This window comes from Leeuwenhoekiella blandensis MED217 (genome assembly GCF_000152985.1).
Lineage (GTDB): Bacteria > Bacteroidota > Bacteroidia > Flavobacteriales > Flavobacteriaceae > Leeuwenhoekiella > Leeuwenhoekiella blandensis.
On sequence record NZ_CH672395.1, the window covers coordinates 3,432,837 to 3,663,522 of the forward strand.

The 230,686-nt window shown below is 39.1% G+C and carries 219 protein-coding genes, 2 tRNA genes, 4 pseudogenes and 1 CRISPR repeat array (1 of these 226 running past the window's edge); of the genes and pseudogenes, 106 read left to right on the forward strand and 119 right to left on the reverse strand.

All coding sequences use genetic code 11. The features are described 5' to 3' along the window. From MED217_RS14590 to MED217_RS14600, 3 genes are all read right to left on the reverse strand, one after another. Window positions 1-794 carry the 5' portion of a multidrug effflux MFS transporter gene (locus tag MED217_RS14590; RefSeq protein ID WP_009781316.1) on the reverse strand. 421 nt of this gene lie to the left of the window's left edge, so only the first 794 of its 1,215 coding nucleotides appear in the window; the start codon lies at window positions 792-794; its stop codon lies off the left edge, out of view. A 302-nt stretch (window positions 795-1,096) separates the two neighbouring features. Beyond that, the gene (locus tag MED217_RS14595; protein ID WP_009781318.1) at window positions 1,097-1,312 is read right to left on the reverse strand and encodes a hypothetical protein; all 216 of its coding nucleotides are present in this window, start codon (window positions 1,310-1,312) and stop codon (window positions 1,097-1,099) included. 106 nt (window positions 1,313-1,418) lie between these two features. Continuing rightward, entirely contained in the window at window positions 1,419-2,132 is a 714-nt protein-coding gene (locus tag MED217_RS14600) for a pirin family protein (protein ID WP_009781319.1), read from the reverse strand. A 155-nt stretch (window positions 2,133-2,287) separates the two neighbouring features. On the opposite strand from MED217_RS14600, the gene MED217_RS14605 reads away from it, so the two are divergent. Further along, complete coding sequence (locus tag MED217_RS14605; protein ID WP_009781320.1) at window positions 2,288-3,004, forward strand: hypothetical protein; 717 nt, start codon at window positions 2,288-2,290, stop codon at window positions 3,002-3,004. Between the two features lie 46 nt (window positions 3,005-3,050). Here the strand turns inward: MED217_RS14605 and MED217_RS14610 are convergent, their stop codons facing one another. Continuing rightward, complete coding sequence (locus tag MED217_RS14610; RefSeq protein ID WP_009781321.1) at window positions 3,051-4,199, reverse strand: MFS transporter; 1,149 nt, start codon at window positions 4,197-4,199, stop codon at window positions 3,051-3,053. A gap of 256 nt (window positions 4,200-4,455) precedes the next feature. On the opposite strand from MED217_RS14610, the gene kynU reads away from it, so the two are divergent. Genes kynU through MED217_RS14625 form a run of 3 tightly spaced genes read left to right on the forward strand, consistent with a single transcriptional unit; the run spans window position 4,456 to window position 7,839 of the window. Next, the gene (gene kynU, locus MED217_RS14615) at window positions 4,456-5,745 is read left to right on the forward strand and encodes a kynureninase (RefSeq protein WP_009781322.1); all 1,290 of its coding nucleotides are present in this window, start codon (window positions 4,456-4,458) and stop codon (window positions 5,743-5,745) included. Window positions 5,746-5,778: 33 nt separating this feature from the next. Further along, window positions 5,779-7,191, forward strand: coding sequence for an FAD-dependent oxidoreductase (locus MED217_RS14620; protein WP_040533679.1), 1,413 nt, complete (start codon window positions 5,779-5,781; stop codon window positions 7,189-7,191). A 3-nt stretch (window positions 7,192-7,194) separates the two neighbouring features. Next, window positions 7,195-7,839 carry an O-methyltransferase gene (locus MED217_RS14625; RefSeq protein WP_009781324.1) on the forward strand — a complete coding sequence of 215 codons (645 nt, stop codon included), beginning with the start codon at window positions 7,195-7,197 and terminating at the stop codon, window positions 7,837-7,839. A 384-nt stretch (window positions 7,840-8,223) separates the two neighbouring features. Here MED217_RS14625 and MED217_RS14630 read toward each other — a convergent pair whose 3' ends face one another. From MED217_RS14630 to MED217_RS14645, 4 genes are all read right to left on the reverse strand, one after another. After that, the gene (locus tag MED217_RS14630; RefSeq protein WP_009781325.1) at window positions 8,224-8,502 is read right to left on the reverse strand and encodes a Sec-independent protein translocase subunit TatA/TatB; all 279 of its coding nucleotides are present in this window, start codon (window positions 8,500-8,502) and stop codon (window positions 8,224-8,226) included. Window positions 8,503-8,583: 81 nt separating this feature from the next. Further along, on the reverse strand, window positions 8,584-10,884 hold the full coding sequence (locus MED217_RS14635) for a M1 family metallopeptidase (RefSeq protein WP_009781326.1): 2,301 nt from the start codon (window positions 10,882-10,884) through the stop codon (window positions 8,584-8,586). 67 nt (window positions 10,885-10,951) lie between these two features. Then, window positions 10,952-11,452, reverse strand: coding sequence for a DUF6702 family protein (locus tag MED217_RS14640; RefSeq protein WP_009781327.1), 501 nt, complete (start codon window positions 11,450-11,452; stop codon window positions 10,952-10,954). 72 nt (window positions 11,453-11,524) lie between these two features. Next, window positions 11,525-12,343: a hypothetical protein gene (locus tag MED217_RS14645; RefSeq protein WP_009781328.1), complete on the reverse strand. Its 819-nt coding sequence runs from the start codon at window positions 12,341-12,343 to the stop codon at window positions 11,525-11,527. A gap of 295 nt (window positions 12,344-12,638) precedes the next feature. Between MED217_RS14645 and MED217_RS14650 the strand changes: the two genes are divergently transcribed. After that, window positions 12,639-12,947, forward strand: coding sequence for a hypothetical protein (locus tag MED217_RS14650; RefSeq protein ID WP_009781329.1), 309 nt, complete (start codon window positions 12,639-12,641; stop codon window positions 12,945-12,947). 77 nt (window positions 12,948-13,024) lie between these two features. On the opposite strand, the gene MED217_RS14655 is transcribed toward MED217_RS14650, so the two are convergent. Continuing rightward, window positions 13,025-13,798, reverse strand: coding sequence for a peptidase associated/transthyretin-like domain-containing protein (locus MED217_RS14655; protein ID WP_009781330.1), 774 nt, complete (start codon window positions 13,796-13,798; stop codon window positions 13,025-13,027). A 126-nt stretch (window positions 13,799-13,924) separates the two neighbouring features. Between MED217_RS14655 and pepE the strand changes: the two genes are divergently transcribed. Further along, entirely contained in the window at window positions 13,925-14,629 is a 705-nt protein-coding gene (gene pepE, locus MED217_RS14660; RefSeq protein ID WP_009781331.1) for a dipeptidase PepE, read from the forward strand. On the opposite strand, the gene MED217_RS14665 is transcribed toward pepE, so the two are convergent. Continuing rightward, window positions 14,626-15,054, reverse strand: coding sequence for a GNAT family N-acetyltransferase (locus MED217_RS14665; RefSeq protein ID WP_154648953.1), 429 nt, complete (start codon window positions 15,052-15,054; stop codon window positions 14,626-14,628). The genes pepE and MED217_RS14665 overlap by 4 nt on opposite strands. Window positions 15,055-15,193: 139 nt before the next feature. Between MED217_RS14665 and MED217_RS14670 the strand changes: the two genes are divergently transcribed. The 15 genes from MED217_RS14670 (at window position 15,194) to MED217_RS14740 (ending at window position 28,010) form a co-directional block, all read left to right on the forward strand. Then, on the forward strand, window positions 15,194-15,481 hold the full coding sequence (locus MED217_RS14670) for a GNAT family N-acetyltransferase (RefSeq protein ID WP_009781333.1): 288 nt from the start codon (window positions 15,194-15,196) through the stop codon (window positions 15,479-15,481). Between the two features lie 12 nt (window positions 15,482-15,493). Next, entirely contained in the window at window positions 15,494-15,940 is a 447-nt protein-coding gene (locus MED217_RS14675; RefSeq protein ID WP_009781334.1) for a GNAT family N-acetyltransferase, read from the forward strand. Then, entirely contained in the window at window positions 15,937-16,674 is a 738-nt protein-coding gene (locus MED217_RS14680; RefSeq protein WP_009781335.1) for a M15 family metallopeptidase, read from the forward strand. The genes MED217_RS14675 and MED217_RS14680 overlap by 4 nt, the downstream gene beginning before the upstream one ends. 12 nt (window positions 16,675-16,686) lie before the next feature. Further along, entirely contained in the window at window positions 16,687-17,451 is a 765-nt protein-coding gene (locus MED217_RS14685) for a M48 family metalloprotease (protein ID WP_009781336.1), read from the forward strand. Window positions 17,452-17,550: 99 nt separating this feature from the next. Then, window positions 17,551-19,068, forward strand: a complete 1,518-nt coding sequence (gene gpmI / locus MED217_RS14690; RefSeq protein WP_009781337.1) for a 2,3-bisphosphoglycerate-independent phosphoglycerate mutase — start codon at window positions 17,551-17,553, stop codon at window positions 19,066-19,068. Window positions 19,069-19,080: 12 nt separating this feature from the next. Next, window positions 19,081-19,662: a thioredoxin family protein gene (locus MED217_RS14695; RefSeq protein WP_009781338.1), complete on the forward strand. Its 582-nt coding sequence runs from the start codon at window positions 19,081-19,083 to the stop codon at window positions 19,660-19,662. Between the two features lie 197 nt (window positions 19,663-19,859). Next, a complete protein-coding gene (locus tag MED217_RS14700) occupies window positions 19,860-21,080 on the forward strand; it encodes an alpha/beta hydrolase-fold protein (RefSeq protein ID WP_154648954.1) in 1,221 nt (406 codons plus the stop codon). Between the two features lie 86 nt (window positions 21,081-21,166). Continuing rightward, complete coding sequence (locus tag MED217_RS14705) at window positions 21,167-22,006, forward strand: hypothetical protein (protein WP_009781340.1); 840 nt, start codon at window positions 21,167-21,169, stop codon at window positions 22,004-22,006. 168 nt (window positions 22,007-22,174) lie between these two features. Further along, window positions 22,175-22,630: a DUF305 domain-containing protein gene (locus MED217_RS14710; protein WP_040532916.1), complete on the forward strand. Its 456-nt coding sequence runs from the start codon at window positions 22,175-22,177 to the stop codon at window positions 22,628-22,630. Window positions 22,631-22,650: 20 nt separating this feature from the next. Next, window positions 22,651-23,838, forward strand: a complete 1,188-nt coding sequence (locus tag MED217_RS14715; RefSeq protein WP_230199278.1) for an exo-alpha-sialidase — start codon at window positions 22,651-22,653, stop codon at window positions 23,836-23,838. Between the two features lie 172 nt (window positions 23,839-24,010). Further along, a complete protein-coding gene (locus MED217_RS14720) occupies window positions 24,011-24,541 on the forward strand; it encodes a hypothetical protein (RefSeq protein WP_009781343.1) in 531 nt (176 codons plus the stop codon). Between the two features lie 91 nt (window positions 24,542-24,632). Further along, a complete protein-coding gene (locus tag MED217_RS14725) occupies window positions 24,633-24,851 on the forward strand; it encodes a hypothetical protein (RefSeq protein ID WP_009781344.1) in 219 nt (72 codons plus the stop codon). 159 nt (window positions 24,852-25,010) lie between these two features. Then, on the forward strand, window positions 25,011-25,904 hold the full coding sequence (locus MED217_RS14730; RefSeq protein ID WP_009781346.1) for an RluA family pseudouridine synthase: 894 nt from the start codon (window positions 25,011-25,013) through the stop codon (window positions 25,902-25,904). Further along, the gene (locus MED217_RS14735; RefSeq protein WP_009781347.1) at window positions 25,901-27,277 is read left to right on the forward strand and encodes a S41 family peptidase; all 1,377 of its coding nucleotides are present in this window, start codon (window positions 25,901-25,903) and stop codon (window positions 27,275-27,277) included. The genes MED217_RS14730 and MED217_RS14735 overlap by 4 nt, the downstream gene beginning before the upstream one ends. Before the next feature lie 58 nt (window positions 27,278-27,335). After that, window positions 27,336-28,010 (forward strand): hypothetical protein, encoded by a 675-nt coding sequence (locus MED217_RS14740; protein ID WP_040532918.1) that lies wholly within the window; start codon window positions 27,336-27,338, stop codon window positions 28,008-28,010. 18 nt (window positions 28,011-28,028) lie between these two features. Here MED217_RS14740 and MED217_RS14745 read toward each other — a convergent pair whose 3' ends face one another. Next, on the reverse strand, window positions 28,029-28,655 hold the full coding sequence (locus MED217_RS14745) for a DUF6266 family protein (protein ID WP_154648956.1): 627 nt from the start codon (window positions 28,653-28,655) through the stop codon (window positions 28,029-28,031). 372 nt (window positions 28,656-29,027) lie between these two features. On the opposite strand from MED217_RS14745, the gene MED217_RS14750 reads away from it, so the two are divergent. The 4 genes and pseudogenes from MED217_RS14750 to MED217_RS14770 all read left to right on the forward strand — a co-directional run. Next, window positions 29,028-29,633, forward strand: a complete 606-nt coding sequence (locus MED217_RS14750; RefSeq protein WP_009781350.1) for a WG repeat-containing protein — start codon at window positions 29,028-29,030, stop codon at window positions 29,631-29,633. Between the two features lie 232 nt (window positions 29,634-29,865). After that, a complete protein-coding gene (locus tag MED217_RS18850; RefSeq protein WP_230199279.1) occupies window positions 29,866-30,573 on the forward strand; it encodes a tetratricopeptide repeat protein in 708 nt (235 codons plus the stop codon). A 150-nt stretch (window positions 30,574-30,723) separates the two neighbouring features. Then, window positions 30,724-31,134, forward strand: coding sequence for a hypothetical protein (locus tag MED217_RS14765; protein WP_009781352.1), 411 nt, complete (start codon window positions 30,724-30,726; stop codon window positions 31,132-31,134). 163 nt (window positions 31,135-31,297) lie between these two features. Then, window positions 31,298-32,344, forward strand: a pseudogene (locus MED217_RS14770) (transposase); the annotation flags it as partial. Between the two features lie 25 nt (window positions 32,345-32,369). Here the strand turns inward: MED217_RS14770 and MED217_RS14775 are convergent. After that, window positions 32,370-33,499 (reverse strand): IS3-like element ISLbl2 family transposase gene (locus tag MED217_RS14775; RefSeq protein WP_088124387.1). Its coding sequence is split into 2 segments (ribosomal slippage): window positions 32,370-33,238 and window positions 33,238-33,499, totalling 1,131 coding nucleotides; the frame shifts between segments, so codons are not numbered across the junction. Window positions 33,500-33,558: 59 nt separating this feature from the next. Between MED217_RS14775 and MED217_RS14785 the strand changes: the two are divergent. Continuing rightward, window positions 33,559-34,065 (forward strand): annotated as a pseudogene (locus MED217_RS14785) (transposase); the annotation flags it as partial. Window positions 34,066-34,108: 43 nt separating this feature from the next. Here MED217_RS14785 and MED217_RS14790 read toward each other — a convergent pair. Beyond that, the gene (locus tag MED217_RS14790; RefSeq protein WP_040532923.1) at window positions 34,109-34,510 is read right to left on the reverse strand and encodes an ASCH domain-containing protein; all 402 of its coding nucleotides are present in this window, start codon (window positions 34,508-34,510) and stop codon (window positions 34,109-34,111) included. A 328-nt stretch (window positions 34,511-34,838) separates the two neighbouring features. Here MED217_RS14790 and MED217_RS14795 point away from each other — a divergent pair, with 328 nt between their 5' ends. The 5 genes from MED217_RS14795 (at window position 34,839) to MED217_RS14810 (ending at window position 37,860) form a co-directional block, all read left to right on the forward strand. Continuing rightward, window positions 34,839-35,147 (forward strand): helix-turn-helix domain-containing protein, encoded by a 309-nt coding sequence (locus MED217_RS14795; RefSeq protein ID WP_009781356.1) that lies wholly within the window; start codon window positions 34,839-34,841, stop codon window positions 35,145-35,147. 2 nt (window positions 35,148-35,149) lie between these two features. Then, window positions 35,150-35,944, forward strand: a complete 795-nt coding sequence (locus MED217_RS14800) for a DNA cytosine methyltransferase (RefSeq protein WP_009781357.1) — start codon at window positions 35,150-35,152, stop codon at window positions 35,942-35,944. A 10-nt stretch (window positions 35,945-35,954) separates the two neighbouring features. Then, a complete protein-coding gene (locus MED217_RS19055; protein ID WP_009781358.1) occupies window positions 35,955-36,110 on the forward strand; it encodes a hypothetical protein in 156 nt (51 codons plus the stop codon). Further along, entirely contained in the window at window positions 36,103-36,882 is a 780-nt protein-coding gene (locus tag MED217_RS14805; RefSeq protein WP_009781359.1) for an HNH endonuclease, read from the forward strand. The genes MED217_RS19055 and MED217_RS14805 overlap by 8 nt, the downstream gene beginning before the upstream one ends. A 75-nt stretch (window positions 36,883-36,957) precedes the next feature. Continuing rightward, window positions 36,958-37,860: a hypothetical protein gene (locus MED217_RS14810; protein WP_009781360.1), complete on the forward strand. Its 903-nt coding sequence runs from the start codon at window positions 36,958-36,960 to the stop codon at window positions 37,858-37,860. Window positions 37,861-38,432: 572 nt separating this feature from the next. On the opposite strand, the gene MED217_RS14820 is transcribed toward MED217_RS14810, so the two are convergent. Continuing rightward, window positions 38,433-39,637, reverse strand: a protein-coding gene (locus MED217_RS14820; protein ID WP_154648898.1) for an IS3-like element ISLbl1 family transposase whose coding sequence is annotated in 2 segments (ribosomal slippage) — window positions 38,433-39,358 and window positions 39,358-39,637 — 1,206 coding nt in all. Because the reading frame shifts where the segments join, the coding sequence is not laid out codon by codon here. Between the two features lie 255 nt (window positions 39,638-39,892). Between MED217_RS14820 and MED217_RS14830 the strand changes: the two genes are divergently transcribed. The 3 genes from MED217_RS14830 to MED217_RS14840 all read left to right on the forward strand — a co-directional run bounded on the left by MED217_RS14830 (window position 39,893) and on the right by MED217_RS14840 (window position 42,769). Continuing rightward, a complete protein-coding gene (locus tag MED217_RS14830; RefSeq protein WP_009780326.1) occupies window positions 39,893-41,440 on the forward strand; it encodes an IS1182 family transposase in 1,548 nt (515 codons plus the stop codon). A 17-nt stretch (window positions 41,441-41,457) separates the two neighbouring features. Next, window positions 41,458-41,916, forward strand: coding sequence for an energy transducer TonB (locus MED217_RS14835; protein WP_040532928.1), 459 nt, complete (start codon window positions 41,458-41,460; stop codon window positions 41,914-41,916). Between the two features lie 376 nt (window positions 41,917-42,292). Further along, the gene (locus MED217_RS14840) at window positions 42,293-42,769 is read left to right on the forward strand and encodes a hypothetical protein (RefSeq protein WP_009781365.1); all 477 of its coding nucleotides are present in this window, start codon (window positions 42,293-42,295) and stop codon (window positions 42,767-42,769) included. A 364-nt stretch (window positions 42,770-43,133) separates the two neighbouring features. Here MED217_RS14840 and MED217_RS14850 read toward each other — a convergent pair. Beyond that, a protein-coding gene (locus tag MED217_RS14850; protein WP_154648898.1) for an IS3-like element ISLbl1 family transposase occupies window positions 43,134-44,338 on the reverse strand; the annotation gives its coding sequence in 2 pieces (ribosomal slippage) (window positions 43,134-44,059 and window positions 44,059-44,338; 1,206 coding nt in all). Between the two features lie 69 nt (window positions 44,339-44,407). Here MED217_RS14850 and MED217_RS14860 point away from each other — a divergent pair. Next, complete coding sequence (locus MED217_RS14860) at window positions 44,408-44,632, forward strand: hypothetical protein (RefSeq protein WP_009781367.1); 225 nt, start codon at window positions 44,408-44,410, stop codon at window positions 44,630-44,632. A 471-nt stretch (window positions 44,633-45,103) separates the two neighbouring features. On the opposite strand, the gene MED217_RS14865 is transcribed toward MED217_RS14860, so the two are convergent. Continuing rightward, window positions 45,104-46,233 (reverse strand): IS3-like element ISLbl2 family transposase gene (locus tag MED217_RS14865; protein WP_088124387.1). Its coding sequence is split into 2 segments (ribosomal slippage): window positions 45,104-45,972 and window positions 45,972-46,233, totalling 1,131 coding nucleotides; the frame shifts between segments, so codons are not numbered across the junction. 69 nt (window positions 46,234-46,302) lie between these two features. On the opposite strand from MED217_RS14865, the gene MED217_RS14875 reads away from it, so the two are divergent. The 3 genes from MED217_RS14875 to MED217_RS14885 all read left to right on the forward strand — a co-directional run bounded on the left by MED217_RS14875 (window position 46,303) and on the right by MED217_RS14885 (window position 47,724). After that, a complete protein-coding gene (locus MED217_RS14875; protein WP_154648957.1) occupies window positions 46,303-46,695 on the forward strand; it encodes a hypothetical protein in 393 nt (130 codons plus the stop codon). Between the two features lie 367 nt (window positions 46,696-47,062). Continuing rightward, the gene (locus tag MED217_RS14880; protein ID WP_009781370.1) at window positions 47,063-47,467 is read left to right on the forward strand and encodes a hypothetical protein; all 405 of its coding nucleotides are present in this window, start codon (window positions 47,063-47,065) and stop codon (window positions 47,465-47,467) included. After that, window positions 47,464-47,724, forward strand: a complete 261-nt coding sequence (locus MED217_RS14885) for a hypothetical protein (RefSeq protein WP_009781371.1) — start codon at window positions 47,464-47,466, stop codon at window positions 47,722-47,724. Before MED217_RS14880 ends, MED217_RS14885 begins: the two co-directional genes overlap by 4 nt. 43 nt (window positions 47,725-47,767) lie before the next feature. Here MED217_RS14885 and MED217_RS14890 read toward each other — a convergent pair whose 3' ends face one another. Beyond that, a complete protein-coding gene (locus MED217_RS14890) occupies window positions 47,768-48,733 on the reverse strand; it encodes an IS110 family RNA-guided transposase (RefSeq protein ID WP_009780787.1) in 966 nt (321 codons plus the stop codon). A gap of 368 nt (window positions 48,734-49,101) precedes the next feature. Between MED217_RS14890 and MED217_RS14895 the strand changes: the two genes are divergently transcribed. The 16 genes from MED217_RS14895 to MED217_RS14970 all read left to right on the forward strand — a co-directional run bounded on the left by MED217_RS14895 (window position 49,102) and on the right by MED217_RS14970 (window position 67,084). After that, entirely contained in the window at window positions 49,102-49,392 is a 291-nt protein-coding gene (locus MED217_RS14895; RefSeq protein WP_154648958.1) for a hypothetical protein, read from the forward strand. Window positions 49,393-49,711: 319 nt separating this feature from the next. Then, on the forward strand, window positions 49,712-50,275 hold the full coding sequence (locus MED217_RS14900) for a hypothetical protein (protein ID WP_154648959.1): 564 nt from the start codon (window positions 49,712-49,714) through the stop codon (window positions 50,273-50,275). A gap of 304 nt (window positions 50,276-50,579) precedes the next feature. Then, window positions 50,580-50,984, forward strand: a complete 405-nt coding sequence (locus tag MED217_RS14905; RefSeq protein WP_154648960.1) for a hypothetical protein — start codon at window positions 50,580-50,582, stop codon at window positions 50,982-50,984. Between the two features lie 334 nt (window positions 50,985-51,318). After that, complete coding sequence (locus tag MED217_RS14910; protein ID WP_009781375.1) at window positions 51,319-54,384, forward strand: hypothetical protein; 3,066 nt, start codon at window positions 51,319-51,321, stop codon at window positions 54,382-54,384. 326 nt (window positions 54,385-54,710) lie between these two features. Then, window positions 54,711-55,553: a hypothetical protein gene (locus MED217_RS14915; protein WP_009781376.1), complete on the forward strand. Its 843-nt coding sequence runs from the start codon at window positions 54,711-54,713 to the stop codon at window positions 55,551-55,553. A 236-nt stretch (window positions 55,554-55,789) separates the two neighbouring features. Beyond that, the gene (locus tag MED217_RS14920) at window positions 55,790-56,287 is read left to right on the forward strand and encodes a hypothetical protein (RefSeq protein WP_230199280.1); all 498 of its coding nucleotides are present in this window, start codon (window positions 55,790-55,792) and stop codon (window positions 56,285-56,287) included. Between the two features lie 162 nt (window positions 56,288-56,449). Continuing rightward, window positions 56,450-56,827, forward strand: coding sequence for a DUF4844 domain-containing protein (locus MED217_RS14925; protein ID WP_230199281.1), 378 nt, complete (start codon window positions 56,450-56,452; stop codon window positions 56,825-56,827). Window positions 56,828-57,034: 207 nt separating this feature from the next. Further along, on the forward strand, window positions 57,035-57,865 hold the full coding sequence (locus MED217_RS14930; RefSeq protein ID WP_009781379.1) for an AraC family transcriptional regulator: 831 nt from the start codon (window positions 57,035-57,037) through the stop codon (window positions 57,863-57,865). 85 nt (window positions 57,866-57,950) lie between these two features. Then, window positions 57,951-58,535 (forward strand): YceI family protein, encoded by a 585-nt coding sequence (locus tag MED217_RS14935; protein WP_009781380.1) that lies wholly within the window; start codon window positions 57,951-57,953, stop codon window positions 58,533-58,535. A gap of 39 nt (window positions 58,536-58,574) precedes the next feature. Continuing rightward, window positions 58,575-59,147, forward strand: coding sequence for an ester cyclase (locus MED217_RS14940; protein ID WP_009781381.1), 573 nt, complete (start codon window positions 58,575-58,577; stop codon window positions 59,145-59,147). Between the two features lie 156 nt (window positions 59,148-59,303). Then, window positions 59,304-60,107 carry a DUF6090 family protein gene (locus MED217_RS18640; protein WP_154648961.1) on the forward strand — a complete coding sequence of 268 codons (804 nt, stop codon included), beginning with the start codon at window positions 59,304-59,306 and terminating at the stop codon, window positions 60,105-60,107. Between the two features lie 216 nt (window positions 60,108-60,323). Next, window positions 60,324-61,619: a hypothetical protein gene (locus MED217_RS14950; protein WP_009781383.1), complete on the forward strand. Its 1,296-nt coding sequence runs from the start codon at window positions 60,324-60,326 to the stop codon at window positions 61,617-61,619. A gap of 281 nt (window positions 61,620-61,900) precedes the next feature. Beyond that, window positions 61,901-62,668 carry a DUF6090 family protein gene (locus tag MED217_RS14955; RefSeq protein WP_009781384.1) on the forward strand — a complete coding sequence of 256 codons (768 nt, stop codon included), beginning with the start codon at window positions 61,901-61,903 and terminating at the stop codon, window positions 62,666-62,668. 83 nt (window positions 62,669-62,751) lie between these two features. Continuing rightward, entirely contained in the window at window positions 62,752-63,420 is a 669-nt protein-coding gene (locus MED217_RS14960) for a hypothetical protein (protein WP_009781386.1), read from the forward strand. A 345-nt stretch (window positions 63,421-63,765) separates the two neighbouring features. Beyond that, window positions 63,766-66,279, forward strand: a complete 2,514-nt coding sequence (uvrA, locus tag MED217_RS14965; RefSeq protein ID WP_009781387.1) for an excinuclease ABC subunit UvrA — start codon at window positions 63,766-63,768, stop codon at window positions 66,277-66,279. 70 nt (window positions 66,280-66,349) lie between these two features. Next, window positions 66,350-67,084 (forward strand): sulfite exporter TauE/SafE family protein, encoded by a 735-nt coding sequence (locus MED217_RS14970; protein WP_009781388.1) that lies wholly within the window; start codon window positions 66,350-66,352, stop codon window positions 67,082-67,084. On the opposite strand, the gene MED217_RS14975 is transcribed toward MED217_RS14970, so the two are convergent. After that, a complete protein-coding gene (locus MED217_RS14975) occupies window positions 67,081-67,788 on the reverse strand; it encodes an NUDIX hydrolase (RefSeq protein WP_009781389.1) in 708 nt (235 codons plus the stop codon). The genes MED217_RS14970 and MED217_RS14975 overlap by 4 nt on opposite strands. A gap of 83 nt (window positions 67,789-67,871) precedes the next feature. On the opposite strand from MED217_RS14975, the gene MED217_RS14980 reads away from it, so the two are divergent. Next, window positions 67,872-70,280, forward strand: coding sequence for a beta-glucosidase family protein (locus MED217_RS14980; RefSeq protein WP_009781390.1), 2,409 nt, complete (start codon window positions 67,872-67,874; stop codon window positions 70,278-70,280). Between the two features lie 62 nt (window positions 70,281-70,342). Here the strand turns inward: MED217_RS14980 and MED217_RS14985 are convergent, their stop codons facing one another. Continuing rightward, complete coding sequence (locus tag MED217_RS14985) at window positions 70,343-70,909, reverse strand: Crp/Fnr family transcriptional regulator (protein ID WP_009781391.1); 567 nt, start codon at window positions 70,907-70,909, stop codon at window positions 70,343-70,345. Between the two features lie 70 nt (window positions 70,910-70,979). Here MED217_RS14985 and MED217_RS14990 point away from each other — a divergent pair, with 70 nt between their 5' ends. Together MED217_RS14990 and MED217_RS14995 are read left to right on the forward strand one after the other, a co-directional pair. After that, window positions 70,980-71,606, forward strand: coding sequence for a chloramphenicol acetyltransferase (locus tag MED217_RS14990; protein ID WP_040533702.1), 627 nt, complete (start codon window positions 70,980-70,982; stop codon window positions 71,604-71,606). Window positions 71,607-71,653: 47 nt separating this feature from the next. Continuing rightward, a complete protein-coding gene (locus MED217_RS14995) occupies window positions 71,654-72,028 on the forward strand; it encodes an iron chaperone (RefSeq protein WP_009781393.1) in 375 nt (124 codons plus the stop codon). A gap of 34 nt (window positions 72,029-72,062) precedes the next feature. On the opposite strand, the gene MED217_RS15000 is transcribed toward MED217_RS14995, so the two are convergent. Continuing rightward, complete coding sequence (locus MED217_RS15000) at window positions 72,063-72,800, reverse strand: DUF5995 family protein (protein WP_009781394.1); 738 nt, start codon at window positions 72,798-72,800, stop codon at window positions 72,063-72,065. A gap of 174 nt (window positions 72,801-72,974) precedes the next feature. Between MED217_RS15000 and MED217_RS15005 the strand changes: the two genes are divergently transcribed. Next, the gene (locus tag MED217_RS15005) at window positions 72,975-73,967 is read left to right on the forward strand and encodes a 2-hydroxyacid dehydrogenase (protein WP_009781395.1); all 993 of its coding nucleotides are present in this window, start codon (window positions 72,975-72,977) and stop codon (window positions 73,965-73,967) included. Here the strand turns inward: MED217_RS15005 and MED217_RS15010 are convergent. Together MED217_RS15010 and katG are read right to left on the reverse strand one after the other, a co-directional pair. Continuing rightward, on the reverse strand, window positions 73,964-75,775 hold the full coding sequence (locus MED217_RS15010; protein WP_009781396.1) for a tail fiber domain-containing protein: 1,812 nt from the start codon (window positions 75,773-75,775) through the stop codon (window positions 73,964-73,966). The two genes, MED217_RS15005 and MED217_RS15010, sit on opposite strands and share 4 nt — an antisense overlap. A gap of 204 nt (window positions 75,776-75,979) precedes the next feature. Further along, window positions 75,980-78,226, reverse strand: a complete 2,247-nt coding sequence (gene katG / locus MED217_RS15015; RefSeq protein WP_009781397.1) for a catalase/peroxidase HPI — start codon at window positions 78,224-78,226, stop codon at window positions 75,980-75,982. Between the two features lie 422 nt (window positions 78,227-78,648). On the opposite strand from katG, the gene MED217_RS15020 reads away from it, so the two are divergent. Beyond that, window positions 78,649-79,140: a nuclear transport factor 2 family protein gene (locus MED217_RS15020; protein ID WP_009781398.1), complete on the forward strand. Its 492-nt coding sequence runs from the start codon at window positions 78,649-78,651 to the stop codon at window positions 79,138-79,140. Here MED217_RS15020 and MED217_RS15025 read toward each other — a convergent pair. Then, window positions 79,137-79,958 carry an AraC family transcriptional regulator gene (locus MED217_RS15025; protein ID WP_230199282.1) on the reverse strand — a complete coding sequence of 274 codons (822 nt, stop codon included), beginning with the start codon at window positions 79,956-79,958 and terminating at the stop codon, window positions 79,137-79,139. The two genes, MED217_RS15020 and MED217_RS15025, sit on opposite strands and share 4 nt — an antisense overlap. A gap of 321 nt (window positions 79,959-80,279) precedes the next feature. On the opposite strand from MED217_RS15025, the gene MED217_RS15030 reads away from it, so the two are divergent. Both MED217_RS15030 and MED217_RS15035 read left to right on the forward strand, forming a co-directional pair. Next, complete coding sequence (locus MED217_RS15030; protein WP_009781400.1) at window positions 80,280-81,803, forward strand: aldehyde dehydrogenase family protein; 1,524 nt, start codon at window positions 80,280-80,282, stop codon at window positions 81,801-81,803. Then, on the forward strand, window positions 81,775-82,188 hold the full coding sequence (locus MED217_RS15035; protein WP_009781401.1) for a DUF779 domain-containing protein: 414 nt from the start codon (window positions 81,775-81,777) through the stop codon (window positions 82,186-82,188). The genes MED217_RS15030 and MED217_RS15035 overlap by 29 nt, the downstream gene beginning before the upstream one ends. 59 nt (window positions 82,189-82,247) lie before the next feature. Here the strand turns inward: MED217_RS15035 and MED217_RS15040 are convergent, their stop codons facing one another. Beyond that, window positions 82,248-82,586 (reverse strand): tRNA-binding protein, encoded by a 339-nt coding sequence (locus tag MED217_RS15040; protein ID WP_009781402.1) that lies wholly within the window; start codon window positions 82,584-82,586, stop codon window positions 82,248-82,250. Further along, a complete protein-coding gene (locus MED217_RS15045; protein ID WP_009781403.1) occupies window positions 82,579-82,890 on the reverse strand; it encodes a hypothetical protein in 312 nt (103 codons plus the stop codon). Before MED217_RS15045 ends, MED217_RS15040 begins: the two co-directional genes overlap by 8 nt. 127 nt (window positions 82,891-83,017) lie before the next feature. Here MED217_RS15045 and MED217_RS15050 point away from each other — a divergent pair, with 127 nt between their 5' ends. The 3 genes from MED217_RS15050 to MED217_RS15060 all read left to right on the forward strand — a co-directional run bounded on the left by MED217_RS15050 (window position 83,018) and on the right by MED217_RS15060 (window position 86,074). Beyond that, on the forward strand, window positions 83,018-83,590 hold the full coding sequence (locus tag MED217_RS15050; protein WP_009781404.1) for a thioredoxin family protein: 573 nt from the start codon (window positions 83,018-83,020) through the stop codon (window positions 83,588-83,590). Then, window positions 83,591-84,244: a uracil-DNA glycosylase family protein gene (locus tag MED217_RS15055; protein WP_009781405.1), complete on the forward strand. Its 654-nt coding sequence runs from the start codon at window positions 83,591-83,593 to the stop codon at window positions 84,242-84,244. It begins immediately after the preceding gene. 72 nt (window positions 84,245-84,316) lie between these two features. Further along, the gene (locus MED217_RS15060; protein WP_009781406.1) at window positions 84,317-86,074 is read left to right on the forward strand and encodes a M14 family metallopeptidase; all 1,758 of its coding nucleotides are present in this window, start codon (window positions 84,317-84,319) and stop codon (window positions 86,072-86,074) included. Here the strand turns inward: MED217_RS15060 and MED217_RS15065 are convergent. After that, a complete protein-coding gene (locus MED217_RS15065) occupies window positions 86,042-86,665 on the reverse strand; it encodes an NUDIX hydrolase (protein WP_040533707.1) in 624 nt (207 codons plus the stop codon). The genes MED217_RS15060 and MED217_RS15065 overlap by 33 nt on opposite strands. A gap of 7 nt (window positions 86,666-86,672) precedes the next feature. On the opposite strand from MED217_RS15065, the gene pyrE reads away from it, so the two are divergent. Together pyrE and MED217_RS15075 are read left to right on the forward strand one after the other, a co-directional pair. Then, entirely contained in the window at window positions 86,673-87,326 is a 654-nt protein-coding gene (gene pyrE, locus MED217_RS15070; RefSeq protein WP_009781408.1) for an orotate phosphoribosyltransferase, read from the forward strand. Window positions 87,327-87,369: 43 nt separating this feature from the next. Beyond that, window positions 87,370-87,762, forward strand: coding sequence for a hypothetical protein (locus tag MED217_RS15075; RefSeq protein ID WP_009781409.1), 393 nt, complete (start codon window positions 87,370-87,372; stop codon window positions 87,760-87,762). Here the strand turns inward: MED217_RS15075 and MED217_RS15080 are convergent. Then, the gene (locus tag MED217_RS15080) at window positions 87,759-88,487 is read right to left on the reverse strand and encodes a biotin--[acetyl-CoA-carboxylase] ligase (RefSeq protein ID WP_009781410.1); all 729 of its coding nucleotides are present in this window, start codon (window positions 88,485-88,487) and stop codon (window positions 87,759-87,761) included. The two genes, MED217_RS15075 and MED217_RS15080, sit on opposite strands and share 4 nt — an antisense overlap. Before the next feature lie 85 nt (window positions 88,488-88,572). Here MED217_RS15080 and rsfS point away from each other — a divergent pair, with 85 nt between their 5' ends. The 6 genes from rsfS to MED217_RS15110 all read left to right on the forward strand — a co-directional run bounded on the left by rsfS (window position 88,573) and on the right by MED217_RS15110 (window position 93,391). Next, window positions 88,573-88,944: a ribosome silencing factor gene (gene rsfS / locus MED217_RS15085; protein ID WP_009781411.1), complete on the forward strand. Its 372-nt coding sequence runs from the start codon at window positions 88,573-88,575 to the stop codon at window positions 88,942-88,944. A 9-nt stretch (window positions 88,945-88,953) separates the two neighbouring features. Beyond that, entirely contained in the window at window positions 88,954-90,927 is a 1,974-nt protein-coding gene (gene ftsH / locus MED217_RS15090) for an ATP-dependent zinc metalloprotease FtsH (RefSeq protein ID WP_009781412.1), read from the forward strand. A 107-nt stretch (window positions 90,928-91,034) separates the two neighbouring features. Beyond that, a complete protein-coding gene (locus tag MED217_RS15095) occupies window positions 91,035-91,649 on the forward strand; it encodes an LUD domain-containing protein (RefSeq protein WP_009781413.1) in 615 nt (204 codons plus the stop codon). Between the two features lies 1 nt (window position 91,650). After that, window positions 91,651-92,472: a phosphatidate cytidylyltransferase gene (locus tag MED217_RS15100; RefSeq protein ID WP_009781414.1), complete on the forward strand. Its 822-nt coding sequence runs from the start codon at window positions 91,651-91,653 to the stop codon at window positions 92,470-92,472. After that, window positions 92,462-93,115, forward strand: coding sequence for a phosphatidylserine decarboxylase family protein (locus tag MED217_RS15105; RefSeq protein WP_009781415.1), 654 nt, complete (start codon window positions 92,462-92,464; stop codon window positions 93,113-93,115). Before MED217_RS15100 ends, MED217_RS15105 begins: the two co-directional genes overlap by 11 nt. Before the next feature lie 6 nt (window positions 93,116-93,121). Next, window positions 93,122-93,391 (forward strand): acyl-CoA-binding protein, encoded by a 270-nt coding sequence (locus MED217_RS15110; RefSeq protein WP_009781416.1) that lies wholly within the window; start codon window positions 93,122-93,124, stop codon window positions 93,389-93,391. A 27-nt stretch (window positions 93,392-93,418) separates the two neighbouring features. On the opposite strand, the gene MED217_RS15115 is transcribed toward MED217_RS15110, so the two are convergent. Continuing rightward, complete coding sequence (locus tag MED217_RS15115) at window positions 93,419-96,052, reverse strand: valine--tRNA ligase (RefSeq protein ID WP_009781417.1); 2,634 nt, start codon at window positions 96,050-96,052, stop codon at window positions 93,419-93,421. Between the two features lie 197 nt (window positions 96,053-96,249). Between MED217_RS15115 and MED217_RS15120 the strand changes: the two genes are divergently transcribed. Then, entirely contained in the window at window positions 96,250-96,636 is a 387-nt protein-coding gene (locus MED217_RS15120) for a DUF1573 domain-containing protein (protein ID WP_009781418.1), read from the forward strand. A gap of 87 nt (window positions 96,637-96,723) precedes the next feature. Here the strand turns inward: MED217_RS15120 and MED217_RS15125 are convergent, their stop codons facing one another. Beyond that, on the reverse strand, window positions 96,724-98,037 hold the full coding sequence (locus MED217_RS15125; protein WP_050759334.1) for a pepsin/retropepsin-like aspartic protease family protein: 1,314 nt from the start codon (window positions 98,035-98,037) through the stop codon (window positions 96,724-96,726). Window positions 98,038-98,188: 151 nt separating this feature from the next. On the opposite strand from MED217_RS15125, the gene MED217_RS15130 reads away from it, so the two are divergent. From MED217_RS15130 to MED217_RS15155, 6 genes are all read left to right on the forward strand, one after another. After that, window positions 98,189-99,379 (forward strand): pyridoxal phosphate-dependent aminotransferase, encoded by a 1,191-nt coding sequence (locus MED217_RS15130; protein WP_009781420.1) that lies wholly within the window; start codon window positions 98,189-98,191, stop codon window positions 99,377-99,379. Then, window positions 99,380-100,396 (forward strand): UDP-N-acetylmuramate dehydrogenase, encoded by a 1,017-nt coding sequence (gene murB / locus MED217_RS15135; RefSeq protein WP_009781421.1) that lies wholly within the window; start codon window positions 99,380-99,382, stop codon window positions 100,394-100,396. It abuts the gene before it with no gap. A gap of 171 nt (window positions 100,397-100,567) precedes the next feature. After that, complete coding sequence (locus MED217_RS15140; protein ID WP_009781422.1) at window positions 100,568-100,771, forward strand: hypothetical protein; 204 nt, start codon at window positions 100,568-100,570, stop codon at window positions 100,769-100,771. A 9-nt stretch (window positions 100,772-100,780) separates the two neighbouring features. Beyond that, on the forward strand, window positions 100,781-101,884 hold the full coding sequence (locus MED217_RS15145; protein ID WP_009781423.1) for a glycosyltransferase: 1,104 nt from the start codon (window positions 100,781-100,783) through the stop codon (window positions 101,882-101,884). Beyond that, a complete protein-coding gene (locus MED217_RS15150) occupies window positions 101,875-102,432 on the forward strand; it encodes an RNA polymerase sigma factor (protein ID WP_009781424.1) in 558 nt (185 codons plus the stop codon). The genes MED217_RS15145 and MED217_RS15150 overlap by 10 nt, the downstream gene beginning before the upstream one ends. A 6-nt stretch (window positions 102,433-102,438) precedes the next feature. Continuing rightward, entirely contained in the window at window positions 102,439-103,653 is a 1,215-nt protein-coding gene (locus MED217_RS15155; RefSeq protein ID WP_009781425.1) for an Nramp family divalent metal transporter, read from the forward strand. Here the strand turns inward: MED217_RS15155 and MED217_RS15160 are convergent. Further along, window positions 103,645-104,112 carry an Lrp/AsnC family transcriptional regulator gene (locus MED217_RS15160; RefSeq protein WP_040533710.1) on the reverse strand — a complete coding sequence of 156 codons (468 nt, stop codon included), beginning with the start codon at window positions 104,110-104,112 and terminating at the stop codon, window positions 103,645-103,647. The genes MED217_RS15155 and MED217_RS15160 overlap by 9 nt on opposite strands. A gap of 114 nt (window positions 104,113-104,226) precedes the next feature. On the opposite strand from MED217_RS15160, the gene MED217_RS15165 reads away from it, so the two are divergent. Together MED217_RS15165 and MED217_RS15170 are read left to right on the forward strand one after the other, a co-directional pair. Next, window positions 104,227-104,610 (forward strand): hypothetical protein, encoded by a 384-nt coding sequence (locus MED217_RS15165; protein ID WP_009781427.1) that lies wholly within the window; start codon window positions 104,227-104,229, stop codon window positions 104,608-104,610. Window positions 104,611-104,701: 91 nt separating this feature from the next. Continuing rightward, complete coding sequence (locus tag MED217_RS15170; protein WP_009781428.1) at window positions 104,702-105,229, forward strand: hypothetical protein; 528 nt, start codon at window positions 104,702-104,704, stop codon at window positions 105,227-105,229. A gap of 155 nt (window positions 105,230-105,384) precedes the next feature. Here the strand turns inward: MED217_RS15170 and MED217_RS15175 are convergent, their stop codons facing one another. Next, window positions 105,385-108,804: a methylmalonyl-CoA mutase family protein gene (locus tag MED217_RS15175; protein ID WP_009781429.1), complete on the reverse strand. Its 3,420-nt coding sequence runs from the start codon at window positions 108,802-108,804 to the stop codon at window positions 105,385-105,387. Window positions 108,805-108,969: 165 nt separating this feature from the next. On the opposite strand from MED217_RS15175, the gene purU reads away from it, so the two are divergent. From purU to MED217_RS15190, 3 genes are read left to right on the forward strand one after another with little or no spacing between them, the layout of a single operon-like run. Further along, entirely contained in the window at window positions 108,970-109,824 is an 855-nt protein-coding gene (gene purU, locus MED217_RS15180) for a formyltetrahydrofolate deformylase (RefSeq protein WP_009781430.1), read from the forward strand. Between the two features lie 42 nt (window positions 109,825-109,866). Further along, window positions 109,867-110,568 (forward strand): DUF4197 domain-containing protein, encoded by a 702-nt coding sequence (locus MED217_RS15185; protein WP_009781431.1) that lies wholly within the window; start codon window positions 109,867-109,869, stop codon window positions 110,566-110,568. 6 nt (window positions 110,569-110,574) lie between these two features. Next, window positions 110,575-111,552 (forward strand): carbohydrate kinase family protein, encoded by a 978-nt coding sequence (locus tag MED217_RS15190; RefSeq protein WP_009781432.1) that lies wholly within the window; start codon window positions 110,575-110,577, stop codon window positions 111,550-111,552. Window positions 111,553-111,557: 5 nt separating this feature from the next. Here the strand turns inward: MED217_RS15190 and MED217_RS15195 are convergent, their stop codons facing one another. The 5 genes from MED217_RS15195 to MED217_RS15215 all read right to left on the reverse strand — a co-directional run bounded on the left by MED217_RS15195 (window position 111,558) and on the right by MED217_RS15215 (window position 116,290). Beyond that, window positions 111,558-112,337: an ABC transporter substrate-binding protein gene (locus tag MED217_RS15195; protein ID WP_009781433.1), complete on the reverse strand. Its 780-nt coding sequence runs from the start codon at window positions 112,335-112,337 to the stop codon at window positions 111,558-111,560. 17 nt (window positions 112,338-112,354) lie between these two features. Continuing rightward, window positions 112,355-113,176: an orotidine-5'-phosphate decarboxylase gene (gene pyrF, locus MED217_RS15200; protein WP_009781434.1), complete on the reverse strand. Its 822-nt coding sequence runs from the start codon at window positions 113,174-113,176 to the stop codon at window positions 112,355-112,357. Window positions 113,177-113,202: 26 nt separating this feature from the next. Further along, on the reverse strand, window positions 113,203-114,279 hold the full coding sequence (gene prfA / locus MED217_RS15205; RefSeq protein WP_040533712.1) for a peptide chain release factor 1: 1,077 nt from the start codon (window positions 114,277-114,279) through the stop codon (window positions 113,203-113,205). A gap of 113 nt (window positions 114,280-114,392) precedes the next feature. Further along, window positions 114,393-115,103 (reverse strand): hypothetical protein, encoded by a 711-nt coding sequence (locus MED217_RS15210; protein ID WP_040532939.1) that lies wholly within the window; start codon window positions 115,101-115,103, stop codon window positions 114,393-114,395. A gap of 206 nt (window positions 115,104-115,309) precedes the next feature. Next, entirely contained in the window at window positions 115,310-116,290 is a 981-nt protein-coding gene (locus tag MED217_RS15215) for a hypothetical protein (protein WP_009781437.1), read from the reverse strand. 254 nt (window positions 116,291-116,544) lie between these two features. Between MED217_RS15215 and MED217_RS15220 the strand changes: the two genes are divergently transcribed. Next, a complete protein-coding gene (locus tag MED217_RS15220) occupies window positions 116,545-117,384 on the forward strand; it encodes a M57 family metalloprotease (RefSeq protein ID WP_009781438.1) in 840 nt (279 codons plus the stop codon). A 64-nt stretch (window positions 117,385-117,448) separates the two neighbouring features. On the opposite strand, the gene MED217_RS15225 is transcribed toward MED217_RS15220, so the two are convergent. The 8 genes from MED217_RS15225 to MED217_RS15260 form a co-directional block, all read right to left on the reverse strand. After that, a complete protein-coding gene (locus MED217_RS15225) occupies window positions 117,449-118,558 on the reverse strand; it encodes an aldo/keto reductase (RefSeq protein ID WP_009781439.1) in 1,110 nt (369 codons plus the stop codon). A gap of 723 nt (window positions 118,559-119,281) precedes the next feature. After that, window positions 119,282-119,794 carry a HigA family addiction module antitoxin gene (locus MED217_RS15230; protein ID WP_009781440.1) on the reverse strand — a complete coding sequence of 171 codons (513 nt, stop codon included), beginning with the start codon at window positions 119,792-119,794 and terminating at the stop codon, window positions 119,282-119,284. A 135-nt stretch (window positions 119,795-119,929) separates the two neighbouring features. Then, entirely contained in the window at window positions 119,930-120,424 is a 495-nt protein-coding gene (locus MED217_RS15235) for a hypothetical protein (protein ID WP_009781441.1), read from the reverse strand. Window positions 120,425-120,431: 7 nt separating this feature from the next. Then, window positions 120,432-121,412 (reverse strand): outer membrane protein assembly factor BamD, encoded by a 981-nt coding sequence (locus MED217_RS15240; RefSeq protein ID WP_009781442.1) that lies wholly within the window; start codon window positions 121,410-121,412, stop codon window positions 120,432-120,434. 26 nt (window positions 121,413-121,438) lie between these two features. Beyond that, the gene (locus MED217_RS15245; RefSeq protein ID WP_009781443.1) at window positions 121,439-122,731 is read right to left on the reverse strand and encodes a M20 metallopeptidase family protein; all 1,293 of its coding nucleotides are present in this window, start codon (window positions 122,729-122,731) and stop codon (window positions 121,439-121,441) included. 73 nt (window positions 122,732-122,804) lie between these two features. After that, a complete protein-coding gene (locus MED217_RS15250; RefSeq protein WP_009781444.1) occupies window positions 122,805-123,395 on the reverse strand; it encodes a Crp/Fnr family transcriptional regulator in 591 nt (196 codons plus the stop codon). Between the two features lie 574 nt (window positions 123,396-123,969). Further along, on the reverse strand, window positions 123,970-124,410 hold the full coding sequence (locus tag MED217_RS15255) for a UPF0158 family protein (RefSeq protein ID WP_009781445.1): 441 nt from the start codon (window positions 124,408-124,410) through the stop codon (window positions 123,970-123,972). After that, window positions 124,403-124,744, reverse strand: a complete 342-nt coding sequence (locus MED217_RS15260; RefSeq protein WP_009781446.1) for a DUF3024 domain-containing protein — start codon at window positions 124,742-124,744, stop codon at window positions 124,403-124,405. The genes MED217_RS15255 and MED217_RS15260 overlap by 8 nt, the downstream gene beginning before the upstream one ends. Before the next feature lie 286 nt (window positions 124,745-125,030). Here MED217_RS15260 and MED217_RS15265 point away from each other — a divergent pair, with 286 nt between their 5' ends. Next, window positions 125,031-125,534 carry an antitoxin Xre/MbcA/ParS toxin-binding domain-containing protein gene (locus MED217_RS15265; RefSeq protein WP_009781447.1) on the forward strand — a complete coding sequence of 168 codons (504 nt, stop codon included), beginning with the start codon at window positions 125,031-125,033 and terminating at the stop codon, window positions 125,532-125,534. Then, entirely contained in the window at window positions 125,534-126,001 is a 468-nt protein-coding gene (locus tag MED217_RS15270) for an RES family NAD+ phosphorylase (RefSeq protein WP_009781448.1), read from the forward strand. The genes MED217_RS15265 and MED217_RS15270 overlap by 1 nt, the downstream gene beginning before the upstream one ends. Before the next feature lie 297 nt (window positions 126,002-126,298). Here the strand turns inward: MED217_RS15270 and MED217_RS15280 are convergent, their stop codons facing one another. The 21 genes and pseudogenes from MED217_RS15280 to MED217_RS15380 form a co-directional block, all read right to left on the reverse strand. Continuing rightward, the gene (locus MED217_RS15280; RefSeq protein WP_009781449.1) at window positions 126,299-126,598 is read right to left on the reverse strand and encodes a type II toxin-antitoxin system RelE/ParE family toxin; all 300 of its coding nucleotides are present in this window, start codon (window positions 126,596-126,598) and stop codon (window positions 126,299-126,301) included. Next, a complete protein-coding gene (locus MED217_RS15285; RefSeq protein WP_009781450.1) occupies window positions 126,591-126,839 on the reverse strand; it encodes a type II toxin-antitoxin system ParD family antitoxin in 249 nt (82 codons plus the stop codon). Before MED217_RS15285 ends, MED217_RS15280 begins: the two co-directional genes overlap by 8 nt. Before the next feature lie 365 nt (window positions 126,840-127,204). Then, window positions 127,205-127,783, reverse strand: a complete 579-nt coding sequence (locus MED217_RS15290; RefSeq protein ID WP_009781451.1) for a hypothetical protein — start codon at window positions 127,781-127,783, stop codon at window positions 127,205-127,207. 132 nt (window positions 127,784-127,915) lie between these two features. Further along, a complete protein-coding gene (locus tag MED217_RS15295) occupies window positions 127,916-128,368 on the reverse strand; it encodes a hypothetical protein (protein WP_040532946.1) in 453 nt (150 codons plus the stop codon). A gap of 80 nt (window positions 128,369-128,448) precedes the next feature. After that, window positions 128,449-129,213: a type I methionyl aminopeptidase gene (map, locus tag MED217_RS15300; RefSeq protein ID WP_009781453.1), complete on the reverse strand. Its 765-nt coding sequence runs from the start codon at window positions 129,211-129,213 to the stop codon at window positions 128,449-128,451. Between the two features lie 342 nt (window positions 129,214-129,555). Beyond that, window positions 129,556-130,308, reverse strand: a complete 753-nt coding sequence (locus MED217_RS15305; protein ID WP_009781454.1) for a hypothetical protein — start codon at window positions 130,306-130,308, stop codon at window positions 129,556-129,558. 45 nt (window positions 130,309-130,353) lie between these two features. After that, a pseudogene (locus MED217_RS15310) lies at window positions 130,354-131,445 on the reverse strand (transposase); the annotation flags it as partial. A gap of 32 nt (window positions 131,446-131,477) precedes the next feature. Continuing rightward, window positions 131,478-132,470, reverse strand: a complete 993-nt coding sequence (locus MED217_RS15315) for an IS110 family RNA-guided transposase (protein ID WP_009781456.1) — start codon at window positions 132,468-132,470, stop codon at window positions 131,478-131,480. Between the two features lie 221 nt (window positions 132,471-132,691). Then, window positions 132,692-133,147, reverse strand: a pseudogene (locus tag MED217_RS15320) (transposase); the annotation flags it as partial. Window positions 133,148-133,261: 114 nt separating this feature from the next. After that, complete coding sequence (locus MED217_RS15325) at window positions 133,262-133,816, reverse strand: hypothetical protein (protein WP_009781458.1); 555 nt, start codon at window positions 133,814-133,816, stop codon at window positions 133,262-133,264. 153 nt (window positions 133,817-133,969) lie between these two features. Continuing rightward, entirely contained in the window at window positions 133,970-135,151 is a 1,182-nt protein-coding gene (locus MED217_RS18645; RefSeq protein WP_316907008.1) for a WYL domain-containing protein, read from the reverse strand. Between the two features lie 24 nt (window positions 135,152-135,175). Further along, window positions 135,176-136,380, reverse strand: a protein-coding gene (locus tag MED217_RS15335; RefSeq protein WP_154648898.1) for an IS3-like element ISLbl1 family transposase whose coding sequence is annotated in 2 segments (ribosomal slippage) — window positions 135,176-136,101 and window positions 136,101-136,380 — 1,206 coding nt in all. Because the reading frame shifts where the segments join, the coding sequence is not laid out codon by codon here. A gap of 16 nt (window positions 136,381-136,396) precedes the next feature. Then, window positions 136,397-140,611 carry an AAA family ATPase gene (locus tag MED217_RS15345; protein WP_009781460.1) on the reverse strand — a complete coding sequence of 1,405 codons (4,215 nt, stop codon included), beginning with the start codon at window positions 140,609-140,611 and terminating at the stop codon, window positions 136,397-136,399. Window positions 140,612-140,792: 181 nt separating this feature from the next. Then, window positions 140,793-141,281 (reverse strand): hypothetical protein, encoded by a 489-nt coding sequence (locus MED217_RS15350; RefSeq protein ID WP_009781461.1) that lies wholly within the window; start codon window positions 141,279-141,281, stop codon window positions 140,793-140,795. 306 nt (window positions 141,282-141,587) lie between these two features. After that, complete coding sequence (locus tag MED217_RS19275) at window positions 141,588-141,794, reverse strand: GDCCVxC domain-containing (seleno)protein (protein ID WP_083778039.1); 207 nt, start codon at window positions 141,792-141,794, stop codon at window positions 141,588-141,590. A gap of 11 nt (window positions 141,795-141,805) precedes the next feature. Continuing rightward, the gene (locus MED217_RS15355; RefSeq protein WP_009781463.1) at window positions 141,806-143,152 is read right to left on the reverse strand and encodes a dihydrolipoyl dehydrogenase family protein; all 1,347 of its coding nucleotides are present in this window, start codon (window positions 143,150-143,152) and stop codon (window positions 141,806-141,808) included. 1 nt (window position 143,153) lies between these two features. Continuing rightward, complete coding sequence (gene merTP, locus MED217_RS15360) at window positions 143,154-143,756, reverse strand: mercuric transport protein MerTP (protein ID WP_009781464.1); 603 nt, start codon at window positions 143,754-143,756, stop codon at window positions 143,154-143,156. Continuing rightward, a complete protein-coding gene (locus MED217_RS15365) occupies window positions 143,753-144,127 on the reverse strand; it encodes an ArsR/SmtB family transcription factor (RefSeq protein ID WP_009781465.1) in 375 nt (124 codons plus the stop codon). Before MED217_RS15365 ends, merTP begins: the two co-directional genes overlap by 4 nt. 296 nt (window positions 144,128-144,423) lie before the next feature. Beyond that, window positions 144,424-145,011, reverse strand: coding sequence for an XAC2610-related protein (locus MED217_RS15370; RefSeq protein ID WP_009781467.1), 588 nt, complete (start codon window positions 145,009-145,011; stop codon window positions 144,424-144,426). A 138-nt stretch (window positions 145,012-145,149) separates the two neighbouring features. Further along, window positions 145,150-145,689, reverse strand: coding sequence for a hypothetical protein (locus MED217_RS15375; protein WP_009781468.1), 540 nt, complete (start codon window positions 145,687-145,689; stop codon window positions 145,150-145,152). Window positions 145,690-146,178: 489 nt separating this feature from the next. Further along, on the reverse strand, window positions 146,179-146,415 hold the full coding sequence (locus MED217_RS15380) for a helix-turn-helix domain-containing protein (RefSeq protein ID WP_009781469.1): 237 nt from the start codon (window positions 146,413-146,415) through the stop codon (window positions 146,179-146,181). A 737-nt stretch (window positions 146,416-147,152) separates the two neighbouring features. On the opposite strand from MED217_RS15380, the gene MED217_RS15385 reads away from it, so the two are divergent. Next, entirely contained in the window at window positions 147,153-147,947 is a 795-nt protein-coding gene (locus MED217_RS15385; protein ID WP_009781470.1) for an RNA polymerase sigma factor, read from the forward strand. A gap of 2 nt (window positions 147,948-147,949) precedes the next feature. Continuing rightward, the gene (locus tag MED217_RS15390; RefSeq protein WP_009781471.1) at window positions 147,950-149,047 is read left to right on the forward strand and encodes a hypothetical protein; all 1,098 of its coding nucleotides are present in this window, start codon (window positions 147,950-147,952) and stop codon (window positions 149,045-149,047) included. 237 nt (window positions 149,048-149,284) lie between these two features. Here the strand turns inward: MED217_RS15390 and MED217_RS15395 are convergent, their stop codons facing one another. Next, on the reverse strand, window positions 149,285-149,611 hold the full coding sequence (locus tag MED217_RS15395) for a BfmA/BtgA family mobilization protein (protein ID WP_009781472.1): 327 nt from the start codon (window positions 149,609-149,611) through the stop codon (window positions 149,285-149,287). Between the two features lie 1,058 nt (window positions 149,612-150,669). On the opposite strand from MED217_RS15395, the gene MED217_RS15400 reads away from it, so the two are divergent. From MED217_RS15400 to cas4, 10 genes are all read left to right on the forward strand, one after another. Beyond that, a complete protein-coding gene (locus tag MED217_RS15400) occupies window positions 150,670-152,514 on the forward strand; it encodes a hypothetical protein (protein WP_009781474.1) in 1,845 nt (614 codons plus the stop codon). A gap of 1 nt (window position 152,515) precedes the next feature. Continuing rightward, window positions 152,516-153,439 carry a type I-B CRISPR-associated protein Cas7/Cst2/DevR gene (gene cas7i / locus MED217_RS15405; protein WP_040533725.1) on the forward strand — a complete coding sequence of 308 codons (924 nt, stop codon included), beginning with the start codon at window positions 152,516-152,518 and terminating at the stop codon, window positions 153,437-153,439. A gap of 3 nt (window positions 153,440-153,442) precedes the next feature. Next, complete coding sequence (cas5, locus tag MED217_RS15410; protein WP_009781476.1) at window positions 153,443-154,174, forward strand: CRISPR-associated protein Cas5; 732 nt, start codon at window positions 153,443-153,445, stop codon at window positions 154,172-154,174. Further along, window positions 154,171-155,427: a CRISPR-associated helicase/endonuclease Cas3 gene (locus tag MED217_RS15415; RefSeq protein ID WP_009781477.1), complete on the forward strand. Its 1,257-nt coding sequence runs from the start codon at window positions 154,171-154,173 to the stop codon at window positions 155,425-155,427. Before cas5 ends, MED217_RS15415 begins: the two co-directional genes overlap by 4 nt. Before the next feature lie 27 nt (window positions 155,428-155,454). Further along, a protein-coding gene (locus tag MED217_RS15425; protein WP_154648898.1) for an IS3-like element ISLbl1 family transposase occupies window positions 155,455-156,659 on the forward strand; the annotation gives its coding sequence in 2 pieces (ribosomal slippage) (window positions 155,455-155,734 and window positions 155,734-156,659; 1,206 coding nt in all). Between the two features lie 52 nt (window positions 156,660-156,711). Next, entirely contained in the window at window positions 156,712-157,695 is a 984-nt protein-coding gene (cas3, locus tag MED217_RS15430) for a CRISPR-associated helicase Cas3' (protein ID WP_009781478.1), read from the forward strand. 30 nt (window positions 157,696-157,725) lie between these two features. Further along, window positions 157,726-158,409 (forward strand): CRISPR-associated endonuclease Cas6, encoded by a 684-nt coding sequence (locus tag MED217_RS15435; protein WP_009781479.1) that lies wholly within the window; start codon window positions 157,726-157,728, stop codon window positions 158,407-158,409. Further along, entirely contained in the window at window positions 158,409-159,407 is a 999-nt protein-coding gene (cas1, locus tag MED217_RS15440) for a CRISPR-associated endonuclease Cas1 (protein WP_009781480.1), read from the forward strand. Before MED217_RS15435 ends, cas1 begins: the two co-directional genes overlap by 1 nt. After that, window positions 159,404-159,694, forward strand: a complete 291-nt coding sequence (cas2, locus tag MED217_RS15445; protein WP_009781481.1) for a CRISPR-associated endonuclease Cas2 — start codon at window positions 159,404-159,406, stop codon at window positions 159,692-159,694. The genes cas1 and cas2 overlap by 4 nt, the downstream gene beginning before the upstream one ends. Next, window positions 159,694-160,269 carry a CRISPR-associated protein Cas4 gene (cas4, locus tag MED217_RS15450; RefSeq protein ID WP_009781482.1) on the forward strand — a complete coding sequence of 192 codons (576 nt, stop codon included), beginning with the start codon at window positions 159,694-159,696 and terminating at the stop codon, window positions 160,267-160,269. The genes cas2 and cas4 overlap by 1 nt, the downstream gene beginning before the upstream one ends. A 193-nt stretch (window positions 160,270-160,462) precedes the next feature. Beyond that, a CRISPR array of direct repeats spans window positions 160,463-167,790; the repeat unit is 37 nt; unit sequence CTTCCAGATGCATCCATTTAGAAACTAGGATTGAAAC. A gap of 393 nt (window positions 167,791-168,183) precedes the next feature. Here the strand turns inward: cas4 and MED217_RS15455 are convergent. The 19 genes from MED217_RS15455 to mraZ form a co-directional block, all read right to left on the reverse strand. Further along, window positions 168,184-169,452 carry a site-specific integrase gene (locus MED217_RS15455; RefSeq protein WP_009781485.1) on the reverse strand — a complete coding sequence of 423 codons (1,269 nt, stop codon included), beginning with the start codon at window positions 169,450-169,452 and terminating at the stop codon, window positions 168,184-168,186. A gap of 234 nt (window positions 169,453-169,686) precedes the next feature. After that, window positions 169,687-169,760, reverse strand: a tRNA-Arg gene (locus MED217_RS15460). Window positions 169,761-169,762: 2 nt separating this feature from the next. Beyond that, window positions 169,763-169,999 (reverse strand): GIY-YIG nuclease family protein, encoded by a 237-nt coding sequence (locus MED217_RS15465; protein WP_009781486.1) that lies wholly within the window; start codon window positions 169,997-169,999, stop codon window positions 169,763-169,765. Window positions 170,000-170,089: 90 nt separating this feature from the next. After that, window positions 170,090-170,326: a GIY-YIG nuclease family protein gene (locus MED217_RS15470; RefSeq protein WP_009781487.1), complete on the reverse strand. Its 237-nt coding sequence runs from the start codon at window positions 170,324-170,326 to the stop codon at window positions 170,090-170,092. Window positions 170,327-170,542: 216 nt separating this feature from the next. Next, a complete protein-coding gene (locus MED217_RS19310; protein WP_262494754.1) occupies window positions 170,543-170,653 on the reverse strand; it encodes a GIY-YIG nuclease family protein in 111 nt (36 codons plus the stop codon). A 115-nt stretch (window positions 170,654-170,768) separates the two neighbouring features. Then, window positions 170,769-171,218 carry a GatB/YqeY domain-containing protein gene (locus MED217_RS15475; RefSeq protein ID WP_009781488.1) on the reverse strand — a complete coding sequence of 150 codons (450 nt, stop codon included), beginning with the start codon at window positions 171,216-171,218 and terminating at the stop codon, window positions 170,769-170,771. Window positions 171,219-171,338: 120 nt separating this feature from the next. Beyond that, the gene (gene ftsZ / locus MED217_RS15480; RefSeq protein ID WP_009781489.1) at window positions 171,339-173,375 is read right to left on the reverse strand and encodes a cell division protein FtsZ; all 2,037 of its coding nucleotides are present in this window, start codon (window positions 173,373-173,375) and stop codon (window positions 171,339-171,341) included. A gap of 83 nt (window positions 173,376-173,458) precedes the next feature. Further along, window positions 173,459-174,805 carry a cell division protein FtsA gene (ftsA, locus tag MED217_RS15485; protein ID WP_009781490.1) on the reverse strand — a complete coding sequence of 449 codons (1,347 nt, stop codon included), beginning with the start codon at window positions 174,803-174,805 and terminating at the stop codon, window positions 173,459-173,461. A 3-nt stretch (window positions 174,806-174,808) separates the two neighbouring features. Next, window positions 174,809-175,525, reverse strand: a complete 717-nt coding sequence (locus tag MED217_RS15490) for a cell division protein FtsQ/DivIB (RefSeq protein ID WP_009781491.1) — start codon at window positions 175,523-175,525, stop codon at window positions 174,809-174,811. Beyond that, entirely contained in the window at window positions 175,522-176,871 is a 1,350-nt protein-coding gene (murC, locus tag MED217_RS15495) for a UDP-N-acetylmuramate--L-alanine ligase (RefSeq protein ID WP_009781492.1), read from the reverse strand. Before murC ends, MED217_RS15490 begins: the two co-directional genes overlap by 4 nt. Further along, complete coding sequence (murG, locus tag MED217_RS15500; RefSeq protein ID WP_009781493.1) at window positions 176,872-177,966, reverse strand: undecaprenyldiphospho-muramoylpentapeptide beta-N-acetylglucosaminyltransferase; 1,095 nt, start codon at window positions 177,964-177,966, stop codon at window positions 176,872-176,874. Window positions 177,967-177,980: 14 nt separating this feature from the next. Further along, window positions 177,981-179,183 carry an FtsW/RodA/SpoVE family cell cycle protein gene (locus MED217_RS15505; RefSeq protein ID WP_009781494.1) on the reverse strand — a complete coding sequence of 401 codons (1,203 nt, stop codon included), beginning with the start codon at window positions 179,181-179,183 and terminating at the stop codon, window positions 177,981-177,983. 13 nt (window positions 179,184-179,196) lie between these two features. Beyond that, complete coding sequence (gene murD, locus MED217_RS15510; RefSeq protein WP_009781495.1) at window positions 179,197-180,531, reverse strand: UDP-N-acetylmuramoyl-L-alanine--D-glutamate ligase; 1,335 nt, start codon at window positions 180,529-180,531, stop codon at window positions 179,197-179,199. Beyond that, window positions 180,532-181,764, reverse strand: a complete 1,233-nt coding sequence (gene mraY / locus MED217_RS15515; RefSeq protein WP_009781496.1) for a phospho-N-acetylmuramoyl-pentapeptide-transferase — start codon at window positions 181,762-181,764, stop codon at window positions 180,532-180,534. 24 nt (window positions 181,765-181,788) lie between these two features. Next, the gene (locus MED217_RS15520) at window positions 181,789-183,252 is read right to left on the reverse strand and encodes a UDP-N-acetylmuramoyl-L-alanyl-D-glutamate--2,6-diaminopimelate ligase (RefSeq protein ID WP_009781497.1); all 1,464 of its coding nucleotides are present in this window, start codon (window positions 183,250-183,252) and stop codon (window positions 181,789-181,791) included. Continuing rightward, the gene (locus MED217_RS15525; protein WP_009781498.1) at window positions 183,249-185,243 is read right to left on the reverse strand and encodes a penicillin-binding protein; all 1,995 of its coding nucleotides are present in this window, start codon (window positions 185,241-185,243) and stop codon (window positions 183,249-183,251) included. The genes MED217_RS15520 and MED217_RS15525 overlap by 4 nt, the downstream gene beginning before the upstream one ends. 7 nt (window positions 185,244-185,250) lie before the next feature. Then, a complete protein-coding gene (locus MED217_RS15530) occupies window positions 185,251-185,568 on the reverse strand; it encodes an FtsL-like putative cell division protein (protein ID WP_009781499.1) in 318 nt (105 codons plus the stop codon). Between the two features lie 5 nt (window positions 185,569-185,573). Beyond that, complete coding sequence (gene rsmH, locus MED217_RS15535) at window positions 185,574-186,470, reverse strand: 16S rRNA (cytosine(1402)-N(4))-methyltransferase RsmH (RefSeq protein ID WP_009781500.1); 897 nt, start codon at window positions 186,468-186,470, stop codon at window positions 185,574-185,576. Next, window positions 186,457-186,930, reverse strand: coding sequence for a division/cell wall cluster transcriptional repressor MraZ (mraZ, locus tag MED217_RS15540; RefSeq protein WP_040532951.1), 474 nt, complete (start codon window positions 186,928-186,930; stop codon window positions 186,457-186,459). The genes rsmH and mraZ overlap by 14 nt, the downstream gene beginning before the upstream one ends. A gap of 258 nt (window positions 186,931-187,188) precedes the next feature. On the opposite strand from mraZ, the gene MED217_RS15545 reads away from it, so the two are divergent. Both MED217_RS15545 and yihA read left to right on the forward strand, forming a co-directional pair. Beyond that, window positions 187,189-187,953: an alpha/beta fold hydrolase gene (locus MED217_RS15545; protein WP_009781502.1), complete on the forward strand. Its 765-nt coding sequence runs from the start codon at window positions 187,189-187,191 to the stop codon at window positions 187,951-187,953. A 12-nt stretch (window positions 187,954-187,965) separates the two neighbouring features. After that, the gene (gene yihA / locus MED217_RS15550; RefSeq protein WP_009781503.1) at window positions 187,966-188,574 is read left to right on the forward strand and encodes a ribosome biogenesis GTP-binding protein YihA/YsxC; all 609 of its coding nucleotides are present in this window, start codon (window positions 187,966-187,968) and stop codon (window positions 188,572-188,574) included. On the opposite strand, the gene MED217_RS15555 is transcribed toward yihA, so the two are convergent. From MED217_RS15555 to gldB, 3 genes are read right to left on the reverse strand one after another with little or no spacing between them, the layout of a single operon-like run. Next, the gene (locus tag MED217_RS15555) at window positions 188,561-188,926 is read right to left on the reverse strand and encodes a hypothetical protein (RefSeq protein ID WP_009781504.1); all 366 of its coding nucleotides are present in this window, start codon (window positions 188,924-188,926) and stop codon (window positions 188,561-188,563) included. The two genes, yihA and MED217_RS15555, sit on opposite strands and share 14 nt — an antisense overlap. Window positions 188,927-188,946: 20 nt before the next feature. Further along, window positions 188,947-189,270, reverse strand: a complete 324-nt coding sequence (gene gldC, locus MED217_RS15560; RefSeq protein ID WP_009781505.1) for a gliding motility protein GldC — start codon at window positions 189,268-189,270, stop codon at window positions 188,947-188,949. 7 nt (window positions 189,271-189,277) lie between these two features. After that, the gene (gldB, locus tag MED217_RS15565; protein WP_154648962.1) at window positions 189,278-190,267 is read right to left on the reverse strand and encodes a gliding motility lipoprotein GldB; all 990 of its coding nucleotides are present in this window, start codon (window positions 190,265-190,267) and stop codon (window positions 189,278-189,280) included. A 75-nt stretch (window positions 190,268-190,342) separates the two neighbouring features. Between gldB and nadE the strand changes: the two genes are divergently transcribed. Together nadE and MED217_RS15575 are read left to right on the forward strand one after the other, a co-directional pair. Then, window positions 190,343-191,137, forward strand: coding sequence for an NAD(+) synthase (gene nadE / locus MED217_RS15570; RefSeq protein WP_009781507.1), 795 nt, complete (start codon window positions 190,343-190,345; stop codon window positions 191,135-191,137). Window positions 191,138-191,235: 98 nt separating this feature from the next. Next, complete coding sequence (locus MED217_RS15575; RefSeq protein ID WP_009781508.1) at window positions 191,236-191,874, forward strand: response regulator; 639 nt, start codon at window positions 191,236-191,238, stop codon at window positions 191,872-191,874. Here the strand turns inward: MED217_RS15575 and dnaG are convergent. The 14 genes from dnaG to rsgA all read right to left on the reverse strand — a co-directional run bounded on the left by dnaG (window position 191,871) and on the right by rsgA (window position 208,977). Further along, on the reverse strand, window positions 191,871-193,853 hold the full coding sequence (dnaG, locus tag MED217_RS15580; RefSeq protein WP_009781509.1) for a DNA primase: 1,983 nt from the start codon (window positions 193,851-193,853) through the stop codon (window positions 191,871-191,873). The two genes, MED217_RS15575 and dnaG, sit on opposite strands and share 4 nt — an antisense overlap. 119 nt (window positions 193,854-193,972) lie before the next feature. After that, window positions 193,973-195,010, reverse strand: coding sequence for a hypothetical protein (locus tag MED217_RS15585; RefSeq protein ID WP_009781510.1), 1,038 nt, complete (start codon window positions 195,008-195,010; stop codon window positions 193,973-193,975). A gap of 127 nt (window positions 195,011-195,137) precedes the next feature. After that, on the reverse strand, window positions 195,138-195,902 hold the full coding sequence (locus MED217_RS18650) for a hypothetical protein (RefSeq protein ID WP_009781511.1): 765 nt from the start codon (window positions 195,900-195,902) through the stop codon (window positions 195,138-195,140). Next, window positions 195,883-196,452 carry an RNA polymerase sigma factor gene (locus MED217_RS15595; protein WP_009781512.1) on the reverse strand — a complete coding sequence of 190 codons (570 nt, stop codon included), beginning with the start codon at window positions 196,450-196,452 and terminating at the stop codon, window positions 195,883-195,885. The genes MED217_RS18650 and MED217_RS15595 overlap by 20 nt, the downstream gene beginning before the upstream one ends. A 119-nt stretch (window positions 196,453-196,571) precedes the next feature. After that, the gene (locus tag MED217_RS15600; protein WP_009781513.1) at window positions 196,572-197,549 is read right to left on the reverse strand and encodes a polyprenyl synthetase family protein; all 978 of its coding nucleotides are present in this window, start codon (window positions 197,547-197,549) and stop codon (window positions 196,572-196,574) included. Window positions 197,550-197,618: 69 nt separating this feature from the next. Then, window positions 197,619-198,662, reverse strand: a complete 1,044-nt coding sequence (gene rlmN, locus MED217_RS15605; RefSeq protein WP_009781514.1) for a dual-specificity RNA methyltransferase RlmN — start codon at window positions 198,660-198,662, stop codon at window positions 197,619-197,621. 100 nt (window positions 198,663-198,762) lie between these two features. Continuing rightward, window positions 198,763-199,812 carry a tRNA preQ1(34) S-adenosylmethionine ribosyltransferase-isomerase QueA gene (gene queA / locus MED217_RS15610; protein WP_040533741.1) on the reverse strand — a complete coding sequence of 350 codons (1,050 nt, stop codon included), beginning with the start codon at window positions 199,810-199,812 and terminating at the stop codon, window positions 198,763-198,765. 135 nt (window positions 199,813-199,947) lie between these two features. Next, a complete protein-coding gene (locus tag MED217_RS15615) occupies window positions 199,948-201,171 on the reverse strand; it encodes a 3-phosphoshikimate 1-carboxyvinyltransferase (RefSeq protein WP_009781516.1) in 1,224 nt (407 codons plus the stop codon). Window positions 201,172-201,202: 31 nt separating this feature from the next. Further along, complete coding sequence (locus MED217_RS15620) at window positions 201,203-201,529, reverse strand: nucleotide pyrophosphohydrolase (protein WP_009781517.1); 327 nt, start codon at window positions 201,527-201,529, stop codon at window positions 201,203-201,205. Window positions 201,530-201,598: 69 nt separating this feature from the next. After that, window positions 201,599-203,587: a DUF3857 domain-containing protein gene (locus MED217_RS15625; protein WP_009781518.1), complete on the reverse strand. Its 1,989-nt coding sequence runs from the start codon at window positions 203,585-203,587 to the stop codon at window positions 201,599-201,601. 6 nt (window positions 203,588-203,593) lie between these two features. Continuing rightward, the gene (locus tag MED217_RS15630; RefSeq protein WP_009781519.1) at window positions 203,594-205,609 is read right to left on the reverse strand and encodes a transglutaminase family protein; all 2,016 of its coding nucleotides are present in this window, start codon (window positions 205,607-205,609) and stop codon (window positions 203,594-203,596) included. 1 nt (window position 205,610) lies between these two features. Next, window positions 205,611-207,512: a DUF3857 domain-containing protein gene (locus MED217_RS15635; RefSeq protein WP_009781520.1), complete on the reverse strand. Its 1,902-nt coding sequence runs from the start codon at window positions 207,510-207,512 to the stop codon at window positions 205,611-205,613. A gap of 47 nt (window positions 207,513-207,559) precedes the next feature. Further along, the gene (gene dtd, locus MED217_RS15640; protein WP_009781521.1) at window positions 207,560-208,012 is read right to left on the reverse strand and encodes a D-aminoacyl-tRNA deacylase; all 453 of its coding nucleotides are present in this window, start codon (window positions 208,010-208,012) and stop codon (window positions 207,560-207,562) included. 11 nt (window positions 208,013-208,023) lie between these two features. Next, window positions 208,024-208,977 (reverse strand): ribosome small subunit-dependent GTPase A, encoded by a 954-nt coding sequence (gene rsgA / locus MED217_RS15645; protein WP_009781522.1) that lies wholly within the window; start codon window positions 208,975-208,977, stop codon window positions 208,024-208,026. A gap of 87 nt (window positions 208,978-209,064) precedes the next feature. On the opposite strand from rsgA, the gene MED217_RS15650 reads away from it, so the two are divergent. Continuing rightward, window positions 209,065-209,517, forward strand: coding sequence for a hypothetical protein (locus tag MED217_RS15650; protein WP_040533744.1), 453 nt, complete (start codon window positions 209,065-209,067; stop codon window positions 209,515-209,517). Window positions 209,518-209,718: 201 nt separating this feature from the next. Here the strand turns inward: MED217_RS15650 and MED217_RS15655 are convergent, their stop codons facing one another. Genes MED217_RS15655 through MED217_RS15670 form a run of 4 tightly spaced genes read right to left on the reverse strand, consistent with a single transcriptional unit; the run spans window position 209,719 to window position 213,655 of the window. Beyond that, a complete protein-coding gene (locus MED217_RS15655; protein WP_009781524.1) occupies window positions 209,719-210,810 on the reverse strand; it encodes a bifunctional 3-deoxy-7-phosphoheptulonate synthase/chorismate mutase type II in 1,092 nt (363 codons plus the stop codon). Window positions 210,811-210,838: 28 nt separating this feature from the next. Next, a complete protein-coding gene (locus MED217_RS15660) occupies window positions 210,839-211,699 on the reverse strand; it encodes a prephenate dehydrogenase (protein ID WP_009781525.1) in 861 nt (286 codons plus the stop codon). Continuing rightward, a complete protein-coding gene (locus tag MED217_RS15665) occupies window positions 211,686-212,834 on the reverse strand; it encodes a pyridoxal phosphate-dependent aminotransferase (protein WP_009781526.1) in 1,149 nt (382 codons plus the stop codon). Before MED217_RS15665 ends, MED217_RS15660 begins: the two co-directional genes overlap by 14 nt. Beyond that, window positions 212,831-213,655, reverse strand: a complete 825-nt coding sequence (locus MED217_RS15670) for a prephenate dehydratase (RefSeq protein WP_009781527.1) — start codon at window positions 213,653-213,655, stop codon at window positions 212,831-212,833. The genes MED217_RS15665 and MED217_RS15670 overlap by 4 nt, the downstream gene beginning before the upstream one ends. A 429-nt stretch (window positions 213,656-214,084) precedes the next feature. Between MED217_RS15670 and gldA the strand changes: the two genes are divergently transcribed. Further along, entirely contained in the window at window positions 214,085-214,978 is an 894-nt protein-coding gene (gene gldA, locus MED217_RS15675) for a gliding motility-associated ABC transporter ATP-binding subunit GldA (RefSeq protein ID WP_009781528.1), read from the forward strand. Window positions 214,979-214,984: 6 nt separating this feature from the next. Continuing rightward, on the forward strand, window positions 214,985-216,040 hold the full coding sequence (locus MED217_RS15680; protein ID WP_009781529.1) for an endonuclease/exonuclease/phosphatase family protein: 1,056 nt from the start codon (window positions 214,985-214,987) through the stop codon (window positions 216,038-216,040). A gap of 262 nt (window positions 216,041-216,302) precedes the next feature. Here the strand turns inward: MED217_RS15680 and MED217_RS15685 are convergent, their stop codons facing one another. From MED217_RS15685 to MED217_RS15745, 13 genes are all read right to left on the reverse strand, one after another. Further along, window positions 216,303-217,565 (reverse strand): cation:proton antiporter, encoded by a 1,263-nt coding sequence (locus tag MED217_RS15685; RefSeq protein WP_009781530.1) that lies wholly within the window; start codon window positions 217,563-217,565, stop codon window positions 216,303-216,305. Window positions 217,566-217,573: 8 nt separating this feature from the next. Beyond that, on the reverse strand, window positions 217,574-217,978 hold the full coding sequence (locus MED217_RS15690) for a VOC family protein (RefSeq protein WP_154648963.1): 405 nt from the start codon (window positions 217,976-217,978) through the stop codon (window positions 217,574-217,576). 61 nt (window positions 217,979-218,039) lie between these two features. Further along, window positions 218,040-220,673: an MGH1-like glycoside hydrolase domain-containing protein gene (locus MED217_RS15695; RefSeq protein ID WP_009781532.1), complete on the reverse strand. Its 2,634-nt coding sequence runs from the start codon at window positions 220,671-220,673 to the stop codon at window positions 218,040-218,042. Then, entirely contained in the window at window positions 220,666-221,484 is an 819-nt protein-coding gene (locus tag MED217_RS15700) for an SDR family oxidoreductase (protein ID WP_009781533.1), read from the reverse strand. Before MED217_RS15700 ends, MED217_RS15695 begins: the two co-directional genes overlap by 8 nt. Window positions 221,485-221,764: 280 nt before the next feature. After that, a complete protein-coding gene (locus MED217_RS15705) occupies window positions 221,765-223,060 on the reverse strand; it encodes a serine hydrolase domain-containing protein (RefSeq protein ID WP_009781534.1) in 1,296 nt (431 codons plus the stop codon). Between the two features lie 239 nt (window positions 223,061-223,299). Continuing rightward, window positions 223,300-223,374 (reverse strand) — tRNA-Val (locus MED217_RS15710). 63 nt (window positions 223,375-223,437) lie between these two features. Next, window positions 223,438-224,661, reverse strand: coding sequence for a bifunctional folylpolyglutamate synthase/dihydrofolate synthase (locus MED217_RS15715; RefSeq protein WP_009781535.1), 1,224 nt, complete (start codon window positions 224,659-224,661; stop codon window positions 223,438-223,440). Continuing rightward, window positions 224,661-225,494: a hypothetical protein gene (locus tag MED217_RS15720; RefSeq protein ID WP_009781536.1), complete on the reverse strand. Its 834-nt coding sequence runs from the start codon at window positions 225,492-225,494 to the stop codon at window positions 224,661-224,663. Before MED217_RS15720 ends, MED217_RS15715 begins: the two co-directional genes overlap by 1 nt. Before the next feature lie 69 nt (window positions 225,495-225,563). Continuing rightward, on the reverse strand, window positions 225,564-225,956 hold the full coding sequence (locus tag MED217_RS15725; RefSeq protein WP_009781537.1) for an ExbD/TolR family protein: 393 nt from the start codon (window positions 225,954-225,956) through the stop codon (window positions 225,564-225,566). A gap of 1 nt (window position 225,957) precedes the next feature. Next, window positions 225,958-226,662 carry a MotA/TolQ/ExbB proton channel family protein gene (locus MED217_RS15730; protein ID WP_009781538.1) on the reverse strand — a complete coding sequence of 235 codons (705 nt, stop codon included), beginning with the start codon at window positions 226,660-226,662 and terminating at the stop codon, window positions 225,958-225,960. 77 nt (window positions 226,663-226,739) lie between these two features. After that, window positions 226,740-228,212, reverse strand: coding sequence for a sodium/proton antiporter NhaB (gene nhaB, locus MED217_RS15735; protein ID WP_009781539.1), 1,473 nt, complete (start codon window positions 228,210-228,212; stop codon window positions 226,740-226,742). A 36-nt stretch (window positions 228,213-228,248) separates the two neighbouring features. Continuing rightward, window positions 228,249-229,475, reverse strand: a complete 1,227-nt coding sequence (locus MED217_RS15740; protein WP_009781540.1) for a Glu/Leu/Phe/Val dehydrogenase dimerization domain-containing protein — start codon at window positions 229,473-229,475, stop codon at window positions 228,249-228,251. A gap of 66 nt (window positions 229,476-229,541) precedes the next feature. Further along, window positions 229,542-230,612, reverse strand: coding sequence for an anhydro-N-acetylmuramic acid kinase (locus tag MED217_RS15745; protein WP_009781541.1), 1,071 nt, complete (start codon window positions 230,610-230,612; stop codon window positions 229,542-229,544). Window positions 230,613-230,686: the final 74 nt, after the last annotated feature.

The window sequence follows — 230,686 nt, forward strand, 5'->3', positions numbered from 1 at the left end:
ATTAAACCAAGAGCATTACTCCCGAAAACCCAACCAAATTGTTGTTCCGTTAAGCCAAAAAATTCAATAAAAATAAAAGGAGCACTACTTACATAACTTAGCAAGCATCCCATTGTAAAACCGCGAGCAATTGCAAAAATGAAAAACTCCCTGTTTTTTAGGATTGAAACATACTCTAGCAAAATATTCTTTGGCCTTAGGCTGGTGGTATGATTGGGTTCTGCACTTTCCGGTAAAACATAGGTGATCAAAACCAACATTATAATTGCAAATGCAGCAAGAATATAAAAAACCGCCTCCCAGTCAAAAGCACCAATTACAAGTCCGCCTACAGTAGGAGCGATTATGGGAGCAACCCCCATAATGAGCATTAATGTTGAAAGTACATCTGCAACTTGTTTCTTTTCAAAAAGATCTCTTACGATCGCCTTTGAAGCCACCATACCGGCGCAACCACCCAATGCCATAAAAAAGCGGGCGGCGATTAAAATATTAAGATTCCAGCTGGCTGCACAAATAAGTGAAGTGACCGTAAAAAGGATAAGGCCGCCTATTAGTGGGCGACGTCTCCCAAACCGATCCATCAAAGGTCCGTAAGCGAGTTGTCCCAGTGCTATCCCAATAAGGTAACTGGTTAAGGTTAAACCTACTCTGCTGATATCTACTCCAAAATCGTCTGCAACATTACCAAAACCCGGCAGGTACATATCAATCGAAAACGGACCAATTGCAATAAGGGTTCCCAGAATTAAAATGATCGTCGTGCGCGAAGAAGTGGTGAAGCGTTTTGTCATAACCTGATTCTAAAATGCAAAATTAATCTATGTTATTACAAATCGCGGGCAGCCGGATGTTATTAAAATCGTAAAGTAAGCGCTGATTTTCTTAAGGCAACGATGTAGTAGACTACAGTAAACCAATTCGAGAAAGGCTTTGAAGTGACAAAGTATTAGATATTGCCAGTAAACTATTTTAGGGCAAACCCGAGACATTGCTTGAAAACGAATTTTCAATTGCGAGGCAAGCCTTGGAGTATCAAACCCTTTGACGGTGCCAATAAAAAAGGCGACCCTAATGCGTCGCCTTTTTTAGTATTTTAAGCTCGTATTTGATTTTTGGTTTCCGAAGAACTCCAAGATTGTTCTGAATATTCAGCGGTTGATAAATTTTCAACCACAATATACTCATCACTCGCCTTAAATTTTTCTAACAGTTCGTCATTAACGTGAATAGGAATTTGCAATCCCGGATATTTTAAGGCAAACAGTTCTCCTTTTTGTCCTACTAACTCTAACTTAATTGGTGTTTCCATAAATCGAAGGTTTAATTAATAGTTTCTCGTCAACTCAAAGCAAAAAAAGTACCATCAGATTTCACGAGAAAAAAACTGTCAATTTTTCAGAAAGCCCATCAAGGTTTTACAGCTGCAGCGGCACTTCCATCAACAAAACAGAAGCATCTGCTGTCGCTTTTAAGGTAATAGCATCAGTATCAAAAACACCCAAACCGTCTCTTCGTTCCAGAGCTTGCCCGCCTGCTTCTATGCTTCCTTCTAAAACAAAAATGTAGAGTCCGTTTGTTTTTAAATTGAAATCGTAAACCACTTCTTTTTCGGCATCCAAATCTACCATATTGAACCAGGCATCCTGATAGATCCATACACCGGCGTCTTCTTTATTAGGAGAAAGCACTTGCTGCAGTTTATTCTTACGATCGGCACGATCAAGAGTGATTTGATCATAACGCGGTTCTACATTTTGCGTATTGGGAATCACCCAAATTTGTAGAAAACGCACCTCCTCGTCTTTATTCTTGTTATACTCAGAATGCTGCACTCCGGTTCCGGCACTCATCACTTGAATATCTCCTTCCTTGATGACGGTGGTATTTCCCATACTGTCTTTATGCTCCAGATCACCGGATAAAGGAATGGAAATAATTTCCATATTCTGATGCGGATGCGTACCAAATCCCATTCCCCCACTCACTTTATCGTCATTAAGCACGCGTAAAACACCAAAGTTCATACGCTGCGGATCGTAATAATTTGCAAAACTAAACGTATGTCTGCTGTGTAACCAGCCGTGATTTGCATCTCCGCGCGTTTCTGCTTTGTGAAGTAGTGTTTTCATTGAATGTATTTTAAATAAGTTGATTATAAATCTAGATTTTATAGTCGACTTTTAGCCGAAAACTTACGGTAAGCTGCTATGCTGATGTAATAAATAAACCTTAAAATGCTATTGGTCAAAATCTACTTTGTATTTTTAATAGCTAAAACAAAACGATGAAAAAAATAATACTCAGTACCGCCATACTTCTGGCGCTCTTTTCTTGTAAAACCGAAACCAAGGAAACTCCTGAAACAACTCCCGTAGTCTCTACTGAAGAAGTCGCAGAAGAAGAACGCACACCAGAACAGGAAGTTGCCTATAAGATCGCTGAAGCCAATGGCTTAGACCAATGGGATCAGGTTTCTGAAGTACAATTCACTTTTAATGTAGACCGCGGAGAAGAACACTACGAGAAATCCTGGATCTGGAAACCCAAAACACAGGACATCACCCAGATGACAGCTCAGGACACCATCACGTATAACCGATCTAGCGTAGACAACACCAGCACCGCTACAGATAAAGGCTTTATCAATGACTCCTTCTGGCTTCTAGCTCCTATGCATTTGGTTTGGGATAAAGAAAGTTCAAATCTTACCGTACAAGACACAGCAACAGCGCCTATAAGCAAGAAGCAATTTCATAAGATCACCCTTACCTATGGTGACGAAGGAGGCTATACTCCGGGAGATGCCTATGACTTTTTCTATGATGACGAGTTTATGGTACGCGAATGGATTTTTAGAAGAGGAAATGTTTCAGAATTCTCTATGGTGACCACCTGGGACGATTATGAGGATTACAATGGAATTAAAATCGCCTCAGATCACAAAACTGAAGATAAAAATTTTAGACTTTATTTCACAGACATCGCAGTAAAAACAGAATAAAGCTTAGGCTTATAAAATTTTAAAAGCACGCCCTTAGGCGTGCTTTTTAGTTTCGCCTAAGGCTGAGCGCAACAATTCCGGCGATTGCGGTAAAGCATAGAAGTGCAATAAAGCTTCCTTTAAGATCAAAGGTTTGTGCCAAAAAGCCCAAAAATACCGGACCAAGAAGTAGGCCTACAAATCCGGTTCCGGCAATAAAGCTAATGCCCTCTTCGGCACGTATTCCTTTCAAATTACCGCTATATCTGAACAATTCAGGAACTACAATAGACAAGCCCATCCCCACGACTGCAAAACCTATAAGCGCAGTGGTTGTATCGGCAACTAAGGTGAGACCAAAACCAGCGGCCGCAAGAAAAGAACCGATGATCATAATCAAACGCGAACCAAATCGTGTAGAAACGGCATCGCCAAAGAATCTGCCCAATGCCATCGTCCCGTTAAAAATAGTATACCCCAAGCCTGATAAGGCTGCGGTAGCCAAAGTTACTTGCTCTAGATACAACGCACTCCAATCTACAATAGCGCCTTCGGCAGCCATTACCAGAAAACCAATCAATGCCAAACCGATCAAAGGCTTCAGATTTTTCAGCTTAAAACTAGATTCTTCAGCTTCCTGAGTGCTCGTTATTCGGTAATAGTTTTTAGATAAAATAAGATTGATCACAATCAAGATAAGACTTACTCCGGCAACATGACATTCCGCAAAAGCGATATACGGCATTAATAAACTTCCCAAACCTGCTCCCAGCATCCCGCCTAAACTGAAAAACCCGTGAGAAACCGACATAAAATGCACCTTGTCTTTACGCTCAACTTCTGTGACCAAGGTATTGATCGCTACATCAAGTAATCCTGAAAAGACACCTACTCCATACAAAGACGCACAAAGCAAAACATAGGACTTAGCCAAAAACGGACCAAGGATAAACAAACAAAAGCCAATCACAGCAAATAAAACCGCTTTTCCCAAACCAAGATTCTTGATAAGCTTTGGCACAAAAGGAATGGTACAAAGCGTCCCTAACGCCATAAAAAACACGGCAAAGCCCAATTCTCCTTCATTGAGCTGCAGTTTTGCAGTGATCTGTGGGATATAAATAGCCCAGGTACCGTAAAGAATATTTAAGGTTGCAAATAAAAAAACCGGCGTAAAATACCGTAAACGGCTAAATACTAAACCAAGTGATTGCATCAATTTTAAAGTGAACTACCTCAGGACAAACCTGTCTGTCGACAAAGGAAAGCCCTAAAGAAAGTTATTAAAGTTAAATTTTCAATTTAAAAACAAGCCTAAGAGTATTAAACCCTTTGGCGGCACCAATAAAAAACAGCTTAGCAAATTACTACAAATACCCTAGGCTTAAAAGGATTTAGTGAGTCTCTTTAGGCTTAAGGTTTATGCCTGCTAAGTTTGCCGCACGTTTGCCGATGTGTTATTTTTACCGTCTATGCCAGAAATTGAAAAAACCACGTATCAAGACACTTTAGCCTACGCAAAACAGGCTGATGCAGCAGACCCTTTAGCCCGCTTTCGGGATATGTTTAATATTCCTAAAGACGCGCAAGGAAACAACCTCATTTACCTTTGCGGAAACTCTTTAGGACTTCAGCCTAAAAAAGCAAAAGAATATGTTGCTCAAGAATTAAGCAATTGGGCAGATATCGCGGTTGAAGGTCACTTTAAAGCAGCTATCCCATGGACGACGTATCACGAGGTTATGCGCGAACCTATGGCAGCAATCGTAGGTGCAAAACCTGAAGAGGTAGTACTTATGAACACGCTGTCTACCAATTTGCACTTGATGATGGTCTCGTTTTACAGACCGACAGCTAAACGCTATAAAATCCTTATAGAAAGTGACGCTTTTCCTTCTGACAGTTACGCGGTCAAATCGCAAATCAAAGAGAAAGGTTATGATCCTCAAGAAGGGCTTATACTTTGGCAACCGCGTGAGGGCGAGCACCTCAACCGCTTTGAAGATCTCGAAGCGCTAATGGCTGAACATGGAGAAGAAATCGCCTTGGTAATGGTGGGGAATTCTAATTATTATACCGGTCAAAAATACCCTATAAAAGAAATCACACAGTTAGGTCACCGTTACGGCTGTAAGGTAGGTTTTGATCTGGCACACGGCGTGGGCAATATAGATGCAGACTTGCACTATAACGGCCCTGATTTTGCCGTGTGGTGTACGTATAAATATTTAAACAGCGGCCCCGGTGCTATTGGCGGATGCTTTGTACACGAGCGACACGCAAATGACAAAGATATCCCGCGTTTTACGGGATGGTGGGGACATAAAATGGAAAGCCGCTTTAATATGCGTGTGGACTTTGACCCTATTCCTGGAGCAGAAGGCTGGCAATTGAGCAATCCGCCTATTTTATCGATGGCGCCTATACGCGCCTCTCTGGAGATTTTTGCTGAAGCCGGTTTTAAAAACATACGCGCTAAATCTAAAAAGATCACAGGGTATTTAGAATACCTCATCAACCAACTGAATGATGAGCGCATTTCTATCCTAACTCCTGAAAATCCGGAAGAACGCGGGTGCCAACTTTCTATTCAAGTTAAAAATGCAGACCGAAGCATGCACGATGGTTTTATGCAAGCCGGTATTATTTGCGACTGGCGAGAGCCGGATGTAATACGTGTAGCTCCTGCTCCGCTTTATAACAGCTATGAGGATGTTTACGAGATGACCCAACGCCTTAAACAACTTTTAGCCAACATATAATTGTACGCTAGCGTACCAACTAACAAACCTCTTTTGAAAACTCCAAACCAAGAACATATTTTAGTCATAGGCGCCGGGCTTTGCGGTTCACTGCTCGCCTTGCGTATGGCCCAACGCGGGTATAAAGTCACCCTGATGGAAAAACGTCCCGATCTGCGCAAAGAAGTTGTAGATAGCGGCCGCTCGATCAATTTGGCTTTTTCAGACCGCGGAATGAAAGGCTTACGCCTTGCCGGTCTTGAAGATAAAGTGCTTCCGCTTTGTATTCCTATGCACGGTCGCATGATTCACAACACCGAAGGAGAACAATTTATGAGTCCGTACAGCGGAAGACATGAATATATCAATTCGATCTCTCGCGAAGACCTCAACATAATGCTGCTTGATGAATGTGAGCTTATGCCGCAAATCACAATGCGTTTCAATCAAAAATGTACTGGGGTAAACCTCGAGACGGCTGAAGCTACTTTTGAAGATTATAAAACCGGAGAAACCACCACCTATCAAACCGATATTGTGATGGGCGCCGACGGTGTAGGTTCTGCCCTGCGCAAGAGTATGTTGGATCATCGTAAATTCTTATTCAGCTACGGTCAAGACTTTTTAACCCACGGGTATAAAGAATTGTCTTTTCCTCCTAAAGCAGATGGCGGCTTTCTTGTAGAGAAACACGCTTTGCATATCTGGCCGAGAGGGAAAGATATGATGATCGCCTTGCCTAACCTTGACGGCAGTTTCACTGTTACGCTTTTCCTTTCTTGGGATGAGGGCAAAGACAGCTTTGAAAGTCTCAATACCGATGAGGCTGTCGTAGATTACTTTAAACGTGAATATCCTGATGCGCTAGCGCTAATGCCAGACCTGCTTGAAGAGTTTCACGCTAATCCTACATCACCGCTGGGTACTATCAAATGTTCACCCTGGCACGCGTACGGTAAAGTATTATTGCTAGGCGATGCCGCACACGGCATTGTTCCGTTTTATGGGCAAGGAATGAATTCTGCTTTTGAAGATATTTATGTGCTTGATCAATATCTTGATCAGCATGCCGGAGACTGGAAAGCGGTTTTTAAAGCTTATCAAGAAGAGCGCAAAGAAGATACTGATGCGATTGCAGATCTCGCTGTAGATAATTTTCACGAGATGAAAGCGCATACGGCGAGGCCTATTTTTCAAGAGAAGCGGAAACTTGAAATTGCTTTTGAAGAAGCCTTCCCTACCGAATATTTTTCAAAATACTCCCTAGTTACCTTTAGAGAAGACTTGCGCTATTCTGAAGCGATGCGCCGCGGCAGGGTTCAGGATAAAGCCATCTTAAATTTGATCTACGACGGCAAGTTCACCACTGATATGAGTTTACGCGATAAACTTGACTTGATGAAGCAGGAAACCCGCAAAATGTTACACGATGAGGAGGTCCTAGAAGGCCTTGAAGAAGAAGATTAAACTATGCATTTTATCTCAGAAGATCTTGACGATTATGCAGTAGCGCACTCTGAAAAGGAGCCCGAGTTACTGCGCCAGCTTACCCGGGAGACTTATCAAAAAGTGGTTCAACCGCGTATGCTAAGCGGGCATTACCAAGGCCGTATCTTGAGTATGATCGCTAAACTGGTAAATCCTAAGGTCATTCTAGAAATAGGCACCTATACCGGCTATTCGGCCTTATGCTTAGCTGAAGGTTTACAACCTGACGGCATCTTGCACACCATAGATGTAAATGAAGAACTTGTTGATCTGCAAAAAAAGTACTTTGATGCTTCGGCCTATGCAGCTAACATCAAACAACACTTGGGTCCGGCGCTAGAGATCATTCCGCAGCTGGATGAAGACTTTGACCTCGTTTTTATGGATGCAGATAAGCCCAATTACCCCGCTTATTTTGATATGATCGTTGACCGTATCAGACCGGGCGGACTCTTACTTTCTGACAATGTATTGTGGAGTGGTAAAGTGGTAGAGCCGCTAAATCCTAAAGACAGCTCTACAAAAGCGCTTTTAGAATACAATCGCCTACTGGCGGATGACGAACGTCTGGAGACCGTATTGCTCACCATTCGCGACGGACTCACCATAAGCAGGAAACGCGGGTAGTTGAATTTCCTCAGAGCATTATTCCTTTTGATTCCAATAAAAATCCCGACTTGAAACAAGTCGGGATTCATAATTAACACTTAGAATAAATACAATTATTGTTCTAAAATACTCTGCTTATAAACAATCACCCAGAGTATTTATAGGATAGAAATCATAGGTAATCGATTTCTTGTTTAAGATATTACTAAATTCTCGGTTTAGCCGTGTAAATTTTTACAAAGTGTCAAAATTTAACATTAAGCAGCTGTGGCTATCTTAGAACTGATCAAAAAAACAGGAAAGCTGACCAATACAATCTCCTGACAACCTTAACCTTACAGCGACCATAAACGCAACTAACCTGAGCATTTACAAACCGCTTAGAATCCTTCAAAAAGTACTTTAGAATTTACGCTTTACCGATCCGGTAATCTCTTCGATATTCTTTTTAGCATCGTCAATTTCCTTTTTCATATCCTTGGCGATATCGGTATTGATGCCTTGCTTATCTGCGCTCTTGGTAATTTCAGATTTAATATCTTCTGTAGCGTTCTTCAGGGTGCGCATACCTTTACCGAGACCTCTGGCGATATCCGGAACTTTATCGGCACCAAAAACCATAATCACAATAAAAATCACAAAGGCAATCTCTCCTCCGCTAATAAAAAGTGGTATACTCATAACACTGCAAATATATAGGAAAAATAAAAGCCGATGTAAGAACATCGGCTTTTTAATATAATAAATCTGTCTTAATACGTACTAGTCTTCGGTACCTTCTTTAAAGCTGTCAAACTCGCTCTCTTGCTCTTGTTTTGGCCAGCTGTTGTTGCTAACGTCAACATCGGCAGTTTCAAGATCCGGATCAAGTAATACTCCGGTAAGTTCTTTATCGGTAGCCAATACTTTAGTCACCTGAGCGTCGTTTTTACGCCATACTTGTACAGGATAGGTAACCTTCTCTTTAGTTCCGTCTGCATAGCTATACTCAACGATAATAGGCATTGGGATCCCTCCCGGCTTATTGAATTTGATCGCATAGAAATGCTTAGGTGTTTTTAAGTTTGCTCGTTCTGCAGGAGAAAGGTTATCCATCAAGAACTCTTGAAGGTTTGGTGCGTTCTCTAAGCTCGACTTGTTCTTCATTGCCGGATCATAGTCTTCACCACCTTCTTCAACAACATAAACAAGATCTCTTCCGCTAGGATCAACCCCATAACGTTGCATCAATTCCTTTCCTGCTTGTGTAGGCTTATCAGTCAAGTAATATGATTTTACTTCTTCAACACCCATATCTACGTTTTCAGTAGTATAGAACCATCCTCTCCAGTACCAGTCTAGATCAACTGCAGAAGCGTCTTCCATAGTACGGAAGAAATCTTCAGGAGTTGGGTGTTTAAACATCCAGCGCTGTGCGTAAGTTTTAAATGAATAGTCAAACAACTCACGTCCCATCACGGTCTCTCTTAAAATATTAAGCGCAGTTGCCGGTTTTCCGTAGGCGTTGTTCCCTAGTTGATAAACGTTCTCTGGGTTTGACATAATTGGCGAAATAAAGTCTTGATTACCACCCATATAACCGGTGATCTTAGAAGCTTCTCCACGACGTGAAGGATACTTTGCATTAGGAGCAATCGCCTCTGGATACTTCTCACCAAAATCTTGCTCGGCTACATACTGTACAAAGGTGTTGATTCCTTCATCCATCCAACCCCATTGGCGCTCATCAGAGTTTACGATCATCGGGAAGAAGTTGTGTCCCACCTCGTGAATAATTACACTGATCATTCCAAATTTAGTACGATCGCTATAGCTTCCATCTTCATTAGGACGTCCGTAGTTCCAGCAGATCATTGGGTATTCCATCCCTTGGTTCTTTCCGTGAACAGAGATCGCTTTAGGATAAGGATAATCAAAAGTCATTCTAGAGTACGATTCTAAAGTCTGTACAACAGCTTTTGTAGAGTACTCTTCCCAAAGTGGATTTCCTTCTTTAGGATAGATCGAGATCGCCATTACGTCTCCTTTAGGAAACTTAACCGCTTGTGCGTCCATAATATATTTACGAGAAGAGGTAAATGCAAAGTCACGCACATTCTCTGCCTGAAGTTTCCAGGTTTTAGTTTTGGTGCTGCGTCCTTGTTCGATTTGCTCTGCTTCAGCCTGTGTTCTGATGAGCACCGGCTTGTCATAGCTCTTGGTCGCTTGTTCCCAACGCTTGTATTCTTCTTTACTATATACTTCTTTACGGTTTACCAAGTTACCGGTTCCGTCTAACAAGTGATCTGCAGGTACTGTGATCTCTACGTCGTAATCTCCAAAAGGAAGCGCAAATTCACCGCTTCCCCAGAGCTGGTAGTTTTGCCAGCCTTCTACGTCATTGTACACACACATTCTTGGGAAGAACTGTGCGATCACATAGTTTTTGTTTCCGTCAGGAAAACTCTCATATCCAGAACGTGCACGATCTACAGTATGCTCAGGAATATTATAATTCCAACGTATGCTGAATTCAAAAGAATCACCCGGTGCCAATGGCTCAGGCATTTCTACACGCATCATTGTGTAATTGATCATATGCTCTAAAGGCGTACCGTCTTGAGACACTTCTGTGATATTGAAACCACCGTCAAAAGCTTCGGTCATATATTGTGAAACGATGCCCGCAGGCTGTGCTACAGGAGACATCCCGCTCCCGTTACGCTCTAAGGCAGGAGAATCTTTTGTACGTACATTTTGATCTAATTGTACCCAAAGATATTCTAACTGATCAGGACTGTTATTGTGATAGGTGATGGTTTCAAAACCGCTTATGGTTTGCTTCTCATCATCAAGTTCAATCTTAATTTCATAATCGGCCTCATTTTGATAATAGGCAGGTCCCGGTGCTCCCGAAGCCGTACGAAATTGATTAGGCGTTGCAAACTCGTTATAAAGTTGTCTAAACTTATTCGTGTTTACATGCCCTGCTTGTTTTTCTTGCGGTGCTTGCTCTTCCTGCGCAACTGCTGTTGCTCCAACCAGAAGTAACACTGCAAAAAGCGTGTGCTTGAGTGTTCTCATAAAAATTAAATCTATTTTAAGTGCTTGTGAATTTTATAAAAGTAAAGATTAACCGAATCTTAGTAAATTATTCAGAAAAATTTAACATCGCTTTATCATTTCCCTCGGTAAGTAAAAAGCTCTTTTTCTTCCCTTTTGCGTTAAGATGAATCACGTTTTTTTGATCGGGGAATACATCCATCAATAAGGTATTTTCTATAGCTATCGAGCGCAAATCTTGTATCCCGGTGACTTCGATAAAGCACACGACGTAGTCTACCTCATCCTTATGCCCAATGTAGTTAAGTTGTTGTGGTTTTCCGTTTATCGAAATGATCAACTTCTGATCAAAATAGCGCTGAATATATGCATCCAATTTATCCTGATCGTAGGTAGCATCTACTTTTATCGAAGCATCATAACGCTCTTGAAAGGCTTTTTCCAGATCATCATAAAACACACGAGTCACCATTTTTAAGGAGTGCTCCTGCGCATCATAATCTGCCTGTGTTACGCTGAAATAATATTTATGCGCTGCCGCTGCCATCAAGGGCAAAGCAACTAAAAGTAGAATGCTTAATTTTTTCATAAGTGCCGTAAAATTACGCTTTTTATAAAGCCTGACCGCCTAGCTTGTATCAAAAGACATTCCATAAACGCATTAGTTTTTTTCTGAAGGAAAATCTACAGACACTCCTTCTTCTTCTTTAGAACGTAAATAAGCAGGCGCCTCCTCCATCAAAAGCTCCATCAAGGAGAGCTGATTGTCACGCGAGGCGATCTCTAAGTTTTCAGAACGATCCATATACACATAATGTGCAAAATCATCGATATAGCGTGCGGGAATCTTCAACTGAAACATATACGTTGAATCGGCAACGAGGTTACGCGCTTTTTGAACGCGGATTTCCATATTTGATATTTTGACGATTTTCTTAAGATAGGCCGTACGACCAGAAATCGCGTTGATCACAGCATCTACAGGAATGATACCGCCTCCGGTATGTGTTGCGGTGTACAGCTTGCGCTCTTCTGAAGTAAGCACCGGCCCCGTGTACACCGGCAAACCGGCCGCCCCGGGATCAAAAGGTTTTTCTACTTTAGGCACATTCATATCGTCTCCCAACCTGCCGCTCAATTCGATATCGCTAATATTGACATCCTCAAGTTCGGTCACTTCGGTTTCCAGTTTGATCTCCACATAATTCCGTCCAAAGAGCTCGGGCGTGATGACCACTTCCTGATGCTTGAATTGAAGTGCCGAGACATACAAGGTGTCGTTCTCCCGCACCGGAATGGTAAAATTACCGCTACGGGTAGTGATCGTTCCTTTTTGCAGCGTAAGGTTTAATATATGTAGGTATTCGTGATCAATAGAATCATTGATCACGCGACCTTCAAGCATCTTCGTTTCCTGAGCGCTCAAACTAAAGCCACAACAGCCTATAAACCATAAGAAAAAAGCAATACGCTTTGCCATATATCAAATATTCCTTCGCTTTAAATACGTCTCTGGTATCCTTGCGTTGCAAAAGTAACGGGTTAGTATACTGATAAAGCTTCTTGTTACACTAAAATTATGGGTATTTGAACGTAGTTGAGGCTAAGTTTCCCTCAAAAATGACTCTTTAAAGAAGTTTGGCTTTTCAGCAAAATCAAGCCTTTGAACGCCTTTATAATCTCATTAACCGATAGTTAAGAAAACTTTATGAAGAAAATATTGCATTAATAGGTTCTTACTAGTAGTTTTGCCTCATTAAATCGTTTTAGTAATTATGAAGAAATTTTCACCCCTACTGTTTCTTCTTCTATGCTCTGCATTTTGTGTTGCACAAAAGGCACCTATTCAAGAAGAAACCCCTAATCAAAGTGCAGTTCAGATGCCTTCTGAAACTCCTGCAAGTACCAACCTCAAAAAAGATGCGCAAGCCACTGAAGCTAAAGCTTCAGTAACTACCGACTCCAAAGTCTTGACCGGCACTTTTTTACATCCGGGCACTATAGTCCTTGATGAAAGACAACAAAAACTGCGTGACTCGTTGCGTCGCAAAACGTACCCAGTACGTGTACCACGCGCATTTTAGCACGCACGTAGATTTAGAAATGTGATTTATCACAAAGAGATAATCAAAAGCAGCCCTATCGGCTGCTTTTTTTATGCCTACTCGTTGTCTGACAAGGTCTTTTTAAATGCATCGCGCTGCTCTAGCAAGAACTGGATCAGCGCCAACTCGTTCCCTTGCTCCATCATTTCTTTCGTCAGTCCGTTTTCTGCGACGTATTGAATGTATTGGCCTACACGCTCCTGTTCTATATTCAGATTATTCTGAAAAAAGGTGTTTGAATACATCTGCGCCAACTCTTCTTCGGTATTCTCTGGAGTGGCTCCATCATCAGATTTTTTGAATATCGCTTTAAATATGTTTACAAAATTGAGTCCATACCTCCAGCGTTGATCATCTATCGCCACATTCTCGGCAGCAGAATACCGGTCGTACTGCGTGTCTTCCATACGGATGTCGCTTCCATCAAAAGGGACCGGATCTATAGTTCGTACACGATTTACATCTGCCACGATATCTCCAGTAAGATCATAAGGACGTACGACAATTTCATCCAATTCATTTACCGTCTCTCTTAGGGTCACGTTCATTTGCTTGCTGCTTACGATCCCTTGATCAATGATCGCGGTAATGGGTGCAAACTGTACCGATTGGATTACCACCTCATCGTTGCGGGCTACGGCAATATCAAAGGTACCTTCTTCTGAAGTGATCGTCCCGCGCTGTGCTGTTTTATTATAGATCACAATACCGGCCGCATCATCTCCTGCAGGAACGATTATCTGACCATCGATCATTACCCGCGCGATCTTTTGGGAAACCGCATCGGCCTGAGTTAAAAACAGTGCAACAAAAAGCATAAAAAGTCTCATAAGGAAGGTTTTTTGAAATCTACAATGAAGTTAATAACTAGTAGTTCAAAATTCCCGATAAATGCGCGTAATTTTTTGTTAAATCCCTACAGTCCCCTACCTTTGACAGTCCTAAACCGAAACCTTTTGAAAAACTTAATTCTCGCCAGTACCTCTACCGTTCACGGTGGCGCTTACCTTGACTATTTAAAACCGCAATTAGCACAGCATTTTAAAGATGCGAGCCGTATTATTTTTATTCCGTATGCACGGCCGGGTGGGATATCGCACGAATTATACACCGCCAAGGCGCAAGAGTTTTTCAAGCAATTGAATATTGAAGTCGTAGGCATTCACCAATTTAAGAATCCTGCTGAAGCCATCAGCAAAGCACAAGGCGTGTTTACCGGTGGCGGCAACACCTTTCTACTGGTAAAACAACTCTATGAGCAAAAAGTGCTTGAAGCGCTGCGCAATCGGTTGTATGAGAATATGCCGTATCTGGGTACCAGCGCAGGCACCAATATTGCCGGAGTGAGTATGCAAACCACAAATGATATGCCTATTGTTTATCCGCCTAGTTTTAAAACTTTAGGTGCGGTTCCTTTCAATATCAATCCGCATTATTTAGATCCTGTAGAAGGCAGCACGCATATGGGTGAAACCCGGGAAACCCGAATTAAAGAATTTCACCATTTCAATGCGCTTCCTGTAGTCGGGCTGCGTGAAGGCAGCTGGATCGAAGTCAAAAAGCGGGTATACACCTTACGCGGCCCACACAGTGCGCGTATTTTTGAAGCCGATAAGGCGCCGTATGAATTGCCTACAGACAGCGTAATTACCGTTAGCTAGAGTTTCTTCAAAAAGTGATAGCCTTTGATCACGTAGTTTTCATTCATATAAAACTTGTGACTGGGAAAGTTATGCACATACGCATTCAGTTCTGAAGTCTCACAACCTTGCTCCCGTGCATAATCGTAAATCCATTGAAAGGCTTGTTTGCCTAAACCTTGATTGCGGTATTCGGGTTTAATATAGACGTGATCTACCTCACAGGTTTTACCGGCATAATGCCGCACCGCAAACCATAAGCCAAATACGCCGGCAAGTTCTCCTTCTACATAGATTCCCCGACATTGATACCGGTGTTCAAACATTTCGGCAAAACGCGCTTTCAGCAGGTCTTCTGCTACGCTATGCTCCATCAACTCCTGCACCAGTGGTAAAAAGGTGTTAATGTCTTCTTTATACAAACGGGTGACCGTAATTTTGGACATAATTGCTAATTTTAAAAGCATATCCTTTTCAGAAAGGTCGAAAAGGTATTAAACAAAAAAGTGTTGCATTACAAGACCATGCGCAGGCAATGAATCTTGAAGTACGCCCACTGAAGTATTGAAAATTGACACAAAAATAATGGATTATACTATTCAACACAGAGAAAATGATAAACGCGGAATGTTCTGGATAGAAAGCGAAAGCGGAAAGATCTCAGAACTCACCTATACCGTGCAAGATAGCAGTACGATCATTGTAGATCATACCGAAACAAAAATGGAATTTGAACATCAGGGATACGCCAGCAAATTACTGGATCACACCGTTGCATGGGCGCGTTCTAACAACATCAAAATAGAGCCGCTTTGCCCGTTTGCCGAAGTTAAATTTGATGAGAACCCCGACTACGCCGATGTGCGTGCTTAAACCCTATTGAATTTGACCCAAAAAGATTTTACCGTTAAGCAAATTACAACTGCCGAAACCTATGCTGTGCGGCATCCTGTGCTACGCGCTGGCAGACCTGTCGAGACCTGCGCAATGCCGGGTGATGATGCCGAAGATACCTTTCACTTAGGACTTTTTGATGCTGAAAAACTCGTTGGGGTGGTCACCTTTATGAACGCTGCCAAAACACAATTTACCGGCAAGCAATACCAGCTGCGTGGTATGGCTGTTTTAGAAGCCTATCAAGGTAAAGGTCTCGGCAATATTCTTGTGACCGAAGGTGAACGACGACTTAAAGCTCAGGGCTATGACCTACTCTGGTGTAACGCCCGTATTAAAGCACTCAACTTTTATACCCGTAAAGGCTTTAAAATTGAAGGCGAACCTTTTGAGATCGAACCCATAGGCACACACTACCTGCTTTATAAAAATTTATGATGAAACGCAGACGCTTTATACAAACCACCGCTCTGGCAACCACCGCATTGAGCAGCTTCCCAAACTGGGCATTCCCTCAAGAAACCTTGAGTGCAGACCAACTTATAGGCCAAGGCAGTCCCGAGCTTATTGAAAAAGACGGCTACCGCCTGCGCCCTGCAGTGGCGAAAGCTTTCGATACAATGGCTGCTGCCGCACAACAAGACGGTATTGGTATTCAAGTGGTGTCGAGCTATCGCGATTATGCGCATCAAAACCGCATTTGGGAACGTAAATTCAAAAGTTATACGCGTAATGGAATGACCGAATTAGAGGCGATCAAAAAGATCATCGAGTACAGCACCATTCCCGGGACTTCGCGACACCATTGGGCAACCGATCTCGACATCATTCAGTCGGGAACTGGTGTGACCAGCAATGTGCTTGACCCTGATAAATTTCACGGTACTGGTCCGTTTTGCGAACTCAAAGCCTGGCTGGATGAACACGCGGAATCCTTCGGTTTTTATGAGGTGTACACCAATGACTATGGCCGCAAGGGTTTCAACTATGAGCCGTGGCATTTTAGCTACGCACCCCTTTCGGTAGGTTATCTTAAACAGTATAAACAATTGGATGTAGCGAAGATCCTTCAGCAGGAACACTTACTGGGGAGTGATTCCTTTACTTCAGCATTCATCAACCAGTACCGTACAGAGAATATTTTAGACATCAACCCTGCTCTTTTGAGCTAAAATCCTTAAAAAATGAAATTAGGCGGAAGAGCACTCAAATTAGTTTTAGGCGTAGCCATCGTTGCTTTTGGCGTTATCCGCTATTGCGGGAGTCAGGAAGAAAACCCGTATACCGGCAGAACACAAGCCATTAGTCTTTCTACCGAAGAAGAGATCGCCATCGGTTTACAGAATGCTCCCATAATGGCCGAACAACACGGCGGCTTATACCCGGATCAGCGCCTGCAAGATCAGGTGGATGCTGTTGGTAAAAAACTGGTAGACAACACCATCGCTCAAGAAACACCCTATACCTATGAATTTCATTTACTCAGTGATCCCAATACGGTGAATGCCTTTGCGTTACCGGGCGGTCAGATCTTTATTACTTACGCGCTTTATAAACGACTGAACAGCGAAGATCAATTAGCCGGTATTCTGGGGCACGAGATCGGTCACGTGGTGGGGCGACATTCGGCGGAGCGTATTGCGCAAAGCGAACTTGCCAATACGGTGGCCACCGGGGCGCAAGTAGGTGCAGACGCGGGAATGCTCGCCAGTCAGTTAGGCCAAACCATCCTGCTTAAAAATGGTCGCGGGGACGAACTCGAAAGTGATGATCTGGGTGTAAAATTTATGCTTGAGGCCGGTTACGATCCCGAAGCGCTCATCGAGGTGATGCAGATTCTAAAAGAAGCTGGTGGCGGGCAGCGCATACCGGAGTTTCAGAGCAGCCACCCTGACCCCGATAATCGTATTGAGAAAATACGTGCCGCTATAACAAAATACCGCAATTGATCTCATTGCAACACACTCCCGAAGCCAACGTTATTAAAACGCAAAGTTTTCGTAATTCGCGTTAAGAGTGATTATCTTTGTAGTACAACTAGAAAAACCATGAATAAGAAAGTCATTTTAATGATCCTCGATGGATGGGGATTTGCACCTAATAAAGAAGTCTCTGCAGTAGATCTTGCTGAAACTCCGTTTATTGATTCGTTATACACCAAATATCCACACGCGCAGTTGCTTACTCACGGTGGTAATGTAGGCTTGCCTGATGGACAAATGGGAAACAGCGAAGTAGGTCATATGAACCTGGGCGCGGGTCGCATTGTATACCAGGATTTTGCCAAGATCAACAAGGCGCTTAAAGAAGATAAATTACGCGAACAAAAGGAGCTTAAAGATGCTTTTGCTTACGCGAAAGAGAACAAGAAGCCTATTCACCTTTTAGGTCTGGTTTCAGACGGTGGGGTGCACGCGCACATCGACCACGCCAAAGGCCTGATCAAAGCGGCCAATGAAGTGGGTGTTGAAGAAGTTTATGTACACGCTTTTACCGATGGTCGTGACGTGGACCCACAAAGCGGCGCCGGCTTTATTGAAGACCTTGATGGGTATGCGAAAGAAAACGGAGCTAAACTGGCGAGCATCACCGGCCGTTACTTTGCGATGGACCGTGACACCCGTTGGGAGCGTGTTAAGAAAGCCTATGACGCTGCAGTAAAAGGGATCGGGACCAAAACTACAGATCCGGTTGCTGCGATCAAACAATCCTATGCAGACGGTACTACCGACGAATTCCTAGAACCTTTGGTGATCACCGAAAATGATGCACCCGTTGCCACGATCAAAGAAGGCGATGTGGTTTTATTCTTCAACTACCGTACCGACCGTGGACGCGAATTGACACGTATGCTTTCTCAGGAAGACTTCCCTGAGCAGGATACTAAAAAACTCGATCTGTACTATGTGACGATGACCAACTACGATCAGACGTTTGAGAACATTCACATCATTTTTGATAAAGACAACCTGACCAATACGATTGGTGAGGTGGTTGCTGCTGCAGGGAAAAAGCAGATTCGTATTGCGGAGACTGAAAAATACCCACACGTGACGTTCTTCTTTTCGGGAGGACGTGAAAAAGAATTTGAAGGCGAAACCCGTTTGATCGCAAAATCTCCAGATGTAGCAACTTACGACCTGAAGCCTGAAATGAGCGCCTATGAAGTGCGTGATAAGATCACTGCCGAATTGAAAAAAGAAGAAGTAGACTTTGTTTGCCTCAACTTCGCCAATCCGGATATGGTAGGACACACCGGAGTGATCGAAGCTGCCATCGCTGCCTGCGAAGCGGTAGACAGCTGCGCTAAAGACGTGATCGAGACCGGTCTGGAGCACGGCTACAGTACCATCGTGATCGCCGACCACGGAAACTGCGAAACCATGAAAAATGAAGACGGTTCGCCAAACACGGCACACACGATCAACCCGGTGCCGATCATCGTGGTAGACAACGACATCAAGAGCGTAAAAGACGGTATTTTAGGAAACGTCTCTCCTACCATTTTAGATATGATGGGTGTTGACAAACCTGAAGAAATGGACCAGGAAAGCCTGGTAAGCTAAAACAAACAAACTATGAAAACCTATAAAACAGGCCTTTTAGCCCTTGCACTGGGTGCATTGGTGAGCTGCAAGACCACCACTACGACCAGCGCTTCTAAAGCTCCTGAGGTTCTTGCAGCACCGGAAGCTCCGGCTAAACCGGCAACGCCACAACAACCGGAAATGCTCACCGGTGCGACCGAGCGTATGGAACTGCAAACCGGTACTTTTGGTTCGTGGTTTAACCCACGCTATGCCGAGTATGACATCAATAAAGACGTGGTGATGCAACTCAAGCCGCTATTAGAAGATGTAGACGTGACCATTTTTATGGGAACCTGGTGTGGCGATAGTAAACGCGAGACGCCTCGCTTCTACAAGATCTTAGATGCGGCAGGAAAGACACAAGACATCGAACTCATCACAGTAGATCGCTCTAAAACCACGCCGGAAGGCTTGGAAAAAGGCAAAGACATCAAGCGCGTACCTACCTTGATCTTTAGTAAGAACGGTACCGAGCTGGGCCGCATTGTAGAATATCCTATTGAAAGTCTGGAGCAAGATATGTTGAAGATCTTACAGGGCAAACCGTATAAACACGCCTACGCCGACTAGGCTCAAGCCAGACAAACTTTATTAAAAAGCGATAGTTCTTTAGGAGCTGTCGCTTTTTTTATTAGTTAATTTAAAGTAAATGCTTTTCAAGCTCTATTCCAAAACACGCTGTATTAAACTTTAAGTATAATACAAACCTCTTCTACTTTAGAAACCTTAGCTTTAAAGGAATTACGTTATAAACTATACCTTCCTTTATGAGATGTTCTTTCCTTCTAGTTCTTATGTTTTTTGGCATTACAGCAACCGCACAAAACGATATCAGCATTGGCCACACCGAAAGCCTATACTCTGAACTCATGCAAGAAGAGCGTAAACTGGACATTCACTTACCACAAAATTACGACACTACAAAAAAGACTTATCCCGTATTATACCTGTTAGACAGCTACTACAATTTTAAACACGTAGTGGGCACGGTAGAATATCTGATACTTAACCGAAAGATTCCCGACTTGATCATTGTAGGCATACGCAATACGAACAGAGCTCGAGACCTTACCCCTGACGCTTCAGAAATAGGAGAATATCATCAAAAAAGATTAGGAACAACCGCTGGAGCAGATGCCTTTTTATCTTTTATCGAAAAAGAACTCATTCCGCATATTGAAAAAAACTATAGAGCTTCCCCATATCGTATTTTAGAAGGACACTCTTTAGGCGGACTTTTTAGCGTCTATACTATTTTCCAAAAACCGGAACTTTTTAGCAGTCACGTGATCATCAGTCCGAGTTTGTGGTACACAAACAAAACCATAGAACAAGCTTTAGAAGATGTATTCCCTGATCCTGCTCCACTTAAAAACACCTCCTACTACGTGTCTTTAGCTACAGAAAATGGCGGTACCATGCGCGGGAATATTTACAAATTGAACGGTGAGTTTGCCAACTATAGCAATGCGCATAAGGATGCCAACATACGCTACAAATACGAGTCTATGCCCTTAGAATCTCACGGATCCCTCGGTCTGCCATCTACCTTTTTTGGGCTTCGCTATATTTTTGAACCTACCCAGTACGAAGTGCCCAGTACTCCCGAAGCCATTAAAGCTCAAGGCGGACCGCAACAGGCGCTTACAAAAACCTTAGCCTATTTTGACCAACTCTCTGAACAGTATGGTTTTGAGGTCACCAATGAATATGCGTTAATCGACTTAGGGTATAAATTCATAAAAATTGAGGAGTACAAACCGTACGCCGTAGAAGTATTTACAGAAAATGTAAAAGCACACCCTAATTCTTTTGATGCCCACTCGACTTTAGGTATGGCGTATGAAGAAATGGATGATTTGCTTAAGGCTAAAGAACACTATGAAAAAGCCTTAGAACTCGTCTTGGCAACAGGAGATCCCGAATGGACTTTCTATCAAATTGACCTGGATAACATCAACCAAAAGATCGCCAACCAAAAGAAATAGCACTCTAAAAACCAATCATTTACCCACAAATCCCACGCTTATCCTAAAGAATATGCTTAATTTATAGGTCCATCAAAAAACAGCCTATGCAATCTATTCTTATCCTGTGTATCACATTTTTGGTCGTTTGTACAACCGCTTATGCGCAAGAAGCTTCCAACTTAGAACCAACGGACTTTACTATCGAGAAAGACCTGCTGCTGCTATTTTACGATTGTAAGACCGATGTGGATGATTTGCACTCGATCGCCGGGTTTGCTACCCTCTTATCCCACCCCGATCTGGAACAGCTGAACTATCACGGCGTCGCCGGAACCTATGGCATTCAGGATGGGCTTTATGTACCGCCAAACACACTGATGCAACAGGCCTATGGCACGCGATGGACGGACGCGCACAACGGTTTTGCTCAGGCTATCGAGAAGCTACTCCCTATGTTGCTGGAAACCTTACAACAAGATGGCGACCTCTGGATCGCCGAGGCCGGGCAATCTGATTTTTCGGCAGCGCTGGTCAAAGCAGTACTGCAAAAAGTACCTCAACTTGATTCCCATAAGCGCATTCATATCGTACAACACAGCGACTGGAATGAACGTAAAACGTCACCCGAAGCCCTCACTTACGTCAAAGCGACTACCGATTATCGTAAGATCCCGGACGGCAACGCTACAGGTAACGGTTCGCCGGGTTTGCGGGATGCCCAGGTGAATCCTTTAAACCTGACCTTAAAGAACCGCGAACTTGAAAAGCTCTGGGAGTTGGCTTTTAAACTTTCGGCACAGTACAACGGGAAGGAAGGACGGCACAACAACGCAGCGATCGCCAAAGGCGGAGTCGATTTTTCAGACTTAGTCGAAGTATGCTATATTCTAAACCTGCAAGAGCTTAAGGATGCCGAACAATTCTTTAAAAGGTATGCCTATTAATTGTAGAACATCCCTAAATTCTGTCTGGCAAATCTTGCAAAACCTTAGGGATTTGTTAAGAATCCCAATAAACACGCTAAACTCTTCCTAATTAAATACCGGGACTCATCTCATCTTTTGCGCATTATCTAACTTTAAGAAAATCAACTAACCCTTAAATTTTCATCTATGAAAAACTATACCAAATTTGTCTTGATGCTATTTTGCTCTGCGCTATCGATGTACATCACCATGTATTTCAACACCTATGAGCTGAGTCATATTTTTTTCAGTTGGACGCGTATGTATATGACTTTTATAGGGATTGGAGGTATGGCGCTGGTTATGTTCTTTTTTATGCGGGGAATGTATACCAACAAAGCCAAAAATATAGGAATTATAGGCGGAAGCCTGCTATTGATGGGAGTCTCCACCACCTTGGTACGCACTCAAACGCCCATTGAAGATGTACGCTGGATGAAGGCCATGATCCCTCATCACTCGATCGCTATTTTGACCAGTACCCGTGCTGAGATCAAAGATCCTGAAGTACGTCAACTGGCAGATGAAATCATCAAGGCGCAAAAGAAAGAGATCAAGGAGATGAAACAAATGATCAAAAGACTTGAAGCAGAACAGGAATGATTTAAACCACCTGCCACCTTATGTACAGACTTTTATTCCTCGTGTTTAGCCTATTAAGTGTTCTGATGTTTTCTTCAGTAGCTCAAGAAACCGCAGCCCCTTTTCGTGTTGCGCCGCTTTTTAATCTGGACAAGCCCAATACCTTAGGCTTAGATGAAGCTCCCGGAGCGGAAACCTTTACGCTCTTTGCTCCCAAAGCAACGCAGAACACCTACAATCACGGGGTGGTTCTGTTTCCGTTTAAAGACAAATTGTACGCGCAGTGGCAGAGTTCGTCTAAAGATGAGGACGGCCCAGACACTCAGGTTATGTACAGCAGCAGTAGTGACGGGCAGCATTGGGACACTCCAAAACCACTAACCTCAATGGGAGAGCACGGCATAAAAACCAGCGGCGGCTGGTATAGTGACGGTACGACCTTGATCGCATATATCAATGTATGGCAGGATGCTGAAAAAGATCCCAAGCAAGGCCATACCGTTTACCGAAGTTCTACAGACGGTATACAGTGGACAGAAGAACGACCGGTAACAGAAGCCTACGGGCAGCCGGTATTAGGCATCATCGAGCAAGATGTACGCGCTTTACCAAGTGGTCGCTTGCTTACTGCTTTTCACCTGCAACCGGGACTGCAATGCACCCCGTATTATACCGATGATCCCCTTGGGGTAAGCGGCTGGACCGCAGGAGCACTACCCCCAATGCCCGGCAGCAGCCCCACGATGAGCCGCGGCATCGAACCTTCCTGGTTTTCCCGAAGCGACGATGCTGTGGTAATGGTATTTCGGGATCAGGAAAGTTCGTTTAAAAAATTGGCTTCCCTTAGCAAAGATCAGGGGGTTACATGGTCTACACCCGTACTCATCAACACCCCCGATTCCCGAGCCAAACAAAGCGCAGGGAATTTACCCGACGGCACCGCCTTTATGGTCAACAACCCCACCGGCAGCAAACGCCGCTTTCCGCTGGTGATCACCTTAAGCGATGACGGGTTTTTCTTCGACAGAGCGTTTAGACTGCGCAGTGGCGGTAATGACCTGCAAGCCTTACGCGTGCCCGGCAAGTACAAACGCGCCGGCTACAGCTACCCCAAAAGTGTGCTTTGGCAAGAGCACCTGTATGTGGGCTATGCTACCAACAAAGAAGATGTACAGCTTACGCGTATCCCGATAAGCCATCTCGGTGCAATCAGCGATGGTAATCGCTAGAAACACAAGCTTCATTTCGAGATCTCCTGAAGGTTTTATTGAGGCAGGCGTATTGGATGCTTAAGCCTTGCTAATCCATGAATTGATATACACGAGGTGTACTTCAAGGTTTACTAAGCGAAAAAGAGTATCTTCCACAGACCTATTTAACGATCAAAACACCGCTTAGCAGATGCATCCTTCTTTTCATTGCAATTTATGCGACCACCAAGAAAAAAGTTTGGCTCAGGGAACAACCTGTGCGTTAACCGCACGTAAGCCGGAATTCAGCAATACCTGCTCAAAAATCACATTGAACCAGAAGTTTGAAGACCGACTTAAAGAAGTGAACATCCACTACACGAAACTCCAGAAACAACAGCTACTCACCTACGTTTACTTTTTTGCTTTTTTAAGTATTGGTCTGGCAGTGATCGCCGGTGGCTACCTCTTTGGGGTTTATGTTTACGACCAAGGGTTTATTTCAACGGTACCGCTCACCATAATGGCAATAGGCTTAGCTCCACTAGGTATGGCTATAGGCACACTACACAAACACCGCCAAAATTTAGCTAGCGCAAAAAGGAACAAGGCCAAAGTAGATGCTGTTTTAAAACCCTATAATATTACCTACACCATAGCTATAGACTTTGGCAAAAGCTATCATGGGGTTCAGGAAGTATATGCCGATTTGAAGCTTAAAGGATTACCCGGAATACGCTAGTCCTTAGCTGCACTATTTTATGGATTAAACACAACAGCTAGAGATCTTTTTAAAAATCCTATCTTGAGCTATCAATCTTAAAAGTCGTACTATGAACAGCTTTTACCTTCTTGCTTGCTTACTTTTTGTAGTGATCAGCGCTGCCTTTTATTGTACTACGCACCCACATTTTAAAAAAGCATACGGTAAAAAAGCGTGGAACACGTGGACGCCTCGTGTGTTTTACTGGCAAGGCACATTGGTTGTGGGAAGCTTAGGCACTTTTGCCGTGCTTTATCTTTTACGTACTGCAGCAGTAGTTTCTTTTTAAGTTCCTAAAGCGAAAACTACTATGAAAAAATCCTTAGCCGTTTTTAAGCGGAAAAAAAGCCGCATAAACTCCAGCTTCTTTTATAATCTCTTCTTTTAAAAGCAAAGTATCAGTACCACCGAAACCCATAGCGTCCCTCCTCAGGAAAAGCCCTTGCGGTTGCAAGAATACGGCGTAGGCATTTTTAAAGCTGCTGCTACCAAGTCGGCATTGAAGAAATTGCTGAAGAAAGGCTACCTAAGCATTGACGGTAGGCCGGCGAGTACGGCTACCTGGATCAAAGGTGGTGAACAGCTTAGCTTGCGCATACCGCAACAACCGAATAATCAGAAAAAGCTTCGGTTAGTCTTAGATGTGCTGTATGAAGATGAATTTCTAGCCGTGGTACACAAACCTGCCGGTATCTTAGTCAGTGGCAACAGTTTTAAAACGGTGGCACGCGCGCTACCGCAAAATCTAAATGCAAGCAGCGCACCCGATGCCTGCACGCCACAACCGGCACACCGTCTGGATTATGCAACTACCGGAGCCGTTTTAGTAGGTAAAACCCGCGAAAGCATCCGACAGCTGAACCAACTTTTTGAAGACAAAGCAATTACCAAAACCTATTATGCGGTGACCCTTGGCGTGATGCCCGCGTCAGGAACCATCAATACACCTGTTGACGGTAAAGCAGCCGTTTCTGTGTATACCCTTGTGGCTTCGGTAGCTTCGCCACGTTTTGAACAACTCAATCTTGTGCGCCTGCAACCTCAAACCGGACGGCGGCATCAGCTGCGTAAACATCTCGCCGGAATAGGCCATCCCATCTTAGGCGATCGGGACTATTGCCCCAAAGAACTTCTGCTTCAGGGAAAAGGCATGTATCTGCACGCCTTCAGTCTTCGGTTTAATCACCCGCAAAAACTGCAACCCGTCGCAATTACGGCACCACTTCCGCAGAAATTTTTAAAATTGTTCCCCAATAGCAACAAAGACATGCTTGAATTGCGCGACACTGCTTCAGGAAACGAAAATACCGACACCTCATCTTTTAAAAAACCTCTGAAATGAAACATCAATTGCTTTTGACCTTAGGCCTTTTAATGACCAGCTTGAGTTTTGGTCAAACCTATTTCAGCAAACAAGAGGTCAGAGAAGAACTGAACACACTTAAAAAAACGCTGATCGACGCGCACTATAATGCCTTTGCCTATACCACTCCAGAAGCTTTTGAAGCAGGGTATCAAGATGTATACAACAAGATCACGCAGGATTCTCTAAGCCTTTTAGAAACCACAAACCTGCTGCAACAGCTTCCCGCCTTATTGAAGAACGGACACACGCTTATTGATTTCCCTGCCCCGTCCTACATCGCTTATGCACAAGAAGGCGGTACGGTTTTCCCGCTGGAGCTTGCCTTTGAAGCCGATACGGTGTATGTAAGAAAGAATTGGTCTACAGAAGCTGAAATTCACCCCGGAACACGGCTGCTACGCATCAATGGGCAGCCCATAACCGAGATCGTCTCCCGCATACGCCCCCAGATCGCTGCCGAACGTCCCTATTTTAGCAATGCGTTTTTAGAAGGATTTTCTTTCCCGCGCTATTACTGGCAAGTCTTTGGTACACAGGAAAACTTCAGCGTAACGCTGCAGGAAGACGGTCATCCCAAAACCTACACTTTAGCTGCTATACCCGCGATAGAAGCTTATGAAATGCGTAGAAACGAAGTGATCAACAGCACACAAAAGCTGCAGTTCTATGAGCAGGCTGCGTATTTGAGTCCGGGCGCTTTTAGTGGTGCGCTTGAAGAATATAAAAGCTTTATCGATTCGGCCTTTACAGCGATCAACACGCGCAAAAGTGCAAACCTTATCATCGACCTGAGAAACAATCCCGGAGGGGATGATGCCTTTAGCGACTATCTGGTAGGCTATCTTGCCCGGCAGCCGTTTCAATGGAATTCCAGCTTCCGGCTAAAAACGAGCGAAGCGCTTAAAGCACACATCAGGGCCAAGCAAGACACGACTGCTGCCTTTTGGAAGCGGGCACTCAACCGCCCTAACGGCACGCAATACGCCTATCGTTTTGAGCCTACATCACCCCAACCGGAACACTTGCGGTATACCGGCAAGGTGTATGCACTCATCAACCGGCAATCCTATTCGCAGGCCGCAGTGACGGCAGCACAGCTTCAAGACTATAAGTTGGCTACCCTGGTAGGCGAAGAAACCGCAGATTATCCCAGTTTATATGCGTCTGTGTTTCGGTATACCTTACCCATTACCGGTATTGAAGTACAAATTGCCAAAGGCTATATCGTACGTGTAAATGGAAGTGAGCGCGCCGAAGGGGTACTCCCCGATCTGTTTATTCGTGATCATTTGCTGGATGAAGAAGACGAGATCTTAAACCAACTTTTGAAGCACTTGTCGAAAAGCTGATCGCTCATTTTGCAATTCACAGGAAAGTACGAGTTTTGCGGGCAAGTGATCCTTTGTTATGCGCAACACGTTTCAACACCCCTATTTCGCTAAAACTTCAGCCGAACAAAACCGCTATATGTTATATGCCATAGGCATTACCGTTATACTTGGCATATTGGCTTTTCTTCTCTTCTGGTGGTTGCACCTCTTGTTTGTGGGTATTTTGATCTGTTTTATACTCATCACACTTCTGGCTCCCTTTGTAGACGTCCCCGGAATGGTCAAAGCCGGAAAGCTGAGCTATCATTCCGTTTTCCTATTGGCCGAAGCACCTAAAGACGGCGTGCTTAACCTGCACGGCGGCACCTTGTTTGACTATGTCTATGTTTTAGACTTTAAAGCGTCGGGCAAAGCGCGGACTGCATTTATTCTACAACACTACTTAGAAGGGCTTTTGCATCTTATAGCAACCTATGAGCAGCAGGAAGCACCGCTTACCCTCCGCTGGACGAGCTATATCGTGAATCAACGCACCGCAGCCCGTTTAGGCTTTAAACCCCAACCCAAGGACGGTTTGCAGCAGCTGATTCTCGCCTTTAATTATGGCAATCTCTTAGTGAGTAACTCGCTGGCCAAAGGCAAACTCAGCTTCCCAAAATTGAGCGCTACGCAGACTTATGAAGCCTCGCTAGAGGATCTTATGGTGCGTAAAGCCTATATCAAACAATTGCTCAAGCGTATGCAAGGCTAGCCCCGGCTTCCCGAAAGCTTACAACAGCCCTAAATAGGTGCTGTAAGCATAGCTATCGCCTGTAGGAGTGCTGAAGGTTGCCCAGAAATGTACCGGCGCCGCTGCGAGCGCTTCCGGAAGTTCTAATGCTACCTGTGCGGCAGCACGTGTCGCGCAGGCTTCAAAAAACACATACGCGCCGGTTTGTGGCACATAGCCCATCACACTCAGCAGATCGTCAGCATGCGCAAAGGCTTGCGTGCTATCGGGCTGCCATTCCAGAAATACTTCGGTATGCTCCCGTTGCTGTTGTACAGGATGGTAAGCTCTTCGCTTCCCGGTACTGATCAGGAATTTAGGATAGTCGATCACCGGCTTCCCCTGCTCTTGTTTCACCGCATATGTAAGTGTATAACTGCGTACAGCATCCCTAGCAGTTTTCATTTCAAGCCAATCGGTAAAACTCGTTTTTAAAAACGGATATATCGGTTTAATAAAATCACCACCACGTGTAAACCGATCACAGCTTTCCTGTCGCTTAGGGGTAAGTTTCTTCTTCTTGTAAACCGGCTTGCTACGCACAATAGTTTTCCCATTTTTGTCTTGTACGAATACTACCGGACCAACCAGCCCGGACCACATTCCTCCACCGTTATTTGACATCATTCCCATAATAGTTTTAATTTATTGATTATCAGGTAACTAAGCTAAATGCAAATTAGGAAATAACCTAATATTCATTTGATTTTGTTCGCCCTTTAATCATTGATTATCCGTTAATTAAGCATTGTTTGCCCATAAACACTGGGGTTTAATGGTAAAACAACGGATAAACTATGGATGAATAATGGTTAAAGCACGCAGGAATTGCGTACAAAACCCAGTGCTTTAACCTGTTTTAGCGCTGGGTTTTACGGCGTGATTTTGCCAATAACAGAAAATGAAAAAGAGCAATAAAAAGTGTTGATATCCCGACAGGGACTCTGATAATCAACTATATTTGTGCTGATATAACAAGTTGGCAATAATATGTAAAAAATGGACCTAAAAAGAATAATTTTAATTCTGATATTACTTTCTAAAATTTCAACTTTTTCTCAAGAAAAATATGAATATAAGATTGGAAAAAAATGGAATGGAAATAGAGAAGTTTATTCAATTATTAAAGACGGTGATACAATTTTAAAATTAGATAGCTCAAAGTATTTAAATACACTTCAGAATAAATTTAACCATTTTGCAATTTTTGAAATAAAAGGAAAAGGCGGTTGGAGTGCAATTGACATTAATGAAAATTACTTATTTCAGGTTTATAATAGATTGCAAGGAGAACCATTTCCTGACTATTTAAAAGAAAATCGAATTCGAATTGTAGGTGAAAATAATAAAATTGGATTTGCAAACTCTCTTGGAGAAATTATAATCAAACCACAATTTAAACGAGTAACAGAATTTGACAATGGATTTGCAATATTTCAATCCGAATGTGTCAAAATTAAGAACGACGAAAATAAAGGTGAACACCCAGGAGTTAGATATGAATGTGAAAAAATTGGATATATAGATAAAAATGGGAATATTATACAGATTGGAGATTTTGACTTTAACGAATTAAGACGCCGAATTAATTGGAATGGAAATTAAAATACTATTGCCAACACCGGCTATAGTTCATTGCTACGGAATTTTCAACCGAAAATTCCACGCAAATTTGCTATATTAGTCGCTACGGCGGAAAATTCTACCGAATTTTCACGCAACGAAACCATAGCCAAACACGTTGTAAAACATTTACGAAAAACGAATGAACAAAAATTTAACCTTCCTATTTCTGACTTTAATTTGCTTAACTGCATTTGGACAAAATGCATCGGAATTGAATGAACAAGCAAAAAAGCTAATAGAAACTCAAGAATTCGCAAAAGCAGTTCCGATTTTAAAACAAGCAGCGGAATTGGGAAATGCTGAATCTCAATATAATTTGGGTTATTGCTATAGAGCTGGTACTGGAATCGAACAAAATATTGAAAAAGGAATTTATTGGTTCTCAAAATCTGCTGAACAGGGATTTAATGATGGACTTTACCAAATGATGATGGCTTATGGAAATGGAGATGGAGTTAAACAAGACTATAACAAAGCTTTTGAATTTGGTTTAAAATGTGCTGAAAATGGAGACGGAACTTGTATGTGGAATGTGATTAATTGTTACTATTCTGGAATGGGAGTTGAAAAAAATATGGATAAAATGTTGGAATGGGCAACTCGTCTTGGAAAATTAGAAAATCCAGAAAATTTAACAAAAAGCGGATATATAACTTCTGTTCGTTTACAACTCGCACAAATGTATAGAGATGGAGGAGAATTGGAAAAAGACTTATTTAAAAGTTATCAATGGTTTTTGATATTTAATGAATTTAAAAAAGACTTCTCTTATATTAAACAACAACAGATTGTAAAAGAAATCGAAGAATTAGAAACGAAACTGACTTCAGACCAAAAGGCTAATGGACAGAAAGAAGCTGAAAAATTATTGGGTAGACCATTAAAAAATATGGAAAATCTATACAAAGCTGAATTATAAAAAACGTTTTACAACACCGTATATAATTTATTGCTAGTTCTAGCCTACTTACGAAAATCCTCGCGGATTTTCTATTCGGTTTTTATTTGCTAAATTAGGTACTTAAACCACGCAACAAACCATATACAAACACGTTAGCAAACATTTAAAATGAAAATACCGTACAAAAAGAAAAGAGATTTTATTAGTTTAATTTCAGCGATTCTGTGGGGAATCTACGCTGGATATGGATTTACGAAAGAATCACCTAACACTTTTGACTATTTAGCATTGATTTGTTCAGTAGGATACTTTTTATATTTCTTATTTGATAAAAAAATATATTATTTAACTATTCGCGATGGAATTATAAAAACTCGAAAAATATTCGGAAAGTCAATCCCTTTATCCAAAATAAAAAGAATCATTCTAAATGACAATAAATATATACTGATAACGGACAAATCAGAAATACAAATTGACACTAAAATAATCGACTCTGAAACTCTAAATAAATTCAACGCTGAATTGGAAAAATTGAATGTTGAATGGAATAAAAAAACGTTTGCCAACAATGTATAACCGCAATTACGGCGGATTCGACTACGTCCGAATCCACTCGGAATTGCTAAAACCTGTGCTAAACCGAAAATTAACGCTTACTAACCCGTAACTGACGGTTATACGAGACCGTCAGACTGTCTCAAAACTTAGGATATTTCATTTAAAAAGATTAATTTCATGAATGGAATATCAACAAGGACAACCCCGCGAGCAACTTACCCTGTACACCACCTGTTTAGACGATATGATCCCTCAAGATAATAGTGTTCGTCTGATCGATCAATTTGTAAACCTATTAGATCTTCAAGCGCTGGGCTTTCAATCCAAAGCCTCACAGGGCAGACCTCCCTATGATCCTGCAGATTTATTGAAGCTTTACATTTACGGCTATATGAACCGGATGCGCTCTTCCCGCATCTTAGAAAAAGAATGCCTGCGCAATATCGAGGTCATCTGGTTGATCAAAAACCTACAGCCTGATCATAATACTATTGCCCGATTTAGAAAAGACAACCCAAAGGCTATTAAGCGCGTGTTCCGCCAGAGCGTGCAACTCGCACGTAACTTCAACCTGATCGGGGCTACGCTCATCGCCGGTGATTCTACTAAGCTCAGAGCCCAAAACAGCAAGAAGAATAACTACAACAAAAAGAAGATACAGCGCCATCTGGATTACATTGATAAAAAACTCGAAGAACATAACCGGGAACTGGCTAATGCTGATGGAGATCACAAAGAAGAAGTACAACAGCAAATACACACCCGTAAAGCTCAACGTGTAAAATACCAGCAGATAAAAAACCAACTGGAGCAGGATACCTCTTCTCCCAATCCGCAACTATCGACCTCTGACCCTGACAGCAGACATCAAATTGTACGCGGGACCGTTACCGAAGTATGCTACACTGCACAAACCACCGTAGATGCTCAAAATAAAATCCTGATCGATTATAAACTCACCAACGCCAATGATAAAAAAGCAATGGGCGGTATGCTCGCCAGAGCTAAAACCATCTTACGCACAACCCACTTCACCGCCCTTTATGACAAAGGGTATCACACCGGAAGTGAGTTTCATACAGCAGATCATTTAGGCATTGCTACCTTGGTTGCCATACCTGCTATTGGAAGAAAAAGTCAGGCACCAAACCCCAGATACAACGCAGAGTATTTTAACTATAACTCAGATCCAGACACTTATACCTGTCCGCAGGGACATACACTAACTGTAAGCTTCCCCAGACTAGAACTGCTTAATCTTCCAAAACTGGTTTAAAATTATTGTTTTTCATTCTCTTGGGGCTAGCCCCAAGAGAATGGAGTTTTGCGTATTGCACTGGTGCTATTTTGCCCAGTGAGTCATGGGGACGATATTTATTGTAATCTTCCATCCATATTTGAGTTTGTTCCCTTACCTGATCAATGTTTTCAAAGATATATTTATCTAGGACACCTCTGCGATAGGAGCCATTAAAGCGTTCTACAAAAGCATTTTGAGTAGGTTTGCCTGGTTGTATGTATTTAAATTCAATTTCATGCATTTTACTCCATTCAGCAGTTAGGTTTGCTATGAATTCAGGACCATTGTCCATCCTGATCCTATTTGGCTTACCTCGTCGGTTAATTAGGTGATTAAGTACCCAGACTACCCGATTACTGGTTAAAGAAAAGTCTACTTCAATATGTAGTGCCTCTCGATTAAAATCGTCTATTACGTTAAAAGATCTAAAACGTCTCTTGTTTTCTAGGACATCGCTTACGAAATCAATACTCCAAGTATCATTCAATTCTTCAGGAATCTCCAAAGGCTCCTGTATACGCGCGGGCAGGCGCTTCTTTGCTTTTCTTCTTAAAGGAAGCCCTAAAGATACATACACCCTGTGTACCCGCTTATGATTCCAAGGCTTTCCTTCGTTACGGATACGCCAGTAGGCTTTCCAGAAACCCTCTTCTGAATGTTCTTCTGCTTTGTCTCTAAGAGCTTGTTCTATAGGAGTATCATCCTTGGGTAAAGGTTTGTAATAATAAACACTTTTACTCATATTAAGCACTCGGCACGCCCTACTGATGCCGTAGCGGATAAGTTCTTTAGCTATGGTGCGTTTACGGCAGGGCTTTAGAGCTTTTTTTCAATAATCTCTTTTGCCATTTGGTGGTCTAGTGCTAAAGAGGCATACATCTGCTTTAGACGGGCGTTTTCAGCTTCGAGCTCCTTAATACGCTTAAGTTCTTTGCTGCTCATACCAGCGTATTTAGAACGCCATTTATAAAAGGTAGAGGTACTGACACCGTATTCGCGGCTAATTTCTTCAACACTCTTACCGTTGTCGAACTCCTTTAAAATTTTTGCAATCTGTGTAGGTGTGAATTTGCTTCGTCTCATACTGTTTAAAATTAAGAATTATTACACTTCTAAACAGTTCGGTTTGAAGGGAAGCTTACATAACCTCTAACGGGACCCAGTACAAAGCACGTAACTACACTTTTAAACAATACAAAACCAAAGCCTGCAAGACCTGTGTGGTGCGGGAGAACTGTACCACTTCAAAAGTCAATGGAAAAGTAATACAGCGCAGTCAGTACACCCAGAACATTCAGGATAATGCCAAACGTATTGCTCAAAGCGGTGAACTCTACAAAAGGCGGCAAGCACTAGTTGAGCATCCTTACGGCACCATAAAGCGTCAATGGGGATTTAATCATATCTTGACCAAAAAAGGAATACAAGCTGCTTCAGCAGATTTAGGTCTTATGCTGCTAGCTTATAATCTTAAAAGACTGTTCAAGCTAAAAGTATCTCTTGAGGCAGCGATAAAACATAGTTTTTTAAGTGTTTTAAAGCTATTAGAGGGCTTAGAGAGGCTCAAACCTAAAGTATATCACCAAAATACCCAAAACACCTCATATGCAGTTTTTGTTGGATATCGCATACACTTCAACTACTTTTAAAACATAAAAAGGTAGTTTTGAGACAGACTGCCGTTAGGGTGCATTAGTGCAAATCCCAATGTATCAACTTACCTTTAAAGTCTTTATCAAACCAATCAAAAAAATCGTTGGTTCTCGTAAAACCATCATTTGCCGAAAGCATATCTACAGAAAAACTAGAAGATTTTAGTTTACAATCAAACCAAATAGCTTGTCCTAATAATTCATTATTCACAAACACATTTGCTGTAGTTTTTCTATCCTCATATTTGTATTTAACTTCAAAAGGTTCAATTAAAGTACAAACACCATCGGCAAATTGGTTATAGGCTTTTGTTCTTATGCCAGTAGCAAAATGTATTTTATTACCTACTTTCCAACGATTTTTTTTGTCCTCTCTAATAGTGTGTTTCTTACTACCAGCTTTTATCTTTTCTACAAATTGTTTTTTAAATCCTAGTACCATTTTTAAAATAACGCACCCTAACAAAGTATAAAAACAAAAGCCTGTTAAGGTGCTTAATTTTAAAGCTTTTGCGTGTTTATTAATACCATTTTGTTAACGCCAACAAAAAGGTCTATTTATGGCTTCAATTTTTATACAACACGTTGTAAGTAATGCGAAAATCCAGCCACACAAACAGCACATTTAGTTTTTCCCAACGCAAAACCCAACTCTGAAAAACTAAAAGAGCTGTGTCTTGCCAACGCTCGGGAAAATTCAATCGGAATTATTTGTTTGCAAGAATTTGACAGACTATATTTGACACTTATTGTCAAGTTAAAATCTTCAAATGGAAACAATCGGACAAATTTTACGAAACAAAAGACAAGAACTTGGATTACTATTAAGACAAGTATCTGCCTATGTCGATATTGACCAAGCCATTTTGAGCAAAATTGAGCGAAACGAACGAAAACCAACCAAAGAAATGTTGGAAAAACTCGCTGAAATTTTAGAGCTCGATAAGAATGAACTTTTAGTACAATATATCAGCGACAAAATTGCGTACGAAATAGCAGATGAAGACTGTGCAAGCAAAGCTCTAAAAGTTGCGGAAAAGAAAATCAAATATTTAAAATCACAACCAGTCCAGAACTAAATATGCGAACACTTACAAAAGATATTGAAAATACAAATGTGATTGAGGAACCTCAATTAGCTGTCAAATTTTATCCAAAAAAGAAAGAAAGCACAGAAAAAGATAAATCCACTCTAAATATGCTATCGCTTTTTTCGGGTTGTGGTGGAATGGACTTGGGTTTTGAGGGACAGTTTTCTGTTTTAAAATCTTCAGTTAATGAAATTTTAAGCCCTAACTTTATCGAAAAGGAACTTGAAAACAACTTTGTTGAGCTAAAGAAAACACGGTTTAAAACTGTTTTTGCGAATGATATTCTCAAAGACGCAAGAAACGCTTGGGTACATTACTTTGCTAAAAGAGGACACAACGCAGAGGATTTTCAAACGGACAGTATCGTGGATTTAGTTAAACTACACCAAAGTGGCACAAATGTATTTCCTAAAGATATTGACATTGTAACAGGTGGATTTCCTTGTCAAGACTTTAGCGTAGCAGGAAAAAGAAAAGGTTTCAACTCTCACAAAAACCACAAGGGAGAACTTAACACAAAAACTTGTGCCACAGAAGAAACCCGAGGGAAACTCTATATGTGGATGAAACAAGTAATTGAAATTACTCAACCTAAAATATTTGTTGCTGAAAACGTAAAAGGTTTAGTAAATCTCTCTAATGTTAAAGACATCATCCAAAGTGATTTTTCGAGTATTGGAGATAATGGATATTTGGGCGTTACCCTATCGGGTCGGGCTATCTGTTACAAGTCCTCGCTCGTTCCTCGCTGTGGGCTTTCCACTTCTATCCCTAACGCAGCTTAACAACATAAAAATGGATTTAGATTTAATACAAGATGCATTGGAAAGTAGTTTGTCATTATTAAATGATGAATTTGAGAGCATTGAACTTGATGAATTAAAAAAAGAGTACTTATTGACCATTCAAAAAATTGAAACGGCTTTAACTTCCTTAAAAGAAAATGGGTAGAAGACTTTGGACAAGGGAAGAGTTTATGCTTGTAATGAATTTGTATACCAAAATTCGTTATGGACAATTCAACAATAGAAATTCTGAAGTCATCAAATTAGCTGAACTAATTGGTAAAACACCAGGCGCTGTAGCTTATAAATTAGTTCATCTTTCCAGTCAAGACCCATATCACCAAAATCGAGGTATAAAAGGATTGGCAAATCCTGGCAAAAATGCAATTGAGATTTATAAAGAATTTCAAGATAATTGGGACGAAATGCTTTACCAAAGTGAAGTTCTTCTTGCTAAATACAAAAACAAAACTATCGAACAGGAATATTCAGGATGGGAAGATGCTGATTTGGATATTTTAAAGAGCAAAAAGGGTTTAGATAAAGAGAGATGGGTAAAAACACGAGTGAACCAGTCATTGTTCAGAAAAATAACCTTAAATAATTATTCCAATTCTTGTGCTATCTGTGGTCTCAATATTGACGGACTATTAGTAGCAAGTCATATTTTGAAGTGGTCTGAAAATCAAAATGAAAGGCTGAATCCTGAAAACGGTTTATGCCTTTCAAGTATTCACGATAAAGCCTTTGAGCTGGGTTATATTGGTATTACAGGAGATTATATAATTAAAATTTCAGAAGAATTAGCAACTGTTTCAGAAGAAACTTATGTTGCAATGTTTAGCAGGCATCAAAATCAAAAGATAATTATGCCTGATAAATTTTATCCAAATCCCACATTTTTGGATAGTCACTTTCAATCTACTTTCCGAAAGTAATTACACGCAAAGAAATCACCAGCTACAATAGAAAAGCTAAAAGGCAACAGGCTTGAACCTTACACAAGAGATGTAATGAGCGAGTTGGCAATCGGAACACCTTTCGAAAATTCAATCGAATTAATTGGTGGACAAAAGTTTCCAGATATTGTCGCTAAAAAATTCTATGGTATTGAGGTAAAATCTACAACTCAAAATCATTGGAAAACAACGGGAAATAGCGTAATGGAATCAACAAGAGTTGAAGATGTAGAGAGAATCTTTATGCTATTTGGCAAACTCGGCAAACCGATTGAATTTAAGTGTAGAGCATACGAAGAATGTTTATCGGAAGTTGTGGTAACTCATTCGCCACGATATTTAATCGATATGAACTTGGAAAAAGGCAAAACGATTTTTGACAAAATCAAAACACCTTATGATACGCTTCGCAAAAAGAAAAATCCAATTAAACCGATTACCGAATACTACAAAAGTAAACTAAAGCCAGGGCAAGATTTATGGTGGATTCAAGATACAGAACAGGCATCCAATCTTGTAATTGATATTTGGAACAATTTAAGTCGGACTGATAAACAACAAATCAAAAACCGAGCAATGGTTTGCTTTCCAGAAGTTTTTAGTAATCGTAGTGACAAATTTGCACGACTTATAATTTGGCTTGTAACCAGAGAATCTATTGTTTGTCCAAATGTGAGAGATTTATTTACAGCAGGTGGAAAAGATGACTATTTGATTAAAAACAAAACGTATAAAGATATCCCAAGAGTTTTCATTAAACTTTTTGATAACATCGATTCAGTTTTGGAAGTTTTGATAAACACATCATCACTTGAATTAGCTGAATATTGGGATATAAAAACAACCGAAAAGAAAAAAATTATGGATTGGATTGACTTAATTGCTTTTAACTCAAAGTCGGTTCAAGGAGCAAATCATTTGGATATAAAGAAAATGTTAACGGAATTAATACTCTGATGGAATTGCCATCGCTAAAAGCCATACACATTTACAGTCGCTCAATCCAGCGCATCACCAAAACTGTAAAAGAGTATGTCTTTGCGAACGCTGAAAACCAATCTGAATGGAAAAAGCACTACTTACAACATTGTATAAAAATAATAGCGGTTTAATCGCTAAAATGAAAGTGAAATATATAAACCAAAAGACAGTAACAAACCGAAAAGTAAGTGCGTAAAAGTCCGCTACTATTCTTATACGTTACCGTTACCATACATTTGAGAAAAACAGTTCTAATATTAATTTTTAGTCTTTTGATAAACTTTGTGATTTCACAGGAAATTCACTCTGAATATGTTTTCAAAAAAGAAAAAACTAAATCGGAAATTGGTAGCGGAATAAAATGGAATTATATCGATTCTGATAGTTTAGTGCTTTACGAAAACGGAACTTTTCATCGGACTAAATTCTACCATTATCACGAAATAATTTATTCGGAATTAAAAGGAGAATGGAAAATTAAAAATGACACTCTGATTCTGAATATAAAACTGGACTTGCAACAAAAAACTGGACTTTAAGTTGAGTGACTATGCTGCTAGTTTTTGATTATACATATCTATTTCAAATTCTTTAATAGTTCTGTTTCCTAAGTAGGAATGTCTTCTTCTGGTATTGTACCAGGTTTCTATCCACTGAAAGATAGATAACTCTGCCTGTGATTTAAGCTTGTATTTATGCCAATATACCCATTCTACTTTCAGAGATTTAAAAAAGGATTCAGCTACGGCATTGTCCCAGCAATTACCTTTTCTACTCATCGATTGTTTTACCAGGTCATTATAGCTTTTAAGTAGATTAGTAAATCTTTGGCTGGCATATTGGATACCTTGGTCTGAATGGAATATCAAAGGTTGTGTTAGTGTGGTATTTTTAATAGCCATCTGCCAAGCTTTTATAACAGTATCCTCAGTATTTAGGGTATCACTTAAAGCCCATCCTATAACTTTTCTATTGAATAGATCAATGATCACTGTTAGGTAACTCCAACCCTGATTGGTCTGAACATAGGTAATATCGCTTACCCATACTTGATTAGCCCTGGCTACATTAAAGCATTGGTTCAACAAGTTTGGTGCTATGGGATATTTATGGTTACTATCGGTGGTGGCTTTAAACTTACGCTTCCTCTTAGCGTATAAATAGTTTGCCTTCATTATACGGGCTACCCGAGGCTTTGATACCTTAAAGCCCAAAGCTTTCAATTCAGCCTTTATTCTAGGAGCTCCATAGCTTTGGTGACTATCTTCAAATATATCTTTGATTAATGAAGAGAGCTTCTGATTTTCTTTCCAAAGGGTGCTAGGACCAGATTTCAACCAGTGGTAATAACCGCTTTTACTCACGGCTAACATAGTGCACATCTTCTCAACAGGAAATTTCATACGATGCTGTTTTATGAACCTGTATTTTTCTTGTCGCTCGCGGAGAAGATGCCAATCGCCTTTTTTAAGATATCACGTTCTAATTCGGCTTCTTTGAGCTGTTTCTTTAAACGGGCTATCTCTTTTTGTTGATCGGTCATTTTAGGGTTACCACGGCCGGGAAAACTATTTTTACCATAATTCTTTTGCTCTTTACGCCACCGGTAAAGAACAGCAGGTAAGATATCCAGGTCCTCACAAACCTGTGCTACACTGCCTTTGGCGTAACTTAATTCTACTGCTTTTTGCTTAAACTCTAAAGTGTAATGTTTGGCTTTACGTCTCATGATTGCTAAGTTAACAACTTGCAATAATATTCATTCAACTCTATGTCCAGTCTAATGTAGTAATTCCAGAATTTGAAACGTGTGAAAAAATAAAAACGTATGGTAACAATGTATAACCGCAATTACGGCGGATTCGACTGCGTCCGAATCCACTCGGAATTGCTAACGCCAGTTTTTAACCGAAATTCATTAACTTTAATCCCGTAACTGACGGTTATACGAGACCGTCAGACTGTCTCAAAACTTAGGATATTTCATTTAAAAAGATTAATTTCATGAATGGAATATCAACAAGGACAACCCCGCGAGCAACTTACCCTGTACACCACCTGTTTAGACGATATGATCCCTCAAGATAATAGTGTTCGTCTGATCGATCAATTTGTAAACCTATTAGATCTTCAAGCGCTGGGCTTTCAATCCAAAGCCTCACAGGGCAGACCTCCCTATGATCCTGCAGATTTATTGAAGCTTTACATTTACGGCTATATGAACCGGATGCGCTCTTCCCGCATCTTAGAAAAAGAATGCCTGCGCAATATCGAGGTCATCTGGTTGATCAAAAACCTACAGCCTGATCATAATACTATTGCCCGATTTAGAAAAGACAACCCAAAGGCTATTAAGCGCGTGTTCCGCCAGAGCGTGCAACTCGCACGTAACTTCAACCTGATCGGGGCTACGCTCATCGCCGGTGATTCTACTAAGCTCAGAGCCCAAAACAGCAAGAAGAATAACTACAACAAAAAGAAGATACAGCGCCATCTGGATTACATTGATAAAAAACTCGAAGAACATAACCGGGAACTGGCTAATGCTGATGGAGATCACAAAGAAGAAGTACAACAGCAAATACACACCCGTAAAGCTCAACGTGTAAAATACCAGCAGATAAAAAACCAACTGGAGCAGGATACCTCTTCTCCCAATCCGCAACTATCGACCTCTGACCCTGACAGCAGACATCAAATTGTACGCGGGACCGTTACCGAAGTATGCTACACTGCACAAACCACCGTAGATGCTCAAAATAAAATCCTGATCGATTATAAACTCACCAACGCCAATGATAAAAAAGCAATGGGCGGTATGCTCGCCAGAGCTAAAACCATCTTACGCACAACCCACTTCACCGCCCTTTATGACAAAGGGTATCACACCGGAAGTGAGTTTCATACAGCAGATCATTTAGGCATTGCTACCTTGGTTGCCATACCTGCTATTGGAAGAAAAAGTCAGGCACCAAACCCCAGATACAACGCAGAGTATTTTAACTATAACTCAGATCCAGACACTTATACCTGTCCGCAGGGACATACACTAACCTCTAACGGGACCCAGTACAAAGCACGTAACTACACTTTTAAACAATACAAAACCAAAGCCTGCAAGACCTGTGTGGTGCGGGAGAACTGTACCACTTCAAAAGTCAATGGAAAAGTAATACAGCGCAGTCAGTACACCCAGAACATTCAGGATAATGCCAAACGTATTGCTCAAAGCGGTGAACTCTACAAAAGGCGGCAAGCACTAGTTGAGCATCCTTACGGCACCATAAAGCGTCAATGGGGATTTAATCATATCTTGACCAAAAAAGGAATACAAGCTGCTTCAGCAGATTTAGGTCTTATGCTGCTAGCTTATAATCTTAAAAGACTGTTCAAGCTAAAAGTATCTCTTGAGGCAGCGATAAAACATAGTTTTTTAAGTGTTTTAAAGCTATTAGAGGGCTTAGAGAGGCTCAAACCTAAAGTATATCACCAAAATACCCAAAACACCTCATATGCAGTTTTTGTTGGATATCGCATACACTTCAACTACTTTTAAAACATAAAAAGGTAGTTTTGAGACAGACTGCCGTTGCCTGCAATATGAAAAAACTGCTACTCATATTAATTTCGATTCTGATTTTTAGTTGTAAAACTGAAAAACAAAAAACGGAATTGGATAGTGGTTCAATTGAAAATCAAACGGACATAATTATTGACCCAATTGAATACCCTGCAAAGTTTAAATACGGCCTTGACAGTATTCCGAAAATAATATACTCGAATATGAATCTGACTGACGAAAAAGGAACAGTTTGGATTTCAATTAAAATAGATAGTACTGGAAATCTTGAGAAACCAAAAATAATGAAAAGTGAAAATGAAAAATTAAACTCGGAAGCTCTAAGATTGGCTGAATTAATCCCAAATGAATGGAGCCCAGCCGAATTAGGTGCTGAACGAATAAAAATTGCTTCGAAATATAATTTTCCAATAAAATTCGACGAAGCAGTAAAAATCTTATACTCGGAATGAAAAATAAAATACTGCAGGCAACAATGTATCCTATGAAAAGCCCTAGTCCAGTTCTTTAAAGTTAATATTTTATTTTTAATTACCTCATAATGTTGATTTTGGGGTGTTGAATCGTTGATAATTCCGATAGGATTATCAATCATTCAATACCTATATAACTTGCTCGGCATTACTGAAACAAGTTCAGCACAGGCTCTATATGTGATACGCGCATCTTAGCGGTTCACCAGTACTCGTTACACAATTCTATAATTTCTAATAAAGCCTATTCATTTAAATCTTAACGACATCACCTAAAAACCTTAAACACTTCATATGTAGTTTTTGTTGGATATCGCAGTGACTTCAACTACTTTTAAAACATAAACAGGTAGTTTTGAGACCCACTGCCGTTGTGCGTCATTTTAAAAACCAAATCGTGAAATTCATTAAACTGATTTTATTGCTTACTTTTTTAAGTTCGTGCTCAACAAATAAATCGGTTGTTGGCTTATATGGCAAATGTGAAAAAAGTTACACTGCTTGTTCTCAAATTGAACTGAAAGATGACAATACTTTCGAATATTACAATTCAAATGAGCTTGGAAAGGAAAAAATAACTACAGGGACTTGGACTAAAATTTCGATGGATACATTGAAATTAGTTTTTAAAGGAGAATTTAAAAATCAAGAAAACTTAAGCAAAATAGAAAATGATTCAATTATAGATTCGGATTTAATAATATCTCAAATACCATATCTCTCGGATGGTAAAGTCCTTATTGGAAAAAGAAACTTGAGTTTTAATATTGATAAGGGTTGGAGCAGATTTGTGTTAATAAAAACACGAATTAAAAACAAACGATGGAATTAAAAAAACGAACGCACAACGACGTGTTACACAAAAACGTTGTGTGCAATACCTGAAATGAAAATCGTTCAAACTACAATAATCACAATTCTATTGCTGTTTCTGACTATATTTTTGGCTGGAGGAGGCCACGGAACTTATATTCCTGCGAAACTGATTTACCCTTTCACAATGTTAATTGCGGAATTCAAAAACGAAATCGGAATTGTTGGAATTTTAATAGCAATCATACAGATTCCAACTTATGCTCTGATTCTGAATAACAAACCGAACTGGAAATATTACTTACTCGGAATTCATTGCATTGCGGTAATTATTGGATTATACATTGGACTTGCAACAAAAAACTGGACTTTAAGTTGAGTGACTATGCTGCTAGTTTTTGATTATACATATCTATTTCAAATTCTTTAATAGTTCTGTTTCCTAAGTAGGAATGTCTTCTTCTGGTATTGTACCAGGTTTCTATCCACTGAAAGATAGATAACTCTGCCTGTGATTTAAGCTTGTATTTATGCCAATATACCCATTCTACTTTCAGAGATTTAAAAAAGGATTCAGCTACGGCATTGTCCCAGCAATTACCTTTTCTACTCATCGATTGTTTTACCAGGTCATTATAGCTTTTAAGTAGATTAGTAAATCTTTGGCTGGCATATTGGATACCTTGGTCTGAATGGAATATCAAAGGTTGTGTTAGTGTGGTATTTTTAATAGCCATCTGCCAAGCTTTTATAACAGTATCCTCAGTATTTAGGGTATCACTTAAAGCCCATCCTATAACTTTTCTATTGAATAGATCAATGATCACTGTTAGGTAACTCCAACCCTGATTGGTCTGAACATAGGTAATATCGCTTACCCATACTTGATTAGCCCTGGCTACATTAAAGCATTGGTTCAACAAGTTTGGTGCTATGGGATATTTATGGTTACTATCGGTGGTGGCTTTAAACTTACGCTTCCTCTTAGCGTATAAATAGTTTGCCTTCATTATACGGGCTACCCGAGGCTTTGATACCTTAAAGCCCAAAGCTTTCAATTCAGCCTTTATTCTAGGAGCTCCATAGCTTTGGTGACTATCTTCAAATATATCTTTGATTAATGAAGAGAGCTTCTGATTTTCTTTCCAAAGGGTGCTAGGACCAGATTTCAACCAGTGGTAATAACCGCTTTTACTCACGGCTAACATAGTGCACATCTTCTCAACAGGAAATTTCATACGATGCTGTTTTATGAACCTGTATTTTTCTTGTCGCTCGCGGAGAAGATGCCAATCGCCTTTTTTAAGATATCACGTTCTAATTCGGCTTCTTTGAGCTGTTTCTTTAAACGGGCTATCTCTTTTTGTTGATCGGTCATTTTAGGGTTACCACGGCCGGGAAAACTATTTTTACCATAATTCTTTTGCTCTTTACGCCACCGGTAAAGAACAGCAGGTAAGATATCCAGGTCCTCACAAACCTGTGCTACACTGCCTTTGGCGTAACTTAATTCTACTGCTTTTTGCTTAAACTCTAAAGTGTAATGTTTGGCTTTACGTCTCATGATTGCTAAGTTAACAACTTGCAATAATATTCATTCAACTCTATGTCCAGTCTAATGTAGTAATTCCACATTAACAACGGTTCATTCTAAAATATGTTTGGTTTTTTAATTATATCATTCTTTATACTTTTTTTCGGAGCTTTTATCTATTTTGGTTATTATCAAGATTATAAAAGAAATCCGAAAGAATTTATTAGAAGTATTATCGGAATGCCAATTGGACTTTTAGCAAGTTTTTTCGGACTCAATTCAATTGATGAAAGACTTAAAAAATGGGCAAATAACTCGGAATTGAAAAACAATGATCCTAAAAAATAAAAACGTCAGCCAACACCGGTAACCGTTGCACAAGACTGTAAAACGCAATATTATGAACATAAAAAAGCCGCTTTTAAGCGTTTTTTTTATGTTCATTTAGATTTAGACAAAATTCAAAACTCTTAAAATGGATTTATCGATGTTTGTTAGTCTACTTTTCAGAGAAAAAATGAAGCGCGCATCCTTGCTCCGTTTTCGTTCGCTTTTGGGTGAACTTTAGATCGTTGTCTTATCACCTAAAAATCAAAACACCTCATATACAGTTTTTGTTGGATATCGCGGTGACTTCACTACTTTTAAAGTATAGACAGGTGGTTTTGAGACAGACTGCCGTTGTAAACAATTATGAAATCGAGATTCGTATTAATATTATTTCTAATTATTCCACTTTTTGGTATCGGACAGGGTTTTGAGCTGAAAAAACCAATTGTTGCGGAACTGAATGTGTAAGCTTCCCCAGACTAGAACTGCTTAATCTTCCAAAACTGGTTTAAAATTATTGTTTTTCATTCTCTTGGGGCTAGCCCCAAGAGAATGGAGTTTTGCGTATTGCACTGGTGCTATTTTGCCCAGTGAGTCATGGGGACGATATTTATTGTAATCTTCCATCCATATTTGAGTTTGTTCCCTTACCTGATCAATGTTTTCAAAGATATATTTATCTAGGACACCTCTGCGATAGGAGCCATTAAAGCGTTCTACAAAAGCATTTTGAGTAGGTTTGCCTGGTTGTATGTATTTAAATTCAATTTCATGCATTTTACTCCATTCAGCAGTTAGGTTTGCTATGAATTCAGGACCATTGTCCATCCTGATCCTATTTGGCTTACCTCGTCGGTTAATTAGGTGATTAAGTACCCAGACTACCCGATTACTGGTTAAAGAAAAGTCTACTTCAATATGTAGTGCCTCTCGATTAAAATCGTCTATTACGTTAAAAGATCTAAAACGTCTCTTGTTTTCTAGGACATCGCTTACGAAATCAATACTCCAAGTATCATTCAATTCTTCAGGAATCTCCAAAGGCTCCTGTATACGCGCGGGCAGGCGCTTCTTTGCTTTTCTTCTTAAAGGAAGCCCTAAAGATACATACACCCTGTGTACCCGCTTATGATTCCAAGGCTTTCCTTCGTTACGGATACGCCAGTAGGCTTTCCAGAAACCCTCTTCTGAATGTTCTTCTGCTTTGTCTCTAAGAGCTTGTTCTATAGGAGTATCATCCTTGGGTAAAGGTTTGTAATAATAAACACTTTTACTCATATTAAGCACTCGGCACGCCCTACTGATGCCGTAGCGGATAAGTTCTTTAGCTATGGTGCGTTTACGGCAGGGCTTTAGAGCTTTTTTTCAATAATCTCTTTTGCCATTTGGTGGTCTAGTGCTAAAGAGGCATACATCTGCTTTAGACGGGCGTTTTCAGCTTCGAGCTCCTTAATACGCTTAAGTTCTTTGCTGCTCATACCAGCGTATTTAGAACGCCATTTATAAAAGGTAGAGGTACTGACACCGTATTCGCGGCTAATTTCTTCAACACTCTTACCGTTGTCGAACTCCTTTAAAATTTTTGCAATCTGTGTAGGTGTGAATTTGCTTCGTCTCATACTGTTTAAAATTAAGAATTATTACACTTCTAAACAGTTCGGTTTGAAGGGAAGCTTACAAATGCGGAATTGAAAAAAACGAACTACTCACAGGATGTGACTTACTTATATCTAATTCGGAATTATAAAGCGGAATCTGAAAAATTGGATATTAAAAAATATGATTATCCTGATTACAATATTTGTGCATTTAAACAAAAATTTGAACATGGAATTGTTTACTCGGAAGAACAGTGTAGAGAAGCAGGTGGAATAATAACAAAACTGATTTTACCGAAAACCGACAAAGAAAGCTTAAACCAATGGGTTGAATTAATTTTTAAAAGTTCGCCAATGGACATAGAACACGGATGGAATTCAGAGAAAACCAAATTTGGTCCGACTGACGATGGTGTTGGATGCTACTTTGAAATTAAGGAAACTGAAAACAATACTGAAATTGAAATGTATTGCGGTTGTTAAATTGGATTTATGGTATTTACTAAAGAAACAAAGGACAACGAATTTTACGTGTATATGAATGGAAAGCTGATTTACAAAAGATGGTTAAAAACAGGTCAATCAAAAGTTTTTGACTTAATGGCTTATGACAAATACACAGAATATTCCTTAAATGATAATTAAAAATAACTATTTACAACACTAATAACCGTTACACAATTCTATAATATCTAACAAAGCCTATTCATTTAAATCTCAAGGACATCACCTAAAAACTTTAAACCCCTCATATGCAGCTTTTGTTGGATATCGCAGTCACTTCAACTACTTTTAAAACATAAACAGGTAGTTTTGAAGACCCACTGCCGTTACCTGCAAGCTGAAAAAAATGAGTGAAGTCAAGATTGATGTTTATCACAAAGAAGAGAAAGTGACAACTACTCTTTACGTTGAACAGTTATCTGAAAATAGATTTCGGATGATTGACAATGACTTTTGCAACCCTAAACTGACTTTGGGTACGGAATTTGAAACGAGAATTAACGAAGACCAAAAGCACGTGATAACAAAAATCACAAAGGAATCGGAATTTATTACTCGCAGATTTGGATTGACACCAAACCATAAAGAATCAGACTATCGAATGCTTGGGGAGGAATTGACAAAAAGAGGTGGGTTTTGGCAAGTTGACCTTGGGAGTATTGCCATTGTAAACATATCAAAAGATTTCGAATTTGACATCGACCAAGTCATCAAAGAATTAGATTTAAAACTGGTAGAAATAACCGAATGAAATACTTTAAACGAAATTGGAATGAAACCCGTGGAGACCAATATGACAGTTGGGGGAAATCAGTTTGGCTTTTCGAGACGGACAATAACGGAGAAGTTTTAAGACAAATTGAGATTTATGACAATGGAAAAGTCTTAAAATATGATAACCAAAATATTGAGGACGAATTTGGAATGCTTGCCGACCAAAATATTGATTTGACCGAATTTAATGAGTTTACAATAAAAAAAGAAGAGTTTGAAAATAAATGGAAATAAAAGCCAGCGTACAACAAAGAACTGAGTTAAAATCCAAGAGTATTTAGTTCAATTTTGTCGCATAATTTGGGTCATAGGGCAAGCCGCTCTTTGCGATTGCAAAAGCTTGTTTTATTAGTTTATTTATAACTGCTATTAGTGCTAGCTTTTTACTTTTGCCTTTTGCTATAATACGTTCATAAATTTTCCTACAGGCAGTATTGTATTTACTTGCAGAGAAGGCACATAAAAACAAAAGATTTCTGAGTTTTTGGTTACCCATTTTACTGATTCTGCTTTTACCCCTGACACTGCTCCCTGATTGCCGTATGGTGGGCGTTGTGCCTGCAAAGCTACAAAGCTGCGATGCAGTTTCAAATTTGGTAAAACCATCAGTTAACACGATCAATAAAGCTGCTGTTTTATCTCCTAAACCTGGGATACTCTTTAAATTAGTCAACTGTTGCTGGTGCTCTGCTTTAACTAGAGATAATAAGCGCGTTTCTAGGGATTTTATCTCTTTATCCAATATCTTTTTTGATCTGTTCAATGATCTAAAAACCGCTTTTGAAGGTATACCTAAAGCTTGCTCTCCGTGAATTTTATTCTTTAGCTGAGTGCGCTGTTTTAAGTACAGCTCTAATAAACGTAGAAGTTGTAGAGATTCTGCTTGATTCTGATCCTTTCCCGTATATAAAGGCACTGGGTTGATCAAAGCATAGTCACATATGGCTTTAGCATCACTCTTATCGGTCTTTACTTTAGATAAACGCATCTGTATAAACCTCTTTACAGATAATGGATTTACTACAGAAACCGGTTGGCCAGATTCAAACAGGAATTGTGCTAAACAATAATGATAATAACCGGTTGCTTCCATAACGACAATTGCTGATTTTTCAAGCTCTTTAATGAACTTTTTGAACCCGGCAACAGTATTAGGGTATTGACGGTAAAAGCCTGTTGTATTTGCTACATCAAAGACATCTTTGCTAATATCTACTCCATAAGTTTCACTATATTTACTCATAACAATTAGATTTTGGAAAGGACGATCTACTTGGTGTTCAACAACTTTAAATCGAGGTTAGCGCCTCACAGAACTGATCGAAATCTAAGTAGAAAAGAGCAGTGATTATCAATGTTGACGGAATCTGAAGTTCCAACGGCTATAGTAACCTTAACCTGCTCTTTTGTTCTTTCTGATTAATGCTATAATTTAAACAGAATCAAACTTAAGATGGCTACAATTTGACAGAATTGCGAAAAATTAAATTTAATAAAAAACTCATATTAGTACTGACATTTATTTGCGGAATGATATCCTGTAATTCTTATAAAAATCTTCCACAATGACAATCAAATATCTCATTCCATTCTGCATTCGAAAACGATACTTTGACTGTTAAAGTAAATGACAGTATACGCTTTAAAAATCATCGGATTGAAATGATTCCTGAATTGGGAATTTCTAAAAATGCATCAATCTATGTAAAAGGAAAAGAGTTTCGAGTTTCTGGAACTTTTAAAACGATCGAAATAATTGACAAAGAGTTAGGTTTAAAAATTAATAGGACTTTAAAGTTTGACACAATTTTAAAAGCCAAAAACGGACGATATATTGACATTGGAGCGAATAATGAAAAAACACTAATCGAACAGCGAAAAAAAATAAGAATAGTTGAATAAAAAACTAAGCACAACATTGGTAACCGTTGCACAAGCTCTTAATTTCTAATAAAACCTATTTATTTAAACCTCAAGGACATCACCTAAAAACTTTAAACCCTTCATATGCAGTTTTTGTTGGATATCGCAGTCACTTCAACTACTTTTAAAACATAAACAGGTAGTTTTGTAGATCTACTGCTGTTGACAGCAAGTGAAAATGACACACGTAATTCAAATATTTAAATCAGTCGAGAGAATTGAGAAGCTCGACTATTCGACCGAGTCTCGACAACTTCTTGACAAATGGGGAGACAGTTTTGTTTCAAAGACAGGCTACTTGACAGACAGTACTTTGCTTCTTCCAATTAACAAGGAACAAGAGCCTGATCTAAAAACTGCTGACCTTGTAATTATTCAAGACATTAACGGTTTTGACCCCTTCCTTGTCGAAAAGTCTTGGGACAAGACAAATTGGCCCAGTTGGTTTAAAAACAGCAGAAAAAACGATGTGCTATCTGCAAACCGACAGCTTATATGTTTCAACCGACTTTTAAGAAAAGGGACTTTTGAAATATTCAAAATAGAGAAAAATGAGTCTGGAACATTTGACCTTCATTTGAACTATTCAGCCAACGAATTTCATATTGGTATTCCAAAGCGAGACGACCACAAAATAGCAGAACTTAAACTTGGTAAGCCTATTAGATACAAAGTGAATGGAAAATCAGATTTTACTATGACTGGGAGAAAACAACGGACTTTTGTAGAATACGATTACATATTTGAATATTTAGGCCAGGCAGACAAAATGGAATTCAGGGATTTGAACAAAATCGGAAAAACTAAGTCGATACCAACTGATAACTACAAACTCGTTGACGAGAGAAAAATATTAAAATAATACACCAGCAGCCAACACGGGTAAGCGTCGCACAAGTCCATAACTTCTAGAAGTGCCTAATTTTTTCAACCGCTTTTAAGCGGTTTTCTTTTTTCTACCATATAGATTTAGACAGAATTCAGAACTCTTAAAACCGATTTATCGCTGTTTGTCAATCTGTTTTTCAGAAAAAAATAAAGCGCGCACTCCTGCTCCGCTTTTGGGTGGTCTTGAGGTTGTTAAATCCCAATATACCCAGAAGTAGGTATTGACACATATTGGACGCATACTTATATTCGAAATCTATTTTTTAAATTTTCCATTTATGAAACTATCAAAGACCCTATTAACACTAACAATCATAGTGTCTTGTGTGTCTATGATTCAGGCCCAAAAGATCGTACAGTTCAGTGAGTATAAAATCTATAAAAACGAATATGGCCACACAAAGATCAGGATTGAACCGCACACCAGAAACACCGATATAGGTGCAGATGCCTCTAAGTATCAAAAGAGTTCCAACGTCTATGGCGTTTTGATCTGCTATAGTATAAATGGCGAAAAAAAGGCTAAGCTTCTAGATATGACCTATAAACTAAAAAATAAAGGCTATTACGAATATGGTCTCTCTTACAGCAGTAATTCTAAAGTAGGATCAGTAAGCGTCACGTATTTTAATATGGTTGATGATCCGGAAAGTAAGTGGCCTAAAAAGGGGGATTGCTTTTAAATGGGTTGCGTAGCACAACTTGTAAGCAGACTGAAAGATCCCTATTTCAACAATTGCCTTATGGATCTTTACAAATTCAGCAGGTCTTTAGTAATTTAAGAGCATACCGTATACCCTCCTAAAAGTCATCGTAAAACTTATAACATAATTAGTAAGACCAATATTTAACTTGTATAAACATTATGCCTTTATGAAGATGTGACAAAAGCTTAAACACAGCTTTAAATAGTTGAACAAAGACAGTTTACAAGCTGATAATGAAAACTTTGTAAGTTAATTCACATCGTAATTAATTTAAATTCTCACACGTATTGCTTCATTTAAAATAACACTTATGATTAAAAACATACGCTTCCTTTTCATTCTAGTTTTTACGATACTATCAAATAATTTAAGAGCTCAAGACGATGATTTACAAACCATTTATTTTGATGGTTATTCTGACGGCTATGAAATAACAGCCGAAGCTGATATTTATAGCAAAGTTGGCAGTTTTCGGAGGGAAATGGAGAGTGGAGTTGGATGCTTAGAAATAACTTTGAAGGAATTTAGAATAACATCTATCTATGTAGATGGAACTTTTTATAGTGATAACGATACGTTTCCCGATATAGAGATGCCTGACGGTAGTTACGGAGGACTCTATAAAGGTTTTTCTATCCCTTTCTCAAATGATGGCGCACTCCCTAAAATAAAATTTGAAGTAAGAAATATCCCTGATAATGTTTTTAGCATAAGAACACCTTCAGAAGTTGGACCAAAAGGTAGTTGCGTTTTCTTTGATGTTCCTGGAAGTGTAGATGAAGGTGAAGAAAATTGGAAACACGCAGTTGTTGGAAATCACGAAATACTCAGTTTAGTAGGTGGTGAAGCAACAACACTTGCTTCAACGATTAGGAATTATTTAAAAATAAAAGACAATGCTTCTCGCTTAAAACAGAAGCAAGCAGAAAATAAAGAGGAAGAAAAAAATAGGAATGAGGAAGAAAATAAGAATGACGAATCTGTAAATGAGAGGTCTTCTATGAATCAAAGCGACCGTGAATACGCCCAAAGAAAATCACGCGAGCAAAGACAAAAAGACTTTATCAAACGTCAAAATGAGGAAATAGAAGCTAAAGAAAAAATATATAAAGAAAGTGTATTAGGAGCTACAGACCGTCTTGCCGGAGCTGTTAAAACCATGATGGATGAAAATGAAGCTGCGCGAAAGAAAAAAGCTGAAGAAGAATATCAAAGAAACTTAGCCCGTGAGAAAAGATTAGAGAATAATATGAATCAAGCGGCTGAAAAAATTTCTTCATTTTACTGTGCCATCAATAAATTGATAGGTAGCGTTTCAGATAGTAGTGAATGTTCCTATAACGAACGCAAGAATGTCTACGCCCCAGATGATGACAAAAAACATTCATTAGGCTATACTTTAAAAAATGCAGAAAATAGGAATGATGAGTTCCTATACGTAAGTTATCTCCATTTGAGGCCGCTTTCTGATAAGAACAATAATTATTCATTTAAGTATACCTATACGCAGCCTGCAAAAACACCAGTTGCCCAAATTAATAACCTAAGTGGTAATTCACTTGAAAAATACATTCAGCTCATCGAAAAAGCTACACAAGAAACCTTAACCAAGGTACGGAACCTTAATGGTTTACTGGGCAGTGATATTACATTACTATTATTTGAAAACAATAAAGAAAACCTAAACAAAACACTTGATCAAATTTCAGATTTATCCACGCTACCGATCACAACAACCAGCAACGATTATCTAGCAAATTGGGAATACTTAAATTTTGAAAAAGGTCTGGATCTGGTTGATCTTATTAAAAATGATCATTTGAACAAAGCAACTGACATAGTACTCAAAACCAAAGATAATGAGCTAGTTTTTCTAAATAATGGCAAGTTTATAGTCTTAAAGAACTATGAGCTTTTAAATGATTATTTAAATTTAGGAGATGGAGAGCTTGCACAAAATAAGCCGCTTCCTAAGATAAAAGGTGAGTACCTTGAGATTTCAGATTGGCAACGTATAGTAATGTTTCAATTTTTTAGACACAGGAATATCTACCTAAATATTGAAGGTACAAGTTATCCTGCAGTAACCAATTACGGCTATAAGCCTCAATCTCGAAAAAAAGTACCTCTCGCATTTTGGGACATGGGTGATGTGAGCGGCAGGGCCAATAACTTTCTGTATATCTATAAAAAAGCTGATGATCTTTACGGAGATCCTGAGAATCTAAATTTTTATTTCCCTATTGACGCAGATGCTTATCTCCATACCGGAAAATACAGACCTGCCATTGGTTTTGGGACCTACTCAACAGTTCAGAAAGATAATTACGCCCATATTGAGTTTAAATATATTGGAGGGATGGACTGGACCGCAGCTATAGAATTAAAAGGCCTAGAAAAGGTAGATAAGGTAAAAGGAAAATTAAGGCTGATTACAGATTCTAACTCAAACTCATGGAGTACGCGTCCATATAAAAGTAAGGAGCCGTACGATTTTGGGATAGGATACAAAGAAAAGAAAAAAGATAAAATTTTATCTGAAAGCGAGCCCACTAAATTTATAAAATACCGTATTAAAGATTGGGAATTGATCTATGTGTACGACGTTTTGAAACCTAGAGAAAACGGTGCGGTCAGCTGGCTGGCAATCTCCAATGGGTATAACACTTTTTTCCCGGACAGATTAAAAAGTAATGAGGCCTACAAAGCATACGATAATCAGAATGCATTTTTTGAATCGCATATCAATGGATATAAAGAAAAATTAAATCTGACTGATTTAGAAGATTTTAATCTGCTATACAACGACTTACTGAAAAAGAATAGTGAAATAGGCGGATATGAAAAAACTATAGGTTATAACCGCAAAAATATCATGAGAAATCTCGAAATTTTAAATAAGAGTCAAGACGAAATTACAAACCAAGATGAACCTAAAGAAAAGGAGGCTTGGGTTGCTCATGAAACAGCTGACTTTAAAATTGAGTTTCCTGACAGTTGGGAATTGAACACCAATACACCTGATGCAGCTACTTTTCACCTATATTCAAATAATTCTGCTATTCGTATGGAGATGGGTGAAAAACCTCAAACATTGACTTATGAAAACTTACTTGAAACAAATGGTATTCTTAACGGTCTTGAAAATTCAATTGAAGATTTTATTGTCCTAAAAAATGAAACAATCAAGAAGGATGATAAACAATACATTCAAGTGATTTGGAAAGGGAAAAAAGCAGGTCAAACCTTAGAAACTGAAATGCGATTCTATTTGACAAACGATAAGATCTTTGCTATAACGCAAATTTCGTGGGAAAATAAAACTGCTGCCGATCAAAATACAATTAACAATGTGCTTGATAGCTTTGAATTTTGATTTCAAAGTTGGTAATGTTTTTTAGAGAAAGCAGCGTATTTGGTGATTAAAGTTAAGTTTAATGGAACTGAGTAGTAAATTGATTGATTTTCAAATCTTTTGCATTAGCTCTGATTCATAAAGAATATCACTATTCTTTCCCTAAAGCTCGTTAGAACTAGTTAGCTTTCTTAATCCAGCATAACATTTAATTTAAATAATTACTTTAAAGACCAGAGAGCAATGCCACTTAATATAGTACACACTTGCTAAAATGAAACATCAAAGTTTGTTGGTATTTGACAGTTTAGTATCTTAAAAAGCACCATCCATACTCCTAGAAACTCATGAAACAAGGCTTAACGATTCTTACTGCTATTAGTGTTTTGATATTTGGCCTAAAAAGCTTTGGGCAATCAAGTTGGGAGGTTCAGCAAAAAATCACGTTGGACAGATACACCAGTTACCAAGGCACTATCGAAAACGGGAGAAAGTTTCAGTTATACCTCGTTCCTTCTTCTCAGGCGTGTCCCAAGGAACAAGGACCATCAAGAAGAATCAGGGTTGAGGGTTGGTATCGCATCGATAACGGTTTAAAAACACCACTTATAGGTTTTAGTAGCGACGAAATCTGTAACAACTCCTTAACCTTGTTTGTTCCACAAAAGCGAAGCGAAGCTTTTGTAGATGAGCATTGTAAACCCCTAAATACAAAAGAACGCTTTGAACAACTTCCTCGTGAACGCCCCGGTATATTGGTATGGAACAAGGCTAATGGTCAAAAACAAAAAATAAAGCTGCAGCAAGTACATCCATTTAGCTGGAACACACAAGCCCAGATAGCAATACACGCAAACGGACTATTGCTTAAAACCGTTGACCTGAGTGCGCTATCAAAAAACACGTTTATCGAACAAGTTGAAATAATTGGTAAAAAACACATCAACAATAAATTCCATGTATTACTAAAATATGCGCATCGATCCAAACCCGGTTCCTATGGCCGAGGAATGTGTGCTAATGGTATAGAAGAATTTATTGCACACCTGGTCATCAATCAGGATTGTGAAGTTGCTCTTTTTGAACAAGAGCGGTTAAACAGTTGTCTTTTACAACTTGATGGGAATACTGTAAATTACGATCCTAAGCATCCCGAACTTGGGATAGCAACCAACACAAGGGCGCATTAATTTTGGTAGTTCAGCCCTGAATTATGTTTCGTACGCTAAGCCAAGCTTTTAATTGAGCAATATGTAATAGCTTTATAGTTAAAAGAATACACCTAATCCTAGAATAGAACGTCATCAAAAAGAACGAAATTATACTACAACCCCTTCGACTCGAAGCCGGGTGGCAAGTCGACTACAATCAATGGTATGAAGTAGACCCTATTGAAGGTTTTGAAAGCTATTTTGAAGGCTCTAGTTTGCTCATCCTTAAAAATCCAGACCGATTAAAATTCATTGACGTCGAATGGCGACCGGAAAGGGATTTGAGTGGAAGCTTTCATCTTACGGTTTTAAACTATTTAGAAGATTACGACAACCGCCTTAACACGTTTGAGGTCAATCCCGATTGGGATAATCCAATTCTGGAGATTTCTATACACTCAAGGTTAGCTTTGGTAAACCAATTAGAAGAATTAATGCGTATTTTACCTCCGTACGAAGACCCAAGAATGACACTTCAACGGGGCGTCGTTGATGATACTTCGGAGTCCTACAGACTGGAGCTCATTACCAACGGAATCTCGACAGAACTCGTTGGCAAGATCATTGAAAACGGAAGTGCTCAAATTCAGAATCACTGTTTAGATCATCCTGAGATCACCAGAGATCTTATCAAACAATTTGCTGAAAATGGGATTACCAAAAAGGTCAAGAACAAAGCCAATACAAAACTAAAAAGCAAACGGTGGCGGTAGTCAAAACAAAATGCTTATTGAGTTCAAATTACATGTAATTCAATTACTTTTAAAGTATTAAAGAGGTGGTTTTCGCTGGCACCAATTTGAGAAATGACAAAATACATTAAAATATTTGTTCTGTTTTTAACTCTATCTGCTTGCGGACAAAATACGAATGGAATGAAAACACCTGAAAATGCAAATGAGAAATTTGCAGAATTTATCGCAAAGAAAAAGTTCATAGCTAAAAATCATTATGCTGGTATCGCTGACGAAAAAATGCGACCGATTTTTACAGAGAAAGTTAATCGTGCTGCTGCTGACTTTAAAAATGTAGCGGAATCTGAAAATCCGACTGAGAAAAAATATCAAGAGAAAATTAAAATTGGACTTTCAAGGTTTGCCGAGGTTTATATGGAATTGGACACTGAAGACCGAGAAAGAGTATGTACTTACTTTGAGGAATTAATGGACATTGTAGGTTTAGAAAGTTCAAATGGACAACTAAATAGATTTATGTATGGTTTTGACCCAAACGAAATGACAAATAAAAATTAAAAAACCTATGCACAGCTCCATATAAACACCTGATCATTCATCTTCGTTACCTCAAAGACTTTAGGTTGGATATCGCCCTGCTTCAACTAGTTTAAAATGCAAAGAGGTAGTTTTGAGCATTACTACCGTTTCAATACTTCAAAATGCTAAAAACATCAAACAAAAGAAGTTGTACCTTAGCCGTAACCTGAACGCGCAGCGCATTTCATGAACAACCTCTTCCATATTTTCAAAGTTGATGCCCAAGAAGCACAACGCATTGCTCAACTGCCTAATGCTCCGCATAATCACGATTTTGAGGAGTTATTGATCGGTATTGAAGGTCAACTGGAGCATTTTATAGATTTTGAAAATGTGACCATCAACGCACCTTTTGTAAGTTTTGTGACCAAAAATAAAACGCATCGCGTGCTCCCAAAAGCGGTTGACGGCAAGTGTAGTATATGGGGCATTCGCTTTAAAAGTGAGTTTATCCCCGAAACTGCATTTCAGTTGTATGCCTTGTATCACAATCACGCCAATCTTGAGGTAGCAAATGCGCATACGTTTAAACGCTTGATCACCCTCATCACTATGATGTATGAAGAGTATCAACAAGAACAGATTGATTATGCATTGATCCGGCAGCTGCTAAGTGTTCTATTGACGATGATCGAACGGGAGCGCAAGCAAAGTGACCCGGAAACCGCTTCTCAAAAAAACCAACAGATCGCCTTTGGTAACTTTCTACAAATCTTAGAAAAACACTACAAACAACCCCACGGGGTTGAGTTTTATGCCGAAAAACTCTTTATGACCTCCCGCAACCTCAATCTCATTTGCCACGCTATATTAGAACAAAGTGTCTCTGAGATCATTGAGACCCGAAAGCTCACCGAGGCTAAAAACCTTTTGATCACAACCGATCAAACTATCTCTGAGATCGCCTACCAGTTGGGCTATAAGGAAGGCTCCTACTTCTCGAAAGTCTTTAAGAAAAAGTCGGGACAGTCTCCCGGGGAATTCCGCGAGGAGATGAGAAACACGCTTATTTCCTAAAATTACCCAACAGCTTCCGAATAGTATAAAAGTCGGAGCACTATCGATTCTCATCTTTGTAGTCGTAATTAAAAACACTATAAAAATGAAACGTTTAAACTTGATTGTCACAGCAATCTTTCTTTTTGGAGCATGGCTTTCAAATGCTCAGACACAACCTGAAATCTGGAAAAATGACCCGCCGCATTCACAGCTGTATTTTACAGTTACACACTTAGGATTTAACAAGATCAGCGGAACTTTTGATGATACTGTTATCGAAGTAACCGCTACTGAAGCAGATTTTAGCGATGCGCGTTTTGAAGTAACAGCACAGACCAATTCTATAAATACGTTAGTTGAAGCTCGAAACAACCACCTGAAAAGTGCCGACTTTTTTGATATTGAAACCTATCCTACGTTGACCTTTACCAGCACCAACCTCAAGAAAAAAGGAAAAAATAAATACAAACTTACCGGTGATCTTACGATGCACGGCGTGACTAAACCGGTAACGCTAGATTTGGTTTACCAAGGTGAAACCGTAAACCCAATGAGTTCAAAACAAACCATTGCCTTTAAAGCGACAGGAACTTTAAAACGTTCAGATTACGCCATAGGCGGAAGTTTTCCTGAAGCGATCATTAGCGATGAAGTACACATAGAATTTAATGGCGAATTTGTGCAGTAAGCCGGGTTCATTTCTATATCACTTCTTTAATATAAATCTATGAAAACACTACATAAACTAGTCGCTGTACTCGTATCAGGAACCTTCTTGGTAAGTTGTTCCGACACAAATTCTGAAGCCTTAGAAGCTAAAATAGCCTCACTCGAGACCGAATTGCAAGCCTATAAAGCTGCTGAATGTCTTACGCAAGAACGCCTTATAGCTTTTGACACCCTGGATTTTGAGTTTTATACCAATCAAAAGTGGGAGGGTTTTAGTCAAAGTCATACCGATGATATTGTGGTTTATAATGCCGACGGAAGCATTTCTAAAGGCTTATACCCTAACCATATCGACGATCTAAAACCTATGTTTGTTTTTGCTCCAGATACCAAAATAAAATTACATCCTGTAAAATTTGGCACCGGCGATTGGACCGCTGTGATCGGCGAGTTAGAAGGAACATTTACAGAACCTATGCCCATAGCTGCTGGTAAAAGCATTCCACCTACCGGTAAAAAATTCAAACTCAAAATGGCTACGATTGGCCATTGGGACGGCACCAAAATGACCGAAGAATATTTGTTCTACGACAACTTATCCTTTATGAAGCAAATTGGCCTTGCAGAATAAGTCGGTTTCAAGATCAGCAACATAATACCCTATAAAAGTGGACAGGCGAGTTGCCTGTCCGCTTTTATTATTCAGAAGCAGGAAACTACCTCAAAACGATCATCAGATGCTTCGGTATAGGCAAAGCGATAGAAAATACTATCTTTAGTACTGTAAATGAATTCTATACGAGCGTTTTACCTCGTAAAGACGTGCACTACACCTATGATCAGCATCTTTAGAAAAATCAGACAGCAACTCGTATCTCAAAATAAATTCAGCAAGTATTTGATCTATGCGATCGGCGAAATCATACTCGTGGTTATTGGCATCCTGATCGCCTTAAAAATTGATAACTGGAACGAACGCATCCAACAGGATAAAGAAGAACTGAAAATCCTGAAGAGCTTACACAAGGCGATCACTATTAATATTGAAGAATTCCATACGACCTTTGATGCGCAGATCAACAGAAACGGAAGCCTGCAACAAGCCATCTTTACCGAAATTTCAAACCTGCCGCTTCCGCATCTTGATTCGTTGATCACTACCAATGTTAAAAACCATACCTTCGATCCTTCGACCGGTATTTACAATGCGATGATCAATTCGGGTAAGATCCAGTTGATCTCTAACGATTCGCTCAAGAACAAAATTTCCAAGCTTGATGACCGGGTAAAAGACTATCAGGAAAGTGAAGATGAGATCACCGCCTATACCAAAGCGCATTTAGAGACCTATTTTATAGACCACTACACCATCGATCCCGAAGTTTTAGCCCGGCTGAGAGCACGCACAGAAGAAGAGAAAAAGACCGACAGCCTTGCTTACGTTCAGGTTTTCAATGCTCAAGAAGTCAAGAATATGTACATTTTATTGCTGAATAAAATGAGCGAAGTCATCACCAAAGGAGAAGACCTGGAAGCTGAATATACAAGCTTAGCCCAAGCCTTAAAAAAGGAAATAGCATTGAAGGATTGATGAAAACTTTGGCTTTCTGGTGATTCTTTCAAATGACAAAATTGAAAGTTTCGCTAAAAAATAATTCCGAACGATTTTCAACAAGCAATAAGGCTATAAATTATTCGGCATCAAATCGTTTCGTTTAACTGCTCTTACCACAGTATTTTCATTCTTAAATCGTGGCACGATTTTTTCGCTCTGAATTACAATCAAAAAACGAAAAAAACCAGTTAGATGTTCAAAAAACTACACCTTAGCCTGCTTCTTTTCAGCCTTGCTTTACTTGTCGCCTCTTGTGAACGCGATGATGAGATGCTTCAGCAACCTGATTTCAGTATCAAGCCGTCGCTTAATTTTAAAATTGAAAGCAGCTATGCCAACGGCTGGATCAAAAATGCCCGCTATCAAAGTCTAGATGCTACTCCTACTGAAGTTTTTGAATATTACGAGAACGGGTACATCAAATCGGCTCAGGTGTACGCCAGCTACCCCAATCAATATATGTATATGGAAATTAGCCGTAGTGAAGACAATTTGCCCTTATGGTCAAAATACTACCGCCCTGATGGTTCGTTATGGTTTAAAACCGAATATGTAGACGGACTGCCAAAACAAAAAACCATCATAGATGCTTCGGCCACTACTGTTTATGAATACGCAAACGGCGAACTTCAACAGATCACACGCACTGACGAAGTGGCAAACAGCAGTAGTACAACGACGTTCGATAGGGAAGCCAACACAAGACAGCTTAAAGTCGTACAAAATGACGAAGTTGTTCTGGATCAAGAATACCCTTACCACGAGGCTATGGGAGCCGGGATAGACACCAAAACGCATACGCCGCTGGGAAATCCTTTTAGTGGTGCTGAGACTTCGTATCTGCCGCTTAATCAAAGTTTTTCGCAAAGTGTTACTTGGGAGCGTGATGCAGACCCGATAAGTATGATGTTTCCGTATCGCTTGTTTGATGCGTTTTACAATCCCGGCAACTATTTTGCAACACAGTTTAGCGTTGCAACCCAATTGTATCAGTCGGTTATCGAGCAATATCCGGTTACCGAAAATGGAGTCCTGCTTGGTGGTGGCAAATATGAAGCAGGTATCGACCGGTTAGCAAATTCTTTTGAAATACGCGATTCTCTGGCTCAAGTTCGTGACAACGATCCTGAGCGTTACAAGCTTCAATACGGAAATGAGTATCTGCATAAAATAGGCTACGGAAAGTATTTCTTTATTATTGGTGCCCTGCGCAACTTACCTACAGACGAGGCTGCCCAACGTGCGATCAAGGCAGCAGCACAGAAAAAACTCAACAGTGTCACCCAAGAAGGCATTAGTCTCACTGCTGAAGAAGAAGAGCTCTTGGCAAAAGTGTGGTTTGAAGTGAAGTTTTTTTCTACACTTAAATCCCACACCAACGGTGTTGTGATCGAGAGTGTAAATGATTATGAGCAAGCCTTGCAGGAGATCAATGATGCAGAACCTTCAGTCATCCAATTGGAGTATCGCAGCATCAACGATTTGTAAACGGTAAAGCCGATGGCTTTCTTGGTTACAACAAACTCCGTAATTAGCTGAAGCAAAACGGCAAACAGCCTCATCTTCTACAACTTCCTCGAAGACAAAGAGCACGCTGACGCCTTACGCATCGCTGTAAATCATGTTTTTAAAAGCATCAACGACAAAAAACTAAGCCTAAGAACATAAAATGGACATTTCTAAAGCGCGTTTTTGAGCGTCTCCATTTCACTTAAAACACTATATTTGAGCTACATATAGCTTCACAAAACTGAAGCTACAACCTTGATATGAAGTTTTTCAGAAAGATCAGACTGAATTTACTTGCTAAGCAAAAGTTTTCAAAATATCTCATCTACGCACTTGGTGAGATCATTCTGGTGGTGATCGGGATTTTGATCGCTCTGGCTATTGACAACAGCAACCAAAACCGGATCAACAACGACAATGAAAACATATATCTCTTAGGATTAGAACAAGAATTTCAAGCAAGCAAAACGAAATTAACCGAATTGATCGCGGTAAATCAAACCAATTATTCAGGCTCCAAAAAGATTCTCAATTATATGCTCAATACACAAAGCGCGCCTACAGAAGGTGAATTCTCGCGCTTATTGTACAACACGTTTTCTAAAGACATAAGATTTAATCCCAATAACTCGCTCTTACAGGAAATGATCAATTCTGGTAATCTTAAAAACTTATCAGACCCTGAATTGCGAAAAAAGCTTACCAACTGGATTGCCACTTTAGAAGATATTTCAAGGCAAGAAAATGACCTCAGCGTTCAGCGCGAGAAAGTATTGGATATGTTTAGAACCCATGATACCAGCTTACGTACTATTTTTGAGCAAACCGGCGTTAACGACATCCTTGAATTGCCAAAGAGCGCGACGAGCCTCAGCAACCTGCACTTATTAGAATCAACAACATTTGAAAATAACATTCTGATGTTTATGCTTACCAGTTACTCTACAGAACAGGCACATTACCTACCGTTGCTTGACGATCTGGATACGATTCTATCCACAATCCAAAAGCAGATCAGACGGTCTTAAAAAATACCTTCTACCTGAAAAAAGATTGAATTTTCCATACTTAAAACAAAAAAGAAGTCCATTTTTGCCCCCTTTACCTTATTATGACAAATAATACCTCTCCAAGCAACAAGCTTCTTTTTTCAATTTTTATAGGGCTTTTCCTTTTAACCTTCAGTAATCTTAACGCACAATACAGCTGGACACAGGGTCAACTTCTACTTAAAAATGGAGACACCTTAAGTGGAGAAATCAGACTCCCTGTTGTTTCAAAAAACGTAGTGAATTTTGGTGGAAAAGAAAAAGTACGTTACCGTAAAACCTCTGAAGCTAAAACAACAAAGTTTAAGGAAGAGGATGTTGCTAAGATTATCTTTCATAAAGACCAAAACACAGCTACCTTTATCTACGTCCCTACTTCCAAACGAAAAAAGGAAATCTTTGAAATTGTTACTCGCGGAAAAGCAACGCTTTATGCCCGCAGAGTAAGTGTCTCCGGAGCTACTCCTATGTTTGGAGCAGCTGCAGCAACCGGAATGGGACCTCTTAATTACTGGAGCTATTCTTTTGACAACTACAATGAGTTTTATGTAATGCGTTCGGGAGAAACGGTCGCTTCTCCATTAATTACCATAAGGCTTTCACGTTCCTTTAGAAAACGAGCTATAGATTATTTTGACGACTGCTCATCCCTAACTCAAAAGTTGGAGCAAAAACTTTATGAGGAAGAAGACATAAAGACGGTTATTGAAACCTATAACGCTTGTGAATAATTATAAACGTAGATGGTAATTATTTTTTTCGCCTTCTGTCTTAACCTTAGCATTCTCGCAAACTCCCTCAGAGCAAGCCTGTTTGCCGACAAGAGTAGGCCCATGAGGCATTGGTTGAAAACGACTTTTCAATTTCGAGGCATTCCGATAGTTATCGGGACGGAGTATTAAATCCTTTGGCGGTGCCAATAAACTTCCAAATCCGGCAGGTAAGCTAAACAGTTCTTATTATATTCGGCGCCAAACGTAAACTATCTCCTAGATCGTGAGGTACGCGTTAGAAAAATATCAATTGCTAGGCATACTTCGGGGATTCAACCCCTGTGATGCCCATAAAACAAGCTAATGGCTAAAGAAGGATATGTGGTCGTGCAAGGCGCCCGCCAGAATAATCTCAAGAATGTTTCTGTTGAAATTCCGCGGGATGCTCTCGTAGTGTTTACCGGTATTTCGGGCTCCGGAAAATCATCCTTAGCCTTTGGCACCTTATACGCCGAAGCACAACGAAGGTATTTAGAGTCGGTTTCGCCCTACGCGCGCAGATTGTTCAACCAAATGCCCATTCCTGAAGTAGATGCTATTGACGGACTACCGCCTGCCGTAGCGCTACAGCAGCAACGCAGTTCGGGTTCTACCCGATCTACAGTAGGTTCGGTGACTACGCTTTCTAACTTGCTGCGTATGTTATATTCCCGCGCAGGAAACTATCCGGAAGGTCAAGAACTTTTATATGCCGACGCCTTCTCAACCAATACGCCCGAAGGAGCCTGCCCGGAGTGTCACGGTTTAGGAAAAGTGTATTCCGTAACCGAAAAAAGCTTGGTTCCTGACGATAGCTTAACTATTAGAGAACGGGCGATTGCTGCCTGGCCCAAAGCCTGGCAAGGCAAAAACCTGAGGGACATTCTGGTCACCTTGGGGTATGATGTAGATATCCCGTGGAAAGAACTTCCGCAGGAAGAAAAAGACTGGATTCTATTTACTGAAGAAACCCCTACCGTACCGGTCTTCCGTGATCGCAGTCCGCAAGAAGTACAGCAAGCGCTAAAGAACAACGAGCAACCCAGCTATAAAGGCACTTACACCAGCGCAAAAAATTACATTCTACACACCTATGCCAATTCGCCCAGCGCATCGATGAAAAAGCGCGTGTCTGAATATATGGTGGGCAGCACCTGCCCGACGTGTAACGGTAAACGCCTGCGCCCCGAATCACTTTCAGTAACTTTTGCAGGTTATGATATTGCCGAGATCGCTCAGCTTCCGCTAAAGCAATTGAATGCTATTTTCAAACCTTACAGTGAAGGTTCGGCTTCAGCATTAAAAAAACTGGCAAAAACCAATCAGGAAAAAGTTTTGGTCACCCAACGCATCGCCGAAGATTTTGTAAGCCGTATTGAAGTGCTGCTCGATCTTGGATTAGGTTATTTAGCACTCGACCGAAATACCCCAACGCTCTCTCCCGGAGAACATCAACGCCTGCGACTTGCTACACAAGTAAGAAGTAATTTATTTGGTGTTGTTTATGTTTTAGACGAACCTTCGGCAGGGTTGCATCCAGCAGATACGGCTGCTTTATTACGCACCTTAGCGATGCTGAAGGATGGCGGAAATTCAATTTTTGTGGTAGAACACGAACTCGATGTGGTACGCCAAGCCGACTGGATCGTTGATGTAGGTCCAGACGCCGGCGAAGGTGGCGGCAGGATTTTGTACAGTGGCCCACCGGAAGGTTTAAAAGACTGCGCTGCTTCAAAAACAAGAGCGCATTTGTTTAATGAAAATCCTTTTCAGCAAACTTCACGTAAAAAACCTCAACATTGGCTCAAACTTGAAGGTGTCACGCGCAACAACCTTAACCAACTCGATGCGGCTTTTCCCATTGGGGCGCTGACCTCAGTTACCGGAGTTTCCGGTTCAGGGAAAAGTAGCTTGGTTAGTCAAGCGCTGGTAGAGTTAATGAAGATACACTTAGGAAACCCGACTTCTGAAGAAAACGAAGAGTCCGAAGAACTCTTGCAACAGGAAACGGAACAGCCTCTTTCAGGAAGTATTACCGCAGGAAGCGAGCATCTCAAACGTATGGTGCTCGTAAATCAAAAACCCATAGGTAGAACGCCGCGTTCTAATCTTGCGACGTACACCGGACTTTTTGATACCGTACGCAAACTTTTTGCTAAGACCGATCTGGCAAAATCGAGAAAATACAAAGCCGGACGCTTTTCGTTTAATGTGGGTAAAGGCCGTTGCCCCAATTGTGAAGGAGAAGGTGCAGTAATGGTAGAATTGTTGTTTTTACCCAGCGTTTATGCGCCTTGTCCCGTATGTGATGGCACCCGCTACAATGCCGAAACTTTAGAAGTTACCTACAACGATAAAAACATTGCCGAAGTACTGAATATGACCGTAACCGAGGCTACCGATTTCTTTAAGGCTGAAGCTCGGGTGCATCAACCGCTTCAATTGCTAGAGGATGTTGGCTTGGGGTATTTGCGTTTGGGACAACCCGCTACCGAACTTTCGGGTGGAGAAGCACAGCGTATCAAGTTGGCCAAAGAACTGCAACGCCAAAACAATGGTAAAACACTATACGTACTTGACGAACCTACAACCGGCCTGCACCCTACCGATGTTGAAAAATTACAATTGCAACTCAATCATTTGGTGGAAGCAGGAAACACTGTAGTTCTTGTTGAGCACGATATGCAGGTGATTGCAGCAAGTGATTGGGTGATTGATATGGGACCCGGCGCAGGTGACGAAGGAGGTACTATTGTTATTGCCGGCACTCCCGAAGAAATTGCTGTAAGCAAGACAAGCAAGACAGCATCCTATCTGCAAGAGGTTTTAAGAGGATAATGCACTACGGTCTTTATATTTTCTAAGTATCTTTAGTTGAAGAATTTTAAATCCAACTAAAGACCGCTTTATGAAAGACATCAGCGTTGTTTTTTTACTCTTGGCTCTAATTGCTGAGATTATCGGAACCATAGGTGGTTTTGGATCTTCGGTGTTTTTTGTGCCTATTGGTAATTTTTACTTTGATTTTTATTCGGTGTTAGGGCTTACCGCAGTCTTTCACCTATCAAGCAATTTGAGTAAGATCTTTCTCTTTAAAAAAGGCGTAGATAAAAAACTGGTGCTTCGGTTGGGTATTCCTTCGGTACTCTTTGTGATCATTGGTGGCTACTTATCAAAGCTGCTTCAAGTACATTTTCTTGAAATTATTCTGGGTATTTTTCTCGTAGGTTTTAGTTTGCTCTTTCTGATCAAAAGTGAAATCGTTTTTAAACCCAGCGCGCGAAATGCAATAGTTGGTGGCTCACTCTCAGGATTTTCTGCCGGACTTCTAGGAACCGGAGGTGCCATACGCGGCTTGACCATGGCTGCTTTCAATCTGGAAAAAAGTGCTTTTATAGCGACCTCAGCCTTGATTGATTTTGCCATTGATTTCTCCCGAACTATTGTGTATTACAACAACGGCTACATTCACAAAGAAGAACTGAAGTATGTTCCGTTCCTGTTTGTAATCGGTTTGCTTGGCACGTGGATCGGAAAGAAAATACTGGTCTACATTCCGCAGAAAAACTTCAGAAAGCTTTCACTCTCTTTTATTTTGTTGATAGGAATTGTCACGATCGTGCAACTCTTTATTACCGACTAAATTTTAGTGTATAAATAAGGATTTCTGCCCGGGGTATCCTTTTTCAATTTGGGTAAGCGCTTAAAGAGTCCCGATGCCAACATCTTTTTCTGAAAGCGGCTTCGGTCTATATTTTCTTCCAAGATATGTTGATGCAATTGATGCAATTGCGGCATCGTAAACTTTTCCGGCAGGAGATTATAACTTAAATGCTCTAAGCCCACTTCTTCTTTTAAAGTTTGTCTTGCTTTGTGCAGAATGGCCTCGTGATCCATCGTGATCTTAGGCAATTTGTCAAACGCAAACCACCCAAATTCCTCATCAAAATCTTGAATAGCCGGCTGGGTTTCTTCGTAATTCACTAGTGAATAGTACGTGAGCGTTACAAAGCGTTTATTGATCCAATAGTCTGGATTCCACTTAACCTGACCTCTTTCAAAATGAGCTTTCCAAACATCGCCAAAGGCTCTAGAGCCGTCTCCAAAAACCGATAAAAACCGCAAATAAGGATCTGTGAGTCCGGTTCTGCTTCTCAACACGCGTTCAACAGCTGTATCTACACTTTCTTCCATTCCTATAAATCCGCCAGGAAGCATCCATTCATCAGCAATGCGCAACAATAAACACTTTAGTTTATCCTCGTGATATGCGATGATCACTAAGTCTGTAGAAAGGTGTGGGATGAAGTGCTTATGCCCTTCACTGAGAAATTGCTCGTAATTCATAATTCAAAAATAATAATTTGTGACTATTTGACACAATTATTATTTTTCTATATTTGTGGCGTATCGACACAAATAATCGTATTATGAAAAAAATTTTACGCATCACCTTAAAAGCGCTCGGCATACTTGTAGCTATCGCACTGATCGTCGGCGTGATAGGCTACCTTTATGTAAGCAACACCTTCTTAAGTTTTGAAGATGATTATGCCGAAAATAAAAACCTAAAAGAGCTTACCCTTGCCGATAACACCTTCATCGATCGCAATGGAAATGGCGCTTTAGACGTTTATGAAGACGATCGCAATCCTATCGAAATGCGCGTCGCAGATGTTTTAAAGCAAATGACTATTGAAGAAAAAATTCATTTACTCAAAGGTTCAGGGCTTGCTTCAGCAATGGGAATTCGTGATGACGGTATTCCCGGTGTTGTGGGTACGATAGTGGCTACACCCCGTTTGGGACTTCCCGAGGTTAATCTTTCAGACGGCCCTGCCGGACTGCGTATTGAACCCATACGTGAGGGGATTGACCGCACGTTTTATTGTACTGCATTCCCCATTGCAACCTTGCTCGCTTCTACCTGGAACACCGATCTAGTGACCGAAGTTGGCGATGCGATGGGTAATGAAGCTTTAGAATATGGAATTGATGTGATTCTAGGCCCGGGTGCCAACATACACCGTCATCCTTTTTGCGGGCGTAATTTTGAATATTATTCTGAAGATCCTGTGGTTACCGGAAAAATAGGAGCCGCTATGGTAAACGGTATCGAAGCCAATGGCGTGGGAACTTCGGTTAAGCACTTTGTTGCTAACAATCAGGAAACCAATCGTAATTATAACGACACACGCGTTTCTGACCGTGCGATGCGCGAGATCTACCTTAAAGGTTTTGAGATCATTGTAAAAGATGCCCAACCGTGGACGATTATGTCCTCGTACAATAAAGTGAACGGCACCTATACTTCAGAAAGTAAAGATTTACTCACCGATATTCTAAGAGACGAATGGGATTTTGAAGGACTTGTAATGTCTGACTGGTTTGGTGGAAACGATGCTGTAGCGATGGTTAATGCAGGAAATGATCTTTTAGAGCCGGGAACCAAAAAACAATGGGATGCGCTAGAAGAAGGCTATGAAGATGGAAGCATAACCGAAGAAGCTATCGACACAGCGGTATCTCGCATTTTAACCTTGGTTTTCAAATCTCAGAAAATGCAAGGCTATGCGTATAGCGAAAAACCAGACCTTAAAGCACATGCAGCGATCACGCGCAAATCGGCTTCAGAAGGTATGGTTTTGCTTAAAAATGAAGCCACTTTGCCCCTAGCCCAAAATTTGAATGTTGCCTTAATCGGGGTTACTTCTTATGATTTTATCGCCGGCGGTACCGGATCTGGAGATGTGAATGAAGCCTACACGGTTTCTCTGGAAGAAGGACTGCAAAACAATGGCTACACGATTAATAAAGTTGCCAAGAAAACTTATGAAGATCACAAAGCGGCTAATGAAGAAGCCTTTAAAAAGCCCGAAGGTATGAATGCCATGTTTTCGCCTTTCACCCCTCCTCAAATTGAATACACAGATGCATTGATGCAAGATATTGTAAACTCTAGCGACGTGGCTGTCGTGACCATTGGCCGTAATAGTGGTGAAGGTGGTGATCGTGTTGTTAAAGACGACTGGTTACTTTCACAGCTTGAACAAGAAATGCTCAACAAAACAACCGAAGCCTTTCACAAAGCGGGTAAAAAAGTTGTAGTGGTGCTCAACATTGGCGGTGTTATTGAAACGGCTTCTTGGAAAGCACAACCAGATGCTATTCTTCTTGCTTGGCAAGGTGGTCAGGAAGGCGGGAATGCTGTAGCTGACATTCTAGACGGAAAAGTGAATCCTAGTGGAAAACTTACGATGACTTTTCCTGTAAATATTGAAGATCACGCGAGTCACGCCAACTTTCCATTAGATGGAAAACCGATGCAAATGACCGATATGCTTTGGGGAAAAGCTGAAAAACCAGAGGATGAGCAAGAAAAAGATGTAGATTTTACTACGTATGAAGAAGGAATTTATGTTGGCTACAGACACTTTGATACCCAAAAGCTTGACGTTTCTTACCCGTTCGGTTTTGGGTTGTCTTATACTGATTTCGCAGTAAGCGAGGTCACCTCAAGCCTTGAAAATAATGTGATCAACGTTACTGCGACAATTCAAAATATAGGAGCCAATGCCGGTAAAGAAGTGGTTCAAGTGTATGTCGCAAAACCTGAAACTGCTATAGACCGCGCAGCTCAAGAATTAAAAGCTTTTGCTAAAACTTCACTTTTAGCACCGGAAGCTTCAGAAACCCTCACCCTTCAAATTCCGGTTAACGAATTAAGCTATTGGAATGAAAACACAAACAACTGGAGTTTAGAATCCGGAACGTATAGAATTAAAGTAGGAACCTCAAGCAGAAATATCGCACAAGAAGTGGAAATCACGCTAGAGTAATCCTGCTGAATTTTGATTGATGTTAATTGTAAAAGTCCTGATTCCTGTGATCAGGGCTTTTTTTATTCCTCTTCTTTCAACTTCTTAAGCGATCGATTTAAACTGCGGACAGAAATTCCCAGATAGGCAGAAAGGTCTGCTTTTGATATCTCGATATTTTCAGTCTCTTGGAGTTTTAGAATGCGTTGAAGTCCGTTTTCAGAAGTATATAATTTCTGAAAAGAAGCTTTTTTACTGGTATTGGTAATACGTTCTGCATAGGCATTTATGATGAGGCGATTCAGCTTAAGATCTGTATTCAGCAAGTTTAGAAAACAAGTTTTAGTGAGTTTATAAGCTTCTACTTTGTTTAATGCCTGCACCGAACATAACCGCGGTTCGTCGCGTATCAATTCTAATTCTCCTAAAATTTCACCTGTACTTAAAAATGCCAGAATATATTCTTTCCCGTTTTCTTCCACCAGACTTATTTTACAAAGACCGCTTTTCAGAATAAAAACATGTTGCGCAGCAGATCCTTGATGCATCAGCATCTCTTTCGCATTAAATTCTACCAGCGATACTCCAGCTGTGTCCTGCGTATAGAGCTCTTCTACAAAATTCAGAAAATTAGAAGCTTCTTGAAACATAGTTTAGTTGGGACACATGTCCTTGTTTAAGGTTTATTGCCTTTTGAAATTTGCACAAACAAAATTAAGCATGATAGAAGAAATAGCCCTAGAAACCTATACCCGAAAAGAACAATTTAATTTTTTTAAAGATTTTGAAGAACCCTTTTTTGGGATAACAACCACAGTAGATCTCACCAGAGCTTACGCTTACTGCAAAGCCAACGCATTACCCATTTTCGCCTATTATCTGCACGCGGCGAATACCGCCGTAAACGCGATCCCCAATTTTAGGCAGCGCATTCATAAAGGTAAAATTATAGCTTATGAGCGTATTGATGTTTCTACTACTATAGCGCGACCAGATCATACCTTTGGCTTCTCGATGATCAAACATGAAGCTGATTTTAATCTTTTTAAAACCCATTTTTCTGCTGAAAAAGAACGCGTTCAAAGCACAACCCAACTGATGCCTCATGGCATGACAGATCAAGTAGTTCACTATTCTGCGTTGCCGTGGTTTAATTTTAGTGCAGTTTCTCACGCACGCAAGTTTTCAATTAACGACAGTTGCCCTAAGATCACATTTGGTAAAATTCAGCAAGACGCGGGACAGGTGACTTTGCCGGTTTCTGTTCACGCACATCACGCCTTAGTAGACGGTTACCACGTTGGACTTTTGATGGAAGCGATGCAAAAGGCACTTGACCGCCAGTAATTTGCAATTGAATTTTTCACTAGCTTTAGGAGGTTAATCTTAAACTTATGAATACAACTGAAGCTAAAAACGTCGACGAATATATCGCAGAATTTCCTGAGGAGGTTCAAGAAAAAATGAAGTTGATGCGTAGCCTTATCCAGCAGGTTGCTCCAGAAGCGGCCGAAAGTATTGCTTATCATATGCCGGCTTACAAATTGAATAAGAAGCCAATGGTTTATTTTGGCGGATTTGCAAATCACTTAGGGTTCTATGCAACTCCGGTGACTCACGAGCATTTTAAGGATCAATTATCAGATTATAAAAAGGGAAAAGGATCGGTACAGTTTCCGCATAGCGAACCGCTTCCAGAACAGCTCATCAAAGAAATGATTCAGTTCAAAGTAAATGACCTATCAAAGGCTTCAAATAGCTCACTATAAGCGTCGAAGCATTAAATCCTGATCAATAAGCAAATCAACGTTCTAAAATCGCTGCGACACGCTGCACATCTTTCACCTCAAAAAAGCGCACCACCTTTGCGACCACTTGTAAAAGCTTACTCTTTGGGTTTACAATCTTTACGGCTAAAGCTGCGATTACCTGATCACGGTCAGCGATTGCTTCTTCTTTTTTAACGGCTGCGGCATATTCATTGGCAAATAGCCAAGCCCCGTCCCTAGCTATATTAATGCTAAAAGAGACCAACTTATCTTCCTTTCCTTTACCTACCAATTCTAGTAATTTAAACAGCGGCGACACTTTGCCTATGGCAGCTTTTACATCGGCAACCATCGCAGCTAGTACTTCGTTGATCTTATTAAAATCTCGTTCAAAATCAGCCAAACCATGAGCCCCGGTAGTTTCAGCAGCTGCAATCCCTAAATCGAGATTGATGTGCGCATTTATGCCCAAAAGCAGGTGTTGCATCACTAGCGCTTCAGAAACTTTAAAGGCGTTGAGCCAACTTTCAGTAGGAGGATTTCCTGCTTTGTAGTGTTGATAGGCTTCGATATAGCGATTGGCAAAAATGACATCTAATTTTTCCATCCGCGCGTTATCGTCAAATTCTTCAGCTTCAATTCCGGCCTTAATGCGCTTAGTTACCCGATTATAAAGAATTGGAAAAAATGCCATAGCGCTGTTGTTTTGTTTTTCGGTAAGGATAATAGCGTCCAGTTGCTCAATGACCTGATCGATGGTTTGTGCTTTCATTTGAAGAAGATTAAAAGGAAATTAAGCTTAATGCAGTTTCTTAATAGTTATGTGACTTTAAATTTCGAAAATATTTACAAACATCACAGCATCAAATAATTAGTTTCTTAGTTTAAGTAAAACTTTGGTTTGAGCCCGAAATAAAATAACTTAGAGTGCTTAAACCTTCTCCTTATGAACATCGCTTTCTTCAGTACAAAAAAATACGATCAGGATTTCTTTGACAGTACAAATACTGATTTCAACCATCAACTCACCTTTTTTGAGACTGGATTAAATGAGCATACTGCTTCGCTAACCAAGGATTTTAATGCTGTTTGTGTTTTTGTGAATGACGACCTCAACGCAGCCACTATAGACCTATTAGCTAAAAATGGTATTCAACTCATCGCTTTACGCTGCGCCGGTTTTAACAATGTAGATTTGAAAGCAGCAGCAGAAAAGAATATCAAAGTGGTACGTGTGCCTGCATATTCGCCACAGGCAGTCGCCGAGCACGCGGTTGCTTTGATTCTCACACTCAATCGAAAAACGCATAAAGCGTATAATCGGGTGCGTGAAAATAATTTTTCTTTAGAAAAACTTACCGGATTTAACCTCTACGGAAAAACCGTTGGGGTCATTGGTACAGGGATCATCGGGCAATGTTTTGCCAAAATTATGCTAGGTTTTGGATGTAAGGTCTTGGCTTATGACATTAAACCGAATGAGGAATTGAAAAGTTCTGGTGTTGAATATGTTGAACTTGAAAAGCTATTAAAAGCGTCAGATATCATCTCGCTGCATTGTCCGCTTAACGAACATACACATCATCTTATAGATGGCAACGCCTTTGAAAAAATGAAAGACGGAGCGATGCTCATCAATACCGGCCGTGGGGCTTTAATTGATACTTCGGCAGTGGTTGAAGCCTTAAAAAGTGAAAAGCTAGGCTATCTGGGCATCGATGTCTACGAGCAAGAATCAGGCTTATTTTTTAATGATCTTTCTGAAACGGTCAATAAAGACGATGATTTTTTAAGATTAATGTCCTTTCCTAATGTGCTCATTACCGGCCACCAGGGCTTTTTTACTAAAGAAGCCTTAGAGCAAATTGCGCAGGTAACACTTCAAAACCTTACTGATTTCGAAAACGGAGCTGCCTTAGAAAACGAGGTTAAAGCTTAATTAATTGCTTTTTCTAAAGCCTCGATGCGTTTTAGAAGCGCATCGTATTTGGCGTCTTGTGCTTCAACCTGTTTCTTTAAGTTTTGGATTTCCTTATCTTTTTCTGTCAATTCTTGAATTGCTTTGATCATTGGTGCGATCAAATCAGTATAACGCACCGATAAGTAATGTTCTTCAGACCCATCCTCTGATATAAGCCCGGCACCATCATAACCAGTATCAGCTAAAACCTGCTGAAGCTCCTGTGCGATAACACCCCATTCTTTTGTATTATCTGCATTGCTTTTACGCACATACTCTACCGGTCTGATTTGATTTATAAAATCTAAACCTAACGGAAGAGTTGCTATCTCTTCTTTGTAACGCCTATCTGAAGTAGTCGATAATGCCACTTGAGCTTCTACGACTGTTATGGCGGTATTTCCTAAGCGTATTTTATTACTGACGCCAATTCTAACTCCAGAACCTATTGCAATCGCATTGGTCAATCCTGTAACTGTTGCGTCGGCATCATAGCCAATAATAACATTATTGCTCCCAGTTGCATTAGTATTAAATGCCCACCTTCCTAAAGCTATGTTGTTACTTCCTGAAGTATTCTCATCTAGTGCATCATGGCCTAAGGCAATATTTTCTGAGCCACTTGTATTATTGTAGAGTGTAGAATAGCCAATTGCAGTGTTATACGTCCCGGTATTGGTGAGGCGCATAGTATTAAAACCAATTCCCACATTGCCATCTGCTTTTGAGTTCCTCAACGCTTCATAGCCCAAAGCTGTGTTGCGATGTCCTCCTTGACTGTCGTACATGGCAGCAAAACCAATTGCTGTATTATAACTACCGGTTGTATTATTATTTAATGCTTCAGAACCTATGCCTGTGTTTTTTTCGCCAGTTGTATTAGCGATCATAGCGTTTTTACCCACGGCGGTGTTTTGGATTGAAGTGGTATTTGAAGCCAAGGCATTTTTACCAACTGCTGTATTTTGGCCTCCTGTCGTATTCACGCGCATTGCTTCTCTCCCGATGGCTACATTTTCATAACCCGTGGTATTAAAAAGCATCACATCTTTCCCTATGGCAACATTCTCATTTCCGGTTGTGGTATTAAGCATCGCATCTTTTCCTAATGCAGTATTAGAATTTCCGGTGGTTGTATTTCTTAATGCACGAAAGCCCAAAGCTGTATTATCATTGTTTGTACCGTTGTGTAATGCCTCATACCCTACAGCTGTATTTTGATTTCCTGTAACAGAAGTATAAAGGGCTCTATAACCTACAGCAGTACTGTTTGAATTGGTTGCATTTAATAAGGCTTGTGTACCCAGAGCAACATTATTGTTACTTGTGTTCACATTTCCGGCTTGATAGCCATAAAAGGTTTGTGTCTTTGAGATTCTACCTGCCTTAGTATTATGTATTCTAAAATTTAAAGGAACATCATCTGTAGTTCCTAAAAAATTAGTACCGTCTATCGTTGTGGTATTTCCGGTTAAAGACCAGCCTGTTTGCCCCGTAGTTAAACCAATCCATTTGGTTTGCGGGTTACTCCAGTAATAAAACCCAATAGGATTACTTCCGGAAGCTGTTGCTAAAAAAACAAGCATACCATTTTGGTCGGCACCCGGATTAGTAGCAGGAAAATCTGAAAGTCTTGGGATCAACAAACCATCTGTATTGGTTGGTGCGCTTATGCTGGTAGCAGAAATGTCTAACTGTGATTTTGGAGAGGTTGTCCCGATGCCGACTTGAGCAACGAGGGAAGACACACTCAAAAATAGTGTGTAAATGAGTAATTTTTGTTTCATGGTGATCTGGGGTTTAACCAAGTAAAACTAATCTTATAATCAATAAACTATCTTGATTTTTATCAAAAAACTAAAAGGTTTTACTTAGGCTGATAATTTAATAAGAACAATCAATATGTACAAGTTAAAAAAGCCTAAAATATGAAACTAAAAAAGGCAATCCGATACGGACTGCCTTTACTTAATTCAATAGAAACTGTTGTTTTATTTTACATCGTAGCGATCTAAATTCATCACCTTAACCCACGTCTTCACAAAGTGTTTTACAAAACGCTCTCCTGAATCTTCAAGCGCATAGGCTTCTGCAAGGGCTCTTAATTCTGAATTTGAACCAAAGATTAAATCGACACGTGTACCCGTCCATTTTTTCTCACCGGTATTGCGGTCACTTCCTTCAAAGAGTTCATCTTCTTCAGAAACTGCTTTCCAGGTGGTATTCATATCCAATAGATTTACAAAGAAATCATTGGTCAAAGTTTCAGGTTTATCTGTGAATACTCCATAATCTGAACCATCAAAATTGGTATTCAATACGCGTAAACCTCCAACTAAGACCGTCATTTCAGGTGGTGTCAATGTTAATAATTGCGCACGGTCTACGAGAAATTCTTCTGCTTTAATTTCAAAACGGTCTTTCATATAATTTCTGAATCCATCAGCAACTGGCTCTAATGCGTCAAATGCCGAAGCATCGGTTTGCTCCTCAAGCGCATCTGCTCGTCCCGGCGTAAAAGGTACGCTGATATCGTGACCGGCATTTTTTGCTGCCTTTTCTACTGCGGCACTACCTGCTAAGACAATAAGGTCTGCAATTGACACTTTTTTGTTTCCGCTTTGCGAATCATTAAAAGATTTTTGAATTCCTTCTAAGGTTTTTAAAACGGCGTCTAATTGCTCAGGATTATTCACATCCCAAGTGCGCTGTGGTGCAAAACGTATACGTGCTCCGTTAGCTCCACCACGCTTGTCAGATCCTCTAAAGGTTGATGCTGAAGCCCAAGCCACAGAAACCAATTCTGAAATTGAATGACCTGATTCTAATATATTCTTTTTGAGATGCGCTACATCTGCATCTGAAACCAACTCGTGATCTACCGCCGGAATAGGATCTTGCCAGATCAATTCTTCCTGTGGAACTTCAGCTCCTAAATAACGCTCTTTTGGCCCCATATCACGATGTGTTAATTTGAACCAAGCGCGTGAATACGCATCAGCAAATTCCTCTGGATTCTCCATAAAATGTCTGGAGATTTTCTCATACTCAGGATCAAAACGCAGTGATAGATCTGTGGTTAACATAAAAGGTGCGTGCTTCACATCTGCTCTGTGTGCATCTGGTACCGTACCTGCTCCGGCATCATTTTTTGGTTTCCATTGGTGTGCTCCTGCGGGGCTTTTTGTCAATTCCCACTCGTAACCAAATAGATTCTCAAAATATTTATTACTCCATTGCGTTGGTGTATCGGTCCAGGCACCTTCTAATCCACTGGTAATGGTATCTGCTCCTTTACCAGAACCAAAATTATTCTTCCAACCAGTTCCCATAGCTTCCATTCCGGCGGCTGCAGGTTCTGCCTCAACATATTCATCAGGATCTGCTGCACCATGGGTTTTTCCAAAGGTATGTCCACCTGCAATTAGCGCAACCGTTTCATAGTCGTTCATCGCCATTCGGCCAAAAGTCTCACGAATAAAATGTGCCGACTCTACCGGGTCTGGATTGGCATTGTGTCCTTCAGGATTCACGTAAATCAATCCCATATGAGCTGCACCAAGTGCTTTCTCTAGTTCGCCGCCTTCATAACGCTCTTTATTTCCTAACCATTCGGTTTCTGCTCCCCAATATACTTCTTCGGGTTCCCAAACATCTTCACGTCCTCCTGCAAAACCGAACATATTTAATCCCATAGACTCGTGGGCGCAGTTTCCGGCAAGAATCAATAGATCGGCCCAAGAAAGTTTATTTCCATATTTCTTTTTAATTGGCCATAACAACAAACGTGCTTTATCTAAGTTGGCATTATCTGGCCAGCTGTTTAAAGGTGCAAAACGCTGCTGCCCGCTACCGGCTCCTCCTCTACCATCGTGAATACGATAGGTTCCTGCCGCGTGCCAGGCCATACGAATAAAAAACGGACCGTAGTGCCCATAATCTGCAGGCCACCAATCTTGGCTATTGGTCATCAAATCGTATAAATCTTGCTTTACCGCTGCAAGATCAAGGCTTTTAAATGCTTCAGCATAATCAAAATCTTCATCCATTGGATCAACCAAAGAAGAGTTCTGCTTTAAAATACTTAGGTTAAGCTGATTGGGCCACCAATCTCTGTTTGTAGTGCCCTGCCCGGTGACGTGATTCATTTCACCACTTAAAAATGGACATTTAGCTGATTCGTTTACGTCCCAAACTTTGCCGTCTGTTCCGTGATCGTTTCCGTTTTTATTTTCCATAAGTCTACTAGATTTTAAAGATTTCTGTGATGTAAAGAACTTCAATAATAATGAGTTATTTTGATAGCTTTGATTTATAGTTTTTATAAATCAATAACCAAAACCTATATACAACGATTGAAATCCTTTATTCATCCTTGAATTTACTTATTTTAGAGGAAACAGAACACGAACTTCGATTGAAAAAATAGTTAGCTCAACGCTATTAATTCGTTATTAAAATCTTTATTGTGAAGTCTAAAGTTCTTTTTGGAATAAGTCTCCATTTTGGTCTTGCTAGTTGACTCCTTTTATGAAAGATGAAATAAGCCCAAGCCTAGGGGATCCCAAACGCTATTAAAAGATTACTCCTTAATTTAAAGCAATAGTGTATCGAAAAGCCAACGGATTTACTGTAATTTTAGGTCACTAATTAGACGAGGATGCATCCCAACGAACAGATCATTACCAATTTTTACAAAGCTTTTCAAAATCACGATCCACAGGCGATGACCTCCTGCTACGCAAAGAACATCATCTTTGAAGACCCTGCCTTTGGAAAAATTCAAGGGAAGCGGGCTTTTGCAATGTGGTATATGTTGATCGAGCGCGGCGGCGATGCATTGCATATTGAATTTAGCGAAGTGCAAGCCAATGACTACAATGGGAGCGCAAAATGGACCGCAACCTATACCTATGGGCCACAAAAACGAAAAGTGATCAATCATGTCGTTGGAACCTTTAGCTTTCAAAATGGGAAGATCGTACAGCATACCGATCATTTTGATCTTTGGCGCTGGTCTAGACAAGCGCTAGGCTTTAAAGGATTTCTTTTAGGCTGGACCAAATTTATGAAACTTAAAATTCAGCAGACTACCAGCAGAGCACTCTCAAGCTATTTGCATAAAATGAAGTCTTTTGAAGTCGAATTTTAGCCCTTAGCTACTTTTGCTTGAAAAGCTCCCGGAGAGATCTTGTTCATACGTTTGAATACACGATTAAAATACGATCTACTCTCAAAACCACATTCTAGATAGATATTCTTGATTTTTCGGTTAGGGTCTTGGAGTAAGCTTACCGCAAGTTTAATACGCTCTGTATTTATAAAGTCAACAGGAGAAAGGCCTAATTCATTCTTAAAGACACGGTAGAAATTAGATTCACTCATACAAGCTTTTCTGCTTAATAACTCTACAGAAAGAGACTCGTGCAAATGATCACGTATGTATTGAATTATATAAGCCAGTCTATTATCGCTGCTAAGCTTAAGCGCTTTATCGGTATAGATTTTACGGTTATTGGTTTGCAGAATACGCACGATCAATTCTTGTAACATATTATCTACAAAGAAATCTTTTGAAGGGTGATTTTCAGTAAAAAGAAAGAGTAAGCGTTGCAAGATCTGAAAGATTCCGGCATCGTTAGTAAAATGAAAATTATAATCCATCAGGCTCCACTCTTGCCCATCTGCTTTGCCAATATTTTCATTCATCAAGGTCACCACATTTTTGATTTTATCTTCTGCAATGGCCATTGCCAGGCACCGCGTGGGGTTGCTGTGTTGCGCTTCAGGAAAATCGATACACATCACTTCGTCTGCAGGAAGAATAAGTGATTCTCCGGGTAAAAAATCAAAGCTGTTGTGATCACGCAAGTGCATTATTTTCTTTCCGTGAAGCATACTTGCCAGTACCGGCTTGTCAAATTGTAGCAAAACACGTTCTGCCTGTTGATGGGTTTCAAATACATGCATTGCCGCATTATTTAAGGTATATGAGGTTTGATTCTCAACAAGATTTTCAAGCTTTCTGTTTTCGAAAAAAGAATCGGGCAATTGCATAATGAAAATTATATTATCCTTAAAGTAAGATTGATTAAGTATTAAATATACAATATTATATAGCTAAAATTAACACATTTATAATTTTTGAGAGAATTGTACACTTTTTTGATAGAATTGGTCAACCCAGCTGTGTATGTGTTGATTAACTTTAGACAACCTAAAATGCATAGCGCATTTCCTAGATTCTAATTCAACCGAAAATTAACGTGTAACAATTTAAAGACAATTCTTATGAGTGATGTAAAAACTGCTTCCGCAAACGTTATAGAGAAGCCTAAATTTAAAGATCAGTACGAAAACTTTATTGGAGGAAAATGGACTTCCCCGGTAAAAGGACAATATTTTGAAAATGTATCTCCTGTTGACGGCGCCAATTTTACAAAAATACCGCGTTCGACATCTGAAGATATTGAAAAAGCCATTGATGCCGCTTGGGAGGCTGCTCCTGAGTGGAACAATTCTGCAGCAGCCTACCGCAGTAATTTGTTATTAAAAATTGCTGATGTGATGGAGCAAAATCTCGAGGCGCTTGCGCGTGCCGAAACCTGGGACAATGGTAAAGCGATACGGGAGACGATGGCGGCAGATCTACCGCTTGCAGTAGACCACTTTAGATATTTTGCCGGTGTGATCAGAGCCGAAGAAGGTTCGGTAAGTGAGTTAGACAGCAATACCGTCTGCTTGAATGTCACAGAGCCTCTTGGGGTCGTCGGGCAAATTATCCCGTGGAATTTCCCATTACTTATGGCAACCTGGAAACTCGCTCCTGCGCTTGCTGCCGGAAACTGCGTAGTGCTTAAACCTGCTGAACAAACGCCTGTTGGAATCTTAATTCTTATGGAATTGATCGAAGATATTCTACCGGCCGGAGTGCTCAATATCGTAAATGGTTTTGGAGCCGAGGCCGGTAAACCGCTTGCTTCTAGTCCGCGCATCAATAAAATCGCGTTCACCGGCGAGACCACAACAGGTCAATTGATTATGCAATACGCTTCAAAAAATATTACGCCGGTCACTCTTGAACTTGGAGGGAAATCTCCAAATGTATTTTTTGAAAGCGTGATGGATGCTGATGATGACTTCTTTGATAAATGTCTTGAAGGTGCTACGCTATTTGCTTTGAACCAAGGTGAAGTGTGTACCTGTCCATCTCGTTTACTGGTGCAGGAAAGCATTTTTGATGCTTTCGTAGAACGCGTGGTAGAACGTACCAAAGCCATAAAACTAGGACATCCTTTAAGTCCGGATACGATGATGGGTGCACAAGCTTCTAATGATCAATATGAAAAAATCTTAAACTACATCAACATTGGTAAAGACGAAGGTGCCGAAGTGCTTTGCGGTGGTGGCGCTGCCTACAATGAAGGTTTAGAAGGTGGATATTACATTCAGCCTACGATCCTAAAAGGGAATAACAAAATGCGTGTTTTTCAAGAAGAAATTTTTGGACCGGTACTTTGTGTGACTTCTTTCAAAGATGAAGCAGATGCTATAGAAATTGCAAATGACACCTTGTACGGATTAGGTGCCGGCGTTTGGACAAGAGATACACACCAAGCCTATCAAATTTCAAGAGCGATCAAGGCCGGTCGTGTTTGGGTAAATAACTACCACAATTATCCTGCACACGCTCCATTTGGCGGATATAAAAAATCTGGTATTGGTCGTGAGAACCATAAAATGATGTTGGCACATTATCGTCACACCAAAAACATGCTAATCTCTTATGACAAAAAAGCAATGGGCTTTTTCTAAAAATCAAATCATGACACCACGTGTAGAAGCAACAGATGCTGCAAAGGAAATTATAGACCAATTAAGGGAAGAACACGGTGAACTTATGTTTCACCAGAGCGGGGGCTGCTGTGACGGCTCGTCCCCGATGTGTTTCCCCAAAGGCGATCTTATGATCAATGAGACCGATGTGTATCTGGGAACCATACACGGCTGCGAGTTTTATATGTCTAAAGACCAATTTGAATATTGGAAGCATACACAACTCACGGTTGATATAACCTCGGGAAGAGGCTCGAGTTTCTCATTAGAGATTCCGCTTGGGATTCGGTTTGTTATTAAGTCTAGGATGTACACCGAAGAAGAAGCAAAAACCCTCAGCCCAACACGCAGTGGAGAACAATAGTTGTCACGAACTCTACTACATTAAAAAGCCTCCTTTTTAGGAGGCTTTTACATTTTATATCAACTTATGCGCACCCCATTTGGAACGGGTAAATCTGGATTGAGTAGCGTGACTTCTTCTCCATCTACTGCGCCCAGCAACAGGCACTCGCTCATAAAGTTTGCAATTTGCTTTTTAGGAAAATTCACTACTGCGATCACTTGTTTTCCTACGAGTTCTTGCCGCTCATATTTTTTGGTTATTTGTGCAGAGGTTTTTCTAACTCCAAGTTCTTCACCAAAATCTATATGTAATTGAAAAGCGGGTTTTCTTGCTTCAGGAAAATCGCTTACGCTTATAATGGTTCCCACACGCATATCTACGCGTGCAAATTCAGACCATTTCAAGTCGTTATTCATTATGTTCAATCTTCAGTTTTTGAATCATTTCTTGAGAAATTTGTCCGCTGTATGCGCCATACGCATCAACCAGAAGGCCTCTCTCGCCACTATCGGTATTGATCACATAAAGTACACTGTTGTCGCCGGGATTGGTCATTCCTTCAAATCTAAATGCTTCTTCTACTTCGATTTGTCCTGCTTTCCAGGTTTTCTTATGTGCTTTAGATTCGATTCCTTCGTCAACCAGATTAAAATCGGTATCGTATCCTTTCTTCTGTAATTCTTCAATCGCTACGGATAGCGAGCTATATGTATTTTTCATAATTGCTAGTTTTTATTAAAGTTACAAAGGCAGCTCCCTGAGCCCAAAGATTTAAAAGAACTTTAGTATTTGTAACAAGTCCGGCTGATTTACGACCTATTTTACAGTTGGAAAAAGAGATCACACTATGGCAAGAACACCTTCAAATATGCTTCCGCTAGGAACACAAGCTCCGTTTTTTACGCTTCCTAATCCGCTCACAAATAAAAATGTAACGCTCACAGAAGTTGCAGGCGAACGTGGCACGGTAGTGATGTTTATTTGTAATCACTGCCCTTTTGTAAAGCACGTGAATGACGAGATCGTGCGTATTGCCAATGATTACCGGGTGCTGGGTTTTGGCTTTGTTGCTATAAGCAGTAATGATGTTGAAAATTATCCTGAAGACAGCCCATGGTTGATGCGGGAGACGGCAAGAAAATATAATTTTAGCTTTCCGTATTTATACGACGAAACGCAGCAAACGGCTAAAGATTATGACGCCGCGTGTACACCTGATTTTTATTTATTTGATGCGGAATTAAAACTGATTTATCGCGGTCAACTCGATGATTCCCGTCCCGGAAACGGCATTCCCGTAAACGGAAGAGACCTGCGTGAGGCCTTGGATAACGTATTCAACAATCGCCAACAGAACGAACTTCAAAAGCCTAGTCTAGGCTGTGGGATCAAGTGGAAGCAAGAAGCTAATCCTTCTTAAATGTTTGAGCACACGCATCCGTATCCTCCTTTTAATCTTGAACACGCGACCAAACTCATCGTAGGCACGTTACCGCCTCCCCGATTTACCACAGGAGATTTGCTACCTGAAGATGTAGATTTTTGCTACGGAAGTAAAAACGGAATGCTGTGGCCCATTCTCGATCAAATTTTTGATTTGAACTTGGTTTATGAAAACACCGCTCACGCTATTGAGCAGCGCTCCCATTTTCTAAAAAGCCGAAACATTGGCGTCTGTGATATTGTAGCTGCTGCGCAACGAGAAAAAGTTGATGCTTCAGATCTAGGAATGCAAGAAGTGGAATTAAGGAATTTGGTAGGCTTTCTTAAAGAGTTTCCGCAGATCCATACGCTTATTTTTACAGGAGGTGCCAGCAAAAACGGCCCGGAATACTTTTTCAGAAAACAACTCAAGGAAAACAACTTGAAATTAGAGGTCGTTTCTTCTATTGTGCCGCGCATACATCAGTTTCAAATCGAAAAGCGCTTTGTAAAAACCGTTTCCTTAACCGCACCTTCCGGCGCTGCCAACCGAGCCATTGGCAGTATGAAAAGTTATAAAGAGCAAAGACTGAAAGATCCGCAATTTTCAACCTTTGATTTTAGAATTCAGCAATACCGCCCGTTCTTTTAGTTTCTGAACAAAGACCACGGTTCAAACTTTAATTAATTAGTAATTTTAGCATTTCAACTATTCAACATTCATATGAAAGCAGCCCTACTCAGTCTCGTATTTCTTATCGCCCTCTCGTGTGCCGAAAAACCAAAACCCGAAGATTTTGATCTAATCACACCTTTTGAAAAAGGAAATGGTAATCAAACGCCCACCTATGACGAAGTAATGGCATACTACGATGATCTGGATGCTGCTTATGTTTCGATCAAAACCTATAAAATTGGGAGAACCGATAGCGGAGAACCGCTTACCTTAGTAACCTACAACACCAATCGCACGTTTGATTCAGAATTTGCTGATGCCAAGGAGGTGACGCGCATTTTGATCAATAACGGAATTCATCCCGGAGAATCAGATGGTATTGATGCGACGATGATGATGATGCGCGATCTGGCCAACGGCACAATTGAAACACCAGAAAATGTATGGATCGGTGCCATTGCCGTGTACAATATTGGCGGTGCGCTCAACAGAAATACAGGAACGCGTGCCAATCAAAACGGCCCTGAAGAATACGGTTTTAGAGGAAATGCTCAAAATTATGATCTCAATCGTGATTTTGTAAAAGCTGACACTTATAATGCGCGTGCTTTTGCTGAAATCTATCATATGGTTAATCCTGATGTTTTGATCGACAACCACGTGAGCAACGGTGCAGATTATCAATATGTACTTACACATTTGTTTACACAGCATAACAAGCTGGGCGACGAATTAGGCGATTATCTTCATACGGAATTACAACCGCAATTGGAGCAGGATCTGGCTGCTAAAGACTGGCCAATCACACCTTATGTCAATGTGTTTAATCAGGTACCAGAAATTGGCTTTTCTCAATTTATGGACTACCCGCGCTATTCTACGGGATACAGCACTTTATGGAATACCTTCGGGATGATGGTAGAAACACATATGCTTAAACCGTATAAAGATCGCGTTGCCGGAACCTATGAGTTGATGAAATCGATGATCAAGATCACCGAAAAAGATGGCGTAAAAATGCAAGCCTTGCGCAAAGCAAAAGATTCCTTGTACCGAAGCGGGGCGCTTACCGGACAGCCGTATACGTTACACTTTGAAATTGACAGCAGTAAAACGTCAACGCTTAATTTCTTAGGCTATGAAGGCGAGCGAAAAACAAGTACCGTTACCGGAATGTCCCGTTTAAAATACGATCGCAATAAGCCTTTTGAGAAAGAAGTCACCTATTATAACTATATGAAACCGGCCGGTGATGCTACGATTCCTGCTGCTTATGTTATTCCGCAGGGATGGCATCACGTGATCGAGCGTTTAAAAGAAAATGAAATCGACTTTGAGCGTTTTCAAAAAGACAGTATGCTAACTGCAGAGGTGTATCATATTGCAGATTATAAAACGCGTAACCAAGCCTATGAAGGACATTATCTGCATTACAATACCCAAGTTGAAACTTCAACTCAAGAAATAAATATTAGACAAGGAGATTACGTGGTTAAAACCAATCAGTCTGGACTACGCTACATTATGGAAATGCTTGAACCTTCAGGAGTAGATTCATTTTTCAACTGGAATTATTTTGACACCATTCTTCAGCAGAAAGAACATTTCTCGCCTTACGTTTGGGAAGATCGAGCACAAGAATTACTGGATGCAGATCCTGAAATGAAAGAAGCTTTTGAAGACTTAAAAGAAAATGACACACGTTTTGCTCAAAACTGGTACATGCAACTCGAGTGGATTTATGAGCATTCTAACAACTATGAAAAGGCCTACTTACGCTACCCGATCTTTAGGATTACTAATTAAATATTCCTTCGGAAAAAGGAGTTTGATGTTTTCATAAGACATTGTCAACGCCTTCTGAGATTTTTCAAAATTCTTCCAACGTACTTTTTTGATTCCCTCAGAAGGTTGTGGCTCTAATGGTCCACTGTAGGTAGTGTTCATTTTGTACCAATACGTTTCCTTCAGTTTAAACTTACCATTACGTTTGAAAACATGGTAGGTTACCGTAATAAGATCACCTAAAACCAAATCCTGACAACCGGTTTCCTCGCTTACTTCGCGTACCGCACACTCTTCGATGGTTTCTTTTTTCTCCAATTTCCCTTTAGGAAGGTCCCACTTACCGTTGCGTTTTATGAAAAGGATTTCTGAATGGTCGTTAAAAACCATTCCGCCACCGGCGACAACTACCGGCAATTTTTTCTTCAGAAACTTGAGTAATTTCTTGCCTTTAGCGTGATATAAATTGATGTGCGTGAGTTGACCACGGTTAACCTGTTTAATAATGCTTTTTATTTTTGCACGTTTTATGGGAATGGATGTGTAATTTTCGCCAATATACTTTTCAGTTGAAAGTATAATGGGCACATCATTTACAAAAACTTTATACATTTGTACCATGATCTTAAAAAAGGAAACAGCTAAAAAAACAGCTGAGTTGTTACTGCAAATTAATGCAATTAAATTACAACCACAAAACCCATTCACATGGGCCAGCGGATGGAAATCGCCTATTTACTGCGATAACCGCATTACTTTATCTTACCCACAGATACGCAACTACTTACGCGAGAATATCGCAAATCAAATCGAGCAGCTTTACGGCAAGCCCGATGTGATTGCCGGTGTTGCAACAGGAGCTATAGGTATAGGAATGCTCGTTGCCGATTTTTTAAACCTACCCTTTATTTACATTCGCCCGGAAGCCAAAAAGCACGGTCGCCAGAATCAAATTGAAGGTAAACTAGAGCCTGGCCAATCGGTAGTTGTGGTCGAAGACCTTATAAGTACAGGTAAGAGCAGCTTGATGGCTGTTGATGCCTTAAAAGCCGCTGAGGCCAATGTCAAGGGAATGTTAGCCATTTTTACTTACGGTTTTGATGTTTCAAAAACCAACTTTGAAAAATATGGCATTGATCTTTACACGTTGAGTGATTACGACCATTTGCTAGAACAAGCTTCAGACACGCAGTACATTTCAGAAAAAGAACATTTAACCCTGCAGACCTGGCGCCTTTCTCCAGACACATGGCAGGCTGCACCTTCCGAATAAAAAATATAAAACGCTTAAATTTTTCACAGACTTATAAAAAACTATGTACATAGAAAGCCCTAAGAAGACTATTGATAAAAGCCCTGAAACGATTTTCAACTTTCTTAATGATGTAAACAATTACAAAAAGTTAATGCCAGACAGCATTAGTAAATTTGAGATTTTAAGCGAGAAACGATTTCTTTTTGCACTGAAGGGAATGCCTGATATTGTTTTAGAACTGAAAAACAGTGTCCCATACAATAAAGTAGTTTTAGGTGCTGCCAGTGATAAATTGCCGTTTACACTTACCGCAAATATTAAAGAACTTACTGAAAACAGCAGTGAAGCCTATTTTGAGTTTGAAGGTGAATTTAACGCGATGATGTCAATGATGATCAAAGGCCCGATTACCAAGTTCATTCAAACCTTAGCAGAAAACTTACAAACGATCTAGTAAAGCAATTTTAATTCTTTTAGATCAAATTCTTTGTAAAGCTCATCTTCCAATTGAAGGATGAGCTTTCCTGTTTCTGAAACCTGCTTTATTATCCCGGTAAAGCGCTCACCTGAAGGGCTCTCAAAGGTTGAAGCCTTATCTTTTCTGAACAGTTTAGACTCATATTCTGCCTTCAACGCTTCAAAAGCTCCCGAAACGATACGTTCTACGTATTTGTAAAATTTCTGAATGAGGAGGTTAAGAACTTCTTCCAGATCAAAGTAACGCCCGGTTTCTAAAGCTATAGAAGTTGCATTGGGTGCTTTAGAAAAATGCACTTGATTCACATTAAGTCCTACTCCTATGATCACGCCGGTTAATCCGTTGCGAATGATACTCTCGATAAGTACGCCACATATTTTAGATCTTCCTGCCAATATGTCGTTTGGCCACTTTACTGAAAGTTGCTGTAAACCTAAAGCCTCTAAAGCTTCAAAAACAGCTAGAGAAGTTGCCATCGTGATGTAGAATGACTTGTCAATAGGCAGTGCTTCAACACGCTTAAACACACTAAGTGTAAGGTTTTTGCCCGGTTCTGCTTCCCAGTAAGCACCGCGTTGACCACGCCCTGATCGCTGCTCGATAGCCCAAACCAAAACATCAGCTTCGGGACTTAATTCTTTGGTATAGGATCTTAAGTAGCTGTTTGTAGAAGTTGTGGCATTAAGTTTGACTATTTTCATACGACAAATAGAATGGCTTAAAAGTGATTGCAAAAAACACTATCAAACAAAATTGTAATAACTTTGTCAGACTAAAAAAGATTTAATGAGTAAAAAAGAAGTAAGTACAGATCAATTAATAACAACTATTCTAGAGGGGATTGAGGAAGTGAAGGGTCAAAACATTGATTTATTAGACCTTAGGGAAATAGAGAACATGGTTTGTGACTACTTCATCGTATGCAATGGTACCTCAAACACACAGGTTGCTGCAATTGTCAATTCCATTCAAAAAACGGTAAGTAAAAAATTAAAAGATAAGCCCTGGCACGTAGAAGGCATGCAGAATGCAGAATGGGTGTTGATGGATTATGTAAACGTTGTGGTTCACGTTTTTCAGAAACACATCAGGGAGTATTATGATATTGAAAGCCTTTGGGGAGACGCCAAAGTAACATCAATCGAATCAAATTATTAAAAAAAATCAATGGCAGAAAAATCTAAAAAGCCCACCCCAAATAAGCCAAAATTTAGTGCTTGGTGGATATATACCGCAATTATTCTTGTTTTCTTAGCGCTTAATTTCTTTAGCAGCGGTTCAGATTTTGGTAACCCAAAAGAAATTCTGGAAAACCAATTAATCACTTATGCAAAAGATGGTGATGTTAAACGTATTGACATCAGTAAATCTAAGCAAGTAGCTTACATTTATCTTACCGAGGAAGCTTCTCAAAAAGAAAAGCATTCAAAACCTCAGGATAATGGCATGTCGCTATTGAGTTCTAGTGGTGGTGCCGATTACGAATTTCGTTACGGTACGCTTGAGAATTTTGAGAACACCTTAAATGACATTCAAGAAAATCAAGGCATTGAAATTCCGCGTAAATATTTAAAAGCAGACAACACCTTCTTTGGAGATATGTTGCTAACGCTTTTACCTATCGCGGTAATTATCGGTATCTGGATCTTCATTATGCGTAGAATGTCTTCTGGAGGTGCTGGCGGTGCTGGCGGACAAATTTTCAACATCGGAAAATCTAAAGCCAAGCTATTTGACGAAAAGACTGATGTAAAAACTTCTTTTAAAGATGTTGCCGGTCTTGAAGGTGCAAAAGAAGAAGTTCAAGAGATTGTAGATTTCCTTAAGAATCCTGACAAGTACACTAACCTCGGTGGTAAAATCCCAAAAGGCGCCTTACTTGTAGGACCTCCGGGAACCGGTAAAACCTTATTGGCAAAAGCTGTTGCCGGCGAAGCTAAGGTACCGTTCTTCTCACTTTCAGGTTCAGACTTTGTTGAGATGTTTGTAGGTGTGGGTGCTTCACGAGTACGTGATCTTTTTAAACAGGCTAAAGAAAAATCTCCTGCTATCATTTTTATCGATGAGATCGATGCAATTGGTCGCGCCAGAGGAAAAGCAAATTTTAGCGGATCGAACGACGAACGTGAAAACACGCTGAATCAATTACTCACAGAGATGGATGGTTTTGGCACCAACACCAATGTGATTGTATTGGCAGCCACCAACCGTGCTGATGTATTAGATACCGCTTTGATGCGTGCAGGACGCTTTGACCGTCAGATTTATGTTGACCTTCCCGATGTACGCGAGCGTAAAGAGATTTTCGAAGTACACTTACGTCCTTTAAAGAAAGTTGCAGAAGAGCTGGACACCGAATTTATGGCTAAGCAAACCCCTGGATTCTCAGGTGCAGATATTGCTAACGTTTGTAACGAGGCTGCGCTTATTGCCGCACGACAAGGTAAAGCTGCGGTAGGTCGTCAAGATTTCTTAGATGCTGTTGATCGTATTGTAGGAGGTCTTGAAAAGAAAAATAAAATCATCACTCCAGAAGAAAAACGCGCTATTGCCTTTCACGAGGCCGGTCACGCAACTGTAAGCTGGATGCTCGAACACGCTGCTCCTCTAGTAAAAGTAACAATTGTACCACGTGGACGCTCTCTTGGAGCTGCTTGGTATCTTCCGGAAGAACGTTTGATCGTTAGACCTGAACAAATGCTTGATGAGATGTGTGCTGCTATGGGAGGTCGTGCTGCCGAAAAAGTGACCTTCAATAAGATTTCGACCGGAGCTTTGAGCGATCTTGAAAAAGTGACCAAGCAAGCTCGAATGATGGTAACCACTTATGGGTTGAATGATGAAATAGGAAATTTAACCTATTACGATTCTTCAGGACAGAATGAATACAACTTCAGTAAACCTTACAGTGAAAGAACTGCAGAGCTTATTGATAAAGAAATATCTAAAATTATTGAAGCACAATATCAACGTGCGATCAAAATATTAGAAGACAATAAAGACAAACTGAATGAGCTCGCAGAAGTTCTACTTGACAAAGAAGTGATTTTCAAAGACAACTTAGAAAAAATCTTCGGAAAACGCCCTTTTGACAAAGGTGAAGAAGTAGAAGTGAATGACACTTCAGTAACCGAAAGCTAGAAAACGCTAGTTTTCAAAACAATATAAAATCTTAACTTGACACGCTGTTGAGTTAAGATTTTTTATATTTGATAGAATCCTAAATTTAGACGTATACGCACTCATTTATGAGTATTTTTAATAAGCTTTTTAAACCGAAAAGTTCATCAAGTTCTGAAAAACCAAAAACATCAGGTGCAGAACGCGGCAAGTACATGCCAGACATTACTGCGCCCGCCGATGAGCGTTTTACCAAACACTTTATATTAAACGGAGGCAAGTTCTTGTACTGCATTGATATGGATGAAGTGCACGAAAGCTTTGATAATATCTTGCTTGAAAATGACTGGTATGAGCAAGACGTATTTTGCCTCGACGAAAAGCTTCAAAGTGTATTTGAAGGATACAATCTAAAATTTGGTAGACAAAAAGAATCAAGCTTTTTACTGTCTAATTGCGAGAACTTAATTGCCGACGACGGCAGCTTGTTGGTCTCCTCCAATCAAATCAAAGAGAAGAAACTTAAAGAGCTTCCTCAAAATTTTGTGATTTTCGCTACTACGAGTCAAATCGTCAATAACATTGGTGAAGGCCTTAGAGGTATTAAAAAGAAACATACCGGGCAAATCCCTACAAACATAACCACCATTAAAAATTTTGAACCTAAAGAAGGTGCTAAAGATTTTATGTCCTACGGGAGTAGCGCAAAAAATCTTTATTTGTTACTACTAGAAGATTTGTAGTATGCGTGAACTTACGGTAAGAGCCTTATCTGGCTTTCTATATGTTATCATTTTACTGTTTTCTATTTTTTATTCTGAAAAATGGTACATACTCTTATTCTTACTATTTGGCATCATTACGCTTAGAGAATTCTTAAGACTTATAGGGTTTCAATTTTGGTATACTTATCTTATTCTAATCGGCTTTGTATTATTTTTCAGCTACTTTAAGATATCAAAACCAGCCACTTTAGTCCTGCTTGCTTTTACTGTTTGCACCGGACTTTATTTAATGAAAAATCTTTTCAGCGAAAAGATCAGAAAATACAACAAGCTTCAAAAGCTACACATCACGATATTTTACATCATCGCAAGCTTCGTTTTTTTAACCTTGCTCCCAACCCACGGTGACGAATTTTCCCCCTACACTGTTGCCGGACTTTTCGTCCTCATCTGGACAAACGACACCTTTGCATATATCGTAGGAAAAAGTTTTGGAAGACATAAACTTTTCCCAAGCATCTCTCCCAAGAAAACTATTGAAGGCTTTTTTGGCGGACTCGTTTTTGCTTGTATCGCTAGCTTTTTTATTTATAAATTTACAGATAAATACACCCCAACACATAGCCTCAACTTCAACATCTGGCTGTCACTCGCTGTTGTGATGAGCACCTTGGGAACGTTTGGCGACTTGATCGAGTCAAAGCTCAAACGTGAAGCGGGCGTAAAAGACAGCGGAACACTAATGCCGGGCCACGGAGGATTGTACGATCGCCTAGACAGTATACTCTTTGCCAGTCCTTTTATTTACTTGGTTTTAATACTATTTGAATATGTTTCATAAAGAAGGATATACCATAATTATCATAACATTACTTGTTGTCGCGATAGGTTTTGTTTCAACACAAACTTGGGTTAGTCCTGTTTGGCTGCAATACGTATGTTATGCTGCACTAACAATCTTATTAATTCTAATCCTTCAATTTTTTAGAAATCCTACTAGAAAAGCCGCCGGAAACATAGAAGAGATCGTCTCTCCTGTTGATGGAAAAGTGGTAGTCATAGAGGAAGTTTTTGAAAAGGAATATTTTAAAGAGAAACGCTTACAGGTCTCGATCTTTATGTCTCCGCTTAATGTACACGTAACCCGTTACCCAGCCGGCGGCGAAGTCGTTTACAGCAAATACCATCCGGGGAAATATCTTGTAGCCTGGCATCCTAAAGCTTCAGAAGAAAATGAACGCACTACCGTAGTTGTACGTTCAACGACTTTTGGTGATGTGCTTTACCGTCAGATCGCAGGAGCTTTAGCTAAGCGTATTGTAAATTATGCAAAAGAAGGCGAGACTGTGGTGCAAGGAGATGACAGCGGTTTTATCAAATTTGGTTCTCGCGTTGATGTATTTTTACCCTTAGACACGCCTATTGCCGTTAAGCTTAATCAAAAGGTAAAAGGAGCTCAGAGCGTTATAGTAACCCTTAAGTAAACAGGTTTGACAAAAGAACAGTTAGATAAAGAATTCAAGGCTGCTTACGAAAAAGCGAGCGCTACCACTCAGGCGTTGCCTCAGGATATTCAGCTTTTGCTTTACGCGTACTACAAACAAGGCAATCACAAAAGCAAGATCATTCCTATTGAAACTATAAAGGAAAACGATTTGCGAAGTGCTTTTAAATACAATGCGCTCATACAAATCAAAGGACTTTCTGCTACTGAAGCAAAAAAGGAATACATCAAGCTAGTTGCTCAACATATTCCTTAGTTTTAAAATTTCTATTGTATTCCAGACTTAGCTCAAAGCCGCTAATCGCTTTTCTAGTGCTTCGATCTTGGCTTCAGCATCTGCTTGCTTTTGACGCTCGATCGCGACTACCTTTTCCGGAGCATTATTTACAAAACGCTCATTAGAAAGTTTACCGGAAACCGACTTCAAGAAGCCTTTGGTATATTTCAATTCTTCATTGATCTTAGCCAATTCAGCTTCTACATCTATAGCTCCCGTAAGCGGAATAAAGTATTCATTTGCTTTTACTCGGAAAGAAAGCGCTCCGTCTACACTGGCGTCTGTACTTTCAATTTTAGACAGGTTACACAGCTTGGTGATCACTGTATCAAAACCATCTGAAAAATCTTCAGTATTCAGCACAAAAAGCTCCAGCTCATCTTTAAACGAAATGTTCTTCTCCTTGCGAATCGCTCTAACTCCTGTGATTACCTGAGCAGCCAGATCAAAATCTGCTAACAAAGCCTCATCAGGCTTAGTGATTGCAGGCCATTCATTGATGATCAAGGCTTCTTCCGGAGTACGAGTGGCTATATTTTGCCAGATCTCTTCAGAGGCAAAAGGAATAAATGGGTGTAAAATTCTAAGATTATTTTCTAGAGCTTCGATAACTGCATCAAAAGTTTTCTTGTCAATCGGTTTGCCATATTCTGGCTTTACGATCTCTAACAACCAACTACAGAAATCATCCCAAACCAACTTGTACGTAGTCATTAACGCGTCACTGATTCGGTATTTGCTGAAGTGATCTTCAATCTCTACTGTAGCTTGTTTGAAACGCTCGTTATACCAAGCCAAGCCTTTTTCACTCGACTCCGGCTGCGGAATAGTAGCATCAACTTCCCAACCTTTGATCAATCTGAAGGCATTCCAAATTTTATTTACAAAACCCTTCCCCTGCTGACATAGATCTTCATCAAACAACAAGTCATTTCCGGCTGAAGCACTCAACAAGAGTCCTACACGCACACCATCTGCGCCATAATCATCAATGAGTTTCATCGCATCTGGTGAATTCCCCAAAGACTTAGACATCTTGCGACGCTCGGCATCACGCACAAGTCCGGTTAAGTACACATTGGTAAAAGGCTTTTCACCGGTATACTCATAACCTGCCATAATCATTCGCGCAACCCAGAAGAATAAAATATCGGGTCCGGTTACCAAATCGTTAGTAGGATAGTAATATTTAAAATCTGCATTATCAGGGTTGGCAACACCATCAAAAACACTCATAGGCCATAACCAAGAAGAGAACCACGTATCTAAGGCATCTTCATCCTGACGCAAGTCTGCATCGATTAATGCCGTGTTTCCGGTTTTTGCTTTGGCTGCCTCCAGAGCTTCTTCACGAGATTTAGCTACTACAAAATCTTCCTGCCCGTTGCCGTAGTAATACGCCGGTATTTGCTGTCCCCACCAAAGTTGTCTAGAGATATTCCAGTCTCTGATGTTTTCCATCCAATGACGGTAGGTGTTTTCAAATTTCTTCGGAAACAAATTCACCTCATCACTTTCCAAAACCGCTTTGATCGCAGGCTCAGCAAGATCTTTCATTTTCAAAAACCACTGATCAGAAAGTTTAGGCTCAATAACTGCCTTTGTTCTTTCTGAAGTACCCACTTTATTGGTATGCTTTTCAGTTTTTACTAAAACACCAGCAGCTTTAAGCTCCTCTACGATCTCTTCTCGCACAACAAAGCGATCCTTTCCTTTATAATGAAGACCGTGTTCATTCAAAGACGCATCATCATTAAAAATATCAATAACATCCAGATTGTGGGTATCTCCGAGCATTTTATCATTCTCGTCGTGTGCCGGAGTTACTTTTAAACAACCGGTACCAAATTCAAGGTCAACATATTCATCTTCAATAATAGGCACTTCTCTGTTTGCGATAGGAACGATGGCTTTCTTCCCTTTTAAATGAGTAAAACGCTCGTCATTAGGATTGATACAGATCGCCGTATCACCAAAAATCGTTTCCGGTCGCGTAGTTGCTATGGTAAGCGTCTCATCGCTTCCAACCAATTTGTAGCTCAAGTAATATAAAAATCCTTGACGCTCTTCGTGAATAACTTCTTCGTCAGAAAGGGTTGTTTGTGCTTCTGGATCCCAGTTTACCATATGATGACCACGGTAAATAAGCCCTTTATTGTACAAATCAACAAAAGACTGAATAACACTCGCTGACATGGTGTCATCCATAGTGAACCGTAAACGTTCCCAGTCGCAAGAAGCTCCCAACTTTTTAAGTTGCTCTAGAATGGTTCCGCCATATTTATCGGTCCACTCCCAAGCGTGCTTTAAAAACTCGTCGCGCGTTAAATCACTTTTATTGATTCCTTCGGCTTTGAGTTTTGCAACTACTTTAGCTTCGGTAGCAATAGATGCGTGATCGGTTCCCGGCACCCAACACGCGTTGAATCCTTTAAGGCGCGCACGTCTTATCAATACATCCTGAATGGTATTATTCAACATATGCCCCATATGCAAGATCCCCGTAACGTTAGGCGGCGGAATTACAATAGTGTAAGGCTCTTTATCATTAGGTTCTGAATGAAAATAATTGTGTTCCATCCAGTAGTCATACCACTTTTGCTCTACTTCTTTTGAGCTATATTTTGAAGCTAATGCCATTATTGGTCTAGTTTTTGTCTTTAAGAGTGCAAAAGTACTTATAATAGTAAGTATTCTGAAAAAAACCGACAGATTAAACGTCTGCTTTTTCAATTGAAAAATTGTAAGAAAAAGCCTAACAACATATTAAATAAGTGCTTCTTTTTGCAGAAACTTTAGAATAAGCTTACTTTTATATCTAATTAACACAGAGAATTATGAAAAAAATTGTTTTGATACTTGCTGTTGGGCTTATGACTTTAGGCCTTCAAGCTCAGGATAAAAAAGCCGCGATCACGTTCGAAACAGACGTTATAGACTATGGTGATGTCGCTCACGGAAGCGATGGTACTCGTGAATTTAAGTTTACAAATACAGGAGACGCTCCTTTAGTTATTTCTAAAGCATACTCTACTTGTGGTTGTACCGTTCCTAGTCCGCCAAAAGATCCTATCGCGCCGGGTGAAAGCGGTGTGATCAAAGTGAAATATGACACCAACCGTTCTCCGGGGCCTATACGTAAAACTATTACCGTTTATACCAATGCTTCGGCAGAACCTTATACCTTAAAAATTAAAGGGACTTTACTACCGGCGACAAATTAAAAGCCGAAAAAATATAAAATTTAAAAAGCGACCAATAGGTCGCTTTTTTTTCGTGCATTGCCAAAGGGTTTAATACGTTAAGGCAATTTACTGGTCTTTAATAAGTTTCTTAAGTCTTAATTTTCGATTAAACACCATCCCATTACGTTCTACTTTTAGCCGCAATACAGCACCTTCCTCTTTAAAAAAGTGCTTGGTAATATCATCAAGTTCCAAATTACGCACATCTCGGCCGTTTATTTTCACGAGTTTATCTCCTACAGCCAGGCCAGCTTCAGCTCCGGGCGAATCGTCACGTATGGCTGCAATCTCATAATTGGGTTTTAACTGCAACTGCGGAAATTGCACCATATTGGTCTCTAAGAAAATAGTTTTGGTCGCATTATTTTCTGTAGCATTTCCTGAAGTTTTTGAGATGCTGTAATCAATATCAGCTACGAGCTCAAAACCAGAATGCTCTACAACAAGTCCGCTGCGATTGTACCTGAAGGGTTCATCAAAATATCTGTTTTTACGCAAAAACATTTTCTTTGCGCTATAATCGAGATAAACTGTAAACCTTCTTAGAACTTCAGCTCCAATACTTCCATTCCTATAATCTACGCCATTGAGATAAGCCAGCGATAATTCGTCCGGATAGGCAACATTCACCTTTTTAAGATTAAAATCTCCTAAAGTTAACTGCGCAATTCTAGATCGATGCCCGGTAACTTCACCATTGAGTCCCAAGCCCAAATGATCTTTAAAAGAGTTCTCAGAAACCCGAATATCCTCGTGCGTATTTTCAAACAACCACAGCGCATCACCGCTTCCTGAATCTAAAAGTAATTTTGCCTGAAAATCTGTATCGTTCTGACTTAAGCCTATATTTAAATAGGGCTTCCCTTTATTCAACTCAAATACTAATTCGGTACAAGACCGAAACTTTTTAGACCGAAACACTTCCGGCTCATAAAGCTTCACATAACTTTTTTGATAATTCAGCTCCACTGCCAAGTCTTTTAAGAGCGCATAGCCTATAATACCGTGAACCGGAAATCCCAGTCGCGGAGAAAAATTTTGCGCACTATCAGAAACGTAATAGATGGTTTGATTTATCGCTGCCGCTTCTCCAACATTAATAATGTTCTGAGTAGATTTGATCGCTTTAGTGGGTTCCCCATCTCCTGCTCCCCGCAACCAAACAGTAGATTGATTGTTAAGTTCTAGCGGGTAATCGGCTTCCGCATTAAACAAAATAGTAGAACGCACTCCGGTGTCGAGAAGAAGAGACAATTCAACACCATTAACCTGTACAGGAATGATCATTAGATTATTCACCACATCGGCTTTAATTTTTATATGATTTTTACCTTCAGGCAAAAGAAAAGCTCCTTGAGGAAAAACCTCAAAAGTTATCATATAAACAATTAGTGTCGATATTAAATAAACATAACGCATAATTAAAATGCATTTATTGTTAATTTAATAATATTCCTTCAAAAACCCGCTAACAATCTTTAAATTTTTTTCTCATTTATAATTTGCAACTTTACAGCTTAAACTAAATGACATGCCGCAAGTATCGCAAAAAGGGCAGTTGATGCCACAATCTCCTATACGTAAATTAGTACCCTTTGCTGAAGCAGCAGAAGCCAGAGGTATTAGTATTCATCAATTAAACATCGGTCAGCCCGATATTCAAACACCTCAAACTGCGCTTGACGCTGTAAAAGAGGCTGATATTGATGTTTTATCCTACAGCCATTCTGCCGGATTTTTAAGCTATCGTCAAAAGCTGGCAGCTTATTACGGCAAACAAGGCATCGAGATGGACGCTAACGACATCATCATAACGACAGGAGGATCAGAAGCTCTTATGTTTGCTATGGGAAGCATTACAGATCCGGGTGACGAAGTCATTATCCCCGAACCTTTTTATGCAAACTACAATGGTTTTGCTACAGCTTCAGGTGTTACCGTAAAGCCGGTGATCTCTTCTTTTGAAAGTGGTTTTGCGCTTCCTCCTATTTCTGAATTTGAAAAACAGATTACCGATAAAACCAAAGCAATCATTATTTGTAATCCTGGAAATCCTACCGGTTACTTGTATAACAAAGACGAACTCAACCAACTTTCTGAATTGGTTAAAAAGCACGATCTGTTTTTAATTGCAGACGAAGTTTACCGCGAGTTTGCCTACGATGGCTTACAGCATAATTCGGTTTTGAATCAACGTGAGATCGACGCGCATACGATTATGATCGATTCGGTTTCTAAGCGTTTTTCTATGTGTGGTGCACGTATTGGATGCATCGTAAGTCGCAATAAAGAACTTATGGCGACAGCAATGAAATTTGCTCAGGCGCGTTTGAGTCCGCCAACGTTAGCTCAAATTGCAAGTGAAGCTGCTCTAGATACACCGCAGTCTTATTTTGACGAGGTAATTTCTGAATATGTTGACCGTAGAGATACGCTGGTTGCAGGGTTAGAAGCTATTCCCGGTGTGCGTGTTGCTAAGCCTAAAGGTGCATTTTACTGCATCGCCGAGCTTCCCGTAAAGAATTCTGATGATTTTGCACAGTGGCTTTTAGAGTCTTTTGAGGTCAACAAAAAGACGGTAATGGTCGCTCCAGCAGCAGGTTTTTACTCAACTCCGGGCGAAGGTTTAAATCAAGTGCGTATCGCTTACGTACTTAAAAAAGAAGATTTGATTGAAGCGGTTGAACTTTTAAAAGAAGCTTTAAGCCAGTATAAAGACTAAATGCAAATTCAGGAAAACGCTTCTTTAAAACCGTACAATACCTTTGGTATTTCAGCAAAAGCAAAAGCATTTATTTCGGTTTCAAATATCGAAATGCTTAAACAAGCTTTGGCAAATTCTGCATATCCTAAAAAGTTTATTTTGGGTGGCGGCAGTAATATGCTGCTGAAAAATGATGTAGACGCTCTTGTGATCCACATCGCTTTAAAGGGAATTAAGACGGTAAAAGAAACGGATGAAGCGATTTGGTTAGAAGTTGCCGGCGGCGAAAACTGGCATAAGTTTGTGATGCATTGTGTGGAGCAAGGCTATGGTGGTGTAGAAAATATGGCACTTATTCCCGGCAATGTAGGTACGGCTCCTGTTCAAAATATTGGTGCTTACGGCGTAGAATTGAAAGATCATTTTCACAGCTGTACTGCAATTCACAGAACCACGCTAGAACAAAAAACCTTCTCGCTTGAAGCTTGTCGTTTTGGTTATAGAGATTCGGTTTTTAAAAATGAGTTGAAAGACCAATACGTCATTACTGCGGTTACGTTTAAGCTTGACAAGACAAATCATACATTAAACACCGGTTACGGGGCAATTCAAGAAGTACTTGCTGAAAAGCAAATCAATAATCCTACGATAAAAGATATTGCTCAAGCGGTCATTGATATTAGGTCTTCAAAACTTCCCAACCCTGATGAATTAGGCAACAGCGGGAGCTTTTTTAAGAATCCCGTGATCTCGATAAAGCAGTTTGAAAAGTTACAGCAAGAGCATCCTAAAGTTCCATTTTACACGGTTTCAGAAACTGAAATTAAAATTCCTGCGGGTTGGCTTATTGAACGGGCCGGATTTAAAGGAAAACGTTTTGGTGATGCCGGTGTTCATAAAAATCAAGCTTTAGTTCTCGTGAATTATGGCAATGCAAGCGGTAACGAAATCTGGGATTTGGCGCTGCGAATTCAGAAAGAAGTTCTTCAGCAATTTGGCATTGAGATTCAGCCTGAAGTCAATATTATAGAATAACTAAAAATCCGTTTCAATGCTATTTGAAACGGATTTTTAGCTTCCGCATATTTCACAACACTCGATTCAAATTTAACAGTAGGTTTTGTTATCCTCACTCCGTAAATACGACCAAGCATTTGCTTTGGGCTCAAGGCTTCATTTTGTATCTTTGCACTATATATTTTAGTTATGAAACTACTATTGATCACATTACTTTTATTAGGACTTGCTTTTGCCGGAATTGCAATTAAGATCTGGGCAAAAAAAGACGGTAAATTTGCCGGAACTTGTGCAAGCCAAAATCCTTACCTGAACAAAAGTGGTGAAGCTTGTGGTATGTGCGGTAAGATGCCGGACGAAATTGGCGACTGCTCTACGCAAAAAGCCTCATAAATTCTTGGCTTGACTTTTTTAAGTCCATTCCTCTTTTACAGCTTTCTCCTTATCTGCTGTATCAACTTAGGGTATTTCCTTTACTTTTCGGTATTTAACGCTGAAGAGAAAAAAGAAAACAACAATTCGCATTTTGATGGAATTTCTATCATTATTTGTGCTAAAAATGAAGCAGCGCATCTCCTTGGTTTAATTGAAAAACTCCTTTTTCAGGATTATCCTCTTTTTGAAATTGTATTGATCAACGATCACTCTAGCGATGCAAGCCTGAGTATTATGCAGGATTTTGAAAAGAGAAATGCTAACATTTCAGTTTTTGATCTTAAATCTTCTACCGGAAAAAAGGCAGGAATAACGCTAGGAATCAAAAATGCGCAATACGAAACCTTAGTTTTCACAGATGCCGATTGTCTCCCCGCGTCAAATCAATGGCTCAAAAAAATGAGCGCAGCCTTTTCAAGAGAAACACAAATCGTCCTCGGTTATGGGGCTTATAAAAAATTTAAAGGATCGGTTCTCAATAAACTCATCCGTTTTGAAACGCTACTCACGGCGTTGCAATATTGCTCTTACGCTTTACGCAAAAATCCCTATATGGGAGTAGGCAGAAATCTTGCCTATTCCAAATCGCTTTTCAATACTTCAGGTGGCTTTGAAGCGCACAATCACGTGAAGCCCGGAGACGATGATCTTTTTGTAAATCAAAATGCTACACCAACAAATGTAGCAGTCTGTACTAAACCGGAAGCATTTACGATTTCTGCTCCAAAGACCAACTGGAGGGATTGGTTTATTCAGAAAAGAAGACACGTGGGCGTCGCTCATTTGTACCTACCTAAACACCAATTACAACTGGGAATGTTTTATACCTCGCAGCTTTTATTTTTTATACTCTTTGCTTTGGTACTCGTCACTCAAGGATATTTATTACCTGCGGTAGGCTTATTTTTTACGCGTGAGTTGTATGTTTGGCGTGTTTATGCAAAAGCTGCAAAGAAGCTGAAAGAACAGGATCTGATATTTTATTCCCTCTTGCTAGAACCATTTTTAGTGAGCTTGCAATTGCTTATCTTTATAACAAACACACTGGTAAAACCCCGCCGTTGGAAGTAAATCAAGACATCGTCAATAACAAAATAATTCAAGCTAAAGCAGGAAGTCAGAGCGCTTATAATTACCTGCTCAACACCCATTGGAATATGGTTTACCGCTTTCAGCTTGACCGTACTAAAGACGAATTTAAAGCGGAAGAAATTACGATTCAGACCTTTGCGAAAGCCTTTAATCAATTAGAGTCGTTTGACAATGCCTATAAATTCAGTACGTGGTTGATCACGATTTCTAAGAATTTACACATTGATTTACTTCGGAAAGAAAGCAGCAGGCAGCGTCATTTCAGTAAAGATGAAAAGATGAATAAAGTAGTTGACGACAACCCAACTGCTGAAGACGCGCTCATCACAGAACAAAGTCTTTCTGAACTCAAAGGGCATATCAAAAAACTTAAACCGCATTATCAAGAAATGATAAATTTGCGCTACTTTCAAGAAATGAGTTACAAAGAAATGGCGCAAACTTTAAACGAACCTATGAGTAATGTGAAGGTGAAATTATTGCGCGCACGCCGCTTACTATCAGACTTGATTGAAAAAGAGCAATAAGCAATCATGAAAGCATTTTTTAAACAGTTGGGTCCCGGTCTTTTATTTGCCGGTGCTGCTATTGGTGTATCCCATTTGGTTCAGTCTACCCGTGCGGGAGCTGATTATGGCTTAGGTTTAGTCTGGGCGTTGGTGCTTATTCACATTATAAAATATCCTTTTTTTCAGTTTGGTCCCAGATATGCCGCCGCTACCGGCCAAAGTCTTCTAGACGGTTATAAACGTCTGGGTAAAGCCGTTTTAATAATTTATTTCTGCATCAACTTACTTACGATTTTCACCATTCAAACCGCGGTAACCATCGTAACGGCAGGTATTGCTACCTATATCTTTGATGTGAACTGGGACATCACAATCTGGTCTCTGATCATTACCGGCATTTGCGCTGTAATTTTAATAATTGGCCGCTACAATCTCTTAGATCGCTTGATGAAAGTCATCGTGATCACGCTCACGATAAGCACGCTTGCTGCAGCTTTTATGGCAGGCTCACAAACTTCTGAAGCTGTTAGTTTAACTCAAATTCTTCCTAAAGATTCTGTGGGTATTGCATTTCTTATCGCATTTATGGGCTGGATGCCCGCGCCTTTAGACATTTCTATCTGGCATTCCTTATGGTCTTTGGAAAAAGCTAAAAGTGGTACGATCACACCAAAATCTGCTGTGTTTGATTTTAACATCGGCTTTCTAGGCACTATAATCGTTGGCACCTGTTTTGTAGCATTAGGCACGTTTATTATGTTTCATAGCGGTAGCAGCTTTAGCTCTAGCGGTGTTGCTTTTGCACAGCAATTAATTGATATGTACACCGGTAGTCTGGGTAATTGGGCATTTTACCTCATTGGTATCGCAGCCTTGACGACTATGTTTAGTACAACGCTTACAACTTTAGACGCTTCGCCGCGCTCCATGGCAAAAGCATTAGAACTTATCACCGAAAAAGAAAACAAGAATAGTTATCTCATTTGGATCATCATTCTCATTCTGGGCACTGTGGGTATTCTTTTCTTTTTGACCAACGAGATGGGAACACTGGTAAACATTGCAACCATCCTTTCTTTTTTGACTGCTCCGTTTTTTGCGATCAGTAATGTACTGGTAATGAACAGCGCCGAAGTGCCAGAAGAACATCGACCAAGCAAACTGCTTAATTATTTCAGTTGGTTTGCTATCGTATTGCTCGTTCTTTTCAGCTTGTGGTATTTGAGTACGCTATTCTGATTTTTTCTTTCGTTCTTCCTTGCGAGTTCTAATGGGTGCATTTTCTATAACGGTAGAAAGCACAATATGCGTTTTGGTCTCGCCATACGTAATGAGTTTATCGATAAATTCTTCTAGATGGAATTGATCAAAAAGTACCACTTCCATAAAAATATTTTCATTCCCCGTAATTCGATAGCAATTGAGCACTTCGCTAAAATCATGAACCTTCTCTAAGAAGGGTTTCAGCCTTCCCATAAAAGCCCTCAACGTGATTATAGCTTTAAGTTGATGACCCGATTCTATATGAGAGATTTCAGCTTTATAACCTATTAAAACACCAGCATCTTCCATCTTACGAATGCGCTCTGCAACGGCAGGCGAAGTGATGCCCACTTCACGCCCAATCGCACTCACACTCATACGCGCATTGCGTTGTAGAATTTGAAGAATTTTCCAGTTTGTAGAATCAATATGCATTTTTAAACAAATTAGATTTATTTCTTTAAAAATTAAAGTAAATACAAATTTACACTTTAAAATCAAAATATATAAGTTTTGAAATACCGCTAAATTTGAATCACAATTTAAACGATGACTTACGTACCACGAAATACGCATCTTTATAACCAAGCAATCGAGATCCTGAAGCTTTCGCGCTCAGTATCAAACTATTTGGTTTATGATCTTGCCCATCTCAAGAAAGATGGCAGCGAAGATCCATGCGTATATTTTACCGGTGATATCGTACGTCAATCAGACTCACTCGCTCCGGAAATTTTAAAAGCCGAAAACCAAGCTTTTCAAGACGACCGATTAAAACACGCTGCTTCTTTAGACCAGTTGACTTCTAGTCTATACCGCACGTGTGAACGTCTGGAGCGCGCAGAAAGCAATGGAAAAGACTTCGTACGCATATTGCGTCGCGAAATTCGAAAATTCAGAAAGCTTCAGCATAAATGGATGATGACCTTATAGGTACATCTATTTCTTTGAAAAGAATGTTTTGTATTTTTAAATCAATCCTTTCACCCCTATATTAAGGCTCAGATTTAAAGCTAGAAAACACATGCCATCAGAAGACGATTTTAATTCGCAAAATGATTATCAAGATAGCGAACTCTTTAAAAAAGCAACCGAAATTTTAAAGTTGGCCAATCGTATTGCAGAGATTGCAGCGTCTTATGAGATTGACTCAAAAGACAAAAATGAACAAGAAATTTTGCGCAGTCAAGCCTTGTTCATACGTGAAGATGCATCAATCATTCCTTCAAAGATTGCTGGAGCTTATCATTGTGACCTTTATGACATTAAGATGGAAAAGGCCACTATCATTCGCAAATGTGCACGCGATCTCGCAACACATATGACCGGTTTAGAGATGTTTGGTTTTAAAGAAACCGAATACCTCAACTTACTTCGTAACGAGATTGAAGATTTCAGGATTTTATTTGCAGAATGGGTAAAGACTTTTGACCCGTGGAATTACATGATAGATCGCTGGGGACTCTTTAATCCACCGGGAATCAATTATAACGATCCCGATCCGGACGACGATTTACCTTTTGATCCCGACGATCTTGATTTTGAAGATTAAAAACAGTAAACTAAATCAAGTTAAGCCTATGCGGCATTGATTGAAAACGAAATTTCAATTCCGAGGCAAGCCTCGGTATATTAAACCCTTTGGCGGTGCTAAAAAAATGCCCTTTGAAAAAAGGGCATTTTTTTGATATAATGTTTGATTAGGTCTTACATATTTCTTCTGTACTGACCTCCAACTTCAAAAAGTGCTGCGGTAATTTGACCGAGCGAACAGATTTTTGTCGCTTCCATAAGTTGTTCAAAAATATTATCGTTGTTGATCGCCGCCTCTTGTACTTTACGCAAGGCATTTTCCGCCTGATCTTCGTAGGCTTTATGAAGCTTTGTTAAGGTATTGATCTGCGCTTGCTTCTCTGCCTCAGTTGCTCTGATGACTTCTGCAGGTTTTACCGTTGGCGAACCTTTACTGCTTAAAAACGTATTCACACCAATAATCGGGAAATCTCCATTGTGTTTCAGCGTCTCATAATACAAGCTTTCTTCCTGTATTTTGCTGCGTTGGTACATGGTTTCCATAGCGCCTAATACGCCGCCGCGTTCTGTAATTCGATCAAATTCAGTCAAGACGGCTTCCTCTACCAAATCTGTAAGTTCTTCTATTATAAACGCCCCTTGAATAGGATTTTCGTTTTTAGCTAAACCTAACTCTTTATTAATTATTAACTGAATCGCCATCGCTCTGCGCACGCTTTCTTCAGTTGGCGTGGTGATCGCTTCGTCGTAGGCATTGGTATGTAACGAATTGCAATTATCATAAATCGCATACAGCGCCTGAAGCGTCGTACGGATGTCGTTAAAATCAATTTCCTGCGCGTGTAAAGATCTTCCTGAAGTTTGAATGTGATACTTTAGCATTTGAGCTCGAGGATTGGCTCCGTATTTATGCTTTAGCGCTTTAGACCATATTCTACGCGCCACACGACCGATCACAGCATATTCTGGATCGATACCATTACTGAAAAAAAACGACAGGTTGGGACCAAATTTATTGATGTCCATGCCGCGGCTTAGATAGTACTCCACATAGGTAAACCCATTTGCTAAAGTGAACGCGAGTTGTGTAATAGGATTAGCACCTGCTTCAGCAATATGATATCCTGAAATAGAAACCGAATAAAAATTGCGCACCTGATTCTCGATAAAATATTCCTGCACATCCCCCATAAGACGCAGTGCAAATTCAGTTGAAAAAATACAAGTGTTTTGCGCCTGGTCTTCTTTCAGAATATCGGCCTGAACGGTACCGCGCACCTGTTTGATCGTTTCTTCCTTAATTTTTGAATAGACATCCGCTGGCAAAACCTGATCTCCGGTAACGCCAAGCAACATCAAACCCAGACCATTATTTCCTTCGGGAAGTTCGCCGTTGTATACCGGTCGATCTAATCCATTTTCCTTATAAATCGAATGAATGGTTTGCTCGACTTCGTCTTCTAAATTGTTCTCTGTAATGTATTTTTCACACGCCTGATCAACGGCTGCATTCATAAAAAAGCCAAGCAACATTGGTGCCGGGCCGTTAATGGTCATACTTACCGAAGTCATCGGGTTTGCCAAGTCAAAACCTGAATACAGTTTTTTTGCATCATCGAGACAGCAGATAGAAACACCCGCATTTCCGATCTTTCCATAAATATCTGGGCGATGATCGGGGTCATTACCATAAAGCGTGACGCTGTCAAAAGCGGTAGAAAGTCGCTTTGCAGGTAGGCCCATGCTCACGTAGTGAAAACGACGGTTGGTACGCTCCGGGCCACCTTCTCCGGCAAACATTCGGGTAGGATCTTCTCCCGTGCGTTTAAACGGATACAATCCTGCTGTATACGGAAATTCTCCCGGCACATTCTCTTGCAACACCCATTTTAAAATATCGCCCCAGGCTTGATATTTTGGCAACGCCACCTTAGGAATCTGACTGTGCGACAAAGATTCTGAATGCGTTTCGATCTTGATTTCCTTATCACGAACCTTAAACGTGTATACCGGATCTTTGTAGCGATTCACTTTATCTTGCCAACCTAAGATCACTTCCCAATTATAGGGATCCAGATTCATTTTTACCTTGTCAAATTCAGCTAGAAGCAGTTTTGCTAAATCCTGATCTTCTGCAGCGTCGTTTAGAATTAGTCCAGTCTTGTCAAGTTTAGGCAACTCACCGGTTACGGTATCTAATGTTTTAAAAATCCCGTAGAGTTTTTGTGCAACTTCAGCCTGAGTAGCTGCGGTGTCATCATAACTGCGATTATTTTCGGCGATCTCAGAAAGGTAACGCGTGCGCGCCGGCGGAATCACAAAGATCTTTTCAGACAACTCATCGGTAGCGCTGAAGGTACTTTCAAAATTCGCTTCGGTTTTTGCATTGAGTGTTTTGATGATCTCGGAATATAATTTATTCATTTCGGGATCATTAAACTGCGAAGCGATAGTTCCGTAAACAGGTAAATCTTTTTGATCAACTTCCCACAATTGATGGTTGCGCATATATTGCTTTTTCACATCACGCAGCGCATCCTGAGCCCCGCGTTTGTCGAATTTATTTATGGAAACCAGATCGGCAAAATCAAGCATATCGATTTTTTCAAGCTGCGTAGCCGCGCCAAATTCCGGAGTCATCACATACAAAGACACATCGCTGTGTTCAAGAATTTCGGTATCGCTCTGGCCGATTCCGCTGGTTTCTAAAATAATGAGATCGTATTGAGCCGCTTTCAACACATCAACGGCTTCTTGCACGTGTTTAGAAAGCGCCAAATTGCTTTGACGAGTCGCCAGCGAGCGCATATAAACGCGCGGCGAATTGATCGCATTCATACGAATACGATCGCCTAAAAGCGCACCGCCTGTTTTACGTTTTGAAGGATCTACCGAAATAATCCCAAGATTTTTATCAGGAAAATCATTTAAAAATCTTCTTACGAGTTCGTCTACCAGCGAGGATTTTCCCGCACCTCCGGTTCCTGTAATTCCCAATACCGGAACGCTAGAAGCTGTTTCTACCGCTCTAAATTTCTCTAGAAATACGTCGTGATTATTTTCAGCCATGGAAATGAGTCGGGCTAAAACATTCACGTCCTTTTCCTGAAGCGCGATTTGAATTTTTTCAGTCTTCGGCAAAACTTCCGCAGCCGGAGCAAAATCGGCCTTTTCAACAAGATCGTTGATCATTCCTTGTAATCCCATCTCACGCCCATCGTCTGGCGCATAAATACGCGTGATCCCGTAATTCATTAATTCCTCGATTTCTTCCGGAAGAATTACTCCGCCGCCGCCGCCAAAGATCTTGATGTGTCCCGCTCCCTTTTCCTGAAGCAAATCATACATATATTTGAAATATTCGGTATGACCGCCTTGATACGAAGTCATTGCAATCGCCTGAACATCCTCTTGAATAGCCGTGTTCACAACCTCTTCTACACTGCGGTCGTGCCCGAGGTGAATCACCTCAACACCTGTTGCTTGAATGATACGACGCATAATGTTTATTGCGGCATCGTGACCATCAAAAAGCGAGGCTGCGGTTACAATACGTACTTTATGTTTAGGATTATATGGCTGAATTTGATTCATTCGTAATTTTTTGCTTTTTTAAGACCACTAATTTAAATAATTACTAACTAATTGATAATTATTTTGTGTTATTAATATTATAATTTGAAAGTTTATTTTCTAGATTAGCGAGCAGACAAACTTAATTTTATCCGCTGAGAATCAACCAACCAAGCTTTTCAAATTATGCAGAAAATTACGCTTTTAATCAATTGTCCAGATCGCAAAGGTATTGTCACCACTATAACACAGTTTATTCTTGAACGCCAAGGAAATATTGTGTATCTCGATCAACATGTAGACCGCCAGGAAAGTATCTTTTTTATGCGTGTTGAAAGTGAATTTGATCAAGAGGGTTTTAGCATCGCAGATTTTGAGATGCAGTTTATTGCTCAATTTGTTGACGATTATCAATTGACCTATCAACTTTTTGATGCATATTACAAACCGCGTTTAGCCCTTTTTGTTTCTAAATATGATCACTGCTTATACGATCTTTTAGGACGTTACGCCTCAGGAGAATTACCTGTTGAGATCCCCCTGATCATCAGTAATCATCCTGATCTGGAAATCGTAGCCAAACGTTTTGAAATTCCGTTTAAACATATTGCGGTGACTAAAGCAACTAAGGCAGAAGCTGAAGCAGAACAAATCGCAGCGATTAAAGAGCACAAAATCGATTTGATCGTTCTCGCACGCTATATGCAAATCATTTCTGATGACTTTGTAGCACAATTCAAGAATAAGATCATCAACATTCACCATTCCTTTTTGCCGGCATTTATCGGAGCAAAACCCTACCACGCTGCTTTTGAACGTGGCGTAAAGATCATAGGCGCTACCAGTCATTATGTTACTGCTGATCTGGACGAAGGCCCTATTATTGAACAAGAGATCGTACGTGTGTCTCACGTGCATTCGGTTCAGGATTTTATCCTTAAAGGAAGGGACTTAGAAAAAATTGTTTTAGCACGCGCTATCAAAGCCCATGTGGAACACAAAGTATTAGTTTTTGGTAATAAAACCGTGATTTTCTCTTAAAGCACATTTTTTAAATCTTCAAGAATAGCCTAACTTAACACTATGAAAAAAATAGTAGCCCTTCTTTCGGTTTTAATCCTTAGCAGTTGTGCCGAATTACAATCTGTGGTTGATAATCTACCCAATCAAACGGGCATTGACAACACAACCATCGCCAGCGGCCTGCGCCAGGCTTTGGATTTTGGTATCGACAAACAAGTAACCAAACTCACCCAAAAAGACGGCTTCTACGGAAATAATTTAGTAAAAATCTTGCTACCGGAAGAATTACAAAAAGTAGATCAAACCTTACGAAATGTTGGCCTTGGCAGTCTTGCCGATGAAGGCTTAAAAGTACTTAATCGTGCTGCTGAAGATGCGGTAAGCGAAGCGACGCCTATTTTTGTTGACGCCGTCAAAGGCATCACCTTCAACGATGCTAGAAATATACTTCTGGGAGCTGATAATTCGGCAACAACCTATCTGGAAAATAAAACCAGTGCGCAATTGTATGACAAATTCAATCCGGTAATCAAATCATCTTTCAGCAAAGTGGGCGCTGATCAAATCTGGAGCAACCTCATCACCAAATACAACGCATTACCACTTACCAATAATGTAAATCCTGATTTAACAGATTATGTAACCAAAGAAGCCTTAAAAGGGGTTTACACGATGATCGCTGTTGAGGAGAAAGAAATAAGAACCGATTTTTCTGCGCGTACCACCACGCTGCTTAAAAAAGTGTTTGCACTTCAAGATTAGAATCTTATGTCAAATCCGCTAAAAATAGTTGTTGCCGGCCCTATCCCAAGAGATACGATTTCAACTTATGAAAACGATATTATTATGCGCTATGGCTGTGTTACGCACCCGGTGATAGCGCTATCCAAATTATTGGATGATGAAGGCGTGGTTGTACCCGTAAGTAATATGCATAAGAAAGATGAAGAAGGGATCACCTCTGAATTTGCTCCTTTTAAAAATATTGATCTTAGCGGAATCAACACTAAAGAAGACAGCGGCACCGTGATTCTTCTTGATTTTAAAGATCAAAATAATCGCGAAGAAAAACAATTGGCTTGTATGAATCCCATACGGCCAAAGCATATTAAAAAACATCTGGATGCTGCGGTTTTCGTTTTTGTTCCCATCACCGATTTTGAAATAAGCCTGAGCACACTCAAACATATTAAAAAACACAGCGACGCAACCATCGTTTTTGATGCGCACGGTGCCACCACAGCTATGGATGTTAAAGGGCATCGCCATCGCAAATTTTGGGTAGATCGTGATGAGTGGCTTCCGTATATTGATGTTTTAAAAATGAATTTAGAAGAATCGCAATGCATGTCATTCGCGCGTGAATACGAGCGCGAGATTCCTTCAATTTATGACGAGAACGCAACAGAACATCTCGACGATCTTGCTATGCACGTTTTGAAAAAAGGCGTGTCGTATTTCTATGTCACCATGGACTCCAGGGGATGCATTTTGTATGCTATGGAACATGACCAACTCAAAAAAGACTGGATCGCTTCGGTTAAAGTCGACAAAGTTGTGGATACTACAGGATGCGGAGACAGTTTTGCCGGTGGATTAGCTTATGGATTTGCTAAATATAACGATCCCATAAAAGCAGGTCAGTTTGCTAACATTTTAGGAGCTCGACGCACACAAGGAAAAGATTGGGATGTATTTAAAACTGCTGAAGAAACCGAAGAAATACGCAGGAACAGCTACTCTTAACTTAGCTACTTCATCTGAAATACCAAATCCTGAAAATAATCAAAGGCTTTTAGAAGCCTACTACCGTACCAACTGAAATACTCCCCATCTACACATAGAATTTGTGCTTCAGTCTGAGTTTCGAATTCGGCAATATGTTTTTCAGAGAACGGAAACGGTTCTGAAGAAAGCAGTACATAATCTGCTTTTTTCAGCAGCTCTGAATCCACTTCAGGATATCTCGAATGTTCTTCTGCTATACTATTTCTGAAACCACACACTTCTAAAAGCACATTGATAAAGGTCACTCTTCCGGCAGCCATTAGCGGGTCTTTCCAAATAATATAAAGTACGCTGCGCACAGGCTCAGAAACCATTTTTGCTCTGAATTGCTCAAGTCGGTTTTTTACCGCTGTTACCAATGCTTCAGCTTGAGGTTTACAACGTAAAAGTGTTCCTAAGTCATCTACAAAACTGTAGAATGAATCAAAATCATTTATATCTGAAACATACACTGGAGCGATTTGTTCACAAGCCACAACAATTTCCTGAGTATTTTCTTCCTTATTACACAGGATAAAGTCAGGTTTTAGGGCTGCTATGCGATCGGCGTGAATGGACTTGGTTCCACCAACTATAGTTTTTTGTTTTCTGAGATTTTCAGGATGTATGCAAAATTTGGTCACACCAACTAACCAATCGCTCAATCCTAAATCTACCAACAATTCGGTGAGACTGGGGACGAGACAAACGATACGTTTGGGAGTGTTTTTGAGGTTTATTTCACGGCCTAATTGATCTAGCATAGATCAAAAATACAGGTTTAACCGAGTTTTTCGAGATGCGAAGCCATTTGCTTTTGAAGACGTTCTGCTTCGGCTGCTGCTGCTTCAGCAAAATCTTCAGATGAAGATGCATAAATAATTCCGCGAGAAGAATTGATGAGCAGTCCGGCCTGATCATTCATTCCGTATTTAAAAACCTCATCCATACTTCCGCCCTGCGCACCTACTCCCGGAACGAGCAAAAATGCATCCGGAATAATCTGACGAATATTTACCAGAAATTCAGCCTTTGTTGCGCCTACTACATACATCAAGCGCTCGCTGTGCTCCCAAGTGGTTGACGTCGCTAAAACTTTTTTATAGAGCTCGGTTCCATCAATTTGTTGGGTTTGAAAATCGAATGCACCGGGATTAGACGTGAGCGCCAGCATTATGGTGAATTTCTCTTCAAAAGCCAGAAAAGGCTCAATGGAATCTTTTCCCATGTAAGGTGCTGTGGTCACCGAATCAAAACCAAGATCTTCAAAAAAAGCTTTAGCATATCTACTTGAGGTGTTCCCGATATCACCACGTTTTGCATCGGCGATCGTGAAAACATCAGGATGCTTCTCGTTTAAATAGTTTATCGTTTTTTCTAAAGACTCCCAGCCTTTTAAACCGTAAGCTTCATAAAAAGCGGTGTTGGGTTTATAAGCCACCGCAAACTGATGCGTCGCATCAATGATCGCTTTGTTGAATGCAAAAATGGGATCTTCTTCCTCAAGCAAGTGTTTAGGAATTTTATCTAGATCGGTGTCCAGTCCCACACATAAAACTGATTTCTTTTTCTTTATTTGCTCAACAAGCGTATTGATGTTCAAAACGATATGTATTTACAATTAAGCGATTAAATAGAATCGCCGCCTTCGGCTAGTTTTTCGGTATTGCTTACCAGTTGTAATTCGTCAATAATTTTCTGAATATCTCCATCAATAATATTGGCCAAATCATAAAGCGTCAAGTTAATACGGTGATCAGTAACCCTTCCTTGTGGATAGTTATAGGTACGTATTTTTGCACTTCGGTCTCCACTGGTTACCATTGACCCACGTTTTGCTGCATCTTCTTCCTGCTTCTTAGCAAGCTCTAAATCATAAAGACGCGAACGCAATACTTTAAACGCTTTCTCTTTGTTCTTATGCTGAGATTTTTGATCTTGACATTGCGCCACCAAACCTGTTGGCTCGTGTGTTAAACGCACCGCAGAATACGTCGTGTTTACCGACTGCCCACCAGGACCTGACGAACAGAAATAATCTATACGTACATCTTTAGGGTCTATTTCTACATCAAACTCTTCAGCTTCAGGAAATACCATAACGGTAGCCGCACTGGTGTGTACACGACCTTGTGTTTCGGTTTGTGGCACACGCTGTACGCGGTGTACTCCGGCTTCAAAGCGTAAGGTTCCATAAACGTCTTCACCGGTCACCTCAACCTGAATTTCTTTATAACCCCCACTGGTTCCTTCACTGTAATCAATCGTACTGGTTCTCCAGCCTTTGCTCTCGCAGTATTTCATATACATACGATACAGGTCTCCGGCAAAAATACTTGCTTCGTCCCCACCGGTTCCTGCTCTAATTTCCATCACAGCATTCTTTGCGTCTTCAGGATCTTTAGGAACAAGCATAAAACGAATTTTTTCTTCCAAAGCAGGCATCGCCTCCTTGGCCTCTTCTAACTGAAGTTTTGCCATCTCGGTCATTTCAGGATCGCTACCATCGGCAATGATCTCTTCAGCTTCCTCAATACGCTGGGTATGCTTAATATAGTTCTCGCGCTCATCCATAAGTGCGCGTAAATCTTTGTATTCTTTATTTAATTCAACATAGCGCTTTTGATCGCTGATTATATCTGGCTGAATGATAAGATCGCTTACTTCGTCAAAGCGTTGTTTTATAAAGTTTAATCGTTCTAGCATAAGCATTTTTAATTGCTTGCGAATTTACATAAAAAAAAAGCGTTTTGCTGTTATTTTAATTGTGCGAAAAGCAATGTTTAGGAAGAAAGAATACTTCAGCTGCTATCTTGAGTTTATTCTGAATAGTCGGTGCTGTATTTACGCTCCCGATCTAAAAGTCCCGTATTTAAACCGTAGTTGATAAGTAAAAACAAAGACGTTACATAGGCTATTCGTTCTAAGTAGTACATTTCATAAATCGAAACGTAATATGCAAAACATGAAGCAACATCTGTTATTAAACAGCTGTACGCGAGAAAACAAAATATTATAGACCTGCGACTTCCTACACGGTAATAATAATAAAGGGAAGACAATAAAAGCGCAATAATAGCACTTCCAAAAATATAAAATGCATAGGTTATTCCCGGTTCTCTAAATTCTGGAGAGGCAATTTCCTCAAGCTGTACAAGCATAAAAGCAAAAGCGAATGTAAGCAGAGCTCCTACTAAAAGGGAAGGTGTTTGAAATTTGTATTTAATAAGCTTACGCCATTGCTTTATTAATAACAGAATATAGCTCAAAATACTGAACGCAAAAAAGTAATAATCGTAATCGTCTTGCTCATAATGGATATAAAAATAATCTCGAGCAACTAAAGCAATTAAAATGGCCACAACATACTTGTTACGCCCTGAAATAAAAAAGGTGTAGTAACTCAAAAAAAGGCAGGTAGAAATAAGCCGCACGCCGCGCATAGGGATAGGAGAAAGAAAACTTATAGCCAAAATATTGAGTACCGCAATCACAACAGCGCAAAACACCAAACTGCTAAGTTTGAGCATCTTTTTCTCTGTTTTAAAATTGTTTTGAATACGGCTCATAAAACCCGCTAAAAATTTTCTTCTGATACAAAAACCGGACTATAACGAGTCAAAGCCCCTGCAATACAGCACTTAAACTTAATTATTTTATTGAAATGAATGCATATAATCTTACCAAAAAAGCCTTGTCAAATAAACAAGGCTTTAGAAGTAAAACAACTTTAAATTTAGAAGTCAGTCTGAAAAACATCTGCAGCATTAAATGCTCCGGTTTGCATAATTGTACTTGAATGACTTAGTCCTAGCTGCGTCACAGCTGCACCATTAGAATCTCCTAGCTGTCTTGTTAAAGCATAGTTATCATCTCCCCATTGTGCTACTGTTGCGAAGTTAAGATCTCCTGAAGTCTGAAGCGTATTTGCATAATTACCATCTCCTACTTGCTCTTGAAAAGAGGTTTGTGTAGAGAAATACTGCTGTGTATTTGCAAAATTGTTATCGCCTTCCTGATATTGACGTGAGTAGTTGTTGTCGTTACCTTGGTAAGCCACAACCTCATTATTATCACCTATAGAAGCTTGAAGCGCAAATTGATATTGTCCTCTTTGCGTTATAGTAGCGTCATTTGCATCACCATACTGCTCCTGCTGCGCAAAACCGATTTGAGAGGAAGCCCAGCCCGTATAGTCAACACCTTGCGTGATCGTTGCTGAATTTGTATTACCATTTTGAATTTGGTAAGCTGCATTATCATTCCCCCATTGGGTTAGTGTTACACTGTTTTGAGCCCCAGATTGATCAGAATAGCCATAATTAAAATCACCTACCTGCTCTACGGTAGCATCATTTTCTGTACCGTACTGATAAACATAATCCCCATTGACTGCTCCTTCCTGAGAAATTTCGGCAGTGTTTCCTTCAATTTGCTGTACAACCTGTGAAAAATTAGAATCACCCAGTTGGGAAATTGCCGCGTCATTTAAATTTCCATATTGATAAGAATACGCTGAGTTGTAAGCTCCTTCTTGATCAACATCCAGAGTATTTTCATCACCTAATTGATACCCATAAGAATAGTTGTATGTACCTACTTGATACACGACTCCAAGGTTGGCATTACCCTGCTGTTCTAAAGTACTCGAATTGCTCTGTGCAATTCCTGCTGCGGAGATTAAACTCGCACCTAATAAAAGAATAGAATTTTTCATAATTCAATTAATAATATATAAATGGTTAATAAATAATATACTTAGTTGACGGCCAGACGGCTGCTTAAAGGGGAGAGGTTCTAGGGAATCTTTAAAATAACTTAAATTCCCACCCAACAAGAAATTTTTCGACGAAAACGTTGTATTTCAAGACAACCTGCACTTAAATATTTTATTATCAGATATTTGCAAATTGACTTAAGATTTTCATTAACTTAACCTTGATTTATTAACCATTTTAAAACCAAGTAATTATGAAAATCAAATCGCTTGTTATGTTGGGCGCACTGAGCTTGCTCTTTTCGTGCCAAAATGAACAACCTATCGCAGACCAGAAAGAAACTCTGGAACAAGAACTAGAAATTACGCCTAAAATCCTAAGTCAAATTGAAGCGCTGAGCTTGAATCCCGAGGATGTAGAAACCATTACAACAACTTTCCCTGACGGAAGCACGAGAACCAGCTTGCTGATCGAGGGAGATATCGCTATCAGTGCTGCAGAATTAGAAAGCATACGCCCTGTTGATATTAGCAACAAGCAATACCGCACCTATAATTTAGTAACTTCTCCCAGAGTTATCGAAGTAATTGGTTATACAGGCCTGGGCTTCAATCAAAATTTAACAGCACTGCAACAGGATGCACTTACCGAAGCTGTAGCAAATTATAATGATCTGAATTTAGGGCTAAGTTTCAATCTTACATTCACCAATGATCTTACCAACGCAGACATTATTGTATTTCAAAATCCAAATGGCGCTGCTGGTGGTGTTGCCGGTTTTCCTTCTGCAGGAAATCCTTATCTATATGTTCAGATCTATTCTGGTATGGAAAATTATAGTTTAGAAGTTAACACCCATGTTATGACGCATGAGATTGGTCATACCTTGGGACTTAGACATACTGACTGGTTTACACGTCAGAGTTGTGGTCGACCTAGTTTTGGCGAACTCGCTAATCCTTCAGGGGCTGTTCATATTCCGGGAACTCCGTACAGGTTGGATCCTAATTCTGTAATGCTCTCTTGTTTTGGCCTGGATGAGACCGGAGAATTTGGGAGATACGATATTGTAGCTCTTGAGTATCTTTATTAAGGTAAAAGGAAACTGCTTACTACAAATAAGCAGTTTCCTTTTTTTATACACATCTGTTTTTTTTTTAAACAGGCGCATTTTCTTCAATCAATTTTTCTTCTTTTAATTCAGCCCATAGATCGGCAGGAATTTTTACTGAAAAAGAAGTTGCATTTGCTGCAGACTGCTCTGCAGTACTCGCACCGGGAATTACAGAGCCTACCACAGGATGCGCTGCACAGAACTGCAATGCTACCGTACGTAAATCTACGCCATAGTTATTGATGATAGCATTCATTTTCTCTCGCTTTTCTACCATGTCTTGAGGCATTTTTCCGCCATAGTTCCAGCGATCCCGATTGGCTAAGAATCCGGCGTTCAATGGACCTCCAATTACAGCGCTCACATCCTTCTTCTCCATCGCAGGAAAAACTTCATTCAACGCATTCTTATGTTCTGCTAAAGAATATTGAATCGCAACAAGCATCACATCAGGATCTGCCACTTCCAAGCATTTTAAAATGGGCTGTGGAGTATTTACGCCCATTCCCCAGCCTTTGATCAGGCCTTCTTCACGCATTTTGGTCAATTCAGGAAATGCTCCTTTTTGCGCGATCTCAAAATGTTTAACCCAATCTTTGCCTAAGTCTCCATTATCTGGGGATAAATCGTGAACAAAAACAATATCTAAAGAGGCTAAGCCCAAGCGATGTAGGCTATCTTCAACAGATTTACGTACTCCTTCAGCAGTGTAATCATAGTTATGCTTGAAGTTGAGCTTTCCCTCCCACAATAAATCTGGGTTTGGTGTAAAACCTGCATTAGGTTCCAGAACACGTCCTACTTTAGTTGAAATTAAAAAATCCTCCCGCTTTTGTTCAAACAAAAAATGTCCTAATCTACGTTCGCTAAGCCCCAAACCATACCACGGTGAAGTATCAAAATAACGTACGCCGTTATCCCAGGCCGCTTGAAGGGTTTGCGTAGTTGCCGCGTTAGAGTTCTTGTGAAAACCATTTCCAAAAGCAACTCCACCTATACCATGTATAGCAGGGAAATCTATTGGTGTTCGCGCCAAGCCTTGAGGTGCAGCAAAAGGAATTTTTGTTTCTGACCGTGCCGTATTAAAAGGTGCCGAAACCAAAGCTGCCGAAGCAAGTGCCGATTTTGTAATAAAGTTTCTTCGTGATGTCATAGCTTATATATTTTGATTTTTTGTTTTTTCGCAAACTGAAAAAGCATTAATGCTTTTTCAACCTGTTTATTAGAGCCGCGCTTTATAAGTTTTTTTCCTAAAGCAGCCGTAATCTTAAGCCTGTAGCTCTAAAACAAAATAACAACCGACAATTGAGATCGCTACTGTAAAAACCTATGAGGAGCCTGTAATTTCCCATCACAAAACACTATCATAAAATTAACAGAATGGAGCACTGATATGGCTTTTTAAGGGATCACAAACAGCCTGAAATTAAAAAAGTGGCTAGTTTGTTCAAACTAACCACTTTTCAACTTGTGACCCCGGAGGGATTCAGTATTTTTAATAAAACCCTAGAAAACAGCGTCTCTAAGCGATTTTCAAAATTTTTGCTTGTCGGATCGCTACCTTACGTTTTGATGCTATTTACCTGACATTCAATTCAAAGGTAGTATTTTCATCTAAAACAACAAGCCTATCAGCAAAAATGCTCATTTAAAATTATATTTCAACTAGTTCTTCAAAGTCCAATTTAATGAGTTCCCAAATTTCACCAAGTCACCCTTGATACACCCTATTAAATAAGATTTACCAAGCCCAGAAAAGTATCTCTCAGAATAGTCTTAATTTTTTCAAAATCTATACTACCATATGGGCATCGCTGAACAAATCAATATCAATAGACTCTCGATGACCAAGTTAGAAGACTCAACGAGTTATCTCCTACTCTATAAGATTATAATTCTTGAGATTTTCTTCAAAAGAGGGTAAATAACTTTTCTTGATCGATTGAACAATCTTCTTAACAGTCTGTCTCCCGTAAAATGCAAGAAGCTCTTGTATTTCTTTTCCGTTTCCGCGCTCAAGTACGCGTTGTATTACAGCACGCTTGTTTTTATCCCAATCTATCTGCTCTAATTGAGTATCCCAAAAGAGCGCTTTTCTAAAATGATTGAGGTTGGGAATTCTCCTATAGTTTGCCGCAATTTGTTGCTGCACATCATAGCTGGCTTGCAGGAGCATAAAGTAATCTGGCTGTACGCTAAAAACATCTCCCAGCTTAATAGAAAGTTTTGCATTTATGGCTCTTCGCCCGTTTAAAATTGCGCTAATGGTTTGTTTATGCTCATCAATAGTTCGCGCTAAATCACTTGCGGTAGTCCCGCGCTTTTTTAAAGCACGTTTTAAAACAGCTCCGGGATGAACACCCTTTATTTTATCCAGATCAGGTAGCATGGCAAAAACTTTCTGTAAAGATAGCAAATAAAGTAAACAAAAATGTTTACTAAAAGACCATATATGCAATTCTTCGAATAATCCGTTAAATTATGTAACGGGGTATTCTATTAATGAATAGCTTTTATTAGCCACTTATTTAATTCCACCATATTTTGCAGGAATTGGTTTTCCTTTAGATTCCATAGTCCACAAAAGACTAACGATCCACCAGCGCCCTTTATAATACGTTAATTGATAACTATTCACTCCTTTATCATCAACTCCCTCAGAGTCCTTTCCATAAAATGTCTGAAACACCTGAGCTATACCATTATATTCATCTACAACTTTATGGATTTCTTTTTCAAGATATCCTTCTTCATAGTAAGGATCTTTTAAAAGCGTCAGAAAATCGTCTAGTGAAACAGATTCAGCTTTTATAGAATCTGCAACTGTAAATTGGGCTGCTGGATGGAATAAATTCCGAACTGCTGCAGTATCCATTTTCTCCCCTTTTTCTATGCTTATTTCCTCAAGGAGCTCATTGATAATTCCATCAATAGATGTAACAGAACTATCTGATTGCTCCTGAGCTAAAGCATTAATGGAAATGCTTAGGAAAAGCAGTAGAAAACGATAATGTTTCATAGTGTGTTTATTTTTCTTCGATTTTTATTGTTCCATTCACCCAGTCTGGTAAATAAAGGCGCATTCCAGTTTTTGTTTCAATAGCGATCAACTTATTTCTTAATTGAACTGATGGCAGTCCAATAGCGCTTCTTGCCTTATTTATTTGCGAGATATTCGATATGTTAGGAGGTATAAGATAACCGTAGGAGGACTCCTTCCATTCTGAGGTAACTGCTTTCTTCCAATCTTCGGGCAATGCAATTTCATATGGAGAGATATAGCCTTCTTTTAGGAATTGCATCAATTTTGGCTTTATAAAATCAAATAGGGTATCTTCTCTTACATATGCAACTCCTTGAGAATTGTGGTGACTCAAAATAGTTGAAACCCAGAAATCATTTCCTATGAGAAACTCCCCAGGATACCCCTTGCGTTCTATGATATCGATTAAATCGGACAGTTGTTTTTCACTATGTTCAGGAAAATTTTCTGAAATGAATTTTTCTTGTTCTTCCTCATCTTCTATAACATAGGCTTTATACGCGAGTTTCTGATCCTTTTCGATCATTGCGTGAACGCTACTTCTAATAGTGGTATCAATGCTATTTAAGAATTGATCGTGTAAGTGTTCATAGTGTTCTTCTATCAGCTCCCAATCAGAAGCAAGTAGGTGTTTTGCCAGGAATGTATGCTCTTTGAGGTGACCCAACTCCCAGCCATTAGAAATCCCTTTTTTAATGTAAATTAATCCTTTCTCCTTTTCTCCAATTAAGAAAGAAAGTTGAGCAGCGACTTTATAGTCACGAAGAAAAATGAAATCATACTGATTAAATAACTTTTCATAACGAATCAATGCTTTCTCATATTTTTCTAGACTAATTAATGTTTCTGCTGCTATAATTTCTGAATGATATTGCGTGTAATCATTAGTCTTATTTTCAACCTTATCACAAGCATTCAAAATACATAAAAGGCCAAAGAGAATAATCAAGTATTTAATTTTCATAATTAAATTATCGCCAAATATTCTTTTTATTTTAAGCGCTCTACGATAAGAGACGAAAACAGATTCACACCTGTTTTTATACAGCTTTCATCCACTGTAAAATTGGGTGAATGGGTTTGCGCAATAATGCCTTTTTCGTAATTAGAACCTCCCATAAAAAAATATACACTGGGCACTTTAGGCTGAAAAAATGCAAAATCATCGCTTCTACCATCGGCAACAACACCATACATGCGAAGCACTTTATCCTTTCCATAAATTGTCGATAACTGAGCTAAACAGGCATTAACCAATTTTTCATTATTATCTAAAGTTGGAAATACATCAACCAATGCTGCTTTTATTAGTTTATCTGCATATGGAGAGGCAAGTATTTGGTTTTTAAGGTTCGAAATTGCGGAATCCCGCTGCTTTTTATCACTAAAACTTAAAAAAGCTCGTATTTCCAGCTTATTTTCTGTTTCCGTTATGCTGAAGTTGTTCTTCTCGACCGTGGTAAAATTTGTGTAGATTGAATTTGGTGCAGCAATCCCTAGTTCCGGATCGCCCATGTTTTGCATGTTCCAAAATTTACTTTCAGGAGCAACATTCTCAAGCCCCCTTATCTGACGTTTTGCAAAAGCGATCAATGCTTTATTATCTGTTACGTTTTGGAAACTAAGATGAATCTGCTTATAATCAGAAAACATTTCCTCGGATTTTGTAGCAATGGTTCCGGTGGGAAAAGGAGTAACATGCATCGCATACATCTCTTCCGGGTGGATAATATCAAACAACCCATCATCTATCATAGCCAACGCCCCTTTTATATTTTCTTCTGAAGGTTGAAAAACAAAGTATACGGTACCTTCCAACTGTTCTTTTTGGCTGGACAAGACATTGGCGATACCCAAAGCAACTGCAGTATGCACATCATGTCCGCAAATATGACGAACTCCTTCGTTTCTGGATTCAAAATCGACGACATCGGGAGCAGTTGAGGGCATGGCATCAATATCTGCACGCCAGGCTATTTTTTTGCCCGGTTTTGCTCCTTTCAAAATTCCCACTACACCATACCCACCAATATTAGTTTTTACCTCAAGTCCAAGACCAATCAAATACTCAGCGATTTTCTCAGATGTTCTTTTCTCCTCCCCACTGATTTCCGGATACCTATGCAAATCCCTACGAATGTTGATCAGACTGTCAAAAATTTGCGCTGTTTGCTTTTTAATATCCTGATGAATGCGTTCTGGTGTATTTTGACCGAAGGCGGAAATAGCCACTAGCACAAAAAAGAATAGGCTTAATATATCACGTAACATTTTAGACTTCATTTTGTTATGTTTTGATTGATGTAACAAAGATGCAATCGAACAGTGATCCCTACCTGTCACATATGTGACAAAATCAGTTCTTGGCAAGTTTTCTTCGTATTCTACTCAGGGATTGTCTTTCTACACCCAGAAAAGAAGATAGATCCGTTAAACTGATGCGCTGGATCAGATCTGGATTTTCATTAATGAATTTCAAGTACCTTTCTTCTGCAGTATTAAACAAAAAACTCTCAACTCTATCATTCAAAATAGTCAAAACCATCTCTGCAATAAGCCTGCCTTGCATTTCACTATTCTTGAATCGTTTATAGCTTTCCATTATCGATGAATACGGCAGGCGCACAACTGTAGTTGGCTCTAAGCATTTAAAGTAATACTTGGTAGGTATTTGTCTTAAATAAGCAGGATAATCGGTAACATAAGCGCACTCCTTGGTGAATCCTGTAGTTATAGCGTTGCCTTTTTCATTTATATAATACCTTCGAATAAGGCCTTCACAAATAAAACACATATGCGACTGAACTTCCCCGGCTTTTAAAAAGTAATCCCCTTTCTCAAAAGATGCCACAGACAAATGCATTTTAAAGAATTCCTTTTCCTTTTTTGTAGCATAGGTTAATTGGTTTAAATATAAATCGAAGTATTGCTTATGGGTTTCTGTCATTTTGAGTGTATTGCAAACATATACATTGACACTAAAGATATGCATATCTCCAAAATTGACAGATTACCAATTGTTTATAGGATCATTGCAAACGAGAAAACCGGCGTTGAGGTAATGTACTATATCCCTCATCTCATAGATTAACATAGCCTTTCAGACTCTAAGAAACCAAACGGTGTAGCTATTCTAGAACAGGTTAAGAGACCTAAAGCTCCCCGTAAATCACCTCAGGGCAAGACTAGGGGAATGAAACCCTTTTATCGAGAAGAATGAAGCACGATGAAACCACACTGAATCCACAGTGAGTCCACACTGCAACCACAGTTTACCACACTTTTTGTAGGTGAGTGTAGGTATATCATAGAAATAATGAAGGAGCATATAGTGTTATCCTTACTTGTGGCCTACTATATTAAAGGGTTCGGGTTCAAAAGGAAGTTTACAGTATCGGTTCGATTTGCACCAGTTGTTTCTGTTTGTTTGTGCCATTTTAAAGATCAAGTAAATACTATCCTATAGTTTAAACGAAGTGATATGCACAACACATTTAATCCAATGGACCTGCCTATGGTAATTATTTTTGTGCTCTGGCTTTACTTATTTTCAATTCGGTTGCTACTTTTTTTTCAATTTCCCTTTGCTTAAAATCAAACCAATCTTGTCTAAAATGTGATTGATCTATTATATTTTTAAAATTCTGAAATGGCTTTTTGTTTTCTAATACGTTTCCCAATACTGCCTTAAGATGCTGATCAGTTAATTGGTGTACAAACGATTCCATAATTTTAAAGGACTCAAAGCTTTCGAGAACATCAAATTTTATAAAATCTGTTTTGTTATTCTCTATCCTTGCAAAATCCTCTGCAAAAGCCTCTTTAAAGTCCTCTTGGTCTGATATATAAATATTTCCTGGGATTGCAATAACTTCATTTGTTTTCAAATTCAAATAGCAATCAAATCCGCAATCCAATTCCTGCGCAATATTCTTGATGATATGTTGGTTAAGATTATCCAAAAAAGCAACCGTATTTATCTTCTTTAATTACATTAATCATTTGGTCCAAGTGTGTTGATTTGGGGAAAGGTTCATAAAGTTCCCATTTGCCACTTGCCCGCATCCAATATAAATTCCATTCTTTTCTGGACTTATAAAATCTGATTTTAGCAAATTCAATAGTTTGTAGCTCTTCTGGATTGTTCCAAAAAGGTCTGACTTCATAAAGAATTGCAACTTTGCCATCGTAAGAATATCCAAAATCCAATTGCTCACGTGTTTTTTTATCTTCGGGTCGCAATGACTCCACATATTTTTTTATTGTAGATTCATTGATATCGATTGCTATACCCATCCATTCTATTTTTACCTTGCCCACTATGCCAAGGGGTCTATAAAACCACCTATTAACAGCTTAAAAGTAATTGAAGTCGCGGTGATATCCAACAAAAACAACACATAAGGCTCACAGACAAAACCTTGATGATTATTGGGACGTTTCAGCCAAAACAAGCGTTCATTCTGGACTCTGGTTCTACAAACGGACACAGGCGTGTCGATCACATGAACGCCAGTTATAAGTTTTATAAATATTAAATGTTATTGTATATTTACAATAGACAACACGTAAATATCCAATAATGGAAACTAAAGCAAAAACAGCAGGTTCAAATAAAAAACAAGGTTCAGTAAAAGTCAAAGATGCTAGAAAGGCTGTAGAATCGGTTAAGTTCAGTAAATTCTCCCCATCTTGGGTTGTTGTGCATTCCAAAGACGCTCCTGGATATAAAATGGAACTAATAGGCCGTATTAGAGAAGGTGTTAAAAAATCAGATTGGAAACAATTGATTCAATACACAGATTCTACAGAAAAAGAGTTTGAAAATATTCTTCCTGCATCTATAAGTAGTATGCAAAAGAAAACTGTTTATGGAAAAGAGATATCAGAACGTATTTATGAATTAGCTCGATTATTTGGGTTAGGTTATGAGGTTTTTGATTCCAAAAAAGACTTTAAAAAATGGTTGATTACTCCATCAAGGACTCTTGGAGGTAAAATTCCATTTGAGCTACTTGATAGTAGTTTTGGCTTTGAAATGGTAGAAAATGAAATTGTTAGGATTCAATATAATGTTTATAGCTAATGATTGTTTACAGAGTAGCTAATGTAAAATATAAAGACTCAACATTATCAGGAATTGGTGCTGAAAAAGTTGGTGGAAGATGGAATTCAGTTGGTACTAGAGCAGTTTATTGTTCAGAAAATATTTCATTAGCTTTATTAGAGTATTATGTTCATTCTGAAAACATTGCATACCTACCTAAAAAAATATTGATTGCAAAAATTAAGTTTCCAGATGAGTTTGTGATAGAAGAACTAGATGAGTTACCTGAAAGATGGAGTCAATATCCATATTCTTCGAAAACAACAAAGGTTTTTACAGAAGTAGCAAAAGACATAAATAGATTTGCTTTAAAGGTACCATCTACAATTGTTAGTCTTGAATCAAATATCATTTTAAATCCTTTATTTAAAGAATTTGGAAAAGTTCAAATAGTAGAGTTCATCGAATTGCCAATTAATGACAGGTTAAAAAAAGACAAACATTAATACTATATTCACAAGGTTGATAATTACTACCAATGTCAGTCGATTTACAAAACTATCTGTTTCTTGTTTAAAAGTAGTTAAAGAGGTCTCGATATCCACCAGTGTAAAAAACTTTCCTACCCCCCTCACACCAAAATAAGCAAAACCCGTAGAGCGGAGACCGACAGAATCCAGATAATTATCGAGACGGTTCAATAAAACAGCATTCATTCTGAGTTCCTGTTATACAAATGCACACAGGCTGAAACTACCATACCAACGTAGAGATTGTGTAGTTTTCTTTATTCCGTTATTCCGTTATTCCGTTATTCTGTTTTTCAAATCCATTTGACCATGTAAAATTCTCGTAATTTCGATTGGACGGTCAATTCTTTTTCGGTAAAAGATGATATGTCGATTTGCTTTTAATCCGTAAAGCTCAGATTTGACTCCATCATAGTTTTTTCCCAATTCTGGATTATTAGCTATATCCTGACAAAGATCAAGAAGCATCTCATAATAGCTGTCAGCTTGATTCTCCGACCAATTTTCGTACGTATATTCCCAGATTCCATTTAAATCAGCTACGGCTTTGTTGGTCAGTTCGTAGCTAGCCATTATTTCTACGTTTTGCTTTTAATTCCTCAAGATTTTTTTTTGGATCAAAATCTTGAGCAATTCCACTATCAATCCCTTCTTGAATAGCATTTCGTAACGCAATTGCTTTGCTTTCTTCATTTTCTAATAGGCGTAGTCCAGCACGTATTACTTCACTCACATTTTTGTATCGTCCAGCAGAAACTTGGGTTTGTACAAACTCGTCAAAATAATTTCCTAATGATATCGATGTGTTTTTCATAACGTTTTAATTCATTCAAATATACCAATTTTTGGTAAACTGAAACTTGTAGACCTGCAGCTTGTTTCTGCTTACGCTATTTTCATTTTTAGGATAAACTGCCTCAGGGCAGGCCCAAGAGGCAAGGGTTGGAAACGAATTTTTAATTTCAAGGCAAGCTTCGGAGTATTAAACCCTTTGGCGACGCCAATAAAAATGACCGTGTAAGAAGTATATGGATCAATGCTAACGCACTACCACCCTTTTTATCAACAAACTAAAACAAGAAAACCGCTTAGTCTCGAAGCTTCAGGAGGCTTATTTAAGTTTATAATGTTATGTTTTACAGTTTTGTGCAACGGTTAGTGTTATTAGCAAACGGCTTTTTATTCTATTCGTTTGTATTCAAGTCGATTTTTCCAAGTTCGACCATCTAAAAATGCTAGTATTAAAAAGGCTCCTGACCTGTGATTGGAATAATCCAAAATCAGATTTTCGTTTTCAGATTTGCTCAATCTCGTTCGTTTAATATCAATCGCTCCAGCAATATAGGGAACTAATAGAAATCCAGTATTCTTATTTTTTAAATATAAAAATCCGTCTTTTTTAAGTTTTGCGTTAAGCGTTCTTTCTCTAAAAACAGTATCGTTTTCAATGTAGCTTATTCGAACCCTTTTTTTATTTAAAACCTTAAGTCCGAATTTGTAGTTTTTAAGACTGTCAAGATGTAACGTGTCCTTGATTAGTTTTCGGTCGATTTCTTGAAGAAAATTATTTCCAGTCCACATTTGTCGGTCAAACTTTTTGAAGGCAGTATCATAGTCAATTTGTTTGATATCATAAACTCCATCTAATTCCGATAAGTTTGATTCATTTAGCGGATATGGATTGGTTAAATCCTTATCAAAGGAAGCGCAACCTTGAAGAAGTAAAAACGTAATTAAGTAGTAAAATAAATTTCTCATTCAGAACTTTATTAAAGGTTGCACAACCGCACGGTTATGAGTAATTGCGAGGTTTAGCACTTAACTTTGTAAGTTTATTCTAAACTGAAAATCCGCGAGGATTTTAACGCAGTTCTTTGTTTGCTACTGGCTTTATTCATTTAATTTTATCTCATATCGCTTTGAATTCACGCGCTCAAATAAATCAGCAACTTTTTCTTTTTCCGTAAAGATTCTTGTTTCTTTTCCACTGCGAATGATTCGCAATTCTTTTAGGTTTTCAGCCAACTCTTGTCTTTTATATTCAGATTGCGGACTGTAGTTTCCAATCCATCCTAATTTTAAGGCTTGCCCTTTTTTTAATCTACAAGAAACCAGCTTTTTGGTCAAATCAATAATCAATCCCGAACTTTTAATTTCCTTAAGTTTTGACAGCCAATTCGATTCCATCATTTCTGGATTAGAAACAAACCCTCCGAATACACTTTGTTCAATAAATTGGTATTCAATAATTACTATTTCTTCACTTGCATTGTAAATAAAGAATTCCGTTTTTATTGAGCAACTCGTTAAGGTCAGAAACAATATCAGTATTAACTTTCTCATTTTTTCAGCTTGCAGCTAACGGTTTGGCTATGCCCAGTGTCCCGAAGGGCATTGCGTGTAGGTGTTATTGTAACCAGTTTTTAATTCCATATTCCATTTGATTCAGTCAGAATCATTGGATCTTTATCTGTAATTAATATTGTTTGTTCGTGTTGCGTTACAAAGCCTCCTTTGTTTCCTATTAGAGTCCAGCCGTCATTCAATTCAACCGCAATTGTTGAGTTTGTTGAAATAAAAGTTTCTATTGCAACAGTTGTGTTTTTTTTAAATCTTTCTCGATTGGTTCTAACTCTATAATTTAAAATGTTTTCTGGTTCTTCGTGTAAGCTTCTACCAACTCCGTGACCAGCCAAATTTTTTATTACTTTAAAGCCTGATTTTTTAGCCTCCGTTTCTATTAAATATCCGATTTCAGAAATTTTAACTCCACCTTTGATATTTTTAATTGCTTTACGTAAAATATCTTTAGAAGCATTTACAAGAGGTTGGTGGTTATGAATATCTTTTCCTAGAACAAAAGAACCTCCGTTGTCAGACCAAAATCCATTTAATTCAGCTGATACATCAATATTAATCAAATCGCCTTCTTTTAATATTTTTTTATCAGATGGTATTCCGTGAGCAGCTTCTTTATTTACACTTATACAAGTGAATCCAGGAAAACCATAAGTTTCAAAAGGTGCTGATTTAGCTCCATAACTTTTTAAAATTTCACCTCCATAAAGGTCTAATTCTTTAGTTGTCATTCCAACTTTAGCATATTCTCTCATCAATTTTAGTGTAGTACCAACAACTTCACTAATTTTTTTCATTCCTATTAATTCTGATTCTTTTGTTATCGACATTTTTTTGTTTTAATTGGCTACAACGGCAGTGGTTCTACAAAACCACCTGTTTATGTTTTTAAAAGTAATTGAAGTGTATGCGATATCCAAAAGTAACATATAAGCTTCTGTGTGTTTTTCGCTGATTTAAATGAAATGAAAGGTCTACAACCTCAAAACCTGCCTGCCGAAGGCAGGAACATCTTAAGTTCACCCAAAAACAAACTAATCCCCATAGTAGGCTGACCATCAATCAACCGGTTCAGTGAACACGGCGTTCATGCTAGGTTCTCGTTCTCCAACGGGACGGGCTTTACTGACCGCACGAACGCTAGTTATTCTAGTTATTGCCACCAGTTATTTTCAAAGATAGTATTGACTTAAAAAACTCGGATTTTCTTTTTCTTTTGGGTAAAAATAAATTCCTATTAATAATTTACTGTCATCAGGAACTTTGTCATTTACTCCTTTGTCAAAACTTGTCCATTCTGTTTTTTTAATTATCTCAATTAATTTTTTGTCGATTGGGTTTTGAAATCCACTTATTTCAATCACGTTTTTAATACTCAAGTCAGTTGCAAAAGTTATTTCATAAATCCCATATTTTTTCTCAAGTTCAATTCCTTTGAACTGCTGTAATTCTTTATGAAGTTTCGCTTTTTCTCGATAACTTATTTTGTCCGTAAAATTTATGTTTTTTGACTTGAAAGTTTTTAGAATGTCTAATTCTCTTTTCTGTCGTTTCTGATTTGTTTTGTTCAAATAAAGTAAACCAGAACACATTCCAATTCCGTAATTTCCATCTTTGTTTTTACTTGCATAGGCAATTAAATTTGTGTTTTCTGGAATGTAAATATCACAAGAAGTTCCAATTCCATTGTCACTTCTCCCATATACATAAATTGATTTTAATCGGTCGCCTTTATACAGCTCATTAATTTTAATATCTGCTCTATATCCGTGTTCATTCTTTTGATTTGGATAGATTTTAATTATTGTCACATTAGCAACAAAATCAGATTGAGTATATTTTTCAGTTATTTTCGGCGGATCGCAATCGCAAGCAAAAACTCCAATTGAAAATAGAAAGATTGTTATTTGCAGGATTTTTTTCATAATTGGTGGCAACGGCAGTCTGTCTCAAAACTACCTGTTTATATTTTAAAAGTAGTTGAAGTGTATGCGATATCCAACAAAAACTGCATATGAGGTGTTTTGAGTTTTTAGTTGAACTAATTCAAGTTTAGAGCTTTTTAAGCCCTTTAGGAGCTTTAAAATACGTAAGAGACTTCGTTTTATTACTGTCTTGAAGGGGATGCCAAGATTGATTAGCCTTCTAAGATTGTAAGCCAGCAGCATAAGACCTAAATCTGCAGAAGCGGCTTGTAGCCCTCTTTTGGTAAGGATATGATCAAAGCCCCACTGCCTTTTAATCGTGCCGTAGGGATGCTCAACTAAGGCTTGTCGCTTTTTATACAGGTCACCGCTTTGAGCAATACGTTTGGCATTATCCTGAATGTTCTGCGTGTACTGACTGCGCTGTATTACCTTTCCATTGATTTTTGAAGTGGTACAGTTCTCCCGCACCGCACAGGTCTTGCAGGCTTTGGTTTTGTATTGCTTAAAAGTATAATTACGTGCTTTGTACTGGGTCCCGTTAGAGGTTAGTGTATGTCCCTGCGGACAGGTATAAGTGTCTTGATCTGAGTTATAGTTAAAATACTCTGCGTTGTATCTGGGGTTTGGTGCCTGACTTTTTCTTCCAATAGCAGGTATGGCAACCAAGGTAGCAATGCCTAAATGATCTGCTGTATGAAACTCACTTCCGGTGTGATACCCTTTGTCATAAAGGGCGGTGAAGTGGGTTGTGCGTAAGATGGTTTTAGCTCTGGCGAGCATACCGCCCATTGCTTTTTTATCATTGGCGTTGGTAAGTTTATAATCGATCAGGATTTTATTTTGAGCATCTACGGTGGTTTGTGCAGTGTAGCATACTTCGGTAACGGTCCCGCGTACAATTTGATGCCTGCTGTCAGGGTCAGAGGTTGATAGTTGCGGATTGGGAGAAGAGGTATCCTGCTCCAGTTGGTTTTGTATCTGCTGGTATTTTACACGTTGAGCTTTACGGGTGTGTATTTGCTGTTGTACTTCTTCTTTGTGATCTCCATCAGCATTAGCCAGTTCCCGGTTATGTTCTTCGAGTTTTTTATCAATGTAATCCAGATGGCGCTGTATCTTCTTTTTGTTGTAGTTACCTGCCTGTATTCTAAGGTTTATCCAAATTTTTATGCTGCAAATTTAAAGGTTTCCACATATGGTGTTTGCCTTTTGGTCACAGCAAAAATTCTGCTAACAATTTTGTTTCTAATGATGTTGAGTGTTGCCATTTTGTTCTTTCCTTCTTTTAATCGTTTATTGTAATAAATTTTTAATTGAGAGTCATGTAAAATAGCTGTTGCGGCAGCTGATGACAGAATAGTTTTTAAGTCTCTATTACCTAAAACACTTATTCTTGTCCTGCCCCTGTAACTCGTTCCAGAACTATGCTCAAACGGTGCAATACCAGCATAACATGCAAATTTCCGCCAGTTCTGGAATGACTTAAAATTATTGGTATGCGCTATCATGGTTGCAGCCAATATTGGACCGACACCTTTAATGGTTTGTATATTTTCATAGGTCTTCAAAATCTCTTGGTCTGATTTGATCAGGGAGACGATTTCTTTTTCTATCAATTTAATCTGTAGGGTCAAAAAACCTATTATTGCTCCAGAAGACTCAATCACGAACGACTTTTGAGTTGACGGGTACATTTGTTTCTCTTCTTTAATTGAGACTTTATGACCAGCTCTTTGACGGACTAGCTTTGAGCGTTGCCCGAGTAGCTTTTTGAGCGTAATAACCGTTTGCCCTGGCATTTTATAAGCAATCAAATCGTCTCTTCTCAAAAATGCATATTGAGCAATTCTCTTAGCATCTACCTTGTCATTTTTACCTCTTTTAATACCCATTGAACGTTTAAGCTCAAGTCCTGAAATAAGATAGTAAGTCAGATCCATTTGTTCGAGAAGTTCGCATAAGGGTTGTGAGTAAATCCCTGTGTGCTCTAGGCAAAACCGAAGCTCAACTAGTTTGAGATTTGTCTTCTCGATGACCCAATCGATCAATGATTGTCTTCCATCAACGTTATTCTTGAATGACTGATGTCTATTCCCACAATACAAATGCACATCCAAAGTGCCTTTTGATACATCAATACCGATAAATTCATTTTTCATTGTAAATTTGTTTGAACATTCATAAAAAACGTCTAGGACTAAGACTCTTAATAGATCTGAATATCTAAAATTCTAAATGGTCTGAGACGTGCCAAAAGTTGAGGATGGGACTAATACAGGCAATAGAACTCAAATTCTAGCCGGCAGGAAAGTTCACCCATCCTTTTCTTTTGGAAAATTAATTCAAAATCATTTTACAAACCTAAGAGCCGGCCAGGCAGGTTCTTCTTGCTGTTTTGGGCTCTGAGCTTAGTAGAGTCACCAGCGATGAGTGTAGCCCCGATCAGGTTGAAGTTACGCGCGAGTTGCACGCTCTGGCGGAACACGCGCTTAATAGCCTTTGGGTTATCTTTTCTAAAGCGGGCAATGGTGTTGTGATCAGGCTGTAGGTTTTTGATCAGCCAAATGACCTCGATATTGCGCAGGCATTCTTTTTCTAATATGCGAGAAGAACGCATCCGGTTCATATACCCATAAATGTAAAGCTTCAATAAATCTGCAGGATCATAAGGAGGCCTGCCTTGTGTGGATTTAGATTGAAAGCCCAGCACTTGCAGATCTAACAGGTTTACAAATTGATCGATCAGACGAACACTATTATCTTGAGGGATCATATCGTCTAAACAGGTAGTGTACAGGGTAAGTTGCTCGCGGGGTTGTCCTTGTTGATATTCCATTCATGAAATTAATCTTTTTAAATGAAACATCCTAGGTTTTGAGACAGTCTGACGGTCTCGTATAACCGTCAGTTACGGGTTTAATATGCGTTAATTTTCGGTTTAGCACTGGCGTTAGCAATTCCGAGTGGATTCGGACGTAGTCGAATCCGCCGTAATTGCGGTTATACATTGTTGGCAACTGGCTTTTACTTTTTCAAATTCAGTTTGTTTAGTTGTTCCAAAAATCAGTTTATCTCCATTCAGAATAAATTTTTGAGGCTTTATTTCCTCAATTTGACTCCAAAAACGCTTTGTGTCCGCCAATTCCAATTGATTTCGAGATTCATTTAAGTCAGTTGAAAATCCACCATAATTGACAAAAATTTCCATTGTTTTAAATCTTTGTTTTTTCTCAAAAATTAGCCATTGGTCATAGATATCAAACAATGATTTTTGAGTTAATTCAAATTCTGTCACTTCATCAAAATATGCAATTTCGTTTTCATAAATCCAACCTCTTTTAAATTCAGATTCGGTCGGTAGAAAAGAGTCGCTGTCGAATGAAATTATTGAAAGGTATTTATTGATAATAAATTCAGGAAATTCCGAAATCAATGAATTCATATCGTACTTTTCAGATACGATTTCAATCCAATAATAATCTTTATATTTTCCTGAGTTTATCATTTTCAGCTTGTTGCCAACGGTCTTGTATATGAAAAGTAGTGGATTTTACTCACTAACTTTTCGGATTATAACTGACCTTTAATTTATTCATTTTCTTTCGATTAAGCGATTAAACCGCTATTTTTTATATACGTTGTTACCTGCTGGCTTTATTCAGTCTAGTAATTCAATTTCTCGTATTCGGTCAATTTTAAAGTGCCTTTCAGTACCTCTTAAACTGCAATCTGCTTTTAATACTTCAAAATCATATCCAGAATATCCATTTTTGGTTATAATGTTTAGATTACTTAAAATCCGCTCACTTTCTTGTCCTTCTTTATTTTTGTACAAAACTTTTACTTTCTTTTTTTCTACAATGGCTTTTTGTATTAATGATTTGATTTGCCGATTATTAAAAGGTAGTTCTAAATTTTTTTTGGGTATTATTGTTTTCCACTCATTTTCATAATTTGAGTTATTTAGAGCTTTCCCTGTTGCTGTAAAACTGTGGTAAACAAGTCTTTTTATTTTGTCAAGTTGTTCAATTGGGAATAGTTCATATTTCAAATTTGTATAATCTTTATAAATTACTTTATTTCCTTGTGCAAATAAATATTTATGAGATGTTACATTTTCAATTAAATGTGCTTTGAATTTTTTAATACCTCCTTCTTCAAAATGTAGCCCAACTATATCATCTTTTTTAGCAATTTTAAGAAAAGTTAAAGATGCTTGAATATTAAAACCATTTTGATACTGCTTATTAATTTTTTTTGTAAGTAAATTTGATATTGAAACCTTATTTAAATTTCCATTTGTATAACCTAGAAGTAAATAACCATTTTTATCCCTTTCGTATAGTGGTAAAGAGTATATTGAAGTATTGCTTTTATGTGTTTCCAAAGTATATGTGCCAACAGAGTTTAAATTAAAATATCTCAATATTTTATCTTCTTCAAAAGTTTCAACTTCTTCTATGGATTCTAATACCATTTCTTCATCTTGTTGTTCTAAATCATCTTGCAATTTGTCAATGAAAGACTTATGTGTATATGAAGTTGTTTTTTTTTGAATTTCCTCTCTAGGAGTTTCATTAAAAACTTTGGCAATTGGTATTACTTTATCTTTTTTGGTATATTTTTCTATAAAATTGACCATTTTTTCAATTTCTGAACTTGGATTTCTTTTGTATGCAGAATATAAAATTCTATAAACTTTCCAACCTACACGCTCTAAAAATTCTTGTCGTTCAACATCATAGGCAACATCTTCTGGAAGCGAATGAAATGGGTCGCCATCACATTCAATAGCAATCATCTTACCATTGTTTGACACTACAAGGTGGACTTGCAACAAAAAACTGGACTTTAAGTTGAGTGACTATGCTGCTAGTTTTTGATTATACATATCTATTTCAAATTCTTTAATAGTTCTGTTTCCTAAGTAGGAATGTCTTCTTCTGGTATTGTACCAGGTTTCTATCCACTGAAAGATAGATAACTCTGCCTGTGATTTAAGCTTGTATTTATGCCAATATACCCATTCTACTTTCAGAGATTTAAAAAAGGATTCAGCTACGGCATTGTCCCAGCAATTACCTTTTCTACTCATCGATTGTTTTACCAGGTCATTATAGCTTTTAAGTAGATTAGTAAATCTTTGGCTGGCATATTGGATACCTTGGTCTGAATGGAATATCAAAGGTTGTGTTAGTGTGGTATTTTTAATAGCCATCTGCCAAGCTTTTATAACAGTATCCTCAGTATTTAGGGTATCACTTAAAGCCCATCCTATAACTTTTCTATTGAATAGATCAATGATCACTGTTAGGTAACTCCAACCCTGATTGGTCTGAACATAGGTAATATCGCTTACCCATACTTGATTAGCCCTGGCTACATTAAAGCATTGGTTCAACAAGTTTGGTGCTATGGGATATTTATGGTTACTATCGGTGGTGGCTTTAAACTTACGCTTCCTCTTAGCGTATAAATAGTTTGCCTTCATTATACGGGCTACCCGAGGCTTTGATACCTTAAAGCCCAAAGCTTTCAATTCAGCCTTTATTCTAGGAGCTCCATAGCTTTGGTGACTATCTTCAAATATATCTTTGATTAATGAAGAGAGCTTCTGATTTTCTTTCCAAAGGGTGCTAGGACCAGATTTCAACCAGTGGTAATAACCGCTTTTACTCACGGCTAACATAGTGCACATCTTCTCAACAGGAAATTTCATACGATGCTGTTTTATGAACCTGTATTTTTCTTGTCGCTCGCGGAGAAGATGCCAATCGCCTTTTTTAAGATATCACGTTCTAATTCGGCTTCTTTGAGCTGTTTCTTTAAACGGGCTATCTCTTTTTGTTGATCGGTCATTTTAGGGTTACCACGGCCGGGAAAACTATTTTTACCATAATTCTTTTGCTCTTTACGCCACCGGTAAAGAACAGCAGGTAAGATATCCAGGTCCTCACAAACCTGTGCTACACTGCCTTTGGCGTAACTTAATTCTACTGCTTTTTGCTTAAACTCTAAAGTGTAATGTTTGGCTTTACGTCTCATGATTGCTAAGTTAACAACTTGCAATAATATTCATTCAACTCTATGTCCAGTCTAATGTAGTAATTCCAAGGTCAAGTTTAAAATTCACATAAGTTTCTGTTTGAGAATGATGATTATAAAAGGTTTCATCTTCTTTTACTTTATATTGCGGTTGAATGAATTGATAGCCTTGATTTATTAAATCCCTTGCAATGTCATATTCAAACCAACTGTCAAAGGGTTTTGGAATGTTATATAAATTCCTTGAATTTTCATTATCGGGTAGTTCAAATGGTTTAACTACTTTAGTTTCATTGTAGAAAAAGCTAAGTATTTTCAGCCTAAAATCATTGTTTCTCAAATCTTCTGATTTCACAGAGTGAAATAAAATCATTTGTTCTTTTGCTCGGCTAAGAGCAACATTTATTTTCTTAAAATCATCCTTTAGATTCCCATCATCAACTATAGACCTAGGTTTTGGATTGTCGTTAGATTTTAGTTTTTCAGAATCTAATGCTACTCCTAAAGAAACCAGCATAACATCTCTTTCATCTCCTTGAAATTTTGGAGAATCTTCAATGATTAACTTAATTTCATCAAGTTTGTCTCTTCCAAATATTTCAGATAAATCTTCTTTAATGTCTTTAAGTTTCTCTGTGTGTTTTACTAAACCTAAACTAACAACACCAATAGTTTTATTTTGATAAATTGGGTTTTTAATAATTTCAATTAAATGCTTTTTTATCGATTCAATCTCGGCATAAACAATTCTATCCTCTAAAAAACTATTTTGAACAAATACAGCTTTTACAGGCTCTAGTCTATTTTCTGTGTTTATTTGTTTTAAAGGTTTTAATGAATTGTCATAAAAATTGTATTTTGAAAACTCAATTATTTCGGAAACGCATCTGAAATGTTCCTTTAAAGCTAAATTGGATGAACCCGCAACCATTTTTGATAAAGTAAATAAACTATTATCACTTCTAATTTGTATTCTATCGTTTCCTAGAAATTCTAAATATTTATTTTTGATTGACTGAAAATCATTATCATTTGCTCCTGTTAATGCACTTGGAGAAGTTTGTTTATCATCTCCAACTATAATCATATTTCTTGCATAATAACCCAAGATTAAACTATTAAAATCTAACTGGCTTGCTTCATCTACAATAATGCAATCAAAAATCTCTGGTTCTGTACCTACCGAGTTTAAAACATCATTAAATTTCATCACCCAGCAAGAAAGCTTATTGCTTATTTCGGCACTATTTTTTCTCGCTAAAAGTTGAAATTTTACTTTATCTCTTATTCCTCTACTCCCTTGATATAAATTAGTTTGATATTCCACCAATAGATTAATAAATCTGTCAATTTCATTAGTGTCGAAGTTATTTTTGAAGTTGTTTTTTGCTAAATCAAATAAAATTTCAGATTTCTGTTCATAAATTCTATCATTTATTTGACTTAATTTTTCTTTCGTTTTTTGCAAGTCAATGACTTCATTCTCTAAAAAATATTGGTTAGCGTGTGCAAATTCAAAATTTTCCTTTGTGATTTTTTCAATTGGTGTTTCGAGCAGAAACTGAAGTGTTTTAGGTAAAATCTTTTCAATAAACGATTTTGAATTGTTAAAGTGATTTTCTTTATCTGCTTGTTGTAATGTGCCTTTTAATTTTGTTTGAAATTCTTTAAATTTGACTGTTTCTGAAATATTTTCTAAAGGAATAAATTCATCAAAATCATTTAAAAGCTTTGAGTTTAAAAATGTACTACTGACAGCTTTCAAAGTGCTTATGTCTTTTTTTGCACTCAGTTCTAAATCTTTTAATTTTTCTAAATCCTCCTTGTAAGAAACCGAAGTAGTATAAATTTCTTCAACATTTGAAATTTCAATATTAAATATCTTAGAAAAATTGATGATGTCTTTGTTCTTTTGTAAAAGGTCAACAAGTGTAAAGTTTCTTTCAACTTGTTCAATAGCAGTATTTAACAACTTATATTTTGAAGATAAATCTGAATCTTCATTTATTACAATATCAAATCCTGCCTTCGTAATATTGTTTAGGTTTGAGCTTATTTCTTGGATTTCCTTTAGATAAACTTTTAGTAAGTTTAAAGATGTTTTGTTGTCACAATTTTTAGAATTAAGAACAATATTTTCTAGGTAACTTACTTGTTTGTATTTTGCTTTGAATTTTGCTAGAAAACCTATTTTTTCCTTTCCACTTTCAATTTGTGCCAAAAATGATTCAATATCTCGAAGATATTTTGAGGAATTTTCTACTATTTCAGAATATTTTAAGTTTGAATTAAAATCGGCAGTATTTTTATTCTTTTTTATTAATTTGTTTTTAAGTTGGTTTATTTGCTGATAACTATTAATTACTATATCTGCATTACTATATTTTTCAGTTGTTTCAGTAACTGAATTTAAGTCAATTTTTAGAAGTTTATATTTTGAAATATCATCTATATCCAAATGACTTTTTAGTTTTTCAATTTCACTTTTTCGGTTTAAATATTCAGTAAAATTAAAGTCATTTATTTTTTCGAAAATGCTTTTGAGGTTAAAATCTATTGATTTTAAGATTAAATTATCAAATGAATGTAACTGCTTATAAGTGTTTATTTCGTTCTTTATTTTAACAAAGTCATCAATTATCTCTAACGTTATTTCATCCTTTATCCAATTCCAATTCTCATCATTTTTTGATTGAAATTTATCCCATAATTTATAGCTTCTTAAATCTTTAAAACTTTCATTTAAGGAAACTTCATTGTATTCTTTCTCTAAAACTTTATGTATTTCCGATTTATATTGTAAATATTCTCCTTTTAAAATGTTAAGATTTGAAATTTTCTTTTCAATATTTAAGTGAAAATCATCAATAAGAATTGAACGAATATTATTTATACTTTTTTCAAGGGAGAACCTTGTTTTATCAACTTCTAGTTGAATTTTTGTAAAAACTAAGTCATCAAAATTTTGTGGGATTTTATCCAATAAAGATTCTAATGCTTTATCCGTTTGTGCAGTTACTAATACTCTTTTGCCTTGTGCCAATAAAGAACACAATATATTCACGATAGTATGTGATTTTCCTGTACCTGGAGGACCTGTAACAACAGTAATTCTGTTTTTTAGGTAGTTGTCGTAAATTTGTTTTTGCTCTTTGTTATAGGGTAGTGGGAAGAAAACAGAAAAATCTTGTTCTGCATTTAAGTTGGTATTATTTTCTTTATGTTCTTCATACAATTCGTCAATAAAATAATTTGGCTTTACGTGTGAATTTGTATGTTCATTTTCAGGATTCCTTATTAATAAATTAAATAGTTCCGCATTATTTTCATCATTTTCATTCTCTTCAATTATTCCTTTTGTAAGCTTATCGAAAAACCGTGGTTTTTGTTTTTTAATATTTATTGAAGGCGAGAAAGAAAACTTGAAGGAATCAGTATTTACTGTGTCAGACAAGGGTTTTGTAATTCTACTATCAAACGTAGAGTTTTCAGATATTTGCTGTAAGTTTTTTGCAATTAAATCCTTAAACTTTTTGTCATAAATATATTGAAAACCATTTGTTTCAATTTCTTCTTCAAATCTGTCAACAATGTTATTTAATGCGGTTTTCTCAATTGGTAAATTGTTTAAAAAAAAGAAATCGACATAAGGTTTTTCCGTTTCTGAAAAAGATAGATTTATTTTGTTTGTTATTGTTAGCTCAATTTTTAATGGGAAATGGAAAAGGTGTTGATTTGTTTTTGAAACACTACTTGTTTTTCCTCTACCTTGTTTAGAATGCTGAATTAAGCCAACACTTAAAACAATTTCAATGTTAGAATCATTTTTAATGTCATTATATGCTCTATAAAGTTTTGAGTAAACGGCTTTGTTACCTTTGAATCTTTGTATTTTATTTATTTCCTGTATTCCAAAAGCTGAATTTCTAAATGAAGTAAGTTCATTTTCGCTTTCGCTCTCAAATTTATTTTTAGCATCATTAAATTCAATTATCCCAAAATATTCGTTTGGGATATTTATTTTTGGTTTTAGTGGTTTGTCAAGAGACAAAATATTTGATTTACTATTTTCATACTCTCCAATAAAAAAGTCAGTTAATGTAGTTTCACAAAGATTGTCTTCAATCAGTTTTTCAATTTCATCAAGCCAAATGAAACTAGGTGCAACTGTTTTCGCAAAAATGTCTTTAACACCACGCTCCAAAAGTTTTTTATACTCTTGCAGAAAAGTAATATAGCTGTTTAATATGTTCATTTATATATTTTATTTTGCAGACAGTTCGGTTTTTTCAGCTTGCAGGTAACGTCCCGTATAAAAACTGTGCGAGCGGGTAAACGTGATTGTCCTGCGGACAATCAGGCTTTGCAGGCGAGCACGGAGTTTCGATTCAAGACTGATTTAAGCATTGTTTTTATATAGTGTTGTAGTGCGTTTTTTATATTTCAATTTCTGCTAAGAAGATAAGGTCAGATTCTTCATTTTCTGATTCTATGTTTTGACTATTAAAAGTAAGTTTAGTCGGAATGAAAAATGAAACATCACAAGGAAGTTCAGCCAATTTTGCTTCAAACTCCAGAACGATTGTGGTCGACTCGTCCAAATTAATTATATAATCAAACTCTGACTCATATGGAATATAGAGAGATAAAGTATTGTCATATTTTCTTATCTCAGAATCGGGCCCAGCATACTCATTAGGAGGATTAAATCGAAAGCCTGGATTTGAAAAGTCACCTTCGACAGTTATATTTTCGGGATCTATCGTTCCGTTTTCGAGTAAGTTAGCTCCAGTTTCATCTACTATCCTAATGTATATTTCAGGAAAAGCCGGGTCAAAAAGTGAACAGTCAATACCTTCATCATCGTCATTAGAACAACTTGAAACTAAAATTCCAATTAATAAAAGAGTAAAAATTTTTTTCATAATTCCATAATTTAATAAGAAGTTTAAATATTCTGCTGGTGGAGTTCAAATGCACTACAACGGTCTTGTATATGAAAAGTAGCGGATTTTACGCACGAACTTTTCGGTTAGACGCAGACCTTAAATTTATAAAATTCATTTCGATTTAGCATCTAAACCGCTATTTTTTATATACGTTGTTACCCACTGGCTTTATTCCGTTTAGCTTGGTTTTCAGCGTTGGCAAAGACATACTCTTTTGCAATTTTTGGTTTATGTGTCGGCTGGCGTGAATTGCAAATGTGTATGGCTTTTAGCGTTGGCTTTTTAGCAACAACTGTTATTTTCTTGAATTGGCGGACAAGGTACAGTTCCATAAGAGCAATAAACACAACAATCTCCTTCGTTTGGTTTTAGAACCGTTTTACAATTCTCACACTCGTAAAAGAATTGACAAGCGTTTGTTGGCATATCTTCTACTTTTTTATGTCCGCAGTCTGGACAGGTAATTTCTGATTTTAATATAGTTTCCATTGAATTTTTTATTAAAGCATATGTGGTATGTCCGAAGCCAATGTTGGATATGAGAAAATCATTGTTCTAATATCATTAACCTTCATCTTTGTTTTTATGGCCATTGCAAAGAGATTTATTGTTTCTTCTGTATGTGGTCCTATTAAATGCGCTCCCAAAATTGTTTGAGTTTCTTCGTCAATAATAGTTTTGAACGCATATTCTTCTACATTCAAACGCTTGGCATTGAACCAATTACCAACCTCCTTATAATTAATTCGAATATTGTAATTCAGCTCTTTCGCTTTCGATTCAGTACATCCAACAGAAGCCATAGTTGGTAACGTAAACACCACTGTTGGCATTGGCGGATAACTTATTTCTTTAGAATTGCCTTTAATAATATTTGAAGCAACCGTATGACCTTCCAGAACTGCAACTGGCGTTAAGGGCAAACCTTCTGAATCTGCAGCATCGCCTGCTGCATAAATATGAGGGTTTGAAGTACTTTGCAAGTATTTGTTCACTGTAACACCTTTATTAGTAAAGGCTATGTTCGCTTTGTCTAATTCCAAATCAAATATGGCTGGTGGTCGTCCGGCAGAGTTAAAAACAGCTTCAGCTTCAAAATATGCTGTTTTCTCTTGAGATTTACCTTTTACTCGATACTGGCTATCCACTTTCTCAATAGCCGTAACATCTGTATTAAGAATGAGTTTTATGCCTAACTCTTTTGTGGCAGAAACAAGATGTTTTACAATATCCTGTTCAAAATTTTCCAAGGGATTTTCTCTACGATGAACAATAGTGACTTCTGCTCCGCATCGAGCCGCTATATGTGCAAACTCAAAAGCGATATATCCACCACCGATGAATACTAAAGATTTTGGCAATTTTGCTAAATTCAAGAAATCGGTACTGGATTTTGCATAATGACCACCTTCAAATTCTAAAACCCTTGGCTTGGAACCCGATGCGATTACAATTTTGTTAGCCTTTATTTTGTCTGTTCCAACTTCCAATGTGTTTTCTGACAGGAATTTTGCTGAACTATGAAAGGTGTCTATTCCGTTCTTTTTATATCCTTTTTCAATTTTTGGTGGCATTTCATCCACAAAGGATTGTTTAAAGGCCATAATGTCCTTCCAATTGACTTTAGGTATGGTATCAATACCATTTCCTTTAAGCCTATTAGCAAAGTCTCGAACTTCCGTAGCGCCTATAATCACTTTTTTTGGGTCACAACCTCTCAAAGCACAGGTGCCACCATAAGGTAATTCATCCGTTATTCCTACTTTTAGCCCTTTTGAGGCACATTTATTTGCGATGGTCATTCCTGCCATTCCCGAACCAATTATAAATACATCATATTCTTTCATACTAATTGATTTCTTTTTTGTCGGTTACTTTATAACCTGTTGAGTTAATTGCTTTCTCGATTTCCGTTTCATTAGATTTGGATTTGTCAAATTCAATGATTGCGTTTCCATTCTCGTAGGACGCTTTTGTATCTACAATTCCGTTTAGTTTATTTACTTCGTGTTTGACGTGTTCTTCACAACTGACACAGGTCATTCCGCTGATTGTAAATTCTGTTGTTTTAATATCCGATTTGTCAACTACGATTATTTGCTTTTCCGTGTTTGGGTAAAAAATTCCTGAATAATATGGGAAAGACAACATTACAATCGCAAATACGGTCACAATTCCTAAAAACTTTTTCGATTGAATAAATTTTGGTTTTTCGTCCGTCTCACAATCACAGTCGATTTCTTTTTGAGGTTTAAGTTTTTGATACCAAGCAAAGCCAAGAACTAAAATTGTCAGACCAATTAAATAAGGTCTAAAAGGTTCAATCCAAGAAAATGTTGAAGCAATTCCGCTTGTTCCTGCGATTAGAGCCAAAACTGGCGTAATACAACATAATGAAGCTGTAATAGCAGTTAACAAACCTGCACCAATTAATTTGTTTTCGCTTTTCATATCGTTTCTAAAATTTTGTTTTTGTCAAGTATCTCAAAAAATGGGTTCAATAATTTTTCGTATTCAGCCGTAAGTGAGTAAAAAATCGTTTGGGCTTCTCTATCGGTTTCCAATAGATTTCGGTCTTTCATTTTTCTCAAATGTTGAGAGATTGCTGAAATGTTCATTCCGAGAATATCGCTTAAATCACAAACACAAAGTCTTTTTTCCTCAAAGAGTAGATAAAGTATTTTCAGTCGAACGCTGTTTCCGACTAATGAAAGTCCGTTAGCCAAATAGTCGAACGATTCGTTTAAGTCCGAAACTGTGTCTTTGCAACGATTTATTTGTTCAATATCGGCTTGTTGTCTTATGCAAGAATTATTTTCCATAAAACAAAGTTACGATTATTTCTTATTTAAGCAAATACTTAAATATAATATTTGAAGCTTTGGCAAAAAAAAGCTCTTTTATTTTTTTTGAGCGTTGGCTTTTTTGCGGTGGGAAAAAATAAATGTGCTGTTTGTGCGGCTGGTTTTCAGCTTGTGGGTAACGGTCTCGTATAACCGTCAGTTACGGATTTAAAGTTAATAATTTTCGGTTAAGCACTGGCGTTAGCAATTCCGAGTGGATTCGGACGTAGTCGAATCCGCCGTAATTGCGGTTATACATTGTTGCCAGTAGTATTTTATTCAACTGTCTTTTCGATTAGTTTTAATTCTCCGTTTTCAACTTTCCAATGTTCGTAATATTCTTTGTCTTCCGAATTATGTCCAATAACAAATCGTTCAGTCAATTTTGGAATTCCGTTTGTCAATTCATAAACGTCTCGTCCGTGTTCGCAACAACCGTTTCTCCAAGTCGAATTAATTTGTTTTTTTTCGTAATCAAATTCAGGCGAAGTTATTTCTCCGTAATCTTTGTTTTCTTCAAAGAGTTCATTTGTCGGATTATAAATCCAAAATAGAAAAGGAACATTCGGTCCAGCTGGAAGAAATTCCATTAGCCTAAAATCCATTTTTCCGTCAAAATTCATATCCTCAATTGCGAAAAGTTGGTCATTTGGAAATGTTTTGCTGAAATAGTTTTCGCTCGGTTTTATTGTTTGCTTTAAGATTCCATTTTTCAGAACCTCAATTTTAGTTATTTCACAGTCAGTTTTTCCGCATTTTTTTGTCAGACAAAATTCAAATTCCGCATCTGAAAACTTTATTATTTCTTGTGAATAAAGTTCAAACGAAAACAGAATTATTAATATTAGCAGAATTTTTTTCATATTACTGGCAACGTGTTTGTGTATGGCTCGTTGCGGAAAATCAGCTATGATTTTCCGCCGTAACCGAAAGATAGCAAATTGCGATGAATTCCGATTAGGAATTCAGCCGCAATGAGCTATACACGGTGTTGCCACCAGTTATTTTTTCCACTTTGCTCTGTTTTCATTCCATTCTTTCCAGAATTGTAAATAACCTTTTCGGTCAAATTCGTCTATCGGTATTTCCTTTTCGGGACTTTCTTTATAAAACTGCTCAACTTGGTCGACAAAGTTCAGCACCTCATTTTTATATTCCACAAAATTTATTTCCGTTTCATTTCCGCTTTCCGTTTTCAGGATTACATTTCCATTCCTGTGTTTTACTTCCCAGTCAATTCCTGTCGGACAACTTCCAATATAAACTTCGTCCATATCATTGTCGAAAACTAAAAAGTGTCCGCAACACGGAATTAATTGGTCGCCAACGGGATTCTCTTTAGTATGATTCCGCTCCAAAGTCCGAAGTAAAAGTTGTGCACTTGCACTTATCGTCCATCCATCATTTTCAGATTGGTCAACTACAATTTCATTTCCGATTTTAACTCGCATTTGTCCGTGCGCACATAAATCCGTTTGAGTATCTTTTTCAGATATCCAATTCGTTTTAAGTAAATCAATTTTGAATTTTTGCGAGGTCATTTTTTAATTGGTGGCAACTTGTTATATCAACACTAAATATATACATATCCCCTCAAAATTTACGGGATATCAACACTTTTAAGTTGTGTTTATAAATCTAGTCTTTTCTTTTGGAAGTACTTTACCTAATTCCTTAATCTTATATGAGTGTATTACAATTTCAGGATTTAGAAACCAAAATGTATAGCTATGCTCGGACTAAGAGCTATGTTTAAAATGATGAAGATTCCCACGGCACGAGTATACCATCCCCTAGGCAAAGGCTAGGCATCCCCTAGGATAGAGTATGAAGAGTGTATGAAAACGCCTCTGGAAACGTAGAAAATTAAGATTTTCTTAACTTTTAACTCCCCACACCAGAAAAAGTAATGCTTTGGAAAGATATAACTATTGACTAATGCTAAGTATTAGAATTCATCGCTTTAAGATGTCAAAATCAAAAAATCGATAGCTTTTACAGATAGTTAGACAGGAAAATAGAGTGAGCTTTTAAGGCTTAAGATCCGGGTATTTTTCTTCAACACGTTTAAAAAAATCCGATAGTTTTATTTGACGCGCATCACAAATCTTTTTAAGTGTCTCTACGGGAATACGATATTCCTTCTCGTCAAGAATTCTTCTTACAATTTTCTCATCAATGTCATGATTAAGTCCGAAATCTCGGTTTGATTTGGCGTCTTTAATCCATTCGGAAATGGCATTACTTATGAGAAAATTGATGTTCATACATAACAAAGGAAAAATATCAATCAAAATTTAATGCGGAAGATTTTCCGCATTAAATAAAAGAATACTATATTTGACTCATAATTATATATTTGCGAAACTTCTTAGCATAACATATTAGAAGCATTCGCTTTGAATCTCGAATCAAAAACTGGTAATTTTTAGCAACGAGAGGATAAGCAGGGATGCTCACGACCCGGGCGTGGGCTCTCGCTTATTGTTGCGCGGTATACCAGTACCTTGATTCAATAAGTTGAGACCTGCGCCTTTTTGTATTAGGCCCACTACTTCACGTTCAGAGCCTTTGTATTCTTCTTTATCAAGCTTCGCATCCTTTTCCCCCTACATCATATAGGCTATAGTGGCCGGTAACTTGTATGAGTTGTAGTCAACTAACAGCAAAAGCACTACTACCTATGCACAAAGCTCGTGTTTACGGGTACACGTAATCATCCGCTAAGTCACCCGTGGGTTATGGGTTGCTTCCCTACGAAGTAACCTGTAGTTGGGTGGGAAACGCCACTGTAACAGCGGCCTGGGCTTATACCGGGTAGGTTTAAGCACACCGGTGAATTAGCCATAAAAAAGTGCCGCAGCCCCTAGGGTCTGCGAAAAAGAGAAGCTGTTAAGTTCAAAAACCTTCCCGGTTGTGATTGGAGTCCGGCGGGAAGGTTTGAGCTTAACTAAAACGCCCTTAAAAAGAATAGAATGTAAACGAAATACAGAACACTTAGCTTATGAAACGATTCCAACTTGATACTAACTACAATGCCTTCAAAAAAGGTTGTCCACACGCATTTGAAGCGATTTACACGCAGTATTACCATAGTGTCTACTGGATGGGCAGGAGCATACTTAAGGATGTCTATGCAGTTGAAAATATTCTTCAGGATACCTTTCTCATCTTATGGGAAAAAAGGGATCGCATACAATCCCCAGAACATCTAAATGCGTTCGTACACTTTGTCATGAAAAGCGAGTGCATTTACCAGTATAGCAAGCCCCGGAATGCGTTTCAACGCAACCTAAGCAGATTAGACTATTTAGAGAATTATCAGGATTATTTAGGCGGCTATGACGAGGATGAAGAAGCTGCACACCTACGAAGACAGGAAGCAGATCAGAAGGCTTTAGACCAGATTCAAAGGGTACTTCCCTTACTAAGCAGTGAAAGAAAGCTTCTTGTGGAACTGTGCTTAAAATACGGCTTTCAGTATAAAGCTATTGCTCAGGCAATGGGAACCAGCACTGCTAAAACCAGTATCGGAGTAAAAGGCGCTATTAAAGATATTAAGAATATCATTACTAATGGAAGTACACCGGAAGCTAAAACCACACCGATCCGGGCGTTAAAGGCTCAGGCTAATATGACCCGCAAACAGAAAAAAGTCTTGCAGCTTCGTACAGAAAAGCAGTATTCCTTTGCAGCCATTTCCAAGGAGCTAAACCTTTCTATACAGGAAGTACATCAGCAATTTATGGCTGCCTATAAACTGTTACAGCATAAACAAAATCAACAACAATCCGCTTAGTCATGGAAAAAGAAACGATAAAACTCACCCGAAAGATCCAGCTACAGGTGAATGCGCCTACCAAAGAGGAAAAGAAGGAGGTCTACGACACGCTCTACCGCTGGCAGAACAGAAGCTTTAGGGCAGCCAATCTCATTATTTCACATCTGTACATACAGGAACGGGTCAAAGAATTCTTTTACTTATCAGAAGGAATACGCTATAAGTTAGCGGATGAAAAAAAAGCGGAAGACGGCATGCTCAATAGGTCAAAAATGAACTGTACCTACCGGGTGGTATCCGATCGTTTTAAAGGGGAAATCCCTACTAACATTTTAGCCAACCTGAACAATACCATAATCAATAACTTTCGTAACAACCTGTCGGAATATAGTAAAGGAGAACGCGCGCTTGCCAATTTTAAAAGGAATATCGCGTTTCCTTTTGGGCCGGTAGCCATTCATGGATTATCCTATAACGAAAACCAAAAAGCATTTTGTTTTCGTTTGTTTTCCATTCCCTTAAAAACCTATTTAGGGAAGGATCATACCGATAAACGAAAATTGCTGGAACAGTTAGTCGCCGGAAAAATCAAACTATGTACTTCTAGAATCCAACTGAAGAAGCAAAAAATTTATTGGTTAGCCACCTTTGAATTCGAAAAAGAAATACATAACCTGAAACCGGAAGTAATTGCTGAAGCTTCTTTATCCCTTGAATATCCTATCACTGTGAAATCCGGAAAAGCTACACTTCGTATTGGCAACAGAGAGGAATTTCTATACAGAAGGCTAGCCCTGCAGGCTGCTCAAAAAAGAGCCCAAAGCGGAGCCACCTATTGCAGACCTGGAAAAGGCTTTAAACGCAAAACTAAAGCAGTAGAAAAATTTTACGAAATGGAAAAAAACTACGTAAGTAACCGCTTGCATGTGTACAGCCGAAAGCTCATTGATTTTTGTATCAAACAACAAGCCGGCACCTTAATTCTGCTCAATCAGGAAGCTAAGATCGAGGCCGCACAGCAAGAACGTTTTGTGCTTAGAAACTGGAATTATTATGAATTGACTAAGAAAATAGAATACAAAGCCAAAAAAGCAGGTATTGAATTACTTATCGATTGATACGAAAATAAATAATTGGCCCTTAGGGTCTGAGGGTGCTTGTACACCCGTAAGGTGAGGTATTTTAATAGCACTCACTAAATGCAGGCAGCATATACAACCCTTCCCTAAAAGATTAAATAAACAGGGAGTGTTATGAACAGATAAATAACATAAAATGCAAAAACTTATACAACAGACGTGAGTGAACCATCCATTTAAAGAGTTAAATTATAAATATAGAACACACTTGTTCATCTACCTAAATTTCCGCTCAACAAACTTGGGTTGTTCTTCTTCCTGTTGATTAAAAAGTCGATCCAATAGTACCTTGGTCGGTTTGGTTTGTTCCGTTTCTATTCTTCGTAATATAGCTTCTACCCCATCCATGCGTTTATTAATTAGTGTTTCCAAGCGCTGTTTAGAATCATCAAAGGGCTCAAACGGACTGATGGAATTCCGCTCAAAAAAGTCTAAAAGAGCCTCCAAGGTTTCGGTATAATTCGCATCATTTGCTAGGGCGTACTTTTTAAAGCGCTCCACGGTTTCGGTGTGAAAATTTATTCGGGAAAATCGTTTAGGCATCACTAGATTTTTAAAGATTAGGATAATCAATCGCCCTGTTTATAAGGGCTTTGAAGCGTTTCACGGAAAATCGCTACAAAGCAGTTGTTTTCAATACTTTACAAGAATCACACAACTCACTTAAAAACAGTTATTTACAAATAAAAATGAGCTATATAACCTCGCGCAGCGGGTTATCCTCTTGCTTCTCATTTTTGTCCGCTTCGCTACTCAAAATGATAACTTTTACACCCTAAGTTATCAATTAAAATCCGCATTAATTTTGACATCAAATGCGTTCAAATTTTATGGAGGATAAAAACCATTTACTTGATATATCTGGAGCGCTTTTCTTGAAGTTTGATAGAAAAATAGAAGCTCCATATTAGATAGATTTCAATATACATCCAAACGAAAATTAGCTACTTCTAAGCATCCATTTACTTTCCATAGCGCCATCGCGTTTCCTTTTCGATTACCTACATTTAAAATTTAGTATTGAGGAAAGCTTTTATAAAAAGAGCGACAGCGGAGCCTGGTTATGCAAAGCGGCTCAATCTAAATTTTAGTTCTTTCGAAAAAAGGAAATGAGCGTTTGAAAAAGTGTGTTGGTAGTTTTTTGAGTTTGACTCAGCCTCTTTTTGAGCAATCATTTTATAGTGCACTAGAATCAAGCGAACCTAATCCTCCCGAAGTTTCGGGATCGGGATTGGGTTCAAGATTTTTGAATGAACCGCTTTTACCGTCCCGAAATTTCGGGAGAAGCTTTTTGCGGAATGGAGGAAAATGGGGTTTATTCCTCTTACCCAAATCATTTCTTTTGGTGATTTTTAGAGTTTCGCATTGGAGCCTGGAGGTGTATTTCAATACCCTCGGTTTTTCTAAATCGTTGTGATTTACAGTTTTCTGTAAAAATGGGTAAAATCTTTTAAGTACTTTTAATTGATAATTACTAGCAAAGCTAGGAATACCTCTACGAAGAGGAATTTGATGCTGCTCTTTCGCAAAGTAGCACTTACCCTTTCAGTCATTTGGTCATAGCAAAACTTAGGGAAATTAGAGTTTTATTAAAAAAAGAAATGAAAAAAATAGAATTCAATAAAACATCAAACATTTTCATAAACACAGGTATAATTGCCCTGTATCGTTATCTAGTTAAGTTTGAAAGAAAAAATCCTGCAGTAAATCTGAATTATCAGCTTTATGATGACAAATTGATTATTGAGTCAGACGACATACTTCATCTATTAGAAGAAGCATATTATTTTATGGGGAAGGAAATTTATGACACTTCCTCTAAAAGGCAGTTAAGAGATGCTGATAAATATTATTTTGTGGAAAAGCCTTTTAAATACGGTAAATTCCCAAAAATGTCATCATTTGGCTTAGCTGGTTTTATTACGAAAGCACCATTTGGACCAGCTCCTACACCAAGAATCAAACCAGTGAAATTTTCAAATCTCTTTAACGAAAATCCTGAATTTGCTCACAATATCGCCAAAGTTTATTCTGAAAATAATTTGAAACTTAAAGGATTTGTTATAGAAAATGAGAAGATCAAACCCGATGAGAAACAAAGTAAAGGAGATTCTAATATTTATTTAAATGAACCTTATACTAAAGCACCTAGGCTTGAATTTAAGAAAAAGTATTTTGAAAAAGGAGATAAATATTGCGTGGTTACTAAAGAATCTTTCAAAGATTTAGTATCAAGTAAAGGAAGTTTTGCTTTTACTTCAAGTGTCACAAGTTTTAATTCTTTTTTACAAACCGATGACAGTATAAAAATAAGTTTTAAAGCGAAATATCTTGCTCTTTTCTCTCCTTCTTTGGCTATGTATGCATATATTGACGGGTATGACTCATTCATATCCTCTTTTTTTAATACTAGTTCATTAAAAAAATTACTTTCACTTTATCCTGAAGAGTTTTTCTATGAAAAGAGAGAAATGCAATCGTGGGCTTTTTCTTTTCAACAGAATATAAGAATACACAATTTTGGTTATTCAAAGAAAGACGATGTCAAATTCTCAAATCCTTATAGTGATGCATACTCACCTCAAGAAATCGTATTCCTTATTCTCCTCACTTTCTATAAAAAGAAATTTGCAGATGAACTTGCTTACAAGAATATTGAAGAAGTTGATTCAGATGAGCTTTTAGGTTTACTTGAAATTGACAAGAGCCCAATAAGTCTGGTAACTTTTAAAGCCGATAAATTTGCTTCAACCCTCAGACCAAATTTTTATGAAGAATATTCCAATGTGAAATTCATTATTCAGCTTATTCATAAACTGGAATCCAATAAGAAGAAACGAGTACCTATTGGAGAATTATGGCGGGGGTTAACTTTTAAAAATTCAAAGATAGAAGCTATTAATGATTTTAGTAAAAAAATGAAGCTTCAAAGACAGATCAGGATCAAAGTAATAGATCACCTCCTGAGAGGGAAATCAATTTTGACCGTCATCGAATCTTTATTTCAAAAAAGCTATTTGCTGTTAGCAAATAATGATAATCCAGGTTCAAGAAGATATGACCTTGTCTTGGAATTTTTAAAAATATATGAACAATCAATCAATTTTGGAACTACAATTATGGAAGAATCGCTACAACAGAGGGCTATTGGTCTAGGAAAAAGTATTGGCTACGCCATTATTAATTACGAGAATCCTAAAAATGATAATGAAAAAAAAGCCAATGCAAAAAATGGAAGAAAATACTTAATAGGCCTTCATAAGGCACGAACGATAGAACAGTTCAGGGAAACCTTAATTAGAATTCAGCGTAAATATCAGGTTTCTGTTGCCAATGAAATTTTAGAAAGTTTGAATGAAAAAAATTACGTGGCAATTAAACAGTACGCACAAATAGGTGCTTTAAATAGTTTGAATGTTGTTTTATCTAACCAAAAAGATTATTAAAATGAAAGTTAACAGTATTACCCTTACGTATTTATCAAAAGTATCTTTTGCCAGCCTGAATGGTGGCGATAAAGAAGTAGATAATATTAACCCTATAAAAAAAGTAACCTTACAAAATGGAGAAGAACTTCCTTATGTCTCATCACAGGCAATTCGTCGGGCGCTGCGCGACAAGCTGGAAGAGTTGGGTAGTGAAATTTCACCGGTGGGAACGTCTAGTACAGATAAAGGGGCGCCTAAAACCGAAATGAATCCAATTAAATATATTGACGATGATTTATTTGGATATATGGATGCATCCAAAGGGAAGGATGGTGCAGCAGGTACATCTACTGTTAGGACATCTCCCATACGTGTAGAATCTTTATTGGCATTAGCCACTTATAAGGGAGATTTAGACTATGCCACCAATTTTATGGGTAAGAAGATAGAGCTTAATGCCAATATTTTTGAGACCGAAATCCATTCTGGAGTTTATCGAGGAACCATCCTTATTGAACTGGATCGAATAGGTAAAGAAACTAAATTAAAAGATGAGAAAACCCGTGAACTGGAAACAGTAGATTTAGTCGATAACAAAGAAAAAGCAGCTAGGGTTATTAGTTTTCTAAATGCACTACAAATGCTATGGAGTCAGGGTAGACAAACCCGTTTTTTAGCTGATATATCTCCTAAGTTTATAGCAGCAGGCTTAATGAAATCAAAAAATCCAATTTTCTTAGAAGCTGTTGAGCTTACCGAGGAAGGAAACGTAAACATTGATAAGTTGAAAACTGTTTTATCTGACTACGGGAAGTTTATGGAAGATCACGTGTTCGCCGTTCAAGAAGCTGTTTTTAAAAAAGAAGAGGGAATGTCTAGTTTAAAAGAGGGGTTCGACAAGCTTGAAAATTGGGTAAATACTTACTATGAAGTTAATTCATAAAAGATGAAAAATTTTATCATCGAAATACAATGTCAAACAGCCTCCTTTAGAAATCCTGATTTTCAAAACTTTCATAAGTCTTTAGAATTACCTCCTCCTACGACAGTAATTGGGATAGCTGGAGCAGCTTTAGGATACAGTCCATTAAGAGCGCAAGAGTTTTTTGATGAGTCAAAATTTGAAATTGGAATCTATGGTACTTATTTGGGAAAATGTAAAGACACATGGAAATATAACAAAGGTATTCGTGATATGCGATTATATGACCCTGGATTGGATGGAAGCATTATTCAAAGAGAATTTTTAATCTTTCCGACCTTCATTATTGCTTTTTCATCTGAAAATATAAAAGCCGTTGAAAAACTTTATAAAGCTTTCACATCTCCAGTTTATGCGTTAACAATGGGCAATAGTGATTCTTTGGCTTCTATTAAAAATATTGAAATCAACCTAGAAATCTCTGAAGCAGATAAAATTGAAAATTGCTTCGTTCAAGGAGATGTAGTTAATGAAGTGATGAGCCTTGCAAATAGTGGAAACTTTGAATTCTCCATTTATACAAATGACACATTAACTTATGATTTACCTATTCGGTTTGAGTATGAAAACGACTATGGAAGACGAACTGTTTCCAAAATCGACACCTATTCTCTAATTGGTGATCTAATGAAAATCAATTATAATATAAAAGGTCTGCAATATAAAAACCACTTTATTCCCTTGTTCTCAATATGAACGGACTCGAAGAAATATGGGCAAAATCTGAACCTGTTGAGACATTAACGCAGCATACTAAAAAGGTTCTTGAAATTTGGTTTGAATTGAAAGAGCGATATTCCGATGAGATAGAGAACGAGCAATTTTGGAATACATCTTTCAACGCCGTCGCTTATCACGATTTTGGTAAAATCTGCAATCTTTTTCAAGAAACTATAAAGAAGGAAAAAATTGTAGAATTTGATTCACGTGTTCGGCATGAATTTTTTTCAGGTATGTTTTTATATTTAGATAATATCAAATTCTATGAACAACATCCTGAAAGTTTAATTGCCGTTTTTTCTCATCACAAAGCATTTAATGATGAAGGTTTTGTTCAACAGATTTCAGAAAATAGAAATAAAGAGACAAAACTTGATGAGAATGTCATAAATAATTTCATTCATTTTGCAAATCAAATTGCAGAAAACTATAATTTTTCTAAAATAGAAATTGACACTTCTAGTAAAAATCTAATTAATTTAGAATATGGAAAATTGGTTTTATTCTTTAGGAAAAAGATATATGAAGAATTGAGTAAATTAAATTTCTTAACTCCAAAAAGCAGAAAGAATTATATTTATCACAAAGCAATTCTTAATATTTCCGATTGGACAGCTTCTGGCCATCTTTCCCTAGAAAAAGGAATCGCTTACGACACAGATTTTTTAGCTCAAAAGATCATTACAAAAATTAGAAAAGACGGCAAAAATGAAATAGCCAATAAGTTTCAGTTCAAAACTTTTCAACAGGAAAGTTTAACAGAAAAAAATGTAATTGCTATTGCACCTACCGGAAGCGGCAAAACAGAAGCAGCGTTGATCTGGGCTTCTTCAAAAAAGGATTGGGAGCGTATAATATATTTATTACCCACACGCGTAACCTCCAATGCAATTTACAGCAGATTAACCGATTATTTTGGAGAGGAATACACTCAACTAATCCATTCTTCGGCACGCCAATACATCAAAGAACAATTTGATAATTCTTATGACCAAAAGAAATATTTTAGAGATAAGTCTTTCTTTAAGAATATAAATATCTGCACAATTGATCAATTGTTGACTCTCGGTTTTAATTTGGGTTTTTGGGAAGTAAAAACCTTTCACCTTCTCAATGCCCGAATAATCATTGATGAAATACACTTATATAGCCCGTATACATTAGGTTTAATTATCTCGACAATAATCTATTTGAAAGAGAATTTTAATACGCTGGAATTACTACATTAGACTGGACATAGAGTTGAATGAATATTATTGCAAGTTGTTAACTTAGCAATCATGAGACGTAAAGCCAAACATTACACTTTAGAGTTTAAGCAAAAAGCAGTAGAATTAAGTTACGCCAAAGGCAGTGTAGCACAGGTTTGTGAGGACCTGGATATCTTACCTGCTGTTCTTTACCGGTGGCGTAAAGAGCAAAAGAATTATGGTAAAAATAGTTTTCCCGGCCGTGGTAACCCTAAAATGACCGATCAACAAAAAGAGATAGCCCGTTTAAAGAAACAGCTCAAAGAAGCCGAATTAGAACGTGATATCTTAAAAAAGGCGATTGGCATCTTCTCCGCGAGCGACAAGAAAAATACAGGTTCATAAAACAGCATCGTATGAAATTTCCTGTTGAGAAGATGTGCACTATGTTAGCCGTGAGTAAAAGCGGTTATTACCACTGGTTGAAATCTGGTCCTAGCACCCTTTGGAAAGAAAATCAGAAGCTCTCTTCATTAATCAAAGATATATTTGAAGATAGTCACCAAAGCTATGGAGCTCCTAGAATAAAGGCTGAATTGAAAGCTTTGGGCTTTAAGGTATCAAAGCCTCGGGTAGCCCGTATAATGAAGGCAAACTATTTATACGCTAAGAGGAAGCGTAAGTTTAAAGCCACCACCGATAGTAACCATAAATATCCCATAGCACCAAACTTGTTGAACCAATGCTTTAATGTAGCCAGGGCTAATCAAGTATGGGTAAGCGATATTACCTATGTTCAGACCAATCAGGGTTGGAGTTACCTAACAGTGATCATTGATCTATTCAATAGAAAAGTTATAGGATGGGCTTTAAGTGATACCCTAAATACTGAGGATACTGTTATAAAAGCTTGGCAGATGGCTATTAAAAATACCACACTAACACAACCTTTGATATTCCATTCAGACCAAGGTATCCAATATGCCAGCCAAAGATTTACTAATCTACTTAAAAGCTATAATGACCTGGTAAAACAATCGATGAGTAGAAAAGGTAATTGCTGGGACAATGCCGTAGCTGAATCCTTTTTTAAATCTCTGAAAGTAGAATGGGTATATTGGCATAAATACAAGCTTAAATCACAGGCAGAGTTATCTATCTTTCAGTGGATAGAAACCTGGTACAATACCAGAAGAAGACATTCCTACTTAGGAAACAGAACTATTAAAGAATTTGAAATAGATATGTATAATCAAAAACTAGCAGCATAGTCACTCAACTTAAAGTCCAGTTTTTTGTTGCAAGTCCACGCGCTTTTATATTATGACAGCGACGATGCCATTGAAATTGCAGCTTTTATTGGAAAAATCTTTAGGAAATGTTTCACTCATACAAGACACGGAACTTTTAAATGAAGCTAGAAACAGATTTGAAAGTCGAGATAATTTAATTGAAAAATCTCTTGAAGAAATTACGTTTAAAATAGAAGAAGGAAAAAAAGTTTTGATTGTCGTCAATACAGTTGATAGAGCAATAGAACTTTACGAAAAGTTAAAAGATCTTGCAGAAGATTCAGGTGTTGATGCAATCTGCTATCATTCGCGTTTTATTAAAAAAGATCGGTTTCTAAAAGAGAAAGAAATTTTTGCCTTAGACAATAAGAATGAAGGAGGTGTTTTGATTGCAACACAAGTCGTAGAAGTTTCTTTAGATATTGATTTTGATATTCTCTATACGGAAAATGCGCCAATTGATGCGATTATTCAAAGAGCCGGAAGGGTTAACCGTAAGCGTCAAAAAGAAAATTCTAAGGTTATTCTTTTTCAACACTACGAAATAAGTGAGAAAATTTATGATGTAAAAGGAGTCTTAGAAAATACGTTCAGGCATTTCAAGGAATTAAATGGGCGAAGACTGACTGAAAAAAAATTAAATGAATTGGTAGATGTGGTTTATAAAGACTTGGATATTGAATCTAATGATAAATATTTAGAAGGCCTCAACAAACATTCAGATATTCAATATAAATACAACTTCATCAAAGATTTAACCACAGATGAAAAGGTGTTCACACGAGAAGGTCTAGATACGATTTCAGTCATACCAGATCGATTTTACCCTGAACTTTACAATAGCAAAGACCGAGATAAGCTTAGTAATCACGAATTATCAATTAGTAAAAAAAGAGCTAACTCTGTAAAAATTATTTCTGGTCCATTAGGCTTTAAGTTTATCGATGCAAATTATGATGATAAAAAAGGATTAAATTTTAAAGAAAAAAACGAAAATAAAAGCCTGCTCTATTAAGATCAGCCCATCCACTAAAACTAGGAGAAAATGACCGAAACCACCACCCAAAAGTTGCAGATCTGCCGTATCAAATTCCCCGAAATCCAATTACAAACCCGTGATGCTCATAAACTACGCGGGTATTTTGGCAATTTATTTAAGCAACACTCCCCTATCCTTCACAACCATTACGAAGATGGCAAGTTTCGATACAAATACCCAAGTATTCAGTACAAAATAATCAATAAAGTCCCCACCTTAATCGGCATCAAGGATGGCGCTGCTTTATTACCCCAACTCTTTCTTAAAATTAAAGAATTGGATATTTCAGGGCAATCCTATCCCATCAGCAGTAAAAATATTGAGTTGCGTAATGAAAGGACGGGCTACAGTGATCAGTTGCACCAATATAAATTTGGAACACTTTGGATGGCTTTAAACCAAAAGAACTATCCTAAATATCAAAATCTAAAGACAGAAGCCGAAAAAGAAGCGATGCTCAACGCAATCTTAGTAGGCCATATACTCAGCTTTTTTCGAAATACTGGGATTGAACTAAGTGCCAATGAACGCCTGATGGCTAAAGTTCAAGTTCAGGAAAAAAGTACCATGTTTAAAGAAAACCGTATGATTGCCTTTTCCGGCAGTTTTGTGGTCAACGCACTCTTGCCTGCTGAAATTGGTCTTGGCAAGTCTGTAAGCCGTGGCTTTGGCACCCTAATACCCACCTAATGCAAATTTTCATCAATACATATGGTACCTACCTCCACGTTAAAGACGATATGTTTGAGATCAAAGTGCGTGAGGATAAAAAGCAACCTTTTAATGTAAATCATATTGCTGCTCACAAAGTAACCTCCTTTATTGTTTCAAAAGGTGCCGCACTCACTACAGACGCTATTGCCCTTGCCTTAAAGCATAATATTGATATTGTTTTGGTAGAAAACAATGGGCACCCTATGGGACGCTTTTGGCACAGTAAGTTGGGCAGTACCACAAAAATCAGAAAACAGCAACTGGTTGCTTCGTTAAACCAGACCGGTGTTTACTGGATTAAGGAGTGGCTATCCCAAAAACTGGAAAATCAGGCCGATTATTTAAACGACCTTAAAAAGCACCGTAAAAACCTTCACGTCTATCTGGATGAGAAATCAGCGGCGATACTCGGTTTTAGGAAAAAAATCAAGGAAGCCGACGGAGCTGATATCAATCAGTTGGCTGAAAGTTTCAGGGGTTGGGAAGGTTCGGCAGGAAGACATTATTTTGAAGCCCTTGCCACCTGTATTCCCGATGCTTATTCCTTTAAAGGCCGAAGTTTCCGCCCAGCTCAGGACGAATTTAATGCATTGCTCAATTATGCTTACGGTATTTTATACAGCCGGGTGGAGCGGGCTTTAATGCTGGCCGGACTGGATCCGTTTGTTGGTTTTATGCATCGGGACGATTATAATTCCAAAAGCTTGGTTTATGATTTTATTGAACCCTACCGTATTTATGCAGAGCGGTTCGTGTTTAAATCCTTTTCTTCCAAAAAGATGAACAAATCCTATTTTGAGGTATTTGAAGGAGGTGTAAGCCTCAATCCGGATGGAAAAGCATTTTTCGTTCCGGAATATCTTGAATATCTGGATAGCGATAAAATTAAATATAAAGGCCGGTTACAGACCCGTCTGAATGCCACGCAGCTGGAAGCGCATCGATTTGCTAATACTTTAATAGAAAAATTATGATCACTTGGGTACTTTATGATATTAAGAATAACGCTGCACGCAGTCAGGTCTCCAAAGCCTGTAAACATGCCGGCCTATATAGAGTACAATATTCTTGTTTTTTAGGAACTTTAAATGCCAATGAAAAAGACAGTCTCGAGTTACAAATTGAAAAAGTAATCAACGAAGAGACCGATAAGGTTTACTTGTTTCGGATGAACAAAGAACAACTAAAGGATTGCAGTATGCTGGGGCAGGCTTTTGATGAAAAGCTTGTAACAGATGAAGTAAAAGCTTTGTTTTTTTAATGACCAGTTTTTATCCATCTCAGGTTATAGAATATTTGTATTGTCCGCGATACACCTACTTTGAATATGTACTGCGTATTCCTCAAAATGAAGAGAAATACCACAAAGTGCAACGCGGTCGTGAAGTGCATGATGAGAAGTTAGAGCAAAACAAGAACTATTTACGTAAAAAAATAGGGGTACAGCAAAAATGGATTGACCATTATATGGGGAGTCCTCAACTTAGAGGTAAGGTTGATGAAGTCTTGTCGTTAGAAGATGGTAGTTACGCCCCTCTGGATTATAAGTTTGCGGTTTGGAAAGACAGGGTATTTGAGACCTATAAACAACAGCTTTACTGTTATGCCTTATTGATTGAAGAAACTTTTGGAGCCAATGTCAATAAAGGCTTTTTGGTTTACACACGTAGCAAACATAAATTGGTAGAAATACCTATTAACCAAACTTCAAAAAATGAAGTGATGGAAAGCACGGAGAAAATGCTTGAAATCATTGAAAGGAATAAATTCCCTAAAGCGACGACATATAAAAAAAGATGTTTAAATTGTACCTACAGAAATATCTGCATAAAGTAGGTTTTCCGGGTAACAATTTATTTTAACAACGACTAAAATAAGCATCTATGTCAGGCTATTGTGGACTTCAGCAATACGGAACTGTATTGAAAATGACTATAAAAGCGTTCTTTGACATATTGAAAATTAAGAAAGTAAAAGTTGAAGAATTAAGCTTAAGCATTATAGACAGTAAACATCTGGAGGTTATCGGCTTCCAGATGCATCCATTTAGAAACTAGGATTGAAACAAACTCCCTACTTGATACGGTTTTTTAGGTTCAACAACTTCCAGATGCATCCATTTAGAAACTAGGATTGAAACACCGGTGCGGTGTAAACTACACCGTCGCTAGTTTTGTCTTCCAGATGCATCCATTTAGAAACTAGGATTGAAACCTTCCTCTTGAGGTTTCTCGTCTTTTTTCTTTGTAGCTTCCAGATGCATCCATTTAGAAACTAGGATTGAAACAAACCAACCCTATCTATTAATGTATTACTGAGTTCTCTTCCAGATGCATCCATTTAGAAACTAGGATTGAAACAGCATATTCTCAATCTCATTAGCTACAATTTGAGTGCTTCCAGATGCATCCATTTAGAAACTAGGATTGAAACGGTGAATTCAACCCTGACAATACAGGAGTAAATGACTTCCAGATGCATCCATTTAGAAACTAGGATTGAAACGCGCACCCGCTTATTTATCTGATTGGTACTTCATCACTTCCAGATGCATCCATTTAGAAACTAGGATTGAAACTTCAAGGATATTCTTGAAAAAAGATATGCTGATAACCTTCCAGATGCATCCATTTAGAAACTAGGATTGAAACCCTTCTCCTTTTTTCCGTCTTGATCTACCTCGTAATCTTCCAGATGCATCCATTTAGAAACTAGGATTGAAACAGTAAAACATATTTGAAGAACTCCCATTGCCGTAATCTTCCAGATGCATCCATTTAGAAACTAGGATTGAAACTAGCTTTTTGAACGTCTATAACGGTCTCGCATATGCTTCCAGATGCATCCATTTAGAAACTAGGATTGAAACTAAATAAAGACCGAAACACAGTAAGGCATAGTTATCTTCCAGATGCATCCATTTAGAAACTAGGATTGAAACGAATTGACTAAGCCTGTAGGAGAAACTACTAAAATCCTTCCAGATGCATCCATTTAGAAACTAGGATTGAAACTGGGAATTAGATTTTGGTAAAGAAAACTACAGATTCTTCCAGATGCATCCATTTAGAAACTAGGATTGAAACCAAATATGGACTTACGTAAAGAGTTAATTGATTTTTCTTCCAGATGCATCCATTTAGAAACTAGGATTGAAACCTGATGTTATCCCAGGTGTAATTTTGTGAAGTACCCTTCCAGATGCATCCATTTAGAAACTAGGATTGAAACATGCCTATGCAGCAGTTTTTGCAGATGGTTTCTAAACTTCCAGATGCATCCATTTAGAAACTAGGATTGAAACCTGTCTGGGAAAATAGCGTCTAAGGTTAATTTTGATCTTCCAGATGCATCCATTTAGAAACTAGGATTGAAACAGTTTTAGGATCTAGTGGCGGCGGTAGCGCTGCTGCAGCTTCCAGATGCATCCATTTAGAAACTAGGATTGAAACTGGCCGGTGATAAAGAACTGGCAAAAAACAGCGTGCGCTTCCAGATGCATCCATTTAGAAACTAGGATTGAAACTCCATATGTAAAAGAAAGCAATGCTGGGGTTATGGCTTCCAGATGCATCCATTTAGAAACTAGGATTGAAACAAAGTAGCTTAATTAAGTGCCGTTAAATAAAAACGGCTTCCAGATGCATCCATTTAGAAACTAGGATTGAAACATTATGCACGTTCACGTGATCGCGTGAAGGGTTTCACTTCCAGATGCATCCATTTAGAAACTAGGATTGAAACAAAAAGTTTACTAACAATCTAAATGATGTTGAACAGGCTTCCAGATGCATCCATTTAGAAACTAGGATTGAAACGAAAAGCAGGAGTTTGGCGGTGTTATTAAAGGCCGTCTTCCAGATGCATCCATTTAGAAACTAGGATTGAAACCTAATAATCGCAGCCGGAGTAGTTTATTCTGCTGCAACTTCCAGATGCATCCATTTAGAAACTAGGATTGAAACAAATACTTTGCTTCTATATCGCTAAAGCATAAAGACTTCCAGATGCATCCATTTAGAAACTAGGATTGAAACTCAAGTGTTGACTTTCGATGTGTTAATGAAATTCCTCTTCCAGATGCATCCATTTAGAAACTAGGATTGAAACTTTAAACGTCATTGAATCTGAATTGAAAATATTTACTTCCAGATGCATCCATTTAGAAACTAGGATTGAAACTCCTTCTCCAGTGTTTACCGGATTATTAGAAGGTACTTCCAGATGCATCCATTTAGAAACTAGGATTGAAACGATAAGCTACCTGCTCAAAACACAATTCAAGTTACCTTCCAGATGCATCCATTTAGAAACTAGGATTGAAACCTACTTGCATCTGTCACCAATGTCCTAAGCATATTCGCTTCCAGATGCATCCATTTAGAAACTAGGATTGAAACAACCAGAATACGGTTACATACCAGTTGACTAATGAACTTCCAGATGCATCCATTTAGAAACTAGGATTGAAACATTACTTTCTGATACCTCATATCACGCGCAAGATTCTTCCAGATGCATCCATTTAGAAACTAGGATTGAAACCAAACAGTTCTTTCGCACCTTTTGAAGATGGAATGCTTCCAGATGCATCCATTTAGAAACTAGGATTGAAACCTTGGTGGTGGTGACTTCAAAAAATCGGTTATTGATCTTCCAGATGCATCCATTTAGAAACTAGGATTGAAACAAAAATTAAAAGACTTTGCTTATCAAGAATATGGTACTTCCAGATGCATCCATTTAGAAACTAGGATTGAAACAAAGAAGCTTGGAGAGGAGCAAGAAAAGCTGTAAGCTTCCAGATGCATCCATTTAGAAACTAGGATTGAAACATTCTGCCTGCACATCTGCGTTTGCCGTCCAGTTTCTTCCAGATGCATCCATTTAGAAACTAGGATTGAAACTGACTACCCCTTAATTCAAATGATGCTTGATCCTGCTTCCAGATGCATCCATTTAGAAACTAGGATTGAAACGATTTACCTGAACCAAAGCCGCCAACAATACCCGTGTCTTCCAGATGCATCCATTTAGAAACTAGGATTGAAACTTACTTCATTGGCGATGAAGAGAACTTTGTAAGATCTTCCAGATGCATCCATTTAGAAACTAGGATTGAAACAAAAGTATGTGTAGCTCATTAGTTGAAGTTTTCAGGTCTTCCAGATGCATCCATTTAGAAACTAGGATTGAAACCAATCTCTAACCGGATTGAAGCGATTTGAAACCTTCTTCCAGATGCATCCATTTAGAAACTAGGATTGAAACTGAAAGTGCCTATGGTTACCCACCGGGCCCAAGCCGCTTCCAGATGCATCCATTTAGAAACTAGGATTGAAACTTGTCCGCTTTTTTGCCGGTGGTTTTCTCTTTCACTCTTCCAGATGCATCCATTTAGAAACTAGGATTGAAACTGAGTTGGGGACCACTGGATGCAAAAGGGAAGCCGGCTTCCAGATGCATCCATTTAGAAACTAGGATTGAAACATTAAAAATTAACCTTAAAAAAGACCACAAGCACTCTTCCAGATGCATCCATTTAGAAACTAGGATTGAAACAAGGACTGATATAAATCAATATAAAAAAGCTCTAACTTCCAGATGCATCCATTTAGAAACTAGGATTGAAACAGAAATGTATGGGCGTTATTACAAACGGATCTCATTCTTCCAGATGCATCCATTTAGAAACTAGGATTGAAACAATTAACCGCTTTTGCTGTTATACGGTCCTGCATAGCTTCCAGATGCATCCATTTAGAAACTAGGATTGAAACGAAGTTTCGCCTGGTTTCCATAGCGGTGTAAAAACTCTTCCAGATGCATCCATTTAGAAACTAGGATTGAAACTGGTTCTGAATGTTGTTAAGTTCTCATCTGTAGGCCTTCCAGATGCATCCATTTAGAAACTAGGATTGAAACGCTACTTCACCGTTTGAATAATAGATTTCATTTTTACTTCCAGATGCATCCATTTAGAAACTAGGATTGAAACGGTAACGCTTCCGGTTTCTTCTATGTAAATCTGTGCACTTCCAGATGCATCCATTTAGAAACTAGGATTGAAACGATAATGCTACATGGGATTATGAATTTTGCGGAAGCCTTCCAGATGCATCCATTTAGAAACTAGGATTGAAACTTTAAAAAGCAATTTGGAAACAATTGTAGTCGAAAAGCTTCCAGATGCATCCATTTAGAAACTAGGATTGAAACGCAAAAACCTTATTTAAGGTGAAATTTGAAGGCGTCTTCCAGATGCATCCATTTAGAAACTAGGATTGAAACGTCCACGTTTACCTAACACCGCATATCTTCAAGACGCTTCCAGATGCATCCTTTTAGAAACTTGGATTGAAACCCCTTTACCAGTAGTTTTACTGTTGCCATTTCCCGCTTCCAGATACATCCAATTAGAAACTAGGATCGAAACAAATGAAAATAAGAAAGTTGAACAAAAAGACCGGTTCTTCCAGATGCATCCATTTAGAAATTAGGATTGAAACGGGGCGTTTGTAACCGGTTTAAACGACAATTTAAGCTTCCAGATACATCCATTTAGAAACTTGGATTGAAACTGACACCGGAGGAAGCTAAAGAGCTGCGGGAACTATTTTCCAGATGCATCCATTTAGAAACTAGGATTGAAACACCGCATTGTTATACCCGCTAGCGATCCAGTTTGCAACTTCCAGATGCATCCAACTAGAAACTAGGATTAAAACAATTGAATGAATACTGCTGTGTAGTACGGCGGGCGGTCTTCCAAATGCATCCAATTAGAAACTAGGATTAAAACAATTGAATGAATACTGCTGTGTAGTACGGCGGGCGGTCTTCCAAATGCATCCAATTAGAAACTAGGATTGAAACACGCTTGCTGTTGTAGTTGTCGGCTCTGTAATGTACTTCCAGATGCATCCAATTAGAAACTAGGATTGAAACAGACGATCAATTATTAAACCCTCATCATCATTCACTAACTTCCAGATGCATCCAATTAGAAACTAGGATTGAAACTCAGCCTTCTTTTTTGCGCCTGTGGTAACTGTGGTTCTTCCAGATGCATCCAATTAGAAACTAGGATTGAAACCCATTTGCCGTTTACTTTAACGGTTGGGGCTATGTAGTCTTCCAGATGCATCCAATTAGAAACTAGGATTGAAACGGATTATGGGTTGAAGAGAACAAAGACATCTTGAAACAATCTTCCAGATGCATCCAATTAGAAACTAGGATTGAAACTCAATACCAAAACCTCTCACCATTTCTTGAAGCTTCTTCCAGATGCATCCAATTAGAAACTAGGATTGAAACCCGTTATGCTTAATTGATTTTGAGTAAACGCCCTCCCTTCCAGATGCATCCAATTAGAAACTAGGATTGAAACATAGCTTCAGACCATTCTGAATCATTTCTTAAGTTTCTTCCAGATGCATCCAATTAGAAACTAGGATTGAAACCTCACTAGGCCGCCTTGCTCCAGATCAAAATAAGCACTTCCAGATGCATCCAATTAGAAACTAGGATTGAAACTTAGGGTTGGTGATGGGTTTGGATATATGGGAGTTCTTCCAGATGCATCCAATTAGAAACTAGGATTGAAACGGGCTTTGGTTTTTAGCAATTATTCTCAAATAAGGGCTTCCAGATGCATCCAATTAGAAACTAGGATTGAAACTAGTGTACCGAGATTCTAAACAACAAACGGTATATCTTCCAGATGCATCCAATTAGAAACTAGGATTGAAACTTATTACTTGTAGTCGTATTTACTTTTCCTATCATACTTCCAGATGCATCCAATTAGAAACTAGGATTGAAACACGAGATAATAACAGAGATTGAAAACGAACTTAAAGCTTCCAGATGCATCCAATTAGAAACTAGGATTGAAACTAGAATACCCGTGGACATATGCCGATTGTGCACAGTCTTCCAGATGCATCCAATTAGAAACTAGGATTGAAACACCGGTATTACGCTTACTTATACCTTGCTGAGGTTCTTCCAGATGCATCCAATTAGAAACTAGGATTGAAACACGTACTTTAGTTTCTCAGCTTCAGTAAGTGAAGAACTTCCAGATGCATCCAATTAGAAACTAGGATTGAAACTAGATCGTTCTAATTCGCTGCGCATACGGGTGGTGATCTTCCAGATGCATCCAATTAGAAACTAGGATTGAAACTTAGAAACTTTCTCAAGCTCCTTAAGCGCAGATTTACTTCCAGATGCATCCAATTAGAAACTAGGATTGAAACACACTTTGCGCGCTTGCGGGATCTCTTTTGACGAACCTTCCAGATGCATCCAATTAGAAACTAGGATTGAAACAATTCTGCGTGTGACTGGTCCTGTTTGATGATGAGTCTTCCAGATGCATCCAATTAGAAACTAGGATTGAAACTAGTAGTCGGCATTCAATGAAAGCCCGCTATTTATCTTCCAGATGCATCCAATTAGAAACTAGGATTGAAACACCTTTGGTGATGCATACCGTACAGAAGAGCAGCAGCTTCCAGATGCATCCAATTAGAAACTAGGATTGAAACATGATGAGGAAGCGTGGTTTTCAAAGGATAAAAAGGCTTCCAGATGCATCCAATTAGAAACTAGGATTGAAACTGGACCGTGCGCGCAAAGCGACCGTGCCGGGAGCGCTTCCAGATGCATCCAATTAGAAACTAGGATTGAAACTCGTTAACATCAACAGCCAACAGTTTTTCTTCCGCCTTCCAGATGCATCCAATTAGAAACTAGGATTGAAACCGGCAATTTTTTCTTGATCAATTAAAGCAGCCTCATCTTCCAGATGCATCCAATTAGAAACTAGGATTGAAACAAACCTCATCATTCGCATTAAATGAATAATCGCGGCTTCCAGATGCATCCAATTAGAAACTAGGATTGAAACAATACATCATAATCATCTTCATATAAAGGGTACATCTTCCAGATGCATCCAATTAGAAACTAGGATTGAAACACCTAAACAACATATCGCCCCTTGAGTTCTTGAGACCTTCCAGATGCATCCAATTAGAAACTAGGATTGAAACGCCGTGCGCTGAAGTTGTCATAATCATTATAGATCCTTCCAGATCCATCCAATTAGAAACTAGGATTGAAACGTGAGTTCATTAACCCAGTTATTAAAAGCTCTTAAAACTTCCAGATGCATCCAATTAAAAACTAGGATTGAAACAAGCCCTCAGACCTTTTAAAACAGACTGAAAAACGACTTCCAGATGCATCCAATTAGAAGCTAGGATTGAAACCCGTAATGATAAAATCAAAAAGCATCAAGAGCAATTCTTCCAGATGCATCCAATTAGAAACTAGGATTGAAACAAGCCCTTACCCTGAGGAGCAACAGGCTTTTCTGCTTCCAGACCCATCCAATTAGAAATCAAGATTTAAATTACCGTCCTTATCCTATCAGTGTTCATGTAAATCTTTCAATTTTAACCAATAAAAATTATAGATAATTTTTGATTTAGTCCATTACTCTCGCAGACGGTAAACGAAGGGTATTAGTCAGGAAATAGCTGTAACTGCTAACTCGAACAGCGCCGGGATAAGTACCCTGAAAAATAAAGAGGCTTTCCTGAGTAATCAGGCAGCCTCTTCTAGTTTTACAATTCGTAAATAAGAATAAATATTTAAAAAGTATTTGTTTTCCTTTAGAGTGAATACTATTGCCCCACCAATTGAATTCAAATGGAGATTCTCTGATTCGCTAAATCATCTGATAATTTTTAAATTAGAAATTGGCCGTTTAGGTGTTTTACTTTTGGATTGCAAAACTTCTTGAAGTTTGTTCATATCCTCTTCTACTTTTTTGTCTAAAACACGGGCATAGATCTGTGTAGTTGCTATTTTGGTATGTCCTAAAAGCTTAGAAACGGTTTCTATGGGCATTCCATTACTCAGTGTCACCGTTGTAGCAAACGTATGACGTGCCATATGGAACGTCAGATTCTTGGTAAGTCCACAAGCCTCCGCAATTTCTTTTAAATATAAATTGGCGCGCTCATTGGTTATAGGTGGGAATAAAGTACCTGAAACTTCTGTTAATGGATGCTCCCTATACTTTTCAATAAGCCTAAGAGCCGTAGGCATTAAAGGTACTTTTACACGGGTATTTGTTTTCTGTCTATTCGTGACAATCCATTTTTTATCGTCTTCACCCTTCCAGATATTATTAGGTGTTAGCTTGTTTAAATCCGCATAACTGATTCCGGTATAACAACTAAACAAAAAAAGATCACGAACACGCTCTAAACGCTCTAATGGAAATTCATAGGTAGCCAAATTAGACAATTCGTGTTCAGAGAGGAATTCACGATCTGTTTTTTCAAAGGTCGTTTTCCAGCGTCTAAACGGATCCTTGTCCAGCCACTCTAAATGATAAGCGAGTCGAATCATTTTGCGTAGCCGCTGAATGTGTTTCATCACCGTATTGTGACTCATAGCTCTTGGATGCCCTTTAGGATAGTATTGCACCAAAAAGCTCTCAAAATCGCAAATAAACTTATAATCCAATCGCGAAAGAAAGATATCCTCAAGCTTATTTGATTTTAAGAATTTGAGAACATAGTTTTCCGTAATTTGAAAATTCCGAATAGTGCCCTTAGCAAGTGTGCCCTTGATTTTCTCACTGTGATAATCGATCAATTGAACAAGTGTTTTAGTGCTTTTATCATCCCCCATAAAATAATCCTTGATCATTTGAGCCGTTAGCACCTTATCTGCTGCTTTCAGCTCCATATAGCTTTGATACAATTGAGATTTGGTCAGATCAAGATATTGATTCAGTTGTTTAGCCATAACCGAGTTACCAAGAACCCGTTTACTTTGACTATCCCATAATTCTAGAGGAACATTTCGTTTGAGACTAATGCTTAATCTCTTTTGATCCATGGTGATTCGTGCATAAATAAGCACTTCTCCATTTTTGTTTTTGCGTGTATCAGCCCAAAACTGAATTGAAAAGGTTTTTGAAGTTCGCATAGCTTTTGATTTAAATTAAACTTGATTGTTACGAAAGTCAAATCCAATCCCATCAAAACTCGTAAAGAGGTAGTTTTCTCAGCGGTTAAAAATTGTTACCGCGAAGGAAAAACGTTACCATATTGCTACCATTTAAACTGAAATCACTTCAAATTAAATGATAGCCTAAAAACTTGAAAACCACGTATTTAATAAAAATACGTGGTTTTTGCATCCATTTATTTGGACCTTTTGTGACCCCGGAGGGATTCAAACCCCCAACCCTCAGAGCCGAAATCTGATGCGCTATTCAGTTGCGCCACGGGGCCAGTTACACTATTCTTCTTAAAAATTCACGCCCAACTCCAGATTTCAAATATTTCTCATATTCTCTTGCTTCTAATCTGGAAGTAAAGCCCTTACTATAAACCAATTTCCACGGGAGAAATCCTTTTGTTGATCTATTTTCTCCTCGGTTATGCTGTATTAGTCTTTCTTCTACATCTTCAGCCATGCCTTTATAGAGCCGACCATCTTTTAAACTTTGTAAAACATAGACAAAATACATCCTTACAATATTTCAATCTTAACCCCAGAGCCGAAACCTGCCTGCCGGCAGGCAGGTCTGATGCGCTATTCAGTTGCGCCACGGGGCCAGTTACACTATTCTTCTTAAAAATTCACGCCCAACTCCAGATTTCAAATATTTCTCATATTCTCTTGCTTCTAATCTGGAAGTAAAGCCCTTACTATAAACCAATTTCCACGGGAGAAATCCTTTTGTTGATCTATTTTCTCCTCGGTTATGCTGTATTAGTCTTTCTTCTACATCTTCAGACATGCCTTTATAGAGCCGACCATCTTTTAAACTTTGTAAAACATAGACAAAATACATCCTTACAATATTTCAATCTCAACCCCAAAGCCGAAACCTGCCTGCCGGCAGGCAGGTCTGATGCGCTATTCAGTTGCGCCACGGGGCCAGTTACACTATTCTTCTTAAAAATTCACGCCCAACTCCAGATTTCAAATATTTCTCATATTCTCTTGCTTCTAATCTGGAAGTAAAGCCCTTACTATAAACCAATTTCCACGGGAGAAATCCTTTTGTTTATCTATTTTCTCCTCGGTTATGCTGTATTAGTCTTTCTTCTACATCTTCGGACATGCCTTTATAGAGCCGACCATCTTTTAAACTTTGTAAAACATAGACAAAATACATCCTTCCAATATTTCAATCTCAACCCCAGAGCCGAAACCTGCCTGCCGGCAGGCAGGTCTGATGCGCTATTCAGTTGCGCCACGGAGCCTATTTATTTCGCTAATGCGAAAAATCGTTATGCTAATTTACGTTTTACAATTGTAGAAATTGTTTTTCCATCTGCTTTTCCGGCAAGTTCCTGAGACGCAAGCCCCATCACCTTGCCCATATCCTGCATGCCTGATGCTCCGGTCTTCTCGATAATTGAAGCGACTACTTCTTCTATCTTCTCCTCGCTCAACTGCTCTGGTAAAAACTGCTCGATAACCGCAGCCTGATCCAGCTCTTCCTGAGCCATCTCCTCTCGACCTTGCTCTTGATATACCGCTGCACTATCCTTGCGCTGCTTAACCAATTTTTGAAGCATCTTGATCTCTTGTTCTTCAGACAATTCTTCTCCTGCTCCACTTTCAGTTTGAGCAGTAAGAATAGCCGATTTAATAGCGCGTAAAGAAGCAAGTGCATTTTGATCTTTTGCTTTCATTGCTGCTTTCATCGCCGTCATTACTTCGGTCTGTAAACTCATGATCTTCTATTTTTTTGGAGAGCGAATATAGCCAAAATTCAGCTTTCACACTATAGTAAAATTAAAAAAGAAAGGCCGCTAGTTCTCACTAACGGCCGCTCCTACATCGGTTTTTACTAACTAATCGACATTATCGTGTAAAAATGAATTGTTTCTACGCAATTGCATTTCGTCATTTTCATCTGTACTTAATGAGGTACGCGAAATAGATCCTTTTGAATTCGGGGCGTCATCCAGGTTTACACCCATACGCTTATAAGCCGGTTGCTTTTCTATCTCATCAATACGAGACTGATTGCTATGAAACTTATAATTGAATTCTTTCATCATACGTCTACGCTCTGCCGCACGCTCTGTGAGCAATTGAGAAATAGGTGTATTCATAGGATTCTCATCCTCCTCTTTGATCGCTTGTTCTTCTTTTTCAGCAGGCGCTACAACTTTACGCTCAAAAGCAATCTCTTCTTCTTGCTTTTTTGGCGCCTCAACCGGCTTCTTTTGAGTAGGCTGCGCTGTGTTAAGATGATCTTCCATCTCCATATAATCATCAAGGCTATAACGCTTTTCTCCGTTTTCATTCACTTCGGTAACCGAAACGATTTCTACCGGATTATTGACCTCTATATCATTAATATCATCATCAAGACTGTATACAATTTCCTCTTCTTCTTCAAAAGCTTCAGTAATTTGTGGCTCTTCCTTTTGCTCTTCATTTAATGGAAGGTCAAAAGATAGCGTAAATTGCTCCTCTTCTTCCTGACTGAAAAGATCTACTTGCTTTTCCTGAGGCTCTTCAACGCTTACTATTTTAAATTCTAATTCCTCCTCTTCGGGTTCGTAAACACTTTCGATCTCTGGTTCTGAATGGTCTAGAACCTCTTCATAAACCACTTGAAGATTTCTGATCAACTCGGTGGTAGGAATCAAATCCATTTGTGATTTTGGAGCTTCTTTCTTAGGCTTGTTTACCATCAAATCCATTGGATCATCAGTATCATCAAGCGTGTGAACGATAGGCTTTTTTTCTGGCGCAGGCGCTTCCTTTTTAGGAGCAGGTGTGTCAAAATTTAACGTTCCACCGGTATTTTTAGGAGATAAATCGTGTTGTGCACGTTGTTCATCTTCTAAGGTGTGAATGATCTTCTTGGTTTCGGTATTAACGATATCATTTTGTTGTTCTACGTTAAACCCCGTAGCGATAATCGTTACCGAGATCGCATCTCCAAGACTTTCTTCTTCACCTACACCCATAATGATATTCGCGCTGTGACCTGCTTCATCTTGAATGTGATCGTTGATCTCACCGATCTCATCAATAGTGATCTCTTCGGTTCCTGAAACGATAAGCAACAATACGTTCTTGGCACCGGTAATTTTATTGTCATTCAATAATGGTGAGTCTAATGCTTTCCTGATGGCGTCCTGAGCACGACTTGCACCACTAGCATTAGCACTACCCATAATAGCGGTTCCACTATTACTCAATACGGTTTTTGCATCACGAAGGTCAATGTTTTGCGTGTAGTGATGCGTGATCACTTCGGCAATACCTCTTGAAGCTGTAGCAAGAACTTCGTCTGCTTTGCTAAATCCCGCCTTAAAACCAAGATTTCCATATACCTCTCGCAATTTATTGTTGTTGATCACGATAAGCGAATCAACGTGAGAACGTAATTTTTCAACTCCTAGCTGCGCTTGTTCATTACGCATTTTACCTTCAAACTGAAACGGAATCGTCACAATACCCACGGTAAGTACATCCATCTCTTTTGACATTTTTGCAATCACAGGAGCTGCTCCGGTCCCGGTACCACCGCCCATTCCGGCAGTGATAAATACCATTTTGGTATTGGTTCCCAGCATCTGTTTTACATCTTCAGAGCTCTCGATAGCTGCTTTCTCACCAACTTCTGGATTGGCTCCTGCACCTAGACCTTCGGTTAGGCTCACACCCAACTGAATTTTAATAGGCACCGGACTGTTCTCTAAAGCTTGTGCATCTGTGTTACAAACTACAAAGTCTACTCCTTTAATTCCTTGGCTAAACATATGGTTGATGGCATTACTACCTCCACCGCCTACGCCAATCACTTTGATGACGTTGCTCTGATTTTTTGGTAAATCAAACGAAATGTTTTCAAAATCTGTGTTGCTCATAATATGTCGTTTTACCGGTTGTTTCTTGTGTTTTCTCTTTTTCTATTGGCTTTAATAAACGTATTTCGCTTATCTCTTTTTTTCTATTCTGCGTTATCTAAGAAGTCTTTAAACTTCTCTGCCCAAGTATCAAAAATGCTTTTACGCTGTTTCTTAGGCTCTTGAGGGTTTTCTTCTTCCTCGTTAGTTTCATCTTCCAAAAGGGGCTCGATCACAGGCTCTTCTTCTACAACTGCCGTATCCTGAGGCTCGTCATCCTCACTATTATGCTGATGCTCTAAGCTATTCATCACCAAACCGACTGCCGTCGCGTACAACGGACTCGTAGTTTCAGAATCGCTATCGCCTGCCAAGTGTTCGTTAGGATAGCCAATACGCGTATCCATCCCGGTGATGTACTCTACCAGTTGCTTTAAATGCTTCAGTTGTGAACCCCCACCGGTAAGTACAATCCCTGCAATAAGTTTTTTCTTTTGTTCCTCGTGACCATAATTCTTAATCTCGAGATACACTTGCTCAACGATCTCTACCACGCGTGCGTGAATGATCTTAGAGAGGTTTTTAAGCGTAATTTCTTTAGGCTCTCTACCACGTAATCCAGGGATAGAAACGATCTCGTTATCTTTATTTTCACCCGGCCACGCTGAACCAAATTTTATTTTAAGAAGCTCTGCCTGCTTTTCTATAATGCTGCATCCCTCTTTAATATCTTCAGTGATCACATTACCACCAAAAGGAATTACCGCCGTATGCCGAATGATTCCATCCTTAAAAATGGCAAGATCTGTTGTACCACCTCCTATATCAATAAGTGCGACTCCCGCTTCTTTTTCTTCCTGACTCAACACTGCATTTGCTGACGCTAACGGCTCTAGTGTAATTTTATCAAGGTTAAGCCCCGCACTTTTTACACAACGACCAATGTTGCGTATGCTGCTCACCTGACCTACAACCACGTGGAAATTGGCCTCTAACCTCCCACCATACATCCCGATAGGTTGTGTGATTTCAGCTTGACCATCCACTTTATATTCCTGCGGAAGCACGTGAATAATCTCTTCTCCCGGAAGCATCACCAGTTTATGCACCTGGTTACAAAGCATATCGATATCCTTAGGACCAATAACTTGATCTGCATCTGCCCGAGTGATGTAATCGCTATGTTGCAAGCTGCGTATGTGTTGACCTGCGATACCTACAACCACATCTTCAATTTTCATCCCAGAAACACTCTCAGCTTCCTGCACAGCTTGTTGGATAGACTGAATCGTCTGAGTAATATTATTTACTACACCACGATGCACGCCTAAACTCTTGGATTTACCAATACCTAAGATCTCAAGCTTCTGATACTCGTTGTACCGGCCTATCATCGCCACAATCTTAGTGGTACCAATATCCAATCCTACTGCTATGTCCTTATGCTCCATAACTTACTTTTTTGTCCCTACGACCTGCCCTTTAAAACGCAAATCAATACTTTTATAAACTTCAAGACTATTGTCTTTAATCGCCTTTTGATAGAATGCCTTGTAATTTGAAAACTTACTCGACAACTGCTCTATCTTGCCTACGATAACTTTATAATTCAACACGCGAAGTGTTAGGCTATAATCGCCGGTTTTATCTCTAGAAATACCAACAACCTGAGTTGCAAGTACATTATCTTCTTGTAAATAGTTTAAAAGTGGATAAATCTCATTCACCTGCTCTTTTGAAACACCGGTCACCAAAGGCACACGGGCAGAATAATTAGTTGACAAAGGCATGGTTTTACCTTCTTCATCGATATAAAATGGGGTCTTTGTCTGAACTCGAGCTAATGGTTTTCTCTGCTTTACGGTCGCTCCCACCACACCATCTAATGTCATATAAACATCTGCATCGGCGATCATAGCATGCGCATCGAGTTTATCTTCGAGGTCTTTCAAATCTAAAATTTCTTTGTTCTGTCCCTCAATAGGTTTCCCGTTTTGTATCAACAATTTATCAACCGATTCGGCTGTAACAAAGAGGTTTGCACCTGCTTCAAAATTTACTTTAACTTCTTTTACTTTTCGGTTTGCATTGCGTTTGTGCGTAAAGGCAACCAAACCCAAGGTAACCGCGACCAAAACCAACATCCTTATGTAAAACCAATTGATTTTCATACCGCTAATGTTTTAGTCAGTTTTAAAATCTCCTCACCTATATCTCCAGCTCCCATCATCACTTTTACAGTGGCTTTTGACGCCTGCAACTTCTCTTCCAGTTGTGCTTTTGAAATAACTTCTTTTCGCGTAAGCGGAATTAACTCCAATAACTTTTCAGAAGTAACATCTTCTATAGGTTCTTCCCGAGCCGGATAGATATCTAAAAGCAGCAACTCATCAAACTGTGCTAAACTTGCTGCAAAATCTTCCATAAAATCACGCGTACGACTGAATAAATGCGGCTGAAAAACTGCCAAAACCCGCTTGTTTGGGTACATCTCTCGTACAGCGCTATGCACTGCATTTATTTCGGCAGGGTGATGCGCATAATCATCAATAAGCACCTCATTTGCCTTTTTAATACGATACGTAAACCTGCGATTAACACCTTTGAATGCAAACAGAGCTTTGGCGAGCTTATCGGCAGGGCAGCCGTAATGTAAAGCCATCGCCAAAGCGGTTGTCGCATTAGACAAATTATGTCTACCAGGCAGGTTAAGCACTAAATCTTCAATAAGCCCATCGGGATGTTTTAAATCAAAATGATAGGCCCCGTTTTCTATTTTTATATTTAAAGCCGCATAGACGGAATCGTCTTCTATACCTACGGTAATTCCGTCTAGTGGTAGTCCGTTTTTTACAAACAGCACACCATCTTCTTTGACTTGAGCTGCAAAATCTCTGAAGCTTTTGTGCAAGGCTTCGGCATCGCCGTAAATATCCAAATGATCTGCATCCATCGAAGTGATTGCTGCGATATTAGGGTACAGTTGCATAAACGAGCGATCAAACTCATCTGCTTCTACCACCACGATTTCCTCACCGTGCTGAATCAAATTACTTTGATAATTTTCTGCAATTCCGCCTAAAAAAGCGGTAACCGGCAGCTTACAAAATGCCATCAAATGACCAAGCATCGCACTGGTTGTGGTTTTGCCATGAGTTCCTGCGACTGCTAAGCAGAATTTCTCCTGAGTCAACCAGCCTAAAACTTCAGCGCGCTTTTTAATTTGAAATCCTTCAGCCAAATAAAACTGATAGGCTTTATGTGCTTTAGGAACCGCAGGCGTATATACCACCAGCGTTTTTTCTGAGGTTTTAAATTCCGTAGGAATCGCTTCAGCAGCATCTTGATAACTTATGACGATTCCAAGCTCTTCAAGCGATTTTGTGATCTGCGAAGGTGTTTTATCATAGCCCGCCACTTTCTTCCCGGCAGCTTGAAAATATCGCGCGAGCGCGCTCATCCCAATTCCGCCTATGCCGATGAAATAAATATGCGATATGTGATCAAGCGTTTTCACCTACTGCTTTAATAATTTTTCTACTTCGTTTACAATATGTTGCGTTGCCTGTGGCAATGCGATCTTTTTAATGTTTTCACCCAAAAGCTGTTGCTTAGCTTCATCGTGCACAAGCGCTTTAAAAACAGGTTCAAAATCTGCTTTTACATCTTTTTCTTTGAGCAGGATCGCTGCATCCTTAGACACAATCGCCTCTGCATTTTTGGTCTGATGATCTTCAGCCACATTGGGAGACGGTATAAAAATTACCGGTTTTCCTACCAACGCCAACTCTGATACCGATCCCGCACCTGCTCTGCTTATAATGATATCAGCAGCTGCATAAGCCAGATTCATCGTGTCGATGTATGGCAACACCTGCACATCCTCAACGACATTATGCTTTTTATATTCTTCATAGTACAACTGCCCACTTTGCCAGATGATTTGCACCTCTTGATCAAGAATAAACTGCAGCTCGCTATCGATCAATTTATTAATCGCTCTAGCACCAAGACTTCCGCCTAAAATCAACAAGGTTTTTTTATCCTTTTTTAGACCGAATTTTTCTATGCCCTGTTCGCGCATCGTTTCAATAGCCAACAAATCCTGTCGCACCGGATTTCCTGTTTTTACAATTTTTTCCTGCGGAAAAAACTGCTGCATCCCATCGTAGGCGACACAGATCTTCTGTACTTTTTTTGCCAAAAGCTTATTGGTAATTCCCGCAAAACTATTTTGCTCTTGAATCAATGCCGGTACGTTGTATCGTGTTGCCATCTCAAGCAAAGGACCACTTGCAAAACCACCGGTACCAATTACTGCATCGGGTTTGAATCTTCTGATAATTCCTGCCGACTTGAATAAACTACTGATCAGTTTAAATGGAAACATCAAATTTGACCAGGTCAACTTTCGTTGAATTCCGGCTATCCAAAGTCCTTTGATCTCGTAACCTGCTTTAGGCACTTTTTCCATTTCCATACGATCTTGAGACCCCACAAAAAGGAATTCCGCTTGCGGATACTTTGCTTTCAAAGCATCAGCAATCGCAATCGCCGGATAAATATGCCCCCCGGTTCCGCCTCCTGATAGTATAAATTTATAGTTCTTCAAATCTTTATCTTCGTTTACATCGCTTCGCTTAATACATCAAGCGGATTCATTTCCTCTTCTTCCTTCACACGCACTTCTTCGCGCTTTGCACTTACGCTTAAAATAATCCCTATCGCCAAGCAGGTCATCCAGATCGAGGTCCCACCACTACTTACAAGTGGCAAGGTTTGCCCGGTCACCGGAAATAATTCTACCGCAACCGCCATATTAATCAATGCCTGAAACACAATAGGCAAGCCTACTCCCATTACAGCGAGTTTTCCAAAAACTGTATCGGCTTTATGCGCTACTACTAAAATTCTAAACAGCAAGAGCAAATACATTAGCAACAACATTAAACCACCTACCAAACCAAATTCTTCTACGATGATCGCATAAATAAAATCTGATGAGGATTGGGGCAAAAAGTTTTTCTGAACACTTTTCCCCGGCCCTAAACCGGTTAGACCGCCGGTCGCAATCGCAATTTTTGCTTTCTCTATCTGATAATCCCCTTCACTATCTTCATCATCTGCAAAGCTGTCTATACGACTCATCCAGGTATCCACACGGTTAGGAAACACTCCCGGAAAAGCCTTGGCTGCCAAAATAAACATCGTAAGGGCCAGCAAACCGGTCGCAACGATTATCGCTAAATATTTAAAGGGATAGCCTCCCATAAAAACCAAGGTGAGCACCATCGCAAAAATGATCGCTGTAGTTGAAAAGTTGGCCGGAAGAATCAATCCTAAGATCAAAGCCACTGGTACCCAAAGCGGCAAAATGCTTTCTTTAAAAGTGATTTGCTGATCTTTAATTTTTGAAAGGTAGCGCGCGATATAGATCATCAACACCACCGAAGCCAAAGTCGAGGTTTGAAACGTGATCCCAACAAAAGGCACTTTAATCCATCTACTGGCGTTGGCTCCATCAATGGTGGTTCCTTGTGCCATCGTGATCAACAAAAGAATGATCACTATTGGAACTCCAATGATCGACAAGCCTTTAAAATAATGCGCAGGTACTTTGTGCACCCCATAAATGATCGCAAAACCTAGAACCAAATGCATGAAATGGCGTACCAAAAACGGCAGCGTCTCCCCATTACCGTATAAATAGGCAAGGTTGCTGCTCGCACTAAATACCGGCAAAAAAGAAAACAGCGCTAAAAAGGCAGTGATTGCCCAGATCGCCCGATCTCCTTTTAGGGTTGAAAATATGTTTTTGGTTTTACTCAAATCTCAATCTTATTTATAGATTACGTACTGCCTCTTTAAATTGACGCCCGCGATCTTCATAGTTCTCAAACAAATCAAAACTTGCGCACGCCGGAGACAACAACACATTATCGCCTTTATCGCTCAACTTATAAGCGATCTTTACCGCTTCGGTAATAGACTGGGTTTCAATAATGGTTTCTACCATTCCTGAAAACGTATTTAAAAGCTTTGCATTATCAACACCCAGACAGATGATTCCTTTTACTTTTTCATTCACCAAAGGAAACAAATCGGTATAATCATTTCCTTTATCAACACCGCCAACAATCCAAACCGTTGGAGCACTCATACTATCTAAGGCATAAAATGTAGCGTTCACGTTGGTCGCTTTTGAATCATTGATGTAAGACACGTGATTGATCTTAAGCACCTGCTCTAATCGATGTTCAACCCCTTGAAAACCTTCTAGAGATTCTCTAATGGTCGCCTTGCGAATGCTTAATAATCGAGCAGCAGTTGCTGCAGCCATCGCATTCTTAGTGTTATGCGCACCTTTAATAGTTAAGTTTTTTGTTGACATAGTCATCGTTGTATCGTCAATTAAAATGTTTATTTCTTCTTGAGCGTAATACGCTCCTTTTTCTAGTTGTTTTGAAATGGAAAAGGGGATGCATTGTGATCGCACGGGATGCTTTGCTAACCAGTCTGTAATCACAGGATCGTCTGCGTCATAGATCAAGTAATCCTTTTCTGTCTGGTTTTCCGCTATGCGGAATTTTGACTTGATATAATTTTCAAACTTGTACTCGTAGCGATCCAAATGGTCTGGTGTGATGTTGGTCAAAATCGCGATATGCGGGGCAAAATCAACAATGCCATCCAGCTGAAAACTGCTAATTTCTAATGCATAAAAATCTTGATCATCAAGCGCCACCCATTTTGCAAAACTGTCTCCAATATTTCCCGCAGCCACACTTTTCAACCCGGCTTGCTTGAGCAGATGCGCCATAAGCATTGTTGTGGTGGTTTTACCATTGCTTCCGGTGATCCCCACCAAAGTTGCCTTGGTATAGCGGGCTGCAAACTCAATTTCTGAGATCACTGAAATACCTGCTTCAACCAACTTTTTAATGAGTGGTGCTTTATCAGGAATTCCCGGACTCTTCATCACGAGGTCTGCATTGAGAATTTTTGCTTCGGTGTGACCACCGTCTTCCCATTCAATTTCATTGTTTTTAAGAACGTCAAGGTATTTTGGTTTTATCTTCCCAAAGTCTGAGACAAAAACTTCAAAACCTTCTTTTTTACCCAAAATGGCTGTGCCAATTCCGCTTTCACCACCTCCCAAAATCACTAGCCGCTTCATCTATCTTACTTTTAGCGTTACGATTGTGATGATCGCGAGTAAAATGCCTATAATCCAAAAGCGCGTCACGATCTTACTCTCATGAATACCCTTTTTCTGATAATGGTGATGCAACGGTGACATTAAAAAAATGCGACGGCCTTCACCTGTTTTTTTCTTAGTGTATTTAAACCAACTCACCTGCAGCATTACCGACAGGGTTTCGATAAAGAATATTCCGCATAAAAGCGGGATGAGCAATTCTTTACGGATGGCAATCGCGATAACCGCGATTATGCCTCCGATAGTCAAACTTCCTGTATCACCCATAAAAACCTGCGCCGGATACGTATTGTACCATAAGAATCCGATCAGCGCTCCTACAAATGCAGTGATAAATATTACCATCTCACCAGATCGTGGGATGTACATCACATCGAGGTAATCACTAAAAATGATGTTACCAGAAACCCATGCGAAAATCCCCAACGTGAGCACGATAATCGCTGAAGAACCGGCAGCTAAACCATCGATTCCATCAGTGAGGTTAGCTCCATTTGACACTGCGGTAACAATGAAAATGACTATAGGAATAAACAGCAACCAGGCATATTTCACATAATCTTCCCCTAGCCAGCTCACTAAAATGCTATAATCGACCTCATTATTCTTTACAAAAGGGATGGTGGTAGTCAAGGCTTTTTCTTCCGTAGAAAATTCAGTGGTAGCACTATCTACCAGTTCTTCCTGTTGCGCCGGCTTGTTTGCCAGTTCGTCTTTTACAGTCACACCTGGATGAAAGAAAATTGTCGCCCCAACGATAATCCCGAGTCCAACCTGACCAAATATTTTAAACTTTCCTTGAAGGCCTTCTTTATCCTTTTTTCTGATTTTCAAAAAATCATCCATAAACCCGATCGCACCCATCCAGAGTGTGGTTACAATCAGCAGGATCACATAGATATTCTCTAGCTTAGCCAGCAAAAACACCGGAATCAAGGTTGCCAGGATGATGATCAAACCACCCATTGTTGGCGTCCCCGCTTTTTCTACCTGACCTTCTAAGCCTAGATCGCGTATAGATTCTCCAAGCTGCTTTTTCTGCAAATACAGGATAATGCGCTTTCCCCAAATGGTAGAAATCGCCAACGACATGATGATCGCGATCGCTGCACGAAACGTAATAAAGCCAAACAAACTTGCCCCGGGGAAGTTGTATGCACGCTCTAAATATTCAAAAAGGTAATACAGCATTTAAATTTTGTTTTCGCCTTTGGCTTATTTATTCAGCTCGGTTAATAGTTCTTTTACAATCTTAAAATCGTCAAAATCGGTACGCTCCCCGTTTACCTCTTGGTAGGTTTCGTGTCCCTTTCCGGCAATTAAAATGATGTCATTTTCTTCTGCCATTTGGCAGGCTGCTTTGATTGCTTGCTTACGCGAAGTGATCGCTACAGTCTTTTTATAATCTACAGGCTCCACGCCCGCTTCTATCTCTTCAATAATCGTATCCGGATCTTCGCTACGCGGATTATCGCTCGTAAAAACCACTTTGGTACTTAGCGCCGCAGCGATTTTCCCCATTTTTGGTCTTTTGGTTCGATCCCGATCACCACCACAACCCACAACTGTGATCAATTCTTCGTTTTTAGTACGGATGTCATTTATAGTTTCCAGTACATTTTTGAGTGCGTCAGGAGTATGTGCATAATCAACAATTGCCGTGATCTTTTTTGCCGAAATCATATATTGAAATCTGCCGCTAACACTCGTTAATTCTGACAAATACTGAAGGGCTTCAAGCTGACTCAAGCCTAGCAATTCTGCAGCTGCATAAATGGCCAATACGTTGTAGGCGTTAAAAGAACCTATCAACTTCACCCAAACTTCCTGATCGTTCACTTTAAGCAACAAGCCGGTGAATTGATTTTCTAGTATCTGCGCGCGATAATCGGCAAAAGACTTTAACGCATAGGTCACCTTTTTAGCCCGTGTATTTTGCAACATTACCTGGCCGTTTTTATCATCAATATTTGACAATGCAAATGCCGTCTTCGGCAGGTTATCAAAGAAAGATTTCTTCACATCGCGGTACTCTGCAAAGGTTTTATGATAATCCAAGTGATCGTGGCTTAGATTGGTAAAAATCCCGCCTTCAAAGTGTAAGCCTTCGGTACGTTTTTGATGAATCCCGTGCGAGCTCACTTCCATAAAGCAATATTCAACACCGGCTTCATTCATCATCGCCAGGTATTTATTGATCGTAAGTGAATCTGGCGTGGTATGTGTCGCCGGAAATTCTTCATCTCCCACAAGAACTTTTACCGTAGAAAGCAATCCAGCTTTAAAACCAGCTTTGGTAAACAACTGATGTAGCAATGTCGCAATAGTGGTTTTACCGTTTGTCCCGGTAATACCTACCAACTTTAGGTTTTCTGAAGGATTCTCATAATAATTTGAAGCCATCACCGCCAGTGCTTGTGCCGTATCTGAAGTTTGTACGTAGGTAATTCCGTTGACAAAATCTTCAGGCATTTGCTCACAAATGATCGCGATCGCGCCTTGCTCTTCGGCCTTTTTTATAAAATCATGGCCGTCACTTTGCGTACCGCTTATCGCGACAAAAACATCATTAAGTCCTACTTTGCGCGAATCAAAATGAATCGCGTTTACCGGCACATTGGGATTACCGGTAACAGACTCTAACGTCACTTTATACAATATGTCTTTTAAAAGAATCACGACAGTTGCAAAATGATTTTTTGATTTTTACTAAGTTTTTGTCCGGCTTTAAGCGACTGACTTTTAACTTTTCCGCTTCCTGAAAATTCTACTTTCAAACCTAAATTCTCTAATAAGGAAACCGCATCCATGCCACTCATTCCTCTTACATTAGGAATGGTCTCTGAGGCCTTCTGTGCCTTTTCAAAATAATTCTCAAAGTCTTTCTCAACCGAAGCCGTATTGGCTTCGGCAAGTTTAACCTCATCAATTATAGGCGTGTCACTATATATCTTTTGTGCGATTTTTCTAAAGACAGGAGCCGCTACAACACCTCCGTAATAACCAATCTTTTTATTCGGTTTATGAATCACGACAATGCACGAATACTCCGGATTGTCTGCCGGAAAATACCCCGCAAAAGAAGCGATATACTTACCCTCTTCCTTCCAATATTCAGTCTGACAGGTTCCTGTTTTACCGGCCATTGAAAAGTTTTTGGAATAAATATCTTTTCCTGTTCCTCGTTCTACCACGTTTTTCATCATCTCCTGCGCTTTATCTATGGTCGCTTGCGAACAAATCGCCGGATTGATCACTTCTTTATCAAATTTTTCAATAGAGACATCCCACTTTTTCACCTCTTTAATAAAACGCGGCTTTACCATTTCCCCATCATTTGCGATAGCATTATAAAATGTCAAGGTTTGCAATGGCGTAAGCGAAACTCCATAACCAAAAGCCATCCAAGGCAAAGTAGTTCCGTACCAATTAGAATCTCCGGGATACGGAAACTTAGGACTTCCTTCTCCTTTGATCTCGAGCCCTAACTTGTCGTTAAGCCCCATATTATAAAGGCGTTTTAAAAAACGCTTAGGATCATCTTTATACCCTTCATTTATGATTTTTGCAAAAGCCGTATTTGATGAAAGTTCGAATGCACGCGCCGCCGAAATTTTACCGTAACCACCCCAATGCGAGTCATACACTGTTCTGTTGTAAAAACGCACACGACCATTTTCGGTATCTACCACATCACTCGTATCGATCACCCGATCTTCAAGCGCTGCGACCATAGCCATCAACTTAAAGGTAGAACCCGGTTCAGCCGACTCGTAAACGGCATAATTACGATCTTCATAATAACCATCACCATCTTCGGTACGACCTAGATTTGAGATCGCTTTGATCTCACCGGTTTTCGTTTCCATAACCACCACACAACCGTGGTCTGCTTCAAACTTTTCTAACGAAGCTAACAATGCATGGTGAGCAATATCTTGAATATTCACATCGATCGTAGAGATCACATCATAACCATCCTGAGGCTCTACAATATTATCATCGCCAATGGGCTTCCATTGTCCTTTTGCAATGCGTTGCTTAAGACGTCTTCCTTCCTTACCTCTTAAATAAGGACCAAAAGCTCCTTCTAAACCTGCCTCGCTGTAACGACCGTATTCCGTAAGGCGATCGTAACCTATGGTTCGCTCTGCGATTTTATCGAGTGGATGCTCACGCACCGTACGCTGCTCGGTGATAATACCTCCTTTATAAGGACCCTTATTAAAAAGTGGAAGTTTCTTGATCGCGAGATATTTTGAATACCCCAAGTTGCGCGCTAGCAATAAGTAGCGGTTTTTATTTACCCGAGCTTTGCGCAATAGGTCTATATAATAAGACTGCGATTTACCCAGTTGCTCAGCAAGTCCCTTTGAAAGCCCTTGAATATTTTCTTCAAAATCAGCTTGCTTTGGAGCCAAGGCATCAAAACGAATATCATACTTAGGCACTGAAGTAGCCAGCAAGCTACCGTCACCGGCATAGAGATTACCGCGATTCGCCGGAATCGTAAACATACGCTCGGTACGCGCCTCTGCAAGCTCTTTGTATTTATCACCTTCAGCCAACTGAATGTTGCAAAGTTTAAACGCAACAAAAAGGGCGAAGAGAAACATACCTCCTGCCACTAAATACATCCGGTTCAATATGTTCTTTTCGCTGGTAGCCATTTTGAACTTAAGGTGTTTTTGTTACTTTAATTTTTTTGGGCGGTGTTAACGAAGGCGCCAAACCTTGTTCTGCCACTTGCCGCGTTACTACGGTTTCCATTTTTAACCGGCGTGCTTCAAGCCGGGTATCTACAAATTCACTATGCAACTCTTTCACTTCAGCATTTAACTGCGAGATCAGGTGCACTTTTTTATCTGCGCGATGCGAACTCCCGATCATCACTATTGCCAAAACCGACAAAAAGATGATCATACGCCAGTTCTTGACCGCATCATCGCTAAACAGGAATCTTCCTTTGAGTATATTATAAACTCCTTCTTTCAATTCCGTTATAATTTTTCAGCAACACGCAATTTTGCACTGCGCGCTCTGTTGTTTTGTTTTATCTCTTCTTTAGATGGAACAATCAAACCGCCAACCTTTTTAAAAGGCACGGTGAAATTTCCAAAAATGTCTTTCTCAGGCTCTCCCTCAAAAAGACCATTACGCATATAACGCTTTACCAACCTATCTTCAAGCGAGTGATATGAGATCAAGCTCAAGCGCCCGCCCGGTTTCAACATTTCTTCGGTTTGCTGAAGAAACTCCTTCAACACCTCTAACTCTTGATTCACTTCTATACGAATCGCCTGATAGATCTGCGCCAATAATTTATGCTCACGCCCCTTTGGCAGATACGACTGAAGCGCTTGTTTTAAGTCTTCGGTAGTTTCTATAGCTTTATCCTTTCGCACAGAAACCAAAGTTCTCGCCAACTTAGGAGCACTTCTCAATTCTCCATATTGTAAAAGCACACGCCCCAGATCTTCTTCAGAATATTCATTCACCACGTGATATGCAGAAAGTTTATCATCTTGATTCATGCGCATATCGAGTTTCGCATCAAAACGCGTCGAGAATCCGCGCTCCGCAACATCAAACTGATGTGACGAAACCCCAAAATCCCCTAAAATACCATCAACTTTTGCCGCCCCATAAAATCTCAAAAAGCGTTTCGCAAAGCGAAAATTCTCATTGATCAACGTAAACCGCGGGTCGTCAAGTGCATTATCAAGCGCATCTTTATCTTGGTCAAAAGCAAACAGTTTACCCTGATCGCCAAGCCGTTTTAAGATCTCTCGGGAATGACCACCACCCCCAAAAGTCACATCTACGTAAACGCCGTCTGGTTTGATCGCCAAACCATCAACAGTCTCTTTTAGTAAAACCGGGTTATGATAATCCATCTGGCACGTCGTTTTGATCTCCCATTACTTCTTCTGCTAACGCTGCAAAATCTCCATCCTCATTACTTACCGCCTCTTCATAACCTACAGCATCCCAAATCTCAATGATATTCCCTCCGGAAGTCAATACGATATCTTTAGTGATTGACGCGAACGCGATCAAATCTTTAGGTATCAAAAGCCTCCCGGAAGCATCAGCTTCAACTAACTTTACACCTGCCGTAAACTTCCTAATGAAATCAACATTCTTTTTAACAAAGCGATTGAGTCCGTTTAATTTTTTCATCATCACCTCCCACTCAGACATCGGCCACAATTCAAGACAAGAATTAAAAACCGATCGCTTCACCACAAAGCCCTCCTGCAACTCTTTTGCAAGTTGTTTTTTCAACGCAGACGGCATCATGAGCCTTCCTTTTGCGTCAACTTTACACTCATATGTTCCTATAAGGCTGAGCAAGAATACAGTAGGTTTTAGGTATAATAAATTCAAATATATAGAATTTTATACCACATTCTCCCACATTCTACCACTTTGTTGATAAATTCTCCCACTTGTTAATTATTCTGAAAACCTTAACATTAAGCTAGTAGCCTGTGTCAAAACCTCTTGTTATCGCAGACTGGCTGTAGCTTTGCAGACAACTGTATTTTTAGATTTTCAATTTGGTCTAAATGTCTATATTTGTGGCAAAGCCGCTTGCCGACCTAATTAATTATGAAGCACCAATTAAAAACCGAGGGAAAATTCACCTACTTAGAAGTTGGTGAAGGAACTCCTATAGTAATTCTTCACGGACTGATGGGCGGCCTGAGTAATTTTGACGCAGTAACCGATCATTTTTCTGAAAGCGGATACAAAATTGTAATCCCCGAGTTACCATTATATTCTATGCCTCTTATTAAAACAGGGGTAAAAACCTTTGCTAAATACCTTAATGACTTTATAGTTATGAAAGGGTTTAAGGAAGTGATTTTATTAGGCAACTCTCTTGGCGGACATATCGCACTTTATCACACCAAATTATATCCGGATGTGATGAAAGCATTAGTGATTACCGGAAGCTCTGGTCTTTATGAAAGCGCGATGGGCGAAAGCTATCCAAAGCGCGGGGATTATGAGTATATCAAGAAAAAAGCAGAAGACGTCTTTTATGATCCCGCGGTTGCTACCAAAGAGATTGTAGACGAAGTATACGAGACCGTAAACGATCGCAACAAGCTTATCAAGACTTTAGCGATTGCCAAAAGTGCCATACGCCACAACATGGCTCAGGACCTACCTCACATGAAAACCTCTACATGCATCATCTGGGGCCGCAATGACAATGTCACTCCTCCAGAAGTTGCTGAAGACTTCAACAAGCTGTTACCCGATTCTGATCTTTTCTGGATTGATAAATGTGGACATGCAGCTATGATGGAACGCCCTGAAGAATTTAATGAGATTCTTTCAGGATGGCTTAAAGACCGAAACATCTAAAACCTTTTTCCCATGCATATTAAATCTGCAGAATTTCTCGTAAGTAATTCTAATGTTGCCAAGTGCCCTAAAAATAAGATGCCGGAATATGCATTTATAGGTCGATCTAATGTGGGAAAGTCGAGCTTGATCAATATGCTTACCGATCGTAAAAATCTGGCTAAAACATCAGGACGCCCGGGAAAAACACAGCTCATCAATCACTTTGTGATCAACCAAACATGGTATCTTGTTGATTTACCGGGATATGGTTATGCGCGTGTTTCTAAAAAGGTAAAGAAAGAATTTCAAAAATTCATCACGCAGTATTTTGAGGAGCGTGAACAGCTGGTTTCTGCTTTTGTGCTTATTGACTGTAGACACGAGCCGCAACCTATTGACCGGGAGTTTATGCAATATTTAGGCGAAAAACAGATTCCGTTTTCTATAATTTTCACCAAAGCAGATAAACTGAAACCAAAAGCCTTAGAACGCAATATCGAAAATTACAAACAGGAATTACTAGCCGGGGCCTGGGCCGAAATGCCCAATTATTTTATAAGTAGCGCTACAAACAGCACCGGCAAAGATGAAATTCTCGATTATATTGATGCTATAAACGCGCAGCTCAAAGAGTCTTAATTCTAGCGTTTATTCGCTTTATAAGTTCAGTTTCAGAAGAAAGCGCATTTAATTCTTCCTTAGTCATAAAAACCTCAAGCCTTTCTTCGGTTTTCCTCAAGATCACCGGATAGCTGAATTTCGCTTCTAAAACTTCACCGTATTTCTGAAGAAACTCGTCTCGGTGAAAAAAAAGCATTTCAATACCGCTATTTTCTCTAAAATCTTTCCAAAGACTTCGCTCTTGAAATGCGTCGTGCGTAAGCGTGCACAACCTACAGGAATACGTAGACGGACTCATAATTTTATGAACACTATCAAAAAACGCATTCAATTTTCCGGAACGTGCATTATAGACAAACAAGAGCTGCATCACCTTCCGGAAAAATTCAATTACTTTTTCAACTCTAACTTTTCAGCAAAATAATCACAGAAATCCATCATCGTAGCAGACATCTTATCATCATCTGTAGCACGCTTAAAGGTATTAGCCATACTCACCAAAGTTTGATGAAAAAACACTTTCATCTCATCTACAGGCATATCTTTGGTCCATAAATCTATACGCGCAGCTTCTTGTTTATTATGATCCCAAAGTGAAAGCATTAACGCCTTTGCCGGCTCGTGCGAAACACCACCATCAGGCGCATTCCAAGAGATTTTTTCTGGCACTCTGTTTTCGTCTAATTCTACACTTAGTTTTATTTCTGTTTTCATCAACCGTTTATTTGCGGGGTTTGTAATTTGCTTGTTTAAAAATCTCTTCACTGCTCTTTTCTGGCAATAATTGCAAAGGTATGTTATTGCGTTGCATATAGGCCTTGACCATTTGCCAGCCGATATAACGCCCTAATCGCGGCGGACTCTCATTATCGAACTCCAAGTAAAACTTTGAGAATGGCGCCGGATTGATAAAGCGGCTGAGGAGCTTACTATCGGTATCAAACAACACCTCATTTTCTATAAAATAGGTCCAGATGTCTACCTCATTTGCTTCAGCCCAATCGAGTTGTTCTGGCGTATAGCCTATAATTTCATTTTCAGCTTCCAGCGTTAAGAGTTGCTGCATCATATACAGTCGCTTCCCGTGATAAATCATTTCATCTAAAAAGCGTCGGTTTCCCATTTTACGTACACGCTTTTGCACAAAAGCATCAGCCACATCAACATCGATCTGCTCTTTTCTAAAATTTTGCGTGTAAAAACGCTGAATCCCGTTATAGAAATGATGCTCCTCGCCCAGGTAGTTATCTAAGCCTATTACCAGTAAACTATCTGTCAAAATCACCGGAGTTCTATAAGCTACGTCAGAAGTTATGGTCACCACCTTAGGTACAGGTGTTTTAGGGTAGTAATATTTTATATGCTTAAAAAGATTGTCGAGCGCAACCAACTCCTCATTAAAATCAGGAAATGCAGCGGTAACTTCCTTATTCAACTCCAGCTGAATTGTGTCTTGCACTTTGGTCACCCAAAAATCATAGGTATATTGTTCAGGAAACAAATAAGGATAAGAACGCATCAAATCTTTTAATCCTGAAGAATCGGTTTTTGCGAATTTTTGATCAAATCGATCCAACTCCAATTCGATTGGAATCTGCGAAATTTCATCAGGGATTTTTACGTCATCACCACATCCCACGACCAAAAACACAAGAAGCCCTAAAAAAAAGCTAAATCGTACACTTAACAAGCGCGACACCCTTTTAAACATTTGAAATTTTAGTAAATTCACCATCATAAATTGCTGCGCAAAGGTAGTATTTACAAACTATAAATCCTGTTTCTTATGCAAACCGAAAAAGTAATCGATCATATTGTTAATTGGCTAAAAACCTACGCTACAAACGCAAACATACAAGGCTTTGTTGTAGGCATTAGCGGTGGAATTGACAGTGCCACCACCTCTAGCCTCTGTGCAAAAACAGGATTACGCGTACTTTGTGTAGAAATGCCTATTCATCAGCCTGAAAGTCACGTAACACGTGCTCAAGAGCATATCGCACAACTCAAAAAACGCTTTGCAAATGTATCTGATGTGCGTGTTGATCTTACCCAAACTTTTGAAACCTTTAAGACCGCATTACCTGCCGCTGAAACTGAAACCAATCCAGGACTAGAGCTTAGCTTGGCAAATACACGTGCGCGACTACGCATGAGTACGCTTTATTATTTTGCTGGTCTACACGGTTATCTTGTTGCCGGTACCGGCAATAAAGTGGAAGATTTTGGAGTAGGTTTCTATACGAAATACGGCGATGGCGGTGTTGATTTGAGCCCGATTGCTGATCTTATGAAAAGTGAAGTTTACGCTCTAGCCAAAGAACTTGGTGTTCCTGAAAGTATTCAGGTGGCAAAACCTACAGACGGACTCTGGGGAGACGACCGCAGTGATGAAGATCAAATTGGCGCTACCTACGACGAACTTGAATGGGCAATGTACCAAGATGAAAAAGGTAAAACCGTTGATGATTTTGAAGGTAGAGAGCAAAAAGTCTTTTCGATCTACAAAGGCTTTAATAATGCCAACAAACATAAGATGGAACCTATTCCTGTGTGTGAAATTCCTAACGAATTAAAATAAAGCATTCGTTCATCCTGTAAATTAATTCTTACAGCGAAAAGCATTTTCATTTACAAATAATGGTTATAATTTAGTTGGCATAAACCTTAAATTCCAACATGATTACAATAACCGTTGCAGATCATCACCCTATAATTGTAGATGGATTAACCCATATTCTTAAAGACACGCCACACGAAATTATCGATGTGGTTTCTGACGGAAAAGATTTAATTCCATCGCTTGAAGAGCAAGTTCCTGACCTTGTCATTATGGAAATTGATATGCCCAACCTTCAAGGATTATCTGCGATCAAAGAATTGCGTAAGCTCTTTCCCGGAATTAAAATCATGGTGTTTAGTACGCATCCTGAAGGCATGTACGCATTAAGCGCAATTAAAGCGGGAGCGATGGGATATATTGGCAAAATTGCCGAAACACAAACCGTGCATAAAGCGGTTGTACAAGTTGCTCGAGGAGGTATTTACCTCAACAATAATTTGGTTGAAATGCTTTCAAATACTGATTCTGCGCAAAACAACTCATTAGCATACCGCTACAAAAAATTATCTACTCGAGAGACCGAAGTTTTGAATATGCTTTCTTCAGGAAAAAGGAATAAAGATATCGCTGAGTCTCTAGATATTAACGAGAAAACCGTAAGCACTTACAAAACCCGACTTCTTAAGAAACTTGATGCAGGCAGCCTTGCAGAATTGATACAGCAGGCGCGTTTACTTCAAACTTCAGACCTTTAACGCATAAAAGGCATAATCACCAGATTGCGCTTTTTTGCGATGAGTACCTCTAAGGTTTTATAGTCCTTAAAGTCTTCCATAAACTCTTGAGCATTTTCCGGTAATTCTCCGGTTTTTAGTTGCTCACCAAATTCAGCCATTTTACGCTGAATGAGGAAGTGCCTTAGATTCAGTAAGGTTTGTACGGTTTCTAACCCGGCATTGTCTTTTAAAGTCTTTACATAAATCTCGTGGCGATCCCAGGCGTGTAACTCATGCTTTTCAGGCTCAAAAGCTATCGATGAAATTTTTTCCATTTGGGCAGCCTCGAGTAATTCGCCCAACTTATCGAGTTTGATCTCACCCTCTTCCTGCGTTAAGTGCTCTATAAGTAATGGATAGATCTTTTTAAAATCATCATTTGCAAACTCGACTTCATCTTCCTGTAGATCGAGATAAATTTTCTCGTAGATGATTAGCTCGCGCTTTTCTTCGCGCTCAATGAGTTTGCCTTCTTCGTCTTCATCATAAACAAGATCTACAAACTCTACCGGTTCTTTAGCAAAGGTGATGAGTAATTTTATAATGTTCTGCTCCAACTCGTACTGCCGCTCAAACTTGATTTTCTCTTCATTCTTAAGCGGTACCATCTCGCCTCCAGAAGGTCTTTTTTCCGCGGGCTTTGCTACTTCTTTCTTCCCTTTATTGCGTATTTGAGCAAGCGTATTAAAAAGTACATCCTCCTTGATATCCATAATGCGTGCACATTCTTGCACATAGATTTCCCGCTTGATGACATCAGGTATTTTAGCAATACTCTCTACCATATCACGCACCAAACCTGCCTTCTTGATCGGATCACCCTGAGCTTCCTTTACTAACAACGAAGCTTTATACTGAATAAAATCCTTAGCATTTTCCTTTAAAAAATCTTCAACTTCGGTGAGCGTATGCGCTTTTGAAAAACTATCAGGATCTTCTCCTTCAGGAAAACTACACACCTTCACGTTCATGCCTTGCTCCAGGATCAAATCGATTCCGCGTAACGAAGCACGCTGTCCAGCCGCATCTCCATCAAAAAGCACGGTAATATTTGGCGTAAGCCTGTTGATCAAACGTATTTGCTCTGGAGTCAAAGCAGTCCCAGAAGAAGAAACCACATTTTCGATCCCCAACTGATGCAATTGAATCACATCGGTATACCCTTCAACCAAGTAGCAATTATCTTCTTTGGCGATCGCTTGCTTGGCATAATAAATACCATAAAGCACTTTTGATTTGTGGTAAATCTCACTTTCCGGACTATTTAGATACTTTGCCGCTTTTTTCTCGTTAGTAAGAATTCGGCCTCCAAAACCTAAAACACGTCCGCTCAATGAATGAATAGGAAACATCACCCGGCCTTTAAAGCGGTCAAACTGCTTCTCTTCCTTGACAATGGTAAGTCCGGTTTTTTCTAAGAATTCCAGCTTGTAGCCTTTGCGAATGGCTTCTGAAGTAAAAGCGTCCCAAACATCTGGAGAATATCCCAACTGAAACTTTTCAATCGTTTCTTCGGTAAATCCGCGTTCTTTAAAATAAGAAAGCCCAATCGCTTTTCCCTGTTCAGAATTGATAAGGGTTTTATGAAAGTAGTCTTTTGCAAACTCTGAAACCACATACATACTCTCGCGCTCGTTGGCCTGCTCCTTTTGCTCATCGGTTTGCTCTGTTTCTTCAACCTCAATGTTGTACTTTTTTGCGAGATATTTGATCGCTTCGGGATAGGTAAAATGCTCGTGTTCCATCAGGAAAGCAACCGCATTACCTCCTTTTCCACTAGAGAAATCTTTCCAAATTTGTTTAACCGGTGACACCATAAAACTGGGTGTGCGCTCATCTGAGAACGGACTCAAACCTTTAAAATTGGATCCTGACTTCTTCAGCTGAACAAAATCACCAATCACCTCCTCAACGCGAGCAGTCTCAAATACGGCATCTATGGTAGTTTTTGAAATCAAAAAATGAGAATTTCTTCAGTTAACAATATGAAAAGGTGGTCGCAAATTTACTAATAAAAAATACCTGTACAGATTTAATCGTACAGGTATTCTAAATACTTTACTAGGGCCGCCAACGCCTAGTCCATATCAAAGCGCAGACCTACTGAAAAGTTGCGTTGTTCTACCGGATTATTCTTAAATATTGGGTTTAGATCATACTTCACATACAGCGCAGTATCTCCAAAAGCGATATAGCCGCTCAAGCCGTAAATAAAATTGTTTGTATTATAATTCTGCTTGAATTTATCCTTGCGATCATCGCCATTTTCTTCATATTTTAATTTCTGAATCGTGAGCAAATTGAATCCCGCATACCCACCAAATCCTAACTTAAACTGATTGTGCGTAGAATATCTAAAGTAATCATCGTGTACTTTTTTTGTTGAAGGACCTATTTCAAAATGTACAGGAAATACCAGATGATCCATTCTAAATTTTGATTTATCCAGATCTAGCGGATAAGTTTCTAATACGGTCTGATCACCTTGGTCTACCAAATATTGATTGTTATCCATTTTCAACCCATTAAACTGAAAGCTAAACCCGTACTTCAGGCGTAAAAAATTGGTATTTGTAAACACGCGGGTTTTCCAGGCGACTCCCAATTCAAAAAAGCGGCTTCCTCCTATTTTATAAGGCGAGTCATTAAGCGATTGGCCATCAATGATCGCATTATTAAAACCTATTCCCAGCACGAGATCAGAAGTTGTACGGCGGTCGTACACCACCTCTCTTTCATCGGTTTTACCTAGCGTTAATTTATCTCTACCAATAAAAATCCCAAAGATAGAATCATCATCAAGATCGGTCTCGTTGCGCTCTAGTAAATCTATTTTACTTTCTAAAATGGCGAGTTTATCTTCAATATTTCTAGCGTGTTTTTTTGCAGCTTCCTTCTTTAAAATAGTAGCTTCTTCTTCGGTTAATTCTCCATTTTCAAAACGCTTGTTTATGGCAAGCACTTCGATTTTTAGTGCTTCTTTTTCTGCGCGTACCACTTCTTCTTTTTTAGCGTTTAAAGTAGCGATCGTCTCTTCTTTTTCGGTCTGCTGCGCAAAAGTTTCTTGCGGCAAAACACTTAATAACGTGATTAAAAGTAATAGTAAGAATCTCATAATTTTTGATTTAAGTAAAGGTTGCAGCTTCCCGTCCCGCCGAGACGGGAAGACCAACTTCCTTTAGATTGATGGATGAATTTTTATTAGTACCGGCAAAGGATAGAGTAACCCCAAGCTAGTTTATTTAATTATTGCGAGAAACAATGGCTTCGCGGGCTTTCATAAAGCCGTCTTTAAGCGCTTCAAAAATGCGGTCTCTAAAAGAAGGATCCAGTTCTTCTTCAACCTCATAAAGCAAAGCTTCTGCACTTATCGTATTACGCTCGCGGTCAAACATTTTTTCTGAAATAATATCCCGCTGTGCGTCTCGTAAAAGTTTATCAATCTCAGCATCAGAATAGGCAACTCCAGTATTTTGCTGCTCCTGCACTTTACTGATCAAATCATTTACTTCGGCATCTATTTGACTTTGCGTCGTTTTATCTAATTTCTCGTCAGTAGGTTGCTCTTGCGATTCCTCTACAGCTACTGCATTTTCATACTTTTTAAGAACCGGAAGCGCTAAAGATTGTTTTTCTGGTTCAGCAACTTGCTTTTCTTCTTGAACTGCCACAGTTGTTTCTTCTTGTGGTACGATCTCTTGTTGCTTTTGCTGAAGAGTTTCTACAGGTTCAGTTTTTTGCTCTTCTTTATTTTCAACCGGAATTTCCACCAATTGATTTACAGGGTTTTTATCCATCTCATCTTGAAAAACATAACGCCCAGCTAGAATTAGAATTCCGATAAAACTAGCTGCGATCAAAACCCAACCGTAGCCTTTTCTGCTTTTTGCAGGTTTAGCTTCTTGATCAAGCGCAGCCTCTAGCTTCTCCCAAGCTTCAGCAGAAGGTTTGATCTCCCGTTGCTCCAGGCGCGCTCTAATATTATCTTCAAACTTTATCGGTGCCATACTGATAGGTATTGAGTTCGTTTAACTTTTGCTGAAGCAGTTTACGCGCTTTAAAAAGCTGAGATTTAGAAGTATTTTCAGAAATATCAAGCATTTTTGCGATCTCCTGATGCTTATAGCCTTCTACCGCATACATCACAAACACGGCGCGATAACCTTCCGGAAGCTGATCTATCAACAATTGAATTTCTTCAGCATCGAGTTCGCTATCCACAGGATTATAGGTTGCATCGTCCGCCTGATGCTCATAATCTGTAAACGTGATTTTCTGCTCCTTTCTTAAGTAAGAGATCGACTCATTAACCATAATGCGTCGCACCCAACCTTCAAAACTACCTTCATCTCTAAAGCGATCCAGATTTTTAAACACCTTTAAAAACCCGTTACACATCGCTTCTTCAGCTTGCATCACATCATTTAAATAACGGCGACAAACTCCCAGCATTTTAGGTGCGTGCGTATCATAAAGCTTGCGCTGCGCTTCACGATTGCCCTGCGCGGCTTTCTTTATGAGTTGTTTCTCGCTGTTAAAGAATGTAATGACTTTCACAAATCCTGTTTAAAACTGTCTTCATTAATAAAGACGCAGAAAAGTTTAAAATGGTTGCCCGGAAGATAAAATAATTTGAAATAAGTTTTTAAAACAATGAATGTCAGTACTTTAAAAATTTATTTTTTTCGCTCAATTACGTAATTCACCATAAGCACAAGTGCCTCTTTGTACTTAGATTCAGGATATTTATCGAGAATTTTTAATGCCTCTTGCTGTAATGCTTTCATTTTTGCCACTGCGTAATCTAGTCCGCCAGATTCTTTCACGTAAGCAATCACCTCATTCACCCGCTTCTTATCTTTATTGTGATTTTTGACGGAATTGATGAGCCACTTGCGTTGCTTGTCGTCGCTGTTGTTCACTGCATATATAAGCGGAAGCGTCATCTTTTGCTCTTTGATATCTATCCCGGTAGGCTTTCCGATTTTTTGCGAACCGTAATCAAAAAGGTCATCTTTAATCTGAAACGCAAGACCTATGAGTTCACCAAACTTACGCATCGCCTCTACATCCTTTTTGCTGGCGTGAATGGCGCAAGCACCCATCGCGCAACAGGCAGCGATAAGCGTTGCGGTCTTTTGTCTAATGATCTCAAAGTACACTTCTTCGGTAATATCGAGATCACGGGCTTTTTCAATTTGAAGTAATTCACCCTCACTCATCTCTCTAACGGCTACCGAAATGATCTGCAGCAAATCAAAATCTTCGTTATCTATAGAAAGTAACAATCCTTTAGAAAGTAGAAAGTCACCGACGAGCACGGCAATTTTATTTTTCCATAGTGCATTTAAGCTGAAGAAACCGCGACGACGGTAGCTGTCATCAACCACATCATCGTGCACTAAAGTTGCGGTATGAATAAGCTCTATAACCGAAGCACCCCGATAGGTACGATCGTTAAGACGCTCGTCGCCCAGCATTTTGGCCACAAGAAACACAAACATCGGGCGCATTTGCTTTCCCTTTCGGTTTACGATATAATGCGTAATTCGGTTAAGGAGCGGAACTTTAGATTTCATCGAAAGCGAGAACTTCTGCTCAAAAAGTTCCATTTCGTGAGCAATAGGCTGCTTAATTTGTTCGACTACTTTCAAGTTCTCGTTTTAGTGCAGTTATGTTGGATTTAAAACCTATTCAATATTAGCAAAAATAGCGCTTATACGCTATGCATTTTTGTTTGCAAGTTGCCCGCAAGCCGCATCGATATCCTTTCCGCGCGAGCGACGTACGGTAACAGTGATTCCGCGATCCTCGAGTTTAGCTACATAACGATCGATCGCTAACGGATCTGCCTGCTGAAACTGTCCGTCATCGATAGGATTGTATTCTATCAAATTGACTTTACTAGGCACCGCCAGACAGAAATCTATCAAGGCCTCGATATCTTTATCCTGATCGTTAATACCGCGCCAAACCACATATTCATAGGTGATGCGTTTTTTGGTCTTCACGTACCAATACTGCAAAGCTTCTTTCAATTCTTGTAGTGGCATTTGCTCATTAAACGGCATAATATCGGTTCGTACATCGTCTAACGCCGAGTGGAGTGAAACCGCAAGATTGAATTTCACCTCATCATCTGCCATCTTCTTAATGATCTTAGGCACACCCGATGTAGAAACCGTAATACGTTTGGGAGACATCCCCAAACCTTCAGGATCTGTAATTTTTTCAATTGACTTAACCACATTTTTATAGTTCATAAGCGGTTCGCCCATTCCCATAAAAACAATGTTAGACAGCGGCCTGTTGTGATACAACCTACTTTGCTGATCGATCGCCACCACCTGATCAAAAATTTCGTCCGGATTAAGATTCCGCATACGTTTCAATCGGGCGGTTGCACAAAACTTACAATTCAAACTACATCCTACTTGAGAAGAAACGCAAGCCGTAATACGCGACGCCGTAGGTATCAAAACCGATTCTACCGTAAGGTTGTCGTGAAGTTTTACCGCATTTTTGATCGTGCCGTCTGAACTGCGCTGCATTTGATCAACTTTGATATGATTGATCACAAAATGCTCATCGAGAAAAGCACGAGTTTCTTTTGAAATATTGGTCATATCATCAAAAGAATGGGCACCTTTTACCCAAAGCCACTCATACACCTGATTTCCACGGAAGGCTTTTTCGCCTTGCGAAACAAAGAAATCGCGCAGTTCTTCCCGCGATAGTGCTCGTATGTCTTTTTGTGTATTTTTCACCTTGCAAAGTTATCAATTAAGTCGCTCTCTAAGACCGGAATTTTGATTATAAAAAAATCCCCGTTTGCGCGGGGATTTTTAATATTGAATAGAAAAGTGATTAGATGATCAACATCGCATCACCATAGCTGTAAAACTTATATTTTTCTTTTACTGCTTGCTCATAAGCCTCTTTCATAAAGTCGTGTCCTGCAAATGCAGAAACCATCATCATCAAGGTTGATTTTGGCGTATGGAAGTTGGTGATCATACAGTTTGCAATACTGAAGTCGTATGGAGGGAAAATAAATTTATTGGTCCACCCGCTGAATTCATTAAGCGTTCTGTTAGAGCTTACCGAACTTTCTAAAGCACGCATTACAGTAGTTCCTACTGCACAAACTTTACGATTCTCTCCAATAGCTTTATTGATGGTAGAAGTCGCAGTTCTATCGATATACGCTTCCTCGCTGTCCATTTTATGCTTAGAAAGATCTTCAACCTCAACCGGGCTAAACGTCCCTAAACCTACGTGAAGTGTTACTTCTGCAAAGTTCAATCCTTTGATCTCTAAACGCTTCAATAAGTGTTTACTAAAGTGTAAACCAGCAGTAGGAGCAGCAACCGCACCTTCGTTTTTAGCAAAAATCGTCTGGTAACGTTCTGCATCTTCCGGCTCCACATCACGCTTGATGTATTTAGGAAGTGGCGTTTCTCCAAGTTCAGTCAATTTATTTCTGAATTCCTGATACGAACCGTCATATAAGAAACGTAAGGTTCTTCCTCTAGAGGTAGTATTGTCAATTACTTCAGCAACTAGACTTTCATCATCACCAAAATACAATTTATTACCGATACGTATTTTACGTGCAGGATCTACAAGCACATCCCAAAGACGTGTTTCTGAATTTAATTCACGTAGCAAAAACACCTCGATACGCGCTCCGGTTTTTTCTTTATTACCATAAAGACGCGCAGGGAATACTTTGGTATTGTTCAATACCATCACATCATTTGGCTCAAAATAGTCGATCAAATCTTTGAACAACTTGTGCTCTATAGTTTGTGTCTTGCGGTTAAGAACCATTAAACGCGCCTCATCTCTGTTTTCTGCAGGATACTCAGCAAGTAGTTCTTTAGGCAAATCAAAGTTAAAATGTGAAAGTTTCATTCCCATGGGACCTCTGTTTTTTAGGTATTTAAAATAGCGTGCAAATATACAACCTCAAGGTAGGGGTTGTCAAGTAAATCGACGATTAATTTGATCACCGCACTGACTGCCTGAATTTACAAGCGAAATGATGTGCTAAACCTCTGAAATCTTAAAGCCTAAAGCGTGTAGGTCTTCCCAGAAATCAGGATACGATTTATTGACCACTTCGGCATCTTCAAAAAGAATTGGAGCGCGCAAAGCGAAAGGCGCAAACGCCATAGCCATACGATGATCCTGATAGGTTTTTATGGTCACGTCTGACTGAAAATTGGTTTCTCCTTCTAAATGCAAAGATTTATCGGTCACCGAAATATGCGCACCTAATTTTGTCAATTCGGCTTTAAGCGCTTCCAGTCTATCGGTTTCTTTGATTTTTAATGTATGCAACCCATAAAGGTCACAACCAACGCCCAGACCATAACAGGTTACTGCGATCGTCTGCGCAATATCCGGACTGTTTGCCAAATCAAACTCTACACGTCTGGGTTTAGGTTTTTCAACTTTCTCAAGCGTTACAGCATTTGCTTCAAAAGTGGTTTCAACACCCAATTTCTGATATAATTCTGCCAATACAGAATCTCCTTGTAAGCTATTTTCTTTATAGCTTGAAATTTTCAGCTTTGCCTTATCACAAAGCGCTACCAGACTGTAATAATACGACGCGCTACTCCAGTCTGATTCTACGACCATTTCTGAAACGTTGATCGCACCGGCTGGTTTAATATTAATCTGCTGCCCTTCAAAACTGCTTTCGATTCCTAACTGCGTAAGAAGCGATCGGGTCATTTCGATATAAGGTACAGAAGTGATCTGGCCTACGAGGTCAATTTCAATTCCGTTAGGCAAAGAAGCGCCTACCATCATCAATGCAGAAATGTATTGACTGCTCACATTTGCAGCAAACGAGACTGTACTCTTGGTGAGTTTTTTTCCTTTGATCAAAAGCGGTGCGTAACCTTCATTATTCATATAGGAAATATCTGCACCCAAATCTCTTAACGCATCAACAAGTAAACCAATAGGACGCTCTTGCATACGCGAACTTCCTGTAAGGATGGTTTCTCTACCTTCAAAAGCAGCGAAATACGCCGTTAAAAAACGCATTGCGGTACCCGCGTGATGTATATCTACAGTCTTTTCTTTTGAAGCCAATGCCTTTTGCATAACCTGACTATCGTGACTGTTAGATAGATTTTCAATTTTAAAACCTCCGAACAAAGCTTGCAGCAAAAGCAATCTATTGCTCTCACTTTTAGAGCCTGTAATTTTTATTTCTCCGGCTAGTTGCGGTTCTTTTTGGTCGAGTTTGAGTATCAAAATGCGTGGTTTTGGTTGGTGGTTAATGAGCTTACTGAAGCTTCTTATTGTTGTGATGCCTTTCGTGATCTCTTTTGGTTTTAAGATCAAGCTTTTTATCAAAAGCTTCTTGCAGATCAATACCGGTTTGATTGGCTAGACACAATACGACAAAAAGCACATCGGCAAGTTCTTCACCCAGGTCTTTATTCTTGTCGCTTTCCTTCTCGCTTTGCTCGCCATAGCGACGCGCAATAATACGCGCCACTTCACGTACTTCTTCGGTAAGCTGCGCCATATTGGTCAATTCATTAAAATAGCGAACGCCGTGATTATTGATCCATTCATCAACTGCTTTTTGAGCATCATCAATTTTCATAGGTATCATCTTTATGAAGATGCTAAATTAAGGTAAAGCAAAAAAATTAACGCAAACTCATACGGCTTATTAAATACTTTTCTGAAGAATCACTTTTTCAGCTTCTTTAGTGATACGCAATTTGAAAAACTCTTTTAGGTCTAAGTAACTGTCAACAGGAATAAAATTATCTTTTAAATCAAACTTGGTCATCACCTGAAGTGTGTTTCCTGAATTGTTTATCGAATACGTAAAACTCCCCATATCACCGGGCAAAACTATCCTAGATGCCTCGGGCAATTGCTGCACGGTATACCCTTGAGGCAACTTGATTGTGATATTTATATTTTGACTCACCGGATAATCAAATTCTACAGGAGTTAAACGTTCATCGGCCTTAAATGGATTTTCATCTAGTCTTAAAAACACTAACGGATTAAGATACATCTGGCCGGGAACTTGATCTACCGCTTGGTCTATTACAAAATCAAGAGACTCGGTTATGGGCTTGTCTAAAAGTTCTAGCGATTCCATTTTATGATTTGTGATCTGATCTACTCCAAAGTAATCTACGCGCTCATTCTTCCAATCTACAAGGGATTTATTTCCTATTTGATGGCGTAATTCTAAAGCTTCTAAACTACTAAAACGCTGCTTCAAGACTCCGGTTAACTTTCCATCCTCTGTCAATTCAGCAGAAATATAACTATCTCGCCTAGGACTTATCGTTTCTAATAAATCAAGCTCTTGAGAAACTCCCGCGGCATTGATCATTCTACCTTTCCAGTTATAAACGCGAGTAGGTAAAATATTGGGCGCGCTCAGCTTATCTGTAGCGTCAAGCAAAGTGGTTTTTAGACCATTCCTGATTCCCACAACTACATAATTATAACCTTCTCGGGTAGGATATAAAGGAATACCATATTGCTTTGTACTTATCAAAACCGGATTTGCCTGTACTCCGCATTCGCGTAAAAGCACCGTTAAAAGCAAGTTTATTTCGGCAACATCACCAGATCCTTTATCGTAGGCTTTATTCACACCATCTTCGGTAAATTTTCCGTAGTTCTCGTTCCAAGTTACTTTTGACTTTACATATTTTAACGCAGCATCAATACGCTCTTTAGTTCCGCTGTTATTTGCCACGATGCTTTCTGCTACTTTTTTTATAAAAGATGAAGGGTTCATTTGCCCTCCAAATTCTTTTGCTTTAAAAATAGATTTTGCAACCTCTTCCCATGTAGTCGCATATTCCTTTTTCTCCCCCTCATTAATTTCAGTCGAAATCAATTCATAAACAACACTCCAGCGATAATTTCTAGGATTCACCAAATACACCTCGTCTTTTATTGCGGGTATATCGGTATAAGTATATTCGGCAACCAGTTCTTTAAAACTTGCATAGGTAGATGTACCGTAACTATTTTGAAAACTGAAACCACCGTCTGCAACAGATTCTTTGGGCTTGATATCAAAATAGCCTTTTCTAATTCTTCTAAACTGAAACATTCCAGGAGTTCTGATCTTGGCATAATAATTAACAACCGGTATAGACTCCTGAAGGACCAAATCATCAATCTTATAGTATGGCGAAACTGTTTTGTAGCTCCATTCTACAACACTACCCACCTGCACATCCGGCATGGTAAATGTGGTTTCATCCCAGTGCTCTGAGCGCTCATTTTCAAATACACCTTCTTTATCGATTTTGGTCTTTTCAATTTTACCATCAACAAGGTTGTAAGTGACTGCTTCTATATCTTCTACGCGCTCTTTATCACCATTGCTTTTATAACTCAAAATTTGCTTTGTTGCATAATCTAAACCTTCTTTAGAAAGGATCTTGATGCGCTCTGTAACCTCATTCACAAACATAAAACCTGATGTGCTTTTATAGTCAACATAGGTTTCCCGAATTTTATTCAGATAAACCGCAGGAGCTAAAGAATCTTTGGCGTAGACTTTCATCTCAAGTTCCGCTTCAGAAACTTTATCAAGATCATAGTCCTGAGCCAAAAGCAATTGAACGCTCATCAATGCAACTACAAAGAGTGTGCTTTTCAGTCTTAGATGATTCATTAAAAATTAAATTTTTGTAAGTACGATTTTTTCATTTTGTTTGGTCACGATCATCTCATAGAACTTTTTTAGATCCTGATAGTAATCTGGAGCTATAATTGAAGAATTGAGAGAAAAATCGGTAGAAATATTAATACTATTTCCCGATTGTGAAACCCGATAAGCAAATGAAGCAAGCTTGTCTGTCATATTATACAAAACGCTTTCAGGAATACTTTCTACAGTGTATCCTTCTGGGATTTTAATATTAATGATGTAGCGATCTTTCCAAGGGTATCTAAAATCTATAGGATGTAAACGCTCATCAGACTTAAAAGGATTTTCGTCTGTTGCTTTGTGCATTAATGGAGACACATAAAGCTTATCGCCTACTTCTTCAATACCGCTCAACAATTCAAAATCATAAGCTACTTCAAGAGGCTCATAAACATTATCAAGATTCTCAAGCGCCAAGCCATCAAGCTCTATCCCAGAATACATGCCTTCAAAAGCTTTCAATTGATCATCTTGAGAGCTCTCCCCAAATTTTTTCCTGAATAATAAACCGTAGTTACCAGTATATCTACTTTTTAAACTTCCTGTTGTGGTTAAATCAGCATTGATCTCGGTACTGATCAAGGTGCTTTCTGTAGCGTGTGCCGAAGGATAAAGACTTACCCATTCTGAAGATCCATCTTCACGAATCATTCTACCATTCCAGTTTAATAAATTTTCATCCAGTAAATCTGGAGCGCCTTTCTTATTGGTCGCATCCAACAAAAAGATATGATCTTCTAATTTTGCTCCGGCGATCACATCGTTAAAGCCATTTCTCGTAGGATAGACCGGGATCCCATTATCTCGAGTGCTCAATATCACCGGGTTTGCATCTATCCCGGCATAACGCAACATACTTACCAACATCAAATTAATATCTGCACTATTCCCTACTCCATTTTTATAAGCTTCTTTGACACCTTCATCTGCATAAACGCCTATGTAGTTGTTCCAAACCATTTTTTGCTTTACATATTCAAATATGCGTGTAAGCTTTTCTGATGGACTTGTCGCACCTGCTATAACTTCATCAATGGCATCATCAAAAAATCGCGTTGAATTTAGCTGACCTCCAAAATTATCAGAATCATAAATACTCTTAGAAACCGCTTCCCAACTACTGGACATAGTTTGTAGCGGCTCTCCCGGGAAATTGGTAAACGAAAGCTCAAAATTTAATGCCGCTTTGTAGTTGTCAATATTAGACGAGAATGCTTCTTCACGCATTGCCGGGATATCAGACGCGGTAACTTTATACCCTTTTCTTTGAAAATCTATTGTACGCGTCTCTAACCTTGGGCGGTCTTTGGTCTGAAAATTTCCTGTTGAAGATCCCTGTCTTACAGAATAATTTATGCGGTCTGCCTGACTTGTTTCTTCTACATTTAATGGCAGTAATCCTTTTCTGTGTAATTGATACACCAACCATTCTGGAGCATAAAAACTTACATCTACCTGATTTACCGGAATTTCCTCCTGAAGCCTAATTTCGTCAATTGATGAATAATATGGAGAGGTTATTTGGTATTGAAACTCGATCACACAACCGGGCTTTAAATTGGGCATCGTAAACTTCTTCAAATCATAGAACTTGTTTTTCTCTTCTTCAAAGATTCCATCGTTGCGCAATTTGGTCTCTTCAATTTTACCATCTTCTAAGGTATAGGTAACACCCTTTATCTTGCCTACACTTTCATTTTCTGAACCTCCCGTGTATATCGGAATATTTTGAGTCGCCCACTCAAAACCGTCAGAATTGTAAATTTTAATACGCTCAAAAACTTCAGTAGTTAATCTAAAACCACTGTTTTGATAATAATCGAGATGTGAATATTGCTCTCTATACAAGATAGCCGCATCGCTTTCTGAGTCTTTTGGATGCGCCTCTTCCTGAAGTTCTTCTATAGAAACCTTCCCGAATCTAAAGTCTTGGGCAAAAGCTGTTGAGGCAACTAGCAAGAAGGCTAAAAGCGTAATTTTATGCATATTATAGTTTTTTAATTAATACTTTTTGGTTATCCTGTTTTACAATTGATTTATAAAAATCTCGATACGTCTCATAGGCTGCTTTGTCATACTGGCCTTCATTGAATTTTAAAGATCTCTTATACAGAAGCTCAGAACCCTCCAGAAGATATTCGGTAGTATAAGAACCAAACGCTTCTTCTATTTTTTCGCCTTCAGGTAAAGCATCTACAGCGTATCCTTCGGGTACTTGAATACGGACTTCCTGATTCTGGATGGTTCCTCGTAGAATGATCAAATCTGATTTTCGTTCAGCATATCTTGGAGGAATTGCGTCTCTAGTAAGCGCGAATGTATTAGGCCGAAGTAGAAAATCCTCACCTACTTTTGTCGCATAATTTGAAGCCTCGGCTTTCATGCGCTCATCATATGTAATGCCCAAACGATCGTTATTAAGCTCAATCGCACTCACCGAAAGATTATTGATCGCATCAAATGTTGAGTAATAATGATCTGTAAGCTCCTTTTGATCCATGCGATCAAGCTGCATACGGCTGGAGTAATAAATCCCTTTTGAGGAGCGACTCAGACTTCCTTCTAATCCTCCGTTTACATCAAACTTAAAATCTGCATAAAGCTTTAACACATTTTGATCTTGCTCATACTTAGTGGTTCTCGCGAGTTTCCCGCCATCTTCGGTAAGTAATAAAACATCCCGGTCATCGGTAAATGTGCCCATATAACCAAATGGAGTTTCCTGACTTGTACATTCAAGAAATTTGATTTCGTCCCCCAACTGCACGCCTAAGATGGCATGATTTCCTTGTATGGCTACCACATCTGTCTCAAGAGACTCTTTACCGGGATCACCATATAAAACAGTATAGTAAGATTTGATACCTACCGCTTTAAGCAAACTTTGCGTGTAATTACTTAAGGCTTTACAATCACCATAGCCTAAGCGGTGTACATCTGAAGCATTCATAGGTTTCCAGCCGCCAATTTCTACCTGAACACTTATGTAGCGTACTTTATCTTGTACATATTGATAAATAGCTCGGGCTTTGGCCTCATCATCTTCTAGATTTGCAACTAAGGCACGCACTTCAGCTAGAGTAGCTTCATCTAGATCTTGCGTATCTTTTACCAGATCGTTGTACATCCAGCCTCCAAAATCCTTCCAGGTTTTAGCGATTCCGGGGACACCTTCAAGATAAAAACTATCAAAAAAACATTTTACACGTGGTACGCGTTTATCTAAAGCAGGTGAATGATATTCCCAGGTAATGGGTGCTATATCCTTGGCGGTCCAAATCGTTCGATCTTCTAGTTCTTCTTTTTCAATAGCATAGCCTTCAAAATGCGTTTCTTTAATATGCGGTTTTTGTTCCTGCGGGTAGATTACCGTAAATTTTGAAAATTCCGTACCGCTATCATATTTAGATATAGGCATCCAAGGTCTGATAAAAGCGGTCGTCTCCGAGGTAGTTTCAGAAGTAAATTGGATTGTAAATGGGTAGGATGTTGGTGTGTAATCAAGATATAATACCCTTCTATCTTCATAAAGAGAACCTCCAGAAACTGCACTAAAATCCTTAAAATCGCGTTTTTTGATCTTATCCTTTTCCCGGCCGGCCATGTCGTAGATAACGGCCTCAATATCATTTACTTTGGAATTATTACCATAATACGCATACGCCGCTACATCACCTAAGCCCACCTTATTGTAAACCGTCACAACGCGTGAGATCGTTGTTTTCAATTTACCGGGATCTGATAAATCTAAGGTAATTTCTTCGTTCCTAAGTACGCTATCTGCTCCTTGGGAAAGTTCAGGATTGACGGTTAATGCAGAAAGCTCTAAATTTTGACTAAATGCCGTTGCACAGACAACATTTAGTATTAAGAATAATTTTTTTGCCATATAAAAGATTGAATGGCAATATAATAAAATCTTAATATAATCTTAAATTATTCCTTATTCTTCGAATCAATATTTATGGTGACTGGTCCGTCATTGATAAGTGCTACTTTCATATCTGCACCAAACTCGCCTGTTTTAACCTGTCGCTGAAGCTTTTGCGAGAGCATTCCTGTGAATTTTTCGTAAAGCGGAATCGCCTGATCTGGCTTTGCTGCTTTGATGAATGAAGGCCGGTTTCCCTTTTTGGTTGAGGCAAATAGAGTAAACTGACTTATCAATAAAATCTCGCCACTTTTATCGAGAATACTTTCATTCATCAAGCCCTCGTCATCACTAAAAACACGCAGCCCTATAATTTTTGAAGTGAGCCACTCGATATCCTCTTCGGTATCTTCGGCAGTAATGCCTAAAAGAACGACAAAGCCTCGACCTATTTTACCTTTGATCACATTATTTATAGTGACTGAAGCTTCACTTACTCGTTGTATAACAACACGCATACCTTTTTGTTTTAAGAGTTTTGATCGTAGACATTACGACGGTAATTTTCTTCATCACCTTCAATGATCTGCTTATAACTCTGATATCTTGACCAGTGCAGTTCATCATGTTCTAGGGCTTCTTTTACAGCACATTTAGGTTCTTCTAAGTGCAAACAATTATTGAATTTACACTGCTCTTTAAGCGCAAAGAATTCAGGAAAATAATCGCCCAACTCTTCCTTTTCCATATCAACTACCCCAAAACCTTTGATCCCCGGAGTATCAATAATTCGGGCATCAAAACTAAGGTCAAACATTTCTGCAAAGGTTGTTGTGTGCTGACCTTGCATATGCTGGTCACTGATCGCCTTGGTTTTAAGATCAAGAGCCGGCTCAATTGCGTTAACAAGAGTTGATTTACCCACACCACTATGACCCGAAAACATACTGGTTTTTCCTGTCATCAGTTCTTTTACCTGATCAATATTTTTACCGGTTTTTGCTGAAATGCCAATGCAGGTATACCCGATTTCACGATACATTTCTGCGAGGTATTTTACCTCACCAAATTCTTCAGCAGAAAGGGTATCTACTTTATTAAAAAGTAAAATCGCTTCGATTCCATAAGCTTCACAAGTCACCAGAAAGCGATCTATAAACGCCGTAAATGTAGGTGGATTATTTAGCGTAATGATTAAAAAGCAACGATCGATATTTGCAGCGATTATGTGCGTTTGTTTTGAAAGATTGACCGATTTGCGAATGATATAGTTTTCACGATCCTCAATCCCCTTGATCACACCGGTCACAGCATCGCTTGTTTCTTCAAGCTCAAAAACCACACGATCTCCAACAGCTACAGGATTGGTACTCTTAATACCCTGAATTCTAAAGCGTCCTTTGATGCGGCAATCATAAAAATTGCCGTCTGCATCTTTTACACTATACCAACTGCCTGTTGATTTATAAACTGTTCCTTTCAAAAAAACTTTTTACTAATTTAATCCTGTAAAACTACTTTATTTAAAAATAACTAAAATCACTTATCTCTAAAATCCTACAGTATGAAAATCAAAACTACACTTCTTCTATTACTTAGCTTACTAAGTCTACCACTTTGCGCTCAAGTGATGGAATATCAAACCGTAACCGTAATCGAATCTATCATCCCTAACGGAATTGGCCGCTCTAGAATGATCTCTACCGAAGCTGAACGTGACTACAAAGAGTTTACCAGCGAACGCTCTGAAGAAGATAACTCCAGAAACAAATCAAGTCGAGGGGACATTCGCGTAAAGAATTTTGAAGAAACCAAGCTGCTTAATTTTTTCAACTTGGGCGGAATACGTTTTCAAAACATCGCAGCAAATGATGCTGTAGTGACCTCAAAAATCAATGCGATGGCTGAAGAAGGCTGGGAACTCGCATTTGTAAACAGTGGTGTAGAAAGCTACGGCGGTAAAGATGATGAAAACGGAATTTATGTTACCCGCTATATTTTTAAAAGACCAAAACAGGAATAGTAAACTACCTCAGGGCAAGCCCACGATGCATTGATTGAAAACGAATTTTCAATTTCGAGGCAAGCCTCGGAGTATTAAACTCCTTTGGCAGAGCCAATAAAAACACCAAGAGATAAGACTAGCAGGTATTTTACCTGTTGGCGTTGTCAATAAAAAAGGCGCTCACTGAGCGCCTTTTTTATATTTACTATGTATAAAAGCCTAAGCTTCTTCCATTCTAGAAATTTTCTTCTGGTGATTGATCGATTCTTGGTGAATCGCTTTGAAAACACGTAGAATAAATTCTTCACTCAAGTTGTGCTTCTCTCCTTCTAAGATCATTGCACCTAAAATCTCATTCCATCGTTTAGACTGAAGGATTGCAACGTTATTTTCAGTTTTAAGTTCGCCTATAGCATCAGCGATCTTCATACGCTTCCCTAAACTTTCGATCAATTGATGATCAACTACATCGATCTGTGTACGCAGCGTATTCAGTTTATTATTGAATTCAGCAGCTGTCCCTTCTTCTTTACGAATTTTTAGATCTTTCATAATCTGCACCAAACTCGCCGGTGTGATTTGCTGTTTAGCATCACTCCACGCATTATCTGGATCGTAGTGGGTTTCAACCATGATTCCGTCGTAATTAAGATCAAGACCGGTCTGGCATAGATCAAAAATAATATCACGACGCCCGGCGATATGTGATGGATCTAAAATTAATGGAAGGTCCGGAAACTGGTTTTGTAAATCAACAGCAACTTGCCATTCTGGATTGTTACGGTAACGGGTTTTCTCATAGGTTGAGAAACCTCTGTGAATCACACCAAGATTTTTAACATCCTGCGTATAAAAACGCTCCACAGCCCCTAACCATAAAGCCAGATCAGGATTCACCGGGTTTTTAATAAGAACTGTTTTATCTGTTCCTTTAAGCGCTTCTGCAATTTCTTGAATATTGAAAGGAGAAACGGTGGTACGTGCACCAATCCATAGAATATCTACATCGTGTTTTAACGCAAGCTCTACGTGATTAGGATTTGCAACCTCGGTAGTTGTAAGCATACCGGTTTCCTCTTTAGCTTTCTGAAGCCATTTCAAACCTAGCGCTCCCACACCTTCAAACATTCCCGGGCGGGTACGTGGTTTCCAGATTCCTGCTCTAAAAACAGTAGCATCTGTGTCTTTTAGCTCATGAGCAATTTTTAATACTTGCTCTTCAGTTTCTGCGCTACAAGGACCTGCGATTACAAGCGGATGATCCAGATTGAAAGCGTCTAACCAGTTTCTAAGTTCTTTCTTATTTTCCATATTCAACAAATTTACAGCTTTTAGCTGATTACGATAATCCTTTAAGTATTGATTTTATGTGGTTTGTATTGTGCATTTCATTAAAAACCTCTTCATAATTTTCGGCTTCTAGAACATTTTTGAAATGCGTTAAATTATTGATGTATTCGGTTAAGCTTTCCAGCACGTTAGCCTTATTTTCTTTAAAAATAGGCGTCCAGGTTGCCGGATTACTTTTTGCCAGACGTACTGTGGAAGCAAATCCACTGCCTGCCATATCAAAAATATCTTTTTCGTTTTTCTCCTTTTCGATCACGGTTTTCCCCAGCATAAAGCTGCTGATGTGTGACAAATGCGAAACATAAGCAATATGCTTATCGTGCGAATGCGGATTCATATACCGAATTTGCATAGACAAGGCTTCAAAAATTTGCATGGCCTTTGCCAATAGATCTTCACGCGTTTGCTCTACCTCGCAAAGAATCATGGTTTTGTTTTTATACAAATTCTCGATCGCTGCTGAAGGTCCCGAAAATTCAGTTCCTGCAATGGGGTGTGCTGCCAAGAATTGATTGCGCTTGGGATGGTCTTGAACCGCATCACACACGCTGCCCTTAGTAGAACCCACATCCATCACCAAAGCATTGGGTGCAATCGCGTCTAAAACCGGTGGTAAAAATAAATTGGCTTGATCCACAGGAATCGCCAAGATCACCAAATCTGCTTGGTTGATCGCTTCAAATCGTGCCGGATGATCGATCACGCCCAGACCAACGGCTTCATCCAGATGATCGTCATTGTTATCAACCCCATAGATGGTACTCTCTGGCAACACGCGTTTTAAGTCACGTGCCAACGAACCTCCAATAAGTCCGATTCCTAGAACGAATATGTTTTTAAAATCTTCCAATGGCTTCTTTAATTTTATCTTCGGTTACACAAAGTGAAAAGCGAATGTACCCGGCTCCTTGTGAACCGAAAATACTTCCCGGCGTAATAAACACGCTTTTATTGATCAAAATATCATCGATAAAAGCTTCGGCAGCTCCTGCTCCTTCGGGTAGTTTTGCCCAGACAAACATGCCAGCTGCATTTTTATCGTAAGTGCACCCCAATACATCTGCCAGCTTCCATACTTGCTCACGGCGTTTTTCATAAATGGCGTTCAAGCCGTCGAACCACGCTTCTCCTTCAGTCAATACGGCTGCTGCGCCCTTTTGAATTCCGTAGAACATTCCGCTATCCATATTACTTTTTACAGTAAGCACCGTGCTTACATAGTCTGCAGCACCAAGCAACATCCCAACACGCCATCCGCTCATATTGAAAGACTTACTCAAAGAGTTCAACTCAATAGCTACTTCTTTTGCTCCCGAAACGCTTAAAATGCTCTGCGGATTTTCATTAAGAATGAAACTGTATGGATTGTCGTTTACTAAAAGAATCTCATTTGCTTTTGCAAACGCCACAAGCTTCTCAAAGTCGGCAGTAGTCGCTTTTGCTCCTGTAGGCATATGCGGATAGTTTACCCACATCAATTTCACCTTACTCAAATCTCTTTTTTCCAGAGCTGAATAATCAGGCATCCAATTATTTGAAGCGTCCAGATTGTAATAAACCGGCTCAGCTTCAACCAAACGCGTTACCGAAGTATAGGTTGGATACCCTGGATTCGGAATCAACACCTCGTCTCCCGGATTCAGGAAAGCCATGCTGATGTGCATTATGCCTTCCTTTGATCCCATCAAGGGTAAAATTTCGTCTTCAGGATTTAGCGTTACCGCATATCGCTTTTGATAAAAATCTGCCATAGCCTCAGTAAGCTGAGGAAGTCCTTTGTAACTCTGGTATTGATGTGCAGGCCCATCTACCAGCGAACTTGTCAAAGCTTTAATGACGTGTGGCGGCGGAGCCAGATCGGGACTACCAATACCCATATTGATTATAGGTTTCCCGGCAGCTGCAAGAGCACGCACTTCTTTTAGCTTACGCGAAAAGTAGTACTCAGAAGTTTGGTTAAGCCTGTTAGCCGATGCTATAATCATGATTTTCTGTTTTTATATTCACCAAGAATTTTAAATTCCTGAGCCATAATATCTAATAGTTTTTTAGCCTTTTCAAAATCTGCATAATCCTCAAAGGTTACATCTACGAAAAACGAATATTTCCAAGGCGTTTCAATGACTGGGAGCGACTGAATCTTGGTCAGATTGAGCCTGCAATCACTCATTACATTTAAAACCGCAGCGAGGCTTCCGCGTTTGTGATCGGTCAAAAATTTAACCGAAGCTTTATCGGGAACATCTGCCTCTGTACGTCCGTTAGTATTCAGCACAAAAAAGCGTGTTGAATTGTCTTTAATGGTCTGAATATCGTGAGCGATGACATCTAACCCATAAATTGAGGCCGCTGTAGTTCCGGCAATAGCCCCTATTCCTTTCAAGTTTCCATCAGCAATTCGCTTTGCAGCACCTGCAGTATCATCATCTTCTACCAGCCTAATGTGTTCTTTATCCTTAAAGAATTCTTTACACTGCAAAAGCGCCATAGGATGCGACCACACTTCGTGAATATCTTCAAGCTTCTGGCCCGGCATCACCATTAAATTTTGACTTATGGCTAAGTAGCGCTCTCCTTCAATATTTAAATTATGATGATCGAGTAAAGCATAATTGGGGATAATGCTTCCTGCAATAGAATTTTCAATCGCCATTACCGCATCGGTCGCCTCTCCCCTTATAAGTCTATTCACCAACTCTTGAAAGCTATTGCAATCAATCACTTCAACATCTTCACTAAAAAAATCCTGAGCGACTTTATGGTGAAAAGACCCTTTAATTCCTTGTATGGCTACTTTGTGTTTCAACTGTTTAGCTTCGGTTTATAACAAAAAAAATCCCGATTTTTTAAATCGGGACCCTATATGATATTGTAATACTATACGTTACTCTATAGCGGCCCCATCTCTTTCCAGAAGAAAAAGAAGTAATAGCGGTTATAAAAATAAAGTACGTTAGACATGTGTTTCTTTTATTATGCTGCTAAAGTAACTAATTAATTAAGAACAGCTTTAAAAGCCTTCTATTTTTACAGATATCCAATCATTATCGCCCAATGATTAAATAAAACAGAATATAACCCAAAGATTAAGGTTCTTTATTAGAAGATTTTCTACAAAGACATTCATCTTGCGCTGCGCATACTACGACATAAGTAATTTTAAGGTTTTAAAAACAGTAGGCTGAAGGCTAAATGTGTAATTTTAGACTTTAAACCTGCTCCAATTCTACATACTATGTCTATTAAGGTATCTCAGGTATCTAAATTTTACAACGACCAAAAGGCACTGGATGAAGTCTCTTTTACTGTAAACAAAGGCGAAGTCACCGGTTTCTTGGGACCAAACGGCGCAGGAAAGAGTACGATGATGAAAATCTTGACCACGTATCTCAAAGCTTCATCAGGAACGACCAGCGTAAATAACTTTTCAACCCAGGAAGAAGCTTTAGCCGTGAGACGCAGTGTGGGATATTTAGCTGAAAATAATCCGCTGTATCCTGAAATGTACATCAGAGAGTATTTAAAATTACACGCTGACTTGAACAAAGCGCCTAAGGAGCGTATTGAAACTGTAATCGAACTCACCGGATTACAACCCGAGATTTCTAAGAGAATAAAACAGCTAAGTAAAGGATATAAACAACGCGTAGGTTTGGCCGCAGCATTGATCCACGATCCTGAAGTACTTATTTTAGACGAACCCACAACCGGACTAGACCCTAATCAGCTGCGGGAAATACGCGCGCTCATAAGAACTGTAGGCAAATCAAAAACGGTCTTACTTTCTACGCATATCATGCAAGAAGTAGAAGCCGTGTGTGATCGTGTAATAATCATCAATAAAGGAAAAATCGTAGCAGATAAAAAACTGGAAGAACTCAATACCAGTACAGAGCAAATCATTGTCGTAGAATTTGATTACCGCATAGAGATCGAATTATTGCAGCAACTAGATCGTGTAGCAGAAGTAACCAATACCATTGGTTTTGTATACGAAATGACCTTTGATACCTCGCAAGATATGCGCCCGGCTATTTTTGATTTTGCTCACGATAACGGCTTAAAAATTCTCCAGCTTAATAAAAAGAATACTTCGCTTGAACAGCTTTTTCAGCAACTCACAAACTAACTCCCCATGGTTTTATATGCCTTTGCCCTCTTTTTAATTGTCATTGCCCTTCTTCCCTTAACGCAGGGTACGCATTGGATCATTAGAGGCTGGGATTTTATTCGCGTACAAACATCGGTCTTACAAATTGTGATCCTTGGCTTGATCCTAGGACTGGAATTTCCACAGAGCCCTTGGCAGTATGTTGTGTTCATCAGTCTGATCATTACGCTCGGTTTTCAGCTGTATGTAGTTTTTCCGTATACCAGCTTTTTTCCGCGGAAGCATAAAAAGCCAGATAATGCCGAAATGCTTAATAAGATAAGTCTGTTAAGCGCTAACGTTTTACAAACAAACCGGGAATACCATAAACTTATCGAGCAGGTTAACCTACACCAACCCGACCTTTTACTGGTTATGGAAACTGACAAAGGCTGGGAAAATGGCTTAAAAGAACTTGAAGAAGATTATCCTAATGTAGTGCGTGTTCCTCTTGATAATTTCTACGGAATGCATTTGTACAGCAAGTATGAACTCTCTGAAACCCAAGTAAATTATTTGGTTGAAAAAGATGTACCGTCAATTTTTACCAAAGTGCATCATGGCGGCGCGACTCCCGTAGAATTGATCTGCGTACATCCTGCACCTCCGAGTCCAACTGAAAATGAAACTTCAGAAGAACGCGATGCAGAATTATTGATCGTGGGCAAAGCTGTGCGTGTTCTAGAAGATAACCATCCTATTATTGTTTGCGGGGATTTGAACGATGTGGTTTGGTCTAGAGTAAGTAGGCTTTTTGCTAAAGTAACCGGACTCATAGACCCACGTATTGGGCGGGGATTATTTCCTACGTTTCACGCCGATTATTGGTATCTCAGATTCCCAATAGATCATTTATTTCATTCTACCAATGTTACGGTAGACACGATGCAGCGCCTTCCAAATATTGGTTCTGACCATTACCCGATGTTTTTTACCTTCTGGTTAGAAAACGGGAAACCTATTGAAACTCCAGAAGTGGAACAGGAAGTAGAACAAGAAGTTGAAGAGCGCATTGACGAAGGTTTAGAGCGTGCAGAGTAAACGACCTAACTGAGGCTCTTAAAAAAGAAAAAGCCTCCTTGCGGAGGCCAATACCAGATCAAATGTTCAATATGAACGAGTCCCTAAACCCAATCTGGCAAAATCATATTCAGGGGCTAGCACCTTAAGTACTTGTACAAAAATAAAATAATTATTATTAAAAATTATTTTAAATCTGCTAAAAATGATTTTTAATATCTACGGAAATAAAAAATGCATCTTTTACTTTTAAAAGATGCATTTTTTACAATCTAGGAAGTATTTAGTGACTTGAAGATTCTGAAACCTGACTTACCCCTAACTTTTTAATGATCGTACCTACAGAAAGCCCTTGAACCAAAATAGAGAACACCACTATAACATAGGTAATTACTAGAAATAAATCCCGATGCATTTCTTGTGTAAGACTAAGCGCTAAAGCTATAGAAATACCTCCGCGCAAACCTCCCCAAGTCATGATAACATCAGTACGCGGTACAAAATCGAGGTGTTTTTCAAAGAAATTTATAGGTAAGAGTAAAGAAATATATCTACACAAAAGCACCACAGGAATCGCTATTAAACCAGCAATCACCGCACTTAATTCAAAACTCAGCACCAAGAGTTCCATCCCGATGAGTACAAAGAGAATGGTATTTAGAAGTATATCTACCAACTCCCAAAATTTATCTACATAGGTTTCGGTAAGTTGAGACATTGTCGTCTTACGCACTGTATCATTACCTACCACCAAACCGGCAGTGACCATGGCCAGAGGCGCAGATAAATGCAATCGCTGTGCGATCACCGTACCTCCCATCACCGCCGCAAGTGTGATGATCACTTCAATATCATAATCATCTATAGATTTGAGAAGTTTGTATGCTATCCAGCCTATTGCAAGTCCTAAACCAATTCCTCCTAAAACCTCCAAACCAAAAAGCTCCAAAATATCTACCGGAGTCACCGCTTCGGTTGAACCGGCTATTTTGAAAAGCGTAAGAAAAACAACAACGCCTACACCATCATTAAAGAGAGACTCTCCAACAATTTTTGTTTCTAACTTTTTGGGCGCTCCTGCTTTTTTCAAAATCCCTAAAACTGCAATAGGATCGGTAGGCGAAATTAACGCACCAAAGAGTAAACAATAGATGAAAGCGACTTCAAAACCTAAAAGCATCAACACATAATACATCGCCCCTCCTACCAAAAAGGTCGAGGTGAGAACACCAACTGTGGCAAACACCATAACCGGCCAGCGCTGTAAGCGGAGTTGCTCAAAATTGGTATGTAAAGCTCCCGCAAAAAGCAGAAAACTAAGCATTCCGTCTAGCAGTACTTTTTCAAAATCTATACTGTTTATGATCTCCTTTTCTGCCTCTAACAGGGTATCATCATAATAACTCAATCCTAAAACCCCAAGTGTAAACAAGAGGGTAATGAGCATAATTCCTATGGTGTTAGGGAGTTTTAGAAAGCGTAAATTAATGTAGCCAAATGCCGCAGCAAGACCAACCAAAATTGCGGTTATGAGGTAAAAATCCATCCTGTACGTTATAATTTATTAGTGTTCACTTCTATCCAATACCCATCAGGATCTGTTAAGTAGATTTGTCTTACGCCGTCTGGCCTGGTATTGGTCGTATTTGCTTCGCCCGGCCAATTTTCAAAAGGAACATTGTGTTCTTTCAAGAAAGTCATAAAAGCATCCAGATCATCTACATTCAATGCCAGATGCACACCTTTGTGCGGCGTAAAATCTTCCTCACTTTCTATAAGATGAATTTGCACTTTATTATCTAGCGCAAACCATCTGAATTTAGGCCCCAGCCCAGCATTATAAATTTCAGGCAGCCCTAGAATGCTGCTATAAAACTTTGCTGATTTATCAAGGTCTTTAACCAGCAAAGCATCGTGATCTTTAGTAAACTTAAAATTTTGAGCGGTTGTAGTATTCATTGTAACAAGTGCTAGAACGAGAAGTATCGTTGATTTTATCAAAAAACCTTTAGACATAAAACTAATAAATTTCATTAATCATATTAGCGATCAAAGCAGTCCATCCCGTTTGATGAGATGCTCCAATACCTCGACCGGTATCTCCGTGAAAATACTCATAAAACATGACTAAATCTTTAAAGTGAGGATCCTTGTAAATCTCGCTGTGCTGTGCATTTACAGGACGATCTCCGTTTTCATCGGTTTGAAAAAGTGTGAGTAAGCGCTTCATCAAGTCATTGCGAATCTCATTTAAGCCTAAGATGTTGCCGCTGCCGGTAGGGTACTCGACTTCAAGATTTTTTCCGTAGTAATCTCTAAATTCTTTAATCGCTGTTACAAATAAGTAATTAAACGGCATCCAGACAGGACCACGCCAATTGGAATTACCTCCAAACATAGAAGACTCAGACTCTGCCGGCTCGTATTTAATCTCGTAATTAGTGCCGTTGATGTCTATTTTATAGGTTTCCTCGTGAATTTTTGACAAGGAACGTAGCCCGTGATCACTTAAAAATTCGTCTTTATCAAAAACTGCCTTCAACATAATCTCCACGCGCTCTTTAGGCACAAGCGCCAGAAGCAAATCAGATTCTTCTGAAAACTCCTGAATAACCTGATATTTTAGGTTTGCCTTTCTGTATTTTCTAAACCAGTTTACACTGTATTTAAAATTGGGCAGGCGGTCTAACGTTTCTTTACTGATATGCAGCACGGCGATAAGCGACATAATCCCAACGATAGAGCGTACTTTGATCGGCTGAAAACTTCCGTCTTCAAAAACCAGTTTATCATAGAAAAAGCCTTCCTCTTCATCCCACGTACCTTCGTAATCTTCATTCAGCTTATTTAAAGCTTCAGCAATAAAAATAAAATGGCCAAAAAATTTGGTCGCCATCTCCTCATATGAAGGATCTTCAAAAGCAATTTTGATACTTATCTCGAGCATATTCAGGCAATACAACGCCATCCACGAGGTACCGTCAACTTGCTCTAAATGTGCATTACCGGGAATTCCGCTACTGCGATCAAACACTCCGATATTATCAAGGCCCAAGAATCCACCTTGAAACACATTATTTTGTCTTCGATCTTCTTGATTCACCCACCACGTAAAATTGAGTGACAACTTGTTGAAGATACGTTTAAGGAAGTCAATATCCTGTTTGCCTATCGTATCCCGCTCAATCTTATAAATCTGAAGCGCTGCAAATGCCTGTGTGGGCGGATTCACATCGCTAAAATTCCATTCATAAGCCGGAATTTGCCCATTGGGCGCCATATACCACTCTTTTGTAAAAAGCAACAATTGCTTTTTTGCAAACTCGGGATCTACATACGCCATAGTGATGCAATGAAAAGCGCTATCCCAAGCAGCATACCAAGGATATTCCCACTTATCGGGCATAAGATGAATGTCGTGGTTGCGTAGCGTTTTCCAGTTACTATTTCTACCTGATTTGCGTGCTTCAGGCGGGGTAGACACTTTGGGATCACCCTTAAGCCATTGCTCCACTTCGTAGTTATAATATTGCTTTGACCATAAAAGACCGGCAAAAGCCTGGCGCTGGATCCCTTTTGCCTCCACATCTTTAATTTGATTCACGCCCTCATAAAAATCGACACATTCCTGATAACGCTGCGTAAAAAGCGTATCAAAATCTGCTGAAAAAGCATTAGTCAAGGTTTCGGTGGTTAGCCTTAATTTAAAGACTACGGTCTCTCCTCCTTTTAATTTACGCTTATAATGCGGGGCAAACTTGGTTCCTTCCTGTTTCTTTTTCGCAAGGCGAAAATCTTTATTGATGACCGCCGTATGGAAAAAATCTTTCTTATAAGGATGATCATTAGGCTGAAGATAAAGTCGCTCGTCATTGGTTTCGTTTTCTGTAAATAACAGATGATCTGGCGTCTCAAAGTAGAAATTGTAATCCCCCGTATACGGATGCTTTACATGTACCGAATTTTTATCATCTTCATTCTTTGTGATCGAAGGTTTAAACGGCATATCTCTAAAACTCCAAAAATTGCGTATCCAGAGCTGAGGAAGTACGTGCAGTTTTGCTTTTTTAGTATTGCGGTTCGTCACAGAGATCTTCACACAAATATCCTTAGGACCGGCTTTTGCATATTCTGTAACTACATCAAAATACGCGTTATTGTCAAAGACACCCGTGTCTATAAGTTCGTATTCTTCTGCTTTGCGATCGCGTTTTTGATTTTCACGCACTAAATCTCCGTAAGGAAACTTTGCCTGCGGATATTTATACAGATGCTTCATGTACGAATGCGTAGGCGTATTTTCTAAATAGTAATACTGCTCCTTCACATCTTCGCCGTGATTCCCTTCAGGGCCGGTAAGACCAAACAAGCGCTCTTTTAAAATCGCGTCGTTACCATTCCATAGCGCTAATCCAAAGCATACGTTGCAATACTTATCTGTAAAACCGGCTAAACCATCTTCTCCCCAACGATATACGCGACTACGGGCGTGATCGTGCGGAAAATAGCCCCAAGCATCTCCTTGCGGACTATAATCTTCGCGCACCGTACCCCACTGTCTTTCACTTAAATAAGGCCCCCATTGCAACCAATCTTCCTGATTGGAATAATGTGCATCAAGCCGTTTCTGTTCTTCTGTATTTTTTTTATCCATTTGTTGTAAATCCTGGATAGCACGTCATCCCCCCATCTACAAAAAGGGTCGTACCATTAATATATTCTGATTCGTCTGAAGCCAACCACGCTGCAGTACTCCCCACATCCTCCGGCACACCTAATCGCTTATACGGGATAAGCTTGAATAATTTATCTGTCGCATTCTCACTATCCCAAGCATCCTTGTTGATGTCTGTTTTGATAAATCCCGGAGCAATGCTATTGCAGCGCACTTTTAGTGGCGCATACTCTTGACAGATACTTTCCATCAACATATTAATCGCTCCTTTGGAAGCCGCATAATTGGCGTGACCTGCCCAAGGCACAATTTGGTGTACAGAACTCATATGAATGATTTTCCCCAAAGACTTTGAAACGCCCTCTCGCATTCCTCGACGCATAAACTCTTTAATAGCTTCTCTGGCGCATAAAAACTGTCCGGTTAAATTTACGTCAATTACCAGTTGCCAGTCCTTTAAGGTCATCTCGTGCAGTGCAGCGTCTTTTTGCAAACCACTATTGGCGACCAGAATATCAACAGTCCCGAATTTTTCAATAGTTTTTTTGAACATCGCTTTCACATCATCTTCTTTGCTTACATCACATTGAAATATGATTGCTTCACCACAGGTGTCGTCAGCGTTGATTTGATCTGCAACCTCTTGCGCTTCCTTTTCAGAAGAATTATAGTTCACCACAACATTGGCTCCATCTCTTCCCAGAGCGAGTGCTACAGACGCTCCTATACCCGTACTTGAGCCGGTGACAATTGCTGTTTGATTTTTGAGTCGTTCATTAGGTTTTTGCATTTTGGTTGGTTTTATCGTTCCTTAAATTAAACAAAGTATTTTAAACCTAAGTTACTGCAACCTGATGAAGTGTAAATTGCTCTTAACGTTATTTAATACTGGACGATCCTAAAAGTAACGGACTACAATCGCCAAGAATCGTCCTTTTTTTGATGCAATAGTTTAGTAAACCGGCCTATAAATTAAATTCTTAAAAAATAGCTTCAAACTAATTGTCAAATCCATAAAAAAAGCCACTCTAGGGAGTAGCTTTTATTTTAACTATTTTAACAGTATCGTATTACAAATTTACAGCCAATCTATCGGTCTCAAGTCCTTCAATTGGCGCATTCATAATTTCTTCAACGATCTTATGAAGCTCAGGAATTACTGAACTTGCTAAAGGCGTCAAACTATTAAACAATACACAAATACCTAGATCTTCTTCAGGGAAGATAGCGATCTCATTTCTAAAGTCACTTACACTCCCTCCGTGGTGAATCATTTTAGATTCGGCACCGGTTTCAGCATCAATAAACTCGTGCACACGCCATCCATAAGCGTATGACGATCTCAAGTGTCCTTTCCAGCGCTGATAGTATTTACCGGCATCAGGAATTTCGATTTCCGGCTTAAACACTTCTGACAATGTTGTAGAATCTGCGATATACTTGTTATGTCCCAGCAAAAAACGCATCCATTTACCCATATCGTCTGCACTGGCGTTTACACCACCTGCGGCTACGGCATTAAAATACTTCTTGTTCACCGGTAGACGACGCCAACCCTTCCACGTGCTTTTATGTGGAAATGCAAAATTATTTGTCCCTACCATCGCTTCATAGTCGGTTGAAGCGGTAGTCATATTCAGCGGTGTGAAAATTTTATTCTGAAGTAATTCTTGTAAGGTTTGCCCTGTGGCAGCTTGCATCATTTGACCGCTCATCGCAAACATCGCATTCTGATAACTATATACTAGTCCAGGTCTCGTATACGTATTGATCACATTAAAGCGCGCCGCGATTTTTTGTAGTGACAAGCCATCTTCTACCAGATTGGTATAACAATGATACGGAACACCGCTCGTATGTGATAGCACATTGGATAGTGTGATCGCTTGGGCGTTGTTTTTATCTTTTAAACTGAAGTTAGGCACCGCATCTATAAGCTTGTCATCCCAGTTTAAATTCCCTTCCTGAACTTCGATTCCGGCTAAAACACCTGTAAAACCTTTTGAAAGCGAGCCCAGTCTAAAAACGGTTTCTGCGTTTACCGAATCTTTTTTATAAACATTTCGTTTACCAAATCCAGATTCTAAAATAATCGAATCACCACTAACAATACTCACTCCGGCGCCTATGATCAAACGCTTTCTAATCGCATCTTTAAAATAAGAATCAACCGCTTCTTCTAAAGCTTTCTTGCGCAGTTTATAGGCATGCGCCTCTTCTTTTTGCTTAAGAACGGCTAACGGACTCAAAGCGTGAGCTTCTGATGTTTCTGAGATTGTTTGAGAATGGAACTGCGGTCTAGTAAATGCAAAAACAGCAATAAGAACTAGAAAAGTACCTACTACGAGAGATTTTCTTACGATCATTTAAATTCAGAGTCTTGAAATTCAGGGATTCAATTTTAATATTTTTTTAAGAAAAACACAAATTTATCAGCCTCCAAAGGTCTCAACCCACTCATTGCGCATAACTTAGGACAGGAAGCTTTATTTAGTAACTAGGGATTTGAGAAAATCGTATAAATGTTAATCATTTTAACATTTAACAAGAATGTTTACAGGAAAGGTATAAAACCAAAAAAGGCTTCCATTTCTGGAAGCCTTTGTGGGCGCGAAGGGATTCGAACCCCTGACCCCTTGGGTGTAAACCAAGTGCTCTGAACCAACTGAGCTACGCGCCCTTGCTGTTAGCGGATGCAAATATAAACCAATTTTTAAGTTCGCAAAGCCTTTTTTGAAAAAAATTAAATTATTTCTGCAACCACAAAAGTGCTCCCTCCCACAAACACCAGATCCTCAGTATTTGACGCGTTTTTAGCAGCTTCCAAAGCCTCTGAAATTTTTTTGAAATTTTTTCCGTGTAGATCAAATGCAGCTGCTTTTTGCTGCAAATCTTCTTCAGAAAGTCCTCTCGGCACATCCGGTTTGCTGAAATAATACGTCGCTTCTTTTGGGAATAATGGTAGAATGCTCCCTAAATCTTTATCTGAAACCACTCCTAAAACGATATGCAAGTGCTTATAAGGCTCTTCTTCCAGTTGACGCATCACATAAGTCAGGCCTTCTTTGTTGTGCCCGGTATCGCAAACTATCTTAGGATTGGATTCCTGTATAATTTGCCAGCGTCCCAACAAACCGGTATTGCTTACCACATTCTTTATCCCGACAACCAAGGCTCGATTACAAACCGTGAACGCCGTTCTTTCATTTAAAACCGCCACTGCCTGTTGCACAGTTGCTTTATTTTTTTGTTGATATGCGCCTTTGAGTTCGCTTTCTAAGTTAGTAAACTCATAATCTGAAGCATAAACTATAGGTGCATTGCTTTTCTCTGCAGCAGTGTCAAAAACGGCTGTAGTTTCCTCTTGACGTTCACCGATCACCACTGGAATATTCGGTTTAATTATTCCGGCTTTTTCTCCTGCAATTGCATTTAAGGTATCTCCTAGAAAAGCGGTGTGATCTAAACCAATGTTAGTAATCACCGATAATTCTGGCGTGATGATATTTGTTGAATCTAACCTTCCGCCGAGGCCTACTTCAATAATTGCTACATCCACTTGTTGCCTTTTAAAGTATTCAAAAGCCATCCCGACGGTAAGTTCAAAAAAAGAAAGCTGATTGGCTTCTATAAAAGACTTATGCGCTTCAACAAACTCAACAACGAAGTTTTCCTCCGCCATCTTCCCGTTGACGCGTATACGCTCTCTAAAGTCTTTTAAATGCGGTGACGTATGTAATCCCGTCTTGTAACCTGCTTCTTGCAGCACAGAAGCCAGCATATGACTCGTTGAGCCTTTACCGTTGGTTCCGCCTACGTGAATTGATTTAAAGGTGTTTTGTGGATTATTTAGATAATTGCATAGCTTGGTAATGTTACCTAAATCTTTTTTGAATGCCGAAGCGCCCTGTCGCTGAAACATAGGCAAGCGCTCAAACATATACTGCAGCGTCTGCTGATAGTTCATTATTCTGAAAGACTAAACTTATATACGATCTTACCGATTTGTCGTGAAGGTGCATCAGAGTCCGGATTGAATTTGGTAGCCAATGCAGCAGCTTTTGCAGGATCAAGCAAACACCGGCTGTTGTTGGTTGTTCCACGCACTCCTGGCGTTGCTTTGATCACATTTCCGTTACGATCTACCTCAATACTCACGACCACGATTCCGGCTTCATTACAATCTTGAACGCGTTTTGGTTTACTCAAAGCCTTACGACCGCCGAGTTGATAGTTTCCGTCGCCATCAAGACCTTTACCGTTACCGTAATAACTTGAAGCATTAGGATCGCCGTTAGGGTCTCCTTTATCTCCGGCCTGATTGTCATTACCTTCACCTCCTCGTTCTGTTCCCGAGCTTTTGGGTCCGTTTAAAATACTAGACAAAGCATCTGTAGTAGATTTATCTGGTTTAGGGTCAGGTTTTTTTGCCTCAACCGGTTTGGTTTCGGTTTTCTTAGGCTGCTCTTCAACCGGCTTTTTCTCTTCCTTTTTAGGCTCTTCTTTGATAACCGGCGCTTCTTCGGTTTCTTGCGTCACTACCTCCTCTTTCACTTCAGGTGCTTTTTCTACTTGAGGTGGTTCTGGCGTGGTGTTTCGCGGAGCAGATTCAACTGCAGCTTGCGGCTGAATATTACCTGAACCTACATCTGAAGTTCCAAAATTTATAGCAATTCCACTTTCTGGCGGTGGGTCTAGATAAGTGAGTCCGGCAAAAAACAACAAAATCAAAAACAAGGCATAGATGATGCTTGTTAATGTAAATGATTTGCGTTTATGTTTTGTATCTAAAAAGCTCAAGACGCCATAGTTTTAGGAATACTGAAATTCAAAAACCGAACCAAATGATGTATTTGATTCGGTTTTGTATTAGTTAGGCCTTACAGCCAGAACGATTTTATATTTATTGCGATTGGCAATATCCATTACCGAAACAGCTTCTTCAATAGGAACACCTTCTTCTGCTCTTAAAATAATGGTAGGCTCTTCAACCCCTGAAAGTTCACTTTTGATAAACGATTCTAAGTTGTTAGGCAAAACGCGTTCTTTATTCACATAAATATCCAGATCCTTAGTAATACTTACTGAAAGATTTTGCTGGTTACTCGTTTTTCCTTTCGCCTTTGGCAAAATAAGGTCAAGCGCATCTGGTGTAATGGCAGGAGAAGTTAGCAGAAAGAATACCAACAACAGAAATACAATATCTGTCATGGAACTCATACTAAATTCCGGACTTACTTTATTTCTTCCGCGTAGGTTCATACTAAACCGGTTCGTTTAACATATCTAAGAAATCAACCGCTGTAGCTTCCATCTGATGCACCACTTTGTCTGTGCGCACGACCAAGTGATTGTATCCAATATAGGCGATAATACCTACGATAAGACCTGCAACGGTTGTCGTCATCGCTGTATAAATACCTTCTGCAAGGTTACCCATTTCTGCCTGACCGCTGCTGGTTGCCAATTGATGAAAAGCAAGTACCATCCCGATCACCGTTCCTAAAAATCCAATCATAGGCGCAGCACCGGCAATTGTAGCCAATACACTTACGTTTTTCTCCAGACGATAGACTTCAAGACGTCCTGAGTTCTCGATTGCTGTATTGATATCTTCTAACGGACTCCCGATTCGGCTGATGCCTTTTGCGGTTAATCTTGAAACCGGACTGTTTTGCTGTGCACAAAGCACTTTTGCTGCTTCGATCTTACCGTTAGCGACGTTGTCTTTAATTTGATTCATAAAGTTGCTATCCATTCCGGATGCAGCTTTAATCGCAAATAAACGTTCAAAATAGATATAGATCGCTACAAAAAGCAGCACAAAAAGCACGAGTATAATAATCTGCCCCGGTAATCCACCGCTCATCAATAGATCAAAAAGCGATAACGTCTTTTCTACCGGTTCTTCTTCGGCAGCAAGTGATGGTAAGTTTTCAGCACCTTCTTGCAACAAGAGTGTAAGCATAGTTTTCTTAATTAGTTATGAAGTTAACGTGCAAAAGCGTTTTAAATTATATGCCTGAATATTCGTTTTATAAAATTCTATAAGAACATATACACTCCAAGCAATCCTACACCTCCTAATACAATAGTATACGGAAGTGCCATTTTTACCATTCTTCCGTAAGAAAGATTGATTAACGGAGCCAATGAGGAAGTTAATAAGAATAAAAATGCTGCCTGACCGTTAGGCGTTGCCACACTAGGAAGGTTAGTACCTGTATTGATCGCTACCGCTAAGTGATTGAATTGCTCACGGGTGATATTCCCCGCATCAAAGGCTAATTCAACTTCATTGATATATACGGTAGCCACAAATACGTTATCACTGATCATAGATAAAATTCCGTTTGCTAAGTAGAACATAGAAGGCTGGCTATCAGGATCCATCTCAAGTACATACTCAATAATCGGAGTAAACAAATGTTGGTCGTGAATCATCGCAACCACTACAAAGAATACTACTAAAAGTGCCGTAAACGGAAGCGCTTCTTCAAAAGCCTTACCTAAACTGTGCTCGTCTGTAATACCCATAAATGCCGTTTGAACTACAATTAAGAATAAACCGATAAATCCTACCGGAGCTAAGTGTAATGCCAAACTAAGAATTAAAAGAATTGCTGAAATACCTTGAATCCAAAGACCGAAGGATTCCTTTGGTGTTCTTTTCTCATCAACTTCAGCGGTATAGTTTTCTATAATAGTACGGGCTACATCAGGAAGCTTATCTCCAAAACCAAATAGTTTAGTCTTTTCAAGAATAAAGGTTGTAAGCAAACCACACACTAAAACAGGAATTGTAATTGGCGCCATACGCTCAAAAAACTCAATGAATTCCCAGCCCATTTTTTCACCGATCAATAAGTTTTGCGGTTCTCCTACCAGTGTACACACACCACCAAGAGCAGTACCTACAACACCGTGCATAATCAAACTACGTAAGAAACCTCTAAACTGCTCGAGCGTTTCCCCACTCAGCGCTTCCCTATCAGGTATGCTGTCGGCGTCATAGTCGGCGTTTTCCATTGAGTGAATTTTATGATATACACCATAGAATCCAACTGCAACACTAATCAAAACTGCGGTTACGGTTAATGCATCTAAAAAGGCTGAAAGCACTGCTGCAAGAAAAACAAACAGCATAGATAACACTACCTTAGACTTAATTTTAGTAAACACCTTGGAGAAGATGTACATCAGCATAGGCTTCATAAAGTAGATACCGGCAACCATAAATACCAGTAATAACACCACTTCTAGGTTTTGATCTACTTCTTCATACGCTGCTTCAGGACTGGTAAGCCCAAGGATCAAGGCTTCTAAAGCTAAGATACCTCCAGATTGTAAAGGATAGCATTTTAAGGCCATTGCCAGGGTAAAAATAAATTCACCTATAAAAAGCCAAGCGGTTACCATAGGTCCTAAAACATAGTAAGAGATGACATTAAATATCAAGAAAGCAATCATTGCCATCTTAAACCAGCGTGGGCTACTACCCAAAAAGTACTTTAACATTTGTATTTGTTTGTTGGTTAATTATTTCTATTAAAATTAAACGAGCTGCTGTAACGCAAGCTCAAAAGCAGTTTTACTCAAATTTTGCTTACTGCTGTTGTGTTTATATGTTTTTTCTATTGCATTCTTTATCGTCAGGGACGTATCGTTGAAAATAGCCTCATCGGTCATTTGTACACGACGCTCCATAAAATAAGCAAAAACGCGAGCCATCCCACAGTTTGATATAAAATCAGGAATCACCGAAACTTTTGAATCGGTATGCTCCATTATGGGGCCAAAGAAAATCTCTTTATCTGCAAAGGGTACATTTGCTCCGCAAGAAATGACTTCTAATCCTGCTTCGATCATCGTATCGATTTGTGCCTGAGTCACTAATCTTGAAGCTGCACAGGGAGCAAAAATCTCTGTTTTAATTTCCCAAATGCGCTTATTTACCTCTTCAAAAGAAATGAGATTCTCGGCTACCAATTTATTGCCCTTTTTATTCAAGAACAAATCTTTTATTTCCTCAAAAGAAAAACCTTCTTCATTTATAAGTCCGCCACCGGCATCAATGATCCCAACGATCTTCGCTCCTTGTTGCGCCAAATAGTACGCTGCTGCAGAACCTACATTACCAAAACCCTGGATTACGGCACGCTTCCCTTCTAAATTTCCTCCGTAAATATCATAAAAATGACGTGCAGCTTCAGCAACCCCATAACCGGTGATCATATCTGCAACGGTATACTTTCTGGAAACATCTGGAGAAAATGCTGAATTTTCAAGCACCTTAATCACGCCTTGACGCAGCTGACCTATGCGATTGATCTTATCGGCTTCGGTAGGTTTAAAATGCCCGTTGAAGACTCCTTCTTGTGGATGCCACACTCCGCTTTCTTCGGTAATCGGAATCACTTCGTGAATTTCATCTACATTGAGATCTCCCCCGGTTCCGTAGTAACTTTTCAGCAAAGGAGAAACAGCTGCATACCAGCGCTCAAGCACTCCTTTTTTTCTGGGGTCTGAAGGATCGAAATTAATTCCGCTCTTAGCTCCGCCAATCGCCGGGCCAGACACGGTAAACTTCACCTCCATCGTTTTGGCAAGTGATAAAACTTCGTTTCGATCAAGTCCCACACGCATACGCGTTCCTCCACCGGCTGCTCCGCCTCTAAGCGAATTAATCACCGTCCAGCCTTCGGCTTCGGTCTCGGGATCGTTCCAGTGAAATACAATTTCAGGCTCTTTATTCTCGTAACGTTTTAGTAAATCTTTCATCAAATAATCTAGAGGGTTAGCAAATATAACGACTTAGGTGGTTTTCCCTATCGTTTTCATATTAATTTAAGGTGAATACAGTAAACCTGCACAATGATCTTTTGAAGCACCTGTCACACACTTTAATACATTATTAGTATTGCGCAAGCGCAAGACTCCCATAAACGCAAAAATGAGTGCTTCTTTAAATTCTATAAGCTTCGCTTTTGGAATAAAAAGTGTGTTTTGCATCAACTTTTGAGTACTTTCTATCAAATAGGTATTGTAGGCACCGCCACCGGTAACTAATATTCCATTTTTCTTGGAAGTCAACTGCTTAAAAGCTTCAGCCAGCTGCACACTTATATGCGCTGTAAACGTCGCAATCTTATCTTCTACCGAAATCTCATAGGTTTGAAGTATAGGAAAAATTTCGGCCTTAACCCATTCTAGGCCTAAAGATTTTGGAGCGGCTTCTTTATAAAAAGGTAGTTCGTTAAGTGCAGCCAGCAGTTCTGGACTCACGGTTCCCTTACGCGCAATAGCGCCATCACGATCAAAAGGTTCTCCGAGTTCACGCGTTAACTGATTGAGCACAATATTCGCCGGACAAATATCAAAAGCGATACGCTCTTCCCCATTCTGAAAAGATAAATTAGCGAAACCACCAATATTTAAACACGCATCGTATTTATGAAATAAAAGTTGGTCTCCAATAGGTACCAAGGGCGCACCTTGACCACCTAAAGCAACATCTTCTACTCTAAAATCACAAACCACAAGTTTCTCGCAAAGCCTTGCCAGCTCCGAACGATTACCTATTTGATAGGTAAGCCTCTTTGCCGGCTGATGCAGAATGGTATGACCGTGAGAAGCGATCGCATCTATGTGCTTTAACGGATTTCTAGCGCTAAAGTCTTGGATCAATTGCGCTAAATATGCGGTGTATTCCCTATCTAAATCAACCAGCTCATCTTTAGAAAATGCTACTGCATCCCGCAAACGCGCTACCCAATCCTCATCATAGGCCACAGTCTCACAAGCAAGCAACTCATACTCCCAGTTTTGCGTTTTAGTGAAACGCACATAAGCCAGATCAACCCCGTCGAGAGAGGTCCCACTCATAACACCGAGCATCAAATATGTAGTTGAATTCATAAAATTAATTGCGGTTATCCTTAAAAACTAGCTGTAATTATAAAGATTATTTAAATTACAGCATATTTATCATT

What these genes read in the sequence shown, in the direction of transcription:
- MED217_RS14595 (WP_009781318.1), bottom strand. Translation starts at nt 1,312, where the DNA reads ATGGAAACACCAATTAAGTTAGAGTTAGTAGGACAAAAAGGAGAACTG.
- MED217_RS14600 (WP_009781319.1), bottom strand. Translation starts at nt 2,132, where the DNA reads ATGAAAACACTACTTCACAAAGCAGAAACGCGCGGAGATGCAAATCAC.
- MED217_RS14605 (WP_009781320.1), top strand. Translation starts at nt 2,288, where the DNA reads ATGAAAAAAATAATACTCAGTACCGCCATACTTCTGGCGCTCTTTTCT.
- MED217_RS14610 (WP_009781321.1), bottom strand. Translation starts at nt 4,199, where the DNA reads ATGCAATCACTTGGTTTAGTATTTAGCCGTTTACGGTATTTTACGCCG.
- kynU (WP_009781322.1), top strand. Translation starts at nt 4,456, where the DNA reads ATGCCAGAAATTGAAAAAACCACGTATCAAGACACTTTAGCCTACGCA.
- MED217_RS14625 (WP_009781324.1), top strand. Translation starts at nt 7,195, where the DNA reads ATGCATTTTATCTCAGAAGATCTTGACGATTATGCAGTAGCGCACTCT.
- MED217_RS14630 (WP_009781325.1), bottom strand. Translation starts at nt 8,502, where the DNA reads ATGAGTATACCACTTTTTATTAGCGGAGGAGAGATTGCCTTTGTGATT.
- MED217_RS14635 (WP_009781326.1), bottom strand. Translation starts at nt 10,884, where the DNA reads ATGAGAACACTCAAGCACACGCTTTTTGCAGTGTTACTTCTGGTTGGA.
- MED217_RS14640 (WP_009781327.1), bottom strand. Translation starts at nt 11,452, where the DNA reads ATGAAAAAATTAAGCATTCTACTTTTAGTTGCTTTGCCCTTGATGGCA.
- MED217_RS14645 (WP_009781328.1), bottom strand. Translation starts at nt 12,343, where the DNA reads ATGGCAAAGCGTATTGCTTTTTTCTTATGGTTTATAGGCTGTTGTGGC.
- MED217_RS14650 (WP_009781329.1), top strand. Translation starts at nt 12,639, where the DNA reads ATGAAGAAATTTTCACCCCTACTGTTTCTTCTTCTATGCTCTGCATTT.
- MED217_RS14655 (WP_009781330.1), bottom strand. Translation starts at nt 13,798, where the DNA reads ATGAGACTTTTTATGCTTTTTGTTGCACTGTTTTTAACTCAGGCCGAT.
- MED217_RS14665 (WP_154648953.1), bottom strand. Translation starts at nt 15,054, where the DNA reads ATGTCCAAAATTACGGTCACCCGTTTGTATAAAGAAGACATTAACACC.
- MED217_RS14670 (WP_009781333.1), top strand. Translation starts at nt 15,194, where the DNA reads ATGGATTATACTATTCAACACAGAGAAAATGATAAACGCGGAATGTTC.
- MED217_RS14680 (WP_009781335.1), top strand. Translation starts at nt 15,937, where the DNA reads ATGATGAAACGCAGACGCTTTATACAAACCACCGCTCTGGCAACCACC.
- MED217_RS14685 (WP_009781336.1), top strand. Translation starts at nt 16,687, where the DNA reads ATGAAATTAGGCGGAAGAGCACTCAAATTAGTTTTAGGCGTAGCCATC.
- gpmI (WP_009781337.1), top strand. Translation starts at nt 17,551, where the DNA reads ATGAATAAGAAAGTCATTTTAATGATCCTCGATGGATGGGGATTTGCA.
- MED217_RS14695 (WP_009781338.1), top strand. Translation starts at nt 19,081, where the DNA reads ATGAAAACCTATAAAACAGGCCTTTTAGCCCTTGCACTGGGTGCATTG.
- MED217_RS14700 (WP_154648954.1), top strand. Translation starts at nt 19,860, where the DNA reads ATGAGATGTTCTTTCCTTCTAGTTCTTATGTTTTTTGGCATTACAGCA.
- MED217_RS14705 (WP_009781340.1), top strand. Translation starts at nt 21,167, where the DNA reads ATGCAATCTATTCTTATCCTGTGTATCACATTTTTGGTCGTTTGTACA.
- MED217_RS14710 (WP_040532916.1), top strand. Translation starts at nt 22,175, where the DNA reads ATGAAAAACTATACCAAATTTGTCTTGATGCTATTTTGCTCTGCGCTA.
- MED217_RS14715 (WP_230199278.1), top strand. Translation starts at nt 22,651, where the DNA reads ATGTACAGACTTTTATTCCTCGTGTTTAGCCTATTAAGTGTTCTGATG.
- MED217_RS14720 (WP_009781343.1), top strand. Translation starts at nt 24,011, where the DNA reads ATGCATCCTTCTTTTCATTGCAATTTATGCGACCACCAAGAAAAAAGT.
- MED217_RS14725 (WP_009781344.1), top strand. Translation starts at nt 24,633, where the DNA reads ATGAACAGCTTTTACCTTCTTGCTTGCTTACTTTTTGTAGTGATCAGC.
- MED217_RS14735 (WP_009781347.1), top strand. Translation starts at nt 25,901, where the DNA reads ATGAAACATCAATTGCTTTTGACCTTAGGCCTTTTAATGACCAGCTTG.
- MED217_RS14740 (WP_040532918.1), top strand. Translation starts at nt 27,336, where the DNA reads ATGCGCAACACGTTTCAACACCCCTATTTCGCTAAAACTTCAGCCGAA.
- MED217_RS14745 (WP_154648956.1), bottom strand. Translation starts at nt 28,655, where the DNA reads ATGATGTCAAATAACGGTGGAGGAATGTGGTCCGGGCTGGTTGGTCCG.
- MED217_RS14750 (WP_009781350.1), top strand. Translation starts at nt 29,028, where the DNA reads ATGGACCTAAAAAGAATAATTTTAATTCTGATATTACTTTCTAAAATT.
- MED217_RS14765 (WP_009781352.1), top strand. Translation starts at nt 30,724, where the DNA reads ATGAAAATACCGTACAAAAAGAAAAGAGATTTTATTAGTTTAATTTCA.
- MED217_RS14790 (WP_040532923.1), bottom strand. Translation starts at nt 34,510, where the DNA reads ATGGTACTAGGATTTAAAAAACAATTTGTAGAAAAGATAAAAGCTGGT.
- MED217_RS14795 (WP_009781356.1), top strand. Translation starts at nt 34,839, where the DNA reads ATGGAAACAATCGGACAAATTTTACGAAACAAAAGACAAGAACTTGGA.
- MED217_RS14800 (WP_009781357.1), top strand. Translation starts at nt 35,150, where the DNA reads ATGCGAACACTTACAAAAGATATTGAAAATACAAATGTGATTGAGGAA.
- MED217_RS19055 (WP_009781358.1), top strand. Translation starts at nt 35,955, where the DNA reads ATGGATTTAGATTTAATACAAGATGCATTGGAAAGTAGTTTGTCATTA.
- MED217_RS14805 (WP_009781359.1), top strand. Translation starts at nt 36,103, where the DNA reads ATGGGTAGAAGACTTTGGACAAGGGAAGAGTTTATGCTTGTAATGAAT.
- MED217_RS14810 (WP_009781360.1), top strand. Translation starts at nt 36,958, where the DNA reads ATGAGCGAGTTGGCAATCGGAACACCTTTCGAAAATTCAATCGAATTA.
- MED217_RS14830 (WP_009780326.1), top strand. Translation starts at nt 39,893, where the DNA reads ATGGAATATCAACAAGGACAACCCCGCGAGCAACTTACCCTGTACACC.
- MED217_RS14860 (WP_009781367.1), top strand. Translation starts at nt 44,408, where the DNA reads ATGTTTGGTTTTTTAATTATATCATTCTTTATACTTTTTTTCGGAGCT.
- MED217_RS14880 (WP_009781370.1), top strand. Translation starts at nt 47,063, where the DNA reads ATGAGTGAAGTCAAGATTGATGTTTATCACAAAGAAGAGAAAGTGACA.
- MED217_RS14885 (WP_009781371.1), top strand. Translation starts at nt 47,464, where the DNA reads ATGAAATACTTTAAACGAAATTGGAATGAAACCCGTGGAGACCAATAT.
- MED217_RS14890 (WP_009780787.1), bottom strand. Translation starts at nt 48,733, where the DNA reads ATGAGTAAATATAGTGAAACTTATGGAGTAGATATTAGCAAAGATGTC.
- MED217_RS14905 (WP_154648960.1), top strand. Translation starts at nt 50,580, where the DNA reads ATGAAACTATCAAAGACCCTATTAACACTAACAATCATAGTGTCTTGT.
- MED217_RS14910 (WP_009781375.1), top strand. Translation starts at nt 51,319, where the DNA reads ATGATTAAAAACATACGCTTCCTTTTCATTCTAGTTTTTACGATACTA.
- MED217_RS14915 (WP_009781376.1), top strand. Translation starts at nt 54,711, where the DNA reads ATGAAACAAGGCTTAACGATTCTTACTGCTATTAGTGTTTTGATATTT.
- MED217_RS14925 (WP_230199281.1), top strand. Translation starts at nt 56,450, where the DNA reads ATGAAAACACCTGAAAATGCAAATGAGAAATTTGCAGAATTTATCGCA.
- MED217_RS14930 (WP_009781379.1), top strand. Translation starts at nt 57,035, where the DNA reads ATGAACAACCTCTTCCATATTTTCAAAGTTGATGCCCAAGAAGCACAA.
- MED217_RS14935 (WP_009781380.1), top strand. Translation starts at nt 57,951, where the DNA reads ATGAAACGTTTAAACTTGATTGTCACAGCAATCTTTCTTTTTGGAGCA.
- MED217_RS14940 (WP_009781381.1), top strand. Translation starts at nt 58,575, where the DNA reads ATGAAAACACTACATAAACTAGTCGCTGTACTCGTATCAGGAACCTTC.
- MED217_RS18640 (WP_154648961.1), top strand. Translation starts at nt 59,304, where the DNA reads ATGAATTCTATACGAGCGTTTTACCTCGTAAAGACGTGCACTACACCT.
- MED217_RS14950 (WP_009781383.1), top strand. Translation starts at nt 60,324, where the DNA reads ATGTTCAAAAAACTACACCTTAGCCTGCTTCTTTTCAGCCTTGCTTTA.
- MED217_RS14955 (WP_009781384.1), top strand. Translation starts at nt 61,901, where the DNA reads ATGAAGTTTTTCAGAAAGATCAGACTGAATTTACTTGCTAAGCAAAAG.
- MED217_RS14960 (WP_009781386.1), top strand. Translation starts at nt 62,752, where the DNA reads ATGACAAATAATACCTCTCCAAGCAACAAGCTTCTTTTTTCAATTTTT.
- uvrA (WP_009781387.1), top strand. Translation starts at nt 63,766, where the DNA reads ATGGCTAAAGAAGGATATGTGGTCGTGCAAGGCGCCCGCCAGAATAAT.
- MED217_RS14970 (WP_009781388.1), top strand. Translation starts at nt 66,350, where the DNA reads ATGAAAGACATCAGCGTTGTTTTTTTACTCTTGGCTCTAATTGCTGAG.
- MED217_RS14975 (WP_009781389.1), bottom strand. Translation starts at nt 67,788, where the DNA reads ATGAATTACGAGCAATTTCTCAGTGAAGGGCATAAGCACTTCATCCCA.
- MED217_RS14980 (WP_009781390.1), top strand. Translation starts at nt 67,872, where the DNA reads ATGAAAAAAATTTTACGCATCACCTTAAAAGCGCTCGGCATACTTGTA.
- MED217_RS14985 (WP_009781391.1), bottom strand. Translation starts at nt 70,909, where the DNA reads ATGTTTCAAGAAGCTTCTAATTTTCTGAATTTTGTAGAAGAGCTCTAT.
- MED217_RS14990 (WP_040533702.1), top strand. Translation starts at nt 70,980, where the DNA reads ATGATAGAAGAAATAGCCCTAGAAACCTATACCCGAAAAGAACAATTT.
- MED217_RS14995 (WP_009781393.1), top strand. Translation starts at nt 71,654, where the DNA reads ATGAATACAACTGAAGCTAAAAACGTCGACGAATATATCGCAGAATTT.
- MED217_RS15000 (WP_009781394.1), bottom strand. Translation starts at nt 72,800, where the DNA reads ATGAAAGCACAAACCATCGATCAGGTCATTGAGCAACTGGACGCTATT.
- MED217_RS15005 (WP_009781395.1), top strand. Translation starts at nt 72,975, where the DNA reads ATGAACATCGCTTTCTTCAGTACAAAAAAATACGATCAGGATTTCTTT.
- MED217_RS15010 (WP_009781396.1), bottom strand. Translation starts at nt 75,775, where the DNA reads ATGAAACAAAAATTACTCATTTACACACTATTTTTGAGTGTGTCTTCC.
- katG (WP_009781397.1), bottom strand. Translation starts at nt 78,226, where the DNA reads ATGGAAAATAAAAACGGAAACGATCACGGAACAGACGGCAAAGTTTGG.
- MED217_RS15020 (WP_009781398.1), top strand. Translation starts at nt 78,649, where the DNA reads ATGCATCCCAACGAACAGATCATTACCAATTTTTACAAAGCTTTTCAA.
- MED217_RS15025 (WP_230199282.1), bottom strand. Translation starts at nt 79,958, where the DNA reads ATGCATGTATTTGAAACCCATCAACAGGCAGAACGTGTTTTGCTACAA.
- MED217_RS15030 (WP_009781400.1), top strand. Translation starts at nt 80,280, where the DNA reads ATGAGTGATGTAAAAACTGCTTCCGCAAACGTTATAGAGAAGCCTAAA.
- MED217_RS15035 (WP_009781401.1), top strand. Translation starts at nt 81,775, where the DNA reads ATGACAAAAAAGCAATGGGCTTTTTCTAAAAATCAAATCATGACACCA.
- MED217_RS15040 (WP_009781402.1), bottom strand. Translation starts at nt 82,586, where the DNA reads ATGAATAACGACTTGAAATGGTCTGAATTTGCACGCGTAGATATGCGT.
- MED217_RS15045 (WP_009781403.1), bottom strand. Translation starts at nt 82,890, where the DNA reads ATGAAAAATACATATAGCTCGCTATCCGTAGCGATTGAAGAATTACAG.
- MED217_RS15050 (WP_009781404.1), top strand. Translation starts at nt 83,018, where the DNA reads ATGGCAAGAACACCTTCAAATATGCTTCCGCTAGGAACACAAGCTCCG.
- MED217_RS15055 (WP_009781405.1), top strand. Translation starts at nt 83,591, where the DNA reads ATGTTTGAGCACACGCATCCGTATCCTCCTTTTAATCTTGAACACGCG.
- MED217_RS15060 (WP_009781406.1), top strand. Translation starts at nt 84,317, where the DNA reads ATGAAAGCAGCCCTACTCAGTCTCGTATTTCTTATCGCCCTCTCGTGT.
- MED217_RS15065 (WP_040533707.1), bottom strand. Translation starts at nt 86,665, where the DNA reads ATGTATAAAGTTTTTGTAAATGATGTGCCCATTATACTTTCAACTGAA.
- pyrE (WP_009781408.1), top strand. Translation starts at nt 86,673, where the DNA reads ATGATCTTAAAAAAGGAAACAGCTAAAAAAACAGCTGAGTTGTTACTG.
- MED217_RS15075 (WP_009781409.1), top strand. Translation starts at nt 87,370, where the DNA reads ATGTACATAGAAAGCCCTAAGAAGACTATTGATAAAAGCCCTGAAACG.
- MED217_RS15080 (WP_009781410.1), bottom strand. Translation starts at nt 88,487, where the DNA reads ATGAAAATAGTCAAACTTAATGCCACAACTTCTACAAACAGCTACTTA.
- rsfS (WP_009781411.1), top strand. Translation starts at nt 88,573, where the DNA reads ATGAGTAAAAAAGAAGTAAGTACAGATCAATTAATAACAACTATTCTA.
- ftsH (WP_009781412.1), top strand. Translation starts at nt 88,954, where the DNA reads ATGGCAGAAAAATCTAAAAAGCCCACCCCAAATAAGCCAAAATTTAGT.
- MED217_RS15095 (WP_009781413.1), top strand. Translation starts at nt 91,035, where the DNA reads ATGAGTATTTTTAATAAGCTTTTTAAACCGAAAAGTTCATCAAGTTCT.
- MED217_RS15100 (WP_009781414.1), top strand. Translation starts at nt 91,651, where the DNA reads ATGCGTGAACTTACGGTAAGAGCCTTATCTGGCTTTCTATATGTTATC.
- MED217_RS15105 (WP_009781415.1), top strand. Translation starts at nt 92,462, where the DNA reads ATGTTTCATAAAGAAGGATATACCATAATTATCATAACATTACTTGTT.
- MED217_RS15115 (WP_009781417.1), bottom strand. Translation starts at nt 96,052, where the DNA reads ATGGCATTAGCTTCAAAATATAGCTCAAAAGAAGTAGAGCAAAAGTGG.
- MED217_RS15120 (WP_009781418.1), top strand. Translation starts at nt 96,250, where the DNA reads ATGAAAAAAATTGTTTTGATACTTGCTGTTGGGCTTATGACTTTAGGC.
- MED217_RS15125 (WP_050759334.1), bottom strand. Translation starts at nt 98,037, where the DNA reads ATGATAACTTTTGAGGTTTTTCCTCAAGGAGCTTTTCTTTTGCCTGAA.
- MED217_RS15130 (WP_009781420.1), top strand. Translation starts at nt 98,189, where the DNA reads ATGCCGCAAGTATCGCAAAAAGGGCAGTTGATGCCACAATCTCCTATA.
- murB (WP_009781421.1), top strand. Translation starts at nt 99,380, where the DNA reads ATGCAAATTCAGGAAAACGCTTCTTTAAAACCGTACAATACCTTTGGT.
- MED217_RS15140 (WP_009781422.1), top strand. Translation starts at nt 100,568, where the DNA reads ATGAAACTACTATTGATCACATTACTTTTATTAGGACTTGCTTTTGCC.
- MED217_RS15155 (WP_009781425.1), top strand. Translation starts at nt 102,439, where the DNA reads ATGAAAGCATTTTTTAAACAGTTGGGTCCCGGTCTTTTATTTGCCGGT.
- MED217_RS15160 (WP_040533710.1), bottom strand. Translation starts at nt 104,112, where the DNA reads ATGCATATTGATTCTACAAACTGGAAAATTCTTCAAATTCTACAACGC.
- MED217_RS15165 (WP_009781427.1), top strand. Translation starts at nt 104,227, where the DNA reads ATGACTTACGTACCACGAAATACGCATCTTTATAACCAAGCAATCGAG.
- MED217_RS15170 (WP_009781428.1), top strand. Translation starts at nt 104,702, where the DNA reads ATGCCATCAGAAGACGATTTTAATTCGCAAAATGATTATCAAGATAGC.
- MED217_RS15175 (WP_009781429.1), bottom strand. Translation starts at nt 108,804, where the DNA reads ATGAATCAAATTCAGCCATATAATCCTAAACATAAAGTACGTATTGTA.
- purU (WP_009781430.1), top strand. Translation starts at nt 108,970, where the DNA reads ATGCAGAAAATTACGCTTTTAATCAATTGTCCAGATCGCAAAGGTATT.
- MED217_RS15185 (WP_009781431.1), top strand. Translation starts at nt 109,867, where the DNA reads ATGAAAAAAATAGTAGCCCTTCTTTCGGTTTTAATCCTTAGCAGTTGT.
- MED217_RS15190 (WP_009781432.1), top strand. Translation starts at nt 110,575, where the DNA reads ATGTCAAATCCGCTAAAAATAGTTGTTGCCGGCCCTATCCCAAGAGAT.
- MED217_RS15195 (WP_009781433.1), bottom strand. Translation starts at nt 112,337, where the DNA reads ATGCTAGATCAATTAGGCCGTGAAATAAACCTCAAAAACACTCCCAAA.
- prfA (WP_040533712.1), bottom strand. Translation starts at nt 114,279, where the DNA reads ATGCTAGAACGATTAAACTTTATAAAACAACGCTTTGACGAAGTAAGC.
- MED217_RS15210 (WP_040532939.1), bottom strand. Translation starts at nt 115,103, where the DNA reads ATGCTCAAACTTAGCAGTTTGGTGTTTTGCGCTGTTGTGATTGCGGTA.
- MED217_RS15215 (WP_009781437.1), bottom strand. Translation starts at nt 116,290, where the DNA reads ATGAAAAATTCTATTCTTTTATTAGGTGCGAGTTTAATCTCCGCAGCA.
- MED217_RS15220 (WP_009781438.1), top strand. Translation starts at nt 116,545, where the DNA reads ATGAAAATCAAATCGCTTGTTATGTTGGGCGCACTGAGCTTGCTCTTT.
- MED217_RS15225 (WP_009781439.1), bottom strand. Translation starts at nt 118,558, where the DNA reads ATGACATCACGAAGAAACTTTATTACAAAATCGGCACTTGCTTCGGCA.
- MED217_RS15230 (WP_009781440.1), bottom strand. Translation starts at nt 119,794, where the DNA reads ATGCTACCTGATCTGGATAAAATAAAGGGTGTTCATCCCGGAGCTGTT.
- MED217_RS15235 (WP_009781441.1), bottom strand. Translation starts at nt 120,424, where the DNA reads ATGAAACATTATCGTTTTCTACTGCTTTTCCTAAGCATTTCCATTAAT.
- MED217_RS15240 (WP_009781442.1), bottom strand. Translation starts at nt 121,412, where the DNA reads ATGAAAATTAAATACTTGATTATTCTCTTTGGCCTTTTATGTATTTTG.
- MED217_RS15245 (WP_009781443.1), bottom strand. Translation starts at nt 122,731, where the DNA reads ATGAAGTCTAAAATGTTACGTGATATATTAAGCCTATTCTTTTTTGTG.
- MED217_RS15250 (WP_009781444.1), bottom strand. Translation starts at nt 123,395, where the DNA reads ATGACAGAAACCCATAAGCAATACTTCGATTTATATTTAAACCAATTA.
- MED217_RS15260 (WP_009781446.1), bottom strand. Translation starts at nt 124,744, where the DNA reads ATGGGTATAGCAATCGATATCAATGAATCTACAATAAAAAAATATGTG.
- MED217_RS15265 (WP_009781447.1), top strand. Translation starts at nt 125,031, where the DNA reads ATGGAAACTAAAGCAAAAACAGCAGGTTCAAATAAAAAACAAGGTTCA.
- MED217_RS15270 (WP_009781448.1), top strand. Translation starts at nt 125,534, where the DNA reads ATGATTGTTTACAGAGTAGCTAATGTAAAATATAAAGACTCAACATTA.
- MED217_RS15280 (WP_009781449.1), bottom strand. Translation starts at nt 126,598, where the DNA reads ATGGCTAGCTACGAACTGACCAACAAAGCCGTAGCTGATTTAAATGGA.
- MED217_RS15285 (WP_009781450.1), bottom strand. Translation starts at nt 126,839, where the DNA reads ATGAAAAACACATCGATATCATTAGGAAATTATTTTGACGAGTTTGTA.
- MED217_RS15290 (WP_009781451.1), bottom strand. Translation starts at nt 127,783, where the DNA reads ATGAGAAATTTATTTTACTACTTAATTACGTTTTTACTTCTTCAAGGT.
- MED217_RS15295 (WP_040532946.1), bottom strand. Translation starts at nt 128,368, where the DNA reads ATGAGAAAGTTAATACTGATATTGTTTCTGACCTTAACGAGTTGCTCA.
- map (WP_009781453.1), bottom strand. Translation starts at nt 129,213, where the DNA reads ATGTCGATAACAAAAGAATCAGAATTAATAGGAATGAAAAAAATTAGT.
- MED217_RS15305 (WP_009781454.1), bottom strand. Translation starts at nt 130,308, where the DNA reads ATGAAAAAAATCCTGCAAATAACAATCTTTCTATTTTCAATTGGAGTT.
- MED217_RS15315 (WP_009781456.1), bottom strand. Translation starts at nt 132,470, where the DNA reads ATGAAAAATGAATTTATCGGTATTGATGTATCAAAAGGCACTTTGGAT.
- MED217_RS15325 (WP_009781458.1), bottom strand. Translation starts at nt 133,816, where the DNA reads ATGATAAACTCAGGAAAATATAAAGATTATTATTGGATTGAAATCGTA.
- MED217_RS15345 (WP_009781460.1), bottom strand. Translation starts at nt 140,611, where the DNA reads ATGAACATATTAAACAGCTATATTACTTTTCTGCAAGAGTATAAAAAA.
- MED217_RS15350 (WP_009781461.1), bottom strand. Translation starts at nt 141,281, where the DNA reads ATGAAAAAAATTTTTACTCTTTTATTAATTGGAATTTTAGTTTCAAGT.
- MED217_RS19275 (WP_083778039.1), bottom strand. Translation starts at nt 141,794, where the DNA reads ATGGAAACTATATTAAAATCAGAAATTACCTGTCCAGACTGCGGACAT.
- MED217_RS15355 (WP_009781463.1), bottom strand. Translation starts at nt 143,152, where the DNA reads ATGAAAGAATATGATGTATTTATAATTGGTTCGGGAATGGCAGGAATG.
- merTP (WP_009781464.1), bottom strand. Translation starts at nt 143,756, where the DNA reads ATGAAAAGCGAAAACAAATTAATTGGTGCAGGTTTGTTAACTGCTATT.
- MED217_RS15365 (WP_009781465.1), bottom strand. Translation starts at nt 144,127, where the DNA reads ATGGAAAATAATTCTTGCATAAGACAACAAGCCGATATTGAACAAATA.
- MED217_RS15370 (WP_009781467.1), bottom strand. Translation starts at nt 145,011, where the DNA reads ATGAAAAAAATTCTGCTAATATTAATAATTCTGTTTTCGTTTGAACTT.
- MED217_RS15375 (WP_009781468.1), bottom strand. Translation starts at nt 145,689, where the DNA reads ATGACCTCGCAAAAATTCAAAATTGATTTACTTAAAACGAATTGGATA.
- MED217_RS15380 (WP_009781469.1), bottom strand. Translation starts at nt 146,415, where the DNA reads ATGAACATCAATTTTCTCATAAGTAATGCCATTTCCGAATGGATTAAA.
- MED217_RS15385 (WP_009781470.1), top strand. Translation starts at nt 147,153, where the DNA reads ATGAAACGATTCCAACTTGATACTAACTACAATGCCTTCAAAAAAGGT.
- MED217_RS15390 (WP_009781471.1), top strand. Translation starts at nt 147,950, where the DNA reads ATGGAAAAAGAAACGATAAAACTCACCCGAAAGATCCAGCTACAGGTG.
- MED217_RS15395 (WP_009781472.1), bottom strand. Translation starts at nt 149,611, where the DNA reads ATGCCTAAACGATTTTCCCGAATAAATTTTCACACCGAAACCGTGGAG.
- MED217_RS15400 (WP_009781474.1), top strand. Translation starts at nt 150,670, where the DNA reads ATGAAAAAAATAGAATTCAATAAAACATCAAACATTTTCATAAACACA.
- cas7i (WP_040533725.1), top strand. Translation starts at nt 152,516, where the DNA reads ATGAAAGTTAACAGTATTACCCTTACGTATTTATCAAAAGTATCTTTT.
- cas5 (WP_009781476.1), top strand. Translation starts at nt 153,443, where the DNA reads ATGAAAAATTTTATCATCGAAATACAATGTCAAACAGCCTCCTTTAGA.
- MED217_RS15415 (WP_009781477.1), top strand. Translation starts at nt 154,171, where the DNA reads ATGAACGGACTCGAAGAAATATGGGCAAAATCTGAACCTGTTGAGACA.
- cas3 (WP_009781478.1), top strand. Translation starts at nt 156,712, where the DNA reads ATGACAGCGACGATGCCATTGAAATTGCAGCTTTTATTGGAAAAATCT.
- MED217_RS15435 (WP_009781479.1), top strand. Translation starts at nt 157,726, where the DNA reads ATGACCGAAACCACCACCCAAAAGTTGCAGATCTGCCGTATCAAATTC.
- cas1 (WP_009781480.1), top strand. Translation starts at nt 158,409, where the DNA reads ATGCAAATTTTCATCAATACATATGGTACCTACCTCCACGTTAAAGAC.
- cas2 (WP_009781481.1), top strand. Translation starts at nt 159,404, where the DNA reads ATGATCACTTGGGTACTTTATGATATTAAGAATAACGCTGCACGCAGT.
- cas4 (WP_009781482.1), top strand. Translation starts at nt 159,694, where the DNA reads ATGACCAGTTTTTATCCATCTCAGGTTATAGAATATTTGTATTGTCCG.
- MED217_RS15455 (WP_009781485.1), bottom strand. Translation starts at nt 169,452, where the DNA reads ATGCGAACTTCAAAAACCTTTTCAATTCAGTTTTGGGCTGATACACGC.
- MED217_RS15465 (WP_009781486.1), bottom strand. Translation starts at nt 169,999, where the DNA reads ATGTATTTTGTCTATGTTTTACAAAGTTTAAAAGATGGTCGGCTCTAT.
- MED217_RS15470 (WP_009781487.1), bottom strand. Translation starts at nt 170,326, where the DNA reads ATGTATTTTGTCTATGTTTTACAAAGTTTAAAAGATGGTCGGCTCTAT.
- MED217_RS19310 (WP_262494754.1), bottom strand. Translation starts at nt 170,653, where the DNA reads ATGTATTTTGTCTATGTTTTACAAAGTTTAAAAGATGGTCGGCTCTAT.
- MED217_RS15475 (WP_009781488.1), bottom strand. Translation starts at nt 171,218, where the DNA reads ATGAGTTTACAGACCGAAGTAATGACGGCGATGAAAGCAGCAATGAAA.
- ftsZ (WP_009781489.1), bottom strand. Translation starts at nt 173,375, where the DNA reads ATGAGCAACACAGATTTTGAAAACATTTCGTTTGATTTACCAAAAAAT.
- ftsA (WP_009781490.1), bottom strand. Translation starts at nt 174,805, where the DNA reads ATGGAGCATAAGGACATAGCAGTAGGATTGGATATTGGTACCACTAAG.
- MED217_RS15490 (WP_009781491.1), bottom strand. Translation starts at nt 175,525, where the DNA reads ATGAAAATCAATTGGTTTTACATAAGGATGTTGGTTTTGGTCGCGGTT.
- murD (WP_009781495.1), bottom strand. Translation starts at nt 180,531, where the DNA reads ATGAAGCGGCTAGTGATTTTGGGAGGTGGTGAAAGCGGAATTGGCACA.
- mraY (WP_009781496.1), bottom strand. Translation starts at nt 181,764, where the DNA reads ATGCTGTATTACCTTTTTGAATATTTAGAGCGTGCATACAACTTCCCC.
- MED217_RS15525 (WP_009781498.1), bottom strand. Translation starts at nt 185,243, where the DNA reads ATGGCTACCAGCGAAAAGAACATATTGAACCGGATGTATTTAGTGGCA.
- rsmH (WP_009781500.1), bottom strand. Translation starts at nt 186,470, where the DNA reads ATGGATTATCATAACCCGGTTTTACTAAAAGAGACTGTTGATGGTTTG.
- MED217_RS15545 (WP_009781502.1), top strand. Translation starts at nt 187,189, where the DNA reads ATGAAGCACCAATTAAAAACCGAGGGAAAATTCACCTACTTAGAAGTT.
- yihA (WP_009781503.1), top strand. Translation starts at nt 187,966, where the DNA reads ATGCATATTAAATCTGCAGAATTTCTCGTAAGTAATTCTAATGTTGCC.
- MED217_RS15555 (WP_009781504.1), bottom strand. Translation starts at nt 188,926, where the DNA reads ATGCAGCTCTTGTTTGTCTATAATGCACGTTCCGGAAAATTGAATGCG.
- gldC (WP_009781505.1), bottom strand. Translation starts at nt 189,270, where the DNA reads ATGAAAACAGAAATAAAACTAAGTGTAGAATTAGACGAAAACAGAGTG.
- gldB (WP_154648962.1), bottom strand. Translation starts at nt 190,267, where the DNA reads ATGTTTAAAAGGGTGTCGCGCTTGTTAAGTGTACGATTTAGCTTTTTT.
- nadE (WP_009781507.1), top strand. Translation starts at nt 190,343, where the DNA reads ATGCAAACCGAAAAAGTAATCGATCATATTGTTAATTGGCTAAAAACC.
- MED217_RS15575 (WP_009781508.1), top strand. Translation starts at nt 191,236, where the DNA reads ATGATTACAATAACCGTTGCAGATCATCACCCTATAATTGTAGATGGA.
- MED217_RS15585 (WP_009781510.1), bottom strand. Translation starts at nt 195,010, where the DNA reads ATGAGATTCTTACTATTACTTTTAATCACGTTATTAAGTGTTTTGCCG.
- MED217_RS18650 (WP_009781511.1), bottom strand. Translation starts at nt 195,902, where the DNA reads ATGGCACCGATAAAGTTTGAAGATAATATTAGAGCGCGCCTGGAGCAA.
- queA (WP_040533741.1), bottom strand. Translation starts at nt 199,812, where the DNA reads ATGAAACTTTCACATTTTAACTTTGATTTGCCTAAAGAACTACTTGCT.
- MED217_RS15620 (WP_009781517.1), bottom strand. Translation starts at nt 201,529, where the DNA reads ATGAAAATTGATGATGCTCAAAAAGCAGTTGATGAATGGATCAATAAT.
- MED217_RS15625 (WP_009781518.1), bottom strand. Translation starts at nt 203,587, where the DNA reads ATGAATCATCTAAGACTGAAAAGCACACTCTTTGTAGTTGCATTGATG.
- MED217_RS15630 (WP_009781519.1), bottom strand. Translation starts at nt 205,609, where the DNA reads ATGCATAAAATTACGCTTTTAGCCTTCTTGCTAGTTGCCTCAACAGCT.
- MED217_RS15635 (WP_009781520.1), bottom strand. Translation starts at nt 207,512, where the DNA reads ATGGCAAAAAAATTATTCTTAATACTAAATGTTGTCTGTGCAACGGCA.
- dtd (WP_009781521.1), bottom strand. Translation starts at nt 208,012, where the DNA reads ATGCGTGTTGTTATACAACGAGTAAGTGAAGCTTCAGTCACTATAAAT.
- MED217_RS15655 (WP_009781524.1), bottom strand. Translation starts at nt 210,810, where the DNA reads ATGGAAAATAAGAAAGAACTTAGAAACTGGTTAGACGCTTTCAATCTG.
- MED217_RS15665 (WP_009781526.1), bottom strand. Translation starts at nt 212,834, where the DNA reads ATGATTATAGCATCGGCTAACAGGCTTAACCAAACTTCTGAGTACTAC.
- gldA (WP_009781528.1), top strand. Translation starts at nt 214,085, where the DNA reads ATGTCTATTAAGGTATCTCAGGTATCTAAATTTTACAACGACCAAAAG.
- MED217_RS15680 (WP_009781529.1), top strand. Translation starts at nt 214,985, where the DNA reads ATGGTTTTATATGCCTTTGCCCTCTTTTTAATTGTCATTGCCCTTCTT.
- MED217_RS15685 (WP_009781530.1), bottom strand. Translation starts at nt 217,565, where the DNA reads ATGGATTTTTACCTCATAACCGCAATTTTGGTTGGTCTTGCTGCGGCA.
- MED217_RS15690 (WP_154648963.1), bottom strand. Translation starts at nt 217,978, where the DNA reads ATGAATACTACAACCGCTCAAAATTTTAAGTTTACTAAAGATCACGAT.
- MED217_RS15695 (WP_009781532.1), bottom strand. Translation starts at nt 220,673, where the DNA reads ATGGATAAAAAAAATACAGAAGAACAGAAACGGCTTGATGCACATTAT.
- MED217_RS15700 (WP_009781533.1), bottom strand. Translation starts at nt 221,484, where the DNA reads ATGCAAAAACCTAATGAACGACTCAAAAATCAAACAGCAATTGTCACC.
- MED217_RS15705 (WP_009781534.1), bottom strand. Translation starts at nt 223,060, where the DNA reads ATGATCGTAAGAAAATCTCTCGTAGTAGGTACTTTTCTAGTTCTTATT.
- MED217_RS15715 (WP_009781535.1), bottom strand. Translation starts at nt 224,661, where the DNA reads ATGAACTATCAGCAGACGCTGCAGTATATGTTTGAGCGCTTGCCTATG.
- MED217_RS15725 (WP_009781537.1), bottom strand. Translation starts at nt 225,956, where the DNA reads ATGAACCTACGCGGAAGAAATAAAGTAAGTCCGGAATTTAGTATGAGT.
- MED217_RS15730 (WP_009781538.1), bottom strand. Translation starts at nt 226,662, where the DNA reads ATGCTTACACTCTTGTTGCAAGAAGGTGCTGAAAACTTACCATCACTT.
- nhaB (WP_009781539.1), bottom strand. Translation starts at nt 228,212, where the DNA reads ATGTTAAAGTACTTTTTGGGTAGTAGCCCACGCTGGTTTAAGATGGCA.
- MED217_RS15740 (WP_009781540.1), bottom strand. Translation starts at nt 229,475, where the DNA reads ATGAAAGATTTACTAAAACGTTACGAGAATAAAGAGCCTGAAATTGTA.
- MED217_RS15745 (WP_009781541.1), bottom strand. Translation starts at nt 230,612, where the DNA reads ATGAATTCAACTACATATTTGATGCTCGGTGTTATGAGTGGGACCTCT.